Source organism: Amycolatopsis sp. FBCC-B4732 (assembly GCF_023008405.1).
Taxonomy (GTDB): domain Bacteria; phylum Actinomycetota; class Actinomycetes; order Mycobacteriales; family Pseudonocardiaceae; genus Amycolatopsis; species Amycolatopsis pretoriensis_A.
Genome location: NZ_CP095376.1, coordinates 5705520 through 5927500 on the forward strand (window position 1 = coordinate 5705520; position 221981 = coordinate 5927500).

General features: G+C 71.9%; 214 protein-coding genes, 2 rRNA genes and 3 pseudogenes (2 of these 219 cut by a window edge). 96 read left to right on the forward strand and 123 right to left on the reverse strand.

Annotated features, from left to right (window positions below; all coding sequences use genetic code 11):
* Positions 1-849, reverse strand: the 5' portion of a protein-coding gene (locus tag MUY14_RS24600; RefSeq protein ID WP_247012252.1) for an MFS transporter. It extends 594 nt beyond the left edge of the window; only the first 849 of its 1443 coding nucleotides appear in the window; the start codon lies at positions 847-849; its stop codon lies beyond the left edge, outside the window.
* A 629-nt stretch (positions 850-1478) separates the two neighbouring features.
* Here MUY14_RS24600 and MUY14_RS24605 point away from each other — a divergent pair.
* From MUY14_RS24605 to MUY14_RS24620, 4 genes are read left to right on the forward strand one after another with little or no spacing between them, the layout of a single operon-like run.
* The gene (locus MUY14_RS24605) at positions 1479-2009 is read left to right on the forward strand and encodes a hypothetical protein (protein ID WP_247012254.1); all 531 of its coding nucleotides are present in this window, start codon (positions 1479-1481) and stop codon (positions 2007-2009) included.
* Positions 2006-2215, forward strand: a complete 210-nt coding sequence (locus MUY14_RS24610) for a hypothetical protein (RefSeq protein WP_247012256.1) — start codon at positions 2006-2008, stop codon at positions 2213-2215. The genes MUY14_RS24605 and MUY14_RS24610 overlap by 4 nt, the downstream gene beginning before the upstream one ends.
* The gene (gene shbA, locus MUY14_RS24615; protein WP_396126588.1) at positions 2199-2768 is read left to right on the forward strand and encodes an RNA polymerase sigma factor ShbA; all 570 of its coding nucleotides are present in this window, start codon (positions 2199-2201) and stop codon (positions 2766-2768) included. Before MUY14_RS24610 ends, shbA begins: the two co-directional genes overlap by 17 nt.
* Before the next feature lie 31 nt (positions 2769-2799).
* Entirely contained in the window at positions 2800-3720 is a 921-nt protein-coding gene (locus MUY14_RS24620) for a TAXI family TRAP transporter solute-binding subunit (RefSeq protein WP_247012259.1), read from the forward strand.
* Here MUY14_RS24620 and MUY14_RS24625 read toward each other — a convergent pair.
* On the reverse strand, positions 3717-5114 hold the full coding sequence (locus MUY14_RS24625) for a HAMP domain-containing sensor histidine kinase (protein WP_247012261.1): 1398 nt from the start codon (positions 5112-5114) through the stop codon (positions 3717-3719). The two genes, MUY14_RS24620 and MUY14_RS24625, sit on opposite strands and share 4 nt — an antisense overlap.
* A gap of 4 nt (positions 5115-5118) precedes the next feature.
* Positions 5119-5793 carry a response regulator transcription factor gene (locus MUY14_RS24630; RefSeq protein ID WP_247025225.1) on the reverse strand — a complete coding sequence of 225 codons (675 nt, stop codon included), beginning with the start codon at positions 5791-5793 and terminating at the stop codon, positions 5119-5121.
* Between the two features lie 228 nt (positions 5794-6021).
* Between MUY14_RS24630 and MUY14_RS24635 the strand changes: the two genes are divergently transcribed.
* From MUY14_RS24635 to MUY14_RS24655, 5 genes are all read left to right on the forward strand, one after another.
* Positions 6022-6750: an amino acid ABC transporter ATP-binding protein gene (locus MUY14_RS24635; RefSeq protein WP_003054447.1), complete on the forward strand. Its 729-nt coding sequence runs from the start codon at positions 6022-6024 to the stop codon at positions 6748-6750.
* A gap of 56 nt (positions 6751-6806) precedes the next feature.
* Positions 6807-7733, forward strand: a complete 927-nt coding sequence (locus tag MUY14_RS24640; RefSeq protein WP_247012263.1) for a glutamate ABC transporter substrate-binding protein — start codon at positions 6807-6809, stop codon at positions 7731-7733.
* Between the two features lie 95 nt (positions 7734-7828).
* Positions 7829-8476, forward strand: coding sequence for an amino acid ABC transporter permease (locus MUY14_RS24645; protein ID WP_247012265.1), 648 nt, complete (start codon positions 7829-7831; stop codon positions 8474-8476).
* Positions 8473-9351 (forward strand): amino acid ABC transporter permease, encoded by an 879-nt coding sequence (locus tag MUY14_RS24650; RefSeq protein WP_247012267.1) that lies wholly within the window; start codon positions 8473-8475, stop codon positions 9349-9351. The genes MUY14_RS24645 and MUY14_RS24650 overlap by 4 nt, the downstream gene beginning before the upstream one ends.
* 80 nt (positions 9352-9431) lie before the next feature.
* Positions 9432-10169 (forward strand): SDR family NAD(P)-dependent oxidoreductase, encoded by a 738-nt coding sequence (locus MUY14_RS24655; RefSeq protein ID WP_247012269.1) that lies wholly within the window; start codon positions 9432-9434, stop codon positions 10167-10169.
* Here MUY14_RS24655 and MUY14_RS24660 read toward each other — a convergent pair.
* Positions 10123-10818, reverse strand: coding sequence for a YoaK family protein (locus MUY14_RS24660; RefSeq protein ID WP_247012271.1), 696 nt, complete (start codon positions 10816-10818; stop codon positions 10123-10125). The genes MUY14_RS24655 and MUY14_RS24660 overlap by 47 nt on opposite strands.
* Before the next feature lie 290 nt (positions 10819-11108).
* Here MUY14_RS24660 and MUY14_RS24665 point away from each other — a divergent pair, with 290 nt between their 5' ends.
* The gene (locus MUY14_RS24665) at positions 11109-11960 is read left to right on the forward strand and encodes a helix-turn-helix transcriptional regulator (RefSeq protein WP_247012272.1); all 852 of its coding nucleotides are present in this window, start codon (positions 11109-11111) and stop codon (positions 11958-11960) included.
* Positions 11961-12164: 204 nt separating this feature from the next.
* On the opposite strand, the gene MUY14_RS24670 is transcribed toward MUY14_RS24665, so the two are convergent.
* From MUY14_RS24670 to MUY14_RS24690, 5 genes are all read right to left on the reverse strand, one after another.
* Positions 12165-13274, reverse strand: a complete 1110-nt coding sequence (locus MUY14_RS24670) for an amidohydrolase family protein (RefSeq protein WP_247012275.1) — start codon at positions 13272-13274, stop codon at positions 12165-12167.
* A 133-nt stretch (positions 13275-13407) separates the two neighbouring features.
* Positions 13408-14160, reverse strand: a complete 753-nt coding sequence (locus tag MUY14_RS24675) for a succinate dehydrogenase/fumarate reductase iron-sulfur subunit (protein WP_247012277.1) — start codon at positions 14158-14160, stop codon at positions 13408-13410.
* Positions 14157-16073 (reverse strand): fumarate reductase/succinate dehydrogenase flavoprotein subunit, encoded by a 1917-nt coding sequence (locus tag MUY14_RS24680; RefSeq protein WP_247012278.1) that lies wholly within the window; start codon positions 16071-16073, stop codon positions 14157-14159. The genes MUY14_RS24675 and MUY14_RS24680 overlap by 4 nt, the downstream gene beginning before the upstream one ends.
* A gap of 52 nt (positions 16074-16125) precedes the next feature.
* The gene (locus MUY14_RS24685; RefSeq protein ID WP_247012280.1) at positions 16126-16950 is read right to left on the reverse strand and encodes a hypothetical protein; all 825 of its coding nucleotides are present in this window, start codon (positions 16948-16950) and stop codon (positions 16126-16128) included.
* The gene (locus tag MUY14_RS24690) at positions 16947-17234 is read right to left on the reverse strand and encodes a hypothetical protein (RefSeq protein ID WP_196425237.1); all 288 of its coding nucleotides are present in this window, start codon (positions 17232-17234) and stop codon (positions 16947-16949) included. Before MUY14_RS24690 ends, MUY14_RS24685 begins: the two co-directional genes overlap by 4 nt.
* Positions 17235-17487: 253 nt before the next feature.
* On the opposite strand from MUY14_RS24690, the gene edd reads away from it, so the two are divergent.
* The 4 genes from edd to MUY14_RS24710 all read left to right on the forward strand — a co-directional run bounded on the left by edd (position 17488) and on the right by MUY14_RS24710 (position 23650).
* The gene (edd, locus tag MUY14_RS24695) at positions 17488-19383 is read left to right on the forward strand and encodes a phosphogluconate dehydratase (protein WP_247012282.1); all 1896 of its coding nucleotides are present in this window, start codon (positions 17488-17490) and stop codon (positions 19381-19383) included.
* Positions 19380-19985, forward strand: a complete 606-nt coding sequence (eda, locus tag MUY14_RS24700; protein WP_247012284.1) for a bifunctional 4-hydroxy-2-oxoglutarate aldolase/2-dehydro-3-deoxy-phosphogluconate aldolase — start codon at positions 19380-19382, stop codon at positions 19983-19985. Before edd ends, eda begins: the two co-directional genes overlap by 4 nt.
* 205 nt (positions 19986-20190) lie before the next feature.
* Positions 20191-22365 (forward strand): PEP/pyruvate-binding domain-containing protein, encoded by a 2175-nt coding sequence (locus MUY14_RS24705; protein ID WP_247012285.1) that lies wholly within the window; start codon positions 20191-20193, stop codon positions 22363-22365.
* Between the two features lie 19 nt (positions 22366-22384).
* Positions 22385-23650 carry an MFS transporter gene (locus MUY14_RS24710; RefSeq protein WP_247012288.1) on the forward strand — a complete coding sequence of 422 codons (1266 nt, stop codon included), beginning with the start codon at positions 22385-22387 and terminating at the stop codon, positions 23648-23650.
* Here the strand turns inward: MUY14_RS24710 and MUY14_RS24715 are convergent.
* The 4 genes from MUY14_RS24715 to MUY14_RS24730 all read right to left on the reverse strand — a co-directional run bounded on the left by MUY14_RS24715 (position 23640) and on the right by MUY14_RS24730 (position 27878).
* On the reverse strand, positions 23640-24185 hold the full coding sequence (locus MUY14_RS24715) for a regulatory protein RecX (RefSeq protein ID WP_247012290.1): 546 nt from the start codon (positions 24183-24185) through the stop codon (positions 23640-23642). The genes MUY14_RS24710 and MUY14_RS24715 overlap by 11 nt on opposite strands.
* A 195-nt stretch (positions 24186-24380) precedes the next feature.
* Positions 24381-25427 carry a recombinase RecA gene (gene recA / locus MUY14_RS24720; protein ID WP_247012292.1) on the reverse strand — a complete coding sequence of 349 codons (1047 nt, stop codon included), beginning with the start codon at positions 25425-25427 and terminating at the stop codon, positions 24381-24383.
* 239 nt (positions 25428-25666) lie between these two features.
* Positions 25667-25861 carry a DUF3046 domain-containing protein gene (locus MUY14_RS24725; protein WP_247012294.1) on the reverse strand — a complete coding sequence of 65 codons (195 nt, stop codon included), beginning with the start codon at positions 25859-25861 and terminating at the stop codon, positions 25667-25669.
* A gap of 163 nt (positions 25862-26024) precedes the next feature.
* Positions 26025-27878: an Hsp70 family protein gene (locus MUY14_RS24730; RefSeq protein WP_247025226.1), complete on the reverse strand. Its 1854-nt coding sequence runs from the start codon at positions 27876-27878 to the stop codon at positions 26025-26027.
* 182 nt (positions 27879-28060) lie between these two features.
* Here MUY14_RS24730 and MUY14_RS24735 point away from each other — a divergent pair, with 182 nt between their 5' ends.
* The 6 genes from MUY14_RS24735 to def all read left to right on the forward strand — a co-directional run bounded on the left by MUY14_RS24735 (position 28061) and on the right by def (position 37615).
* Entirely contained in the window at positions 28061-29203 is a 1143-nt protein-coding gene (locus tag MUY14_RS24735; protein ID WP_247012296.1) for a four-carbon acid sugar kinase family protein, read from the forward strand.
* Positions 29200-30228, forward strand: coding sequence for a 4-hydroxythreonine-4-phosphate dehydrogenase PdxA (gene pdxA, locus MUY14_RS24740; RefSeq protein ID WP_247012298.1), 1029 nt, complete (start codon positions 29200-29202; stop codon positions 30226-30228). The genes MUY14_RS24735 and pdxA overlap by 4 nt, the downstream gene beginning before the upstream one ends.
* Entirely contained in the window at positions 30225-31502 is a 1278-nt protein-coding gene (locus MUY14_RS24745) for an MFS transporter (RefSeq protein WP_247012300.1), read from the forward strand. The genes pdxA and MUY14_RS24745 overlap by 4 nt, the downstream gene beginning before the upstream one ends.
* Positions 31474-32274 (forward strand): DeoR/GlpR family DNA-binding transcription regulator, encoded by an 801-nt coding sequence (locus MUY14_RS24750; RefSeq protein WP_247012302.1) that lies wholly within the window; start codon positions 31474-31476, stop codon positions 32272-32274. Before MUY14_RS24745 ends, MUY14_RS24750 begins: the two co-directional genes overlap by 29 nt.
* A complete protein-coding gene (locus MUY14_RS24755) occupies positions 32255-36988 on the forward strand; it encodes a DEAD/DEAH box helicase (RefSeq protein ID WP_247025227.1) in 4734 nt (1577 codons plus the stop codon). Before MUY14_RS24750 ends, MUY14_RS24755 begins: the two co-directional genes overlap by 20 nt.
* 126 nt (positions 36989-37114) lie before the next feature.
* Positions 37115-37615: a peptide deformylase gene (def, locus tag MUY14_RS24760; RefSeq protein ID WP_247012304.1), complete on the forward strand. Its 501-nt coding sequence runs from the start codon at positions 37115-37117 to the stop codon at positions 37613-37615.
* Here the strand turns inward: def and MUY14_RS24765 are convergent.
* The 5 genes from MUY14_RS24765 to MUY14_RS24785 all read right to left on the reverse strand — a co-directional run bounded on the left by MUY14_RS24765 (position 37612) and on the right by MUY14_RS24785 (position 42466).
* Positions 37612-38673, reverse strand: coding sequence for a GNAT family N-acetyltransferase (locus MUY14_RS24765; protein ID WP_247025228.1), 1062 nt, complete (start codon positions 38671-38673; stop codon positions 37612-37614). The genes def and MUY14_RS24765 overlap by 4 nt on opposite strands.
* Positions 38674-38747: 74 nt before the next feature.
* Complete coding sequence (locus tag MUY14_RS24770; protein WP_247012306.1) at positions 38748-39584, reverse strand: alpha/beta fold hydrolase; 837 nt, start codon at positions 39582-39584, stop codon at positions 38748-38750.
* Positions 39585-39599: 15 nt separating this feature from the next.
* A complete protein-coding gene (locus tag MUY14_RS24775; protein ID WP_247012308.1) occupies positions 39600-40331 on the reverse strand; it encodes a VOC family protein in 732 nt (243 codons plus the stop codon).
* Positions 40332-40389: 58 nt separating this feature from the next.
* Entirely contained in the window at positions 40390-41157 is a 768-nt protein-coding gene (locus tag MUY14_RS24780) for a maleylpyruvate isomerase family mycothiol-dependent enzyme (RefSeq protein WP_247012310.1), read from the reverse strand.
* A complete protein-coding gene (locus MUY14_RS24785; RefSeq protein ID WP_247012312.1) occupies positions 41147-42466 on the reverse strand; it encodes an SAV_6107 family HEPN domain-containing protein in 1320 nt (439 codons plus the stop codon). Before MUY14_RS24785 ends, MUY14_RS24780 begins: the two co-directional genes overlap by 11 nt.
* Before the next feature lie 214 nt (positions 42467-42680).
* Here MUY14_RS24785 and MUY14_RS24790 point away from each other — a divergent pair, with 214 nt between their 5' ends.
* Entirely contained in the window at positions 42681-43193 is a 513-nt protein-coding gene (locus tag MUY14_RS24790; protein ID WP_247012314.1) for a YbaK/EbsC family protein, read from the forward strand.
* Positions 43190-43762 carry a GNAT family N-acetyltransferase gene (locus MUY14_RS24795; protein WP_247012316.1) on the forward strand — a complete coding sequence of 191 codons (573 nt, stop codon included), beginning with the start codon at positions 43190-43192 and terminating at the stop codon, positions 43760-43762. The genes MUY14_RS24790 and MUY14_RS24795 overlap by 4 nt, the downstream gene beginning before the upstream one ends.
* A 17-nt stretch (positions 43763-43779) precedes the next feature.
* Here MUY14_RS24795 and MUY14_RS24800 read toward each other — a convergent pair whose 3' ends face one another.
* The 4 genes from MUY14_RS24800 to MUY14_RS24815 form a co-directional block, all read right to left on the reverse strand.
* On the reverse strand, positions 43780-44649 hold the full coding sequence (locus tag MUY14_RS24800) for a DMT family transporter (RefSeq protein ID WP_247012318.1): 870 nt from the start codon (positions 44647-44649) through the stop codon (positions 43780-43782).
* Between the two features lie 221 nt (positions 44650-44870).
* Complete coding sequence (locus tag MUY14_RS24805) at positions 44871-46250, reverse strand: hypothetical protein (protein WP_247012320.1); 1380 nt, start codon at positions 46248-46250, stop codon at positions 44871-44873.
* Positions 46251-46276: 26 nt separating this feature from the next.
* A complete protein-coding gene (locus tag MUY14_RS24810; protein WP_247012322.1) occupies positions 46277-47962 on the reverse strand; it encodes a DUF885 domain-containing protein in 1686 nt (561 codons plus the stop codon).
* A gap of 42 nt (positions 47963-48004) precedes the next feature.
* Positions 48005-48889: a methylenetetrahydrofolate reductase gene (locus MUY14_RS24815; RefSeq protein WP_247012324.1), complete on the reverse strand. Its 885-nt coding sequence runs from the start codon at positions 48887-48889 to the stop codon at positions 48005-48007.
* A gap of 106 nt (positions 48890-48995) precedes the next feature.
* On the opposite strand from MUY14_RS24815, the gene merB reads away from it, so the two are divergent.
* From merB to MUY14_RS24850, 7 genes are all read left to right on the forward strand, one after another.
* A complete protein-coding gene (gene merB / locus MUY14_RS24820; protein WP_247012327.1) occupies positions 48996-49685 on the forward strand; it encodes an organomercurial lyase in 690 nt (229 codons plus the stop codon).
* Between the two features lie 61 nt (positions 49686-49746).
* Positions 49747-50835 (forward strand): polyprenyl synthetase family protein, encoded by a 1089-nt coding sequence (locus MUY14_RS24825; RefSeq protein WP_247012329.1) that lies wholly within the window; start codon positions 49747-49749, stop codon positions 50833-50835.
* Between the two features lies 1 nt (position 50836).
* Positions 50837-52309, forward strand: a complete 1473-nt coding sequence (crtI, locus tag MUY14_RS24830; RefSeq protein WP_247012331.1) for a phytoene desaturase family protein — start codon at positions 50837-50839, stop codon at positions 52307-52309.
* Positions 52306-53214 (forward strand): phytoene/squalene synthase family protein, encoded by a 909-nt coding sequence (locus MUY14_RS24835; protein WP_247012333.1) that lies wholly within the window; start codon positions 52306-52308, stop codon positions 53212-53214. The genes crtI and MUY14_RS24835 overlap by 4 nt, the downstream gene beginning before the upstream one ends.
* A gap of 392 nt (positions 53215-53606) precedes the next feature.
* Positions 53607-53852, forward strand: a complete 246-nt coding sequence (locus tag MUY14_RS24840; RefSeq protein ID WP_247012336.1) for a hypothetical protein — start codon at positions 53607-53609, stop codon at positions 53850-53852.
* A gap of 84 nt (positions 53853-53936) precedes the next feature.
* Complete coding sequence (locus MUY14_RS24845; protein ID WP_247012338.1) at positions 53937-54716, forward strand: LLM class F420-dependent oxidoreductase; 780 nt, start codon at positions 53937-53939, stop codon at positions 54714-54716.
* On the forward strand, positions 54692-54865 hold the full coding sequence (locus tag MUY14_RS24850; RefSeq protein ID WP_247012340.1) for a hypothetical protein: 174 nt from the start codon (positions 54692-54694) through the stop codon (positions 54863-54865). The genes MUY14_RS24845 and MUY14_RS24850 overlap by 25 nt, the downstream gene beginning before the upstream one ends.
* Positions 54866-55072: 207 nt before the next feature.
* Here the strand turns inward: MUY14_RS24850 and MUY14_RS46960 are convergent, their stop codons facing one another.
* The 5 genes from MUY14_RS46960 to MUY14_RS24870 all read right to left on the reverse strand — a co-directional run bounded on the left by MUY14_RS46960 (position 55073) and on the right by MUY14_RS24870 (position 57370).
* Complete coding sequence (locus MUY14_RS46960) at positions 55073-55195, reverse strand: hypothetical protein (RefSeq protein ID WP_281506177.1); 123 nt, start codon at positions 55193-55195, stop codon at positions 55073-55075.
* A gap of 173 nt (positions 55196-55368) precedes the next feature.
* A complete protein-coding gene (locus MUY14_RS24855; RefSeq protein ID WP_247025229.1) occupies positions 55369-55881 on the reverse strand; it encodes a CGNR zinc finger domain-containing protein in 513 nt (170 codons plus the stop codon).
* A 360-nt stretch (positions 55882-56241) separates the two neighbouring features.
* Complete coding sequence (locus MUY14_RS24860; protein ID WP_247012342.1) at positions 56242-56541, reverse strand: hypothetical protein; 300 nt, start codon at positions 56539-56541, stop codon at positions 56242-56244.
* A 6-nt stretch (positions 56542-56547) separates the two neighbouring features.
* Positions 56548-56886 carry a hypothetical protein gene (locus tag MUY14_RS24865; protein WP_247012344.1) on the reverse strand — a complete coding sequence of 113 codons (339 nt, stop codon included), beginning with the start codon at positions 56884-56886 and terminating at the stop codon, positions 56548-56550.
* A 115-nt stretch (positions 56887-57001) separates the two neighbouring features.
* Positions 57002-57370 carry an Rv2175c family DNA-binding protein gene (locus tag MUY14_RS24870; RefSeq protein ID WP_247012346.1) on the reverse strand — a complete coding sequence of 123 codons (369 nt, stop codon included), beginning with the start codon at positions 57368-57370 and terminating at the stop codon, positions 57002-57004.
* Positions 57371-57473: 103 nt separating this feature from the next.
* On the opposite strand from MUY14_RS24870, the gene pknB reads away from it, so the two are divergent.
* From pknB to MUY14_RS24895, 5 genes are all read left to right on the forward strand, one after another.
* Positions 57474-59498: a Stk1 family PASTA domain-containing Ser/Thr kinase gene (pknB, locus tag MUY14_RS24875; RefSeq protein ID WP_247012348.1), complete on the forward strand. Its 2025-nt coding sequence runs from the start codon at positions 57474-57476 to the stop codon at positions 59496-59498.
* Positions 59495-59704, forward strand: coding sequence for a hypothetical protein (locus MUY14_RS24880; protein WP_247012350.1), 210 nt, complete (start codon positions 59495-59497; stop codon positions 59702-59704). The genes pknB and MUY14_RS24880 overlap by 4 nt, the downstream gene beginning before the upstream one ends.
* 55 nt (positions 59705-59759) lie before the next feature.
* Positions 59760-61265, forward strand: coding sequence for a flotillin family protein (locus tag MUY14_RS24885; protein WP_247012352.1), 1506 nt, complete (start codon positions 59760-59762; stop codon positions 61263-61265).
* 136 nt (positions 61266-61401) lie between these two features.
* Positions 61402-62103: a hypothetical protein gene (locus MUY14_RS24890; RefSeq protein ID WP_247012353.1), complete on the forward strand. Its 702-nt coding sequence runs from the start codon at positions 61402-61404 to the stop codon at positions 62101-62103.
* A gap of 180 nt (positions 62104-62283) precedes the next feature.
* Positions 62284-63600: a wax ester/triacylglycerol synthase family O-acyltransferase gene (locus MUY14_RS24895; protein WP_281506178.1), complete on the forward strand. Its 1317-nt coding sequence runs from the start codon at positions 62284-62286 to the stop codon at positions 63598-63600.
* On the opposite strand, the gene MUY14_RS24900 is transcribed toward MUY14_RS24895, so the two are convergent.
* Positions 63597-64433, reverse strand: a complete 837-nt coding sequence (locus tag MUY14_RS24900; RefSeq protein WP_247012355.1) for a helix-turn-helix transcriptional regulator — start codon at positions 64431-64433, stop codon at positions 63597-63599. The two genes, MUY14_RS24895 and MUY14_RS24900, sit on opposite strands and share 4 nt — an antisense overlap.
* Positions 64434-64519: 86 nt before the next feature.
* Here MUY14_RS24900 and MUY14_RS24905 point away from each other — a divergent pair.
* Positions 64520-65301: pseudogene (locus MUY14_RS24905) on the forward strand (SDR family NAD(P)-dependent oxidoreductase).
* Positions 65302-65305: 4 nt separating this feature from the next.
* On the opposite strand, the gene MUY14_RS24910 reads toward MUY14_RS24905, so the two are convergent.
* From MUY14_RS24910 to gltB, 5 genes are all read right to left on the reverse strand, one after another.
* Positions 65306-66697, reverse strand: coding sequence for a class II 3-deoxy-7-phosphoheptulonate synthase (locus tag MUY14_RS24910; RefSeq protein WP_247012357.1), 1392 nt, complete (start codon positions 66695-66697; stop codon positions 65306-65308).
* 70 nt (positions 66698-66767) lie between these two features.
* Entirely contained in the window at positions 66768-68150 is a 1383-nt protein-coding gene (locus MUY14_RS24915; protein WP_247012359.1) for an alpha/beta hydrolase, read from the reverse strand.
* 82 nt (positions 68151-68232) lie between these two features.
* Complete coding sequence (locus MUY14_RS24920; protein ID WP_247012361.1) at positions 68233-69120, reverse strand: serine protease; 888 nt, start codon at positions 69118-69120, stop codon at positions 68233-68235.
* A 468-nt stretch (positions 69121-69588) separates the two neighbouring features.
* The gene (locus MUY14_RS24925; RefSeq protein ID WP_247012363.1) at positions 69589-71097 is read right to left on the reverse strand and encodes a glutamate synthase subunit beta; all 1509 of its coding nucleotides are present in this window, start codon (positions 71095-71097) and stop codon (positions 69589-69591) included.
* Positions 71090-75643, reverse strand: coding sequence for a glutamate synthase large subunit (gltB, locus tag MUY14_RS24930; RefSeq protein ID WP_247012365.1), 4554 nt, complete (start codon positions 75641-75643; stop codon positions 71090-71092). The genes MUY14_RS24925 and gltB overlap by 8 nt, the downstream gene beginning before the upstream one ends.
* A 313-nt stretch (positions 75644-75956) precedes the next feature.
* On the opposite strand from gltB, the gene MUY14_RS24935 reads away from it, so the two are divergent.
* On the forward strand, positions 75957-76745 hold the full coding sequence (locus MUY14_RS24935) for an SDR family oxidoreductase (RefSeq protein WP_247012367.1): 789 nt from the start codon (positions 75957-75959) through the stop codon (positions 76743-76745).
* 322 nt (positions 76746-77067) lie between these two features.
* Here MUY14_RS24935 and lgt read toward each other — a convergent pair whose 3' ends face one another.
* The 4 genes from lgt to MUY14_RS24955 are packed head-to-tail and all read right to left on the reverse strand — an operon-like array spanning position 77068 to position 81829.
* On the reverse strand, positions 77068-78090 hold the full coding sequence (gene lgt, locus MUY14_RS24940) for a prolipoprotein diacylglyceryl transferase (RefSeq protein WP_247012369.1): 1023 nt from the start codon (positions 78088-78090) through the stop codon (positions 77068-77070).
* 18 nt (positions 78091-78108) lie between these two features.
* Entirely contained in the window at positions 78109-79278 is a 1170-nt protein-coding gene (locus MUY14_RS24945) for a M20 family metallopeptidase (RefSeq protein ID WP_247012371.1), read from the reverse strand.
* Positions 79275-80399 carry an amidohydrolase family protein gene (locus tag MUY14_RS24950; protein ID WP_247012374.1) on the reverse strand — a complete coding sequence of 375 codons (1125 nt, stop codon included), beginning with the start codon at positions 80397-80399 and terminating at the stop codon, positions 79275-79277. The genes MUY14_RS24945 and MUY14_RS24950 overlap by 4 nt, the downstream gene beginning before the upstream one ends.
* Positions 80396-81829 carry an APC family permease gene (locus tag MUY14_RS24955; RefSeq protein WP_247012376.1) on the reverse strand — a complete coding sequence of 478 codons (1434 nt, stop codon included), beginning with the start codon at positions 81827-81829 and terminating at the stop codon, positions 80396-80398. The genes MUY14_RS24950 and MUY14_RS24955 overlap by 4 nt, the downstream gene beginning before the upstream one ends.
* A 50-nt stretch (positions 81830-81879) precedes the next feature.
* Between MUY14_RS24955 and MUY14_RS24960 the strand changes: the two genes are divergently transcribed.
* A complete protein-coding gene (locus MUY14_RS24960) occupies positions 81880-83238 on the forward strand; it encodes a glutamine synthetase family protein (RefSeq protein ID WP_247012378.1) in 1359 nt (452 codons plus the stop codon).
* Here MUY14_RS24960 and MUY14_RS24965 read toward each other — a convergent pair.
* The 8 genes from MUY14_RS24965 to MUY14_RS25000 form a co-directional block, all read right to left on the reverse strand.
* Positions 83230-83886, reverse strand: a complete 657-nt coding sequence (locus MUY14_RS24965; RefSeq protein ID WP_247012381.1) for a peptidoglycan recognition family protein — start codon at positions 83884-83886, stop codon at positions 83230-83232. The two genes, MUY14_RS24960 and MUY14_RS24965, sit on opposite strands and share 9 nt — an antisense overlap.
* Before the next feature lie 46 nt (positions 83887-83932).
* Complete coding sequence (locus tag MUY14_RS24970) at positions 83933-84481, reverse strand: Uma2 family endonuclease (protein WP_247025231.1); 549 nt, start codon at positions 84479-84481, stop codon at positions 83933-83935.
* A 52-nt stretch (positions 84482-84533) separates the two neighbouring features.
* The gene (locus tag MUY14_RS24975) at positions 84534-84914 is read right to left on the reverse strand and encodes a MerR family transcriptional regulator (protein WP_247012383.1); all 381 of its coding nucleotides are present in this window, start codon (positions 84912-84914) and stop codon (positions 84534-84536) included.
* A 33-nt stretch (positions 84915-84947) separates the two neighbouring features.
* Positions 84948-85739 carry a tryptophan synthase subunit alpha gene (trpA, locus tag MUY14_RS24980; RefSeq protein ID WP_247012385.1) on the reverse strand — a complete coding sequence of 264 codons (792 nt, stop codon included), beginning with the start codon at positions 85737-85739 and terminating at the stop codon, positions 84948-84950.
* Positions 85736-86947, reverse strand: a complete 1212-nt coding sequence (gene trpB / locus MUY14_RS24985) for a tryptophan synthase subunit beta (protein WP_247012387.1) — start codon at positions 86945-86947, stop codon at positions 85736-85738. The genes trpA and trpB overlap by 4 nt, the downstream gene beginning before the upstream one ends.
* Positions 86944-87753, reverse strand: a complete 810-nt coding sequence (gene trpC / locus MUY14_RS24990; protein ID WP_247012389.1) for an indole-3-glycerol phosphate synthase TrpC — start codon at positions 87751-87753, stop codon at positions 86944-86946. Before trpC ends, trpB begins: the two co-directional genes overlap by 4 nt.
* Before the next feature lie 124 nt (positions 87754-87877).
* A complete protein-coding gene (locus tag MUY14_RS24995) occupies positions 87878-88405 on the reverse strand; it encodes a Trp biosynthesis-associated membrane protein (RefSeq protein ID WP_247025232.1) in 528 nt (175 codons plus the stop codon).
* Positions 88406-88442: 37 nt separating this feature from the next.
* Positions 88443-90002, reverse strand: coding sequence for an anthranilate synthase component I (locus MUY14_RS25000; RefSeq protein WP_247012391.1), 1560 nt, complete (start codon positions 90000-90002; stop codon positions 88443-88445).
* 95 nt (positions 90003-90097) lie between these two features.
* Between MUY14_RS25000 and MUY14_RS25005 the strand changes: the two genes are divergently transcribed.
* Positions 90098-90712, forward strand: coding sequence for a TetR/AcrR family transcriptional regulator (locus tag MUY14_RS25005; RefSeq protein ID WP_247012394.1), 615 nt, complete (start codon positions 90098-90100; stop codon positions 90710-90712).
* Here MUY14_RS25005 and MUY14_RS25010 read toward each other — a convergent pair.
* The 5 genes from MUY14_RS25010 to hisF form a co-directional block, all read right to left on the reverse strand.
* Positions 90709-91731 carry a hypothetical protein gene (locus MUY14_RS25010; protein WP_247012396.1) on the reverse strand — a complete coding sequence of 341 codons (1023 nt, stop codon included), beginning with the start codon at positions 91729-91731 and terminating at the stop codon, positions 90709-90711. The two genes, MUY14_RS25005 and MUY14_RS25010, sit on opposite strands and share 4 nt — an antisense overlap.
* A gap of 101 nt (positions 91732-91832) precedes the next feature.
* Entirely contained in the window at positions 91833-92195 is a 363-nt protein-coding gene (locus tag MUY14_RS25015; protein ID WP_247012399.1) for a DUF1304 domain-containing protein, read from the reverse strand.
* Complete coding sequence (gene hisI / locus MUY14_RS25020; RefSeq protein ID WP_247012401.1) at positions 92192-92554, reverse strand: phosphoribosyl-AMP cyclohydrolase; 363 nt, start codon at positions 92552-92554, stop codon at positions 92192-92194. The genes MUY14_RS25015 and hisI overlap by 4 nt, the downstream gene beginning before the upstream one ends.
* On the reverse strand, positions 92551-92928 hold the full coding sequence (locus MUY14_RS25025) for a hypothetical protein (RefSeq protein WP_247012402.1): 378 nt from the start codon (positions 92926-92928) through the stop codon (positions 92551-92553). The genes hisI and MUY14_RS25025 overlap by 4 nt, the downstream gene beginning before the upstream one ends.
* Positions 92925-93698: an imidazole glycerol phosphate synthase subunit HisF gene (hisF, locus tag MUY14_RS25030; RefSeq protein WP_247012404.1), complete on the reverse strand. Its 774-nt coding sequence runs from the start codon at positions 93696-93698 to the stop codon at positions 92925-92927. The genes MUY14_RS25025 and hisF overlap by 4 nt, the downstream gene beginning before the upstream one ends.
* A 38-nt stretch (positions 93699-93736) precedes the next feature.
* Between hisF and MUY14_RS25035 the strand changes: the two genes are divergently transcribed.
* The 4 genes and pseudogenes from MUY14_RS25035 to MUY14_RS25055 all read left to right on the forward strand — a co-directional run bounded on the left by MUY14_RS25035 (position 93737) and on the right by MUY14_RS25055 (position 97775).
* Positions 93737-94342 carry a TetR family transcriptional regulator gene (locus MUY14_RS25035; RefSeq protein WP_247012406.1) on the forward strand — a complete coding sequence of 202 codons (606 nt, stop codon included), beginning with the start codon at positions 93737-93739 and terminating at the stop codon, positions 94340-94342.
* A gap of 34 nt (positions 94343-94376) precedes the next feature.
* Positions 94377-94946, forward strand: coding sequence for a dihydrofolate reductase family protein (locus MUY14_RS25040; RefSeq protein ID WP_247012408.1), 570 nt, complete (start codon positions 94377-94379; stop codon positions 94944-94946).
* A 60-nt stretch (positions 94947-95006) separates the two neighbouring features.
* A pseudogene (locus tag MUY14_RS47355) lies at positions 95007-96132 on the forward strand (phytase).
* 149 nt (positions 96133-96281) lie between these two features.
* A complete protein-coding gene (locus tag MUY14_RS25055) occupies positions 96282-97775 on the forward strand; it encodes a right-handed parallel beta-helix repeat-containing protein (RefSeq protein WP_247012411.1) in 1494 nt (497 codons plus the stop codon).
* A 70-nt stretch (positions 97776-97845) separates the two neighbouring features.
* Here the strand turns inward: MUY14_RS25055 and MUY14_RS25060 are convergent, their stop codons facing one another.
* Positions 97846-99465, reverse strand: a complete 1620-nt coding sequence (locus MUY14_RS25060) for a hypothetical protein (RefSeq protein ID WP_247012413.1) — start codon at positions 99463-99465, stop codon at positions 97846-97848.
* A 309-nt stretch (positions 99466-99774) separates the two neighbouring features.
* Between MUY14_RS25060 and MUY14_RS25065 the strand changes: the two genes are divergently transcribed.
* Both MUY14_RS25065 and MUY14_RS25070 read left to right on the forward strand, forming a co-directional pair.
* Complete coding sequence (locus tag MUY14_RS25065; protein WP_247012415.1) at positions 99775-100275, forward strand: SigE family RNA polymerase sigma factor; 501 nt, start codon at positions 99775-99777, stop codon at positions 100273-100275.
* Positions 100272-101243, forward strand: a complete 972-nt coding sequence (locus MUY14_RS25070) for a hypothetical protein (protein ID WP_247012417.1) — start codon at positions 100272-100274, stop codon at positions 101241-101243. Before MUY14_RS25065 ends, MUY14_RS25070 begins: the two co-directional genes overlap by 4 nt.
* Here MUY14_RS25070 and MUY14_RS25075 read toward each other — a convergent pair.
* Positions 101233-102171, reverse strand: coding sequence for a hypothetical protein (locus MUY14_RS25075; RefSeq protein WP_247012419.1), 939 nt, complete (start codon positions 102169-102171; stop codon positions 101233-101235). The genes MUY14_RS25070 and MUY14_RS25075 overlap by 11 nt on opposite strands.
* A gap of 142 nt (positions 102172-102313) precedes the next feature.
* Here MUY14_RS25075 and MUY14_RS25080 point away from each other — a divergent pair, with 142 nt between their 5' ends.
* The 3 genes from MUY14_RS25080 to MUY14_RS25090 are packed head-to-tail and all read left to right on the forward strand — an operon-like array spanning position 102314 to position 104158.
* Positions 102314-103027, forward strand: coding sequence for an ABC transporter ATP-binding protein (locus MUY14_RS25080; RefSeq protein WP_247012421.1), 714 nt, complete (start codon positions 102314-102316; stop codon positions 103025-103027).
* The gene (locus MUY14_RS25085) at positions 103024-103758 is read left to right on the forward strand and encodes an ABC transporter permease (protein WP_247012423.1); all 735 of its coding nucleotides are present in this window, start codon (positions 103024-103026) and stop codon (positions 103756-103758) included. The genes MUY14_RS25080 and MUY14_RS25085 overlap by 4 nt, the downstream gene beginning before the upstream one ends.
* Positions 103759-103771: 13 nt before the next feature.
* The gene (locus MUY14_RS25090) at positions 103772-104158 is read left to right on the forward strand and encodes a PPOX class F420-dependent oxidoreductase (RefSeq protein ID WP_247012425.1); all 387 of its coding nucleotides are present in this window, start codon (positions 103772-103774) and stop codon (positions 104156-104158) included.
* Here the strand turns inward: MUY14_RS25090 and MUY14_RS25095 are convergent.
* The 5 genes from MUY14_RS25095 to MUY14_RS25115 form a co-directional block, all read right to left on the reverse strand.
* On the reverse strand, positions 104142-104618 hold the full coding sequence (locus tag MUY14_RS25095; protein ID WP_247012427.1) for a GNAT family N-acetyltransferase: 477 nt from the start codon (positions 104616-104618) through the stop codon (positions 104142-104144). The genes MUY14_RS25090 and MUY14_RS25095 overlap by 17 nt on opposite strands.
* A 10-nt stretch (positions 104619-104628) precedes the next feature.
* Entirely contained in the window at positions 104629-105255 is a 627-nt protein-coding gene (locus tag MUY14_RS25100; RefSeq protein ID WP_247012429.1) for a TetR/AcrR family transcriptional regulator, read from the reverse strand.
* A gap of 196 nt (positions 105256-105451) precedes the next feature.
* On the reverse strand, positions 105452-106189 hold the full coding sequence (priA, locus tag MUY14_RS25105; protein WP_247012431.1) for a bifunctional 1-(5-phosphoribosyl)-5-((5-phosphoribosylamino)methylideneamino)imidazole-4-carboxamide isomerase/phosphoribosylanthranilate isomerase PriA: 738 nt from the start codon (positions 106187-106189) through the stop codon (positions 105452-105454).
* A 36-nt stretch (positions 106190-106225) separates the two neighbouring features.
* Positions 106226-106843, reverse strand: coding sequence for an imidazole glycerol phosphate synthase subunit HisH (gene hisH, locus MUY14_RS25110; protein ID WP_247025234.1), 618 nt, complete (start codon positions 106841-106843; stop codon positions 106226-106228).
* Positions 106844-106875: 32 nt separating this feature from the next.
* Positions 106876-107730, reverse strand: coding sequence for a hypothetical protein (locus MUY14_RS25115; RefSeq protein WP_247012433.1), 855 nt, complete (start codon positions 107728-107730; stop codon positions 106876-106878).
* Positions 107731-107901: 171 nt separating this feature from the next.
* Here MUY14_RS25115 and MUY14_RS25120 point away from each other — a divergent pair, with 171 nt between their 5' ends.
* The 3 genes from MUY14_RS25120 to MUY14_RS25130 are packed head-to-tail and all read left to right on the forward strand — an operon-like array spanning position 107902 to position 109886.
* A complete protein-coding gene (locus MUY14_RS25120) occupies positions 107902-108078 on the forward strand; it encodes a hypothetical protein (protein WP_247012435.1) in 177 nt (58 codons plus the stop codon).
* A 48-nt stretch (positions 108079-108126) separates the two neighbouring features.
* Positions 108127-109299, forward strand: a complete 1173-nt coding sequence (locus MUY14_RS25125; protein WP_247012437.1) for an acyl-CoA dehydrogenase family protein — start codon at positions 108127-108129, stop codon at positions 109297-109299.
* 38 nt (positions 109300-109337) lie between these two features.
* Complete coding sequence (locus MUY14_RS25130; RefSeq protein ID WP_247012439.1) at positions 109338-109886, forward strand: NIPSNAP family protein; 549 nt, start codon at positions 109338-109340, stop codon at positions 109884-109886.
* Here the strand turns inward: MUY14_RS25130 and MUY14_RS25135 are convergent.
* From MUY14_RS25135 to MUY14_RS25145, 3 genes are read right to left on the reverse strand one after another with little or no spacing between them, the layout of a single operon-like run.
* Complete coding sequence (locus MUY14_RS25135) at positions 109872-110300, reverse strand: NUDIX hydrolase (RefSeq protein WP_247012441.1); 429 nt, start codon at positions 110298-110300, stop codon at positions 109872-109874. The genes MUY14_RS25130 and MUY14_RS25135 overlap by 15 nt on opposite strands.
* Before the next feature lie 21 nt (positions 110301-110321).
* Positions 110322-111215, reverse strand: coding sequence for a transketolase family protein (locus MUY14_RS25140; protein ID WP_247012443.1), 894 nt, complete (start codon positions 111213-111215; stop codon positions 110322-110324).
* A 3-nt stretch (positions 111216-111218) separates the two neighbouring features.
* Complete coding sequence (locus MUY14_RS25145) at positions 111219-111911, reverse strand: thiamine pyrophosphate-dependent enzyme (protein WP_247012445.1); 693 nt, start codon at positions 111909-111911, stop codon at positions 111219-111221.
* 52 nt (positions 111912-111963) lie between these two features.
* On the opposite strand from MUY14_RS25145, the gene soxR reads away from it, so the two are divergent.
* Both soxR and MUY14_RS25155 read left to right on the forward strand, forming a co-directional pair.
* Positions 111964-112425: a redox-sensitive transcriptional activator SoxR gene (gene soxR / locus MUY14_RS25150; protein WP_247012447.1), complete on the forward strand. Its 462-nt coding sequence runs from the start codon at positions 111964-111966 to the stop codon at positions 112423-112425.
* Between the two features lie 32 nt (positions 112426-112457).
* Positions 112458-113006 carry an RNA 2'-phosphotransferase gene (locus tag MUY14_RS25155; RefSeq protein ID WP_247012449.1) on the forward strand — a complete coding sequence of 183 codons (549 nt, stop codon included), beginning with the start codon at positions 112458-112460 and terminating at the stop codon, positions 113004-113006.
* Positions 113007-113406: 400 nt separating this feature from the next.
* Here MUY14_RS25155 and MUY14_RS25160 read toward each other — a convergent pair whose 3' ends face one another.
* Positions 113407-114000: a TetR/AcrR family transcriptional regulator gene (locus tag MUY14_RS25160; RefSeq protein ID WP_247012451.1), complete on the reverse strand. Its 594-nt coding sequence runs from the start codon at positions 113998-114000 to the stop codon at positions 113407-113409.
* Positions 114001-114206: 206 nt separating this feature from the next.
* Here MUY14_RS25160 and MUY14_RS25165 point away from each other — a divergent pair, with 206 nt between their 5' ends.
* Complete coding sequence (locus MUY14_RS25165; RefSeq protein WP_247012453.1) at positions 114207-116393, forward strand: MMPL family transporter; 2187 nt, start codon at positions 114207-114209, stop codon at positions 116391-116393.
* A 164-nt stretch (positions 116394-116557) separates the two neighbouring features.
* Here MUY14_RS25165 and MUY14_RS47360 read toward each other — a convergent pair.
* From MUY14_RS47360 to hisD, 5 genes and pseudogenes are all read right to left on the reverse strand, one after another.
* Positions 116558-116821: pseudogene (locus tag MUY14_RS47360) on the reverse strand (hypothetical protein); the annotation flags it as partial.
* 194 nt (positions 116822-117015) lie between these two features.
* Positions 117016-117174 (reverse strand): hypothetical protein, encoded by a 159-nt coding sequence (locus MUY14_RS25170; RefSeq protein ID WP_247012455.1) that lies wholly within the window; start codon positions 117172-117174, stop codon positions 117016-117018.
* A complete protein-coding gene (gene hisB / locus MUY14_RS25175; RefSeq protein ID WP_247012457.1) occupies positions 117171-117770 on the reverse strand; it encodes an imidazoleglycerol-phosphate dehydratase HisB in 600 nt (199 codons plus the stop codon). The genes MUY14_RS25170 and hisB overlap by 4 nt, the downstream gene beginning before the upstream one ends.
* Entirely contained in the window at positions 117767-118867 is a 1101-nt protein-coding gene (locus tag MUY14_RS25180) for a histidinol-phosphate transaminase (protein WP_247012459.1), read from the reverse strand. The genes hisB and MUY14_RS25180 overlap by 4 nt, the downstream gene beginning before the upstream one ends.
* Positions 118864-120192 (reverse strand): histidinol dehydrogenase, encoded by a 1329-nt coding sequence (hisD, locus tag MUY14_RS25185; protein ID WP_247012461.1) that lies wholly within the window; start codon positions 120190-120192, stop codon positions 118864-118866. The genes MUY14_RS25180 and hisD overlap by 4 nt, the downstream gene beginning before the upstream one ends.
* A gap of 84 nt (positions 120193-120276) precedes the next feature.
* Between hisD and MUY14_RS25190 the strand changes: the two genes are divergently transcribed.
* Positions 120277-121071: a carbon-nitrogen hydrolase family protein gene (locus MUY14_RS25190; protein ID WP_247025235.1), complete on the forward strand. Its 795-nt coding sequence runs from the start codon at positions 120277-120279 to the stop codon at positions 121069-121071.
* 80 nt (positions 121072-121151) lie between these two features.
* On the opposite strand, the gene MUY14_RS25195 is transcribed toward MUY14_RS25190, so the two are convergent.
* The 3 genes from MUY14_RS25195 to eccB are packed head-to-tail and all read right to left on the reverse strand — an operon-like array spanning position 121152 to position 123933.
* Positions 121152-121811 carry a response regulator transcription factor gene (locus MUY14_RS25195; RefSeq protein ID WP_247012463.1) on the reverse strand — a complete coding sequence of 220 codons (660 nt, stop codon included), beginning with the start codon at positions 121809-121811 and terminating at the stop codon, positions 121152-121154.
* Positions 121808-122500, reverse strand: coding sequence for a response regulator transcription factor (locus tag MUY14_RS25200; protein ID WP_247012465.1), 693 nt, complete (start codon positions 122498-122500; stop codon positions 121808-121810). Before MUY14_RS25200 ends, MUY14_RS25195 begins: the two co-directional genes overlap by 4 nt.
* An 11-nt stretch (positions 122501-122511) precedes the next feature.
* Complete coding sequence (gene eccB / locus MUY14_RS25205) at positions 122512-123933, reverse strand: type VII secretion protein EccB (RefSeq protein WP_247012467.1); 1422 nt, start codon at positions 123931-123933, stop codon at positions 122512-122514.
* Positions 123934-124071: 138 nt separating this feature from the next.
* On the opposite strand from eccB, the gene MUY14_RS25210 reads away from it, so the two are divergent.
* Positions 124072-125121 (forward strand): type VII secretion protein EccE, encoded by a 1050-nt coding sequence (locus MUY14_RS25210; protein WP_247012469.1) that lies wholly within the window; start codon positions 124072-124074, stop codon positions 125119-125121.
* A gap of 61 nt (positions 125122-125182) precedes the next feature.
* Here MUY14_RS25210 and eccD read toward each other — a convergent pair whose 3' ends face one another.
* Genes eccD through MUY14_RS25240 form a run of 6 tightly spaced genes read right to left on the reverse strand, consistent with a single transcriptional unit; the run spans position 125183 to position 130571 of the window.
* Positions 125183-126553, reverse strand: coding sequence for a type VII secretion integral membrane protein EccD (eccD, locus tag MUY14_RS25215; protein WP_247012471.1), 1371 nt, complete (start codon positions 126551-126553; stop codon positions 125183-125185).
* Positions 126553-126873 carry a YbaB/EbfC family nucleoid-associated protein gene (locus MUY14_RS25220; RefSeq protein WP_247012473.1) on the reverse strand — a complete coding sequence of 107 codons (321 nt, stop codon included), beginning with the start codon at positions 126871-126873 and terminating at the stop codon, positions 126553-126555. The genes eccD and MUY14_RS25220 overlap by 1 nt, the downstream gene beginning before the upstream one ends.
* A complete protein-coding gene (locus MUY14_RS25225) occupies positions 126870-127340 on the reverse strand; it encodes a hypothetical protein (protein ID WP_247012475.1) in 471 nt (156 codons plus the stop codon). The genes MUY14_RS25220 and MUY14_RS25225 overlap by 4 nt, the downstream gene beginning before the upstream one ends.
* Positions 127340-128701, reverse strand: a complete 1362-nt coding sequence (locus MUY14_RS25230) for a WXG100 family type VII secretion target (RefSeq protein WP_247012477.1) — start codon at positions 128699-128701, stop codon at positions 127340-127342. Before MUY14_RS25230 ends, MUY14_RS25225 begins: the two co-directional genes overlap by 1 nt.
* A gap of 3 nt (positions 128702-128704) precedes the next feature.
* Positions 128705-129766: a hypothetical protein gene (locus tag MUY14_RS25235; RefSeq protein WP_247012479.1), complete on the reverse strand. Its 1062-nt coding sequence runs from the start codon at positions 129764-129766 to the stop codon at positions 128705-128707.
* 31 nt (positions 129767-129797) lie between these two features.
* Positions 129798-130571, reverse strand: coding sequence for a WXG100 family type VII secretion target (locus MUY14_RS25240; RefSeq protein WP_247012480.1), 774 nt, complete (start codon positions 130569-130571; stop codon positions 129798-129800).
* A gap of 142 nt (positions 130572-130713) precedes the next feature.
* On the opposite strand from MUY14_RS25240, the gene eccCa reads away from it, so the two are divergent.
* The gene (gene eccCa / locus MUY14_RS25245; protein ID WP_247012482.1) at positions 130714-134640 is read left to right on the forward strand and encodes a type VII secretion protein EccCa; all 3927 of its coding nucleotides are present in this window, start codon (positions 130714-130716) and stop codon (positions 134638-134640) included.
* Position 134641: 1 nt separating this feature from the next.
* Here the strand turns inward: eccCa and MUY14_RS25250 are convergent, their stop codons facing one another.
* Genes MUY14_RS25250 through MUY14_RS46965 form a run of 3 tightly spaced genes read right to left on the reverse strand, consistent with a single transcriptional unit; the run spans position 134642 to position 139806 of the window.
* Entirely contained in the window at positions 134642-135265 is a 624-nt protein-coding gene (locus MUY14_RS25250; RefSeq protein ID WP_247012484.1) for a DUF4190 domain-containing protein, read from the reverse strand.
* A gap of 54 nt (positions 135266-135319) precedes the next feature.
* A complete protein-coding gene (locus MUY14_RS25255; protein WP_247012486.1) occupies positions 135320-135586 on the reverse strand; it encodes a hypothetical protein in 267 nt (88 codons plus the stop codon).
* An 11-nt stretch (positions 135587-135597) separates the two neighbouring features.
* Positions 135598-139806, reverse strand: a complete 4209-nt coding sequence (locus MUY14_RS46965) for a polymorphic toxin-type HINT domain-containing protein (RefSeq protein ID WP_281506179.1) — start codon at positions 139804-139806, stop codon at positions 135598-135600.
* Positions 139807-140083: 277 nt separating this feature from the next.
* Between MUY14_RS46965 and MUY14_RS25270 the strand changes: the two genes are divergently transcribed.
* The 3 genes from MUY14_RS25270 (at position 140084) to MUY14_RS25280 (ending at position 141937) form a co-directional block, all read left to right on the forward strand.
* A complete protein-coding gene (locus MUY14_RS25270; RefSeq protein ID WP_247012488.1) occupies positions 140084-140614 on the forward strand; it encodes a hypothetical protein in 531 nt (176 codons plus the stop codon).
* A 125-nt stretch (positions 140615-140739) separates the two neighbouring features.
* Positions 140740-141438 carry a trypsin-like serine protease gene (locus tag MUY14_RS25275; RefSeq protein WP_247012490.1) on the forward strand — a complete coding sequence of 233 codons (699 nt, stop codon included), beginning with the start codon at positions 140740-140742 and terminating at the stop codon, positions 141436-141438.
* Between the two features lie 55 nt (positions 141439-141493).
* A complete protein-coding gene (locus MUY14_RS25280) occupies positions 141494-141937 on the forward strand; it encodes a YdeI/OmpD-associated family protein (RefSeq protein ID WP_247012492.1) in 444 nt (147 codons plus the stop codon).
* Positions 141938-141950: 13 nt separating this feature from the next.
* Here the strand turns inward: MUY14_RS25280 and MUY14_RS25285 are convergent, their stop codons facing one another.
* The gene (locus tag MUY14_RS25285) at positions 141951-143363 is read right to left on the reverse strand and encodes a class I adenylate-forming enzyme family protein (RefSeq protein WP_247012494.1); all 1413 of its coding nucleotides are present in this window, start codon (positions 143361-143363) and stop codon (positions 141951-141953) included.
* 325 nt (positions 143364-143688) lie between these two features.
* Between MUY14_RS25285 and MUY14_RS25290 the strand changes: the two genes are divergently transcribed.
* From MUY14_RS25290 to MUY14_RS25315, 6 genes are all read left to right on the forward strand, one after another.
* Positions 143689-144033: a WXG100 family type VII secretion target gene (locus MUY14_RS25290; protein WP_086856673.1), complete on the forward strand. Its 345-nt coding sequence runs from the start codon at positions 143689-143691 to the stop codon at positions 144031-144033.
* A gap of 18 nt (positions 144034-144051) precedes the next feature.
* The gene (locus MUY14_RS25295; RefSeq protein ID WP_020644701.1) at positions 144052-144354 is read left to right on the forward strand and encodes a hypothetical protein; all 303 of its coding nucleotides are present in this window, start codon (positions 144052-144054) and stop codon (positions 144352-144354) included.
* Between the two features lie 102 nt (positions 144355-144456).
* On the forward strand, positions 144457-144843 hold the full coding sequence (locus MUY14_RS25300; protein ID WP_247012496.1) for a hypothetical protein: 387 nt from the start codon (positions 144457-144459) through the stop codon (positions 144841-144843).
* A complete protein-coding gene (locus MUY14_RS25305) occupies positions 144840-146144 on the forward strand; it encodes a WXG100 family type VII secretion target (protein WP_247012498.1) in 1305 nt (434 codons plus the stop codon). The genes MUY14_RS25300 and MUY14_RS25305 overlap by 4 nt, the downstream gene beginning before the upstream one ends.
* A 75-nt stretch (positions 146145-146219) precedes the next feature.
* Positions 146220-147560 carry an alpha/beta hydrolase gene (locus MUY14_RS25310; protein WP_247012500.1) on the forward strand — a complete coding sequence of 447 codons (1341 nt, stop codon included), beginning with the start codon at positions 146220-146222 and terminating at the stop codon, positions 147558-147560.
* Entirely contained in the window at positions 147557-147922 is a 366-nt protein-coding gene (locus MUY14_RS25315; RefSeq protein ID WP_247012502.1) for a hypothetical protein, read from the forward strand. The genes MUY14_RS25310 and MUY14_RS25315 overlap by 4 nt, the downstream gene beginning before the upstream one ends.
* Before the next feature lie 80 nt (positions 147923-148002).
* On the opposite strand, the gene MUY14_RS25320 is transcribed toward MUY14_RS25315, so the two are convergent.
* The 4 genes from MUY14_RS25320 to nadA all read right to left on the reverse strand — a co-directional run bounded on the left by MUY14_RS25320 (position 148003) and on the right by nadA (position 152779).
* Complete coding sequence (locus MUY14_RS25320) at positions 148003-149163, reverse strand: S8 family serine peptidase (RefSeq protein WP_247012504.1); 1161 nt, start codon at positions 149161-149163, stop codon at positions 148003-148005.
* 72 nt (positions 149164-149235) lie between these two features.
* On the reverse strand, positions 149236-150129 hold the full coding sequence (gene nadC / locus MUY14_RS25325; RefSeq protein ID WP_247012506.1) for a carboxylating nicotinate-nucleotide diphosphorylase: 894 nt from the start codon (positions 150127-150129) through the stop codon (positions 149236-149238).
* Positions 150126-151769: an L-aspartate oxidase gene (locus MUY14_RS25330; protein ID WP_247012508.1), complete on the reverse strand. Its 1644-nt coding sequence runs from the start codon at positions 151767-151769 to the stop codon at positions 150126-150128. The genes nadC and MUY14_RS25330 overlap by 4 nt, the downstream gene beginning before the upstream one ends.
* Positions 151766-152779 (reverse strand): quinolinate synthase NadA, encoded by a 1014-nt coding sequence (nadA, locus tag MUY14_RS25335; RefSeq protein WP_247012510.1) that lies wholly within the window; start codon positions 152777-152779, stop codon positions 151766-151768. Before nadA ends, MUY14_RS25330 begins: the two co-directional genes overlap by 4 nt.
* Before the next feature lie 111 nt (positions 152780-152890).
* Here nadA and MUY14_RS25340 point away from each other — a divergent pair, with 111 nt between their 5' ends.
* A complete protein-coding gene (locus MUY14_RS25340; RefSeq protein WP_247012512.1) occupies positions 152891-153523 on the forward strand; it encodes an NUDIX domain-containing protein in 633 nt (210 codons plus the stop codon).
* A gap of 40 nt (positions 153524-153563) precedes the next feature.
* Positions 153564-154280: an LON peptidase substrate-binding domain-containing protein gene (locus MUY14_RS25345; RefSeq protein WP_247012514.1), complete on the forward strand. Its 717-nt coding sequence runs from the start codon at positions 153564-153566 to the stop codon at positions 154278-154280.
* A gap of 6 nt (positions 154281-154286) precedes the next feature.
* Here MUY14_RS25345 and MUY14_RS25350 read toward each other — a convergent pair whose 3' ends face one another.
* The 10 genes from MUY14_RS25350 to MUY14_RS25395 all read right to left on the reverse strand — a co-directional run bounded on the left by MUY14_RS25350 (position 154287) and on the right by MUY14_RS25395 (position 166053).
* Positions 154287-155315, reverse strand: coding sequence for a M48 family metallopeptidase (locus tag MUY14_RS25350; protein WP_247012516.1), 1029 nt, complete (start codon positions 155313-155315; stop codon positions 154287-154289).
* A gap of 46 nt (positions 155316-155361) precedes the next feature.
* A complete protein-coding gene (locus tag MUY14_RS25355; protein ID WP_247012519.1) occupies positions 155362-155958 on the reverse strand; it encodes a DUF2567 domain-containing protein in 597 nt (198 codons plus the stop codon).
* A gap of 124 nt (positions 155959-156082) precedes the next feature.
* Positions 156083-156289, reverse strand: coding sequence for a hypothetical protein (locus MUY14_RS25360; RefSeq protein ID WP_247012521.1), 207 nt, complete (start codon positions 156287-156289; stop codon positions 156083-156085).
* Entirely contained in the window at positions 156276-157289 is a 1014-nt protein-coding gene (bioB, locus tag MUY14_RS25365; protein WP_086856687.1) for a biotin synthase BioB, read from the reverse strand. The genes MUY14_RS25360 and bioB overlap by 14 nt, the downstream gene beginning before the upstream one ends.
* 72 nt (positions 157290-157361) lie before the next feature.
* A complete protein-coding gene (gene bioD / locus MUY14_RS25370) occupies positions 157362-158084 on the reverse strand; it encodes a dethiobiotin synthase (RefSeq protein WP_247012523.1) in 723 nt (240 codons plus the stop codon).
* Positions 158085-158273: 189 nt separating this feature from the next.
* Entirely contained in the window at positions 158274-160451 is a 2178-nt protein-coding gene (locus tag MUY14_RS25375; protein ID WP_247012525.1) for a bifunctional SulP family inorganic anion transporter/carbonic anhydrase, read from the reverse strand.
* Positions 160452-160668: 217 nt separating this feature from the next.
* The gene (locus MUY14_RS25380; protein WP_247012527.1) at positions 160669-162900 is read right to left on the reverse strand and encodes a bifunctional SulP family inorganic anion transporter/carbonic anhydrase; all 2232 of its coding nucleotides are present in this window, start codon (positions 162898-162900) and stop codon (positions 160669-160671) included.
* Between the two features lie 218 nt (positions 162901-163118).
* A complete protein-coding gene (locus tag MUY14_RS25385; protein ID WP_247012529.1) occupies positions 163119-164396 on the reverse strand; it encodes an adenosylmethionine--8-amino-7-oxononanoate transaminase in 1278 nt (425 codons plus the stop codon).
* Positions 164397-164413: 17 nt separating this feature from the next.
* A complete protein-coding gene (locus tag MUY14_RS25390) occupies positions 164414-165616 on the reverse strand; it encodes a cytochrome P450 (protein WP_247012531.1) in 1203 nt (400 codons plus the stop codon).
* A 23-nt stretch (positions 165617-165639) separates the two neighbouring features.
* Complete coding sequence (locus MUY14_RS25395) at positions 165640-166053, reverse strand: SRPBCC domain-containing protein (RefSeq protein ID WP_247012533.1); 414 nt, start codon at positions 166051-166053, stop codon at positions 165640-165642.
* 64 nt (positions 166054-166117) lie between these two features.
* Between MUY14_RS25395 and MUY14_RS25400 the strand changes: the two genes are divergently transcribed.
* The gene (locus MUY14_RS25400) at positions 166118-166741 is read left to right on the forward strand and encodes a uridine kinase (protein ID WP_247012534.1); all 624 of its coding nucleotides are present in this window, start codon (positions 166118-166120) and stop codon (positions 166739-166741) included.
* 3 nt (positions 166742-166744) lie between these two features.
* Here MUY14_RS25400 and MUY14_RS25405 read toward each other — a convergent pair whose 3' ends face one another.
* From MUY14_RS25405 to MUY14_RS25420, 4 genes are all read right to left on the reverse strand, one after another.
* Positions 166745-167902: a glycosyltransferase family 4 protein gene (locus MUY14_RS25405; RefSeq protein ID WP_247012535.1), complete on the reverse strand. Its 1158-nt coding sequence runs from the start codon at positions 167900-167902 to the stop codon at positions 166745-166747.
* 85 nt (positions 167903-167987) lie between these two features.
* On the reverse strand, positions 167988-169040 hold the full coding sequence (locus MUY14_RS25410) for an NlpC/P60 family protein (protein ID WP_247012536.1): 1053 nt from the start codon (positions 169038-169040) through the stop codon (positions 167988-167990).
* 424 nt (positions 169041-169464) lie between these two features.
* A complete protein-coding gene (locus MUY14_RS25415; RefSeq protein ID WP_247012537.1) occupies positions 169465-169722 on the reverse strand; it encodes a hypothetical protein in 258 nt (85 codons plus the stop codon).
* Positions 169723-170294: 572 nt separating this feature from the next.
* Complete coding sequence (locus MUY14_RS25420; RefSeq protein ID WP_247012539.1) at positions 170295-171683, reverse strand: NYN domain-containing protein; 1389 nt, start codon at positions 171681-171683, stop codon at positions 170295-170297.
* 96 nt (positions 171684-171779) lie between these two features.
* Here MUY14_RS25420 and MUY14_RS25425 point away from each other — a divergent pair, with 96 nt between their 5' ends.
* Positions 171780-173483, forward strand: a complete 1704-nt coding sequence (locus MUY14_RS25425; protein ID WP_247012541.1) for a DEDD exonuclease domain-containing protein — start codon at positions 171780-171782, stop codon at positions 173481-173483.
* A 151-nt stretch (positions 173484-173634) separates the two neighbouring features.
* Here MUY14_RS25425 and MUY14_RS25430 read toward each other — a convergent pair whose 3' ends face one another.
* Complete coding sequence (locus tag MUY14_RS25430) at positions 173635-174525, reverse strand: MerR family transcriptional regulator (RefSeq protein ID WP_247012543.1); 891 nt, start codon at positions 174523-174525, stop codon at positions 173635-173637.
* Positions 174526-174569: 44 nt separating this feature from the next.
* On the opposite strand from MUY14_RS25430, the gene MUY14_RS25435 reads away from it, so the two are divergent.
* Positions 174570-175307 carry a maleylpyruvate isomerase family mycothiol-dependent enzyme gene (locus MUY14_RS25435; RefSeq protein ID WP_247012546.1) on the forward strand — a complete coding sequence of 246 codons (738 nt, stop codon included), beginning with the start codon at positions 174570-174572 and terminating at the stop codon, positions 175305-175307.
* A 58-nt stretch (positions 175308-175365) separates the two neighbouring features.
* Positions 175366-175647: an Lrp/AsnC family transcriptional regulator gene (locus MUY14_RS25440; RefSeq protein ID WP_247012548.1), complete on the forward strand. Its 282-nt coding sequence runs from the start codon at positions 175366-175368 to the stop codon at positions 175645-175647.
* Between the two features lie 9 nt (positions 175648-175656).
* Here the strand turns inward: MUY14_RS25440 and MUY14_RS25445 are convergent, their stop codons facing one another.
* The 5 genes from MUY14_RS25445 to MUY14_RS25465 all read right to left on the reverse strand — a co-directional run bounded on the left by MUY14_RS25445 (position 175657) and on the right by MUY14_RS25465 (position 180429).
* Positions 175657-176010, reverse strand: a complete 354-nt coding sequence (locus MUY14_RS25445) for a VOC family protein (RefSeq protein WP_247012550.1) — start codon at positions 176008-176010, stop codon at positions 175657-175659.
* A 79-nt stretch (positions 176011-176089) separates the two neighbouring features.
* Positions 176090-177775, reverse strand: a complete 1686-nt coding sequence (locus MUY14_RS25450; RefSeq protein WP_247012552.1) for a cytochrome bc complex cytochrome b subunit — start codon at positions 177773-177775, stop codon at positions 176090-176092.
* On the reverse strand, positions 177772-178926 hold the full coding sequence (locus tag MUY14_RS25455) for a ubiquinol-cytochrome c reductase iron-sulfur subunit (RefSeq protein WP_247012554.1): 1155 nt from the start codon (positions 178924-178926) through the stop codon (positions 177772-177774). Before MUY14_RS25455 ends, MUY14_RS25450 begins: the two co-directional genes overlap by 4 nt.
* The gene (locus MUY14_RS25460) at positions 178923-179741 is read right to left on the reverse strand and encodes a c-type cytochrome (RefSeq protein ID WP_125306905.1); all 819 of its coding nucleotides are present in this window, start codon (positions 179739-179741) and stop codon (positions 178923-178925) included. Before MUY14_RS25460 ends, MUY14_RS25455 begins: the two co-directional genes overlap by 4 nt.
* 61 nt (positions 179742-179802) lie before the next feature.
* Positions 179803-180429 (reverse strand): heme-copper oxidase subunit III, encoded by a 627-nt coding sequence (locus MUY14_RS25465; protein ID WP_247025237.1) that lies wholly within the window; start codon positions 180427-180429, stop codon positions 179803-179805.
* Between the two features lie 95 nt (positions 180430-180524).
* Here MUY14_RS25465 and MUY14_RS25470 point away from each other — a divergent pair, with 95 nt between their 5' ends.
* The 3 genes from MUY14_RS25470 to trpD all read left to right on the forward strand — a co-directional run bounded on the left by MUY14_RS25470 (position 180525) and on the right by trpD (position 182501).
* On the forward strand, positions 180525-180938 hold the full coding sequence (locus MUY14_RS25470; RefSeq protein WP_247012556.1) for a ribonuclease E inhibitor RraB: 414 nt from the start codon (positions 180525-180527) through the stop codon (positions 180936-180938).
* Positions 180939-181059: 121 nt separating this feature from the next.
* A complete protein-coding gene (locus MUY14_RS25475; protein ID WP_247025238.1) occupies positions 181060-181461 on the forward strand; it encodes a hypothetical protein in 402 nt (133 codons plus the stop codon).
* A gap of 5 nt (positions 181462-181466) precedes the next feature.
* A complete protein-coding gene (trpD, locus tag MUY14_RS25480) occupies positions 181467-182501 on the forward strand; it encodes an anthranilate phosphoribosyltransferase (RefSeq protein ID WP_247012558.1) in 1035 nt (344 codons plus the stop codon).
* An 810-nt stretch (positions 182502-183311) separates the two neighbouring features.
* On the opposite strand, the gene MUY14_RS25485 is transcribed toward trpD, so the two are convergent.
* On the reverse strand, positions 183312-184259 hold the full coding sequence (locus MUY14_RS25485) for a DMT family transporter (protein WP_247012560.1): 948 nt from the start codon (positions 184257-184259) through the stop codon (positions 183312-183314).
* Positions 184260-184342: 83 nt separating this feature from the next.
* Here MUY14_RS25485 and MUY14_RS25490 point away from each other — a divergent pair, with 83 nt between their 5' ends.
* The gene (locus MUY14_RS25490) at positions 184343-185302 is read left to right on the forward strand and encodes a GlxA family transcriptional regulator (RefSeq protein ID WP_247012562.1); all 960 of its coding nucleotides are present in this window, start codon (positions 184343-184345) and stop codon (positions 185300-185302) included.
* Between the two features lie 51 nt (positions 185303-185353).
* On the opposite strand, the gene MUY14_RS25495 is transcribed toward MUY14_RS25490, so the two are convergent.
* The gene (locus MUY14_RS25495; RefSeq protein ID WP_247012564.1) at positions 185354-185773 is read right to left on the reverse strand and encodes a cytochrome c oxidase subunit 4; all 420 of its coding nucleotides are present in this window, start codon (positions 185771-185773) and stop codon (positions 185354-185356) included.
* A gap of 31 nt (positions 185774-185804) precedes the next feature.
* Positions 185805-186746, reverse strand: a complete 942-nt coding sequence (gene coxB / locus MUY14_RS25500) for a cytochrome c oxidase subunit II (RefSeq protein ID WP_247012566.1) — start codon at positions 186744-186746, stop codon at positions 185805-185807.
* 185 nt (positions 186747-186931) lie between these two features.
* Between coxB and asnB the strand changes: the two genes are divergently transcribed.
* Positions 186932-188866: an asparagine synthase (glutamine-hydrolyzing) gene (asnB, locus tag MUY14_RS25505; protein WP_247012568.1), complete on the forward strand. Its 1935-nt coding sequence runs from the start codon at positions 186932-186934 to the stop codon at positions 188864-188866.
* Positions 188867-188926: 60 nt separating this feature from the next.
* Here asnB and MUY14_RS25510 read toward each other — a convergent pair whose 3' ends face one another.
* Positions 188927-189919, reverse strand: a complete 993-nt coding sequence (locus MUY14_RS25510) for a carbohydrate kinase family protein (RefSeq protein ID WP_247012570.1) — start codon at positions 189917-189919, stop codon at positions 188927-188929.
* Positions 189920-190067: 148 nt separating this feature from the next.
* Here MUY14_RS25510 and MUY14_RS25515 point away from each other — a divergent pair, with 148 nt between their 5' ends.
* On the forward strand, positions 190068-190238 hold the full coding sequence (locus MUY14_RS25515; protein WP_247012572.1) for a hypothetical protein: 171 nt from the start codon (positions 190068-190070) through the stop codon (positions 190236-190238).
* A 63-nt stretch (positions 190239-190301) separates the two neighbouring features.
* On the opposite strand, the gene MUY14_RS25520 is transcribed toward MUY14_RS25515, so the two are convergent.
* Positions 190302-190679, reverse strand: coding sequence for an iron-sulfur cluster assembly accessory protein (locus MUY14_RS25520; protein ID WP_247012574.1), 378 nt, complete (start codon positions 190677-190679; stop codon positions 190302-190304).
* A 146-nt stretch (positions 190680-190825) separates the two neighbouring features.
* Here MUY14_RS25520 and MUY14_RS25525 point away from each other — a divergent pair, with 146 nt between their 5' ends.
* Positions 190826-191473, forward strand: a complete 648-nt coding sequence (locus MUY14_RS25525; protein WP_247012576.1) for a DUF3043 domain-containing protein — start codon at positions 190826-190828, stop codon at positions 191471-191473.
* A gap of 255 nt (positions 191474-191728) precedes the next feature.
* Positions 191729-192718: an aldo/keto reductase family protein gene (locus MUY14_RS25530; RefSeq protein ID WP_247012578.1), complete on the forward strand. Its 990-nt coding sequence runs from the start codon at positions 191729-191731 to the stop codon at positions 192716-192718.
* Here the strand turns inward: MUY14_RS25530 and MUY14_RS25535 are convergent.
* From MUY14_RS25535 to MUY14_RS25545, 3 genes are read right to left on the reverse strand one after another with little or no spacing between them, the layout of a single operon-like run.
* Positions 192715-192927: a hypothetical protein gene (locus MUY14_RS25535; protein ID WP_247012580.1), complete on the reverse strand. Its 213-nt coding sequence runs from the start codon at positions 192925-192927 to the stop codon at positions 192715-192717. The genes MUY14_RS25530 and MUY14_RS25535 overlap by 4 nt on opposite strands.
* Positions 192920-193762, reverse strand: a complete 843-nt coding sequence (locus MUY14_RS25540) for a phosphoribosylaminoimidazolesuccinocarboxamide synthase (RefSeq protein ID WP_247012582.1) — start codon at positions 193760-193762, stop codon at positions 192920-192922. The genes MUY14_RS25535 and MUY14_RS25540 overlap by 8 nt, the downstream gene beginning before the upstream one ends.
* Positions 193759-194508 carry a GntR family transcriptional regulator gene (locus tag MUY14_RS25545; RefSeq protein ID WP_247012584.1) on the reverse strand — a complete coding sequence of 250 codons (750 nt, stop codon included), beginning with the start codon at positions 194506-194508 and terminating at the stop codon, positions 193759-193761. The genes MUY14_RS25540 and MUY14_RS25545 overlap by 4 nt, the downstream gene beginning before the upstream one ends.
* 137 nt (positions 194509-194645) lie before the next feature.
* On the opposite strand from MUY14_RS25545, the gene MUY14_RS25550 reads away from it, so the two are divergent.
* The gene (locus tag MUY14_RS25550; RefSeq protein WP_247012586.1) at positions 194646-195089 is read left to right on the forward strand and encodes a hypothetical protein; all 444 of its coding nucleotides are present in this window, start codon (positions 194646-194648) and stop codon (positions 195087-195089) included.
* Here MUY14_RS25550 and MUY14_RS25555 read toward each other — a convergent pair.
* A complete protein-coding gene (locus tag MUY14_RS25555) occupies positions 195086-195772 on the reverse strand; it encodes a 2-C-methyl-D-erythritol 4-phosphate cytidylyltransferase (protein ID WP_247012588.1) in 687 nt (228 codons plus the stop codon). The genes MUY14_RS25550 and MUY14_RS25555 overlap by 4 nt on opposite strands.
* Before the next feature lie 86 nt (positions 195773-195858).
* Between MUY14_RS25555 and cobT the strand changes: the two genes are divergently transcribed.
* The gene (gene cobT, locus MUY14_RS25560; RefSeq protein ID WP_247025239.1) at positions 195859-196935 is read left to right on the forward strand and encodes a nicotinate-nucleotide--dimethylbenzimidazole phosphoribosyltransferase; all 1077 of its coding nucleotides are present in this window, start codon (positions 195859-195861) and stop codon (positions 196933-196935) included.
* Positions 196936-196989: 54 nt separating this feature from the next.
* Here the strand turns inward: cobT and MUY14_RS25565 are convergent, their stop codons facing one another.
* Entirely contained in the window at positions 196990-198093 is a 1104-nt protein-coding gene (locus tag MUY14_RS25565; RefSeq protein ID WP_247012590.1) for a branched-chain amino acid aminotransferase, read from the reverse strand.
* 96 nt (positions 198094-198189) lie between these two features.
* Between MUY14_RS25565 and MUY14_RS25570 the strand changes: the two genes are divergently transcribed.
* On the forward strand, positions 198190-198492 hold the full coding sequence (locus MUY14_RS25570) for a hypothetical protein (protein WP_247012592.1): 303 nt from the start codon (positions 198190-198192) through the stop codon (positions 198490-198492).
* Here MUY14_RS25570 and MUY14_RS25575 read toward each other — a convergent pair.
* Positions 198449-199111 carry a DUF402 domain-containing protein gene (locus MUY14_RS25575; protein ID WP_247012594.1) on the reverse strand — a complete coding sequence of 221 codons (663 nt, stop codon included), beginning with the start codon at positions 199109-199111 and terminating at the stop codon, positions 198449-198451. The two genes, MUY14_RS25570 and MUY14_RS25575, sit on opposite strands and share 44 nt — an antisense overlap.
* Positions 199108-199947: a hypothetical protein gene (locus tag MUY14_RS25580; protein WP_247012596.1), complete on the reverse strand. Its 840-nt coding sequence runs from the start codon at positions 199945-199947 to the stop codon at positions 199108-199110. The genes MUY14_RS25575 and MUY14_RS25580 overlap by 4 nt, the downstream gene beginning before the upstream one ends.
* A gap of 110 nt (positions 199948-200057) precedes the next feature.
* Here MUY14_RS25580 and MUY14_RS25585 point away from each other — a divergent pair, with 110 nt between their 5' ends.
* The 3 genes from MUY14_RS25585 to MUY14_RS25595 all read left to right on the forward strand — a co-directional run bounded on the left by MUY14_RS25585 (position 200058) and on the right by MUY14_RS25595 (position 203290).
* Positions 200058-201557, forward strand: a complete 1500-nt coding sequence (locus MUY14_RS25585) for a leucyl aminopeptidase (RefSeq protein ID WP_247012598.1) — start codon at positions 200058-200060, stop codon at positions 201555-201557.
* 235 nt (positions 201558-201792) lie between these two features.
* The gene (locus MUY14_RS25590; RefSeq protein ID WP_247012600.1) at positions 201793-202827 is read left to right on the forward strand and encodes an SMI1/KNR4 family protein; all 1035 of its coding nucleotides are present in this window, start codon (positions 201793-201795) and stop codon (positions 202825-202827) included.
* 10 nt (positions 202828-202837) lie between these two features.
* Positions 202838-203290: a GNAT family N-acetyltransferase gene (locus MUY14_RS25595; protein ID WP_247012602.1), complete on the forward strand. Its 453-nt coding sequence runs from the start codon at positions 202838-202840 to the stop codon at positions 203288-203290.
* A 48-nt stretch (positions 203291-203338) separates the two neighbouring features.
* On the opposite strand, the gene MUY14_RS25600 is transcribed toward MUY14_RS25595, so the two are convergent.
* Entirely contained in the window at positions 203339-203683 is a 345-nt protein-coding gene (locus MUY14_RS25600) for an oxidoreductase (protein WP_247012604.1), read from the reverse strand.
* A gap of 182 nt (positions 203684-203865) precedes the next feature.
* Here MUY14_RS25600 and lpdA point away from each other — a divergent pair, with 182 nt between their 5' ends.
* From lpdA to lipB, 5 genes are all read left to right on the forward strand, one after another.
* On the forward strand, positions 203866-205239 hold the full coding sequence (gene lpdA, locus MUY14_RS25605) for a dihydrolipoyl dehydrogenase (RefSeq protein WP_247012606.1): 1374 nt from the start codon (positions 203866-203868) through the stop codon (positions 205237-205239).
* Between the two features lie 55 nt (positions 205240-205294).
* On the forward strand, positions 205295-207052 hold the full coding sequence (gene sucB, locus MUY14_RS25610) for a 2-oxoglutarate dehydrogenase, E2 component, dihydrolipoamide succinyltransferase (protein ID WP_247012609.1): 1758 nt from the start codon (positions 205295-205297) through the stop codon (positions 207050-207052).
* A 93-nt stretch (positions 207053-207145) separates the two neighbouring features.
* Positions 207146-208018 (forward strand): TIGR01777 family oxidoreductase, encoded by an 873-nt coding sequence (locus MUY14_RS25615; protein WP_247012611.1) that lies wholly within the window; start codon positions 207146-207148, stop codon positions 208016-208018.
* Positions 208015-208638: a phosphatase PAP2 family protein gene (locus MUY14_RS25620; RefSeq protein WP_247012613.1), complete on the forward strand. Its 624-nt coding sequence runs from the start codon at positions 208015-208017 to the stop codon at positions 208636-208638. The genes MUY14_RS25615 and MUY14_RS25620 overlap by 4 nt, the downstream gene beginning before the upstream one ends.
* The gene (gene lipB, locus MUY14_RS25625; RefSeq protein ID WP_247012614.1) at positions 208635-209378 is read left to right on the forward strand and encodes a lipoyl(octanoyl) transferase LipB; all 744 of its coding nucleotides are present in this window, start codon (positions 208635-208637) and stop codon (positions 209376-209378) included. Before MUY14_RS25620 ends, lipB begins: the two co-directional genes overlap by 4 nt.
* Before the next feature lie 48 nt (positions 209379-209426).
* Here the strand turns inward: lipB and MUY14_RS25630 are convergent, their stop codons facing one another.
* Positions 209427-210362: an LLM class F420-dependent oxidoreductase gene (locus MUY14_RS25630; RefSeq protein ID WP_247012616.1), complete on the reverse strand. Its 936-nt coding sequence runs from the start codon at positions 210360-210362 to the stop codon at positions 209427-209429.
* 4 nt (positions 210363-210366) lie between these two features.
* Positions 210367-210993: a TetR/AcrR family transcriptional regulator gene (locus MUY14_RS25635; RefSeq protein WP_247012618.1), complete on the reverse strand. Its 627-nt coding sequence runs from the start codon at positions 210991-210993 to the stop codon at positions 210367-210369.
* A gap of 131 nt (positions 210994-211124) precedes the next feature.
* Between MUY14_RS25635 and MUY14_RS25640 the strand changes: the two genes are divergently transcribed.
* From MUY14_RS25640 to MUY14_RS25655, 4 genes are read left to right on the forward strand one after another with little or no spacing between them, the layout of a single operon-like run.
* The gene (locus tag MUY14_RS25640) at positions 211125-211646 is read left to right on the forward strand and encodes a hypothetical protein (protein WP_247012620.1); all 522 of its coding nucleotides are present in this window, start codon (positions 211125-211127) and stop codon (positions 211644-211646) included.
* An 18-nt stretch (positions 211647-211664) separates the two neighbouring features.
* A complete protein-coding gene (locus MUY14_RS25645; RefSeq protein ID WP_247012622.1) occupies positions 211665-212615 on the forward strand; it encodes an oxidoreductase in 951 nt (316 codons plus the stop codon).
* A 25-nt stretch (positions 212616-212640) separates the two neighbouring features.
* Positions 212641-213642, forward strand: a complete 1002-nt coding sequence (lipA, locus tag MUY14_RS25650; protein ID WP_247012624.1) for a lipoyl synthase — start codon at positions 212641-212643, stop codon at positions 213640-213642.
* Positions 213643-213687: 45 nt separating this feature from the next.
* A complete protein-coding gene (locus tag MUY14_RS25655; RefSeq protein ID WP_247012626.1) occupies positions 213688-214341 on the forward strand; it encodes a DedA family protein in 654 nt (217 codons plus the stop codon).
* A gap of 54 nt (positions 214342-214395) precedes the next feature.
* Here the strand turns inward: MUY14_RS25655 and MUY14_RS25660 are convergent, their stop codons facing one another.
* The 3 genes from MUY14_RS25660 to MUY14_RS25670 all read right to left on the reverse strand — a co-directional run bounded on the left by MUY14_RS25660 (position 214396) and on the right by MUY14_RS25670 (position 216771).
* Positions 214396-215145: a hypothetical protein gene (locus MUY14_RS25660; protein WP_247012628.1), complete on the reverse strand. Its 750-nt coding sequence runs from the start codon at positions 215143-215145 to the stop codon at positions 214396-214398.
* 3 nt (positions 215146-215148) lie between these two features.
* Positions 215149-215712, reverse strand: a complete 564-nt coding sequence (locus tag MUY14_RS25665) for a papain-like cysteine protease family protein (protein ID WP_247012630.1) — start codon at positions 215710-215712, stop codon at positions 215149-215151.
* Between the two features lie 99 nt (positions 215713-215811).
* A complete protein-coding gene (locus tag MUY14_RS25670) occupies positions 215812-216771 on the reverse strand; it encodes a LysR family transcriptional regulator (protein ID WP_247012632.1) in 960 nt (319 codons plus the stop codon).
* 69 nt (positions 216772-216840) lie between these two features.
* Here MUY14_RS25670 and MUY14_RS25675 point away from each other — a divergent pair, with 69 nt between their 5' ends.
* Both MUY14_RS25675 and MUY14_RS25680 read left to right on the forward strand, forming a co-directional pair.
* The gene (locus MUY14_RS25675; RefSeq protein ID WP_247012634.1) at positions 216841-217710 is read left to right on the forward strand and encodes a patatin-like phospholipase family protein; all 870 of its coding nucleotides are present in this window, start codon (positions 216841-216843) and stop codon (positions 217708-217710) included.
* 103 nt (positions 217711-217813) lie between these two features.
* Complete coding sequence (locus tag MUY14_RS25680) at positions 217814-219025, forward strand: Ig-like domain-containing protein (RefSeq protein ID WP_247012636.1); 1212 nt, start codon at positions 217814-217816, stop codon at positions 219023-219025.
* Positions 219026-219823: 798 nt separating this feature from the next.
* Here MUY14_RS25680 and rrf read toward each other — a convergent pair.
* Positions 219824-219940, reverse strand: a 5S ribosomal RNA gene (rrf, locus tag MUY14_RS25685).
* Positions 219941-220011: 71 nt separating this feature from the next.
* Positions 220012-221981 (reverse strand): 23S ribosomal RNA (locus MUY14_RS25690); it runs 1151 nt beyond the window's last position.

Sequence of the window (221981 nt, forward strand, 5' to 3'; positions counted from 1 at the left end):
CAGCGCGGCGCCCAGGTTGGCGCGAGCGAGCGGGCCGGAGCGGAGGATGCCCAGCCGCAGCAAGGGATTGCGGGTGCGCTTCTCGATGAGCACGAACGCCACCAGCAGCGCGACGGCGACCACGAACGTGATCAGCGTGCGGGGCGCGACCCAGCCGGTTTCGGGCGCCTCGACCACGCCGTACACGAGCAGCAGCGAGCCGCCGACCCCGGTGAGCGCGCCGGGCAGGTCGTAGCCGCCCGACGGCTCGGTGCGGTACGCGGGGATCAGCTTCCACGCCACGACCACCACCGCCGCGGCGAGCGGCGCGGGCAGCAGGAACGTCCAGCGCCAGCCGAGTTCGGTCAGCAGCCCGGAGAAGACCAGCCCGGCCGAGTACCCGCTGGCCCCGAACACGGCGAAGATGCTGATCGCCTTGTTGCGCGCGGGCCCTTCCCGGAACGTCGTGGTCACGATGGACAGGGCCGCGGGCACGGTGAACGCGGCGGCCGCCCCCTTGACGAAGCGGCTCACGATCAGCAGCGTCCCGTCGTCGACGAGCCCGCCGAACAGCGAAGCCAGCGCGAACAGCGAAACGGCGGCGAGGAAGACCCGGCGCCGCCCGAGCAGGTCGGCGGTGCGGCCGCCGAGCAGCAGCAGCCCGCCGAAGCCCAGCACGTACCCGCTGACGACCCATTGCAGCGCGTTCGTGGACAACCCGAACTCGGCCTGGATGGCGGGCAGCGCGACCCCGACCATCGACCCGTCGAGGGCGTCGAGCGCCGTGACGATCGAGACGGTGAGGAGAACTCCCCACAGCCGCGCGTCCCACCGGGTCGAAGCGGTGGACAGGTACGTGGCAGAACTCATGGGTCCGACGTTAGGTTCGCACGTTCCGGGAGCTCGTCTCATGGACTGCGGTGCGCGGCCCGCGGCAACGGGCCGGCCGGTGCTGCGAGCCTCGCCCGGACGAAGTGACGGAGGTCCTCAGCCGTACGCCCCCTTGTCGTCACGGCGGGCACCGGACGTTCCCCGGCTGAGACGAACAGCGGAAAAAGCGCCGGTACCAGGCCGGCGCCGGCGATGAGGTCCCGCGGCAACGGGACCGGTGCGGCTTCGAGCCTCGCCTGGACGGTGCGACGGAGGTCCTCGGCCATTCGCCCCCTTGTCGTCGCGGCCGCCGCCGGACGTTCCCCGAGTGAGACGAACAGCGGAAAAAGACGACCCTTGATCGAATCTCGTTCCGATCACGGCGATTTCCGGAAAATATGACAGACCGTTGCCGACGGCTACGCGGTGGGCCAGGATCTCGGTAATTCGGTCGCACCGAGGATCTTGGGCCCGGACGGCAATCCGGCACCCCGGCGGCGGCTGCCTCGCCTGGACGACGTGATCGAGGAGGATTTCCGGTGCCCCCTTTCGTGAGTACCCCCGTGCCCGCGTACCGGCCGCGGCCGGGGCGGAGAAAATCGGCGTTGCCCGCCGAGGCCGGACCCGCCGTGAAAGCGCTGAAGAAGTGGCTGCGCGGTTTCGTCGGTGAAACGTCGCTGGAAGAAGTCGCGGCGGCGGCGAGCTACTCCGTCAGCGCCGTGTCCGGCGCGCTCGGCGGCGCCGAACTGCCCCGCCTGCGGCTCGTGCGCGGCATCGCCGCCGGTGTGGGCGCTCCCGTGCGCGAGGCCCACCGGATCTGGTGGGCCGCCGCGCTCGAGGAGTTCGCGAAGCACAACCCGGACCTGCCCGGCGACGCGCTCGCCGGGCTCGCGCTCGACCTGCGGCGGGCGATGCTCCGGCACGACCTCGGCAAGGTCGACGTGCTGCGCCGGATGGCCCGGCTGTGCGAGGCCGACGGCGACGTCACCAAGGCGATGTCGCGCGCCACCCTCTGCCGGCTGCTGAGCGGCACCACGCTGCCGCGGACCGACCAGATGACCGTCTTCCTGCGCGCACTGGGCCTGCGCGACAGCGAGGTCGAGCAGCTGACCGGCCGCTACGAAGAGCTCAGCGCGGCCCGGCGGAAGGCGGCCCGGTGAGCGGCAACGTCGTCTGGCTGATCGAGAAGATCGTCACCAGCACGCCGAACACCCTCCGGACCGTGCTGGTGATCCTGCTGGTGATCGGGGCCGTGGTGGGCGGGCTGTGGTTGCTGCGGGCCGACTTCACGGCCGGGCCGATCAGCATCACCGGCCGCGAGACCTGCACCCCGACCCCGGGAGCGCCGGTTGCCTGCGGACGCTGACCAGGCCGCCACGGTGGCACTCGTCACGGTCGACGGTGAAAACACGCCGGTCGAGAGGTTGCTGGCGGCCATCCGCCCCTTGGTCGTGCGCTACTGCCGCGCCAGGATGGGCGGAGGACAGCACTCGCTCGTCTCACCCGACGACGTCGCGCAGGAGGTTTGCCTCGCCGTGCTCGCGGCCTTGCCCGCCTATCAGGACCAGGGCCGCCCCTTCCTGGCGTTCGTCTACGGGATCGCGGCCCACAAGGTGGCCGACGCGCACCGGGCCGCCGCCCGCGACCGATCGGAGCCCGTCCCGGAGCTGCCCGAACGTCCGGCAGTCGACGCCGAGCCCGAGACCAGTGCCCTGAGCAGCGAACTCAACGGACGCCTCAGCCGGCTCCTGGCGATGCTGCCGCGCCAGCAGCGCGAAGTCGTCATCCTGCGGGTGGTGACGGGTCTTTCGACGGAGGAGACCGGCGCCGCACTGGGCATGTCCCCCGGCTCCGTCCGGGTGACGCAGCACCGCGCCCTCACCAGGCTGCGCACGCTGGTGGCGGGCATGACCGACTGACGGCGAGCGCCGCGTCTGGCACGATCGGCACGTGACCGGGACCCGGCGACCACGCGCGCTGGCACTGGCGGCCGTCCTCCTCCTGGTCCTCACCGCCTGCACCAGCGGCTTCGCCGACGTCCACCTCCGCATCGCCGCGGGCAACCCCGGGGGCGTCTACGACAAGCTCGCCCAGACCCTCGCCACCGCCTGGCAGGCCGGGCTCGACATCGAGCGGCCGCAGGTGCTGCAGACCCAGGGGTCGCCCGACAACGTCGCGCGGGTGCTGAGCGGGCAGGCCGACGTCGCCTTCGTGGCCGCCGACGTCGCCGCCGACCAGTACCGGACCAACCGGGGGCTCGCCGCGCTCGCCCGGATCCACGACGACTACCTGCACGTCGTCGTGCGGTCCGACTCCGACATCCGGTCGGTGGCGCAGCTGCGCGGGCGCCGGATCGCGATCGGCTCGCCCGCCTCCGGGGTCGAGTACATCGCCGGGAAGCTGCTCGCCGCGGCCGATCTGACCGGCGCGGTCAGCACGATCACCCGCGGCCTCGACGACTCCGTCGCGGCGCTGCTCAACGGCGACGTCGACGCGTTCTTCTGGTCCGGCGGGCTGCCGACCCCGAAGCTCGCGGACAACAAGAGCCGGCTGCGGCTGGTCGACATCGCCGACCAGATGCCGAAGATGCAGGCGCTCAGCGAGGTCTACGGCACGGCCACCATCCCGGCGAGCACCTACGACCAGCTCCAGCCGGTGACCACGCTCGTGGTGCCGAACTTCCTCGTGGTGCCGACGTCGATGCGCGAAGACGTCGCCGAAGCACTGGTCAGCGGCCTGTTCGCGGCCCGGCAGCAGCTCGCCGTCGCCAACCCGGCGGCGCTGTCGATCGACGTCCACCCGGGCATCGAGACCCAGCCGATCCCGCTGCACCCGGGCGCGCTGCGCTACTACCGGGCGAAGAAGACCTAAGCCGCCGGGAACGTCATCGAGATCCGGAGGCCGCCGCCTTCGGGCAGGTCCAGGACCAGTTCGCCATCGGAGTGGGCGACGATCTCGCTGACGATCGCCAGGCCCAGCCCCGAGCCGGGCACGTTCTGGTGGGCCGGGCTGCGCCAGAAGCGGTCCAGCGCGCGGTCGAGCTCGTCGGGCCGCACGCCCGGGCCGTGGTCGCGGACCGACAGGCGCACGCGGTCGTCGTCGCGCTCGACGGTGACCTGGATCTCGGTGCCCGCCGCGGTGAACTTCAGCGCGTTGTCGAGCAGCGCGTCCAGGATCGTCTCGGCGCCGCGCGGCGGCATGCGCACGCACACGCCGTCGCCGGGGGTGTCCACGACCAGCCGCACGTCCCTGGCCTCGCCGACCACCGACCAGTCGGCGACCCGCTCGGCGACGGCCTCGTCCAGCACGACCGGGTCCAGCTCGCCGCCGGAGGCCTCGGCGCGGGCCATCGACAGCAGCCCGTCGAGGATCTGGTGCAGCCGGCCCGCGTCGACCCGCGCGGCCTCGAGGTCGGCCGCGGCCGGCTCGTCGTCGACGTGGCCTTCGAGGTTGCCGAGCCGGATCTTCAACGCGGTCAGCGGGTTGCGCAGCTGGTGGGAGGCGTCCGCGACGAACGCGCGCTGCGCGGCCAGCGCCCCCGACACGCTCTCGGCCATCCGGTCGAAGGAACGGCCGAGCTGCCGCAGCTCCGGTGGCCCGCCGCTCTCCCCCACCGGCTCGGCCTCGCGCCCGCTGACCACGGACGCGACCAGCGCGCCGGTCGCGTCGTCGAGCCGGTGCACCGGCCGCAGGATCCACCGGACCACCGGGATCGCCACGGCCAGCGCCAGCGTGAACGCGAGGATCCCGCCCGCGGCGAGCAGCAGCCACCACCACAGCACGTCGGCCCGCTCGGCGCCGGTGTCGGACACGGTCACGACCGCGCCGCGCACCTCGCCGTCGGCGAGCACGGGTTCGGCCAGCACCAACGGGGTCGCGTCCCACGGCATCAGCACGCCGCCGGGCTGGGAACGGCGGCCGGCCAGCGCCTCGTGGACCGGGTCGCTGATCCGCGGGGCACGCATGTCGAGCCGTGCGGCGTTCGGGCCCAGCGAGCTGCCCACCGGCTTGCCGTCCTGGTCGAAGACGAGCACCTGGACGCCGTACACCTCGGTGTAGCGGCGCAGGTCGGGGTCGAGCAGCGACGGCTTGTTGTCCAGCAGCGGCCGCTGCGCCAGCGACGCGAACCGCGCGGTGTCGGTCAGCCGGTCGAGGAAGAGGTCCTGCTGCGCGCCGGCGGCGATCGTGGTGGCCAGCGGGATGCCCAGGCCGAACACCAGCAACGCGACCAGCGTCAGCACGATGCCCTGCAGCCGGACGCGCACGCCGTCAGCTCCGCGAGACCTGGCCGCCGAGCCGGTAGCCGACCCCGCGGACCGTCTCGATCAGCGCCGGGCGGCCCAGCTTCGTCCGCAGCGTGGCGACGTGGACGTCGAGCGAGCGGCTCTCCGCGGGACCGCGGTGGCCCCACACCTCGGTGAGCACGTGCTCGCGCGAGCAGACCGCGCCACGTGCGCCCGCGACGAGCGCGAGCACCTGGAACTCCTTGCGGGACAACGCGACCGCGCGCCCGTCGACCAGCACCTCGTGCCGGGACAGGTCGACGCTGACGTCCCCGACCCGGATCACCACCGGCTCGGCCGTCGTGTGCTCGCCGCGGCGGCGTCGCACCGCCTCGACCCGGGCGAGCAGCTCCTCGACGTCGTAGGGCTTGACCAGGTAGTCGTCGGCGCCCGCGCGCAGGCCCTTGATCCGGTCGTCGACCTCGCCGCGCGCCGACACGACGATGATCGCGACGTCGCTGACCGCGCGGATCTGGTGGCACAGCGTGACGCCGTCGATGTCCGGCAGGCCGAGGTCGAGCAGGATGACGTCGACCTCGTTCACCCGCTCGAGCACACCCGCGCCGGTGGCCAGCCGGGCGATCGCCAGGCCGCGGCGGGTCAGCGCCGGGATCAGCGCCCCCGCGACCCGGTCGTCGTCCTCCACCAGCAGCACCCGCACCCGTCCACCCTCCCTGGTGACCTGCTTCACCGCGCCGGTAGCGACGAACTCTAGGACGTCGGCGCGCCGGGTGCCGAATCGGACATCGATACCCACTTGAAACCCTAAGAATGGGTCAAGCCGCCTTGCGAGCAGGTAGAGCAACGGTAGGTTCTCGCCATCGCGTGGTGACCCACGCCGCATTCGACCGATCCTGGAGGCCAGATGACCGCGGAGGTGGCGGCGCCGATGATCAAGGCGTCCGCCGTGAACAAGTACTTCGGCGACCTGCACGTGCTCAGGGAGATCACGCTCGAGGTGCCCCGCGGCCAGGTCGTCGTGGTGCTGGGCCCCTCGGGGTCGGGCAAGTCGACCCTCTGCCGGGCCATCAACCGGCTGGAGCCGATCAACTCGGGCGAGATCGCCGTCGACGGCGTCCCGCTGCCCGCCGAAGGCAAGGCGCTCGCCGCCCTGCGCGCCGACGTCGGCATGGTGTTCCAGTCGTTCAACCTGTTCGCGCACAAGACCATCGTCGAGAACGTGATGCTCGCGCCGGTGAAGGTCCGCAAGACCTCGCAGGCCGAAGCGCGCAAGACGGCGATGGAACTGCTGGAGCGCGTCGGCATCGCCAACCAGGCCGACAAGTACCCGGCGCAGCTCTCGGGCGGCCAGCAGCAGCGCGTCGCCATCGCGCGGGCGCTGGCGATGCGGCCCAAGGTCATGCTCTTCGACGAGCCGACCTCGGCGCTGGACCCGGAAATGGTCCAGGAAGTCCTCGACGTCATGACGGGCCTGGCCAAGGACGGCATGACGATGCTCGTCGTGACCCACGAGATGGGCTTCGCCCGCCGGGCAGCCGATCGGGTGATCTTCATGGCCGACGGCGAGATCGTCGAGGACACGACGCCCGAAGAGTTCTTCACCGCGCCCAAGAGCGAGCGCGCGAAGGATTTCCTCGGCAAGATCCTGACCCACTGAGAGAACGTTCCGCGGCGCCTTCGCGCCGCGGGTGACGACACACAGGAGAAATTCACATGAGGATCCGCACCCTCGCGGTGGGAGTGCTCGTCGGTGGCCTGACGCTGACCACCCTGACCGCCTGCGGCAAGGAAGGCACGCCGAGCACCCCGGGTGCCGGCGACCAGAGCGGTTCGAGCGCCGCCGCGCTGCCGTCCTACCCGGTCGCGTCCGGCGTCGACCTGGCCGGCTCCCCGGTGTTCGCGAAGATGAAGTCGGCGGGCGCGCTGACCGTCGGCGCCAAGGACGACCAGCCCGGCCTGGGCCAGAAGGACCCGACGACCGGCAAGTTCGGCGGCTTCGACATCGAGATCGCGAAGCTCGTCTCGGCCGGCCTCGGCTTCGACCCGGAGAAGATCACCTTCCGCACGGTCGACTCCGGTGCCCGTGAGCAGACGATCGCGAACGGCGACGTGAACTACTACGTCGGCACGTACTCGATCACCGACAAGCGCAAGGCGCTCGTCTCCTTCGCCGGCCCGTACTTCGTTGCCGGCCAGGACCTGCTGGTGCGCAAGGACGACTCGTCGATCACCGGCAAGGACACCCTCAAGGGCAAGAAGGTCTGCTCGGTCACCGGCTCGACCCCGATCCAGAAGATCCGCTCGGAGAACCTGACCGAGCCGGGCAACATCGTCGAGTTCCAGAAGTACTCGCAGTGCGTCGAGAAGCTGCTGTCGAAGGACGTCGACGCGGTCACGACCGACGACGCGATCCTCAAGGGCTACGCGTCCCAGGACCCGGACAACCTGAAGGTCGTCGGCCAGACGTTCTCCACCGAGAAGTACGGCATCGGCCTCAACAAGGACGACAAGGTCCTGCGCGACAAGGTCAACGAGATCCTGCAGAAGGCGCTGGACGACGGCACCTGGCAGAAGATCTACGACGCCACCCTCGGCAAGTCGGGCTCGGCCGCCAAGAAGCCGACCCTCGAGAAGTACTGACGTGACACCGAGGCCGGTGGACCGGGGTTCCCGGTCCACCGGCCTTCCCACATCCACCACCTGACCACCGCCTGAAACGGACGCGGGGAAGGCTCATGGACGTCCTCTTCAACAACCTGGACCTGTTCGGTCCGTTCTTCCTCCGCACGATCGAGCTGTTCGTGCTCTCGGCCGTCGGCAGCCTGGTCCTCGGCACGGTCCTGGCCATGCTGCGGGTGAGCCCGGTGCCCGTCTTCCGCGCCGTCGGCACGGCGTACGTGACGATCGCCCGGAACACGCCGCTGACGCTGGTGTTCGCCTTCTTCGTCTTCGCGTACCCGCTGCTGGACATCGTGAAGCTCGACTACTTCCCGGCCGCGGTGACCGCGCTGACCGTCTACACCGCGGCGTTCATCTGCGAGGTCGTGCGCTCGGGCATCAACACCGTGCCGGTCGGCCAGGCCGAGGCGGGCCGGGCGCTGGGGCTGACGTTCGGCCAGATCCTCGGCCAGGTCGTGCTGCCGCAGGCGCTGCGCTCGGTCGTCCCGCCGCTGATCAGCACCCTGATCGCGCTGCTGAAGAACACCACGATCGCCGCCGGTTTCTCCGTCGCGGAGGCCGGCGCGATCCGCTCGTACCTGTCCGAACGCGGCGAGAACCAGCTGGTCGGCCTGCTGTGGGTCGCGCTCGGCTTCATCATCCTGGTCGCCGTGCTGTCGTTCGTCCAACGCAGCCTGGAGAAGCGCTGGAGCGTGGCCCGATGAGCAACGTGCTGTTCGACGTCCCGGGCCCGCGCGCCCGGCTGCGCTATCGGACCTACGCGGTCGTCGGCACCGTCGCGGTGCTCGGGTTCCTCGGCTACATCGGGTGGCGCTTCTACGACAGCGGCCAGTTCACCGCCCGCAAGTGGGAGTGGCTGCAGTACGCGCAGGTGCAGCGCGACCTCGGCAACGCGGTGCTCCAGACGCTCGAGGCGTTCGCGGCCGCGGCCGTGCTGGCGCTGATCTTCGGTGCGATCTTCGCGGCCGGGCGGCTGTCGGACCACGCGTGGATCCGCGGGATCGCCGGGTTCGTCGTGGAGTTCTTCCGCGCCATCCCCGCCCTGATCCTGATGTTCCTGTTCTACTTCGGCCTGCCGACCGTCGGCGTGCCGATGACGCCGTTCCTCGGCGTGGTGCTCGGCCTGACGCTGTACAACGGCTCGGTGCTGGCGGAGGTCTTCCGGGCGGGCATCCAGTCGCTGCCGAAGGGGCAGAGCGAAGCCGCGTACGCGCTGGGCATGCGCAAGACCCAGGTGATGTTCCTGGTCCTGCTGCCGCAGGCGATCCGGGCGATGCTGCCGACGATCATCAGCCAGCTGGTCGTGCTGCTGAAGGACACCGCGCTCGGCTTCATCATCACGTTCCAGGAGCTGCTGTACTACGCGCGGTACATCGGTTCGCAGGGCACGTTCGGGCGGCCGATCGTGCCGTCCACGATCGTGGCGACCGTCATCTACGTCGTGATGTGCCTGCTGCTGACCGCGCTGGCGACGTACCTGGAGCGGCGCAACCGGCGCAACAAGAAGGTCATCGCCGGGACCGGCGGCAAGCTCGAGCAGGTCGCGCTCGGTTCGGCCGCCGGCACTGCCGGCGGCTGAGTCCCCCCGCTCACCGAAAGGCCCCCGGCGTACCCGTCGGGGGCCTTTCGGTGTCCGCCGATCTCCCCTAGCGTCGGGCCATGGGTGTCGCACTGGTGACCGGAAGCTCCCGAGGCCTGGGCCGCACGATCGCCCGGCGGCTGGCCCGCGACGGGTTCGCCGTGGCGCTGAACGGCCTGCACGACGATCCCGACCTCAAGGCCGCCGCGGAGGCGGTCCTGGCCGAAGGCGGCCGGGCCGCGGCCTTCGCCGCCGACGTGACCGACCGGCGCGCGGTGGGCGAGCTGGTCGACGCGGCGACGGCGTTGCTGGGCCCGATCAGCGTCCTGGTCGTCAACGCGACCGGCCCGCAGCCGGACGTCCCGCTGTCCGATGTGGACTGGGCCGGGCACCTGGGCCACCTGGACTTCTTCGTGCGCTCGCCGGTGCTGCTGGGCCACGCGGTGCTCCCGGGCATGCGCGCCCGCGGGTACGGCCGGATCGTCCACATCGATTCGGAGGTGGCGGACCGCCCGCCACCGGGCCGTTCGGCTTACGCGACGGCCAAGGCGGCCCAGGCCGGCCTGGCCCGGGCGTGGGCCCGCGAGCTGGCCCCGGACGGCATCACGGTCAATTCGGTGGCCCCGGGTTTCGTCCCGGTGGAGCGCCACGCGGACGTCCCGGAAGCCGAGCGCGCGGCCTACCTGGCCGGGGTGCCGATGGGCCGCCTGGGCACCCCCGACGACGTGGCCGCGGCGGTGAGCTTCTTCGCGTCGGAGGGAGCGGGCTTCATCACGGGCCAGCGGCTGCTGGTGGACGGCGGCCGCGCCCTCGGCTAGCCCCGGTCTGCAGCACCGCCGCCACGGCCAGCACGAGCACCAGGGCGAGCGTCAGCGCGGTCCACATGGCGACGTGCAGCTGGAGCACCCCGCCCCCGAGCGCCCCCACGAGCATCGCTCCCACGGCGGCGACCTTCCGCACCGGGTGCGACCCGGCCCCGCCGGCGGCCTTCGAATCGGCCGCGAAGCCGGTCAGCGTCATGGTCAGCACGGTCGTGGTCAGATCGGGCGCCCCGATCCGCCGGACGGCGGCGTTCTGCAGGCCCATCGCCAGCCCGAGCACGACGATCAGCAGCTCGCTGCCCAGCCGCGTACCGCTGCCGAGCGTCGCGGACAGCACGACAGCGACCGCGATCAGCCCCGCCTGCACCGCGGTGGCCCGCCGGAGGGTGTCGTAGTCGTCCCCGGCGCGCCCCAGCCGCCCGCCGGCGAGGGCGCCCGCGAGGAACGCCAGCACGGCCGTCAGCGAGGCGAGCACGGAAAGCGTCGTCTCCCCCGCCGCGGCGAACCCGAGGAAGACGACGTTCCCGGTCATGTTGGCGACGAAGACCCGCCCGAGCCCGAGAAAGCTGACGGCGTCGACGACACCGGTGACGACGGTGAGGGCCAGCAGCAACGCGGCCAGGTCCCGCGGTTTCGGTTCAGCCATGCGGGCAGTCAACCACCACGCGCCCCGGCGTTCTCGGCGAACCACTCGGGCACCCGGATCGCGGCGGCCGGTGACATCCCGGCCGTCGCCTCGTACGATTCCCGAAATGGACGCCATTAATGCCCGCGCTACTTAGCGAAGGTGCGAAGCACGCTTCATTGTGCGAAGCTGCTTCGCAGTGCTTTGCGACCGGAACCCGTTGTCACACAGGCAGAACAGCAACATCCCTTCCGGTGAACCGCTGCGTGGCAGAAGCCGTTTTGTCGGTGCTTGCCTTTAACGTGCGGGGCATGACCGAAAAGAGCACGGTGCGCACCCGGGAGATGGGTGTCGAGCTGAAAACCCAGCGCGAGGCGAGACAAATGTCGCTGCGCGAAGTAGCCCGGCGCGCCCACTGGTCGGCGTCGAAGGTGTCCGGCTGGGAGAACGGCCGCCGGATCTCGCCGATCGACGCGGCGATCTACCTGGCCCACTGCGGAACCAACGCGTCCGAACGCGACCGGCTGCTGCACCTGACCCGGCCGCCGAGCGAGCTGTACTGGGTGCGGCCGTACTTCGACAAGCTCGTCGACCCGATGAAGTCGCTGATCATCCAGGAAAACCTGGCGACCGCGGTGATCTCGAACAGCCCGATGGCCCTGCCGGGCATGCTCCAGACCGAAGACTACGTGCGCTCGGTCTACGAGCTGTCCGGCCGGTACACCACGGATCGGCTCAAGGCCCTCGTCCAGGCGAGGATCGACCGGCAACAGCTGCTGCAGCGCCGGAACCCGCCGCAGTGCCTCTACTTCGTGTACGAGCACACCTTGCGGTCGGTCCTGCGCGACCCGGCGCTGATGCACGAACAGTTGCAGTACCTGGTGCTGGCCACCAACCTCCCGCACTGCACCATCCGCGTCGTCCCCGCTTCCGCACCGCCGTACCACCTGGTCGGCAGCCGGTTCACGATCCTCGAGTTCGCCGAACACCCGCCGGTGGCCTACGAAGAGACCTTCGCGGCCGGGCTGTTCATCGACGAACGCGTGGCGGTCGAAGCCTTTTACGTCCTGCGCACGCGGCTGGAACAGATTGCCCTGTCGGAGCACGAGTCCCGGGCGTTCCTGGTCCGGCTGGCCGAGGAGTTCGACGTCATGGCGGGCTGAACCCGGCCTTTTCCCATCGCCGGACCGGCCGGACTTCGAGGACTCGCCGTACGAGCCGGGCAGGTGTCCGGGCCGGTCAGCGCGCGGGATGAGCGGTCAGTCATCCCGGATGCCGCGATCCACCTCGGCACCGGAGATCCTCCCGCACCCCCAGAGCATCCGATCACCTGTCGCCACGGTCGCGACCTCCCCTGGACAGAACACCTAGCCGACCCGGTTGCCGTCGTGCCAGACCGCCCGGATCCGGGTGGGCAGGTCGGTCACGTCCAGGTCCGTGCCGTCGAGCAGCACCACGTCGGCACGCAACCCCACCGCGAGCCGGCCTCGGTCGTGCTCCAGCCGCAGCAGGCGGGCGGCCTCGGCGGTCGCCGCCTTCAAGGCGGCCGCGGGGCCGAGCACCGCGGCCAGGAGGCGGAGCTCGGTCGTCAAGTCGACATGAGGACGGGGAGCGAGGTCCGAACCGGCGGCGATCGGGATGCCCGCTTCCGCCGCGAGGCGCAGTGATCGCCGGTGCGTCTCGGCGAACTCGCTGTCGCTGATCGGCGAGAGCGTCGGGACGTACCAGGCGTTCGCCAGCGCGGTCACGGCGTCGTCGTCGAGGAACGTGCCGTGCTCGATGCTGCGGGCACCGGCGCGGGCCGCCGAGGTGACCGACTCGGCGGTGTGCGCGTGGGCCAGGACGTCCCGGCCGGTGCGGCGGGCCTCGTCGACCAGGGCGGCGAGCTCGTCGTCGGCCGGCCGGACGTCCGTGCCCTCGCGCACGGCCCGCAGTGCGCCGCCGGCGCCGACTTTGATCCAGTCGGCGCCGGCGCGCACCATGCGGCGGACGGCCGCGCGGGCCGCGTCGGGCCCGTCGAACACCGGGTCCGGCAAGGACGGGTCGCCGAAGTTGTCGACCGTGCCCGCGGGTGGGTCCCAGCTGTCACCGAGCCCGCCGGTCGGCGACAGCTGGCGGAGGCTGACCAGCAGGTCGGGCCCGTCGATCCAGCCTTCGCGCAGCGCGTGCTTGAACCCGGCGTCGGCGCCCCAGGCGTCTCGCACCGTGGTGATCCCGCGCGCCAGCAAGCCGCGCAGCACCGGCACGGCTTCGAGGATCCGCGCGCTGCGCGGCAACGGCTCGGGCCGCGGGAAGGCGACGTGCACGTGGCAGTCGATGAGCCCGGGGATCAGCAGCCCGCCCGAGCAGTCGACACGCCCGTCGCCGTCGAGGCCCGGGCCGACCTCGGCGATCCGGGCCCCGTCGAGCCGGACGTCGGCGCGGACGACGTCGCCGGTTTCGGGGTCGAAGACGTGCGCCCCGGCGAGCAGCGTCACGCCAGGTCCTTGCGGTGGACCAGGAAGCCGCACGGCGTCGCGAGCGAAGGCGCGAGGTGCGGGTAGTCCTCGGCGAGGCCGGACGGCGGTGGGGACACGATCTCCATGTCCCCACCATGCCAGGCGGGTCACCTCACTTGTCGCGGCGGAACAGCTTGTTGCCCAGCCAGACGATCGGGTCGTACTTGCGGTCCGCGACGCGCTCCTTCATCGGGATGAGCGCGTTGTCGGTGATGTGGATGCCTTCCGGGCAGACCTCGCTGCAGCACTTGGTGATGTTGCAGTAGCCGAGGCCGTGCTCCTCCTGGGCCGCGTCACGCCGGTCCGCGACGTCGAGCGGGTGCATCTCCAGCTCCGCGATGCGCATCAGGTACCGCGGCCCGGCGAAGGCTTCCTTGTTCTCCTCGTGGTCGCGCACCACGTGGCAGGTGTTCTGGCACAGGAAGCACTCGATGCACTTGCGGAACTCCTGCGAGCGCTCGACGTCCACCTGCTGCATCCGGTACTCACCGGGCTTGAGGTCCGCGGGCGGGGTGAACGACGGGATCTCCCGCGCCTTCGTGTAGTTGAAGGACACGTCGGTGACGAGGTCGCGGATCACCGGGAACGTCCGCATCGGCGTCACGGTGATCACCTCTTCCTCGGTGAACGTCGACATCCGCGTCATGCACAGCAGCCGCGGCTTGCCGTTGATCTCCGCCGAGCACGAGCCGCACTTGCCCGCCTTGCAGTTCCAGCGCACCGCGAGGTCCGACGCCTGGGTGGCCTGCAGCCGGTGGATGATGTCGAGGACGACCTCGCCCTCGTTCACCTCCACCGTGAAGTCCTGCAGCCCGCCGCCGGTGTCGTCGCCGCGCCACACCCGGAAACTCGCCTTGTAGCTCATGCTTTGCTCCCGGGGTGCGCTTCGAGCTCGTCGTCGGTGTAGTACTTCCCGAGTTCGCCGAATTCGAACAGCTCCAGCAGGTCCTGCCGCAGCGGCACCTGCTCCTTCACCTCGACGCCGATGTCCGGGACGACCGGGTTGTCCCCGTCCGAAGCCGAGCACACCAGCAGCTTGTGCCGCCACTCGGCGTCCATGCCCGGGAAGTCGTCGCGCGTGTGCCCGCCGCGGCTCTCGGTCCGCGTCAGCGCGGCCTTCGCGACGCACTCGCTGACCATCAGCATGTTGCGCAGGTCGATCGCGAGGTGCCAGCCGGGGTTGAACTGCCGGTGCCCTTCGACCGTGACGCGCAGGATCCGCTCCCGCAGCTCGGACAGCTTCACCAGCGCCTGCTCAATCTCGCCGGCCTTGCGGATGATGCCGACCAGGTCGTTCATCGACTGCTGCAGCTCGGTGTGCAGGGTGTACGGGTTCTCGGCCGACGCACCCGCGGGCGGGTCGAACGGCGCGAGCGCCATCTTCGCCGCGGCGTCCACATCGGACTGCGCGACGGCCGGCCGGTCACCGAGGCCGTCCACGTACTCGGCCGCGCCGAGCCCCGCGCGGCGGCCGAACACCAGCAGGTCCGACAGCGAGTTGCCACCGAGCCGGTTGGACCCGTGCATGCCGCCCGAGCACTCGCCGGCGGCGAACAGGCCGGGCACGCTCGCCCCGGCCGTGTCCGGGTCGACCTCGATGCCGCCCATGACGTAGTGGCAGGTCGGGCCGACCTCCATCGGCTCGGCCGTGATGTCGACGTCCGCCAGTTCCTTGAACTGGTGGTACATCGAGGGCAGCCGCTTCTTGATCTCCTCGGCCGGCAGCCGGCTCGCGATGTCGAGGAAGACGCCGCCGTGCGGGGACCCGCGGTTCTCCTTGACCTCGGAGTTGATCGCGCGGGCGACCTCGTCGCGGGGCAGCAGGTCCGGCGTGCGGCGGTTGCTCTCCTGGTCGGTGTACCAGCGGTCGGCTTCGTCTTCGCTTTCCGCGTACTGGCCCTTGAAGACGTCCGGTACATACTCGAACATGAACCGCTTGCCCTCGGAGTTCTTGAGCACGCCGCCGTCCCCGCGCACGCCCTCGGTGACGAGGATGCCCTTGACGCTCGGCGGCCAGACCATCCCGGTCGGGTGGAACTGGACGAACTCCATGTTGATCAGCTTCGCGCCGGCGCGCAGGGCCAGCGCGTGGCCGTCGCCGGTGTACTCCCACGAGTTCGACGTCACCTTGAACGACTTGCCGATGCCGCCGGTGGCGAGCACGACCGCGGGCGCCTCGAAGAGGATGAACCGCCCGCTCTCGCGCCAGTAGCCGAACGCGCCGGCGATCTTCCCGTCGGTGGTGAGCAGCTCGGTCACCGTGCACTCGGCGAAGACCTTGATCTTCGCCTCGTAGTCGCCGGTCTCCTTGAAGTCCTCCTGCTGCAGCGAAACGATCTTCTGCTGCATCGTGCGGATCAGCTCGAGCCCGGTGCGGTCACCGACGTGCGCGAGCCGCGGGTACGTGTGCCCGCCGAAGTTGCGCTGGCTGATCCGCCCGTCCGCGGTGCGGTCGAACAGGGCGCCGTAGGTCTCGAGCTCCCAGACCCGGTCCGGCGCCTCCTTGGCGTGCAGCTCGGCCATCCGCCAGTTGTTCAGGAACTTCCCGCCGCGCATGGTGTCGCGGAAGTGGACCTGCCAGTTGTCGTTCGAGTTCGCGTTGCCCATCGACGCCGCGCAGCCACCCTCGGCCATCACCGTGTGCGCCTTGCCGAACAGGGACTTGCACACGACCGCCACGCGGAAGCCGCGTTCTCTGGCTTCGATCACCGCGCGCAGGCCGGCACCACCGGCACCGATCACCACCACGTCGTAGCTGTGCCGTTCGACCTCGGTCATGTAGGAATTCCACCTCGGAAATGGGGACGTCGTTGTCGGGAGAGGGCGGAGGCTAGTTCACGAATCTCAGGTCGGAGATCGCCCCGCTGGCCACGAGCATGACGTAGAAATCGGTCAGCACCAGCGTGCCGAGCGTCGTCCAGGCCAGCGCCATGTGGCGGGTGTTGAGTTTCGAGACCTTGGTCCAGATCCAGTACCGCACCGGGTGCTTGGAGAAGTGCTTCAGCCTGCCCCCGGTGACGTGCCGGCACGAGTGGCAGGAAAGCGTGTAGGCCCAGAGCAGGACCACGTTGGCCAGCAGGACGATGTTGCCCAGCCCGAAGCCGAAGCCGCCGGTCTTCCCGTGGAACGCGGTGATCGCGTCGTAGGTGTTGATCAGCGAGACGACCAGCGCGACGTAGAAGAAGTAGCGGTGGACGTTCTGGATGATCAGCGGCAGGCGCGTCTCGCCGGTGTACTTCGCCTTCGGTTCCGCGACGGCGCACGCGGGCGGGGAGAACCACACCGCCCGGTAGTAGGCCTTGCGGTAGTAGTAGCAGGTCAGCCGGAACCCGAGCAGGAACGGCAGCACGACGAAGCCGAGCGGGATGAACCCCGGCAGGTCGCCGAACCAGTGGCCGAAGTGGCTCGAGCCCTCGACGCACGACGTGGACAGGCAGGGCGAGTAGAACGGCGTCAGGTAGTGGTAGTCGGGCACCCAGTACGCGGTGCGCACGAACGAGCGGACCGTCGCGTAGATGATGAACGCCGACAGTCCGAGCACGGTCAGCAGCGGCTGGAGCCACCACCGGTCCGTGCGGAGGGTGCGCTCGGCGATCCGGGCCCGCTTGGGGGACCGGACGCCGGTGCCGACGCCGTTGTCAGCCGGTGCGCTCACCGCTGGTCGCGCTTGTAGCCGCCGACGCCTTCGTCATCGGCGCCGTGCCAGAGCGCCGGGTCGTAGGGGGTGTCGGGTACCGGGACGCGCTCGGCGGCCTTCGCCTGCGCGGGCACGGCCAAGGGCGTGCCGTCGAGGTCCGCGGTGTCGATGTCGAGGCGCTCCACGTCGTTCGCGAGCCGGCGCACCGCCGAAGCGTCGCCGTAACGAGAGCGCAGTGCGCCGACGCACTGCCGGAGCTGGCCGATGGTTCGCCGCAGCTCGGCGATCTCGGAGGTGGACATCATGCCTCCCGTGGTGGTGGGGCCGACAGGGAACCGGCCGGGCGAGCGTTCGCCCCTACGGCTTTGCCGCGCGTCGTGCAGTGTGACAACTAGCACACTAACGGTTCGCGAGGTGATCGGGGTCACGCGGGTCGATCTTCTGAATCGATTTTGATTCGGCGTTTTCCCGAGGTAGTGTGGCCAGGGTCACGACCCTGAGGCGTCAGCGTTGCCGTCCCGCGAACCACCACACACCAGTGATCCGGAGCCGGACATGAGCCCCGCCCCCACCACGAAGCTGCACCGAGTCGTCGCCGACGTCACCGAGCGCATCGCGAGCCGCAGTGCCGCGACCCGCGGTGCCTACCTCGCCCGCATGGCCGCCGCGCACGAAGAAGGCCCGGTCCGCCGCGGTCTCGCGTGCAGCAACCTGGCCCACGGGTTCGCCGCGATGGACGGCGTCGACAAGGCCGCCCTGCGGGCCGCGCGCGCCCCCGGCGTCGCGATCGTCTCGTCCTACAACGACATGCTTTCGGCGCACCAGCCGATGCAGGAGTACCCGGCCTGGCTGAAGAAGTCCGTGCGCGAAGCGGGCGGCGTCGCCCAGTTCGCCGGCGGCGTCCCGGCCATGTGCGACGGCATCACCCAGGGCCGCGCCGGCATGGAGCTGTCCCTGTTCAGCCGCGAAGTCATCGCGATGTCGACGGCGATCGCGCTGTCCCACGACATGTTCGACGCAAGCCTGCTGCTGGGCGTCTGCGACAAGATCGTGCCCGGCCTGCTGATCGGCGCCCTGTCCTTCGGGCACCTGCCGGCGCTGCTGGTCCCGGCCGGCCCGATGAACTCCGGCCTGCCGAACAAGGAGAAGGCGCGCGTCCGGCAGCTCTACGCGGAGGGGCTCGCGACGCGCGAAGACCTCCTCGACGCCGAAGCGGCGTCGTACCACTCGGCCGGCACGTGCACGTTCTACGGCACCGCCAACTCGAACCAGATGGTCGTCGAGGTGATGGGCCTGCACCTGCCCGGCGCCAGCTTCGTCCAGCCGGGTTCTCCCCTGCGCCGGGCGCTCACCGAGGAGGCGGGGCGCCGGGCCGTCGCGATCTCGCGCGGCGAGGAGTACACGCCAGTCTCGCGGATCCTCGACGAGAAGGCGTTCGTCAACGGCGTCATCGCGCTGCTCGCCACCGGCGGCTCGACCAACCACACGATGCACCTGGTCGCGATCGCCGCCGCCGCGGGCATCCAGCTGACCTGGGACGACTTCTCCGACCTCTCGGCGATCGTGCCGCTGCTGGCGCGGGTGTACCCGAACGGCAGCGCGGACATCAACCACTTCCACGCCGCCGGCGGCATCCAGTTCCTGGTCGGCACGCTGCTCGACGCGGGCCTGCTGCACGAGGACGTGCACACGGTCGCCGGGTTCGGGCTCCACCGCTACCGCGCCGAGCCGATCCTGTCCGACGGCGAGCTGGTCTGGCGCGACGTGCCGACCCGCAGCCTCGACGAAGAGGTGCTGCGCCCGGTGTGGCGCCCCTTCGCCGCGGACGGCGGGCTGCGGATGGTCGAGGGCAACCTCGGCCGCGCGGTGGTCAAGGTGTCGGCGGTGGCGCCGGAGCACCGGGTCGTCGAGGCGCCGGCCCGGGTGTTCACCACGCAGGAGGCGTTCACGGCCGCGTTCCAGGCGGGCGAGCTCGACCGCGACGTCGTCGTGGTGATCCGGCAGCAGGGCCCGCGGGCCAACGGCATGCCGGAGCTGCACGGCCTGACCCCGGCGCTGGGCGTGCTGATGGACCGCGGGCACCGGGTGGCGTTGCTCACCGACGGCCGCATGTCGGGCGCTTCGGGCAAGATCCCGGCCGCCATCCAGGTGACGCCGGAAGCCGCGGCGGGCGGCCCGATCGCGCGCATCGCCGACGGCGACGTCGTCCGGCTGGACGCCGCCGCCGGTTCGCTCGACGTGCTCACCGGTGACGAAGAACTCGCCCGCCGTGAGCTTGTGGACGGACCGCCGTCCGAAGCATCCTGGACCGGCACCGGCCGAGAGCTGTTCGCCGCGTTGCGCCGTGCCGTCGGCCCCGCTGACCAGGGCGCTTCGGTGTTCGGGCCCTTGACGCCGGAGCACTTCGGAATGCCCACGCACACTCTGGAAATCCAGGAGGTCGGTCAGTGACCACCGGTCAGGACCTGCTCGCGCTGTCCCCCGTGATGCCCGTCGTGGTGATCGACGACGCCGCCGACGCGGTGCCCACGGCCCGGGCCCTGCTCGCCGGCGGGATCGGGGTCATCGAGCTGACCCTGCGCACCCCGGCGGCGCTGTCGGCGATCGAGCGCGTCGCGGCGGAGGTGCCGGACATCGTCATCGGCGCCGGCACCGTCACCGCGCCGGAGCACGCGAAGCAGGCCGCCGACGCGGGCGCGAAGTTCCTCGTGACGCCGGGCTGCACCGACGCGGTCGTCGACGCGTGCTTCGAGACCGGGCTGCCCTTCCTGCCCGGCGCGAGCACCGTGTCCGAGGCGATGCGGCTGGCCGAGCGCGGGCTTTCGGCGCTGAAGTTCTTCCCGGCGGAGGCGTCCGGCGGCGTCGCGTACCTGAAGTCGATCGCGGGCCCGTTGCCGTCGCTGAAGTTCTGCCCGACCGGCGGGATCACGGTGGCGTCCGCGCCTTCGTACCTGGCGCTGCCGAACGTCGGCTGCATCGGCGGTTCGTGGCTGACGGCGTCGCTCGAGCCCGCGACGATCGAGAAGCTGGCCGCGGAGGCCGCGAAGCTGTAGCGGAGATCACCCCGCGTCGGCACCCGCGCCCGAACGGCGGAATGCGCGTCCGCATTCCGGGAGCACCGTTCCAGCACTCTGGAACGGTGCTCCGAGCGGGTGTGGCGGTGGTCATGAATTCCGCTGAATGGCGCATTCCCGTCGCCGGTGGGTGATTTACCGGCCTGTTATCGTTCACCCTCGCTGTTTCGAGCGAGGAGATCCGGTGTCCCTGACCGATGTGGTCGCCCCCAGTCCTGCCCCCGAGAACGTCGCCGCACTGGTCGGCGAACGCCTTTCGCTGTCCGCCCTCCACCAGCTGGGCGGCACCCTCGGCGGCTATTCCTTCGTGAAGGTCGTGGTGGACCGGGAAAAGTCGGTGATCCACTTCCTGAACGACGCGCGGCATTCCTTTCACGCGATCTATATCGGCGAAGAGATCCTCGGCGTCCCCGGGGAACGGGTGCGCGCGGAGATCGACTCGTACAACCAGGCTTTCTACCACGGCCCGGATCGCCGGTTCCTGCTCGGCATTCTGGCCCGGCACCCGCAGATGCTTTCGCTGGAGACGGTCGAGGTCGACACGATGCCGGCCGCGCTGATCCGCGAGTTCCACGCCTTCGTCGCCGAGCACGTCGACCCGGCGCTGCCGCTGGTGTTCAAGCCGGCCAACCAGCTGCAGGAACGGATCGTCCGGGAGATCCCGGCGGCCGAGCTGCCCCGCGTCTTCGCGCACGAGCTGTTCTCGACGGCGCCGTTCGTGGCGCTGAACCCCGGCACGGCCACCGGCCGGCTGCGCGCGTTCCGCACCGAGGCCGAGTACCGGGCGGCGACGCTGGACTGGACGGACATCATCGTGATGGACCGCGTCCCCGACGACGTCCCGCGGCTGTCGGGCATCATCAACGCCCGGCACACGACGCCGCTGTCGCACACCAACGTGCTGGCCACCGGCTGGCAGATCCCGAACGCGGTCCAGCTCGGCGCGCTCGCCGAGATCGAGCGCCGCGGCCTCGACGGCAAGTGGGTCGAGTACACGGTGGATACGCAGGCGCTGTCCCTGCGCGAGATCCCCGAGCCGCCCGCCGCGACGCCGCCGAGCTGGTACGCCCAGCGCGTCACGCTGGAGCAGCCGGAAGCCGACCACAGCCCGATCGTGAACCTCGCCCGCCTGCGCGCGGCCGACCGCCACCGCTACGGCACCAAGGCGGCCAACCTCGGCGAGCTGCACCACGTGCTGGCACGCGGCTCCCAGCGGCTGCTCGGCTTCTACCAGGTGCCGCGCCCGCCGAGGGAGAACCTGCTGCCGTACCTGGCCCGGCTGCTGGACGTCCCCACCGGCCCGACGGCATCCGACCACCGCGCCGAGCCCACGGTTCCCGACCAGCCCGCGGCTCCGGGGCGGTTCGCGGCTGAGGACCGGTTCGCGGGTGCGGACCAGCCTGCGGCTATAAGCCGGTTCGCGGCTGAGGACCGGTTCGCGGTTGCCGACCAGCCCGCAGCTCCGGGCCGGTTCGCGGGTGCCGACTCCGCCACCAGCCCCGCGGTCGCCGACCTGACCGTCGCGGCCCGCCGGCTGCTCGACGAGCGCGTGCGCGTCCCCCGCGGGATCGCCCTGCCGTTCTCGCTGCAGCGGCGGTTCCTGGAGTCGTCGCCGCGGATCCAGCAGGCCATCGGCAAGCTGAAGATGGCCCTGGAGCTGGACGCGCGAGAGATCGAGCCGCTGTGCGTCGAGCTGCAGACGCTGATCCGGTCGGCCCGCATGCCCGGCGCGCTGGCCGGCGAGATCGACTCCGCGCTGGTGTCCCAGCTGGCCGGCGTGCGCGCGTTCGTCGTGCGCAGTTCGTCGAACGCCGAAGACCTCGCCGGGTTCTCGGCCGCCGGGATCTACGAGTCGCTCAACCACGTCACCACCGCCGAGCGGATCTTCGCCAGTGTTAAGGAGGTCTGGGCGTCGCTGGTGTCGGTGCGCAGCGTCCGCCTGCGCCGCCAGGCCGGGATCTCCCTCGACGACTGCTACATGGGTGTCGTGATCCAGGAGCAGGTCACGGCCGACTTCGGCGGCGTGCTGGTGACGACGAACCCGATGAACCGCGCGGACTTCCGCACGGTCTACGTCAACGTGTCGCCCCGGGTCACCGACGTCGTCGAGGGCTCGGTCCTGCCGATGCAGTACCTGTATTCGACGGTCGAGGGCGGCGGCCGCACGGTGTCGCTGGGCGACGCGCCCGAGGACCTCGACGAAGCCGCCCACGCGCAGCTGCAACGGCTCGCCGTCGCCGGTCGCCTGCTGCAGGGCCACTTCTCGCCCGACTACACGTTCGATTCGCCGGTGGACGTCGAGTGGCTCGCCGACCGCGACCACATCCACATCGTGCAGCTGCGTCCGTATTCCGTTTGATCCTCCAGGAGACACCACCATGCTGGGCTTTCGCCTGCCCGCGAAACCGGCCGTCCAGCGCGCCGTCCGGCTGACCTACGGGTTCCAGTTCTTCTTCGGCCTGCTGCTGTGGGTGCCGATCTTCTACCAGTACCAGAAGCTCGTCGGCCTCTCCGACAGCGAGATCTTCGGCATCCAGAGCATCTACTACGTCGTGTTCTGCCTGCTGGAGATCCCGACGGGCCTGATCGCCGACCGCTTCGACTACCGCACCTCGCTGACGGCGGGCGCCGGCGTGCTGGTGGTGGCGAACCTGGTGCCGGTGTTCCTGGGCTCGTACCCCGGGTTCCTGCTGCACTTCATCCTGATCGCCCTGGCCCGCTCGCTCGTGTCCGGCGCGCAAAGCGCGTACCTGTACGAGTACCTGCACGCCCACGGCGAAGGAGAGCACTACCTCCGCGTCGAGGGTGTCGGCCGTGCGTACAGCCTGGTCGGCAAGATCGTGTACTGGCCGGTGATCGGCCTGCTGATGACGTGGAACCTCCCTTCCCCGTACTGGCTGACGGCGATCAACGCGGCCGTGGCGCTGGCGCTCGCCTGCAAGCTCCCGCCGATCCCCGGCGGCCGACGCACCTCGGGCAAGACGGCGTCGCTGCTGTCGGGCGTCGGCGGCGCGGTGGCCGCGCTGCGGTCGTCCCGGTGGCTGGCTTTGCTGATGGTGCAGGGCATCGCGATGTTCACCCTCGTCCGGATCTGCCAGGTGAACCTGTTCCAGCCGATCCTGGAGTCGAAGTCGCTTTCGGTGAACTGGTACGGCGCCGTCCTGGCCGCGATGACGGTCTTCGAAGCACTCGGCGCGGCCCGCCCTCACCGCCTCCGCCGCGCGATCGGCCCGGTGGGCTCGGTGTTCACGCTGACGATCGTGATGGCGTCGTGCCTCGGCCTGCTGGTCTGGGCGGGGCCCTTCCCGGCGGTGGTGCTGCTGTGCGTCTTCGCGGTGGCGACCGGCATCGCGTTCCCGGTGCAGAAGCAGCTGCTGAACGACTCCATCCCGGACTCCCGCTACCGCGCGACCCTGCTGTCCATGGAGTCCATTGTGGACCGCGCGGTGTGCGCGCTGGTGGCGGTGGCACTGGGCGCGTACCTGGCGGCCGGGCAGCTGAACGAGTTCCTGCTGCTGACGGCCGTGGTCACGTGCGCCGCGATGGGGCTGCTGGCGCTGCTCCTGCTCGCGGTCCGCAAGCACCGCTCCGACCGCCGGGTGCCGGTGGTCCGCGCACCGGCGCCTGAAACCGTCAGTCGATGAAGGCGTCGTCGAGGAGGGTGGACTCCGCGCCGTACTCGCGGAGTTCCTCCTTGATGACGCTGTACGCCAGCCCCTGCGGGTAGCCCTTGCGGGCCAGGAAGCCGAGCAGCCGCCGCAACGCCGTCTGTTCGTCGACGTTGCCCAGCGAGCCGAGGCGCTTGCGGACCAGTTCCCTGGCCATCTGCTCCTCGGACTCGCGGTCGACCTCGCCCGCCGCCTGCGCCGCGACCTCGTCGTCGACGCCTTTGCGCCGCAACTCGGCCATCAGCGCGGTGCGGGACAGGCCCTGGGTCTCGTGCCGGGACTTGACCCACAGCTCCGCGAACTCGGCGTCGTTCACCAACCCCGCCCGGTCGAGCTTGCCGAGCAGGGTCTCGCTGGTCTCCTCGTCGAACCCCTTGCGGCGCAAAGCCTGCCGGAGCTCCTCCTGAGTCCGCGCGCGCACGGCCAGGAGGTCGTAACAGATCTCCTTGGCCTTCTTGTAGCGCTCCTCGGGAGGCAGCTCCGCCGGCGGAACCTTCGGCGCCCTCGCCACTCAGCTCACTCCTCGTTCTTCACGAACCACATCGCGCATCACCACACACGCGACCACACCCGGGGGTCCAGGGGGCTCGCCCCCTGGCGGGGGTCCGGGGGTTCGACCCCCGGAGAACACGGCGAAGGGATCCAGGCGAGCGCCTTCCGCGAGCACACCCCACCCAATCCCGAAGCCCCTCCGGAGCTCCTTCGATCAGAAGTCGACCGGCGCCGGAACAGCTTCGACGGCCTCGGCGTCGACCTGTGCGCCGATGCCCAGCTTCTCCTTGATGCGCTTCTCGATCTCGTTGGCGATGTCCGGGTTGTCGCGCAGGAACTTCCGCGCGTTCTCCTTGCCCTGGCCGAGCTGGTCGCCCTCGTAGGTGTACCAGGCGCCGGACTTGCGCAGGATCGCCTGGTCGACACCCATGTCGATGAGCGAACCCTCGCGGGAGACGCCGTGGCCGTACAGGATGTCGAACTCGGCCTGTTTGAAGGGCGGGGCCATCTTGTTCTTGACGACCTTGACGCGGGTGCGGTTGCCGACCGGCTCGCCGCCGTCCTTGAGCGTCTCGATGCGGCGCACGTCGAGCCGGACCGACGCGTAGAACTTCAGCGCCTTACCACCGGTCGTGGTCTCCGGGGAGCCGAACATGACGCCGATCTTCTCGCGCAGCTGGTTGATGAAGATCGCGGTGGTGCCGGAGTTGTTCATCGCACCGGTCATCTTGCGCAGCGCCTGGCTCATCAGGCGGGCCTGGAGACCGACGTGCGAGTCACCCATCTCGCCCTCGATCTCGGCGCGCGGCACGAGCGCGGCCACGGAGTCGATGACCAGGATGTCGAGCGCGCCGGAGCGGATCAGCATGTCCGCGATCTCGAGCGCCTGCTCACCGGTGTCCGGCTGCGAGACGAGCAGCGCGTCGGTGTCGACGCCGAGCTTCTTGGCGTACTCCGGGTCCAGCGCGTGCTCCGCGTCGATGAACGCCGCGATGCCGCCGGCGCGCTGCGCGTTGGCCACCGCGTGCAGGGCGACCGTCGTCTTACCGGAGGACTCCGGGCCGTAGATCTCGACCACGCGGCCGCGGGGCAGCCCGCCGATGCCGAGCGCGACGTCGAGGGCGATCGCACCGGTCGGGATCACGGAGACGGGCGCGCGGCCGTCCTGGCCGAGCCGCATGACCGAGCCCTTGCCGTACTGCTTGTCGATCTGCGCGAGCGCGAGCTCGAGCGCCTTGTCCTTGTCGGGTGCTGCAGGCATGGAAGTCCACCTCGCTGGTCGAAGCCCCCCGTCTCGAGGGCTCTGTGTCGGTTCTTCAACTGTCCGGTCCGACGCTAGCGGCGGGGACCGACAATTCCAGGCGCGGCGCCCAATCTGTGGATCGCTGGACCCGATGTGGACAACACGATAGACGAACACGTGTTCGAGGTCGGCAGCGACACACCCTTGCGCTAGGGTTTTCGCCCGCCCGGGTCCGGAGCCGGGTGTATCCGCGCAGGTCAGCGCCGTTCGAAGGGGACATCGAAGGCGTCACAGACCTCTCGCCAGACCTCTTTCGCCGGGATTCCCGCGGTCAGCGCCTGGTCGACGGTGCGCCCGCCGAGCCCGCTGATGACGTGGTCCCTGGCCAGTACCTGGGCCCGTCCGGGGCCGAACTCCTCGGCCATCAGCCGCCGGAAAACCGTGATGCGCATCGAAGCTACTCTAACCCGGCGGCACGAACGGTCCGTTCGCGCCCGCCACCCGCCCCGCCCGGCCACCGCGAGTGGCGCCGGACCCGCGTCCGGACGTCATGAACGACCCTTTCACCGCGTCGGGCGAGGTGAACGACTCGTTCATGACATCGCGGGCCGCCGGCTACTCCCCCGGCTGGACGCTCGCCTCGAAGTAGTTGGCCAGCGTGTCCGGTGTGGTCGCCGCCGCCTGGTCGTTCGAATTCAGCTGGTAGATGAAGCCCACCAGCGGCCGGTCCGACACCGTGAACACGAGCACCGCCGACGTCTTGCCCGCCGCGGACGAGTAGTGGCCCTTGAGCCCGTTGCCGCCCCAGTCGGCCTCGGTGCGGTCGCCGCCCGCGGAGGTGAGCAGGCCGTCGGTGTACTCCTTGAGCGTGTCGGCGCTGTCGCCCTGGACGTAGGTCACCTGCGTGCCCGCGCGGCCGGGCGCGGAGCAGGTCGAGGCCACGCCGAGGCTCTTCGCCGGCGCCGCCGGGCCGTTGCCCATGCCCGCCTTGCAGTCGCCGGTGTCGGCGATCTTCCCGGCGAGCTGGCGCAGGCAGCCGGTGAGGCCCTTGTCGTCCGCCTGACCCGGCGTCCTGCACTGGTCCGCGGTGTAGGTCGGCACCGAAGACGACGACGTCAGGAAGAAGGTCAGCCCCGCGGCGAGCACCACGACGACCGCGGCCGCGATCCCGATGAGCAGCTTCTTCTTGCCGCCGGACTTCGGCTCGGCCTGCTCGGTGGCCGCGGCGGGCGAGTACGCGGGGAAGTTCGACGGCATCGGCTGCGGCCCGCTGGGCGGGAAGTTCGCGTACCCCGGGTACTGCTGTTGCTGCGGCGGAGGCGGCGGCGCGTACTGCGGGCGGTGCGGCCCGGCGCCGGCCGCCACCGCGCCTTCGACGTTCTGCGTCCGCGCGCCCATGCCGTCGCGGGCGACGTGCTGAGCACCGAGCGCCACCGCCGTCTCCGGCTGGTCCAGGCTGCCCGGCACGACGCCGAGCTTCTCCGCGATCATCGCCCCGACCAGCGGCAGCCGGCTCGACCCGCCGACGAGGTAGATGCCGGCCAGCCGGTCCGGGCTCAGCCCCGACGAGCGCAGCGTCCGCGACAGCAGCTCGACGCTGCGCAGCATCGCCGGCCGGACCAGGCCCTCCAGCTCACCGCGCGTGACGAGGACGTCCTTGAACGGCTCGGGCATCGGCACCTCGGTCTGCGGGTGCCGCGACAGCGCCTCCTTGGCCGCCTTCACGTCTTCCTGCAGCGCGCGCCGGGTGCGCCGGTCGCCGGTGGACTCGGGCCGCAGCAGCCGCTGCCAGCGCTGCGGGTCCGAGTGCGAGACCTCGCGCCCGACGTGCACCATCAGCGCCTGGTCGACGTCGAGGCCGCCGAGGTCGGGCAGGCCGTCCTCGGCGAGCACGGTGAAGCCGTTCTGCGTGGCGCCGACGACGGCGACGTCGAAGGTGCCCGCGCCGAGGTCGTAGACCGCGAGGGCCTGCCCGGGCGCGAGCGACTTGCCGGGGAACGACGCGAAGTGCGCCGCCGCGGCGACGGGCTCGGGCACCAGCAGGATGTTCTGGCCCATCCCGGCGAGGCGGGCGGCGGACATCAGGACGTTGCGGCGGGTCTGGCCCCATTGCGCGGGGTGGGTCAGCCGGACCTCGTCGGGCTGCTCGCCGCCGAGCTGGCGGGTGGTTTCTTCGAGCACGCGGCGCAGGATCGCGGCCAGCGCGTCGGTCACCGGGACGACGTCGGTGCCGAGCAGCAGGGTCTGTTCGTCGATGCGGCGCTTGGGGTTCGGCTCGAAGCGCGTCGGGTCGAGGCGGGCGCGGCGCTCGGCGTCGCGGCCGACCATGATCGTGCCCTCTTCGGTGGCGAAGACCGCCGACGGCATGTTGGCCGAGCCGTCCACCTCGACGACCCGGGGCGGCATGCCGTGCGCCGAAAGCACGGCGACGGTGTTGGACGTCCCGAGGTCCACCGACAGGATCCGCACTGCACTTCCCTTCACGAAAACCCGCCTTGGCGGCGTTCGCCGTGATGCTGCCATGTGCGCGGTCACCGCACGTGCGGACCCGCGAAAGTCCCCCGCCGCTTGACGGAGAGGTGGATCACGAGGCACGATAGATGCGCAGTTCGGTCAACCGAGTTGCACGAACCGCGCAAAGGAGCGTTGCAATGCCCCAGCTGCTCGTCCTCGGGGACGACCTCACGGGCAGCAACGCTTCCGGAGCGCTCAACGCCCGCCTCGGGCTGCGCGCGGTTTCGGTCACCGCATCGCTGGAGCCGGACGCGCCCTGCTTCCGCGCGGACAGCGGGATCGACGCACTGGCGGTGAACCTGGGTACCCGGCACGCTTCGCCGTCACACGCCGAGCGGGCGGTCCGCCGCGCGATCGAGCTCACCGGGCCGGTCGAGCTGACGGTGAAACGCGTGGACACGACGCTGCGCGGCAACGTCGGCGTGGAGACCGAAGCCGAAAGCCCCGCCGCGCGCGACCCCCTGGCGCCGGTCGCGTCCTCGCGCGTCCGCACCCTCCTCGGGCCGACCCGCTGCGAACTCTCCGAACTGCCGCTGGACGTCGTCGAAGAGGGCGTGGACGCGGTCGAAGCGGCCCTGCGGTGCCCCGCCGGGCTCGTCGTCTGCGACGCCACGACGAACCGGCACCTCACCACCGTCGCCAAGGCCGCGGCCCGGCTGGCGGCCGAGGGCACGAAGTGGATCTCCGTCGACTCCGGGCCCTTCGGCGTCCGGCTGGCCGCGGCGCCGGGCCTCGCGCCCGGCCACGGCACCGTCCCGCCGGTGCTCGCGGTGATCGGCGGCATCACCGGCCAGACCCACGACCAGCTGCTGGAAACCGAGCTGGTGCCGGACGCGCGGTACGTCGACGTCGAGGCGGGCCGGCCCGATCCACCGGCCGTCGCGGCGGCGGCCGGGCAGCTACTGGCAGCCGGGCACCGGGTCGCCGGCATCCGCACGCGCGCCCCCGCCACGGGCACGAGGGCCGACCCGGCGGTCGCGGCACGGATCCCGCCGGCGCTCGGCGAAGCGGCCCGGCCGGTGCCCGGCGCGCACCGGATCGGCGGGCTCTACGCCTCCGGCGGCGACATCGCCGTCGCGGTCACGAAGTCCCCCGGGGCCGAAGGCTTCGAGATCGACACCGAAGTCCTGCCGCCGGCGGTCGCCGGGCGGCTCTCCGGCGGTCCGCACGCCGGGCTGCCCTTCGCCACCAAGGGCGGGTTGACCGGCGGCCGGGACGCCGCCGTCGCCTGCCCGGAACACCTGAACCACGTGCTGGCCACCGGAAGGAACAACCCGTGAGCGACCTCCCCCTCCTCGCCGTCACCCTCGGCGACCCCGTGGGCATCGGCCCGGAGATCACCCTCAAGACCCTCGCCGAGCCCGAGTCCCTGCAGCTGGCGCGCGGGGTCGCGGTCGGCGACGCGATCGTGCTGGAACGCCTGGTCCGCCACCTCGGCCTGCACCTGGAGGTCAACCCGATCGCCACGGTCGCCGACGCGCGCTTCACCACCGGCGTGATCGACGTCCTCAACCTCGGCGTCGTCCGGGAAGACCTGCCGTGGGGCGAGGTCAACGCGACCGCGGGCGCGGCGGCGGTCGGCGCGATCGAGGTCGCCACCCGGCTCGCGCTGGCCGGCGAGGTCGACGCGGTCGTGACCGCGCCGATCAACAAGGAGGCGATCTGGGCGGCCGGCTCGCAGCACCTCGGGCACACCGAGATGCTCGGCGAGCTGACCGGCTCGACCCGGTACAACACCATGTTCTGGGTGTCGGGGCTGAAGATCTTCTTCGCCACCCGGCACCTTTCGCTGCGCGAAGCGATCAACCGGATCACGCGGGAGAACATCGAGCACGCGATCCGCGAGGCGTACACCGCGCTTGAAGTCTTCGGCACCGAGAAACCGAGACTCGCCGTGGCCGCGCTGAACCCGCACGGCGGCGAGAACGGCAAGTTCGGCGACGAGGAGATCGTCGCGATCGCGCCCGCGGTGGCCGCCGCGCGCGCCGCGGGGCTCGACGTGATCGGCCCGATCCCGGCGGATTCCGTGTTCCACCAAGGAATCCAGGGCCACTTCGACGGCGTGCTCTCGCTCTACCACGACCAGGGGCACATCGCGTCGAAGACGTACGACTTCGACGGCACGGTCTCGGTGACGGTCGGCCTGCCGATCCTGCGCACGTCGGTCGACCACGGCACGGCGTTCGACATCGCCGGCACCGGCCGGGCGTCGCACCGCACGATGGTCGCGGCGTTCAAGGCCGCGGCGACCCTGGCGCCGTACGCGCGGAAGCTGCCCGCGATCTACCCACCGGGCGTCCGGTGATCCCCCGCAAGCGCTGGGCGTACGTCATCCCGGTCGCGGTGGTCATGTACATGCTGGCCTACCTCGACCGCACGAACGTCGCGGTGATCCTGCCCTACATCGGCGACGACTTCCCGTTGTCCGCCAGTGCGAAGGGGCTGGCGAGCGGCATCTTCTTCCTCGGCTACCTCGTGCTGCAGATCCCGGCGGCCGTGCTGGCGGTGAAGTGGAGTGCCCGCAAGACGGTGCTGATCCTGATGGTCGCATGGGCGGTCGCGGCGGTGCTGTGCGGGCTGGTGCGGAACGAAACGCAGCTGCACCTGGCGCGGCTGCTGCTGGGGCTGTTCGAAGGCGGCGTGTGGCCCGCGGTGCTGATCCTGCTGGCGTCGTGGTTCCCGCAGGCGGAACGGGCCAGGGCGAACGCGCTGTGGATGACCTGCCTGCCGATCTCGGCGATCGTCATGTCGCCGCTGTCCGGGCTGATGCTCGACCACATGTCGTGGCGCTGGGTGTTCGTGCTCCAGGGCCTGCCGCCGCTGCTGTGGGCGGTCGTCTGGTGGTTCGCGGTGGCCGACCGGCCGGCCGGGGCCCGCTGGATCTCCGCCGAAGAGCGCGAGTACCTCGAAAGCACGTTGAAGGCCGAAGAGGACGCGAAGCCCGCGTTCGCGAAGCAGGGCTACCGGCAAGCGCTGGCGAACCACCAGGTGCTCCTGTTGATCGGCGTCTACTTCTTCTGGATCACCGGCTTCTACGGCTTTTCGCTCTGGCTGCCGTCGGTGGTGAAGACGATGACCGGCGGCTCGGCCACCGCGGTCGGGTTCCTGTCGGCCGTGCCGTACGTCCTCGCGCTGGCCGGGATGGTCGCGTGCGCGCACTGGTCCGACCGGACCGGCAACCGGCGGCTCGCGGTCACCGTGCCGCTGCTCGTCGCCATCGCCGGGCTCCTGCTCGGCAACCTCGTGCACTGGCCCGCGGCCGTGCAGCTGGTCCTGCTCTGCGTCGTCGCGACCGGCGTGTACATGCCGTACGGGCCGTTCTGGGCGATCCCCAGCCGGATCCTCGGCATCGGAGTGGTCGCCGTGGCGATGGGCCTGATCAACGCGCTCGGCAACCTCGGCGGGTTCGCCGGGCCCTACCTGGTCGGCTGGCTCACCGACGTCACCGGCAGCGCGACCACCGGGTTCGTGGTGCTGGCCGCGTTCCTCGCCGTGGCCGCCGGCCTGGCGTTCTTCGGGCTGAAACCGGCCGTCGTGGAAGACTCGGCGCATGTCCCAGCCGCGACCAGGAACCCGTGACCGGCGCGCGATGCTGCTCGAAGCCGTCCGCGACGGCTCCGGCGGCATCGCGGAGCTCGCCGAGGAGTTCGGCGTCTCCGAGTCGACGATCCGCCGCGACCTCGCCTCGCTCGCCGGGGCCGGGCACGTCGTCCGCACCTACGGCGGCGCGCTCGACACCGAACGCAGTCCGCGGGAAAAGGACCAGGAGCACTCGGCGGCGAAGGAGACCATCGCCCGCGAAGCCGCCTCGCTGGTCGAGGACGGCGAGGTCGTGCTGCTCGACGCCGGCACCACCACCGGCAGGCTCGCCCGGCACCTCGCGCACCGCGACGGGCTGACGGTGGTCACCAACGGCGTCGACGCCATCCGCGAGCTGGCCGGGTTCGCCGGGATCGACCTCATCGTCCTCGGCGGCCGGCTGCGGCACCCCGACGAAGCGATCCTGGGCGAGAGCATGCTGGCTCAGCTGCGGCACATCTCACCCGATCGGGTGTTCCTGGGTGCGGACGGCGTGGTCGAGGGCCGGGGGCTGTGCTGCCCGTCACTGGAACAGTCGGTGGTCAAGCACGCGATGCTCCACGCCGGGGGCGAGGCGTACGTGCTGGCCGACCACTCCAAGCTGGACCAGGCCCCTTTTTCGTACTGGGCTCCGCTGGACCGCGACTATCGGCTGATCACCGACGGGCCGGCGGTCGACGTCGCCTTCCCGCAGTTCGCCGACAGCGTGATCCTCGCCGGAGGATCGGAAACTGTCGGTGGTGCCGCGCATCATGGACGACGTGGCCACTGACGTGCTCGACCTCTTCTCCCCCGCGACCCGCGACTGGTTCGCGGGGGCCTTCGCCGCGCCCACCGCGGCGCAGGAGGGGGCCTGGCGGGCGGCGCACGCGGGCGAGCACGCCCTCGTCGTCGCGCCGACCGGCTCCGGCAAGACGCTCTCGGCGTTCCTCTGGGCGCTCGACCGGCTCTCGGTGGAGCCGCCGCCGGCGGAGGCCACCAAGCGCTGCCGGATCCTCTACGTCTCCCCGCTGAAGGCCCTGGCCGTCGACGTCCAGCGGAACCTGCGCGCGCCCCTGGCCGGCATCTCCCAGGCCACCCGGCGGCTCGGGCTGCCGGTGCCCGAGATCGAAGTGGGGATGCGCACCGGCGACACCACGGCGGCCGAGCGCCGCTCCTTTAACAAGACCCCGCCGGACGTCCTGGTGACCACGCCGGAGTCGCTGTTCCTCATCCTCACGTCGTCGGCGCGGGAGTCGCTGCGCGGCGTCGAGACCGTGATCGTCGACGAGGTGCACGCGGTCGCCGGCGGCAAGCGCGGCGCGCACCTCGCGCTTTCGCTGGAGCGGCTGGACTCGTTGCTGCCGAAGCCGGCCCAGCGGATCGGGCTCTCGGCGACCGTCCGCCCGGTCGACGAGGTGAGCGCGTTCCTGGCCGGCGGCCGTCCCGTGCGGGTGGTCCAGCCGAAGCTGGCGAAGACCATCGAGGTGCGCGTCGAGGTCCCGGTCGAGGACATGAGCAACCTCGACGCGCCGCGCAGCGGCCCGGCGCCGAGCCCGCTCGACGCGCTCGAGTCGCTCGAGTCGCTGACCGAGGCGTTCCCGCCCGGCGACTCCGACCTCAGTTCGGGGGTCCGGGTGGCGAAGCCCCCGGCCCGGGGTGAAGCCCCAGTTGTCACTGCGCCCGGTGGGCTGGGCACGCTGGAGGAGATCGCGGGCAACGCCGTGCAGCGGCCGTCGATCTGGCCGGCCGTCGAGGAACGGGTGCTGCACCTGATCCAGGAGCACCGCTCGACCATCGTTTTCGCCAACTCGCGCCGGCTCACCGAGCGGATGACGGCCCGGCTCAACGAACTGGCGGCCGAGCAGACGGAGCTCACGCCCGCCGACGCCTTCCCGGCCGAAGCCGCCGGGCAGTCCGGCGTCAGCACCGGCGCGCCGGCGGTGATCGCCCGGGCGCACCACGGGTCGATGTCGCGGGAGCAGCGCACGCACGTCGAGGAAGACCTCAAGTCCGGGCGGCTGCCCTGCGTGGTGGCGACGTCGTCGCTGGAGCTGGGCATCGACATGGGCGCGGTCGACCTGGTGGTGCAGATCGAGGCGCCGCCGACGGTGGCGTCCGGGCTGCAGCGCGTCGGCCGGGCCGGGCACCAGGTCGGCGCGGTGTCCTCGGGGGTGATGTTCCCGAAGTTCCGCGGCGACCTCGTCTCGTGCGCGGTGGTCGCGGAGCGGATGGCGAGCGGCGCCATCGAAGCCGTGCGCTACCCGCGCAACCCGCTCGACGTCCTCGCGCAGCACGTCGTGGCCATGGTGGCGCTGGAGCCGTGGACGGTGGCGGACCTGGCGTCGCTGGTGCGGCGGGCGGCGCCGTTCGCGTCGCTGCCGGACGACGCGCTGCACGCGGTGCTCGACATGCTCGCCGGCCGGTACCCGAGCGAGGAGTTCGGCGAGCTGCGGGCCCGCATCACGTGGGACCGGATCAGCGGCGAGCTGCGCGGGCGGCCGGGCTCGCAGCGGCTGGCCGTGACCTCCGGCGGCACGATTCCGGACCGCGGCCTCTTCACCGTGATGACGCCGGGCGCGGACGACAAGCCCGGTTCGCGCGTCGGCGAGTTCGACGAGGAGATGGTGTACGAGTCGCGCGTCGGCGACACCATCCTGCTCGGCACGTCGTCGTGGCGGATCACCGACATCACGCACGACCGGGTCATCGTGGTGCCCGCGCCCGGCGAGCCGGCGCGGATGCCGTTCTGGAAGGGCGACGCGCCGGGCCGCCCGCTGGAACTCGGCCGGGCGCTGGGGAAGTTCGTCCGCGAACTGTCCACATCGGACGACAAGAAGGCCAGGGAGCGGGCCGCCGCGGCGGGTCTCGACCAGCGGGCGTCGGACAACCTGCTCGCCTACCTGACCGAGCAGAAGTCCGCCACCCGCCACGTGCCGAACGACCGGACACTCCTGCTGGAGCGCTACCGCGACGAGCTGGGCGACTGGCGGATCATCCTGCACTCGCCGTTCGGCGCGCAGGTGAACGCGCCGTGGGCGCTGGCCATCGCCGCGCGGTTGCGGGAGAACCGCGGGGTGGACGCGCAGGTGGCGCACTCCGACGACGGCATCGTGCTGCGCCTGCCGGACGCGCTCGACGCCGAGGGCGGCGACGTCACGATCGGCGCGGACGACATCCTGCTCGATCCCGAGGAGGTCGAGCAGCTGATCGTCGCGGAGGTCGGCGGCTCGGCGGTGTTCGCCGCGCGCTTCCGGGAGTGCGCGGCGCGGTCGCTGCTGCTGCCGCGCCGGGACCCGCGGCGCCGCACTCCCCTGTGGCAGCAACGGCAACGCGCGTCGCAGCTGCTTTCGGTGGCGGCGAAGTACGAGCGGTTCCCGGTCGTCCTGGAGGCGATGCGGGAAGTCCTGCAGGACGTCTACGACGTGAGCGGGCTGCGCGAGCTGATGGCCGACGTCCGGGCCCGCAAGGTCCGGCTGGTGGAGGTCGAGACGCCGGCCGCGTCGCCGTTCGCGCGCAGCCTGCTCTTCGGCTACGTCGGGATGTTCCTGTACGAGACGGACGCGCCGCTGGCCGAGCGGCGGGCGGCGGCGCTGTCGCTGGATTCGGCGCTGCTGGCCGAGCTCCTGGGCACCGAGGCGATCCGCGAACTGCTCGACCCGGAAGCCGTGCGCGAGGTGGAGCGGTCGCTGCAGCGGCTCGAACCCGACCGGCACGCGCGCTCGGCCGAAGACGCCGCGGACCTGTTGCGGTTCCTCGGCGACCTGACCGTCGAGGAGGCCGCCGAACGCGGGATCCAGTCCGAGTGGCTCACCGAGCTCGAAGCGGCGCGCCGCGCGATCCGGGTGCGGATCGGCGGCACGGAACGGTTCCTGGCCATCGAAGACTCCGGCAAGGTGCGGGACGCGCTGGGCACCGCGCTGCCGGTGGGCGTGCCCGAGGCGTTCACCGAACCCGTCGCGGACCCGCTCGGTGACCTCCTCTCGCGCTACGCCCGCGGTCGCGGGCCGTTCGCCGCGGCGGCGGTGGCCCAGCGGTTCGGGCTCGGCCTGGCCGTCGTCACCGGCGTCCTCGACCGGATGACCGGCGAAGGCCGGCTGGTGCGCGGCGAGCTGAGTCCCGTCGGGCATCCGGACACCCACGGGGTAGGAGTCGAGTACTGCGATTCGGCGGTCCTGCGGCGGCTGCGACGAGCGTCCCTGGCGAAGCTGCGGGCCGAGGTCGAACCGGTCGAACCGGCGGCGCTGGGCCGGTTCCTGCCGGCGTGGCACGGGTTCGGCGGGCGCGTCCGGGCGGCGCCGACGGCGGACGACGTGCTCTCGGTGGTCGAGCAGCTCGCCGGGGCGCCGCTGCCGGCGAGCGCGGTGGAGTCGCTGATCCTGCCCGGGCGGCTGCCGGGCTACTCCCCCGCGCTGCTGGACGAGCTGACGACGGCGGGCGAAGTCACGTGGGCGGGCTGCGGCGCGCTGTCCGGCGGGGACGGCTGGATCGCCCTCGCTCCCACGGACGTCGCCGACCTGCTGCTGCCCGAGGTCGTCGAGGACATCCCGACCGGGCCGCTGCACGACGCCATCGTGTCCACTTTGGAGGGTGGCGCGCTGTTCTTCCGGCAGCTGGTGGACCGCGCGACCGTGCTGGTGGAGAAGGCACCGAGCGACGCCGAAGTCGTGGCGGCGCTGTGGGACCTGGTGTGGGCGGGGCTGGTCACCGGCGACACGCTCGGTCCGCTGCGGGCCCAGGTCGCCGGGCACGGCGCGCACAAGGCCCGGCGCCAGGCGCCTCGCGGCCGGTACGCGCGGTTGCGGGCGGGCCGGCCGCAGATGCCGTCGCGGTCCGGGCCGCCGACCGTGGCGGGCCGGTGGGCGCTGACCCCGCCCCGCGAAACCGACGCGACCCGGCGGGCCCACGCCCGCACGGAAGCGTTCCTGGAACGCCACGGCGTCCTGACCCGCGGCGCGCTCGACACCGAACGCGTCACCGGCGGGTTCTCGGGCATCTACAAGGTCCTGCGCGGCATGGAGGACACCGGCCAGGTGATCCGCGGCTACGTCGTGGAGGGCCTCGGCGCGGCCCAGTTCGCGGCGAAGGGCGCGGTCGACCGCCTGCGCGCCCTGTCCGGCCCGGGCCGGCCGGCTCCGGGCCGCGCGGTGGTCCTGGCCGCGGCGGACCCGGCCCAGCCCTACGGCGCCGCCCTCCCCTGGCCGGCGGCGACGGGCGACACGAAACACCGCCCCGCGCGCAAGGCCGGCGCGCTGGCGGTCCTGGTGGACGGGGTCCCGGCCCTGTACGTCGAGCGAGGAGGCCGATCACTGCTGAGTTTCACCGAGGAACGTCAACCGCTGTCGGACGCGGCCCAAGCCCTGTCGGCCGCGGTCCGCGAGGGCTGGCTGGGCCAGCTGGCCGTCCAGCGCGCGGACGGCGAGCAAGCCCTGACCTCGGAGCTGGCGGAAGTGCTGCGGGAGGCCGGTTTCCGGGCGACGCCGTCGGGCCTGCGCCTGCGAGCCTGACCCGGGATCGGCGCCCGCCCGCGGGTGGCCCGCGCGCCCGGGCCCGCCGGGTTGCCGATTGCCCGGCGACCCCGGCGCGGGCTGCCCTAAGCTGCCAGTCCGACACGCACGAAGGATGTTCTGCTCATGGCGATGCGCGAACTGCGCTATTTCGGCGACCCGATCCTCAAGTCCGTCTGCGACCCGGTCACCGTGTTCGACGAGAAGCTCGAAGCGCTCGTGCGGGATCTGGTCGACTCGGTCAAACCCGCCGGGCGGGCCGGGCTCGCCGCGCCGCAGATCGGTGTCGGGTTGCGGGTTTTCAGCTACGACGTCGCCGGGCTGACCGGGTACGTCGTCAACCCCGAGGTCGTCGAAGTGTCCGAAGAGACGCACGAAATCGACGAAGGCTGCCTGTCCGTGCCGGAGCTGTGGTTCCCCACCCGGCGCGCGAAGCACGCGAAGGTCCGGGGCGTCGACATCCACAACGAGCCCATCGAGGTCGAAGGCGAAGACGTGCTGGCGCAGTGCCTCCAGCACGAAACCGATCACCTCGACGGTGTCCTCTACCTCGACCGGCTCACCGCCGAGCGCAAGAAGTCCGCCATGCGCGAAGCGCGGGACAAAGACTGGTTCTGGAAGCGCTAAGCGGGCAGGAACAGCCGGAGCTTGGCGCCGTCCTCGGGGGCGCGTTCCGTCCGCAGGCCGGCCCGGGCCGCCGTGCGGGGCAGGACGTCGTCGCCGGTCAGGCAGTCGGCCGTCAGCTCCGTGATGCCCTGGGTTTCCGCGAGGACGGCGAGCCGGGCCAGCAGGGCCGTGCCGATGCCCTGCTGCTGCCAGTCGTCCTCCACCAGCAGTGAGATCTCGGCAGGCCCCGACGCGCTCGGGATGAGCTGCGCCAGGCCGATCACCTCGCGGCCGAACACCGCCAGCACGCTGGTTCCGCGCGGGGGCACCAGCAGCCGGTGCAGCCAGCGGCGCGGGACCGTCCGCACGCCCGAGTGGTAGCGCCGGAAGAGCGTCGCCATCGAGCAGCGGCGGTGCAGGTCGGCGACCGCGTCGGTGTCGCCGGGGAGGCCTTTGCGCAGGACGATCGCGGCGCCGTCCGGACGGTCGAGCACGACCGGGCCGGCCGCGTTCCGGGCCGCCGCCGTCAGCAGCGCCACCAGTGCTTCGGCACGGGTCAGTTCCAGCTGCACGAACGGGGCCCAGCGGCGGCGCGCCACCAGTGCGCGGTCGCCGGCCAGCGCGAACACCGCCCGGTGCCCGCTTTCCGTGCGGGCCGGGTTCGCTTCGGTGGCGGGCACGAGCGTCACGACGTCCGCGGCGAGGACGTCCTTGAGCACCTCCGCGAGGCGGGCCGGGTCGTCGACGGCGCGGCGGGCCGTCAGCAGCGTCGACGCGGCCGGGTCGACCAGCTCGTGGACGTCGGCGTCGATGATCGCGGTGCATTCGCAGCCCTCGGCGCGGATGGCCTCGGCGAGGTGCCGGCGGGGCAGGCCGGTCGCGGGGCGCAGCACGATCTCGTCGAGCACCCCGCCGGGCACCGGCAGCACGCTCAGGCCGAGGATGTTGCACTCCAGGTCGGCGAGCCGGATGGCGAGGCGGGCCAGGGTGCCCGGGTGGTCGTGCATCCGGACCCGCACCCGCCACGCCGACGCGACGGCGGGTTCCTCGACGACGGCCGTCCGGTCCGGCTGGGGCAACGCTCTGGAGGTCTCCATGTCCCCACGGTCCCGCGTGGTTGTTGCCAAGCCAGGACGCCGGTGTTTCGCGCAGGTCAGCGTTCGACGCGGCCCGGCAACCCCGGCGAAACACTCGTCAGCCAGGAACGCAGCTCCGTCGCCAGCGCGACCGGGGCGTCCAGCTGGACCAGGTGCCCGGCGTCGCGGAGCGGGGTGAACTTCGCGCCCGGGATGCCCGCGGCGAGCCGCTCGCCGATCCCGATCGGGATCCAGGTGTCCTCGGTGCCCCACAGCACGTGCACGGGCAGGTCGACGCGGTCCAGCAGTCCCTCGATCTCGGCGAGGTAGCTCTCGTCGTACGCCGCGATCTGGCGGTACAGCGCCGGCTGGCCTTCTTCGCCGAGCCACGGCGCGGCGAGCTCGTCGACGTCGGCTTCGCGCAGCTCGCGGTGGCTCGCGTTGGCGACGTAGGCCCGGACCAGCGCCTCGTGGATGTACGGCGGCACCCGGGCGAGCACGTCCGGGTGTTCCTTGACGAGCTGGAAGAACGGCGAGCCCGACGGCGGGATGGCCACGGCGTCGACGAGCAACAGCGACGCGTACGGCACGCCGTGGACCAGGTTGGTGCGCAGCGACACGACGCCGCCGTAGTCGTGGGCGACGACGTGCGGCCGGTCGAGCTCCCAGTGCGCGAGCAGCGCCCGGAACGCCTCGGCTTGGACGTCGAAGCCGACTTCGTGCCCGGCGTCCTTGGACGATCGGCCGTAGCCGGGCATGTCCCAGAGGTAGACGGTGAAGTCGCCGCTCAGCGCTTCGGCGAAGGGCCGCCAGAGCCACGAGGACCACGGCGTGCCGTGGCAGAACACCACCGGGGGCCCGGAGCCGGCACGGTCCCAGGCGATCCGGCGCCCCTGCCAGTGGAAGGTCTCCATGACCTCCAAGCTAGGTCACCGCGGGGTCAGCACGCAGAACTCGTTGCCCTCCGGATCGGTCAGCACCCGCCACGGCACCGGCGGCCCGCCCAGGTCCGCCGGTGCCGCACCGGCCGCGACGACCTCCCGCACCGCCGCGGCGTGGTCCGCGCCCGCCGGGGGCGCGACGTCCAGGTGGACGCGGTTCTTGCCGCGCTTGGCGTCGTCGTTGCGGAGGAACTCCAGCCACGGCCCGCGCCCGGACGGCGCGCGCAGCCCCACCAGGACGTCACCTTCGCGGGCTTCGACCGGCCGGCCCGTGAGCCCTGCCCAGAACGCCGCCAGTTTCTCCGGGTCGTGGGCGTCGACCAGGATCGACGCCACCGCGCCCGTCTCCGCGTAGCGCTCGCGGGGCTCGAGGACGCAGAACTCGTTGCCCTCCGGATCCGCCAGCACGACCCACGGGACCGCGCCCTGGCCGACGTCGACGCGGCCGCCGCCCAGCTCGAGGGCGCGCGCCACCAGCGCGGCCTGGTGCTCGGGGGTCTTGCTCGCCAGGTCCAGGTGGATCCGGTTCTTCACCTCCTTGGGGTCCGGGACCGGGACGAAGACGAGGTCCAGGTCCCAGCCGTCGGTCTCCGGGGCGCGCACGTCGACCTCGCCGAGGTCTTCGACGGCGACGTCCCAGCCGAGCAGCGCGGCCCAGAAGTCCGCGAGGACCTCCGGGCGCGCCGCGTCGATCACCAGGTTCACCAGGCGCGTGTTCATGCGGCGCAGGCTAACCGCCACCCCCGACAGTTCCGGTTCGGCTTCCCCACCGGCCGGTTCATCGGGTCGCGAGCCGCAGCAGCGCCCAGAGCTGGGCCGCCTGGTCGTGGACGCCGCGCACGGTCACCGAGGTCAGGGACGCGCGGCCCCAGAGCCACAGGTAGACCTGCGCGGGCTTCGCCGTGACGACGTCGTCCGCGGCCTCGGCCTCCTCGGCCGAACAGCGCCAGGCTTCGGTGGTTTCGGGCCCGGCGCGCGCGATCCAGCTGTGGGCGCCGGTGCGCACGCCGACCGAGCCCGCTTTCGTGCCGGTCAGCCCGAGCATCGGCAGCTTGTGGCCGAACCACAGGGTGAGCGCTTCGTCGATGCCGTCGATCGCGAGGTCGTCGGGCACGCCGCGCGGGTCCGCGCCGGACGCCTGCTCGACGTCGACGCGGTGGATCAGCGTCTCGTGCAGCATCCGGCGCCGCCAGAACCCGTAGGTCGGGTCCGCGGGCCACCAGGTGTCGGCGCGCTCCTGCGGTTCGTGGGCGGCGAGTTCGTCGAGCAGCTCGGCGAGGCCCGTCTCGAGGAACTCGTGGAGCGGCCGGCCCGGTTCGGGGTCGCGCTGCCAGTCTTCGGGGGTGCGGCCGTCCGCGAGCCGGCGCCGGACGAGCCGGTAGACGCTCCCGACGTGCCGCGCCACCTCGCCGAGCGACCAGCCGGGGCAGGCGGGCACCGGCGCTTCGAGCGGAGCGGCGTGCACGGCCTCGGCCAGCACGCGGCCTTCGATCCCCAGCGCCGTGAGCAGCCGCCCCGGGTCGACCGGGCCGTGCTCACGCGACATGGGCTTCCCCACTGACCGGCAGGCCGTGCACGAGCCGGCGCACGAGCTCCAGGAACAGCCCGGCGACGCGCACCAGCTGAGCGGCCGACTCCCCGGTGACCTTCCCGGTGATCCCGGCCTGCGCGGCGGCGCGCGTGGCGGAGTTGCCGGCGAAGAAGGCGGACCACTCGTGCAGCTCGGGCGCGACGGAGTCGAGCAGCATCCAGCTACTGGCCGGCCGGGCCCGCCCCCGGTGCGGCCGGCCCCGCGCGGCGAGCACGGCGGCGGCCCCGCGCAGGGCGGCGAGGTAGGCCCCGATGAACCGCTCGGCGGGGGCGGTCTCACGTTCGGCTTCGGCGAGCCCACGCCGAGCTTGGGCGAGCAACGCGGCCGCGGCGGGCGGCGCGGGAGGGTGGAGCGACATGGGCAGCTGGGACTGATCGGACTCCGCGACGGGCGGGCTGAGGGGCACGCGTTGAGGAGGGACGGCGACCTCGGGCGCATCCGGGACCGGGGCGGATGTCGGCTCGGGCGCCGTCGAGTCCGCGGCCGGTGAGGCCGCGATGGCGACGGGCGGATGCGGCACCCCGGGCCGCGCAGGTGCGACGGTGGCCGGCAGGTCCGCGGTGGCGGCGGGCGAGTGCGACAACGCGAGCTGCGCGGGTTCGGTGGCGGCGGACGGGACGGCCGCCGGCAAGTCCGCGACGGCGGTGGGCGACTGCGACAACGCGAGCTGCGCGGGCGCAGCGGCGGTGGCGGGCAAGCGCGCTGTGGCGACGGCCGGAGGCAAGTCCGCGATGGCGGTGGGCGACTGCGACAACGCGAGCTGCCCAGGCGCAGCGGCGGTGGCGGCCAAGCTCGCCACGGCGGCGGCCGGGGCGGCCGCCGGCAGGTCCGCGACGACAGCGGGCGACTGCGGCAATGCAAGCTGCGCAGGTGCGGCGTTGGCGGGCAAGCTCACCACGGCGGCAGCTGAGGCGGCAGCCGGAGGCAAGTCCGCGATGGCGGCGGGCGACTGCGGCAACGCGAGCTGCCCAGGCGCGGCCGTCGAGTACGCGAGCGCCGCGGGCGGCCGCAGCGGCAACCCGGGCCGCACCGGGTCCCCCGCTCCCGACGGGCGCGGGTGGCGCCGCCCCGCCGCGTCGGTCTCTGCCGGGTGCGGGGACATCGGCAGCTCCGGCTGCCTCGGCTCCGCGGCGGACGAAGACGGGCGCGGGCGGCGGGGACGGCCGTGGTGGGGGCCGGGGGCCGGTGGGGTCACCGGAGGGCGCAGCGACATGGGCAGCTGGGGCTGTCCGGGTTCCGTGGGGGACACGACCTCGACGGACATGGCGACCCTCCTCCTGCGCGGCGTGAGCTCGATCCGGTACCCGGCGCCGAGACGCTTCCCCCGTCCCGGAGCCGGGCACCCGACCGGTGCGCGCTCACCAGATGTCGAACGTCTGTTCGAACAATTTCCAGAGTAACCCCGGACCGGGCATCCGCTCAACCCCAGGGGTGGAATCCCGCGGGACAGCAGGTCGGCGGCGTGATCTCATAGGCGCATGAGTTCGCTGGACCACCCCGCCGTCGCCAAGGTGGCGGCCGCGCTCGCCGAAGCCGGGCAGCACGCCGCCGCCGAAGGCATCCGCGTTCTGGCCGCCGAGGTGCGGACCGCCGCCCAGGCGGCCGACGCGCTCGGCGTTCCCGTCGGCGCCATCGCCAACAGCCTCATCTTCCGCCTGGGGTCCGACAAAAACGCGCTCCTCGCCCTCACCTCGGGGGCGCACCGCGCGGATCCGGCCACCCTCGCGCGGCTGGCCGGGGGCGAAATCGGCAAGGCCGACGCCGATTTCGTGCGGGCGCACACCGGGCAGCCGATCGGGGGCGTCGCGCCCGTCGGGCACCCGCGGCCGCTGCCGACGCTGGTCGACACCGCGCTGCGGGCCCACGACGTCGTCTGGGCCGCCGCCGGGCACCCCAAGACCGTCTACCCCACGACCTTCGCGGACCTCGTGGCGTTGACCGGGGGCACCCCCGGCGCGCTCGGCGGCGCGGAGGAAGATGGCTCGCTGTGACCGCGATGCCCGCCGGCTGCTCCCGCTACGTCCAGCTCTCGACGGACGAGTTCCGCGCGCGCCTGCCCGAAGCGCTCGACATCTACGTGCGGGCGATGCGGTACCCGGCCGGCACGGCCGAGCAGCGGGCGCCGATGTGGCTCACCCACGCGCTGCGCGAGGGCTGGCGCTGCATGGCCGCGCTCGACGCCGACGACGTCCTGCTCGGGCTGGCCTACGGCTACCGCGGCCGGGCCGGGCAGTGGTGGCACGAGCAGGTGCGCCACGGCCTGAGCCGTCGCTCCGGGCCCGCCGAGGCCGACCGCTGGCTGGGTGACTACTTCGAGCTGACCGAGATCCACGTCAAGCCGGAGAACCAGGGGCACCAGATCGGCGAAGACCTGCTGCGCGGCCTCCTCGACGGCGTGCCGAGCGCGAACGTGCTGCTCTCCACGCCCGAAGGCACCAGCCGGGCGTGGAAGCTCTACCGCCGGACCGGGTTCGTCGACGTCCTGCGCGACTACCACTTCGCCGGCGACCCGCGGCCGTTCGCGATCCTCGGGCGGGCGCTGCCCCTCGAGCCGCGCTGAGGGGCAGCACCCGGGTTTCACCGCGGTTCGGGCCGCCAGTAGCCGACCGCCAGCGCCGCGACCAGCACGGCCACGCCGCACCACGCCGTGCCGCTCAGCCGCTCGCCGAGCAGCACCGCGGACAGCACCGCCGCCGTCAGCGGCTCGAGCACCGCCGACAACGCGCCCAGCACGGGGTGCGCGTCGGTCAGGCCGCGCAGGTACGCCGCGTACGCGAGCGCGGTGGGGACGGCGCCGAGGTAGCAGGCCACCAGCAGGACGTCCGCGTGCAGCGGCAGCGCCATCCCGGTCCAGTTCGCGACCGGGGTGAGCAGCAGGCCGCCGGTCAGGCAGCCGAACGCCGTCGTGGGCAGCGGCTCCAGGCCCTCGACGGGCTTCGCCGTGAGCAGCGTCAACGCCGCGAAGCCGACCGCGGCGAGGAGCGCGAAGCCGAGACCGCCGAGCGTGGCCACGGCGTCCGGTGACCAGCGCAGCAGCACCAGTCCGGCGAGCGTGCCCGCCACCGAGGCCAGCGTCCAGCCGCCGGGTTTCCGGGTGCCGGCGAGGGTGACCACGACCGGCGCGGCGCCGATCGTGGTCATCGTCGCGATGCTGACCGAGCTCAGCGAGACGGCGGCGAAGTAGCTCGCCTGGAACAGCGCGAACAGCCCGCCGACGGCGAGGACGCGCTTGACCGCTCCGGCCGTGCGCGGGAAGGTGCCGCCCTTCAGGAGGACGAACAGGGTGGCGAACCCGCCGCCGACGAGCAGCCGGTAGGCGGCGACGGCGAGCGGGTGGAGACCGGCGAGGTCGCCGAGCAGCGAGCCGGCGAGGCCACCGGTGCCCCAGAGGACACCGGCGAGGACGAGCGCGGCCGAAGAACGGACGCGCGTGGGCAGAGACACCAAAGGAACGCTCCTGCGTCGAAGGAAGGGGGAAATCGACGACGCGGGGCGGTGCGCAAGACGAAGCGGCCGCGGGCGCTCAGGCCACGCGGCGAGGAACCACCCCGCTCAGGCGCGGGGCGGTGGGGTGACGAGGAAGATCCGGTGCACGGGAGGAACCTATCAGCGGGGCCGGGCCGACACGACTGATTTCGGCTGGTTCAGGATCGGGACGGACTGTCGGCTTACTCCTCCAGCTTCTCCAGGTCCGCCCGCTCGGCAGCTCTTTCGGCTTTCAGCTCATCGTGGTAGCGCGACCAGATTCCTGCCATGGCCGATTCCGGCAGGTTGGTCCGCCACTCGAGGATCTTCAGCTGCTTGCGCGCGAGAACAGAGTCGTACGCCTGGTCGTTCGAACGGTAAGCCTCAAGCACGGAACGCAAGTCGTCTGCTGTGAAGGCGGCCGCCAGTGCAACCAAGCCCTTCATCCAGAATTCTGCCTCCGTGTAGTAGAGGGCACGGCGCAGACGGTTGACGAAATGGCTGATCAGACGCCGATCCGGTTCGACTTCGAGCTGATCGGTGAAGTGGTCGACGACGACCGGATCGTCTTGGACATCGGCAACTCGTTCGATGAGGTAGCCATCCACGGGCGGAAACGGCAGCGGAGCGAACAGCGCCCTGGGCACCACGAGCTCTCCGATCGAGGTAGTCGCGATGAACGACTCGATCCGATGGCGGGTTCCGTCACGCAGATTTCGCCATGTGGGTTCTACGTAGCACAAGCCTTCGACCAGCAGCATCACACCGTCGTCATCGAGCCCGTCCTGCCGCTTGTCGAGGATCGACTTGAGGGATTGCTCGAATTCCGCCGGAATCAGCCACCACAAGGCTCGCGCCACCCGGGAGTACTGCCACCGCACCTTGTCGTCGTTCGCCTCGTCGAGGGTCGCCTTGATCGAAACAGCGCACAAACTCGACTTGAGCTGAGGAGTGCTGTTTTCGACAAAACCTTCGCGGATCGTGGCCAGTAGTTTTTCGTCGTCGCTGGGCAAGGACCTCGACCGCACCTGGGAATCGAACCGGTCGAGCAACCGCCGCCCTCGGACCGGACCGTGGGAAAGCAGCGCGTCCACCGCCGACGCGAGGTGGTCTCGGACACGCTCGGGCGTCGGGTTGAACAGCTCGTCTTCGGACACGAAAGCCGGATGCGCGCAGAGGTTGCGATCTTCCTTGAGCCTGGAGAGGTCGCGGTGGTCTTCGGCACTGATCAGCTGGAGCTTGTCGCGGGCATCGTCCAGTAGCGCGTTTTCGATCCGCTGCATCATCAGCTTGTCGCCTTGGGCTGCAGCCTTATGGATGCTGTCGCGCAGCAGTTTCGCGGCGGCGTCACCCTCGTCGGCCATATCCTTGACCTTGTCGATGACGTCGGCGACGACAGCGATCCACAGAGCCATGATCGCCGAGCGGTAGGAGCCCGCGTTGTACGCGCCCATCGCTTCTTCAACGTAGCGGCGAGACCGTACCGAACGAACTTGAATCTTCAGATCTTCCAAAGCACGCATGCGACAACCTGCACCATCGACCGAAGTGGCCTGGCCACTGTTCACCAGCGGCCAGGCCACACCTTCACTCGTCTTGACCGCGCACCTCAGTCCAGGTGGGCCAGCTGCTCCCGCAGCGTGTCCAGCCCCATCCCGCCCAGCTTCAGCGCCTCGGTGTGGAACCGCTTGATGTCGAACGCGGCTCCCGCGCGGGCCTGCGCCTCCGCGCGGGCGGTCAGCCAGAGGCGCTCGCCGATCTTGTACGCCGGGGCCTGGCCGGGCCAGCCGAGGTAGCGGTCGATCTCGTCGCGGAGGTGGGCCTCGTCGGTGATCGTGCGGGTCAGCATGAACTCCAGGCCGAGCTCCGGGGTCCAGCGCGCCCCCTCGTGGAAGCCGGTGCCCGCCGGGATCGTCAGCTCCAGGTGCATGCCGAGGTCGACGATCACCCGGGCGGCGCGGAACAGCTGCTCCGAGAGCATGCCCAGCAGGTCGCCGTCGTCGGAGAGGTAGCCCAGCTCCTCCATCAGGCGCTCGGAGTACAGCGCCCAGCCCTCCGCGTGGCCCGACGTGAAGGCCATCAGGCGCTGGTACTTGTTCAGCGACGCCGACTGGTCCACCGCCGTCGCGATCTGGAGGTGGTGGCCCGGCGCGCCCTCGTGGTAGACGGTGCTCGTCTCGCGCCACGTGCTGAACTCGTCGCGGCCGGCCGGCAGGGACCACCACATGCGGCCCGGGCGGCCGAAGTCCTCGCTGGGGCCGGTGTAGTACGCGCCGACGCCGCCGCCGGGCGGGGCGATCTTGCACTCCAGGGCCATCACGCGGTCGGAGATCTCGAAGTGCTTGCCGCGCAACGATTCCAGGGCGCCGTCGGACAGGCGCTGCATCCACGCCTCGAACTCCGCGCGGCCCTGGACGCGGTAGCGCGGGTCGGCGTCGAGGATCTCCGCGGCTTCCTTCGGGGTCGCGCCGGCCTTGACGCGGTTCGCGACCGCGCGCATCTCCGCTTCGATGCGGGAAAACTCGGCCCAGCCCCATTCGTAGGCCTCGCGCAGGTCGAGCGCGGCACCGACGAAGTACCGCGACCACAGGCGGTAGACGTCCTCGCCGACGGCGTCCTTGACCGGGGCCTTCGGCGCCAGCTCGGCGCGCAGGAACCCGGCGAACTCGGCGAACGCCTCCTCGGCGGCGCGCGCGCCGTGCGCGAGGTCGGCCTTGAGCGCTTCGCCCTGCGAAGCCGCCCCGGCGACGAGCTCGGCGAAGAAGCCCTTCGCCTCCTTCAAGCCGGCCCACGTCTCGCACTGCTCCGCCACCTTCGAGACCTGCCGCAGCGCCGCGACGTGACCCGCGTCGGCGCCCGCGAGGAGACCGCTGCGGACGCCGGCCAGCGCCTTCGGGACCTCGCCGATGCGGGCCGCGACGACCGACCAGTCCTGCTCCGACTCCAGCGGCATCAGGTCGAACGCCATCCGCAGCTCCTGCACGGGGCTGGAGATGACGTTCAGGCTGGCCACGTCGAGACCGGCTTCGTGGATCTCCAGCTCGAGGCCGAGGCGCTCGGTGAAGACGGCCTGCGCCGCCCGTTCCGCGGCGTCGCGCGGCTCGGCGGCCGCGACGGCGGCGTGCGCCCGCGCGGCCAGCCCGGCGCGCTCGGCGAAGCCGTCCGCGGAGTAGTCGGTCAGCCGGTGGTCGTGACCGGTGATGCCGTAGGAGGTCGCGGCGACCGGGTCCGCGGCCGCGTAGTCGTCGACGTAGCGGTCGCAGACACCGTTGACGTCTGAAGCAGTGGAAGCCATGCCGGGCACGCTACCGGGCCACACCGACCCGGTGGTACGTACTTAAGCACGGGCCGGGACGAGACCCAGCCGCGCGATGACCTCGCGCGTCGCCTTCGAGCGGTTGAACGTGTAGAAGTGCAGGTTCGGCACGCCTTCCGCGATCAGCTTCTCGCACAGCTCGGTGATGACGTCGATGCCCGCGGCGCGGAACGCCTTGGGGTCGTCGGCCAGCGGTTCCAGCCGGTCGAGCAGCTTCCGCGGGGCCGGGGCGCCGGACAGCTTGATCGTCGTCTGCAGCGTCCGCATGGTCGTGAGCGGCATGACGCCGGGCAGGACCGGGACGTCGCAGCCGGTCGCGGCCACCCGGTCGCGCAGCCGCAGGAAGTCCTCGGCGTCGTGGAACAGCTGCGCGATCGCGAAGTCCGCGCCCGCGCGCAGCTTGCGGACCAGGTACTTCGTGTCGGTGTCGAGGTCCGGCGAGCGGGGGTGGCCGTAGGTGGACGCCGAGACGCCGACGCAGAAGTCGCCCAGCTCGCGGACGAGCTGCACCAGCTCCTCGGCGTAGGTCAGGCCCTCGGGGTGCGGGATCCAGTCGCCGTAGACGTCGCCGGGCGGGTCGCCGCGCAGCGCGAGGATGTTGCGGACGCCGACCGAGGCGTACCAGCCGATGACGTTGCGCAGCTCGGCGACGGAGTGGTTGACCGCCGTCAGGTGGGCCATCGGCACCAGCGTCGTCTCGGTCGCGACGCGGGCGATGCTGCGGATCGTGCCGTCGCGGCTGGAGCCGCCCGCGCCGTAGGTGATCGACATGTAGGCCGGGTCGTACGGCTCGAGCTCCCGGACCGCCTTCCACAGGACGGCCTCGTCCGCCGCGTCCCGGGGCGGGAAGAACTCGATGGAGAACTTCGGCCCGTCTCCGCGCAACCGCTCGATCACCGACGTCATACCCGCATGTTAAAGGCCGACGCCCGCCATGCGGGAGCCCCCGTCCGCGTCGCGAGACTGCGGTTCGACTCACATTCGAGGCGCTATGGCGGCCTAAACTGGCCGGGTGCGCGAAGACGACGTGAGCTGGGACGAGGACGTGCGCCTCGCGGTCTACCACGCGTTCGCCGACCACGGCCGGGCGCCGACCGCGCCGGAGCTGGCCGACGCGGCGGGCGGCTCGCTGGCCGTCGCGAAACAGGCGCTGCACCGCCTCGCCGACGCCCACCACCTGGTGCTCGACGACTGCGAGCACGTCGTGCTGGCGCACCCGTTCGCCGCGAAACCGCTCGGGTTCTCCGTGATGGGCGCGCGCACCCTGTGGTGGGGTGGCTGCGCCTGGGACTCGTTCGCCATCCCGCACCTGGCCGAAGCCGAGCCGGAGGTGCTGGTCGCGACGCGCTGCCCCGGCTGCGGCCAGCCGCACGCGCTGGTCGTGAACCGGGCCGAGCCGCCGGAAGGCGCCCAGGTCGCGCACTTCCTCGTACCCGCATCGCGGATGTGGGACGACGTGCTGCACACGTGCGCGAACCAGCGGCTGTTCTGCTGCGAGTCCTGTGTGGACGCCTGGCTCGCGGAATCCGGGCAGGACAAGGGTTCCGTGCTGGACCTCGTGACGCTGTGGCGGCTCGCGCGCGGCTGGTACGAGGGCAGGCTCGAGCGCGGCTACCGGCGCCGCGAACCGGACAGCGCGGCCGCTTACTTCGCCGAAGCGGGCCTGACGGGATCGTTCTGGGCCGCCACGGCCGGAGTCTGATTCACCACATCCGGGTGCCCCGGCGGGCCGCGCACCCGCGGGTTCGGCGAGGATGGGCCGCATGAACGCGCCCGCCGACACCGACCTGCCCGCCCACGTCGAGCGGGCGCTCGCCGGGTTCCTCGACCGGGCCGGCACCGAGATCCTGGCGACCGAGCCGACGGTGGCCGCCGGCATCGACGCGCTGCGCGGGTTCGTGCTCGGCGGCGGCAAGCGGCTGCGCCCGACGTTCGCCTGGTGGGGCTGGCGCGGCGCGGGCGGCGACCCCGAGGGCCCGGACGCCGAGGGCGTGCTGCAGGCGGTGGCCAGCCTCGAGCTGATCCAGGCGTGCGCGCTGATCCACGACGACCTCATCGACTCCTCCGACTCCCGCCGCGGCTTCCCGACCGTGCACATCGCGGGCGCGAAGCTGCACGCCGACCAGGGCTGGCTCGGCTCCCCCGCGACGTTCGGCCTGGCCACCGCGGTGCTGGTCGGCGACCTGGCGCTGGCCTGGGCGGACGACATGTTCGCCGACGCCCCGCTGCCCGCACGGACGCTCGCCGCGGCCCGCCCGGCGTGGCGCGCGATGCGCACCGAGGTGCTCGCCGGCCAGTACCTCGACGTCCGCACGCAGGCCACCGGCGACGCCTCCGTCGAGGCCGCCCTCAAGATCGACCGGCTCAAGACCGCCGCCTACACCGTCCAGCGGCCCCTGCACCTGGGCGCCGCGCTCGGCGGGGCCGCTCCCGAGCTGATCGCCACGCTGCTGGAGTTCGGCGGCGAGGTCGGCGTCGCGTTCCAGCTGCGCGACGACCTGCTCGGCGTGTTCGGCGACCCGTCGGTCACCGGCAAGCCCGCCGGGGACGACCTGCGCGAGGGCAAGCGCACCCTGCTCGTGGCCCTCGGCCTGCAGCTCGCCGCCGAAAAGAACGAGACGGCCGCGGCCACCGTGATCGCGGACGCGATCGGCGACGCCGACCTGTCCGACGAAGGCGTCGAGACCGTCCGGATGGCGTTGCAGCAGGTCGGCGCGGTCGACGCGGTCGAGCGCCGGATCGACGAGCTGACGACGGCGGCGATGGCCGCGCTCGAGCGCGCGCACCTGGCCGAGCCGGCGCCCGCGGCGCTGACCGGCCTGGTCGTCAAGGCCACCCAGCGGACGTACTGACGTGCGGACCATCGAGGGGCCTGCCGACCACGTCGTCGTGATCGGGGCCGGGCTGGCCGGGCTTTCGGCGGCCCTGCACCTGCTCGGCGCGGGCCGGCGCGTCACGCTGCTGGAGCAGGCGGACACCCCGGGCGGGCGGGCCGGGCAGCAGAGCTTCGACGGCAACGCGGTCGACACCGGCGCGAGCGTGCTGACCATGCCTGAACTGCTGGAAGAGGCGTTCGCCGCGGTCGGCGAGTCCCTGGCCAAGAACCTGCGCCTGACGCGGCTCGACCCGGCGTACCGGGCGCGCTTCGCCGACGGCAGCTCCCTCGCGCTGCACACCGACGGCGACGCGATGGAAGCCGAGATCCGCGAGTTCGCCGGTGCCCGCGAAGCGGCGGGCTACCGGGCGCTGCGGCGCTGGCTGAGCGAGCTGTACGCGGTGCAGAAGGACCGCTTCATCGGGACGAACTTCGACTCGCCCGCCGACCTGGCCCGCCCCGAGCTGGCGAAGCTCGCCGCGCTGGGCGGGTTCGGCAGGCTCGGCCCGCGCATCAGCCGCTACCTGCTCGACGAGCGCGTCCGGCGGCTGTTCTCCTTCCAGGCGCTCTACGCGGGCCTCGACCCGGCGCGCGCGATCGGCGCGTACGGCGTCATCTCGTACATGGACACCGTCGGCGGCGTCTACTACCCCGAAGGCGGGATGGGCGAGATCGGCCGGGCGCTGACCGGTGCCGCCGCGCGGGCGGGCGCGGCCGTCCGGTTCGGCACCGAAGCCGCCTGGCTCGAACGGGTGAATTCGCGGGTGCGCGCGGTGCGGACGCGCTCGGGCGAGCGGATCGCGTGCGACGCCGTCGTGCTGGCCACCGAGCTGTCCACGGCGTACCGGCTGATCGGCGCGCGGCCCCGGCGTCCGGTGCCGTTGCGCTACTCGCCGTCCGCCGTGGTGCTGCACGGGCGGACCACCGAGAAGTGGGACCTCGGCCACCACACGATCTTCTTCGGCGGTGCCTGGGAGCGGACGTTCGCGGAGATCATCCGCGAGGGAAAGCTGATGAGCGACCCGTCGCTGCTGGTCACGCGCCCGACGGCGACCGACCCCGGGCTGGCCGGGCGCGGTGGCGAGATCGTCTCGGTGCTCGCGCCCGCGCCGAACCTGCACCGCGGCCGGGTCGCCTGGGACCGCCTGCGCGGGCCGTACCGCGAAGAGCTGTTCCGCACGCTGGAGGCCCGCGGGCTGACCGGCTTCGGCGACGAGTTCAGCGTCGACGAGACCATCACCCCGGCGGACTGGGCGGCGCGCGGGCTCGCGGCGGGGACGCCGTTCTCGCTGGCGCACACGTTCGCGCAGACCGGCCCGTTCCGGCCGGCGAACCTGGTGCGCGCGGCGGGCAACGTCGTGCTCGCCGGCTGCGGCACCACCCCCGGCGTCGGCATCCCGCCGGTGCTCATCTCGGGACGACTGGCGGCGGAAAGGATCACCGGCCGGTGAACGAACTCGACGCCGCGGGCATCACGGCGCCGGACCTGCGGGCCGCGTACACCGAATGCCGGCGCATCAACGCGCACCACGGGCGCACGTTCTTCCTGGCGACCCGGCTGCTGCCGGCCCGGGCCCGCCCGGCGGCGCACGCGCTGTACGGGTTCGCGCGGATGGCCGACGAACTGGTCGACAACCCGGCCCCGGGCAGCGACCCGGCGGCGGCCCTCGACCGGGTCGGCGACCTGGTCGACGTCGTCTTCGACGGCGGGACCCCGGACGACGCGGTGCTCGTGGCGCTGGCCGACACCGTGCGGCGCTACGACCTTTCGCGCGACCTCTTCGCCGCGTTCCTGAAGTCGATGCGGATGGACCTTTCGCCGGTCGAGTTCGCGACGTTCGCCGAGCTGGGCGAGTACGTGTACGGCTCGGCCTCGGTGATCGGGCTGCAGATGCTGCCGGTGTTCGGCACGATCGGGCCGCCGGCCGACGCCGAGCCGGGCGCGATCGCGCTGGGCGAGGCGTTCCAGCTGACGAACTTCCTGCGCGACGTCGGCGAGGACCTCGACCGGGGCCGCCTGTACCTGCCGCTCGACGAACTGGCCGCGTTCGGCGTCTCGCGGTCGCTGCTCGAGGAGCGGCGGCCGGACCCGCGGATCCGCGCGGCGATGGCGTACTTCGTGGCGCGGACGCGGGCGGTGTACCGGCGAGCCGAAGCCGGGGTTCCCTTGCTGCGCCCCGAATCCCGGCCGTGCGTGCGGACGGCGTTGACGCTGTACCAGGGCATCCTCGACGAGATCGTCGCACTGGACTACGACATCCTGACGCGGCGGGCGGTGGTGCCGAAGTCGCGCAGGCTGGTAGTCGCCGCACCAGCCTTGGCGAGAGTCACGCTGAGCCGCCGATCACGGGCGTAACACCAGCGGAACTACCAGCGAGTCGGATGACGTCTTCGTGCGAATCGACCGGCTTGGTGGCGGCGGATGAACAGTCCTGAAGAAATCGTCGGTCGGCGGCTCGGTCGCGAGGCCGCGATCGCACGGGCCGACGAAGCCGACGCCCGCGCGACGGCGGCAGCGAACCTGCAGGCGGCGCGTCAAGCGGCAATGGCCTCGATTCGCGGGTCGCTGGCATCACTCGCGGGCTACGAGTACTTCGAGGCGAAGATCATCCGCCCGACGCTGAAGACCCACGGCCGCTTCCGCACCAAGGCGGACACATCCGCGCGCGTGGCCCGGAAGCTGACGTCCGAGCTGGAGCGGGACAAGGAAAGGTCTGGCAAGAAGTCCGGACGTACCTCGCAGACCTGGTGGTACTGCTCGATACCCGGACCCGCAACAAGCAGCTCGACCGCGACATCTCGGCGAAGTACGGCCTCGACCACGACCAGGTCGTCGCCGAGCTGGACAGGGTGCTCGGGCTGAGCACGCCCTCCCCGACCCCCAAGGAGCTGCCACCCGCTGTCGATCTGGCAGGTCTCGACAAGCTGCTTGTTCGTGAGCGAGCGGCTCGGACATCGCTCGACCACGGCACCTCGCCGTCGGAGACAGCCTGAACGTCGCAGGCCGGTAGTCGCGCTACCACCGTCGGCCGCGGTCTGGGCGCGCGAAACGTTCCGGAGCGGTCGTAGGCTGCGATCATGACCGAACGACGCATCCGGATCGGCCTGCAGCTCCAGCCGCAGCACGCCGACTACGACACCATCCGGCGCACCGCGTCGGCCGCCGAAGACCTCGGGGCCGACATCGTCTTCAACTGGGACCACTTCTACCCGCTGTACGGCGATCCCGACGGCCTGCACTTCGAGTGCTGGACGATGCTGGGCGCGTGGGCGGAGTCGACGTCCCGGGTGGAGATCGGCGCGCTGGTGACCTGCAACAGCTACCGCAACCCCGAGCTGCTGGCCGACATGGCCCGCACGGTCGACCACATCTCGGGTGGCCGGCTCATCCTCGGCATCGGCTCCGGCTGGTTCGAGAAGGACTACGACGAGTACGGCTACGAGTTCGGCACCGCGGGCGGCCGCCTCGACGACCTGGCGGAGTCCCTGCCGCGCATCGAGTCACGCCTGGGCAAGCTGAACCCGGCCCCGACCCGCAAGATCCCGGTCCTCATCGGCGGCGGCGGCGAGAAGAAGACGCTCAAGCTGGTGGCCAAGCACGGCGACATCTGGCACGGCTTCGGCGACCCGGAGGTCGTCGAGCGCAAGGTGAAGATTCTCGACCAGCACTGCGCGGACGTCGGCCGCGACCCGGGCGAGATCGAGCGTTCGTGCGGCGTGCAGGGCGAGCCGGACGAGCTGGGCCCGAAGCTGCTCGACCTGGGCGTCACGACGTTCACGGTCGGCGTGGGCGGTCCGGACTACGACCTGGGCGCGCTCGAGAAGTGGGTCGCTTGGCGGGAGAAGACCACCAGCTGAATTCTCGAGGTGGTCGAGGTCCGAGCGGCCTCGACCACCTTCAGCCGCAGCTGACGACGGCGTACTCGCCGGAGCCGCTGTTCTCCGAGACGACGTGGCCGTCGCCGCGGGTGATCCGGCAGGTGATCGAGCCGCCGCCGGCGTTCTGAGCGTTCCTGGTGATACCCGTCGTGTCGCCGCCGGTTTCGATGGTTCTCGACCACTTCCGGCCGCGGACGCCCGAGCCGGTCGTCGTGACGCTGTAGGTGATGCGGTCCGCCTTGCGCTGGGTTTCCTCTTCGGCCTTGCGTTGCGCATCGGCCGCCTCCGAGTTCCGGCTTTCCCGGGCTTCCCAGCTCGCCTTCGCGGCGGAACTTTCAGCGGCCGCGGCGACCGGGGTCCGTCGTGCGGACAGTCAGGTCCGAAGTCGCCTCGGCGGTGAGCGCCGGCTTCGGCGAGGTGGCCTTGGAGATCGAGCCGACGATGACGACGGCACCCACCGCCGCGGTGATCCACGGCCACCTGGGGCGCCGCTTCGGGTTGGGTGGCTGGACTGCGGGGAAAGGTCATGCGGGTCTCGCCGGTACTTCCCCCGCGTCGTCGCGCACGTCCGGCAGGTTGTTGCGGTCCGCGGCGAAGACAGGCCGAAAGACCCGGGCATGACCTCAGTGCGTCACCTTCGCGCCCGGTGCGCGGCGACGCGTTCGCGTGTCGCGCACCGGGGCGAACAAAACCGCCGGGGGCTGCCGCCGCCCGTGTGGGCGAACGGCTTGCCGCACGACGGTGAAGCGCACAACCCTCCCGGGACGTCCTGGCGCTCCGCCAGCAGTGAAGCCAGCCCCAGCGCCGACGACGTCACCAGCCACGCGCGCCACGGCCCGTCGTCCGAGGCGTCGACGTGCAGGTGCCAGCCGTAGCCCTCGTCGTGGTCGGTCAACCGCGGCGGGCGCGCGTACGTCGCGAACAACCCGTTGAGCACCGCGGCCGCCGCAGCGACGTCCGGCGCCGCGAAGACCGGAAGCAGCTCGAGAGCCGCCGCGTGCAGTTCCGGAACGTCGACCTCGGAGAGGTCGGTTTCGCCGTGGGCCAGCAAAACGCGCCGCACCGCCGCCGGATCGGGGTGCGGGAGCAGTACCCGGAGCAGGTCGACCGCGCGCTGCACGGAATCCCGGTGCGGAAACGCCATACCCCACTGTAACGTCTCGCTCATGATAAGGCGTTACCTGGTCGGAGCGACGCTCGCGCGGACCGGGGACGAGCTGTCCGGCCCCGCTCTCCTCCTGCTCGGCCTCACCGCCGGGCCGCACGCCGGGTCCGCGCTGCTCGCCGGGCTGACCGCGGCCGCCGCCGTGGGTGGACCCCTGTTCGGGGCCCTTCTCGACCGCAGTGCCGTGCCCGGGCGGCTGCTCGCCGTCGCGCTCGCCGGGTACGCCGGAGGGCTCGCGGTCGTCGCCGCCGTCTTCGGGCACCTGCCGCTCGCCGGGGTGGTCGCCGTGGCGGCCGCGGCCGGGCTGCTCAACCCCGCCATCGCGGGCGGCTGGACTGCTCAGCTGCCCGCCGTCGCCGGGCCCGCACTCCCCCGCGCCAGCCGGCTCGACGCCCTCACCTTCACCGCCGCCGCGCTCGCCGGGCCCGGGCTCGCGGGGCTGCTCGGCGGGCCGGCCGGGCTCGTCGTGGCCGTCGCCATGGTCGGCGTCGCGGTGCCGGTGGCGTGGGCACTGCCGGAGAAACCCGGGAAGGCGACGACCCACCTCAAGGAGGGCTTCACGGTTCTGGTCCGCAACGCCGCGCTGAGGCGGGCGACGGCCGCCTCGACCCTCTCCTGCGCCGGGATCGGCATGGTCACCGTCTGTTACCCGCTCCTCGGCGCGGCGCACCTGCGCGGCCCCGCGGACGGCGCACTGCTGATGACCGTCCTGGCCGTGACGTCGCTGCTGGTCAACGCCGTCTTCGCGAAGAAGCCGCTGCCGTGGGCGCCGGACCGCACGGTGTGGCTGAGCACGCTCCTCCTGGCCGCGAGCGCCGTCCTGGCCGCGCTCGCCGACGGCGTGATCCTGCTGCTGGTCGCCGCGGCCACCGCCGGATTCGCCGAAGGTCCGCAGCTCACGGCCTTGTTCGCGATCCGCCACCGGGAAGCGCCCGAGCACGTCCGCGCGCAGGTGTTCACGACGGCGGCGAGCGTGAAGATCACCGGGCTGGCGGCGGGAGCCGCACTGGCCGGTCCGCTGGCCGCGTGGTCGCTCCCCGCGTGCCTCGGCGTCGCCGCGGCCGTTCAGGCCGTCGCGGCGCTCAGCTGTCTGCGCAGGTCAGAACGCCATCGCCTGCGCGCGCCGCTTGACCTCGGTGCCGTGGCTGGTGCGCAGCGCGTTGACCGGAGTGCTGCCGGGCAGGGTGTCGTCCGCCGTGAACAGCCACCGGAGCATCTCCGTCCGGCTGAACCCGGAGTCGGCGAGCACCGTGATGGTGCCGGCCAGGCCCTTGACCACGCCGTCCTTGACGAAGAAGTCACTGGGCACGCACAGTTCGCCGCCGCGCTTCAGCGCGATCAGCTGCCCGTCGCGCAGCATCTGCCGGACCTTGTTGGTCGAAGTCCCGAGCGCTTTCGCGACCTCGGGCAACGGGAGGACCGCGATGGCGGTGTCGAGGACGTCATCGGCGACAGGAATCCCACTCACAGGTGACACTGTGCCACATTCGGCTCCCGCACCCGCTAGTGCGCACGGGTGACCCGCGAGGTCTCCTCCACGAGGCGTGTGCGGTTCCGTACGATCCATACCCGTGACACGCACCCACCCCAGCCTGGCCGGCACGCTCCTCGAGCGGCGCTACCGGGTGGACCGGCTGCTGGCCCACGGCGGGATGTCTTCCGTCTACCGGGGGACCGACACCCGGCTGGACCGTCCGGTCGCGATCAAGATCATGGACCCGCGGTTCGCGGACGACCGGTCGTTCGTCGACCGCTTCGTGCGCGAGGCCCAGTCCGCGGCGCAGCTGCACCACCCGCACGTCGTGGCGGTGCACGACCAGGGCTTCGACCTGCCGCAGGGCGCCGAGTCCGGGCTGGCGTTCCTGGTCATGGAGCTGGTGGACGGCGGGACGCTGCGCGACCTGCTCGACGAGCGGGGTCCCCTGGACATCGCGCTGGCGCTGAGCGTGGCCGAGCCGGTGCTCTCGGCGCTGGCGTCGGCGCACCGGGCCGGGCTGGTGCACCGGGACGTCAAGCCGGAGAACGTGCTGATCGGCCGGTCCGGCCCGCACACCGGCGGCGCGGTGAAGGTCGCGGACTTCGGCCTGGTGCGGGCGGTGGCGAGCGCGGGCACGACGAGCTCGAGCGTCATCCTCGGCACCGTCGCCTACCTCTCCCCCGAGCAGGTCGAAACCGGCTCGGCGTCGGCACGCGGCGACGTCTACTCGGCCGGGATCCTGCTCTACGAAATGCTGACCGGCCAGGTGCCCTACACCGGCGACACGGCGATCTCGGTGGCCTACCGGCACGTGAACGACGACGTGCCGCGCCCGAGCCTGCTGCGCCCGGACCTGCCGCCGGAGCTCGACGACCTGATCACGCGCGCGACGCGCCGCGACCCCGAGCAGCGCCCGGCCGACGCCGGCGAGTTCCTCACCGAGCTGACCGCGGTGCGCGCCCAGCTGGGGCTGCTGCCGGTGAACGTGCCGATCCCGGTCTCCCACGGCCAGGGCGACCACGCCGACACCGAACGCACCCTGCCGCGCATCCCGCAGGTGCCGGACGGCCAGCGGACGATGCCGGTGCACCGCCCGAACGCGACGCGGGCGCTGAGCCACCCGGGCACCCCGCCGCCGGGGATCACCCAGCAGATCCCGCCCGTCCGCCCCCACCCGCCGCGGCGGCGGAGCGAGCCGGAACCGGAGAAGCCGAAGGACAAGCGCAAGCTCATCGCCATCGTCGCCGGCGCGGCGCTGCTGTTCGGCGGGCTGATCACCGCGTTCGTCTTCATGCTCACCGACACCGGCGGCGACAAGACCGCGACGGTGCCGAAGCTCGTGGGGCTGAACCAGGCCGCGGCCGGCGACGCGCTGCGGTCGGTGAAGCTGACCCCGCAGTTCAGCCAGGAGTACGACAACAGCGTCCCGTCGAACACCGTGCTGCGCGCCGAGCCCGGCGAAGGCACGCCGCTGGCGCCGAACTCGACGGTGTCGGTCGTGCTGTCCAAGGGCCGCCCGGCGGTCCCGGACGTCCGGCCCGGCACCGCGCTGCCCGACGCCGAGCAGGCGATCAAGACGGCCCGGCTGACCCCGGTCCGCGGCACCGACGACTACGACGCCGAGGTCCCGCAGGGCGCGGTCATCCGCACCGAGCCCTCCGCCGGCAGCCAGCTGAACATCGGCGGCCAGGTCACGATCATCGTGTCGAAGGGCCCGATCCCGCTGCCGCCGGTCCCGGACGTCACCGGCCGGAGCAAGGACGAAGCCTTCCAGCTGCTGCAGCAGGCCGGCTTCGAGCCGTTCCAGGCGGGCGAGGAGTTCAAGCAGGACGTCGCGGGCGGCGCCGTCACCCGGACCGACCCGCCGGGCGGCTCGCAGGCGAAGGAAAAGCGGATCGGCGTCTTCGTGAACAACGCCGTCCAGGTGCCGGACGTCCGGTTCCGCTCGTTCGACGACGCGCAGAAGATCCTCGAGCAGGCCGGGCTGAAGGCCGACCGCGACGGCGGCCGCGGCCGCGGGAACGGCGGCGGGTTCGACTTCGTCTTCAACCAGGACCCGCAGCCGGGGTCGTTCGTGCAGAAGGGCTCCAAGGTCAAGCTCAAGGGCTTCGGCCAGTGATCGGCAGCCGCGGCCGCGTCACCGGCACGATCGGCCCCGGCCTCATCGGCGAAGTGCTGCTGAACGTCCGGGGCGGCACGGAGGCGTTCTACGCCTACCCGGCCGACCCGGACGAGACCTACCGCTCCGGCACGCAGGTGCTCGTGGTCGACTTCGAACCCCCGCGAACGGTTTATGTCGAACGGTGGCAACCGCTGAGCCGCTGACGGCGTCGAAGAGGCACCAACACACCCACAACAGAAGAGCGAGGGGGTCGGTGCCATGAGTCTCGTGGAAATCGTGCTGCTTTCCATCGGCGGTCTCATCGTCGCGCTGGTGGTGATCTTCGGCATCCTGCGGCTGCTCTACAAGGTCGCCGAGCCGAACGAAGCCCTGATCATCTCCGGGCTCGGCGTCCGCGTCGACCGCGCGGACACCGCGGACAGCCTGGGCTTCAAGATCATCACCGGGCGCGGGGTGAACGTCCTGCCCGGCTTCCAGACCGCGCGGCGGCTGTCGCTGGACACCCGGGGCGTCAACCTGCAGGTCTCCTGCGTGACCAAGCAGGGCCTGCCGGTGACCGTGCGGGCCGTCGTCATCTACAAGGTCGGGGACGACTTCGCCTCCATCGCCAACGCCGCCCGCCGGTTCCTGGACCAGCAGAAGGGCATGAACGACACGATCCACGAGCTGTTCTCCGGGCACCTGCGCTCGATCGTGGGCGGGCTGACCATCGAGGAGATGATCCACAACCGCGACGCGCTCACCGGCGAGGTGCGCCAGTCCTCGGCCACGGAGATGATCAAGCTCGGGCTGATCGTGGATTCGCTGCAGATCCAGGAGATCGACGACGAATCGGGCTACATCACCAACCTCGGCAAGCCGCACGCCGCCGCGATCGCCGCTTCGGCCCGCATCGCCGAGGCGCGCAGCGACCAGGAGGCCGCCGAGGTCGAGCAGGTCTCCGCGGCGAAGAAGGCGGCCGCGGTCCGCGAAAGCCAGATCCAGCAGGCCGGTTACCAGGCCGAGGTGGACCAGGCCCGGGCGAAGGCGTCGCAGTCGGGCCCGCTGGCCGAGGCGACCGCGCGCCAGGAGGTCGTCGTCCAGGAGACCCGCGCGGCCGAGCTGGAAGCGGCGCTGGCCGAGCAGCGGCTGCAGTCGCAGGTCCGCAAGCCGGCCGACGCGAAGGCGTACGACACGCGGACGACGGCCGACGCCGCCCGTGACGCTTCGATCGCGAAGGCCCAGGCCGAGGCGAAGGAGACCGAGCTGCGGGCCGCGGCGGACGCGACCCGCGTGAAGACGGCGGCCGAAGCCGAGGCGCAGGCCACGAAGGCCCGGGCGGAGGCGGCGGCCGGGGCGACCCGGGCGACCGGTGAAGCGGAGGCGGCCGCGGCCAAGGCCCGCGGTCTGGCCGACGCCGAAGCCGCGAAGGCGAAGGGTCTCGCCGAAGCGGAGTCGGCCCGGGCGAAGGGTCTCGCCGAGGCGGACGCCATCAAGGCGCGCGCGGCGGCGCTGGCGGAGAACCAGGAAGCCGTCGTCGCGCAGCAGCTGGCCGAGCGCTGGCCGGAGATCGTCGAGGCGGGCGCGAGCGCGTTCGGCAACATCGACCACATGGTCGTGCTCAACGGCGCCGACGGCATGTCCGACATGTTCGCCAAGGCGCTTTCGCTCGGCGGAACCGGTCTCGGCCTGGCCCGGCAGCTCATGGACGCCATGGGCAAGCCGGCCGAGAACGAGCTCGACGAAGGCGCGCGCAAGAACGGCGAGCTCAAGCTGAGCGACTGACCGGCCACGGAGCGTACGGCCCCGGTGTCCCGGATCACGGGAAGCCGGGGCCGTACGCCCGATCGGGGGCGGCAATTCCCCGGCCGTTGTCCTACCGTGGGCGCATGGTGCCGGACTGCGTGTCGCGGGCCGTCCGATGAGCTTCTTCACCGGCGGTCCCCGTGAACGTCCCCTGTTCCCCGTCCCGGAGCAGGAGTTGTACGCGTTCAACGGCCGGCACTGGACCGACGCCCCGCGCGAGCACATCGTCCCGGCCGTGCTGAGCTGGGCTCAGCCGCTGGGCCGCGCCGACCGCACGGTGGTCGCGCTGCGGGCCATCGAGGTGTGGCCGGAGGCGCTGACGCTGCGCATCACGGTGTACTCGCGGGACAGCCTGCTCGACGACCCCGCCGAGGGGCTGATCGACCACCGGCGCAAGCCGGACTACAACGGGCTGCTGATCGGCGTGCTCTACGCCGACGGCAGCCGGGCCAGCTCGGAAACGGTGTCGGTGCCCTCGGCCGCCGAGCCCGACGGCCCGGTGCTGCGGGCGCAGGCGGCGGGCGGTACGCGCTTCGCCGTCGAGCACGAGGTGTTCCTGTGGCCGCTGCCCCCGGCCGGCCCGCTCAAGCTCGTCGTGCAGTGGACCGACCGGGAAATCCCGGAGACCCGGACGACCCTCGACGGCGGCGCGATCCGGGCCGCCGCGAAGGACGCCGCGGAGATCTGGCCGGGACTCGGCAAGCGGCAGGCGAACGGCCTGCCGGTCCGCCGGGTCGGCAAGCAAGTGGCACTGACCCCCGATTGGGGGACCCCGGTGGTGCGGGCGGAGCAGCCCGGATCCACCCCGGGCGAGTGACCACCAGCTGATCTGTGACCCCGGGCACCGCGACCCGGGGTATCTCGAATGGATGAACAGGGTGAGTAGTTAGCGTCGTGGAAACACTTCGACCACCCGGCCGTCATGTCGGGCTGGTGCAGTGGATCCCCTCCTCCTGACGCACGTGGCCGTGCACCCGCGAACCAGGAAAGGTCGCCCATGGCAGGCTCGCCGCTCAGCGCTCTCGACGTCGCTTTCCTTTGCCTGGAAAGCGAAACCTCCCCGATGCACATGGGGGCGGTGCTCACGTTCACCCCCCGCCGCCCGGTGGACGCCGGGGCTCTGACGGCGCTCCACGCCGACCGGGCCGCACGGCTGCCGAAGCTGCGCCAGCGGGCGCGCGCGGAGCTGTTCCCGCCCGGCGCCGCCAGCTGGACCGAGGACGCGGGATTCCTTGCCACCGACCACATCCACCACGTCGTGCTCAGCTCGCTCTACGATCCGGACCCCTTGGCGGCGTTCGCGTCGCGGTGGATCGCCGAGCCGCTGGACACCACCCGCCCGCTGTGGGATCTCACCGTCGTGACCGGGCTGCCGGACGGGAAGTTCGCGCTGCTGCTCAAGCTGCACCACGCGCTCACCGACGGCGCCGGGGCGTACGCGGTCGCGGCCGGCCTGCTCGACGGCGTCGAGCTGCCGGAGCGGAGCACCGCGCCGTCCCGGGCGACCCCGGCGCCGCGCTCCACTTTGGACACGGTGAAGGACGCGCTGGGCACGGCGTGGGGGCAGGCGAACGAGACCGCCGGGATCGCCTCGTCCCTCGTGCGGGCCGCGCGGCCGCCGCTCTCGCCGGTGTCGGCGCCGACGTCGGCCGAACGACGCCTCGGGTTCGTGCGGCTGCCGCTGGCGGAGCTGCGCCGGGTGCGCCGGGCCCACGGCGGCACCACGAACGACGTCGTGCTGGCGGTGCTCTCCGGCGCGCTGCGCGAATGGCTGGTCAACCGCGGCCAGCGCGCCGACGGCCGCACGCTGCGCGCGCTGATCCCGGTGAGCGTGCGCGGCCGGGCGGGCGGCGGGCTCGGCGGCAACAAGCTGTCCGGCTACCTGTGCGACCTGCCGGTCGGCGAGGACGACCCGGTCGAGCGGCTGCGCGCGGTCCGCCGCGCGATGACCCGCAACAAGGCGGCGGGCCCCAGCCGGGGCGCCGGCGCGCTGCCGCTGCTGGCCGACCGCGTCCCGCCGCTGCTGCACCGCCTGGGCACGCGCACCGCGGGCTTGGCCGCGCCGATGCTGTTCGACCTGGTCGTCACCACGGTCCCGGTGCCACCGGCCCGCCTGTCGATCGACGGCGCCCGGGTGGCCGAGATCTACCCGTTCGTGCCGCTGGCCCCGCGTCACGCGGTCGGCATCGCGGTGGCCACCTACCGCGACTCGGTCCACGTCGGGCTGCAGGTCAACGGCGCGGCGGTGCCGGACGTCGGCTCGCTGCGCGACGCGGTGCTGAAGTCCGCGGACCGGCTCGTGGACGCGTCCTAAGGTGTCACGCCCGCCGCGCCGACCACTTCCAGGAACGCCAGTGCCTCGGCGCTTCGGGAGCCGGGCGGTGCGGTGTAGAGCACGAGGTGCTGGTCGTCGCCCGGCAGGGTGAGGGAGTCGCAGTCGACGGTCACCTCGCCCACGGCCGGGTGCCGGAAGGTCTTGGTGAGCACCGGCGCCGCGTGAACGTCGTGGCGCTCCCACAGCCGGGCGAAGTCGGCGCTGCCCGCGCGCAGCTCGTCGACCAGCCCGCGCACCGCCGGGTCGGCCGGGTAGCGGGCCAGGGTCGCGCGCAGTTCCATGACGACGTTGAGCCGGAACTCGGCGGTGTCGGAGACCCGGTACAGGGACCCGGCCGGCGCGAGGAACGCCTTGCGGGCGAGGTTGCGCTCCTCGGGCGGGACCGCGGCGAAGTCCGCCATCAGGGCCGCCGCGAGGTCGTTCCACGCCAGCACCTCGAACGTGGCGGAGACGACGAAGGCGGCCGTCTGCGGCAGCCGCTGCAGCAGCGCCAGGATGCTGGGGCGCACGGCACGGCGGTGGTGCCCGCTCCGGATCGGCGCGGTCCCCGCCAGGACGTGCAGGTGCTCGGCCTCGGCACCGGTCAGCCGCAGCGCCTCGGCGATGCCGGCCAGGACCTCGCCCGACGGGCGCGGTGCCCGGCCCTGCTCGAGGCGGACGTAGTACTCGGTGGAGATGTGCGCGAGCACGGCGACCTCCTCGCGGCGCAGTCCCGGCGTTCTCCGGCGCGGCCCCGAGGGCAGGCCGACGTCCGACGGCCGCAGCCGCTCACGACGGCTGCGGAGGAAGGCTCCGAGCTCCTGCTTGTCCACCCCTCCAGTATGCGAAGGGCGCGGCGCCGGATCCTGGTACGACCTGTGCCTGCCTCGCGGCTCCGGGCCGGGGCAGCGTCGAAGGCATGACGAACTCCCGTGACTTCCCCTCGCCCGGCCTGCTCGGCGGCAAGGTCGTGCTCATCACCGGCGCCAGCCGCGGCATCGGCGCGGCCGCGGCCCGCCTCTTCGCCCGCGAAGGCGCCTCCGTCGTGCTGGCCGCACGCACCACCGCGTCCCTCGACGCCCTCGCCGCCGAGATCCGGGCCGAGGGCGGCACCGCCGACGGCGTCGCGCTGGACCTGGCCGATCCCGGGAGCATCCGGGCCGCCGTCGACCAGGTCGAGCGGCGGCACGGCCGGCTGGACGGCGCGTTCAACAACGGCGCGGCCATCCAGTCCCCCGGTCCGCTCGACACCACCGGCGAGGACGACATCGACCGGCAGTTCGCGGTGAACTTCCGCGGGCACTGGACGGCCATGACCGCGGAGGCCGCGCTCATGCGCCGCACCGGCGGCGGGGCGATCGTCAACACCTCGAGCATCGGCAGCCGCCGCGCCAACCCCGCCCTGCCCGCCTACGGCGCCATGAGCGGGCGCTGAACAGCATCACCGAGACCGCGGCCGTGACGTGGGGCCCGCACGGCATCCGCGTCAACGGCCTCACCCCCGGCGGCACCGCCACGGACATGATCGACGAGTGGGAAGCCGCGACCCCCGGGATCGTCGAGCGGATCACCGCCTCGATCCCGCTGGGGCGGATGGCCGAGCCCCGCGAGGTCGCCGAGGCGGCCGCCTGGCTGCTCAGCGACCGCGCGTCGATGGTGACCGGCGCGATCGTGCCGGTCGACGGCGGCGCGGGCGCGTGAGCCGTCAGCCGCGGAGCATCTCCGCGACCAGGAAGGCCAGCTCCAGCGACTGCTGCGTGTTCAGCCGCGGGTCGCAGGCCGTCTCGTAGCGGCCCGACAGGTCGACGTCGGAGATCTCCTGGGCGCCGCCGAGGCACTCGGTGACGTCCTCGCCGGTCAGCTCGACGTGGATGCCGCCCGGGTAGGTGCCCAGCTTGTTGTGCACCTCGAAGAAGCCCTGGACCTCGTCGACGATCCGGTCGAAGTGTCGGGTCTTGTAGCCGGTGGACGACTCGTGCGTGTTGCCGTGCATCGGGTCGCACTGCCAGATGACCTTGTGCCCGGACGCCTCGACCTTCTCGACGATCGCCGGCAGCACCTCGCGGACCTTGCCGTTGCCCATCCGCGCGATGAGCGTCAGCCGGCCGGGCTCGTTGCGCGGGTCGAGCCGCTCGACGTACTCCACGGCCTGGTCGGGCGTGGTCGTCGGGCCGATCTTCAACCCGATCGGGTTGGCCAGCAGCTCGGCGAACGCGATGTGCGCGCCGTCCAGCTGGCGGGTCCGCTCGCCGACCCAGAGGAAGTGCGAGGACAGGTTGTAGAGCTTCGGGTCGGCCGCGTCGGCGTTGTCCAGGCGCAGCATCGAGCGCTCGTAGTCGAGCAGCAGCGCTTCGTGGCTGGCGAAGATCTCCGTCGACTGCAACGACGTGTCGGTGACCCCGCACGCCGACATGAACCGCAGGCCGCGGTCGATTTCGTTGGCCAGCGCCTCGAAGCGCTGGGCCGCCGGCGAGGCCGACACGAAGTCCTTGTTCCAGTCGTGCACCTGGTGCAGGTCGGCCATGCCGGCGCCGGTGAGGGCGCGGACCAGGTTCATCGCGGCGCCCGCGTTCGCGTAGGCGCGGATCATCCGGCCGGGGTCCGGCACGCGCAGCTCGGGCTTGGCGACGAGCGAGTTGATGATGTCGCCGCGGTAGACCGGCAGGCCCAGCGCGTCCGTCGCGGCCGACCGCGGCTTCGCGTACTGGCCGGCGATGCGCCCGACCTTGACCACCGGCAGGCTCGCGCCGTAGGTCAGCACGACGGCCATCTGCAGCAGCGTGCGCAGGTTGGCCCGGATGTGCGGCTCGGTGTTGGACTCGAACGTCTCGGCGCAGTCGCCACCCTGCAGGAGGAACGCCTCGCCGCGGGCGACCATGGCCAGCCGGTCCTTGAGCCGGTCGATCTCGGCCGGGACCGTGATCGGCGGCACGCTCTCGAGCACGCCGCGGACCCGGCGGGTCGCGTCCGGGTCGGGCCACTCCGGCTGCTGCGCGGCCGGCCGGGCCAGCGCGTCGTCCAGCCGCTCCCGCAGACCGGGCGGCAGCGGCGGCAGTTCGGGCAGTGTGTCGACGGGGACGTCCACAGTCCAGTTCACGCAGACCAGGATAAGGTTCGCGCCTCACCGCGTTCCGCCCGGTCAGCCCAGGCCCCCTGAGCTGCGGACCTCACCGGCACGGTCCGTCCGCCGCCGGGAAGACCCCGTCGCGCAGGTAGCCCAGCACCAGTCGGTTGCCGCACGCGTTCTCCCGCGTGAAGACGCCGTGCCCGCCGGCGTCGACGGTCACCAGCCGCGCCCGGGACCCGAACGCCGCTCGCGTTTCGCGCGCGCCGGACAGCGGGGTCGCCGGGTCGCGCAGGTTCTGCACCAGCAGGACGTTCGCCGGGCCGGGGCCGCCCACGCGCACCGCCGGTTCCGCGCGTCCGGCGGGCCAGAACGCGCACGGGTTCACGTTCGCCGCGGCCGGGCCGAACATCGGGTGGCGGCGCCGTTCGCGCTCGACCACGAGCTGGTAGGTGCCGATCCGCCCGGGCCAGTCGGAGTCGTTGCACAGCACCTGCAGCTGGAGGGCGGCGTGGTTGTCCCCGTCGAGGGGACCGCCCGCGGCCCGCGCGGTGCCCGCCCAGTCCGCGGCGAGGACGGGGAACAGCGCGTCGTCGTAGAGCGCGTTCCACGTGCCGGCCCGGAACCCCGGCCCGCGAGCGGCGGCGAGTGCGAAGAACTTCGCCGTCACGGCCGCCTCGGTCCGGCCCAGGTGGTAGCCGTCGTCGCGCCGCGCGGCCCACGCCGCGAAGTCCGGGAAGCGGTCGTCGAACCCCTCCGCGAACCGCAGCTGGGCACGGTAGTCGAGGCCGCCCGGTCCGAGCACGCTGTCCAGCACGATCCGGTACCCGCGCCCGGGGAACATCGAGGCGTAGGCGGCGCCGAGGTAGCTGCCGTACGAGACGCCGTAGTAGGAGATCTTCTCCTCCCCGAGCGCCTCGCGGATCCGGTCGAGGTCGCGCGCGGTGTTCGCGGTCGTCATGTGCGGCAGCAGGTCCTTTGTGGACGCGGTCGCGCATTGCCGCGCGACGGCCCGCGCCTTCGCGGCGGTGGCGGCGACGTCCCGGGGTCCTTCGGCGTAGGGCCCGAGCACCGCGCCGCGCGGCTCCGGCGTCAGATCGCAGGTGACCGGCGTGCTGTAGCCGGTGCCCCGAGGGTCGAAACCGATGACGTCGTAGGCGTCGGGCAGGCCGGACCCGCCCATCCGCCGCGCCAGCTGGGCGGGCATGGCGAGCCCGGGACTGCCGGGCCCGCCGGGGTTCATCAGCAGCACCCCGCGCCGCTTGCCCGGGACACCGGCGCGGCGCGAGAGGGTCAGCTCGATGGTGCGCTCCGGGTGCGCGTAGTCGAGCGGGACGCGCAGGGTCGCGCATTCGAGCCCCGCGGTCGGCGACGGGCTCAGGCCGTAGTCCGGGCAGGGGACAGTCCACTTCGGACTCGGCGCGGCTTCGGCCGGCGGAGCGGCGAGCACGGGAAGGAAGGCGAGCGACAGCAGGATTTTCCGCATGCCCGCAAGCCTGGCCCGGCGCTGCGCGGCGGACGTCAGCCCCGGGGCCGGAACCACGGCTCCACCCCCGGGCTGACGACGGTCACGCGGCTTGCGCGCGGTTGTACAGGTTCTGCGCGTCGGCGCCGAAGTACGGCCCGAACATGTAGCCGGGCAGGAAGGTGTAGCCGAAGCTGTTGACCGAAGCCTGCACGCCGGTCCCGGTGCTCTCGTCGAACGAAAGGAACCACGGCCCGCCGCTGGAGCCGCCGGTCATGGTGCAGTTCATGCCGTGGTCCTTGGTCAGCAGGAAGTCGGTGAAGGTGCTCCCGCTGCAGTAGATGAGCTTCGTCCCGTCGTACGGCGCGGCGGCCGGGTAGCCGAAGGTGTACATGCTCTGGTTCTTCGGCTGGTTGAAGGCGATGCCCTGCGCGCCGACGACATCGGTGAGCCGCTGCCCGTCGAGCGGGTTGACGACGGCCATGCCGACGTCGTAGTTCATGTCCTCACCGGCTTCCCACTGCGGCGTGGTGAGCGTGGTCTTCGCGGCCCACTGGCCGTAGGGCGCGTTGCCGTTGGTGTACCCGGGCACGAAGACCCATTCGGTGTGCCAGGTGCCCTGGTACTTGACGCAGTGCCCGGCGGTGACGACGACACTGCCGTTGGCGCTGGTGACGGCGTCCCCGGAGCAGGACGCTTTCTGCCCGTTGAAGAGGAAGAACACCCGCCCGGCGGTCTGGGTGATCTTGCCACCGCCGGTCCAGGCTCCTCCGGCGTTGGGGATGCTCCGGATGATCGCGCTCTGCCCCTTGGCCACGTCTTTCGGCGTGGAGGCGGGGACCTTGACGAGGTTGTCCATCGGAACGGCCGCCCGCATGGCATCGGGCGTCCAGAAGGGTTTCGCCGCTGCCTGAGCGGGCGTGCTGACGAGGCCGAACACAAGCGAAAGGACGGCGGTGAGGACCGCGGCCCGGAATGTCGTGCGCTTCAAGACACCCACCTTCCGCGAAAGTGAATTGCCGCAAAAGCGGCACAGCTACTCGAAAGTAGTTGTCCCGACACGGAGCGCACACCGCCGTTCGGCGGTCGCCGTGGCCGCCGGTCGACGTAGTCATCCCTCTTCGGGAGCAAGGTCCAGCCGGGCCTCTTGGAGCGCGACGAACTGGTCGACCACCTCGGGCACACCGGGGAACTCGCCCGGCCGAAGGCTGACAAGATCGATGGCCATTCGTTCGACTGCGCCACGCCCGCGAGGACCCGCGATCGCGCGGGCTCCGCCGCGCGACGGGCCATCGCCAGCAGCACCTCACTCGGTTGGTACCCGGTCGACGAGGTACCGGCGAGGTGAAGCGCCCGTTCGACCTTTCGCCGGCTCTCCCAGCGTCGCTGCGGGAACGTCCGGTGTTACGCCGGAGGCCCCCTCACCGGTGGCGAGAGGGCCTCCGAAGAAACGAACCGATCAGACGACCGCGAGCGGCAGCGCCGTCGGGTGCACTGGTGCCGGCAGGTCCGAAGCACCAGTCAGGTACGTGTCCACCGCGTTGGCCACCGAACGGCCCTCCGCGATCGCCCACACCACCAGCGACGCTCCACGGTGCGCGTCACCACAAACGAACACCCCCGGCGTCTCCGTCTGCCAGTCCGCGCCGCAGGAAAGCGTTCCCCGCCGGGTCAGCGAAAGGCCCAGCCCGTCGAGCAACGGCATCTCCTCGACGCCTTCGAAGCCGATCGCCAGCAGGACCAGGTCCGCCGGGACCGTCTCGATCTCCTCCGTCACCGGGATGACCTCGCGGCGGCCCGTCGTCGGGTCCTTGCGGACGCGGACCTGCTGGAGCTCGACCGCGCGCACGTGGCCGGTCTCGTCGCCGACGAAACGCTTGACCGCCACCGCGAACTTACGCTCGCCCGCTTCCTCGTGGGCCGGGTACGTGCGCAGGATGTACGGCCACGTCGGCCACGGCGAGCGCTTGTTGTCCCTTGTGGACGGTGGGGTCGGGTACTGGTCCAGCTGGGTCACCGAAAGCGCGCCCTGGCGGGTGGCCGTGCCGTAGGAGTCCGCGCCCGTGTCGCCGCCGCCGATGATGAGGACGTGCTTGTCGCGGGCGTCGATCGACGGCGGGCCGTCGCCCTCGACGTACTTGTTGGCCGGGACCAGGTGTTCCATCGCCAGGTGGATGCCCGTGAGCTCGCGGCCCGGCGTCGTCGTGTCGTCGCGGCCGCGCAGGGCGCCGACCGCCAGCACGACGGCGTCGTACTGCGCGCGCAGGTCTTCCACCGAGAGGTCGACGCCGACCTCGCAGCCGGTGACGAACCGGGTGCCCTCCTTGCGCAGCTGCGCGAGGCGGCGGTCGAGGACCTTCTTCTCCATCTTGAACTCGGGGATGCCGTAGCGCAGCAGGCCGCCGAGGCGGTCGTCGCGCTCGAACACCGTGACCTCGTGGCCCGCGCGGGTCAGCTGCTGGGCGGCCGCGAGGCCGGCCGGGCCGGAGCCGACCACCGCGACGCGGCGGCCACTGGCCACTTCGGACATCTGCGGCTGGACGTAGCCCGCTTCCCACGACTGGTCGGCGATCGTCTGCTCGACGCGCTTGATCGCCACCGGCCCGCCGGAGTCCGGCGAGATCGACAGCACGCAGCCCGCCTCGCACGGCGCCGGGCACAGCTTCCCGGTGAACTCCGGGAAGTTGTTGGTCGCGTGCAGCCGGTCGCTCGCCGCGGCCCAGTCGCCGCGGCGGACCAGGTCGTTCCACTCCGGGATCAGGTTGCCCAGCGGGCAACCCGAGCCGCCGGAGTGGCAGAACGGGATGCCGCAGTCCATGCACCGCGACGCCTGCTTGCGCACCTTTTCGTTGCGCTCGGCGGAAGGAACGTCCGCGTAGACCTCACCCCACGAAGAAAGCCGTTCCTCGTAGGACTTCTTCGGCGGCTCTTCGCGGTCGTACTTCAGGAAACCGGTCGGGTCAGCCACGAGCGGCCTCCATGATCGCCTCGTCGACGTCGCGGCCGGCGGCCTTGGCCGCCTTCGCCGCGTCCAGGACCCGCTGGTAGTCGCGCGGCATCACCTTGGTGAACGCCACCGACCGGCGCGGCCAGTCGCCGAGCAGCGAGGCCGCCACCGCGGAGCGGGTGAGATCGTGGTGCTGCTGCACCGTTTTCTTGAGCCAGGCCAGGTCGTCCGCGGTCGGCTTGAGCAGGTCCACCATGTCCTGGTTGACCTTCTTGCGGTCCACGTCGAGCAAGAACGCCATGCCGCCGGACATGCCGGCCGCCAGGTTGCGCCCGGTCGGGCCGAGCACCACCGCGCGGCCGCCGGTCATGTACTCGAAGGCGTGGTCGCCGACGCCCTCGGCCACGACCGTGGCGCCGGAGTTGCGGACGCAGAAGCGTTCGCCGACCTGGCCGCGCAGGAAGATCTCACCGCCGGTCGCGCCGTAGGCGATGGTGTTGCCCGCGATCGTCTGCGCCTCGGCGGCGAACGACGCCACCGGGTCGGGGCGGACCACGATCCGGCCGCCGGACAGACCCTTGCCGACGTAGTCGTTCGCGTCGCCGACCATGTCGAGGGTGATGCCGCGCGGCAGGAACGCGCCGAGCGACTGCCCCGCCGAGCCGGTGAGCGTGACGTTGATCGTGCCCTCGGGCAGGCCGTCCCCGCCGTAGCGGCGGGTGATCTCCGAGCCGAGCAGCGTGCCGACGGTCCGGTTGACGTTGCGCACCGGCAGCTCGATGTTCACGTGGTGCGCGTCTTCCAGCGCCGCCTCGGCGAGCTGGATGAGCGTGCGGTCGAGCGCGTGCTCGAGGCCGTGGTCCTGGCCGCGGGTGCGCCGCTTGGCGCCGCCGTACGGGGTCTCCGACGGCATCTCGAAGATCGGCGCCAGGTCCAGACCGGACGCCTTCCAGTGGTCGACGGCCTCGTCGGTGTCCAGCAGCTCGGCGTGGCCGATGGCCTCGTCGAGTGTGCGGAAGCCCAGCGCCGCAAGGGTTTTGCGGACTTCTTCGGCGATGAACCTGAAGAAGTTCACGACGTGCTCGACCTGGCCGGTGTAGCGCTTGCGCAGTTCGGGGCTCTGCGTAGCGACGCCGACGGGGCAGGTGTCGAGGTGGCAGACGCGCATCATGATGCAGCCCGCGACGACGAGCGGGGCCGTCGCGAAGCCGTACTCCTCGGCACCGAGCAGCGCCGCGATGACGACGTCGCGCCCGGTCTTCATGGCGCCGTCCACCTGCACGGTGATCCGGTCGCGCAATCCGTTGAGCAGCAACGTCTGCTGGGTCTCGGCGAGGCCGATCTCCCACGGTGTGCCCGCGTGCTTGAGCGAGTTCATCGGGGACGCGCCGGTGCCGCCGTCGTGGCCCGAGATGAGCACGACGTCCGCGTGCGCCTTGGACACGCCCGCCGCGACCGTGCCGACACCCAGCGAGGACACCAGCTTCACGTGGATGCGGGCGTGCTCGTTGGCGTTCTTGAGGTCGTGGATCAGCTGGGCCAGGTCCTCGATGGAGTAGATGTCGTGGTGCGGCGGCGGCGAAATGAGGCCCACGCCCGGCGTCGAGTGCCGGGTCCGCGCGATCCACGGGTACACCTTGTTCGGCGGCAGCTGGCCGCCCTCGCCGGGCTTGGCGCCCTGCGCCATCTTGATCTGGATGTCGTCGGCGTTGACCAGGTACTCGCTCGTCACGCCGAAGCGGCCCGAAGCGACCTGCTTGATCGCGCTGCGCCGCTCGGGGTCGTAGAGCCGTTCCGGGTCCTCGCCACCCTCACCGGTGTTGGACCGGCCGCCGATGCGGTTCATCGCGATGGCCAGGGTTTCGTGCGCCTCGGCCGAGATCGAGCCGTACGACATCGCGCCGGTGTTGAAGCGCTTGAAGATCGCTTCGGCGGGCTCGACCTCGTCGAGCGGCACCGGCTCGCGGACGCCGTCGCGGAAGGCGAACAGCCCGCGCAGCGTGCCGCCTTCGCGGTAGAGGCGGTGCACCTCGTCGGTGTACTTGCGGTACACCTCTTCGCGGCCGGTCTTGGACGCGTGCTGCAGCAGGAACACCGTCTCCGGCGTGAACAGGTGCAGCTCGCCCTCGCGGCGGTAGGCGTACTCGCCGCCGGTGTCGAGTCCGCGGTGGACGCGCTCGGTCGGGTTGTCCGGATACGCGCGGCGGTGGCGCACGGCCACCTCTTCGGCGAGCACGGTCAGGCCGACGCCGCCGAGCTTCGACGACGTCCCGGTGAAGTACTCGTCGAGCAGGTCCTGGGCCAGGCCGAGGGATTCGAAGACCTGGGCGGCGGTGTACGCGCCGACCGTCGAGATGCCCATCTTGGACATGATCTTCAGGACGCCCTTCACGAGCGCCTGCACGTAGTTGCGGATCGCCTTGGCGGGTTCGATGCCGGTGACCGCGCCCTGCCCGATCATGTCCTCGATGGTCTCGAAGGCCAGGTACGGGTTGACCGCGGCGGCGCCATAGCCGAGCAGCAGCGCGATGTGGTGCACCTCGCGGGCGTCGCCGGATTCGACGACGAGCGCGACGCGCAGGCGTTCCTTGGTGCGGACCAGGTGGTGGTGCACCGCGGAAACCAGCAGCAGCGACGGGATCGGCGCCATCCGGTGGTCGGAGTCGCGGTCGGACAGCACCAGCGTGCGCGCGCCGGCCGCGATCGCCTCGGACGCCTCACGCCGGACGCGCTCGATCGCACCGGCCAGCGCCTCGGCGCCACCGTCCACTTCGTACAGTCCGGAAAGGACACTGCAGGCGAAGCCGGGGAGGTCGCCGTCGTCGTTGATGTGGATGAGCTTCGCCAGCTCGTCGTTGTCGATGACGGGGTACGGCAGCTTCAGGTGCCGGCACGACGCCGGGCCGGGAGCCAGGAGGTTGCGTTCCGGGCCCATGATCCGCGCCATGCAGGTGACGAGCTCTTCGCGGATCGCGTCCAGCGGCGGGTTGGTGACCTGCGCGAAGTTCTGCTTGAAGTAGTCGTAGAGGAGCCGGGATCGCTGCGACAGCACCGCGGGCGGGGTGTCCGAGCCCATCGAGCCGATCGGCTCGGCACCCTTCTCCGCCATCGGCGCGAGCAGGATCTTGAGTTCTTCTTCGGTGTAGCCGAAGGAAAGCTGGCGGCGCAGCACCGAATCGTGGCTCTGCACGACGTGGTCGCGGTCGGGCAGCTCGGCGATCTCCAGCAGCCCGGCGTGCAGCCAGGCGTCGTAGGGCAGTTCGCCGGCGAGGGCGGACTTGACCTCTTCGTCGTCCACGATCCGGCCGGCCTCGGTGTCGACGAGGAACATCTTGCCGGGCTTGAGCCGTCCCTTGGCCACGACGTCGGCGGCGGGAACGTCCAGGACGCCGGCCTCGCTGGCGAGGACGACGCGGTCGTCGGCCGTGCGCCACCAGCGCGCGGGGCGCAGGCCGTTGCGGTCCAGGACCGCCCCGACCAGGCTGCCGTCGGTGAAGGTGACGCACGCCGGGCCGTCCCACGGCTCCATCAGGCTGGCGTGGAACTGGTAGAACGCGCGGCGCTCGGGCTTCATGGTGGCGTGGTTCTCCCACGCCTCCGGGATCATCATGAGCACCGCGTGCGGCAGCGACCGGCCGCCCAGGTGCAGCAGCTCGAGGACCTCGTCGAAGGAAGCCGAGTCCGACGCGTCCGGCGAGCAGATCGGGAACAGCCGCGACAGGTCGCCGTCGAGGAGCTCGGATTCCAGCAGCGCCTCGCGGGCCCGCATGCGGTTGCGGTTGCCGCGGATGGTGTTGATCTCGCCGTTGTGGGCCACGAACCGGAACGGGTGGGCCAGCGGCCACGACGGGAAGGTGTTGGTGGAGAAGCGGGAGTGCACCAGTGCGATGGCGCTTTCCAGCCGCTCGTCGCGGAGGTCGGCGAAGAACGCCGGCAGCTGCTCCGGCGTCACCATGCCCTTGTAGACGATCGTCCGCGAGGACAGCGACGGGAAGTACGTGCCACAGCCCGAGTTCGCGCTTTCGTGCTCGACGCGCTTGCGCAGGCAGAAGGCCAAGCGGTCGAGCTCCAGGCCCGCTTTTCCGTCGGCGGTGACGAAAAGCATGGCGAAGTGCGGCATGACCGAGCGCGCGGTCGGGCCGATGTCGGCGCGGTCGGCGTCGACCGGCACCTCGCGCCAGCCGAGGACCTCCAGGCCCTCTTCGACGGCGATGCGTTCGGCCAGCTCGACGGCCTTGCGGCGCTGCTCGGCGTCTTCGGGGAGGAACGCGATGCCGGCGGCGTAGGTGTGGTGGCCGCGTTCGTCGGGTTCGGGCAGCGCGAAGCCGGCTTCCGCACGCAGCAGCACATCGGGCAGCTGCAGCAGGATGCCGGCGCCGTCGCCGCTGGTGGGTTCGGCGCCGGCGGCGCCGCGGTGGTCGAGGTTCGTCAGCGCGGCCAGGCCGTCGGTGACGATCCCGTGGGAGCGGCGCCCGCGGATGTCGGCCACCATGGCCACACCGCAGGAGTCCTGTTCGGTCTCCGGGTCGTAGAGACCCTGCTTGCCGGGAATGGCGGAGAAGATCATGAAGAAGGGACCTCCTTCGTCGTCTGTCGTGCGGGGCCGGGCTACCGGCCGGGAGCGCACGGGACGACGATGGCCCGCTTGTTAGCGCGACTTTAACACCTGGGAAACACGTCAGCATCAATTCGGACTGCCCCGAACAGCGCCGGACGGTAACGATCCGGCAGCGCGGAACGACGTAGTTCCTGATGGGTTCCCGGTAGTTCGCGGCGCTAAGTATACGGCCCGGAAACTCCGGTCGAGCCTAACGTGACCAGTCCGACCCGGCACATCCGGCCTGTGTCCGCCGTCACTAGAACGTGTTACATTTCGCCGCATGATCCTCGACCGGTTCAAGCTCACCGACCAGGTCGCGGTGGTCACCGGCGCCGGCCGCGGCATCGGCGCGGCCACGGCCGTGGCCCTCGCCGAAGCGGGCGCCGACGTGGTCATCGCCTCCCGGACCGCCGCCCAGCTCGAAGAAGTGGCCGCCCGGGTGTCGGCGGCCGGCCGCCGCGCCGTCACCGTCCCCGCCGACCTCTCCGCACCGGACGCCGCGGCCGCACTGGCCGAGACGGCGGTGGCCGAGTTCGGGCGCCTCGACCTGGTGGTCAACAACGTCGGCGGCACGTACCCGCGGCCCCTGCTGGAGACCACTCCGGACTTCCTGGAGGAAGCGTTCCGCTTCAACGTCTCGACCGCGCACGCGCTGACGGCGGCGGCCGCCCCCGCCCTGGTGAAAACGGGCGGCTCGGTCGTCAACATCTCGTCGGTGATGGGCCGCGTCTCGGGCCGCGGCTTCGCGGCGTACGGAACGGCGAAGGCGGCCCTGGCCCACTACACCCGCCTGGCCGCGGCCGACCTGGCCCCGAAAGTCCGGGTGAACGCGATCTCGGTGGGCTCGGTGGCGACGTCGGCCCTGGAGATCGTGGTGGGCAACCCGGAGCTGAAGGCCAAGATGGAGTCGGCCACCCCGCTGGGCAAGATCGGCGAGGCGGAGGACATCGCGGCGACGGTGGTGTTCCTGGCCTCGCGGGCCGGCGGGTACATCACCGGCAAGATCCTCGAGGTCGACGGCGGGCTGCAGACACCCAACCTGGAGCTGGGCCTGCCCGACCTGTCCTGAGGGGCACCCTCGTGGCCGTAAAAGCCAGGGGCCCGCTAAGCCGGATCGGCCGCCCCGGGTCCGGCGGTTCCGGATGTCATGAACGAGTCGTTCACCTCGCCGGACGCGATGAAAGAGTCGTTCATGACATCCGGAACCCGAGATCAGGACGAACGCCCCGGTCGGCCCTTCGGCTCATGTCCAGTTGGAAGGGTGTGACGGGCTGGGTCTCGTGCGGCGAGCCCGGGCGTACCCGCACGCCGGCCGCCGAACCTGCCCGCCACCACGACTTTGCCGCCAGCCCTGGCCGTAAAGCCATGGGGGGTGCCCCTCATGGCCACGGTCAGCTCTCGTCGGTCTTCTTGGGCTCTTCGGCCGGGGCTTCGTCGGCGGGCTTCTCCGCGGCCGGGGCCTCGGCCGCCACCTTCGCGTGCTCGGGCTCCCCGTCCGCCGGGGAAGCGTCGTCGACCGGCACCTCGTCCGGCCCGGGCGCGTCCTTGCTCACCAGCGTCTCCGGCAGCTCCCGCGGGCCCCGCTTCCCGGCCAGCACGAAGTACACCACCGCCGCGGCGAACAGCAGGATCGACGTCCACACGTTCACCCGCAGGCCGAGGATGTGGTTCGCGGTGTCGGTCCGCATCATCTCGATCCAGCCGCGGCCGACCGTGTAGCCGGCGACGTACAGCGCGAACGCCCGCCCGTGCCCGAGCTTGAAGCGCCGGTCCGCCCAGACGACCAGCAGCGCGACCAGCAGGTTCCAGATCAGCTCGTACAGGAACGTCGGGTGGACCGGGCTCTCCGGCAGCGGGATGTGGTCGATCGCGACGCCGTTGAGCAGATTGCTCGGGTCGTCGATGTTGATCCGCTGGTAGACCTCCAGGCCCCACGGCAGGTCGGTGTGCGCGCCGTAGAGCTCCTGGTTGAAGTAGTTGCCGATGCGGCCGATGGCCTGCGCGACGACGATGCCCGGGGCGATCGCGTCCGCCATCGCCGGCAGCGGGATGCCCTTGCGGCGGCACGCGATGAGCGCGCCCACCGCGCCGAGGGCGATGGCGCCCCAGATGCCGAGGCCGCCGTCCCAGATCGCGAACGCGTTCCAGGGGTTCTTGCCCTCGGTGAAGTACAGCTCGGGGTCGGTGATCACGTGGTACAACCGGCCGCCGACCAGGCCGAACGGCACCGCGAACACCGCGATGTCGATCACCGTGCCCTTGGTGCCGCCGCGGGCGGCCCAGCGCCGTTCGCCCCACCAGATCGCCACGATGATGCCGGCGATGATGCACAGGGCGTACGCGCGGAGCGGGATCGGTCCCAGGTGCCAGACCCCCCGGTCGGGACTGGGGATCGTCGCGAGGTAGGCGCTCATCACGCGGCCACCGTAGCGCTACCGGCCCGGACCATCCAAGGCGGCCAGGTAGCCCGCCACCAGCGCGTGCGCGACGTGGGTGACGGCTTCGTCGCGCGGGAGGAAGCGTTCGTCGTGCAGGCTGGGCACGCCCGCGGTGTCGCCGAGGCCGACGAAGAGCATCAGCCCGCGGGTCGCGCCGCCGCAGTAGTGGGCGAAATCGTCGGCGCCGAAGGACCGGAACTGGTCGTCGACGGCGAAGCCCGCGTGGCTCAGCCAGCGCTGGGCTCCGGTCGCCAGCGCGGCGTCGTTGTCCAGCACCGGCTCGCACGGGCTGATCTCCAGCTCGGCCGTGCAGCCGTGCGCCCGCGCGGTGCCGTGCACGATGTCGGCGAGCGCCTCCAGCGCGCGGTCTCGGTCCTTCTCGCGCATCAGGCGCAGCGAGCCGAACGCGGTCGCGCTGTTCGGGACGACGTTGGCCGCCGCGCCCGCCTGGATCCGGCCGACCGAGCAGACCGCGCCGAACACCGGGTCGATCCGGCGCGACGCGAGCTGCTGCAGGCTCACGACCAGCTGCGACAGCGCCAGGATCGGATCGCGCAACAGGTGCGGGTAGCCGGCGTGGCCGCCCTGGCCGTGCAGGGTCACCTCGAACTCGTCGGTGGACGCGTTCACCGGGCCGGGCACCGCGGCGACGACGCCGTGCGCGATCCGCGGCTGGACGTGCGCGCCGATCACCGCGTCCACGCCGTGCTCGGCCAGCACCCCGGACTCGACGATGTCGACCGCGCCGGGCGGCGACGTCTCCTCGCGCGGCTGCAGCAGCGCCAGGATCGGCCGCGGCACGCCGGCGCGCACCGCCGCGCGGCCGACGGCGACCAGCGCGGCGAGGTGGACGTCGTGGCCGCACGCGTGCATCAGCTCGTTGCCCGACGCCCACGGCACGCGGGTGCCCTCCAGCACCGGGAGGGCGTCGAGCTCGGCCCGCAGCGCCACCGCCGGGCCGTCGCCGCCGGGCAGCGGGATGGCGCGGCCGGTCTTGGCGACGCGGATCCCGTCCCCGGCGCCGAGCGCCTCGGCGACCAGGCGGGCGGTGTCCTCTTCGTCGCCGGAACCGCGCGGGTCGGCGTGCACCGCGTGCCGCAGCTCGACGGCGGCGGGCAGTTCGTCGGCGATCGCCCGCGTCCACCGGGCCCACAGGTCACTCACACGTGCTCCAAGCGGTAGATCCTCTGCGCGTTCTCGTGCCCCACCAAAGCACACAGCCGCACGGCGTCCACTTCGGACACCGCGTCCGCGTCGAGCGCGGCACGCACGAAGTCGGACAGACCTCGCCGGAACAGGGCCGTGCCCAGGTGGTACAGCTCGGCCAGGCCGAACGCGTCGGTCGAGAAGAGGACCTTCCCGAACGGCGCGACCTCCAGCAGCTCGGCCAGGATCGCCGGCGCCCGGAACCCCGCGTTGTGCGTGATGAGCCCGGCGTCCACGAACACGTGCTCGAAGACCTGCGCCAGATACGCGGCGCCCCGGTGGAAGGGGTAGTTGTGCAGCAGCAGGATCGGCACGCCGAGGTCGCGGGTGGCCCGCAGCAGCCCGGTGAGCAGGAGCGGGTCGCAGCGGTGCAGGTCGACGTCGGAGTCGCCGTAGCCGACGTGGAACTGCACCGGCAGGCCCAGGTCGAGGCCGGTGAACACGAGGTGCCGGTGCAGCACCTCGTCGGCCAGGCGCGGGTTCCCGCCGCGCAGCCAGCGTCCCGCCGCGGCCGCCACCTCCGAGGGCGACGGCCGCTCCCCCGCCAGTTCGAGGCCGACGCGGTAGGCGGCGATCGACTTGAGCCCGACGGCGGTCTTCGCGCGTTTCCCCAGCTCGTCGGCGAAGGCGGCGGCGAACCCTTCGGCGGTGGTCCCGCCGATGACGGCCTCGGCGACCTGTTCCAGCCGGACGACGTCGTGCGCACGGGTGCCCGCGAGCGCGGCGAACTCCGGTGTCGTGGTCACCGGCTCCGGCAGGAATCCGCCGTCCAGGAGGAAGCCGGTGGTGCCGGTGGCGCGCAGGAACCGCCGCGCCACCTCGGCCGCGCCCAGTTCGGCGCGGCGTTCGAGGTAGGCGTCGGCGTCCACGTGCTTCGGCAGGTCGAGGACGGGCGCACAGCGTTCGCGCACGGCCAGCCCGATCAGCGAGTCGAACAGGCTCGTGCCGAGCGGCGAGCGCGCGTCGGCCTCGGTCAGCATCCCTTCGAAGTCCGCGCGGGTCACGTCCCGGGTGACGAGGCCGTGGCAGTGGTGGTCCACCAGCGGCAGGTCCGCGACGAACGGGAGCAGGTCGGTCATGCGCCTCCGTCCACGGTGGTCAGCCTTTCCCCCACCCTACGAGCGTAGGCGGGCGCCGACAGCACCAAGATCACCGCGAGCACCAGCACGGCCGCCGCGGCCACCGGGAACCAGCGCGCCGGTCCCCCGGCCGGGTAAGGCACCACGTTGACGTAGACGGTGTACCCGAGGACGGCGAGCGCGCCGAGCGGGAACACCAGGTGCCACCCCGGCACGCGCATGCGGCGCTTCACGAACAGCAGCAGGATCGCGCCGACCGTCGTGAGCAGGTAGGTCACCAGCAGGATCAGCGTCCCGATCGAGCCCGACCAGGCGAAGGTGTCCGCCGCGGTGGCGCCGAAGGCCAGCGCGCACACCAGGGTGATCAGCGCCGCCGCGCCGGTCACCGCGCCGACGGCGACCACCGGCGTGCCGCGGCTCGACGTCCGGCCGATGCCGCGTCCGCCGACGGCGTCCCGCCCCAAGGCGTACAGGAGCCGCGAACCGCCGACCACGCAGGCGAGGCAGCAGCCGAACGCGCTGATCGCGGCGCCGACGCTGATCACGTCGCCGACCCAGGCACCGGCGTAGCGGCTGCCGAGGTCGCCGAGCAGGGACGGCGAGTCGTGGAACGCGGCCGCGTCGGTGCCGAACGCCATCATCTCGACGGCGGTGACCACGACGAAGTAGCCGCCGCCGAAGATCGCGGTGCCGAGGATCGCGCGCGGGATGTTCCGCTTCGGGTCGTGCGTCTCCTCGCCGAGCGTGGCCGCGGCCTCGAAGCCGGCGAAGGACAGGAAGCCGAACACCGCGCCGAGGAAGACGCCGGACAGGCCGGTTTCCGGCACGAAGACGTCCAGGGTGAACCGGGCGCCGCCGGGGGCGTTCCCGGCCAGCAGGCGCACCAGGATCACCACCGTGACCAGCAGGATCACCGCGATCGTCGCACCTTCCACGGCGAGCAGCGTGCTCGTGCCGCGGCGGGCGGGCAGCACCGCCAGCAGCCAGGCGCCGGCGAGCGCGACGGCCGTGAGCACGAACGGGCCCCAGGACGGCGGATCGGGCCAGATCCCCGTCTGCGTCAGGAAAGCCGTGCCGAGCGTGCCCGCGGCCGAGCTCGTGACGACGGCGTAGAACGTGTACGTGCCGAGCAGGCCGATGCCGGAGACGACGCCGGCGCGCGGGCCGAGGGTGGCGCCGACGAAGGCGTACACCGAACCGGCGTGCTGGTAGTGGCGGCAGAGCTTGACGAAGCCGTACGCGACCAGCAGCACGCCGACCGCGGAAAGCAGGAAGGCGAGGGGGACGGCGCGGCCGGCGGCGGCCGCGGTCTGCTGGGGGTTGATGTTCGCGGCCATGCTGGGCGCCATCAACGCCACGGACAGGCCGACGGCCTGCCAGACGGAGAGGGTGCGGCGCAGCCCTGGACGGGTTTCGACGGTGTCTGACACGATCTCCACCTCGTTTCTCAAGACGAACAGTGAACAACGACGGGAGCGGGATGAGCCAGCTCGATCGGGCAGAACTCGCGCAGCAGGGCGCGATCCGGGCCGACGGCCTGCGCGCGGCCGGCGTGGAGCTGGTCGCGCTGACCTTCGTGGACAACAGCGGCATCGCCCGGGTCAAGGCCGTCCCGGTGGACCGGCTGTGGTCGGCGGCGGCGTGGGGCGTCGGCGCGTCGAACTCGTTCGACTTCTTCCTGGCCACCGACGACATCGTGGGCGGCACGTACTCGCGCGGCCCGGTCGGCGACCTGCGGCTGCACCCGGACCTCGACGCGCTGGTGCCGCTGGCGGCGCAGCCGGGCTGGGCGTGGGCGCCGGTCCGGAAGTACGACACCGAGGGCGAGCCGCACCCGCAGGACGCGCGGGCGCTGGCCGCGGCCGCGACGACCGAGCTGGCCTCGCACGGTTACCGGGCACGGACGGCGTTCGAGCTCGAATGGGTGATCACCGCGGCCGACGCGCCGGACGACCCGCGCTCGGCCACCGCGGGCCCGGCCTACGGCTACGCGCGGCTGTCCTCGCAGGCGGGCTACCTGCGCGCGCTCGTGTCGGCGTTGTCCGCGCAAGGCGTTGCGGTGGAACAGATCCACCCGGAATACGCGGCGGGGCAGTTCGAGCTGTCGGTGGCGGCGGACGACCCCGTGCGCGCGGCCGACGTCGCGGTGCTGACGCGGGAGACGATCCGGGCGGTCAGCGGGCAGCACGGGCTGCGGGCCTCGTTCACACCGAAGTTCGCACCGGGCGGCGTCGGCAACGGCGGCCACGTCCACCTGAGCGTCTGGGACGGCGACCGCAACCTGTGCTCCGGCGGCGACGGTCCCTTCGGGCTGACGCAGACGGCGGAGGCGTTCGGCGCCGGGATCCTCTCCCGGCTGCCGGCGCTGCTGGCGATCGGCGCGCCCTCGGTGGTGAGCTACCTGAGGCTGGAGCCGCACCACTGGGCGGGTGTGTTCAGCGCGTGGGGCCTGGAGAATCGCGAGGCACCGCTGCGGCTGGTGCAGGGCCCGGCCGGCCAGCGCGAGCGGACGGCGAACTTCGAGGTCAAGTGCTTCGACCTGACGGCGAACCCGTACCTGGTGGTGGCGGCGCTGCTGTTCGCGGGACTGGCGGGCGTTTCGGCGTCGGCGTCACTGCCGGAACCGGTGGACGTCGATCCGGGAACGCTCCCGTCGGCGACGCGCCTGCCGACGTCGCTGGCGGACGCGGTGACGGCGTTCGAAGCGGATTCGGTGCTGACGTCGGCGTTCGGCCCGGAGCTGGCGACGACGCTGATGGACGTCCGCCGCGGCGAAATCGACCGGCTCGGTTCGCTGCCGCCGGAGGAGCTGTGCGCGGTGATGCGGTACCTACATTGAGGCTTTCACCTCGTCCCGCAGCTGCGGCAGCTTGGCGTAGAGGCGGTCGCCGGGGCACTCGGTGTTGTAGAAGTCGCGGTGGCCTTTGATTTCGTCCACGGGGATGCCGTACTGGCGGCAGACGTGGGCGCAGAAGACGACGAGCGCCGCCCACTGCGCTTCGGGTGGCTCGACGCTGGTGTAGGTGCCTTCGTTTTCGATGCCGATGGCGTTGGTGTTCTGCCCGGGGCAGTGCGCGCCCTGGATCATGGTGGTGCGGCCGCGCAGGGCGTCGAGACTGCCGTGCCGCCCTTCGAGCCGGTACCCGCCGCGGCTGACGGTGAAGTGCTGGCCGGTGTCGGACCAGCCGTTGTTGTCCATGTGGTCGTGCTGGTCGTCGCGGGCGACCTGGAAGGCGTGGGCGCGGGAGTAGTCGGTGCTGTTGGCGCTCGCGATGTGGTGGATGAGGATGCGGTTCGCGGGATGGTCGAGCGTGGTGAGGGCATCGGCGGGCGGCCGCGCACCCCACTCGGCACAGCTGTAGACCCGCGGTTCGGTCGCTGCTTCCGCTGCACGGGGTATCGCGAGCCCGGCTGCTCCCGCGGCAGCGACACCCGCGACGCCGCGGAGGAACGTGCGTCGCGGGAGGTGTCCTAAGTCGAAGTCCATGGCGCGGACTCTCCCGCGGCGGCGTACAGCTTTCGTACAAAGCCCGTCAGAGGCGGAGGGTGGCCTCGAAGGGGCGGGTGAGGTGGAGTTCGCCGTTCTCGCTCTTGGCGATGAGCTCGTACTCGCCGCCTTGGAGCTCGAAAAGGGTGGCACCGACCGGTTCTTGCGGCTCGACCAGGAGGTAGAACGGGATCAGCGCCTCGGCGTAGATCGCGCGCTTGAGAATCCGGTCCTGCACCTTGGTCGATGGCGAGACGATTTCCGCTGCCAACAGGACATCACTCGCCGCGTAGGCGACGGTGTCAGCCCCGGGACGGTTGAGGATCACCAGGTCCGGGACCATCAGCCGCTGGCCTTCGAGGCGTACGTTCACGCCCGGCAGCAACTCCGTACCGCCCGGCAGCGCGAGCCCCAAGGCGAATTGGAGTTTCCCGAGAAGCCGTTGGTGTTCCAGCCCCGGCCACGGGCTCACGAGGAGTACCCCGTCAACGAGGTCGGTCCGGTGAAGCAGGGTTTGCTCCTCGGGCAGAGCGAGGACGTCGTCGACTGTCCAACCGTCCGGTCGTGGCGGTGTCAAGAACGCGTTGTGGATCATCACACGAGGAGTATGCGGACCACCACCGACAGTTCTGGAACAGGTGAGGGCGTCACGCCGGTGCGGCAGCCAGCTCCTCCGACCCGCTGTACAGCCGGATCTTGAACCGGATGTGGTCCTGGTGCTCCTGCAACCGCGAGATCTGCGCCGCCACCCGCCGTTCGTGCTCGCGCAGGACCTCCACCCGCTCGTCGCGGGTCGCCTCGCCGGAGCGCAGCAGCTCCACGAACCGGAGCATCTCCGCCACCGGCATGCCCGTGTACCGCAGGCAGCGCAGGAGCTGCAGGAACTCCACATCCTGGTCGGTGAACACGCGCCGCCCGCCTGCCGTGCGGCCGACGTGGTGGAGCAGGCCGATGCGCTCGTAGTACCGCAGGGTGTCGATGGTGAAGCCGGTCTTTTCGGTCACCTGAGCCGGGGTGTAGGACGTCACCGACCCAGCGTGACACCTGGAGCGCACTCCAGGTCAAGCGGTGGCGACCGCCCGGCGCACGCCTTCGGCCAGCTCGGCGGACAGCGCACGCACCCCGGAAGGACCTTCCGCCGCCGCCGTGACCAGGGCCGAGCCCACGATCACCGCGTCCGCGAACGACGCCACCTCGGCCGCCTGGTCGCCCGAACGGACGCCCAGGCCCACGCCGATCGGCAACGACGTGTGGGCCCGCGTGCGGCGGACCAGCTCCTCGGCACCCGCGCCGACCTGGTCGCGCGCGCCGGTCACACCCATCACCGCGGTCGCGTAGATGAAGCCCGACGAGGCCGCCGCCGTGCGGGCGAGGCGCTCCTCCGACGACGAAGGCGCCACCAGGAACGTGCGGTCCAGGCCGTGCTCCTCCGACGCCGTCAGCCACGCCGAGGCTTCGTCCGGGATCAGGTCCGGCGTGATCAGGCCGAGGCCGCCCGCCGCCGCGAGGTCGCGGGCGAAGCGGTCGACGCCGTAGCGGTTGACCGGGTTCCAGTAAGTCATCACGACCGCGCGGCCGCCGCGGGAAGCGATCGACTCGACGACCTCGAAGACGTGCTTGAGGCGGAAGCCGTTGTCCAGCGCCGTCACCGAGGCGGCTTGGATGGTCGGGCCGTCCATCACCGGGTCGGAGTACGGGACGCCGACCTCGATCAGGTCCGCGCCGCCGTCCACGCACGCCGCGATCAGGTCCTTCGACCCGGCCACCGTGGGGAAGCCCGCCGGGAGGTAGCCGACCAGCGCGGCCCGGCCCTCCGCGCGCGTTGTCGCGAAGAGGTCGTCCAGCCCGCTCATCCGTTCACCAGCCCGAACCACTTCGCCGCCGTGTCCATGTCCTTGTCGCCGCGACCGGAGAGGTTCACCACGATCAGCCCGTCCGGCCCCAGCTCGCGGCCGAGCACCAGCGCGCCGGCCAGCGCGTGCGCCGACTCGATCGCCGGGATGATGCCCTCGGTGCGCGAGAGCAGCTTGAACGCGTCCATCGCCTCGGCGTCGGTGACCGGGCGGTACTCCGCGCGGCCGGTGTCCTTCAGCCACGCGTGCTCCGGGCCGACGCCCGGGTAGTCCAGCCCGGCCGAGATCGAGTGCGACTCGACCGTCTGGCCGTCCTCGTCCTGCAGCAGGTACGTCATCGCGCCGTGCAGGTTGCCCGGAGTGCCCTTCGTGAGCGTCGCCCCGTGCCGGTTGCCCTCGATGCCCTCGCCGCCCGGCTCCAGGCCGACCAGCCGCACGGACGGGTCGTCGTAGAAGCCGGAGAAGATGCCGATCGCGTTCGACCCGCCGCCGACGCACGCCGCGACGACGTCGGGCAGGCGGCCGGCCTGCTCGAGGATCTGCTCGCGGGCCTCGGTGCCGATGACGTGGTGGAAGTTGCGCACCATCGTCGGGAACGGCGCCGGCCCGGCGGCCGTGCCGAACAGGTAGTGCGTGGTGTCGGCGTTGGTGACCCAGTCGCGCAGCGCCTCGTTGATCGCGTCCTTCAGCGTCCGCGAACCGGTCTTGACCGGGATCACCTCGGCGCCGAGCAGCCGCATGCGGGCCACGTTCAGCGCCTGGCGCTCGGTGTCGACCTCGCCCATGTAGACGACGCAGTCGAGGTCGAGCAGCGCGCACGCGGTCGCCGTGGCGACGCCGTGCTGACCGGCGCCGGTTTCGGCGATGACGCGCTTCTTGCCCATCCGCTTGGTGAGCAGCGCCTGACCCAGCACGTTGTTGATCTTGTGGGAGCCGGTGTGGTTCAGGTCTTCGCGCTTGAGGAAGACCCGCGCGCCGCCGGCGTGCTCGCCGAAGCGCTTGGCCTCGGTGAGCAGCGACGGTCGGCCCGCGTAGTCCTTCAGCAGGCGGTTGAACTCGTTCAGGAACTCCGGGTCGTGCCGGGCCTTCTCGTACTCCGTGGCGACCTCGTCGACGACGCCGATCAGCGCCTCCGGCATGAACCGCCCGCCGTACGGGCCGTAGTAGCCCCGCTCGTCCGGGTCGTGCTTGTCGTGCTGCTCCGTCACCGCGACGGCCTCGGGCAGGCGGGGTGCGATCCGGCGGTGACCAGCTTGACCAGGGAACCCTTCGGGTCACCGGACGCGACGAGACCCTCGCCGACCAGCACCGCGTCGGCGCCGTGACCGGCGTAGGACATCAGGTCGCCCGGACCGCGGACACCCGACTCGGCGACCTTGTAGACGTCCATCGGCAGGCCGGGGGCCAGCCGCGAGAAGACGTCCCGGTCCACCTCGAGGGTGTGCAGGTTGCGCGCGTTGACGCCGATGACCTTGGCGCCCGCTTCGAGGGCCTTGTCGGCCTCCTCGGCGTTGTGGATCTCCACCAGCGCGGTCATGCCGAGCGACTCGACGCGGTCGAGCAGCGCGACGAGCGCGTTCTGCTCCAGCGCGGCGACGATCAGCAGCACCATGTCGGCGCCGTGCAGCCGGGCCTCGTGCACCTGGTACGGGCTGACGATGAAGTCCTTGCGCAGGATGGGGATGTCCACCGCGGCGCGGACCGCGTCGAGGTCGGCCAGCGACCCGCCGAAGCGGCGCTGCTCGGTCAGCACGCTGATCACCCGCGCGCCGCCGTCTTCGTAGTCCTTCGCCAGCGCGGCCGGGTCGGGGATGTCGGCCAGGTCGCCCTTGGAGGGGCTGCGCCGCTTCACCTCGGCGATCACGCCGATGCCGGATTCACGCAGCGCGGACATCACGTCGCGGGGCGCCGGGGCGGCGGCCGCGCGGATCTTCAGTTCGTCGAACGGCAGCGCGGATTCCCGCACGGCGAGGTCTTCCCGCACGCCGGCGACGATGTCTTCGAGCACGCTCACCGGGCGCCCCCGCCCGGGCACGTGCTCACGGATTCACTCGCAAGGTCGCTCACAAAAACCTTCCCCTTCCCGCCGAAACGATGCTAACCCCCGCATCTGGAGCGCTCGGTTCCGGGTGCGTGCGTTACTCCGAATGCCTGCCGCGGACGTCCGTCGGGTCCTCCCCTTCCGACAGCGCTTCCCACAGCTCGGCGTCCGGATCGCGGGTCTTCTTCCGCGTCGCCGGAGCCGCGTACTTGGTACCCAGCCGCGCCGCCTTGCCCGCGCCCTTGACGGCTGCCAACCCGCCGGCGGCGACGAGAATTCCCCCCAGCACGGCCAGCCCGCGCCCGATCAGCATCTGGGACACCGGCAGGCCGTCGGCGTAGCCGCCGAAGCGGACGCCGTCGATCCCGGTCCAGACCGCCGCCAGGCCGGCCAGCGCGAGCACGACGCCGAGCACGCGCCGCGCCCAGCCGCCGGTCGCGATGACCCCGGCCACCCCGGCCAGCGCGAGCAGGGCCAGCGGCACCAGGGCCGTCGCCTGCTGCTCGCCGGTCTCGCGGTACAGCACCGTGCCGCGCACGCCGCCGTCGCGGAATTCGGCGAACCAGGTCAGCCGTGACGCGCCCCACAGCGCGAGCGCGCCGAGCAGCAGCCCGGTCACGATCATCCACAGTGGACGGCGGGACGGCTTGGCCGCGGCGGGCTCAGACACGGGCGGAGTCCGCGGCCGGGTCGAGGGTGCCCGCGGCCACCATCGTCTGCGCGGCGGCCACCGCCGAGAGCACGGTCCTGGCCTTGTTCAGCGATTCGGTGTCCTCGTAGTCCGCCACCGAGTCGGCGACCACCCCGCCGCCGGCCTGCACGTGCGCGATGCCGTCCTTGACCAGCGCGGTGCGGATCGCGATCGCCGTGTCGGCGTCGCCGGCGAAGTCGAGGTAGCCCACGACCCCGCCGTACAGCGCGCGGCGGACCGGCTCCAGCTCCTCGATCAGCTGCATGGCGCGCACCTTGGGGGCACCCGAGAGCGTCCCGGCCGGGAAGCACGCGGTGACGGCGTCGAAGGCCGTCTTGCCCTCGGCCAGCTCGCCGGTGACGGTCGAGACGATGTGCATGACGTGGCTGTAGCGCTCGATCTGGAAGAAGTCGACGACGCGGACGGTGCCCGGCTTGCAGACCTTGCCGAGGTCGTTGCGGCCGAGGTCGACGAGCATCAGGTGCTCGGCGCGCTCCTTCTCGTCGGCCAGCAGGTCCTTGGCCAGCTGCGCGTCCTCTTCCGGATCGGCGCCGCGCCAGCGCGTGCCCGCGATGGGGTGCGTGGTCGCGCGGCCATCCCGCACGGTGACCAGGGATTCGGGGCTGGAGCCGACGATGTCGAAGCCCTCCAGCCGCAGCAGGTACATGTACGGGCTCGGGTTGGACGTCCGCAGCACGCGGTAGATGTCGAGCGCGTCGGCGGCGGTCGGGATCTCGAACCGTTGCGAGGGCACGATCTGGAACGCTTCGCCGGCCTTGATCGCTTCGACGGCCTTCTCGACCGCGGCGTGGAAGTCCGCCTTGGAGCGCTTCCGGGTGAACTCCGGCGCGGGCCGGTCGAACGCGGCGACGGTCGCGGGCGCGGGCACCTGCAGCTGCTCGGTCATCGCGCTCAGCCGGGCGACGGCGTCGTCGTAGGCCGCGTCCACGCGCTCGGGCGAGTCGTCCCAGTTGACGGCGTTCGCGATGAGCGTGACCGTGCCCTCGTGGTGGTCGAACGCCGCGAGGTCGGTGGCCAGGAGCATGGTCAGCTCGGGGATGTCGAGGTCGCGCTCGGCCAGCTCGGGCAGCCGTTCCAGCCAGCGCACGGCGTCGTAGCCGATGTAGCCGACCATGCCGCCGGTCAGCGGCGGCAATCCGGGCAGGGGTTCGGTGTGCAACGCTTCGATCGTTTCGCGCAGCACGGTGAGCGGGTTGCCCTCGCACGGCAGGCCGACCGGCGGGGTGCCGGTCCAGACCGCTTTCCCGGCACGCACGGTCAGCGCGGCCGGGCTGCGGACGCCGATGAACGACCAGCGCGTCCAGGAGGCGCCGTTTTCGGCCGACTCGAACAGGAACGTGCCCGGCCGGTCGGCGGCGAGCTTGCGGTACACCCCGATCGGCGTCTCGCCGTCGGCGAGGACCCGGCGCACGACCGGGATCACGCGGCGGCTCTCGGCGAGGGCGCGGAAGTCCTCGCGGGACGGGCTGACCGAGCCGGGACCGGTCGAACCGGCGGAAGCGCTGACCATGGGGCTCATTGTGCCGCCCCGGGCAGATCCGGCGACGGCGGGGCCATAATTCAATGAATGTTGAATTGCGCCGGGACGTGCGTCATGATGGAGCCGTGAGCACCACCGACAACCCCGACACTACTGCCCGCCGCCGCGGCCGCCGGCCCGCCGGCCAGGACACCCGCACGGCGCTGGTCGAGGCCGCGCGGGCGGTGTTCGCCGAGAACGGCTACGACGGCGCGACGGTGCGCGCGATCGCCACCCGCGCCGGCGTCGACGCGGCGATGGTCAACCACTGGTTCGGCAGCAAGGAGGGCCTGTTCGCGAAGGCCGTGCTCCAGCTGCCGTTCGACCCGGTGGAACTGCAGGGAGAAATCCGCCGCGGCCCGGACGAGGAGATCGGCGAACGGATCGTCCGCACCTTCCTCACCCGCTGGGACGGCGCGGGCGGCGACGTCTTCCAGGCCCTGGTCCGCAGCATCACCGGCCACGAGCAGGCCGGCCAGGTCCTGCGGGCCTTCTTCCAGAACTTCTTCACCGGCCTGATCACGTCGATCGGCTCGGACCGGATCCCGCTGCGCACGGCGCTCTGTGCGTCCCAGCTGGTCGGCATGGGCATGATCCGGTACGTGGCGAAGTTCGAGCCGCTGGTGGCGGCGGAGGTCGAGACGCTGGTGGCGGCGGTGGCGCCGACGGTGCAGCGCTACATCACCGGCGAGATCGACTAGCTCCGCCGCGTGCCCGGCGCGTACGCCGGGATGGCGTACGGCCGCTCCCCGGCCGCCCCGGCCGGGAACAGCACGACCACGTCGCACCCCCAGCCGCCGATCCACGCGAGACGGCCCGGCCGTTCGGCCAGCACGCCGGTGTGGCGGCTCTTCTGGGTCCCGTTCAGCGTGAGCACCGAGCCGTCGCGGTAGCGGACTTCGCAGTCCGGCATGTTCCGGCGGCGCGCTCCGGAGCCCGGGACCACGGTCACCGAGGCCCGGCACCAGCCGGTGCGCCGCACCGCGCGGTCCAGCCGGCGGCAGTGCAACGCCCGCACCACCGTGGTCCGCAGCACGACGTAGCCGACCGCCACCAGCAGGCTCAGCACCGCGACGACGGGGACGCCTTCCGCCCGCTCGGCGGCGAAGCGGACGTCCTGCGGACGGGCGGGTTCGTAAACGACGGACACCACCTGGCCGACCGCGTACGCGTCGCCCGGTTCCGGAGTGAGCTTCGCGGTGCGAGACGCGCCGCCGACGCGGTATTCCACCTCCACCCGCGCGTCCGCGACGGCGACGACGGTGGCGAGTGCTTCGGTGCCGGTTTCCGCTTCCGCACCACCGCTGTTCGCCCCGTAGAGCGCCGCGCAGCCGGCCAGTGCCCAGCACCAGACCGCGGCGGTGAACACCGAACGCCGGATCTGCGCCCGCAGCCCCGCGATGTCGCCCTCGAACTCGGCGCGATCCCCTTCCGGCAGCCAGTTCCCGAGGCCCAGGCGCGCCAGCTCGGCGTCGTCGCGCCGGTCGTCGGCCAGGATCCGGGTACCGACGAGGGCGGCCAGCGTCGCCGCACCGACGAGCGCCGCGACTTCGGCGGGCAGCTCGCCCGGGAACAGGACGGGGCCCGGCGCGAGCGAGATCGACGTGACGAGCACGAACAACAGGAAGACCGCCACGGCCTGCGCGGCCAGCAGGTCGCGCAGGTCTTTGCGCCGCTCCAGCCGCCGGGCGACGGCACCGGCGTCCGATCCCAGGTCCATGCGCGCAGCCTAGAGCGGGAACCCGCAGCTCAGCGGTGTTCCGGCGATACCGCACACCAGGGCAACCCGGCAGCCTCGCCGTGCGTGCAAGGGGAGCAGGGTCAGCGGGCGAGCAGCAGCGCGATCAGCGCCAGCGCGGCCGGCAGCACCTGCACGAACAGGATCCGCTTGCTCGCCGTCGCCGCGCCGTAGAGGCCCGCGACGATGACGCACACCAGGCCGTACAGCTTGAGCTGGAAGCCCGACGGGTCGCTCGCGATGAGCCCCCACACCAGCGCGAGCGCCAGGAAACCGTTGTACAGCCCCTGGTTCGCGGCGAGCGTCTTGCTCTCCTCCGCGAACTCCTTCGTGGTGCCGAAGGCGGCGCGGGCGCGCGGCGTGGTCCAGAGGAACATCTCCAGGACGACGATGTAGACGTGGATCAGGGCGACCAGCCCGACCAGGACGTCGGCGACGATTGTCACGCGTGCTCTTTCTCGTCGGCCAGGAGCAGCCGCTCCTCGGTGTCGAAACAGGTGTGCGTGCCGGTGTGACAGGCGGGGCCGGTCTGGTCGACGCGCAGCAGCACCGTATCGCCGTCGCAGTCGATGCGCACCTCGCGGACGTGCTGGTAGTGCCCGGACGTCTCGCCCTTGACCCACAGCTTGCCGCGGCTGCGCGACCAGTACGTGCCGCGGCGGGTGGCCAGGGTCGCGGCGAGGGCGTCGTCGTTCATCCAGGCCATCATCAGCACGTCCGAAGTGGCGTGCTCGACGACGACCGCGGCGATCAGGCCGTCGGCGGTGCGCTTGAGGCGCGCCGAAACGGCCGCGTCCAGGCTCATGCTTGCGCTCCCAGGATGTGCCGCTTGAGCGGCATCGAGTTCAGCAGGACGAACGCGTAGCCGTAGCCCGCGAAGGACAGACCGGAGAACAGCTTGTTCCACCACAGCGCCGCGCCGAGCAGCAGGAAGGCGTGCAGCAGCGCGAAAACCACGGTGACGACGAGGCCGCCGATGCGCGCGCTGCCCATCTTGTGCACCAGCCCGGTCGTCACGACGCCGCCGAGGATCAGCGCCAGCGCCGGCATCCGGTAGATCTCGAGCCCCGAACCGGCACCGAGCACCGGGATCAGGTCGAGCAGCGCCCACGCGACCGGCAGCCCGATCAGCAGGGCGGCGGTGACCTTCACCTCGACGGGTGCCTGCCACGACCTCATCGGACCTCGACCCCGCCGTCGCGCAGCGCGCCCTTGACGTCGCCGATCTTCAGCTGTCCGAAGTGGAACACGCTGGCCGCGAGCACCGCGTCGGCGCCGGTGCGCACCGCGGGCAGGAAGTGCTCGAGCGCGCCCGCTCCCCCGCTGGCGATCACCGGGACCCGCACGGCCTTGCGGACCAGCTCGATGAGCTCGAGGTCGAAGCCGTTCTTGGTGCCGTCGGCGTCCATGGAGTTCAGCAGGATCTCGCCGACGCCGAGCTCCTCGCCGCGCGCGGCCCACTCGACGGCGTCGATCCCGGTGCCGCGGCGGCCGCCGTGGGTGGTGACCTCGAAGCCGGACGCGGTCGGCTCGCCGCCTTCGGGGACGCGGCGCGCGTCGACCGAAAGCACGATGCACTGGGCGCCGAAGCGGCGTGAGGCCTCGTGGAGGAACTCGGGCCGGGCGATGGCGGCCGTGTTGATGCTCACCTTGTCCGCGCCGGTGCGCAGGAGCCGGTTGACGTCGTCGTTGGTGCGGACGCCGCCGCCGACGGTGAGCGGGATGAAGACCTGCTCGGCGGTGCGGCGGACCACGTCATAGGTGGTTTCGCGGTCGCCGGAAGACGCCGTGACGTCGAGGAACGTCAGCTCGTCGGCCCCCTCGGCGTCGTAACGCCGGGCCAGCTCGACCGGGTCGCCGGCGTCGCGGAGGCCGGCGAAGTTGACACCCTTCACGACCCGGCCCGCGTCGACGTCGAGACAGGGGATCACCCGCACCGCGACAGACATGCGCACCAGCGTAGTCAAGGGGGTTCTAAGCTCGGGCAATGGCACGGGCGGGACGGCGGCCGGGACAGACGGAGACGCGCGAGAAGATCCTCGACGCGGCCCGCCACCGGTTCGCCGAGCTGGGCTACGACGGCGCGACGGTCCGCGGGATCGCCGCCGACGCGGGCGTCAACGCGGCCCTGCTGCACCACTTCTTCGGCAGCAAGCAGGCCCTCTTCGCGGCGGCGATGAACCTGCCGGTCAACCCGGCGTCCCTGGTTCCGGCGATCCTGGCCGGGCCGCGCGAAGGCGTCGGCGAACGGCTGGTGCGGGCCTTCCTGGCGGTGTGGGCGGCGCCGGAGGGGCGCACGCCGTTCGTCGCGATGCTGCGCGCGGCGGCGACGAACGAGCAGGTCGCGGTGATGATGCGCCAGTTCATCGAGCGCACGGTGCTGGCCGAGGTGGCGCGGGCGCTGGACGTCCCGAAGATCCGCGTGACGGGGATCGCGGCGCAGATGATGGGGGTCGCGCTGCTGCGGTACGTCATCAGGCTGCCCCCGCTGGCCGGGGCGGACGACGAGGAGATCGTCGCGCTGCTGGCCCCGGTGGCGCAGTACTACCTCGATTCACGCGACGGTGTCGAAACCCGCCAGGCGCCTTCGTAGTCAGGGTGAGAGTCCCCGACCCGAGGAGCGCACCATGACCGCCACCTACACCTTCGACGTCTTCATGAGCCTCGACGGCTTCGGTTCCCACACCGGCGACTGGGGCGGCTACTGGGGCAAGCAGGGCCCCGAACTGCTCGAACGCCGCCTCGAGCTCTACCGCGAGGACCAGCGGATGGTCTTCGGGGCGGCCACGCACCGGCTGAACGCGCAGCTGCTGCCGGCCGACCCGGCGGCGCTCGACCCGTGGGTGACCCGGATGCGGGAGCTGCCGGCGACGGTGGTGTCGGCCACCCTCGACGGCCCGCTCGGCTGGCCGGACGCGACCGTCGTGGCCGGCGACGCCGTCGAGGTCGTCACCCGGCTGAAGGCGGAGTCGCCGGTGCCGTTGCGCTCGCACGGGAGCCTGTCGCTCAACCGGGCACTGCTGGCGGCGGGCCTGGTGGACCGCGTCCAGGTGACGGTGTTCCCGGTGCTCACCGGGCAGACCGGCGAGCGGCCGATCTTCGAGGGCGTGGCGGACCTCGACCTGGAGCTGCTGGAGAGCCGGACGCTCGACGGCGGCACGCAGGAGCTGATCTACCGCCCGGCGCTGCACGGGTGAACCCGGCATCCGCCGTTCACGCGATCCAGCTGGTTTCCGGACGTGCGCAGACTCCTTCCGGTGGCCGTGGCCGCTGTCTCCCTGCTGTCCGCCGTCCCGGCTTCCGCAGCTCCGCGCGACCCCTCGCCGGTGGCCCAGACGCAGGCCTTCGTCGACGATCCCTCGGCGTCCCCGGCGAACGCCGACGCCGACGACCCGGCCATCTGGGTCCACCCGCACGACCCCTCGCGCAGCGTCGTGCTGGGACGCTCAAGGAGGGCGGGCTCGCCGCGTTCGACCGGACGCGCGCACGCTGCAGCTCGTCCCGGCCGGGCCGGGCGGGCGGATCGACAACGTCGACGTCGTCGGGGACCTCGCCGTCGTCAGCGACCCGGGGCCGGGACCTCGTCCGGATGTACCGGATCGATCCGCGGGGCGCCGCCGCCGGAGCGGGCCTCCTGCGGGACGTCACCGAGCCGAACGCCCCGCGGGTGTTCCCGCGGTCCGCTGTGGACGAACAGCGGACCGCGTACGGCCTCGCGGCGGCGCGCGACCCGCGCACCGGCGTCCGGTGGGTGGCGGTGACCCGGCGGCACGAGACGCGGGTGGCGCTGCTGCGGCTCGTCGACCGGCCGGACGGCACCGTCGGCACGGCCCCGGCGGCGCGACGTGGTCGCCCTGCGAGAAGCCGGGCGAAGGGCCGCAGCTGGAGGGGTCGGTGTTCGACGGCCGGGTGCTCTACACCGCCCAGGAAGACGTCGGGATCTGGCGGATCCCGCTGACGTCCGGCGGCTTCGGGCGGCCCGAGCTGGTCGACCGCGTGCGCTCCTACGGTGTTCCCCAGCGCTGGGACGCCGAGCAGGAGGAGTGCGTCCCGGACGGCGCCGGCCCCGGCTTCGGCGGCCGGCGGCTGGAAGCCGACGCCGAAGGGCCGGCGGTGGCGAACGGGACGCTGTTCGCGTCGAGCCAGGGTGACTCGCGCTTCGTCGTCTACGGGCACCGCACGCGCGACCTCCGGATCGTCGCGGGCCGCGGCACGGATTCGGTCGAGCACTCCGACGGCTCGGCGATCACGACGGCGTCCCTCGGCCGCCGCTTCCCGCACGGCCTCCTGGTCGTCCACGACGGCGAACGCCGCCCGGCGGCCGGCGACCTCGCGACCACGGGCTTCGCTTTCGTCCGCCTCGAAGACGTCCTCCCCCGGTAACGGGCGGCCGAACACCGGATTTCTACCGACTGCCATTGTCCCGGATTTGTCATGTTCTCGTTTCCGGTGATTGTTTTACCGCGGCCGACAATCCGCAACTGTCCACTGATGGCGGTATCTACGGGATCGATTCTGCGTAGGTTCACGGCATGCCGCGCACCCATTCCGCGCTCGTTGTCCTGCTCGTCGCCGCCTCCGTTGTACCGGTTTTCGCGACCACCGCGCCCGCCGCCGCAGCAGCCGGAACAGGTGCCGTTTGTGACCACCAGCCCGCGCTCTACGCCCAGGCACCGCCGGGTGCCGTCACCGTCGACCTGGCCGTGGAGGGCGACCTCAGCGTCAAGACGCAGGCGTCGCCACCGGGGACCACCTTCTGGCTGCCGCCCGGCACCCACCGGCTGGCCTCCGACCAGTTCGGGCAGGTCATCCCGAAGGACGGCGACGTCTACCTCGGCGCGCCCGGCGCCGTGCTCGACGGCCGCGGCGTCAACCGCGCCGCCTTCACCCAGCAGGCCAAGGACGTCGTCATCCGCGGCCTGACCATCCAGAACTTCGTCGCGCCGCAGGACCAGGGCGTGGTCAACCACGACTCCGGCGAGCACTGGGTCATCGAGAACACCACGATCCAGCGCAACACCGGCGCCGCGCTGATGGCCGGCGTCCGGCAGGTGGTGCGGGCCAGCTGCCTGCGCGACAACGGCCAGTACGGGATGAACGCCTACCGCCCCGACAACGCGATCACCGGGCTGCTCGTCGAAGGCAACGAAATCACCGGGAACAACGTCGACGACTGGGAAACGCGCAGCCCCGGCTGCGGGTGCAGCGGCGGAATCAAGTTCTGGGCCGTCAACGGCGCCGACGTCCGCGGCAACTGGATCCACCACAACCACGGCGTCGGCCTGTGGGCAGACACCAACGACAACGATTTCCTGATTGAAGACAACGTCATGGAAGACAATGACTCCGAAGCGATCTTGTACGAGATCAGCTACAACGTCGTGATCCGCCACAACGCCATCCGCCGCAACAACGTGGTGGCCGGCAGCAGGCGCGCGTCCCGCGGCGACAACTTCCCGTCCGCGGCGGTGTACCTGTCCGAATCCGGTGGCGAACCCCGGGTGCCGGCCCGCACCGACATCATCGACATCTACGGCAACTCCTTCGAGGACAACTGGTCCGGCATCACGCTGTGGGAGAACGCCGACCGCTTCTGCAACAGCCCGGCGAACACGTCGACGGCGAGCTGCACCAAGCTCGTCCCGGACCGGACGCGGTGTTCGGCACCGGGCATCGAGTCCACGCCGCTGTTCGACGACTGCCGCTGGAAGACCCAGCGGGTCGAGATCCATTCCAACACCTTCCGCTTCGATCCCGCCCGGCCCGGCTGCGCCGGCCTGTGCGGCCGGATGGCCGTGCTGTCGAACTACGGCACCTACCCGGCGTGGTCCCCGTACCGGGGCACGCTCGTGCAGGAGGCGATCGCGCACGACCAGGACAACTACTGGTACAGCAACGACTACATCGGCCCGTGGGCGTTCGTCGCCGGGGACACCTCCCGCACCCTCACCGCGGACCAGTGGCAGAACGACCCGTGGAACCAGGACGACTGCGCCTCCTTCGACGGCGTGACCCCGTACTGCTGACCGGGTTCCCCGGCCGCCAGACCGGCGGTGTCCCGGCGGCCCCGGGCGGGGTGGGCCGCCGGGATCCCGCTCACCAGAAGAAGATCCGGGGCAGGCTCACCCGGGGCGGTATCCGCGGTACCCGCGCGATCTCCGGGGGTACCGCGAACCGGTCCGGCAGGGTGAACCGGTCCGGCAGGGTGAACCGGTCCGGCGAGGTGTGGCTGAACCTCCCCGGGTCGTACGAGTACGGCAGCCGGTAGTACTCCGGTGGCAGCAGGCGCAGGGGCTGAAGCTCCGGCAGCGTCAGGCGCAGCCGGCCCGACGGGTCGAGCGCCGGAGGTGGCGTCCGGGCCTGGATCACCTCCGTCACCTTCCGCCCCAGCTGGTCCGGGGCCGCCCGCAAGGTCGAAACCGACGCCTGGAACGCCCGCGCCGCTTCCTCGGCGCGGGGTGCCGCGGCCGCCACCGGCCGGCTCACGTCGGTGTGGTCGACCAGCGCCGTCGTCTCGCTCTCGACCGCCGCCGCGAAGTCGCGCGGGCTGCGCAGCGCGATCTCGGCCAGGCGGTCGTAGAGCGGGGACAGCTTGTCCTGCAAGGTCTTGTCGGCCGCCTCGGCGAAGGCCTGCACCAGCGGCTCCAGGATCGGGATCGCCTCGGTGATCGGCTTCGTCACCGCCACGATCCGCTCGGTCGCGACCTTTTCGACCTGCAGGGTCACCTTCTTGCGGCTGTCCGCGACCAGGTCGATCCCCGGTTCGACCGGCCCGGCGCCGACGACCGCCCCGGCCGCCGCCACCTGCTCGGGCGTGATGCCGGGTGGCGCCTCCCGTGACCGCGCGCCGTCGACCCGAGCCTCGGGTGCGAGCGCCTCGACCTGCTTCCCGCGCTGCGTCTCGGCGCCGATCGCCTCGTCCACCGCCGGCAGCTCCACGCCGTACCCCGCCTTGGCGAACTCCGCGCTGCCCCGCGCGGCCTCGACCAGGCCCGGCAGTTCCGTGCGCCGGACGGCGAGCGCGTCCCGGTACACCTTGGGCAAGGACGCTTCGACCTTGCCGTACAGCTTCCCCGCCACCCGCTGGGTCAGGTCCGCCTCGATCTTCCGCGTCACGTCGGCGTAGCCCTGCTGGGCGACCTTGAACTTCACCTGCAGGTCGGTGGCCGGCACGCCGAGCTGCATGCCGAACAGCGACAGCGCCGCCAGCGTGGCGAACCCGGCGGCCGCGGGACCGCTGTACTTCGTGTAGAAGTCCGCGGCCCGGCCGAGCCCGGCCGCGGTGTGCCCCCGCCAGCCGTCCGAGCGCCGCGCCAGCAGCAGGCACGTCATCAGGTAGACGCCGATCAGCGCCGCGAACACCGAGAACTCGCTCAGCTTCAGGTTCTCGGAGAAGAACCGCGACACCGATTCGAAGAACCGTTGCAGGGAAATGAGCCAGCCGGTGCTCGACGTGTCCGCGAACCACTGCAGGTACGCCGACAGCCCCAGGTACGCCGTCGCGGCCACCCCGACCGGCACGAGGTATAGCACCCCGAACGCCGCCAGGTGGTACCGCAACCCCGAACCCTCGTCCGCGAACCGCCGCGTGTACCGGCGAAGACCCGCGACGAGCGCCCAGACCGCGCCCGCGAACACCGCGAACGGGCCGATCGCGAAGGCGGCCACGAGCACCGCCACGGCGGCTCCGCCGGCCGCCACCTTCCCCCTCGTCATCGCCCCTCCTCCAGGGTCGGCTTTCCTCCCGCTTCAAGGAAAGCACGCACCACCGACAGGTTTTGCCGAACGCGGGGACCGCCCCGGATCGGACCAGCGGAACCGGGAACGCACCGGAGCCGCCGGTCGCCCGGACCGGTGAACGCCGGCCCCGCCGCCACCACCCGCCGCCCGAAAGCCGGAGCCAAGTGTGACCGCGACCACATCGCACTGGGCCGAACCGGTGAACTCGGCCGGGAAAATACTTTTCGCCCGCGTGCATCAACCCGGCCCGCTCGCGCGTCCAAGGGAGGAACGGAAGGGACGAGCGTGGACTTCGAAGAGTTCGTGGCGGAGCGGCTGGACGGCCTGCTCCGCTACGCCACCGTCCTGACGAACGACCCGCACCTGGCGCAGGACATCGTGCAAGACGTGCTGCTGCGCGCCCAGCAGCGGTGGGACGGCATCGACGCCCCGCCGTCCTACGTGCGGCGGATGATCACCAACGAGTACCTCTCGTGGCGACGGCGGGCGGTGCGGCGGATGGTGCCGAGCAGCCACGACGTCCTCGACGCGCTCGGCCCGCCCGAAGCCGACCCGGCCACCGCCTACGACGAGCGGGACGCGATGCTCGGCCTGCTCGCCACGCTGCCCCGCAAGCAGCGCGCGGCGATCGTGCTGCGGTACTACGAGAACTACTCCGACGCCGAGATCGCCGCGGTCCTGCGGTGCGGCGCGTCGACCGTGCGCAGCCAGATCTCCCGCGCGCTGGCCACCCTGCGCCAGGCCCCGAACCACCGCGCGGTACTCACCACCGGAGCTGGAGAATGACCCGCAGCGAGCACGACACCGAGACGCTGATCCGGGACAGCCTGGACCACCTCGCCGCCCGCGCCCCGGACGGCCGGGCGGTGCGCGAAGCGCTGGCCCGCGACGGGCGCAAGCGGCAGCCGGCGACGAAACTGGCCCTGGTCGCCGCGGCGGTGGTCGTGCTGGTCGCCGGGGTCTTCGTGGGCACGCGCGCGGTCACCGCCCCGGACGTCGTCCCGGCCGCCGGCGTCCCGGTGCTCGGCTACAGCCCGGAGTGGCTGCCGGACGGCTTCACCGAGCAGTACCGCGAAGGCGGCCCGGGCATCACCCCGCAGGTCCGGCGGTGGTCCGCCGGTCCCGCGGCGATCACGCTGTCGGCGTACTCCACCGCCGACCCCGAGTGGTCGCAGGTCGCGCTGCGGATCGCGTCGGTCCGCGACCAGGTCCTGGTGCACGGCCGGGTCGCCATGGTCACCGGCGACACCGAGACCGCCGCGCTGCTCACCTGGCTCGCCGACGACGACCACGTCCTGACCGCGCGGGTCGACGGGGTCCCGGACGCCCGCGCGGTGGCCCAGCGGATCGCCGACGAGGTCACCGCCCGGCCGGTCGGCGTCCGCGGCGAGCTGCGCTTCGGCGAGCTCCCGGCGGGACTGATCGAGCGGTCCGCCGCGGTCAAGGGCAGCGCCCCGGCCGACGGGAGCACCGAGCTGACCGCCGCCGACCCGGCGCGGCCGTCGGTGGCCGCCGTCCGCGTCACGGCGAGCGCGGGCTCCCCCGGCGTGCACGGCGCCGCACCGGTGACCGTCCGCGGCGGCCAGGGGTTCTTCGTGGCCGGCCGGGAAGCGGTGGTCGCGGTGCGGCTGCCGTCCGGGCGCTGGCTGACGGTGTCGGGCGCGCGGCCGGAGGCGGAGCTGGTCGCCGTGGCGGACGGCGTCCGGCTCGACCCCGCACCCGACTACCGCTGGCTCGGGCGTCCTACCAGCTGATCATCGGGAACCAGATGATCCCGAGCCTGCCGAGCACGCGAACGTCCCAGTACAGCAGCGTGAACGTGCCACCGACGAGCAGCGCGGCCCCGGTCACCGTGGCGATCCGGGCCGGCTTCGCGGCCAGCCAGCGCTGCAGGCGCCCGCCGGTGGCGTAGGTCAGGATCAGGAACAGCACGGCCATGATCACGATGTTGCCGAGCGACTGCAGGGCGAACGCGGCGGCGCCGTAGAAGACGTTGTGCTGCTCGGCGGCGCTGCGGAACATGATCCGGAACAGCGGGTAGGGCCGCCCGATGAGGAACCCGCCGATGAGCGCGCCCATCAGGACGTGCGGGGCCGCCGGGTGCCGCCGGGTGAACGCGGCGAAGGGGTTGCGGAGGATGCCGAGCGCGATCAGGCCCAGCAGCAGGAAGATCAGGCCGACGACGCCGAACGCGATCATGGACTGGATGCTGCGGGGGCTCAGCCCGCTCGTCTGCGCGGTGGAGAACTGCGGCATGCCGGTGCCGACGAGGGCGACGACCACGCCGTAGGCGATCGAGACGGTGAGCATGCCCGCGGCGATCCAGCCGAGCGGCTTGAACGGGCTGCGCCGCTCGCCCGCCTGGCCGCCGACCAGCGGCGCGACCGCCCCGAACGCGGCGATGTTGCAGGCGGTGAACGAGCCGGCGAGACCGGAGACGAACGCGAACAGCGTCCCCGCGAGGGCCCCGCTGATCGGCGTCGCTTTCGCGTCGTAGCCGAGGAGCCCGTTGGCGACGCTGTCCCCGATCACGGAGTCGACGAACGGCGCCGACCAGATGGCCGTCAGCGCGAAGCCGGCCAGGATCGCGACGAGGGCGATCGCGGCGCGGCGCACGGGATACGGTCCCTCGCCGAAGAACCCCGCCTGCGGGTGGACCGGTAGTTCCTGCTTGACGGCCATCGACATTCCCTCCAGTGGGCGCACCCCCGACCGATGAATCGTCGCAAACCAAGCCCTTGAAGCGCTTCTGCCGTCATGCCCCATCACGTTGCGCCGCCTGCACCCTTGACTCCGGAAACTCACCGGGCGCAGAATTAAACACATGACTAATTCTGCGCTCGCGGTCACCGGGCTCCGGGTCCGGCGCGGCGGCAGGCCCGTGGTGCGGGACGTGAGCTTCGAGGTGCCGCGCGGGTCGGTCACCGGGCTGCTAGGCCCGAGCGGCTGCGGCAAGACCACGCTGATGCGCGCGATCGTCGGCGTCCAGATCGTCGAGGGCGGCTCGGTCACCGTGCTCGGCCTGCCCGCCGGCAGCCCGCCGCTGCGGCGGCGGATCGGTTACGCGACGCAGAACCCCGCTATCTACGCCGATCTCACCGTCCGCGAAGCGCTCAAGTACTTCGCCGCGGTGCTGCGCGCGCCGGTGTCCGATGTGGACCGTGTCATCGCCGAAGTCGGGCTGGCCGACCACGCCGGGAAGCTGGTCGGCTCGCTGTCGGGCGGCCAGCACAACCGCGCGAACCTCGCCGTCGCGCTGCTCGGCGCACCGGAGCTGCTGGTGCTCGACGAGCCGACCGTCGGGCTCGACCCGGTGCTGCGCGACGAGCTGTGGACGCTCTTCCGACGGCTCGCCGACGGCGGCGCGACGCTGCTGGTGTCCAGCCACGTCATGGACGAAGCGGCTCGCTGCGACCGCCTCCTGCTCATGCGCGAAGGCGTCCTCCTGGCCGACGACGCGCCCCTCGCGCTGCGGGAACGCACCGGCGCCGCCGACCTCGAAGGCGCGTTCCTGAACCTCGTGCGGGCCGCGTCGTGAACCCCGCGCTGACGCTGGCCACCACCCGGCGCATCCTGACCCAGCTGCGGCACGACCCGCGCACCGTGGTGATGCTGGTCCTGGTGCCGACGCTGCTCATGGTGCTGCTGCGGTACGTGTTCGACTCGACGGCCGTCTTCAGCCGCGTCGCGCCCGCGCTGCTCGGGGTGTTCCCGTTCCTGATCATGTTCCTGATCGCGTCGATCACGACGTTGCGGGAACGGACCTCGGCCACCCTCGAACGCCTGATGACGCTCCCCATCGGCCGGCTCGACCTGCTCTTCGGCTACGCGCTGGCGTTCGGCGCGATCGCCGTCGTGCAGGTCTCGCTCGCGGCCGGGGTTTCGCTGTGGTGGCTCGGCCTCGACCTGGCCGGTTCCGTGGGGATGCTGCTGCTGATCGCGGTCCTCGACGCGCTGCTCGGCATGGCGCTCGGGCTGTTCGTGAGCGCGTTCGCCCGCACGGAGTTCCAGGCGATCCAGTTCATGCCGGTGTTCGTGCTGCCGCAGATCCTGCTGTGCGGCCTGTTCGTCCCGCGCGAAGACATGGGCTGGCTGCTGCGGTGGCTCTCCGAAGTGATGCCGCTGTCGTACGCGGTCGAAGCGCTGACGCGCGTCACGACGGCCGGCACGGTCGACGCGGTGATCCTGCGCAACCTCGTGGTCGTCGCCTGCTGCGCGCTGCTCGCCCTGGTCCTCGGCGCGGCGACGCTGCGGCGCCGGACGCCGTGACTACCGTGGGCGCATGGCCTCCGAAACCGACCGCCTCGCGGCCGAGCGCTATGTCGTCCTCACCACGTTCCGCCGCGACGGGCGAGCGGTGCCGACCCCGATCTGGGTGGCGGGCGACGCCGGCGAGCTCGTGCTGTGGTCGGAACGGAAGGCGGGCAAGGTCAAGCGCATCCGCAACAGCGGCCGGGTCGAGGTCCAGGCCTGCGACCTGCGCGGGCAGAAGACGCACGGCGCCGTCGCCACCGGTCAGGCCCGGCTGCTGGACCTGGACGGGACCGAGCGGGTGCGCAAGGCGATCGCGCGCAAGTACGGCCTCGTCGGGCGCGTCACGATGTTCTTCTCCAAGCTGCGCGGCCCGGCCGACCGGACGGTCGGGATCGCGGTCAAGCTGGACGGCTGAAGCCCCGGAAGCCGCGCCGCAGGTAGTTCGGCAGCGCGTTCGGGTGGTCGAGCGTCGAGGTGTGCAGCCATACCCGGCGCGCACCGGGCACGGTCCAGGCGTCGGCGACGACGAGGGTGAGCGCGTACCCGCCGAGCCCTTTGCCGACGAACTCCGGCAGCAGCCCGAACGTGGTGATCTCGACGTCGTCCCGGCCCTGCGGCTCGAAATCGGCGACGCCGGCGACCTCGCCGCGGTACTCGATCAGCCGGTACCGCCGCCCGGGTTCGGCGAGCCACCGCGCCCAGCCGTCGTCCGAACGGGACGCACTGGGCCACTGGTACGGCGTGCCGACGCGGACGTGCAGCTCGCGGATCAGCGGCCCGGGCCCGGCGGCCCGCAGCGTGACACCGTCGACGGCCGGAGCCGGGTTGAGCTGGTCGGCGGCGGTCATTTCGAGCTGCGTGACGATCTCCTCCACCCGCGGCAACCTACGGGGCCGAGCCGGTGCTGTCAGCCGCTTTTCGGCCCACCACGGCGGCCGGCTGCCCGGCCAGCAAGCGGTCCACCAGGGCCTCGACAAGGTGGTGGCGTTGTTCGCCGGTGAAGAGATCGGGCAGCGTCAGGCGTTCCATGATCAGCCAGTTCAGCGCGAGCCACAGGAGGACGACTGTCGTGCCGTCGCCGGGCAGCCCGGTTTTCGTGTGGTAGCCGACGTTGAAGTCGACGTCTTCCCGGATGCGGCGGGTGAGCACGTCCCGCAGCTCGGGTCGGCGCGTGGCTTCCAGGCGCAGTTCCAGGAGCGCGAGAAAACCGGTGGGGAAGGCGGCAACGCGGTCCACGAGCGCGTGCATCAGCTCGGCGACGCGGGCCCGGTCCTTCGGCCCGGCCAGCCCGTCGGCGATGACGGCTTCGTCGACGAGCCGCTCGTAGACGCGTTCCCCGGCGCGCTTGAGGATCTCGTCACGGCCGGCGAAGTAGTTGGAGGTCGTGCCGACGGGGACGCCGGCTTGCTGGTCCACGGCACGGAAGGTGAGGCCACGCGCGCCTTCGGCGGCCAAGACCTCGATGGCGGCGTCGAGCAGTGCCGCCCGCCGTTCGGGGTTGCGTCGGACCATGGCGTTGACACCACTCCAGTTGCGGTATCGGGGTAGCGAACCACTTCAGGCAAAGTACTACAGCTGAGGTAGTTCCGGTCTGGCGAAGTCGGCGCGCGGATCGCCTGCTCGACCAGATCAGTGTTCGCACGACTGCCAGGGCGGCGTCGTGCAGCACCCCGACCCGCGCCGTCCAGCAGGCGGTTCGTCGTGGCGGCTAGACCTCCGCGACCGCGGCGAGCGCCGCCGGCAGCGTGAACGCGCCCGCGTACAACGCCTTCCCCACGATCGACCCCTCGACCCCGTCCGAAGCCAGCCCGGCCAGCGCGACCAGATCGGCCACACTCGACACCCCACCGGAAGCGATCACCGGCGCATCCGTGCGCGCCACGACGTCCCGCAGCAGCTCGAGGTTCGGGCCGCGCAGCGTGCCGTCCTTACTGACGTCGGTCACCACGTAGCGGGACGCGCCGTCGCGGTCGAGGCGCTCCAGGACCTCCCACAGGTCGCCGCCGTCCGAGGTCCAGCCGCGGGCCGAGAGGCGGTGGCCGGCGTCGGTGATGCGGACGTCGAGGCCGATCGCGACGCGGTCGCCGTACTCGCCGATCACGCGCGCGGTCCACTGCGGGTCCTCGAGCGCGGCGGTGCCGAGGTTGACGCGGCGGGCGCCGGTGGCCAGCGCGGCCTTCAGCGACGCGTCGTCGCGGATGCCGCCGGAGAGCTCCACCTGGACGTCGAGCTTGCCGACGACCTCGGCGAGCAGCTCGCGGTTGCTGCCCTTGCCGAAGGCGGCGTCGAGGTCGACGAGGTGGATCCACTCGGCGCCGTCGCGCTGCCAGGCGAGCGCCGCCTCCAGCGGACTGCCGTAGGAGGTCTCGGTGCCGGCCTCGCCCTGGACGAGTCGCACGGCCTGGCCATCGGCCACATCAACGGCGGGAAGCAGCGTGAAAGTCACGCCGCTAACTCTAGGGCGGAGACCCCGGTCACCCGGTCAGAGGGTCGCGAGCCAGTTCGTCAGCAGCCGCGCGCCCGCGTCGCCGGACTTCTCCGGGTGGAACTGCGTGGCCCACAGCGGCCCGTTCTCGACCGCCGCGACGAAGTCGTCACCGTGGTTCGCCCAGGTGACCTTGGGTTCCTGGCCGGGCAGGCCGTCGAGCTCCCACTTGCGGGCGGCGTAGGAGTGCACGAAGTAGAACCGCTCGTCCGGGTCGAGGCCGGCGAACAGCTGCGAGTCCGCGGGCGCGCGCACCGTGTTCCAGCCCATGTGCGGCAGGACGTCGGCGTTGAGCCGGTCGACGACACCCGGCCACTCCCCCGTGCCCTCGGTCTCCTCGCCGTGCTCGACGCCGCGCGAAAAGAGGATCTGCATGCCGACGCAGATGCCGAGCACGGGACGGCCGCCGGCGAGGCGCTTGCCGATGATCCGCTCGCCCTTGACCTCCAGCAGCCCGGCCATGCACGCCGAGTACGCGCCGACGCCGGGCACGACCAGGCCGTCGGCCTCGATCGCGGCATGCGAGTCGGCGGTGACCTCGACTTCGGCCCCGGCGCGCGCCACAGCGCGTTCGGCGGAGCGGAGGTTGCCGGAACCGTAGTCGAGGATCACCACACGAGACACGCCACCCAGCGTAGCCGGAGGGCTCAGCGGCGCTCGAAGGAATAGACGTCCGTCACGGTGTTGCACGGCGACGGCGGCACGACCTCGACGCGCAGCACGCCGGCGTCGTAGTCCACGCCCTCCGGGGTGAACGTGCCGGTGCAGGTGCTGACCAGCGGAACCTGCCGGATTTCCCGCACCTTCGCCGTGACGTCGTGGCCGTTCAGGGGCCGCGGCAGGTCGATCTGCAGGAGCTGCAGGTTCGTCGGGTACAGGTCGTTGTACGGGTCGCTGGTGGCGCAGATCAGCCGCGTCGGGCTGACGAAGTCGCAGCCCTGGGCGCTGCGGATGTGGTGGTCGAGGTGGATGCGGGCGGCGATCGGGAGGTCGCCGGCGGTTTTCGGGCCACGCGGGTTGAGGAACGGCGTCGGCGAGACGTAGAGGCGGTCGATCTCGCCGAGCGGGCCCGAGACCAGCCACTGACCGTCCGAGGTGGCCGCGACCTGGGCGTTCGCGTTGGCCGCGGGCTCGTCGGGGGCGAGCGGGTGGACGAACTCCGTCGTGCTGCCGTCGGGCTTGGTGACCAGGTACATCTTCTTGGCCGGCGCCGGGGTGACGGTGTCCTGGTAGACGTCGAAGACGTAGCCGCGCAGCGAGTCCGGGTCGCCGACGTGGCCCCAGCCCTCGTCCTTCAGCGGCTGCGGGATGGTGGCGCCGTTGCGGTAGACGACCTCGGGCGCGTGGCCGGGCAGGCGCAGCGTGGTGAGACCCTCGCCGCTGACGCGGTTCTCGGCGGTCGTGTGCCCCACCTGGCGCCAGCCGGCTTCGTGGGCGGCGGCGACGCCCGTTGCCACGAGCAGGGCCGCGGTGGTGAGGGTGAGCAGACTGGCCGCGCGCATGGGCGCTCCTCGGGAGTAGAGGCCTTGGCGGCGGCGACGCGATTCTGCCATGGCGGGGTGACCGGCCGGAAGAAATCCGGGCGAGGACGTTTCACCGTCCCGCCGACTGGGTATCACCCAACCCGATCGTGTGGCTTCCGCCCCGCACGACCGGACGCCAGGGAGGCGAAGATGGCCGAGGACGACGTGCTGTCGCAGATGCTGAACGCCTGGCGCGACGACATCGACAGCGTGCCATTCCCGCAGTTCAGCGAGCTGCTCATCCCCCGGCAGCAGACCCGCCCGCGCCGCTCGCCGTCCGCGTCTGCTGTCCGCGTGACGAACGCCACGCGGAGGACAGACGCCTGACTGTGGTTTCCTGCGAAGGCCGCATTGACGCGTCCCCCGGGAGCCCTCATGAGCCGCACCCCTGATCCGCACGATTTTCTCGACCTCGACGCCGGGCTCGCCGAAGAGGAACGCGCCATTCGCGACGCCGTGCGCGCGTACGCGAAGGACAACCTGCTCGACCACATCGCCGATTGGTACGAAACGGGCGCGCTCCCGGCGGCCGAACTGGCCAAGGGCTTCGGATCGCTGGGCCTGCTCGGCATGCACCTGGAGGGCTACGGCTGCGCCGGGACCAGCGCGGTCGCGTACGGCATCGCGTGCCGCGAGCTCGAAGCCGTCGACTCCGGGCTGCGCAGCTTCGTGTCGGTGCAGGGCTCGCTGGCGATGTACGCGATCCACAAGTGGGGCAGCGAAGAGCACCGGCAGGAGTGGCTGCCGCGGATGGCCACCGGCGACGCGCTGGGCTGCTTCGGGCTGACCGAGCCGGACGCGGGCAGCGACCCGGGCTCGATGCGGACGCGCGCGGTGCGCGACGGCTCCGACTGGGTGCTGTCGGGTACGAAGATGTGGATCACCAACGGGACCGTCGCCGACGTCGCGGTCGTCTGGGCGCAGACCGACGACGGCGTCCGCGGCTTCGTCGTCCCGACGTCGACGCCGGGCTTCACCGCGAACGAGGTCAAGCACAAGCTGTCGCTGCGGGCGTCGCTGACCGCGGAACTGGTGCTGGACGGCGTGCGGCTGCCCGGCTCGGCGGCGTTCCCCGAGGTCCGCGGGCTGCGCGGGCCGCTGTCCTGCCTGAACGAAGCCCGCTACGGCATCCTCTTCGGCGTCGTCGGCGCGGCGCGGGCGTGCTACGAAGCCGCGCTGGAGTACACGCTTTCGCGCTCGCAGTTCGGCAAGCCGCTGGCCGGGTTCCAGCTGACCCAGCGCAAGCTCGCCGACCTGCTCGTCGAGGTGAACCGCACCGGGCTGGTGGCGCTGCAGATCGGGCGGCTCAAGGACGCCGGGACGCTGCACCACAACCACGTCAGCTTCGGAAAGATGGCGAACGTCCGGTCGGCTCTGGACGCGGCGCGCACGGCCCGCTCGATGCTCGGTGCCAACGGGATTTCGCTGGAGTACCCGGTGATGCGGCACATGGCGAACCTCGAGACGGTGCTGACGTACGAAGGCACCGAGGAGATGCACGCGCTGTCACTCGGTCAGGCGATCACGGGGCTCGCGGCCTTCCGCTGACCGGTTTTTTGTCGGTGGTGGCCGCTAGCTTCGGCGGCATGACCTTCACCGACTTTGAAACCGTCATCGAGCTCCGCCGCTACACCCTGCACCCGGGGCGGCGCGACGAGCTCATCGAGCTGTTCGAGCGCGAGTTCGTCGAGCCCCAGGAGGCGGCGGGCGCGCACCTGTTCGGCATGTTCCGCGAACGCGCGTCGCCGGACAAGTTCGTGTGGCTGCGCGGGTTCCCCTCCATGGCGGCGCGCAAAGCTGCGCTGGAGGAGTTCTACTTCGGCCCGGTGTGGAAGGAGCACCGGGAGGCGGCGAACGCGACGATGATCGACTCCGACGACGTCCTGCTGCTGCGGCCGGTCCGGCGCGGGCTTTCCGCTCCCCCACCGGGTTCCGGCCTGCACGTCGCGATCTCTCCGCCGGCTTCGCCACCGGATTCCGCGTTCGCGGCGTTCGAGACCGAGCCGTCGGAGAACACCTTTCCGCAGTTGCCGGTCCGCGCGGACGGCCCGTTTTCGGTGTGGTTCAGCCGGACGCCGCTCGGTGCCGGCGTGGAGCTGGGGCTGGAGGCGACTTCGCGGTCACTGATCCGCTGAGAGGAGTTCGAGGAGCCCCATCGGGTAGAGGATCTTGCGGCCGTCACGGAAGTCCGCGAGGTCGACCCAGCGCGCGGTGGCGGGGTCGTCGAGGATCTTCATCTCTTCGCGTTCGTAGAAGGCGGGGTCGGTGAACTCGGCGGCGTAGAGGAAGGCGATCTCGTGGCCGGGTCTGCCCTGCCAGGTGAAGATGTTCTCGAGCACGCCGACCCGCTTGCCGACGAGGAGCTCAGCGCCGAGCTCCTCGACGAACTCCCGGCGAAGGGCGTCCTTGCCGCTTTCGCCGAACTCGATTCCGCCCCCGAGCGGCCGGCAGTACGTCTCGCCTTTGACGTCGTCGCGTCCTTCGAACACGAGCAGCGCGTCGCCGCGCCACACCAGCCCGAGCGCGAGCGGCCTGATCCGGAACCCCATGGGGCCACGCTAGCGGCCCCGCTACCCCTGGAGGAAATCTTTGATCGACAACGCCAGTGAGCCCGCGTCGAGGCCGTGGGCCAGGTCGTGGTCCGCGATGCCGCCGTAGGTCCGGACTTCGGTGTCCCGGCGGACACCGAGCGACCGCAACCGGTGCGGCACGTCGGAAAGAGCTTCCGCGACCCAGTGCGCGGACGTCCCGGCCAGGTACGGCTCGACCAGGACCACGTCCGGTGCGGCGGCCAGCGCGGCGGCACGCAGGCCCGCGGCGTCGAACGGGCGGATCGTCGAGGCGTAGAGCACCGTGACGTCGAGGCCCGCCGTCGCGCGCAGGATGCGGTCCAGCACCGGGCCGACGGCCACCACGACGCCGCGTGCGCCCTCGCGCAGGCGCGTGAAGCCGACGCCGAGGTGCGGCGACGCGTTCTCCTGGGCCGAAAGGCGCAGGTAGATCCGGCCGTCACCGGGGATCGACTCGAGCAGCAGCCGGCGTGCCTCGTCCGGGTGGCCCGGTACGTGCACGGTCCAGCCCGGGAGCGAGTCGATGAGCGCGACGTCGCCCGGGGACTGGTGCGTGCGCCCTTCCGCGGCCATGTCGTAGGAGGCGCCGTAGGACACGAGGACGCCACCGGCCTCCTGGTGGGAGAAGTCGAGCTTGATCTGCTCGAACGCGCGCTCCACCAGGAACGACGGGAACGTGTGCACGATCGGCCGCAGCCCGGCGAGCGCCAGCCCGGCGCCCGCGCTGACCAGCAGCTGCTCGCGGATCCCGACGTTGATCACCCGGTCCGGGTGGCGCCGTGCGGCGCCCGCGAGCTGTGCGGCCGAGATGTCGGCGAGCACGACGGCGACGTCCGGGTCCGCGTCGAGGATCTCTTCGGTGGTGCTCAAAAACGCTTCGCGCATCGACGACATGGGTCAGCCCTTCGGTTCGACGACGGCGACCACCGCGAGCGGGCGGCCGGGGTGGGCGGTGGTGAAGGCGTCGTACAGCGCGTCGTGGTCGCGGCCGGACACCTCACGGGTCTCCCAGCCTTCGACGGCGAAGCGCCGGGCGATCCCGTCCGGCCAGCCGCGTGAGGAGGACTGGTTGTCGATCACCACCGTGGTCAGGTTTTCCAGGCCGGCGCGCGCCGCGACGACGATCGCCTCGTGGTTCGAGCCTTCGTCGAGCTCGGCGTCGCCGACGAGCGTCACGACCTTCGACGCCGTCAGGCCGCGGGCCCGCAGGCCGAGCGCGGTGCCGAACGCGATCGGCAGGCCGTGGCCGAGGGATCCGCTGGAGATCTCGACACCGGGCACCCGCCGCCGGTCGGGGTGGTGGCCGAGCCGGGAGACGGGGTCGGACCAGGTCGGAAGCTCCGCCTCGGCGATGAAGCCCTTCGCGGTGAGCACGGCGTAGTACGCCATCGGGCCGTGTCCTTTGGACAGCAGGAAGCGGTCGCGGCCGGGCTCGCGGAAGTTTTCGGGCGTGACGTCGAGGACGCGGTCGTAGAGCACCCACAGTACGTCCACAGTGGACTCCGCGGCGGCGCTGTGCTTGTCGTCCCCGGTCATCAGCGAGATCAGCCGTGACAGGTCGGCGTAACCCGGTTCGGTCGCAGTGGTCATGACCCGACGATGCAACCTCGACTAAACTCGAAGTCAAGGATAGCCTGAGCAGGTGACGAGGCTCGCTGAACATCTCAGCATCGGACAGGTGGCGGAACGCAGCGGGGTGCCGCACACGGCACTGCGGTTCTACGAGGAGAAGGGGCTGATCAGCTCGGAGCGGTCGGCGGGTAACCAGCGCCGCTATCCGCGCTCGGTGCTGCGCCGGATCGCGTTCATCCGCGCCGCGCAACGGGTCGGGCTGTCCCTGGAGGACATCAGCGCGGCACTGGCGTCCCTGCCCGAAGACCACGCGCCGACGAAGGCCGACTGGGCGCGCTTGTCGCGCGACTGGCAGCACGAACTCGACGCGCGGATCGACGCCCTGCAACGCCTCCGCGACCGCCTGACGGGCTGCGTCGGCTGCGGCTGCCTGTCCCTGCGCAGCTGCGCGCTCTACAACAACGACGACGAGCTGTCCCGCCACGGCCCAGGCGCAAGCAAACTCCGCCCAGCGATCGAGGGCGGCATTTAACCGCTTGCCCCCGGCGGGATCCTGGAAAGGAAATGAACGAAAAGCACCGAACCCGCATCTCGAAGCGACTCGCCCGCCACCTCCGCCACGACCCGGCAGCCCTCGGCCTCACCCTCTCCCCGGACGGCTGGGTGAGCGTCGAGACCCTTCTCGACGCCTTGCGCACAAACGGTTTCGCGGTCACCCGTGCCCAACTCGACGAGGTCGTCGAGACGAACAACAAGCGCCGCTTCGCCTTCGACGAAACAGGCACCCGCATCCGCGCGAGCCAGGGCCACAGCATCACGGTGGACCTGGGCCTGCCCAACGCAACCCCGCCACCGGTCCTGTACCACGGAACGGTGTCGAAGTTCCTGGACGCAATCTTCCACGAGGGCCTCCGCCCGATGAACCGCCACGCGGTCCACCTGTCCACAACGACGGACACGGCCCGCACAGTGGCGGCCCGCCACGGAAAGCCGGTAATCCTCCGGGTGGACGCGGCCACCATGGCGAACGCGGGCCACAAGTTCCAGGTAAGCGCCAACGGAGTCTGGCTCACGGCAGCGGTCCCACCGCAACACCTCACCCGCCTCGACTGAGCACGAGCCGACCGACCGCAAGTCGCCCACCCGCGCGCCGGCCGCACGCAAGTCGGCCGCCTGCGGGCAAGCCGCCCGGCCAGACGCAAGCCGCTGCCCCGTGCACCGGCCACATACAAGTCAGCCGCCGCCGCGCGGACCGCCGCCCCACAGATCGGCTGCCGCCGCACGAGCCGCCGCCTCCACCCAAGTGGACCGTCACCGCGCGAGCAGCCGGCCGCACACAAGTCGCCGCCCCGCGTACCGGTCACCGCCCAGACGCAAGTGCCCACCGCACCAGTCACCGGCCACAGGCAAGTCCCCCACCTCGCGTCCGGCCAGCCAGACACAAGTCGCCGCCCTCGCGCCGGCCGTTGCCCCACGCGAGTCGGCCGCCCAGGCGCGCAAACCTTCGCTCAGCTCAAAGAGCCGGCACCGCACCCGCTGTCCGGCGGCGCGGGCGCCCCAGCAACCTCCGGCCCACGTCCAGCAGCTCCGTGCGCAGCTCGTCGTCGCCCATGCGGGCCAGATCCGGGGACCCGCCCGCCATCGCGATGCCCGTCAGCGTCACCATCGCGTTCACCCGCGCCGTCGCGTCCGGGTCCGGGCCCGCCAAAATGCCCAGCAGGGCCTGGCCGAAGCCCTCCATCCCGCCGTGGGCGGACTTCTCGATCGCGCGGATCAGGCCCGGGTCGCTCGAAAACAGCGCCACCAGCGCCCGGTGGCGGATCACCAGGTCGATGAACCCCTCCAGCAGCAAGTCCACCTGCGCGCCCCGGCGTTTCTGGGCCGCCGCTCGCAGCACCAGCTCGTCCAGGTCTCGCACGCCCGGCTCGGCCACCGCCTCGGTGATCTCCGCCTTCGTCTTGAAGTGGTAGTAGACCGCGGCCTTCGTGATCCCCAGCGCGTCGGCGATCATCTGCAGCGACGTGCCCTCGACCCCGTGTTCGCTGAACAAGCGCAGCGCGGTCTGCAGCAGTCGGGTCCGGGTGTCCTCGGCCGGGCCGGCGGTCATTCTTCCTCCTCAGCGAGCCGTCGGAGCCTACGTCACTCCCTGTCGATCGGCAAACTCGCTTACTAGCCGATCGGCTGGGATAAACCTTGCTGTTCGACAAGTCACATACTTGCCGATCGACTTGGAAGCACCCTTGCCGATCGGCTAGCTTGGGGAGAGACCTGATGGAGTGAACCGAGCCCGTCCGGGCGAAACGGAGCTGACTCGTGGCGACCTTTCTGTACCGGCTCGGCCGGTTGTCCTTCCGACGGCGAGCGCTGGTCGCCGCCGTCTGGGCGGCCGTCCTCGTGGCGCTCGGGCTGGGTGCCCTGACGCTTTCGGGCCAGCTTTCGAACTCGGTGACGATCCCCGGCACCGAGTCGCAGCGGGCGATCGACCAGCTGACCGAGAAGTTTCCGCAGGCCAACGCCGGGGGCGCCACCGCGCGCGTCGTGATCGAGGCTCCGGCCGGGGCCACGGTGACCGACGCGAAGGGCAAGGCCGCCGTCGAGTCGCTCGTCACGCAGCTGAAGACGGCCCCGAAGGTCGCCGCCGTCGTGGACCCGTTCCAGGTGCAGTCGATCTCACCCGATCAGCGCGTCGCCTTGGCCCAGGTCAGTTACGGAGCGAAAGCGTACGAGCTGACCGAAGAGGACCGCCAGGCGCTGCAAGCCCCCGCGGACGCCGCCCGTGCCGCCGGGTTCACCGTCGAGTTCGGCGGGGACGCCGTGCAGGGCATCCCCGAGACCGGCGCCACCGAAGGCCTCGGTGTCGCGGTCGCCGCCGTCGTGCTGATCATCACCTTCGGCTCGCTCGTCGCGGCCGGCATCCCGCTGCTCACCGCGCTGATCGGCGTCGGCACCGGGATGGGCGGAATCTTCCTCGCGTCCGGCTTCCTCGAGCTGAACTCGAACACGCCGATCCTCGCGCTGATGATCGGGCTGGCCGTCGGCATCGACTACGCGCTGTTCATCGTCTCGCGCTACCGGCACGAACTGGGTCTCGGGCGAGAACCCGAGGAAGCCGCCGGGCGCGCGGTCGGCACCGCCGGCTCGGCCGTCGTGTTCGCCGGGCTCACCGTCATCATCGCGCTGGCCGGCCTGACCGTCGTCGGGATCCCGTTCCTCGGCCAGATGGGCGTCGCCGCCGCGGTGACCGTCGCGGTCTCCGTGCTCATCGCGCTGACGCTGCTGCCCGCGGTGCTCGGGTTCGCCGGCGCCCGCGTCGCCGGCAACCGCATCCGGCTGCGCCGCAAGGCGGTCGAACCGACGCACGGTGAGCGCTGGGCGCGGTTCGTGGCCCGCCACCGGATCCCGGTGCTGCTCGTCGCGCTGGCCGGGATGGCCGTCGTCGCGCTGCCCGCGCTGAGCATGCAGCTCGGCCTGCCCAACGACAGCACCGCCGCGCCCGAGTCGACGCAGAAGAAGGCGTACGACATCGCGAGCCGCAGCTTCGGCGAGGGCTCCAACGGCCCGCTGCTGGTCGTCGTCGACACCGGGGCGAGCACCAACCGCCAGGCCGCGCTCGGCCAGGCCGCCGCCGACATCCAGAAGCTGCCCGACGTCGCCGCCGTGACGCCGCCGCGCGTCAACCAGACCGGCGACACCGCGCTGCTGACGGTGATCCCGAAGAGCGGCCCGAGCAGCACGCAGACCGAGGATCTGGTCGCCGCCATCCGCGCCGAATCGGGCGTCCTGGAGAACGCGACCGGCGCGAAGCTCGCGGTCACCGGCCAGACCGCGGCGAACATCGACGTCTCGGAGAAGCTGTCGGACGCGATGCTGCCGTACCTCGCGCTGATCGTCGGCCTGGCGTTCGTGCTGCTGATGCTGGTGTTCCGCTCGGTCGTGGTGCCGCTGAAGGCGACGATCGGCTTCCTCGGCTCGGTCGCGGCGACGTTCGGCGCGGTGGTCGCGGTGTTCCAATGGGGCTGGCTGACCGATCTGCTCGGCGTCGCGTCGACCGGCCCGATCATGAGCATGCTGCCGATCCTGCTGATCGGCGTCCTGTTCGGGCTCGCGATGGACTACCAGGTGTTCCTGGTGACGCGGATGCGCGAGGAGCACGTCCACGGCGCGGAACCGCAGGAGGCCATGGTGACCGGCTTCCGCCACGGTGCGCGGGTGGTCGTCGCGGCCGCGCTGATCATGATCAGCGTGTTCGCCGGCTTCATCCTGGCCGAGTCGTCACTGATCCAGTCGATCGGCTTCGCGCTGGCGTTCGGCGTGCTGGTGGACGCGTTCGTGGTCCGCATGACCCTGGTCCCGGCGGTGATGTCCCTGCTCGGCCGCGGCGCGTGGTGGCTGCCGAAGTGGCTCGACCGCATCCTGCCGGACGTCGACGTCGAGGGCGAGAAGCTCACCAAGCACCTGGACGAGCCGGAAGAGCGCGAACTGGTCGGCGCGAGCCGCTGAACCACCGGTTGTCCACAACCCCGCGGGGTTGTGGACAACCGGGCTTCGGCCACGGGGGTTGTCGGCCACCGCCGATAGACTGGACGTGGGACGCCCCCCCCAGGGAGGGCGGGGGCCGGCCACCCGGGCCTGCACATACAACGCCTGGTAGATCGTCTCGTGGGTCACGTGCCACTCCGACCGGTCGGGATGGTCCCGTCGCAGCCGAGCGCCAAGCTGCTGGAGGCTACGCCGCTGATCCAGCCCATCCGGAACGACCGCCCGCAACCCCGGATCTGCGGCCAGCTTGCTCGTCTCCGGTCGCGGTCGGCGGCCACCTCGTGCGCCTGGTAGCTGCCCTCCGGTTGCCCGTCACGCTCCGGCTCCCGGCTGATCGTCGAGGCCGGACGCCCCAGCTCGACCGCGATGGCCCGCACCGACACCCCGGACCGGCGGACCCGATCCGCTCATACAGGCTCAGAGATCGAGACGAGATCGCCAGCGGCGCGGTGGCGTCTTTCGCCGCGGTCCGCCAGAAACTGGCCGAAGCGGCCCGACCAGAGTCGCGTCGGCGGGACTGGTCGGAGGTTCTCCGTGCCCAACGCCGTGGACCAGTCCCGTTCCGGCCTCAAGCGTGCCTGGCCTAGCTGGACAACCAGAAGATCGCGCCGCCCACAGCCAGCAGGGCTGCGATGCCCAGCACCACCGCGATGAACTTCGCCGTCTTCCACGTCGAATACACGCCGCCCACCAGGAAACCACCGAGGGCGAGCAAAAGGACGCCGACGACGCTGCTGTTCACAAAACGCCCTTCGTGGAGGGGATGCCGCCCGCGCGGGGGTCCGGCTCGGTGGCCGTGCGCAGGGCTCGGGCCACCGCCTTGTACTCCGCCTCCGCGATGTGGTGCGGGTCGCGGCCGTGGATCACCCGCACGTGCAACGCGATCTGCGCGTGGAACGCCAGCGAGTCGAACACGTGCCGCGTCAGCACGAACGGGTAGTTGCCGCCGATCGTGAACGTGTTGAACTGCTCCGGCTCACCGACGTGCACGGAGTACGGGCGGCCCGAGACGTCGATCGCCGCGTGGGCCAGGGTTTCGTCCATCGGGATCCACGCGTCGCCGAAGCGGCGGATGCCGCTCTTGTCGCCCAGGGCCTGGCGGATCGCCTGGCCGAGGACGATTGCCGTGTCCTCCACCGTGTGGTGGGCGTCGATGTGGACGTCGCCGGTCGCCTCGACCTTGAGGTCCAGGGAGCCGTGGACGCCGAACGCCGTCAGCATGTGGTCGTAGAACGGCACGCCGGTCGAAATGTCGACCTCGCCCGTGCCGTCGAGGTCCAGCTGCACGAAGATCGAGGACTCCTTGGTGGTCCGCTCGACCTTGCCGATGCGCGTCATCGGGAAACTTCCTTACTCGCCTCGAGGAAGGCGTCGTTCTCTTCCGGGGTGCCGATGCTCACGCGCAGGTGCCCCTCGATGCCGGGGTCGCGGATCAGCACGCCCGCGTCCAGGTAGGCCCGCCACGCGGCGCCCGGGTCGGGAAAGTGTCCGAAGAGGACGAAGTTCGCGTCGCTCGGGACCGGCTCGAAACCCAGGCCCGCCAGCGCTTCCACGACGCGGTCGCGTTCCGCGGACAGCTTGTGCACGCTGCCCAGCGTGGCGTCGGCGTGGCGCAGTGCCGCGCGCGCCGCCGCCTGCGTCAGCCGCGAGAGGTGGTACGGCAGGCGCACCAGCTGCAGCGCGTCGACGACGGCGGGCGCGGCGGCCAGGTAACCCAGGCGGCCGCCGGCGAAGGCGAACGCCTTGCTCATCGTGCGCGACACGATGAGCTGGGCCGGGTAGTCGCCCAGCAGCTCCACCGCGCTCGCCCGCGAGGAGAACTCCGCGTACGCCTCGTCGACGACCACGATGCCGGTCGCCGCCTCGATCACCACGCGCAGCTCGCCCTTCGGGATCGAGCCGCCGGTCGGGTTGTTCGGGCTGGTGACGAACACGATGTCCGGCCGCCGCTCGCGGATGAGCCGCGCGGCCGCCGCCGTGTCCAGCGTGAAGTCGGGGCGGCGCGGGGCCGGGACCCACTCGGTGCGGGTGCCCGAGGCGATGATCGGGTGCATCGAGTACGACGGTTCGAAGCCGAGCGCGGTGCGCCCGGGACCGCCGAAGGCCTGCAGGATCTGCTGCAGCACCTCGTTGGACCCGTTGGCGGCCCAGACGTTCGCCTCCGACAGCACGACCCGCGTCGACACGCTCAGGTAGTCGGCCAGGTCCTGGCGCAGCGCCAGCGCGTCGCGGTCCGGGTAGCGGTGCAGCTCGGCCGCCTCCGCGCGGACCGCCGCCACGACGTCCGCGACCAGCTCGGGCGGCGGCGGGTACGGGTTTTCGTTGGTGTTGAGCCGGACCGGGACGTCCAGCTGCGGCGCGCCGTACGGGGACTTGCCGCGCAGGTCCTCGCGCAGCGGCAGCGCGGCCAGGGTGATCTCGTCGCCGAGCGTCATCGGGCCTCCTCCCCCGCGAACCGGGCGGTGACGGCTTCGCCGTGCGCGGGCAGGTCCTCGGCGTTCGCCAGCGCGACGACGCGGCCGGCGACCTCGCGCAGCGCGTCCTCGGAGTAGTCCACGACGTGGATGCCCTTGAGGAAGCTCTGCACCGACAGGCCCGAGGAGTGGCGGGCGAACCCGCCGGTGGGCAGCACGTGGTTGGACCCGGCGCAGTAGTCGCCGAGCGAAACCGGGGCGTACGCGCCGACGAAGATCGCGCCCGCGTTGCGGACCCGGGCCGCGACCGCGCGCGCGTCCGCCGTCTGGATTTCCAGGTGCTCGGCGGCGTAGGCGTCGACGACCCGCAGGCCGTCGTCCACAGTGGACACGAGGATGACGCCGGACTGCTTGCCGCCCAGCGCTTCGGCGACCCGCTCGCTGTGCTTGGTGGCGGCGACGCGGCTGGCCAGGTCCTTGTCGACGGCGTCGGCCAGCTCGGCCGACGTCGTCACCAGGACGCTCGCCGCGAGGGGGTCGTGCTCGGCCTGGCTGACCAGGTCGGCGGCGACGTGCACCGGGTCGGCCGTCTCGTCGGCGAGGATGGCGATCTCGGTCGGCCCGGCCTCGGCGTCGATGCCGATCAGGCCGCGCAGCAGCCGCTTCGCCGCGGTCAGGTAGATGTTGCCCGGCCCGGTGACGGTGTCGACCGGGGCGAGCTCGGCGCCGTCGGTGTCCGTGCCGCCGTACGCCATCAGCGCCACGGCCTGCGCGCCGCCCGCCGCCCACACCTCGTCGACGCCGAGCAGCTCGGCCGCGGCGAGGATGGTCGGGTGCGGGAGGCCGTCGAACGCGGCCTGCGGCGGCGAGCACACGACCAGGGAGCCGACGCCCGCGATCTGCGCCGGGACGACGTTCATCACCACGGTGGACGGGTACACGGCCAGGCCGCCCGGGGCGTACAGCCCGACGCGCTCGACCGGCACCCACTTCTCGGTGACCGTGCCGCCCTCGACGACGGTGGTCGTGACGTCGGTGCGGCGCTGCTCGGCGTGCACCTTGCGGGCGCGGGTGATCGACTCCTCCAGCGCCGCGCGCACGGCCGGGTCCAGCTCGGCCAGCGCCCGCGTCAAGCGCTCGCGCGGCACCCGCACGGACGCGGGGCGCACGCCGTCGAACCTCTCGGTGTACTCGAGGACGGCTTCGACACCGCGGTCGCGGACCGCCTCGACCACCGGGCGCACGTGGTGCAGCGCCGCGTCCACGTCGTATTCGGCGCGTGGGAGCGTCGCGCGCAGTTCGGCGGCGGTCGGGACCTGCCCGCGCAGGTCGGTGCGGTTCAACATGCCCTCCAGGGTACGAGGTCACACTGGAGCACTCGTCGGCGATACTCCCCGGTGACGGCGGATCCCAGCATGCAGGAGGCAGCGGTGGCGCGAATCGCGTTGTGCCAGGTCAACTCGGGTGACGATCCGGAGGCGAACCTGAAACTCGTTCGCTCCGGGGTGGAAGCCGCGGTGGCGGGCGGCGCGCGGATCGTCGTGTTCCCCGAGGCGACGATGGCGCGCTTCGGCCGTCCGCTGGAACCGGTCGCCGAGCCGCTCGACGGGCCGTGGGCCTCGGCGGTGGCCGCCGTCGCCGCCGAGTACGACGTGGTCGTCGTGGCCGGGATGTTCACTCCGGCGGACGAGGGCCGGGTCCGCAACACGCTGCTGATCACCGGCGGCGGCCACCACCGCGGCTACGACAAGATCCACCTCTACGACGCGTTCGGGTTCGCCGAGTCCGACACGGTCGCCCCCGGTGCCTCGGCGACGACGTTCGAGCTGGACGGCGTGGTCTACGGCGTCGCGACCTGCTACGACGTGCGCTTCCCGGAGCTGTTCCGCGCCCTGGCCGACGACGGCGCCGACGTCGTCCTGCTGCCGGCGTCGTGGGGCGCGGGCGAGGGCAAGCGCGACCAGTGGGAGGTGCTGGTGCGGGCGCGGGCCCTGGATTCGGGCTGCTGGGTGCTGGGCTGCGGCCAGGCCGACCCGGCGGCGACCGGGACCGCGGTGAACCCGAAGGCACCGACCGGGATCGGCTTCTCGACGGTCTCCGACGGTTTCGGCCGCGTGGTCGCCCAGGCGGGCGCGGCGCCGGAGACGCTGCTGGTGGACGTCGACCCGGCCGTGTCGGCCAAGGCCCGCACCGCGACGGGAGCCCTGGCCAACCGCCGCCTCTGAACCGCAAAGCCGCACTTTCACGTGAAAGTGATCCGGAGCGCGCACTCCGGGTCACTTTCACGTGAAAGTGCGGGGTCCTGTCAGCGGAGCAGGCCTTCGCGGATGGCGACCCGCACGAAGCCCGCGCGTCGCCGTTCGCCGGTCTTGTCGCGGATGCGGTCCAGGTAGGACCGGACCGTCCGGACGCTGATGTTGAGGATCTCGGCGACGTCGACGTCCCGCTCCCCGGCCGCCACCAGCCGGAGCACCTGCTTTTCGCGTTCCGACAGCACGATCTTCGGGCCGGCGTGCCGGTCTTCGCTGTCCTGGATGATCATCCCGGCCAGCGTCGGCGACACGTACGCGTTGTCGTCGGCGATGGTGCGGATCGCGCGCAACAGCTCGTCGCCGTCGACGTCCTTGGACAGGAAGCCCTTCGCGCCCGCCTGCATCGCGCCGAGCACCTCCGGCTGTTCCGCGTGCGCGGACACCACCAGCACCTTGTGCCCCATCTGCCCCACTTCCAGGACCGCGGCCGCGTCCTGGACGCCCCTCAGCTTCAGGTCCAGGACGACGACGCTGCCCGCCGGCTGGTCCTGGACCGCGAACCGGGCCACCGAATCGGCGACCGCGCCGAGCTCGATGTCCGCGGCCTCGGTGAGCACGCGGGTCAGCGCGTACCGGTAGAGCGGGTGGTCCTCGATCACGCCCACGTGGATCCGCCGCGGGGGCGGGGCCGGCGTCTCTTCCTCGTCGCTCATTTGCGGCCGCCGCGCCGGGGGCCCGCGCCGCCGATCAGGCCACGCCGGATGGCTTCCTTCACCAGGCCCGGCCGCCGCCGCTCCCCCGTCTTGTCGCGGATGCGGTCGAGGTAGCCCCGCACGGTCCGGACGCCGATGCCGAGGATCAGCGCGATGTCGACGTCCCGCTCCCCCGCCGCCACCAGCCGCAGCACCTGTTCCTCGCGCGGCGACAGCTCGACGTCCGCCGAGACCGCCGGACGGTCCGCGTTGTCCTTCATGATCATCCCGGCGACCACCGCCGAGACGTACGCGCCGCCACCGGCGACCGTCTTGATCGCGATCAGCAGCTCGTCGGCGTCGACGTCCTTGGACAGGAAGCCGCGCGCCCCCGCCGCGATCGCGCCCAGCACGACTTCCGGCTCCGCCTGGGCGGAAACGACGAGCACGTGGTGCCCGAGCTCGCACACCTCCAGCACCGCCGCGGCGCCCGCCACGCCGGGCAGCCCGAGGTCGAGCAGGACGACGCTGCCCGGTGGTTGCCGGTGCACGTGGAACCGCGCCACCGAGTCGACCACCGCGCCGAGCTCGACGAAGTCGGCCTCGGCCAGCACGCGCTCGACGGAGACGCGGTACAGCGGATGGTCCTCGATGACCGCGACGCGGACCCGCCCATGGTCCACGTCGCCGGTCGAACGCTCTTCTGTCATTTGCACGACTTTCACCCCGTTCCACCCGACGGAGCCGGCCGCCCGGCCGTGGCCGGGTCCAGCGCGGGGCCCGTCGGCACCAATGCCAGCAAACTACCTGCGACCGGTGACTTCGCCACTCCTCCGTAACCGAGCGAGGACAGCGCCTGCGCGCTCACCACCGGGTACTTCCGGCCCGTGTCGGTCACCAGGTAGGTGGTGGCCGAGCCGGCTTCGACGACGACGGCTCCCCCCGACGGAGGTACGAACACCTCGTCCGCCACCCTTGCTTCGGTCCGGGTGGCGACCTGGATTGCCTTGGCACCAGGGGAAAGCGGGAATTCGGCCGAAACGAGCAACCGGCTGCCCTGAACGCACAGGGAAACCGAGCCGCCGGTGATCGGCGCCTTGCCGGGGATGCGGTCGGGGTAGGCCGCCGGGTCGGCGCCGCCGGCGCGGGGCGCGGCGACCTTGGCCACCGCGGCGACGTCGGCCGCGCGGACCTCCACCGGCGCCGGCGGTCCGGTGTAGGCGGCGGCGTTGGCCTCCGTCGTCACCAGGAGGCTCGCTTCGGTCTGCCCGACCGGCTCGAGACCGTCGCGGCGGACGAGGTAGTACGAAGTCGCGGCGCCGGGCGCGGCCATCGCGTCGACGACGGCGAGCACCTCACCGACGCGGGTTTCGCGCCCGCCCAGCGCGGGGCCCCGGTCGCCGGCGCCCTCGACCGGGAGCGCGGCGAGGTCGCGCCCGGCCGGGACGGTGTCGATCCACCGCGAGGACACCGCGATCGTCGGGTAGCTGTCGAACTGCAGCGCGGTCGCGGCTTCGTCGCTGAGCTTGTAACGCCGCCCGCCGGCGAGGAGGAAGCGGTCGCCCTGCGGCAGCCGGACGATCACGCCCTGGTCGCGCGGCAGTTCGACGCCGGACGCGGGCGGGGCCAGCAGGACGGCGGTGCGCGGTTCCTCCGACGCCGGCGCGTCCTGGCTGGTGCGGCTGCAGCTCGTCCAGGCGGCGCTCACGAGGGCGCCGGCCGCGGGCAGCGAGTCGGGTGCGCCCGGGATGCCGATCTGGGTGCCGCGGCCCGCCTTGCCGAGGTTCTCCGGCGACACGCTCACGGTCGCCTCACCGGTGCCGCCGGCCAGCAGCCGCGCGGACGCGTAGTTGAGCACCGGGTGCAGCACGCCGTCGGCGCCGAGGACGAACCGCGCACCGGTGCCCTCTTCGACGATCACCTTGCCGCCGGCGAGCCAGTCCTTGCCGCCCGAGGGGTTCAGCAGGCCGATGATCCCGAAGACGGCGGTGACGAGCAGCGCGGCCACGAGCCCCAGCACGGTGGCGAGCACGAGCCGGCGGCTGGGCGAGACGGGGTGGTTGGCGTCGGCGGCGACGAGCGCGGAAACGAGCCTGCGGCGGAGGAACTGGTACGCCTGGATCTGGTCCCGCTGCGTCCACACGCTGTTGTGCCCCCGCTGTGCGTCGTCCCTCCGAGAAGCCGATGCTAAGCACCCTCCCGCGTGGCGGCGAGGGTAATTTTTACGCCCACGCGACATCTGGGGAGGCAGTAGCGTCGGGTTCCGGGGAAAGGGGAGCCCGTGTCCGTCGAAACCGCCGGCGCCGTCCGCCCGGCATCGTCCCGGCCCGCCTCCGCCGCGCTGCCCTGGCTGCTGCCGATCCGGCCGCTGCAGGCCGCGGTGTGGGAGCTCGCGGCCATCGCCGTCCTGCTCGCCTGGCTGGTCGACGGCGTCACGCAGCCGGTGCGGATCGTCGTCAGCGTGGTCGCCGGGCTCGTCGTGCTGCTGACGTCGGTGCGGTTCGCCGGCCGGCACCCGGCCGGCTGGGCCCTGACGTGGACGGCGTTCCGGCTCCGGCGCCACGACACCCGCCGCGACAGCCCGGACCCGCTGCTGTCGGTGGCCGGGCCGGTGAAGGTCCGCCAGCACGTCGACCGCGCGGGCAACCGCTTCGGCGTCGCGGAGATCGACGGCAGCTGGAGCGCGCTGGTGCGGCTGACGCCGGGCACGGGAGCGCCGGGCGCGCTGGCCGACGTCCTGCGCGAGGCCTACCGGCGCACGGACGTCCCGCTGGCTTCGGCGCAGCTGCTGACGTGGGCCATCCCGCGCGGCGAGCAGGTGCTGCGCGTCCGCTGGCTGGCGGTCCGCTACCGCCCGGACCAGGCCCCGATCGCGGCACTGGCCCGCGGCGGCGGCGACCTCGGCGCGCTGCGGAGCACGGCGTCGGCGGCGCTGAGCCTGATGGGCGCGCTGGCCGAGGCGGGGTACCAGAGCACGGTGCTGGAGGCCGGGGAGCTGGCGAAGGAGCTGCGGGTGGCGCTGGGCGTCCAGGGCCCCGCGACCGGCGCACCCGAGAGCTGGAAGGCGTGGACGTGGGGTGGCGGCGCACCGCAGATGTGCTTCGCGCCCCGGTCCGCCCGGATGCAGGACTTCGCGGTCCCGGGCGCGGCGTTCACGGCGACGTCGTACACGCTGACCCGGACCGCGGGTGGGCGCGAGAAGGCGGAAGTGACGATCCGGGTGGGGGCGCGGCCGGGTGCGCCGGTCCCGGTCCCGCCCGCGGCAGTGCCCCTGCACGGCCGGCACGGCGCCGGGGTCCGCCGGACACTGCCGCTCGCACTGGACAGCTGAAGTTCGTGAAGGCCACCTTGAGGAACGTGACGTTCCTCAAGGTGGCCTTCACGAACTCCGCTCAGCCGCGGACGGCCTCGTAAACTCCCGCGATCATGCCCACGAACGGGACCAGCGACAGCAGCACCAGGAACTCGGACACGTCCAGCAGCCGCGACCAGTACGGCGAACGCAGCCCCCGCGCCACCCGCGTCGCGTAGACCAGGCACACCACCGCCGCCAGCACGACCGCGCAGCCCGCCGCGAAAACCACCGTGCGGTTCCCGGAAGCCACCAGCCACACGCCGGCGCACACCAGGCTCACGATCCCGAACCCCACGAGCACCAGCCGCTGGGAACGACCGGCGTACGACCGGGACCGCAGGATCCACGCCACGCCCAGCACCGCCGCCAGGCCGGCTTCCCACGGGCCGTGCGAAGACAGCACGATCGAAGAAGCCAGCACTACCAACCCGAGCGCGATGAGCAAGCCCGTCAACACGGCTTGCGCGCGGGACGTCCGGCCGATCATCTCCGTGCCGAGCGACGGCTGTTCGTCCGCGCGGAACGCCTCCATGTCGTCCGGGACGCGGGGCAGCGGCAGCCTCGCCAGGCGCAGGGACAGCATCGGGGCCACCGCCGCCAGCGCCGTGCACAGCACCGCCGCCACCGAGGCCGCCGAAGCGGGTGAGACGCCGGCCAGCAGGACCACGCCCGTCGTCACCGCGCCGACGCCCGCCGCGCCGGTGATCGCCACGAACCACGGGAGGCGGTCGGCCACCGAGACCGCCGCCAGGACGCCGTACACCGTCACCGCCGCCAAGCCCGCCGCCAGCGGGCCCGCCGACAGCGAGAACAGCGGGTGCGGCGGCAGCACCGACATCCCCGCCAGCAACGCGACCCCGACGCCCGCGACCGCGCCCGCGGCACCGGCCTCGGCGTCGCCGTAAGCGCGGCTGAGCGCGCCGCCGCCGAGCAGCAGGACCAACGCCAGCAGCCCGGTGCCGATGGGCGCCAGGACGCTGCCGGACGCCGCCGACTGCACCAGGAGACCGCCCGCCAGCAGCAGCACCACCGCGGCCACCAGGCCGGACCGGCGGGCCACCGACGGGCTCCAGCCGCCGGAGGTGTCGGCGACGCTCGCGATCGAATCGACGACGTCGTCGAACAGCAGCGGACCCCGCGGGCGTTCCCGCGGGGTCAGGTGGAGCACTTCGCCGTCCCGGATCTGGGCGGCCGCGACGCTCAAGCCGAGGGCCAGTGGTGCCCCGCCGAGCCGGGAGAGCACCCAGCCGGGGTGCTCCGCCGATGCCTGCCCGGCCGCCCCGGCCAGGCGGACCAGCTGGGGCACCAGCTCGGCGAACGTCGACTGCTGCGGCAGCGCGACGTCCACGCGGGCCCTCGGCGTGACCACCGTGACCCGCCGCGTCGTCCCGGTGATCGAAGCGGTCATCAGATCTCTTTCGCGGCCGAAATGACGGGCGCGAACTTGGCGTTCGACGCCTCGGCGAGCTTCTGCAGCCCGGCGTTCACCGCCTCGAGGACGATCTCCGAGAGGTTGCGGGCGTCGTACTCGCGGATCGCGCGGGGGTCGATGTCGATCGAGGTGAACCGGCCGTCGCCGCGGAGGGTGACGGTGACCTCGTTCTGGCGCGAGTGCGCCTTGACCTCCATCGCCTCGACCGTGCGCTGGATCCGCTGGACCTCTTCGGTCTGCTTGCGCACCTGCGCGAGCAGCTCGTCCATGTCCGGCACCGCGTACGGATCGGTCACTGTGCTTTCCCTTCGTGCTGGCGGACGCGGACACTGCCCACGAACCGCTGGAAACCGGGTGAGAGCCGACGCGCGGTCGCGGGCGCGGCCGTGCAGGCGAGCTCGAGCACCAGCCGGTCCGCCGGCACCGCGCCGGGAACCGTCAGGTGCACCTGGGTCTGGATCAGCTCGTCGCCTTCGCCGGTGCGCAGGCGCAGCAGCTGCATGACGCCGGGCGCGGCCGGGTCGCCGACGTCGCGCCGGCTCAGCACTTCGAGCCCGGCCAGCGTGCGGGAAAGCCGTTCGACGGCTTCGGCGGCGATGGCGTCGATCGACGCGTCGTCCGGCCGCTGCTGCACGCTGACCGTGATGTTCGGCGTGAACTCCTCGCCCGGCACCGGGTGCACGGCGACGAAGACCGCACCCGAGTCGCCCGGGTCGACGGCGGTCCAGCCGTCCGGGATGACGAAGTCGAGGGGAAGCGTCATCACAGCCCCACGTACGAAACGGCGTCGTCCCAAGCGGAGCCGACCGCGTTGGCGGCGTCGTTCGCGGCGTGGCCGACCGCGTCGACGGCCGCGCCGCCGTACTCGCCGATGGTGTGGCCGAGTTTGGGCAGGTCGATGTCGATCTTCGCGCCGACCCCGGCGCCGAAGCCGAGGGCCGCGCCCGCCTTGAAGTTCACCTTGATGTGCCCGGCGTCGTAGACGGCTTGGGCGTCGAGCTGGGCGCCGATGCCGTACTGCAGGGTGCCGTTCGCGCCGACACCGATGCCCGCCACGTCCGCGGCCACTTCGCCCTCGACCTTGCCGCCGACGAAGGCGTTCGCGTGCGCGCCCACGCCGTGCGCGCCGATCGTGCCGGACGCGCTCGCCTCGCCACCGGCGAAGACCGTGCCCTTGGCGTGCGCCGAAGCGGGACCCCAGTCCCCCTTGGCTTCGGCTTCCTCTTTCAGCGCGGCCAGTTCGGTGTGCCCGGACGCGCCGGCGTCCCAGCCCTTCGAAGTGATCTTGCCGTCGTACTCCGGGGTGAGCCCGTCCTGCTCGTGCTTGAACTTGTAGTACGTGATCTCGGTGTTGCGGCCGAGCTTGTCCTTGACGGTCTCCGGCTTCGGCTGCCCGAACGGCGTGTCCGCCTTCTTCGGCGCGCGAGTGCCTTCGAGGCCGTCCCAGGTGAGCTTCTTCCAGCCCGAGTTCCCGAACCACGACGGGGCCGTCCGGGGCCGCTTGCGCCCGTCGAGCGGGCTGCCGCTCAGCCAGCCCAGCGGGCCCCAGGTCTTCTTGCCCAGCTTGTATTCGAGGCGCTGGGTGCCCTCGGGCGGGAAGAGCTCTTCGAGCGCCTCGGAGAACTCGTCGACGACCTGGCGGGCGGCCTGCACGCTCTGTTCCCCGAGCTGCCGGGCGGCCTGGATGAACGCGCCGACCGAGCCGGAGTTCACCGCGCGCGCCTGGGCGGTCAGCTGCTGGGCGTACTGGTCGAACTGCGCGAGCACCGAGTCCACGGCGGCTTTCGCCGACTGGACGAGCTGCGACGCGGTGGCAAGCCGTTTCGCCTGGTCGTCCAGTTTCGTGGCGGCGTCGGTGAGTTCTTCGCCGAGTTTTCCCGCCGCCGTCGCGAACGCGGTGTAGGCGTCGCCGTCCCAGTCCGCGTGCAGCGTCTTCGCCGACTCGTCGACTTCGCGGGCCTTGCCCGAGACCGTCGAAGCCTGGGTGGCGACCCGCTGCGACGCGGCGCTCAGCGCCCCCGGATCACCGGTGACGCGCCTCTGGCACTCGACGAGCACGCGCCGGTACCCGGACAGCACGGAGCTGACCACCCCCGACGCGTCGACGACCCCCGAGGACCACATGGGCTAGTTCCCGGCCGCGTCGTAGCCGACGTGCTGGCTGAAGTGCTTGCCGTTGTAGTCCAGGTCGATGTCGAGGTCGAAGTCCTGGCCGCCCGGAGCCTCCACAGTGGACTCCCCGGTGGTGAGGTTGGTGTGGATGACGACCTCGTCGGCGCTGTGCACCGGCGCCGCCGGCTGCGTCACCGGCGCGGGCTGCGTGACCGGCGACGGCTGGACCGGCACGCTCGCACCGTGCTGCGCCGGGTCGACGGCGATCCAGCTGTTCGCCGGGTTCAGCGGGGTGCCGTTGCCGGACACCGCCGCACCGCCACTGGAGCTCGGCGAAGAGCCGGCGAGTGCGGGCGGGGTGTAGTCAGTGAACGAGGGCTGCTGCGGGATCCCTCCGCCGCTCCCGCCCGCCACCGCCTGCTGCCCGGCCGAGCTTGCCACCGGCGGCGGGGACTGGGGCGCCGTCACCGGGGTGTTCCCGATCGACGGCGTCGTCGCGCCCGCACTGCCGGAGTCGTGGTGGAAGAGCTTCTCGATCTCGCCGATGACCTGCGCGAGCGTGGTGATCTGCTGCGCGAGGTCGACCGCGCCGAGCGCCTTGAGCAGCGCGCCGATCGCGGTGATGAACGCCCGCAGCGACGCGCTCGTCGCGGTCGACAAAGCGACCGCCGCGCCGTAGGTCCACGGGTTCGACATCAGCGAGGCGACCGTCGGGTTCACCGCGGCCACGACCGAGCGGTACGCCTGCTGCGCCGTCTTGACCAGCGTGCCGGACACGCCGAGCAGCTCGGCGCCCTTCTGCACGACGTTGATGATCGTCTCGAGCTGCTTCAAGGAGTCGGAGATCTTCTTCAGCGCCGACTCGCTCGCCGCGCCGGACCAGATCTTGCCGAGCTGGTCGGCGGCCTTGGTGAGCTCGGAGTACATGCTCAGGAACTGCTCGGCCTTCTTGACCAGGTCGACCACGTGCTTGGCGATCTGCTCCGGCTGACCGGTGACGATCTGCGGCAGGATGGTGATCGGCCCGCCCGAAGACGCGGTCGCGTCCATCGCGCTGGAGTTCGGGAAAGTCAGCATCGGACCTCACAGAGTCTCGGGGTGCGGAGGGTCAGACGACGGAGGCGGGCCGGTACACGCTGACCCTCGCCAGCCCGCTGATCCGGGCGTCGAGGAGCCCGTGGTTGTACAGGCGGCCGCCGTCGCCGGCGACGCCGATGACCGGCTGGCGGTCGGAGAACAGCAGTGGTTCGACCACCACGACGTCCCCGCTGTGCACGCCGCCGGGAACGTCGGAGAAGGTGCGGGCCGTGCCCGCGTAGACCTCGATCAGCCCGACCCGCGCCTGGTTGTCGGCGTCGCCGGCGAGCCAGTCGTTGAAGTCGGCGACCCCGTGGAACCGGGCGTCGGTGATCGGGTGGTCACCGAGCCCGCCGAGCCGCGCGTCCCCCAGGTAGCGCAGCACGTTCCCGACCGACGACGGCTCGCCGTGGGCACCCGCGCTGTCGTTGATGGCGAGGGTGGCGAGCTCCGACGCGTGCGAGTTGCCCCAGATCGACGAGGACGGCGCCGTGCTCCCGTCGTGCCCGCCGCCGTAGCCGGCCGCGGCGGCCTGGTCGGCCGCCTGGTAGGCGTCCGCGCTGGCCTTGACCAGCCCGTTGATCTGCTGCAGCAGCTGCAGGAGCGTCCGGACGGCGGTGATCTGGCTGGAGTGCAGGGCGGCGTTCGCGGCGGCGACGGCGCTGCCGAAGGTCGCGAACGACATCGGCTGCACGACCAGGCGTTCCAGATCGGCCACGGCGTTGATGCCGTGGGCCAGGATGCCCCCGACATTACCCACGGCGGAGCGCATCGCCTCGGGCTCAGCCCGGTACTCGCCGGCCATGGGTCTCCTTCCGGATGGCTTGTCCGGCTGAGCGTAAGTTCGTCCCCGGAAGCGGGCGGACGGCAAAAGTACCCACCGCGACGGGACGGTAAGTGGCCAAAATACCGGTCAGAGCCACCCCGATCCGCTGGAGCATTGCCCCATGAGCCTGTCCCCCGAGCGTCCTTCCGAGATCGTGCTGCAGTCGCCGCCGATGCTCCCGAAGAGCTCGTCCGGCGGGATGGTGCAGCTCATGATGTTCCTGCCGATGATGCTCGGCATGGGCGCGATGTCGTTCGTCTACATCGGACGTGACGGCGGGGTGATGACCTACATCTTCGGCGCGCTGTTCATCTGCGCCATGGGCGGCATGGTCGTGATGTCGCTCGGGCGCGGCGGGATGGCGAAGAAAGCGCAGATCAACGACGAGCGCCGCGACTACCAGCGCTACCTCTCCGGGCTGCGCGCCCAGGTCCGCGACATCGCCGACGGGCAGCGCGCGGCCATGGTCGCCGTCCAGCCCGACCCGGCCGACCTGTGGGCCTACGTCGAGTCCGGGAAGCTGTGGGACCGGCGGCCCACCGACTCCCAGTTCGCGCAGGTGCGCGCGGGCACCGGGCCGCAGCGGCTGGCGACGCCGTTGAAGGCCCCGCAGACCGTGCCGCTGGAAGACCTGGACCCGGTGTGCTCCACCAGTCTCAAGCACTTCATCCGCACCTACTCGACCGTGGACGGCCTGCCGGTGGCGTTGTCGCTGCGGTCCTTCGCCGCGGTGACCCTCGCCGGGCGGCGCCCGGACGTGCTCGGCCTGACCCGGGCGCTGCTGTGCCAGCTCGTCGCGTTCCACTCCCCCGGTGACCTGCGCGTCGCGATCTGCGTGTCGCCGGACCGCCAGCACGACTGGGAATGGGCGAAGTGGCTGCCGCACGCGACGGCGGCCGGCGCGACCGACGCCGTCGGCTCCCGGCGCCTGGCCGCGGACTCGGCGGCGGGACTGGCGGAGCTGCTCGGCGCGGACCTCGGCGAGCGCCCCGCGTTCAGCCGCCGCGCGGCGAGCCAGCTCGACCTGCCGCACCTCGTCGTGGTCGTCGACGGCGGCAACGCGCACGGCGAACCGCGGCTGATCGGCGAAGACGGCCGGCTCGGCGTCACCGTGCTCGAAGTCGGGCAGGAGCACCCGCGGACGTACTCGACCGAGCGGCTGCTGAGCCTGCACACCACGCCCGACTCGCTCGGCATGGTCGTCGGCGACGCCACCGAGCAGCGGCTCGGCTTCCTCGGCCGCCCGGACATCCTCGACCGCGGCGCCGCCGAAGCGCTGGCCCGCATGCTGACGCCGTTGCACACCCCGGCCGCGGTCGTCGGCGAGAAGCCGATGTCGTCGACGTTCGGGCTGTCGGGCCTGCTCGGCATCGGCGACCCGCGCGACACCGACACGGCGGTGACGTGGGCACCGCGCGCGGCCCGCGACCGGCTGCGGATCCCGCTGGGCGTCAACCCGGACGGCCGCCCGGTGGAGCTGGACCTCAAGGAGTCGGCCGAGGGCGGGATGGGCCCGCACGGCCTGGTCATCGGCGCGACCGGGTCGGGCAAGAGCGAGCTGCTGCGGACGCTGGTGACGGCGCTGGCCGTGATGCACTCGTCGGAGACGCTCAACCTGGCGCTGATCGACTTCAAGGGCGGTGCGACCTTCGCCGGGATGACCGGCCTGCCGCACACCTGCGCCGTCATCACCAACCTTTCCGACGACCTCGCGCTGGTCGACCGCATGGCCGACGCGCTGAACGGCGAACTGCTGCGGCGTCAGGAACTGCTGCACGCGGCCGGGAACTACGCGTCCGTGCGGGACTACGAGAAGGCGCGCGCGGACGGCGTCCCGCTGGACCCGCTGCCGTCGCTGCTGGTCATCATCGACGAGTTCAGCGAATTGCTGTCCGCCCGGCCGGAGTTCATCGACCTGTTCGTCGCGATCGGCCGGCTCGGGCGGTCGCTCGGCATTCACCTGCTGCTGGCTTCGCAGCGGCTGGAGGAGGGCCGGCTGCGCGGGCTCGATTCCCACCTGTCGTACCGGGTCGGGCTGCGGACGTTCTCCGCCGCGGAAAGCCGCGCGGTGCTGGGCGTCGCCGACGCCTACCACCTGCCGCCGGTGCCGGGCTCGGCGTACCTGAAGGCCGACACCGACACGCTGATCCGGCTCAAGGCCGCGTACGTCTCCGGGGAACTGCCGCCGCGCAGCACGGTCGTGCGCGAAGACGGCCAGGAGCTCGGCGTGCTGCCGTTTTCGCTGGCCCCGGTGGAGATCCCGGTGACGACCGAGATCGAGGACGCGCCGAAGGCCGACGGCACCGGCGAGACGATCATCCACGCGATGCTGTCCCGGCTGGAGGGCCGCGGGCCGTCCGCGCACCAGATCTGGCTGCCGCCCCTGAACGAGCCGCCGACGCTGGACCAGCTGCTGCCGCCGCTGGGCGAGGACGCCGCGCGCGGCCTGTGCCCGCTGGGCTGGGGCGGCAACGGGAAGCTGACGATCCCGGTCGCGCTGGTGGACAAGCCGTTCGAGCAGCGCCGCGACATGATGTGGGCCGACTTCTCCGGTGCGGGCGGGCACGCGCTGATCGTCGGCGCCCCGCAGACCGGCAAGTCGACGCTGATGAAGGACATCGCGGGCATGCTCGCGCTGACCCACACCCCCGCCGAGGTCCAGTTCTTCGTCCTCGACATGGGTGGCGGCGCGCTGGCCCCGATCGCCGGGCTGCCGCACACCTCCGGCTACGCCACCCGCCGCGACGCGCAGCGCTGCCGCCGGGTCGTCGCCGAGCTGACGACGTTGCTCGAACAGCGCGAGGAGTTCTTCGCCGCCAACGGGATCGAGTCGATCACGACGTTCCGGCAGCGCCGCGCGGAGTTCACCGAGAGCACCGACGGCCGCGAGTTCGGCGACGTGTTCCTGTTCGTGGACAACTGGACCACGATCCGGCAGGAGTACGAGCAGCTGGAGGAGCAGATCACCGGGCTGGCCGCGCGCGGACTCGGGTTCGGCATCCACGTGATCGTCTCGCTCAACCAGTGGATCGGCGTCCGCGCCCAGCTGCGCGACGCGATCGGCACGCGCTTCGAGCTGCGCCTGGGCGACCCGATGGACTCCTCCATCGACCGCAAGGTGGCGGTCAACGTCCCGGCCGACCGCCCGGGCCGCGGCATCACGGCGGAGAAGCTGCACTTCCTGGCGGCGCTCCCCCGCATCGACTCGGACCAGCGCCCGGAGACGATCGGCTCGGGCGGCGTCGACCTCACGCGCCGGATTTCCGAGGCGTGGAAGGGCCCGCGCGCCCCGCAGGTCCGGCTGCTGCCGCCGGAGGTTCCGCTGGACACGCTGCCGGCGGCCCCGTCCCGCCAGGTCACGCTGGGCATCGCGGAATCGACGTTGCGCCCGGTGTACCTGGACTTCGCGGCGGACCCGCACTTCGTGGCCTTCGGCGACGTGGAGTCGGGCAAGAGCTCGCTGCTGCGCGCGATCGCCCACGGCATCACGTCGGCCTACACCCCGGAGGAAGCGGCGATCATCGTCGCGGACTACCGGCGCGGGTTGCTCGGCGCGGTCCCGGAGCCGCACCTGCTGGGGTACGCGGGCGCGGAGGGCAAGCTGACGGACCTGATCGGCGAATGCGCGACGGCGATGCGCAACCGCCTCCCGGGCCCGTCGGTGACGCCGGAGCAGCTGCGCAACCGCTCGTGGTGGCGCGGACCGGAGCTGTTCGTGCTGGTGGACGACTACGAGCTGGTGGCCACGGTCGGGCGCAACCCGCTGCAGCCGCTGCTGGAGTTCCTGCCGCAGGCCCGCGACATCGGCCTGCACGTGATCATCGTCCGCGGCTCCGGCGGCGCCGGCCGGGCGCTGTTCGAGCCGGTGCTGCAGCGCCTGCGGGAACTGGGTTCGCCGGGCCTGATCATGTCGGGCACCAAGGACGAAGGCGCGCTGCTGGCCGACGTCAAGCCGTCACCGCAACCGCCGGGCCGCGGGACGCTGGTGTCGCGCCGGCACGGGACGGGGCTGGTCCAGGTGGCGTGGACCAAGCCGGCGGAGAGCTGATTCACCGCGCGGGCGCGGTCATCTCCGTGGCGAAGCGGTAGTAGCAGACCGCGAGGTGCTTGCCCTTGTTCCAGCTGTCGGCGGTCGGCGTGACGACCTGGACGCGCACGTCCGGCAGCTGCCGGGCGTCGGCCTCGCAGCGGGCCAGGGAGCGCTGGTAGACGTCGAGGATGTCGGGCATCGGGCCCTCGCCGAGCGGAAGCACCTCGAACGCCTCACCGGTGTGCCCCTCGGTGCACGACCGCCGCAGGACATCGGAGGCCCCGGACGCGGGCGGCGCCCAGAAGCAGTCCCCGGCGGCGAGGTCGAACCCGTGCACGCCACCCTCGGGCAGCCCGCCCTGTGCGGCTCGCTGCTGCCACCAGGCGGTCCCGGTGCTGATCTTGTACCCGAGGAACCCCATCCACCCGGCGAAGGCGACCATCCCGCAGATCACGAGGACGAGCCCGCGCTGCCGCTGCTTTCGGATCCGCACCAGCGCGACGACGGCGAAGACCGGGGCGAGCAGGCCACCCATGAGCCCGGAGACGAGCGTGGCAACGGCGTACCGGCTGATCGGCTGACGGCGGAGTTCGCTCCGCATGAGCTCGTCGAAGAGCTCAGGATCGTGCTGTGGCGCTGCCATGGTTCCCCCTCGTGCCGGAGCACGAAGACTCTAACCACCCGGCCCGCGCCGGCCTCACCGCCCGGTCAGGCGGCCCTCGACGATCGCGTCCCACCGCGCGTTGATCACCGAGGGCTCCGCGTTCGGGGTCCACTCCGCCCCGAAGTAGGCGAGCATTTCCCGCGAGTCGGTGAAGGAGATCCCCGCTTCCTGCTGGAGCATCGCCACCAGCTGAAAGCCGCCGAGGTCCCCTCCCGCCCGTGCCTTCAGGTGGTCGAGGAGCTCCAGGAAGGGAGTCTTCGCCGCCACGAGCACGCGCAGGTCGGATTCCGCACTCGACACAAGAGCTCCCCTCACGGCCTGGAAAACGTAGGTGCTACGTCGGTGTACGCACCGAAACTGCCCACCAGCTTACTTCGGTCCACCGTGACCTTGGTCAACCCGTACTTGGCGCACATGTGGCCGGTGAACGTGTTGGCCGCGGCGTCCTCGAACGACATGCCGTTTCGCAGATTCGCGTTGAACGCGTCCAGGTTGCTCGGCAACTTGGTCACCCACTTCGCGTCGAACTGGCGCACGTTTTCCGCTCCGAAGTGGTTCATGACGTCCGCGAACATCTGACCACCCCGCGGGGAATACGCGTCGCCCTCGATGATCATCGTGAGGACGCCGTCGTTCACCTCCGCGATGATGCCCGATTTCTGTTCGGGACCGTAAACCCGGAAGTACGGCTCGCACCCGGGCTGGCTGGCGTTGTGCACCAGCACGGGTACGTCGCCGGCCAGCACGTAGTACGTGTGCACCGCGTTGACGGTCAGGTTGTACGTCCTGGTGGTGCCCGGATGCCGGTGACCGGCGACGACGGTCGCCCGTTCGCCGCCCGCGGTTTCGAGCGACTGCCCGGGCTCGAGGTTCGCCGCCTCGGTCCACTCGTGCGCTGTGGCGTTCCAGTAGAGGTGTTTCGCGGTCGATTCGATCGACTGCGTGCCATGGCTCGTGCCGACCGTGAGGGTGGTGAAGTCGTCGTCATCGTCAGTGACGTGGACGGCTTCGACGAGATGGCGTTCCGGAGCCGAATCGGGCTCGGCGTTGGCCACGTGGTCGCCGACCGCGATGTGCTCGATCGGTTCGGTGCGCCCGTCGGCCATCAGCACCCGGGTGCCCGCCGCGAAGCTGTTGCCGGTGCACAACGGGAACCGGTTCTCGTACTCCCGTGCGATCCGGGCCAGCTCGGCGCCCTGGAGATCCGCCTGGATCGCCATTTCCGACACCTTGCCGAGCTCCGCCGCGGCTTCCGCGGCCGCGGCGTTGAACAGCCCGTCACCGCGGGCCAGCGCCTCCGCCATCATCGCCGAAAGCTCCCGGGCCCCGGTCAGCCCGAGTTCCGTTTCGGCGTTGCCGAGGAACGAAGCCAGATCGCACTCGGGGCACATCAGCGCGAGCAGCCCCGCGAGCACGAGGCCGGTCACCGACTGCCCGAGCGCCGAATCGCCGTACGGCGCGGGGCCGGGCATGAACTCGGCGTTGAGCAGGTTGCGGGGGTCGAGGCAGTTGCCCAGCTCGACGGTGCCGGGGTCGTTCAGCTGACGGCACAGCTGCTGCAGGTGGCCGAGGATGCGCTGCTGTTCGGCCGGGGTGCCGCTGAACAGCTTGATGCAGTCGTCGGTGTTCAGCGACTGCGCCACCCAGGCGGCCCGGTTGTTGCAGTCCCACGTCCGCTGGTTGATCGCGTTCTGCTTCTCCAGCTTGGCTTTGTCGGCGACGCCCTGCCAAGCCTCCTTCGCCAGTGCGGCGGCCTGTTGCGCGCTTTTGCCCGCGTCGATCGCGGCGCCGTAGGCGATGGTGGCCGAGACCGCCGCGTCCGATGCGTAACCGGCGGCGTCGTACGCCGACTGCTGCGCCCAAGCCGCCGAAGCGCTCGCCTTGTCCGCGGAGACCGCCGCGGCCTTCGCGGCCGCCGCCGCCGTGTTCGCCGACGCCTGGGCCTGCTGCGCCGACTCCGCGGCCCGGTTGGCCGCGTCCCGCGCCTGGTTCGCGTAGGTCGCGGCTTGGGCGGCCGCGGCCGACGCCTGATCGGCGTAGTTCTGCGCGTCCTGCGCCGCGTTGCGCGCGCGGGCGGCCGCGGCCTGGGCGTCGTTCGCGTCGTGCGTCGCGGTCGCGGCGGCCGTTGCGGCCTGGGCGAGCAGGCCGTCGATCGCCGCGTTGTGCGTCGCGGTGTTCTGGTCCCGCCGGGCGGCGGTGAACTGGCCGACCGTCAGGAACTCGTGCCGCAACGTCGGCGGCCCGTCGATCGCCGCCTGCGCCGCCGCCACGACCTCGCGGGCACCCGCCGCCTTCGCCGCCGACATGACCTGGTTGACCTTGAGGTCCTCGTCGGTGCTCAGCGCGGTGTACTGCCCGGCCTCGAGGAACGCGCGCAGGGCCTGATCGGTGTTCTGGTCCAGCGCCCGCTGCGCCTGCTGCACCACGACCGTCCGGCCCGCCGTGCGCGCGGCGGCCATCAGCTGGTTGACCAGCAGCGAATCATCGGTGAAACGGCCCGGGTAGTCGCGGCTGCGCAGGAAGTCCCGGACGGCGGTGTCCGAACCGGCCAGCGCGGTCGCCGCCGCGGCCTTGAACCCGTCGGTGCCCGCCTCGCTCAGGTCGGCGAGGACGACGCGGTCGTCCTGCCCCGCGGCGGCCGCGAGACCGGTGGTGACGAAGTCGACGACCTGATCGTCCGAACCGGCCAGCGCGGCGGTCGACGCGGCCTGCGTCCACGGGCCGCCGGTGACGGCGAGATCGAGCGCGACCTTGCGCGCGTCGGTCAGCACCGTGGCCCGGGCAGTCCCGGCCGCCTGCGCCTCGGCGATCAGCCGGCTCGTCTCCGCGCTCCAGGTGCTCGCCTGGTCCACGTCCCGCCGCGGCGGGAGCGCGCGGTTCGCGTACTCGTCCAGCGCCGCCTTCGCCGCGTCGTCGGCCTGCTGGCCGGCCAGCGTGATGCGGTCGTCGTCCGCTTTGCGCGCGTCCTGGGCGATCCGGGTGGCCTGGTTGGACGCGGTGACGGCCGCGGTCGCCGCGGCGGTCGCGGCGTTCGCGTGCTGGGTCGCCTGCTCCGCCGCGTTCGCGGCGTTGCCCGCGTGTGCGGCGGCGTCCAGCGCCGCCACTTCCGCGTTGTGCGCGTCCGTGGCGGCGGCGTCGGCGGCCGTGGCGGCCTCGCCCGCGGCCTGGGACGCCTGGTGCGCCCACGCCTGGGACGCGTTCGCGGCCGCGGCCGCGCGGTCGGCCTGCACGCGGGCTCGCGCCGCGGCGGCCTTGGCTTGCCGCGCGTCCGCGCCGGCGGCGGCGGAGCTGGTGGCCGCGTCCGTCGCGGCGTCGGCCGCGATCCGGGACTGCGCGGCGGCGTCCTTGGCCAGACCGCCCGCGGTCTCCGCTTGCTGGGAAACGGTTCTCGCGCTCTGCGCCGCATCCCGGGCCGCCGCCGCGCTCAAGGACGCGTCGTGGGCGATTCGGGCGGCCTCGCGGGCGGCCGCGGCCTTGTCCCGGTCACCGATCGCCAACGCCGCCGCGTCGTAGGCCCGGGAAGCCGCCCGGCCCGCTTGGGAGGCCGCCGTAGCGGCCCGCGACGCGGCGACCGCGGCGGTGTGCGCCGCGTTGGACGCCGCGTTCGCCGCGCCCACCGCCTGCCGCGCGGTCGCCGCGGCCTGGTCGGCGGCATAGGCCGCGCGGGAAGCCGCGGCCGCGGCCTGCTCGACGTGCCCCTGCGCCGCCGCGGCGGCGTCCTTCGCGGCCTGAGCCGCCTTCTGCGCCGCGGCCGCCTCGGTCACCGCGAGATCGGACTGCCGCTTCGCCACGTCGGTTTCGCTCGCGGCCTGCACCGACGCGGCCTTCGCCGTCGCGGTCAGCTGCGCGATCGAGTCCGTCTCCGCGTCGCGCGCCTGGGCGACGGGCAGATCGATGGCCAGGAACTGGTTGAGCGCGTCGACGGAGTTGGCGTCCAGCGCCTGCTGCGCGACCTTCTTCACCTCGGGGCCGCCGGCCGCCATGATCTGGTTGACCTTGAGGTCCTGGTCGACCCGGAACGGCGCCTGCCAGCCGCTGTCCAGGAACGCCCGGAGCGCGTCTTCCGCGTTGGCGTCGAGCGCCTTCTGCGCGGCCTTCCTGACCTGCGGTCCTCCCGCGGCCATCACCTGGTTGACGTGCAGGTCGAGATCCGTGCCGTGCGGGGTGATCCAGCCGGTGTCCAGGAAGGTGTCGAGCGCGGCGTCGCTGTTGGCGTCCAGTGCCTGCTGGGCCGCGTTCCGCGTCGCCGGGCCGCCGTTCGCCATCACCTGGTTGACCTTGACGTCCAGGTCGATGGACGTGTCGACGTCCTTCTGCGTGGTGAGGAACCGCGTGATGTCGGCGTCCGTGCCGGCCAGCGCGGCGGCCGCGTCCCGTTTCGTCGCCGGGCCACCGAACTGCCACAGCCGCAGGACTTTCGCGCGATCGCCGCTCGAGGACGCGGCCGCCGTCGCGGCGGCCCGGGGTGCGGCCTGCGCTTGCGGAACAAGCGACGCACCGCCCGCCAGCGAAACCGTCAAAACCGTTATCAGGGCAGCACGAAATCGCCGTCTCGCCGCACGCATTTCAGGTTTCCCCCCTGTTTAACCCGCCCCCACGAACAGAGCCGCCGGCCCCATTCGCCCGCTGGGGACATTAACGGCCCGGGCAGGTGCCATCAACGGCCAAATGGTCGTGATCGACATCACAACGACCGCTCTGACCTTGATGCCTTAGCCTCACCACGCCCCACCTTCCGACGAAATAATGTCGGATTTGGGACGAAAGTCTGCTTGTTTAATCGAAGAGGGGGAATTCATGCGCGCGCTCAACCGGACAATTCTGGTTATCGCCGCCGCCGGTATCGCCGGAACGGCCGGGGTGCTCACCGCACAGGGGTCCGAGATCGCGGCGAGTGACCAGCCGCCGTCGGTGGTCGAGGACTACAGCTACCCCGGTGCGGCGGCGCTCCTCGCCACCGACCACGTCCAGCTGATCAGCGGTGACGGGCACATCGTGTACACGCCCTGCCCCACCGGGCAGGACACCGTCGGCGTCATCCAGGTGAAGACGACCGAAGCCGTCGGCCAGTCGCTCAACGGCCGGGTCTGCTTCAAGGTCCTGGGCACGGGCGGCGAGTTGACCATGAAGATCCCGGCCGTGTACGCCATCCGCTCCGACGGCCTGTCCGCGGGACAGGGGCACAAGCTCAAGGCGTCGCTGACCACCGACGCCGGGGTCCACTCGAGCGTCGACGTCCCGTCCGACGGCATCACCCAGGTCGGCGTGGGCGCGGACCCGAACGGCGACCCGACGACGCTGCTGGAACTGGTCGCCACGGCCCCCTGAGCACCGTCGGCGACTTACCGACTTCGGTAGGTACCCGGGAACCTCCCACGAACTTACGTTTGTGCTCGTCGCCCGGTTTCGGGGCCGACATCCGGATCACCTGGCCGAAGGGCATTTTCATGCGAATGTCGAGGGCTGTTGCCGCGGTGGGTGCTGCCGCCGCGGCGCTGAGCGTGGTCTCAGCGGGGGTTGCGGACGCCCAGCAGGACATCATCGGCGGGAGCACCGTCTCCTCCGCGCCGTGGGGCGCCCAGATCTACTGGAACAACGTCACCACCTACGGCGGCTTCGAGTGCTCGGGGACGATCATCGCCCCGCAGTGGGTGCTCACCGCCCAGCACTGCCTCAACTCGCCTGGCATGCACGTCAAGGTCGGCAACGTGACGCTCCAGCAGGGCACGAACGCCAACGTCGACCAGCAGAAGGCGTCGCCGAACGGGGACATCGCGCTGCTGCACCTGACGACCGCGGTGAACACCACGTACATGAAGCTCGGCACCGGTAACCCGCCCACCGGTTCGACCAACCAGATCTACGGCTGGGGTCGCACGCAGGGCAGCAGCCCGCCCTCGAGCACCCTCAAGACCGCCAACGTCCGCGTGACCGGCACGAGCACGGACGCGTTCGGCGGCACCGCCATCGCCAGCCAGGGCGTCAACGGCTCGGCGTGGCACGGCGACTCGGGTGGCCCGCAGCTCTCCGGCGGCCTCCAGGTCGGCGTCTGCTCCACGGGCAGCAACTCCGGTTCGAACCCGCAGGGCACGCAGAACTACGCGAGCATCGCGTCGAGCCGCAGCTGGATCCGCACGACGGCCGGCGTCTGACCCGCCCGGACCGGCCTCTCCGCCCGGGAGGCCGGTCCGAGGCATACTCGCCGTCATGGAGTTCCGCACCGAAGTGCTGCTCGGCGGCAAGACCGCGACCGGCCTGCCGGTCCCCGACGACGTCGTCGAGGCGCTGGGCGCCGGCAAGAAGCCCGCGGTCACGGTGACGCTCGGCGGCCACACCTACCGCACGACGGTCGCCAGCCGCGGCGGGCGGTTCCTGGTCCCGCTCAGCGCGGAGAACCGCGAGAAGGCCGGCGTCGCGGCGGGCGACGAGGTGACGGTCGGGATCGCCCTCGACACCGCCCCGCGCGAACTGGAGATCCCGCCGGACCTGGCGGCCGCGCTGGCGGCGGACGACACCGCCCGGGCCCGGTTCGAAAGCCTTTCCTACAGCGCGAAACAGCGGTTCGTGCTGCCGATCGGCCAGGCGAAGACCGAGGAGACCCGGCAGCGGCGCGTGGCCAAGGTGATCACGGACCTGCGCGCCGGCAAGTGACACGCACCCACCGCTAATCCACAATGGACCGCCGCAGCGCGGACTTGTCCGGTTTCCCCGACGGTGCGACAGGAACCGCGCCCACGAAACTGAACCGCGCCGGCACCGCCGCCTCACCCAGCTCCGCCGCCACGCTTTTGCGCACCTCCGCCAGGTCCGGCTCGCGGCCCGGCACCGGGACCACGAACGCGTGTGCCGCCTCGCCCGTCCGCGGGTCCGGGACCGCCACCACGTACGCCTGGTCGACGTCCGGGTGGGCCGCGATCGCCCGCTCGATCGGGCCGGTGTAGTGGATGATCGCGTTCACGATCACCACGTCCCGCGCCCGGCCGGACAGGTGGAGGTAGCCCGACGAATCCAGGTGCCCGAGGTCCTGCGTGCGCACCCAGCCGTCGCGCAGCACCGACGCCGTCGTATCGGGATCGCGCCAATAGCCCGAAAACGCCGACGGTGTGCGCACCCAGATCTCGTCGCGGACGTCGATTTGCACCGTTTCGCAAGCCTTCCCGACCGAGCCGATCCCCTCGTCGGCGCGGCAGATCGTCAGCATCCCGGTCTCGGTCTGCCCGTACGCGTGGTGCATCGCCGGCCCGATCCGCTCGGCCGCCTCGGCCAGTTTGTGCGGTGGTACCGGGGATCCCGCGACGATCAGCGCCCGCAAATCGCCGAGGTCGACCGGCTCCTCGCGCAGGACGTCGAGGATCTGGTGCAGCCGCGGCACGGTCGTCAGCGCCGCGGTGATCCGCAGGCGCGGGAGCACCGCGGGGAAGTCCGGCAGTCCCTCGGGGATCACCGCCGTACCGCCCGACATCAGCGACACCCCCAGCTGCTCGACCATCACCGCGCTGGCCAGGGAGCCGAACAGCAGGTACCGGCCGAAGCACGCGCCCAGCCGTTCGTGGGCCGTGCCGGGCAGCGGTTTCCGCCAGACGCGGCCCTCGGTCAGGGCGCGGTAGCTGTAGGCCACGCCCTTCGGGACGCCCGTGCTGCCGCTGGTGAACACCACCGTCGCGATGTCCTCGAGCCGCGCGCCCGGCAGCGGCTCCTCGTACGCGCCCAGCAACGCGGACCCGATCCGCAGCACCGGCACCCCGGCGTCGACCGGGTCCGCCGAGTCGTCCACGACCAGCGCCGAGACGTCGGCGAGGACGTGCCGCAGCTGCGCCTCCGGCAGCCCGGGCCGGACCGCGACCGCGCGGCCGCCGAGCACGTGCACCGCGATCAGCGCGGCGAACCCCTCCGCGGTGACGGCGGTGGCGATGCCGACCCCGTCGCCGGCGCCGAGCCCGGCCGCCCGCAGGCCCGCGGTGAACCGGCCGATCAGCTCCCGCAGCTCGCCGCGTGACGTGACGCGGGAGCCGTGTTCGAACGCGGGAACCTCCGGAGCGCGCTCCAGCTCGTCCAGCAGAGCCTGCGGGTGGACCATCTCGACCGCCTTTCGCCCGGGGGTCCCGGTCTACCGGGCGGATCTCAGAATTTCGGCAGAAGATCCGCCGGTCACCGTTGACGAGCGTGCGATCATCGGACGGCGGGCCGAGCGGCGGCACCGCACCCGGCGTCGCGCCGGGCACTGGGTCGCGCCCCCGAATCCCCGCGGAACGACCCCCGCCGGTCCCCTGTGGGTAGAAGTGCCGTCACCGCGACCGGCAGTTGTGCCGTTTGACCACACTGGCCTCTTTTCTAGCGTGACTTTCACACCGCGCGGACCACCGCGCCAGGGGAATTCGCTTCAGGAAGGAGGTGGCCCGTCGATGTCCAGTCCGGGATTCCAGGCAGATTCCGCTGCCATGACGCGCGCCGTCCAGGGTTTCGAGGAAACCGCGACGAACGCCAAGTCCACGATGGCCAGCTTGGAGTCCGAGCTGACCGAGGCCCTGCGCAACTACAAGGGTGACCAGGCTGTCGCGTTCTGGGACCTGCAGCGCCGGCTCCAGGAGAAGATGACCGTGGCCGTGAAGGAGCTCGACACCATGTCGCAGCTCGTCCACACCAGCCACCAGAACTACGGCCGCGGCGACGCCGACGTCCACCAGAGCTTCCAGGGGGTCGGCAACTCCCTCGAGGGCTCGGGCGTGATCCCCCGCCTCAACCCCTGACCCGAGAGGACGCCCACCATGGCCGACGTCGTCGAAATCAACTTCGCCGCGCTGCAGCACAGCTCGGCATCCCTGGCCGCCAAGGCCAAGGCGCTCACCTCGCAGCTGGAGCAGCTGCACCAGAACCTCCAGCCGATCACCGCGACCTGGTACGCCTCCGGCAGCTCCGCCGGTGACGCGGCCCGCCAGTCGGAGACCCGGCTGCGTCAGGCCACCGCGGACATCGTCGCGATCATCGCGCAGTTCGGCGGCAAGGTCGGCGAGGCCCACGACCTCCAGCAGTCGCTGGAGAACCGCAACCAGGGGCTGTTCGCGGGCTGATCCGCGCCCAGACGTCGGTCTGCCGGTGCGGGAAACCCCCCGCTCGCACCGGCCGACCGGCTTTCCCCATGTCCGCAAGTCGCGCCCAGAGAGCCGGGACCGATGCCAGACCAGTCGTACTACGTCCACCTGGAATCGCTGAAGGACTTCGTGCGGGAGCTGGAAACCCAGATCCACGCGATGTCGAAACCGAACGACTTCCTGCTCACCCTCGGCTCGGAGCCGCTGTTGTTCGGCGAGTTCGGGGAAGCCGGGTCGCTGGCCGACGCGCACCACGCGGCCGTCTCGGAGATGCAGGGCCTGCTCGACCAGGTCCGCAGCGCGATCGGCTTCGCGCAGGACGTGACCACCACGGTGGCCGACGGCTACCAGAACGCCGACCAGGCGGTCGCCGGGGACCTGCACCACTCGGGTGCCGTCACCAACCTGCTCGATCCGGTGCTCGGGCTGCTGGGCCTCGGTGACTCGGACGGGAGCCGCAAGGGATGACCAAGAACACCGCGCACACGAACTTCGCCGCGTACAGCCACCAGCAGCTCTACGCGATGCTCCAGGCCGGCGACCCGAACAGCGCGCGCCACGCCGCCGACAAGTGGAAGTCCGCCGCGCTGCACCTGCACGAGCAGTCCCACAACCTCAACTCGGAGCTCGCCGAGTTCAAGGACCAGTGGACCGGTGGCGCGGCCGACCAGTACCAGCACATGATCGTCGACCTCGCGAACGGCATCGCCAAGGTGGCGCAGACCGCCGAGGCGATGAACGTGATGCTCGGCGACGCCGCCGACGCGCTCGTGAAGGCCAAGAAGGAGATGCCGCCGCCGGTTTCGGTGCCGGACGTCTCCCCCGCCGACGTCGCGCTCGCGGTGAACCCGCCGCTGCTGCCGCCGGACGCTTCCCCCGCCGTCGTGCAGGCCGCGGCGCAGCAGCGCCAGCAGGCCATCTCGAACGTCGAGGCCCAGCAGTCCGCGGCCAACGCCGCCGGGTCGGCGCACGGCAAGGCGATCGTCGTCATGACCGAACTGGCCGGCGAGTACTCCGTGGCCGAGGAGTCGATCCCGGCTTCGCCGAACGCCGTGCAGACGCCCACCGCCCCGCCCGCCGGCGGCGGCGGTGCGGGCAGCGCCGGTTCGCCCGGGCTGGTCGGCAACGGCGTCACCGACCCCGGCGTGGTGGTCACCCCCGGCGACGGGCACCCGCTGCCCTCGACCGGCACGCCGCAGCCGGGTACCACCGTGCCGACGTCGAACCCGCTGTTCGGCGACATGTTCACCGCCGGGCTCGCCGCGGCCTCGGCCGCCGCGTTCGGCCGGTTCGGCTCGATCATGCCCAAGGTGCCGTCCTGGGCCACCGGCAAGGACCCGAAGGACAACAAGGACGAGGCGCCCGGCACCAAGCTCGGCGGCGGCGGGGCCGGCGTCGAAGGCGGCGCCGGGGGCGGCATCCCCATCGGCGGGGGCGACGCGCCGTCGATCGGCGGCGGCATCCCCGGCGGGGCCGGGATCGGCGGCGGTGGCGCCGACGCCCCGGCCGCGCACTCCGGCCTGGCCGGCGACGGCGGCACGGGCAACGCGCTCAGCGGCCTCGCGGGCGGCGCGGCCGGTGCCGTGGGCGCGGCGGCGGCCAAGAGCGCGATGCCGATGATGCCCATGATGCCGATGGGCATGGGCGGTGGCGGCGACATGGGCTCCGGCCGCCGGATCCCGGCGTGGCTGGTCGAAACGGAGAACGTCTGGGGCCAGTCCGCCCCGGTCGCGCCCCCGGTGATCGGCGAAGAGCCCGAAGCGTACTGACCCGGTCGTGAGTGTTCAGGGCGGTTCCCACCGCCCTGAACACTCACGGCCTCTGCTGCGGAACGGAGGCGGGCCGTGACGGCTGCCGGCTATCGTGTGGTCCCCGCCCGCCTCGACACCGTGGCCGGCGAGTTCGGCTCACGCGCGGACGCGCTGGGCACCGCGCAGAAGGCGGTGGCGGGGGAAAAGGTTCCCGCCGCCGCGTTCGGCCAGGTCAGCGAGTCCGCGGCCGCGGCCAAGACGTTCGAGAAGTCGATGACGGAGCTGGGCGAGAAGCTCGGCGAGCACGTCGCCCGCGCCAAGAAACTCCAAAGTGGACTGACCGGGTCGGCCGCCGGCTACCGCCGCACCGACGCGCAGATCGCCGCGATGTACCGGGCGCTGCTGCCCGAAGACCCGCTGCCGAAGGCCGGGAACCCCGCCGGGATCGGCGGTTCCGCCGACACCGGCGCGTGGGCGCACGCGATCGAGGAGAACCGCGCCAAGGTCTCCGACGCGCTGACGGCCGAGCGCACCAAGCTCGCCGGGCTGACCGACGCCGACGAGATCAAGCGGTCGCAGGCGCGGATCAAGCTCTACGAAGACATCCTCGCGAACAACCGGCAGATCCTGAAGTTCGACCCGTCGGGCAACGGCCGGATCGCCGAGCTGGTCGGGCACATCGAGCAGGGGACGCGGAACGTCGGGTTGTTCGTCCCCGGCGTCAACACGCAGATGTCCAACTTCGACGCCTACGCCGGTCTCGGGCGCAGCCTGGTGGCCGCGGACCCGACCGGGCGCACCGCGATGGTCGTCTGGGCCGACGGGGTGTTCCCGCAGAACCCGGTCGTGCAGGGCCCGGACGCGAGCTACGCGCAGACGATGGCCCCCGATCTCAAGCACTTCGCCGACGACCTGCGCGGCGAGATCTCGAGCCACGCCGGCTCCGACGTCACGCTGACCGCGATCGGGCACAGCTACGGCGGCGCCACGGTCGGGCTGGCCGAGACGCACGGCCTCGACGTCGACCGCGTCCTGCACGTCGAGTCGGCGGGCATGGGCCACGGCGTGTGGTCGCCGTCGGACCTGCCGGCGAGCCAGGCGGGCGTTCAGCGCTACTCGATGACGGCGCCGCTCGACCCGATCGAGATCGCCCAGGGCAACGCGTGGGGCCTGGAGTGGACCGGCATCGGCCACGGCGCGGACCCGGACACGTTCCCCGGCGTCACCGAGCTGGAGACCGGCCGGGACGCGGAGGGCGGCCAGCTGTGGGGCCTGTCCTCGCACAGTGACGTGCTCAAGCCGGGTTCGGAGTCGTGGACGAACATGTACCGCGTGATCACCAGCGGCCCGGTCACCCCGAACGGCACCTTCGACCCGAATGGCATCCTCGAACACGGCGTCGAGTTCCTGAACGACGGAGGGGTGCTGCGATGAGCCCGGAACTGGAGCGGCTGGCCGTCGAGCTGACCGACGTGATCGACAGCGTCGCGGAGGTCTTCGGCGACAGCGCGGACCGCACGGTGGACGGCGAGCTCGACTGCGACCCCACTCAGCCGGGCCGGCTGCTGTGCTGGCAGTACGGCGTCCGGCTCGAACACCCCGGCGAGCCGGAGCGCCGCCTGGCCGAGGTCGTCTTGCCCACGCTGGCGGAGCGCGGCTGGCAGGCGCACGACCGCAGCACCCCGCGCGAGCTGATCGCGCGGTTCAGCCGGGAGGGCGCGGACTTCACGGTCCACGTGGCCCGGGCGAGCCACGCGGTGGCGATCATCGGCTCGACCCGCCCGGTCCCCGCCTGACGCTGCGGCCCAGGACGTCATGAACGACCCGTTCACCTCGCCAGACGCCGTGAAAGGGTCGTTCATGACGTGCGCGCGCCCTACGGCGTGAAGCGGGACGGCCGCCAGCCGCGACGCCGGGCTCGCCGGACCGCCGCCACCGTGACGCCCGCCGCCGCCGCCAAAGCCACCCCGGCCAAGGCGATCGTGGCCGCCGGCACGTCCGACGGGTGCCGGGCCGGGGCCGCCGCCGGGACCACGTCGGGTTCGGTGGCCGCCGGGGCGGCCGAACCGGGCGGGGCGATGTCCGCGGGCAGCGTCGACGAGACCGCCGCGTACGCGTCCAGCACTCCCCACCCCAGCCGCGGGTCGTGGCCGCCCGAAGCCGGGCGGTGGGCCGTGAGCGTGAGGCGCGTGGCGACCTGGTCGCCGGTCAGGTCCGGGTGGTACGCCCGGACCAGGGCCGCGACCCCCGCGACGTACGCCGCCGCCAGGCCGGGGTCGGTCACCGGCCAGCGGTGCGCGATCGCGCCGCCCGCGCCGGCCGACGTGCTGACCAGCTCCGCGCCCGGTGCCGCGACGCCGACGTAGTCGCCCGCCTCGGTCTGCACCGGCTCGCCCGCTTGGTTCACCGAGCCGACGCCCAGCACCCCGGACGTCGCCGTCGGATAGGTGCGCGCGCCCTGCTGGGTCGCCGACGCCGCCGAGACGACCACCGCGCCCTCGGACCGCGCGCGGGAAACCGCGCCGGACAGCGCCGGGCTGTCGAACGCCGCCGGGACGGCGATCAGGATGACACCCGCGTGCCGGTCGAGCGCCGTGTCGATCGCGCCGGCCAGCGCGCCCGGGTCGCCGCCGTCGCGCGACGAGCTGTCGGTGTAGCGGATCGGGAGCAGGCGCGCGCCCGGCGCGACACCGGCGAACGTCGTCGACGGATCCGGTTGCGCGCCGACGATCCCGGCCGCGATCGTGCCGCGGCCGTCGCAGTCGGCGGACTCGGTGCCCGCGCCGCCTTCGAGCTGGCCGGGCGCGAACTGGCGGTTCTGCCCGTCGACGCCGGTGCCGATCACGGCGACCAGCTGGCCGTCACCCCGCGTCAGCGGCCAGATCCGCGACGGGTCGATCTGGCGCTGGCCCCACGGGACGGCGCCGGAATACGTGCCGGACGGGTTCGCGCACTGTGCTTGCGGGGCCGCGGCCGCCACGGCGGGCGAGCCGACCGCAACCAGGCCCGCGACCGCGAGCGCCGCCGGTATCCGCACCCGAACCCCCGAACCGAAAGACGGTGGCGGAAAAGGACTTCCGCCACCGCCAGTCTACCCGGGAACCCGCGCTCAGCGAAGGTCCATGCCGAGATCCAACGCGGGTGAAGAGTGCGTCAGCCCGCCCACCGACAGGTAGTCCACACCGGACCGGGCATAGGCTCTACCACGGTCGATGGTGAGCTCACCAGAGGATTCCAGCCGCGTCTTCGGGGAAACCTCGTCGCGGCGCGCGACCGCGAGCCGGCACTGCTCCGGCGTGAAGTTGTCCAGCAGCACCTCGTCCGCCGCCGCGGCCAGCGCCTCCTCGAGCTGTTCGAGCGTGTCGACCTCGACCTCGCACGGCAGTTCCGGCGCGTGCGCGCGGGCCGCGGCCAGCGCCGCCGTCACCGAACCCGCGGCGACGACGTGGTTGTCCTTGATCAGCACCGCGTCGCCCAGGCCCAGCCGGTGGTTCACCCCGCCGCCGCAGCGGACGGCGTACTTCTGCAGCAGCCGCAGCCCCGGCAACGTCTTGCGGGAGTCCCGGATCGCGCACCCGGTACCGTCCACTTCGGACACCCAGGCGGCGGTCGCGGTGGCGACGCCGGAGAGGTGGCAGAGCAGGTTCAGCGCCGTGCGCTCGGCGGTGAGCAGCCCGCGCACCGGGCCGGCGACGACCAGCGCGGGCTCCCCCGCGACCAGCCGGTCGCCGTCCTCGCGCCGGGCGAGCACCTCGTAGCCGTCGCCGAGCACCATGTCGAACACGGCCAGCGCCACCGGCAGCCCGGCGACCACGCCGTCGACGCGCGGGGTCAGCTCTGCCACCGCGGTCGCGGACGCGGGCACCGTCGACGCGGTCGTCGCGTCCGGCCCGTACCGCAGGTCTTCGCCCAGCGCGGTGGTGACCACCCGCTTGACGTCTTCGACGTCGAGACCCGAGGCGGCGATCAGGCGCAGGACCGGTTCGGAGATCGGGAACGTCATGCCACGCCCTCCAGGCGGATCGGGTCGGCCAGCACCGGCTGGCCGGACGGGCTGAGCCGGATGAGCTGGCTGCGCCGCCAGTTCTCGTCCGGGTCCGGGAAGTCGGACCGCACGTGGCAGCCGCGCGACTCGGTGCGCCGGACGGCCGCGGCGAGCAACGCCTGCGCCACCACGGTCAGCGCCGCGTCTTCGACCGCCGCGTGCGTCCACAACGGACTGTCCTGGGTGGACAGGTCGAGCACGGACCCCGCGGCCGCGAGCCCGTCGGCGTCGCGGCCGATCGCCGCGTACCGGCTCATCACCCGCTGCAGCGCGTCGCGCTCGGCGGCGGGCGCGGTGGTCCACGACGGCAGCCGCCCGCGCGCCGGATCGGCCAGCAGCCCGGCCGCGAGATCCGCCGCGACGGCCTCCGCGACGCGCTGCCCGACGACCAGGCCTTCGAGCAAGCTGTTGGAGGCCAGCCGGTTCGCGCCGTGCAGGCCGGTCCGCGCCACCTCGCCCGCGGCGTACAGGCCGGGCACCGACGAACGTCCGTCCACTGTGGTCACCACGCCGCCGCACGAGAAGTGCGCCGCCGGGGTCACCGGGATCGGGTCGACGGCGGGGTCCAGCCCGAGCGCCCGGCAGGCCCCGAACACCGTCGGGAACCGGGTCGCGAACCCGGCGATCGAGGTCGCGTCGAGGAAGACGTGGTCGTCGACGCCGCCGGGCGCCGTCGCCATCCGCCGCGTGATCGCCGCCGAGACGACGTCGCGCGGGGCGAGGTCGCCGAGCGGGTGCACGCCGCGCATCACCGGCAGGCCGGCGCCGTCGACCAGGGTCGCGCCCTCGCCGCGGACCGCCTCGGTGACCAGCGGGCAGCGCCCGCGCGCGCCCGGGGTGTAGAGGACGGTCGGGTGGAACTGGACGAACTCGATGTCCGCCACCGCCGCCCCGGCCCGCAGCGCGAGCGCGAGGCCGTCGCCGGTGGCGATCTCCGGGTTCGACGTCGCCTGGTAGAGCTGCCCGATCCCGCCGCTGGCCAGCAGCACGGCCGACGCGCGGACCACCCCCGGCACCCCGTTGCGGTCGAGCACCGTGACCCCGGCGACCCGCCCGCCCGGCGTGCGCAGGGCGTCGACGGCGAGGTGGTGCTCCAGCACCGGCACCCGCGCCTCCCCCGCCCGCGCGACCAGGGCGCGTTCGACTTCGGCGCCGGTCGCGTCGCCGCCGGCGTGGATCACGCGGAACGCGCTGTGCCCGCCCTCGCGGGTCCGCGCGAGCAGGCCGGTGGCGGCGGCGTCGAACTCCGCGCCGTCCGCCCGCAGCCGGGCGATCGCGGCCGGGCCGCCGTCGAGGATCGAGCGGGCCGCGGCCTCGTCGACCAGGCCGGCGCCCGCGGCGAAGGTGTCCTCCGCGTGCTTGGCGACCGAGTCGTCGAGGTCGTGCTCGTTCTCCAGGACCACGGCGACGCCGCCCTGCGCCCAGCGCGTGTTGCCGTCCGTGACCGCCGACTTGGTGACGACCAGGACGTGCAGCCCGAGCGCCTGCGCCCGCAGCGCCGCGGTCAGCCCGGCGACGCCGCTGCCGACCACGACCAGATCCGCGCGGGCCTCCCAAACCGGAGTTTTCGCCTGGGGGTCATTAACCGGCGGCGTCATTCGCCGCCGCCCGGCTGCCCGATCTCGATCATCCGCTGCACCGACGCCTTCGCGCGGGCCGCCGTTTCGAGGTCGACGTGAACCTCGTCGAGGCCCTCACGCAGGCAGCGCAGCAGCGCGGCGGGGGTGATCATCTTCATGTACCGGCAGGACGCGCGGTCGTTCACCGCGCGGAAGTCGATGCCCGGCGCGGCCTTGCGCAGCTGGTGGATCATGCCGATCTCGGTGGCCACCAGCACCGTCTTGGCCTTCGTGTCGCGGGCCTCGTGGACCATGTCGCCGGTGGAGAGGATCTTGACCCGCTCCGGCGCCACGGCACCCTCGCCGGCCAGGTAGAGCGCCGAGGTCGCGCAACCGCACTCGGGGTGGATGAACAGGTCCGCCTCCGGGTCCTCGGCCGCCCGCTCGGCCAGCTCCGCGCCGTTGATGCCGGCGTGGACGTGGCACTCCCCGGCCCAGATGTGCATGTTCTCCCGGCCGGTCACACGCTTGACGTGGGCACCGAGGAACTGGTCCGGCAGGAAGAGGACTTCCTGGTCAGCGGGGATGGACGCGACGACGTCGACCGCGTTCGAGGACGTGCAGCAGATGTCCGTTTCGGCCTTCACCTCGGCCGTGGTGTTGACGTAGGAGACGACCACCGCGCCCGGGTGCTCGGCCTTCCAGGCGCGCAGTTCGGCGCCGGTGATGGAGTCGGCGAGCGAGCAGCCGGCCCGCGCGTCGGGGATCAGGACGGTCTTCTCGGGGGCGAGGATCTTCGCGGTCTCGGCCATGAAGTGCACGCCGCAGAAGACGATGGTGGACGCGTCGCTGCTCGCCGCGATGCGGCTGAGCGCGAGGGAGTCGCCGGTGTGGTCGGCGATGTCCTGGATCTCGGGGACCTGGTAGTTGTGCGCGAGCAGGACCGCATCGCGCTGCTTCGCCAGGCGCCGCACCTCCTCCGCCCAGGCCGCGTTCGCCTCGACCCCGCCGAACGGGGTGAGGCCTTCCGGAACCAACGTGGTGGTCATGTGGCCCTCCTGGACCGATCGCGGGTTTTCGCCTTACAATCGAAAACCGTGCGAAGCCATCTTAACACCCAAGCCCCCCTCGCCCACGAGGTTTTGGGAGCGGTCCTTCAAGTGCGCTCGGACACACTGCGGGTCCTCCTGTGGCGCCGCGCGCTCGACCCGCACCTCGGCCGCTGGTCGCTGCCGGGCGGCCGGCTGCGGCCCGACGAGGACGTCGAGACGTCCGTCCGGCGGCAGCTCAAGGAGAAGGTCGACGTCCGCCAGCTGAAGCACGTCGAGCAGCTCGCGGTGTTCAGCGACCCGCACCGGGTGCCCGGCCCGCGCGTGGTGGCGACGGCGTTCCTCGCGCTGGTCCCCTCCGACGTCGACCCCGAAGTGCCCGAGGACACCGAGTGGCACGACGTCGCGAAGCTGCCGCGCACGGCGTTCGACCACGAGTCGATCGTGCTGCGCGCCCGCGACCGGCTGCGTTCGAAGCTCTCCTACACCAACCTCGGGTTCGCGCTGGCCCCCGACGAGTTCACGATTTCCGCGCTGCGCGGCCTGTATTCGGCGGCGCTCGGCTACCGCGTCTCGGCGACCAACCTGCAGCGGGTGCTGTCGCGGCGCGGGCTGCTGGTTCCCACAGGTCACACGGCCCCGCCCGGGCGCGCGGGCGGGCGTCCGGCGGCGCTCTTCTCGTTCGCCGGCAAGGGCATGCAGATCACGGACCCGTTCGCCGTGTTCAAACCGCCCAACCGGTGACCATCCTGCGGGAGAAGCGTTCTCCCCTTACGGTTGACCCGTGACCGAGCCGGAATCGGAAAGCGACGCGACGACGACCTTGCTGCCGTTGTTCCCCTTGCAGACCGTTCTGCTGCCCGGAACCAAGCTCCCGTTGCACATCTTCGAACCGCGCTACCGGCAGCTGACGGCGGACCTCGTGAGCGGCACGGTCCCGGGCCGGGAGTTCGGCGTCGTCGCACTCCGCTCGTCGCTGACCCGCGAGGTAAGTGGTCTGGACCAGCTGTACGAGGTCGGCTGCAGCACGATCCTGCGCGAGGCGAAACGCCTCCCGGACGGCCGCTTCGACGTCGTCACCCAGGCCCAGCGCCGCTTCCGCCTGACCGACCTCGACTGCACGTCGGCGCCGTACCTGATCGCGTCGGTGGAGTGGCTCGACGACGAGCCGGTGGCCCCGTCCGGCGGCATGGCCGAGCGCCTGGCGACGGTCGCCCGCGCGGCCCACCAGCGCTACTGCGAAACGGCGTGGCGCAGCGACGACTGGACCAGCCCGGAGCCGGACACGACGCTCGAGGAGCTGGCCTACGTGCTGGCCGCGGACTGCCTGCTGCCGCTGGAAGACCGCCAGCGCCTGCTGGAGGAACGCCACCCGCTGCGCCGGCTCCGCATCGCGTGCCGCCTGCTGACGCGGGAGACGGGCTTCCTGAACACACTCGGCGCGGTGCCGCTGCCGCCGGGCGAACTCACGGACCTGAGCCGCCCGGCCAGCCTCAACTGACGCGGCTCAGGAACCGTTGCCGTTGCCGAACTTGTTCCACACCTTGCCCGCCGCGCCCGAGACCGCTTCGCCGGCGTCGCTGAACGCCTTCGTCAGCGGGTCGGCCGAGGAGTTCCACGACTCCTTGTACGACTGGGCGGCCGCCTTGAGGTCGTCCTTCCAGTCCGACGCCGGCTTGTCGTCGTCGCGGCGCGGGTAGTCGCCGGCCAGGATCGCGCGGTACTCCGGCGAAGCCGCCCACCGCTGCAGCTGCGCCGCGCGGACCACCGCGAACGGGTGCGACTCCGTCTCGACGAACTTGAGCTTGAGGAAACTGTCGCGGAGGTCTTCGACCGACTCGTACTCCGCCGCCTGCTGCAGGAACGACGGGATGTCGATGCGCGAGGGGTCGATGCCGCCCGCGATCTGGATCTGGGCGCGCAGCGCCGCCGTCGGGTCCTGCCCGCACAGCAGGCCGGCGCGGTCGCACGACAGCTCGGCCTTGCGGAACCACTCGCGCAGCGCCGCGATGACCGCCCGGATGCCGAGCGCGCTCACCGGCGTCCACGACATCGACAGCTGCAGCGCGACCAGGCGCACCATGATCGTGCGGTACACCGCGTGCCCGGACAGCACGTGCCCCATCTCGTGCCCGAGCACGAACCGCAGCGAATCGGGGCTCATCAGCTCGACGAGCCCGGTGCTGAGCCGGATGAACGGCTCGTCCATGCCGACCGTCTCGGCCCGCGCCCGCGGATCCTGGAAGACGAACACGTTCGGCACCGACGGCAGGTCGAGCGTCTCGGCGCACTCGTGGCGCAGCCGCTCGAGCTCCGGGTACTGCTTCGGCCCGACGCGGATCGACGACGCGAGCGCCATCAGCCGCTCGCCGCGTTCGTTGTAGAACCCCGAGATGGCCTTGACGACCTGAGCGAACCCGGGCACCGCGCGCAGCGTGGCGAGCGCGCCGCGGTCCACCGGGTGCTCGTACGCGCGCGAGCTGATGCCCGGGAACCGGACGGCGTCTCTCCGCGAAACTTCGATGTCTTCGGTCACTGCCGATACCCCCTGTGAGTGAGGGCACCAGAGTAGGGCAAACCGCTCAGCCCAGGCGGCGGCCCAGGTCGTCGCGTCCGTTCCAGGTGGCCAGCAGGCTGTAGGCGATCGACACGCCGAGCGGGCCGGTCAGCAGCACCCACCACGACTCCAGCCGCGGCGCCAGCTCGATCACCGAGCCGAGCGCGGGTGGATCGGTGATGGCGTAGTGGCTGTTCGCCCACGTGACGCCGAGCAGCATGGCGAGCACGCCCGCGAGCGCCACGCCGAGCACGGCGGCCAGGAAGACGACCGGGCCGCGGCGTTCGCGCAGCAGCCAGCTGACGACGCCCACGACGATCCCGAGCCCGAGCGTCATCAGCCCGAACACCGCGAGGTCGTCGAACCGGTGCCAGCTCTCCAGCTCCAGCGCGCCTTGGGAGCCGTCGGCGGCGATGATGCGGACGCGCTCGGGCGGCGCGAGCCGGGACCACGCGAAGGCGAGCGGGAAGCTCAGCAGGCCCACCGTGCTGAACACGCTCACCGCGGGCAGCAGGTCGGCCTTGACGACCACCCGCGGCCGCCGCTCCCGGAACAGCACGGGCACCGACCACGGCCCGGCCACGGCCGACGGCCGGTGCGCGGGCCCCGACGTCTCACTCACCCGGACTCCCTCCCTGCAACTGCACCGACCGGGGCTGCGCCCCGGGCCGGGGGCTCCGCCACCCGGAGCCCCCGAAAAGCGTGCGTGTTGCGACCGAGGGTAACCGGTCAGCGTGCGACCACCGTCAGCCGCTGGCCGTGTCGCCGTGCCTGCTGCACTTCGCCGTCCAGCCGAGCGGGCTCACCTGGACCACCAGCCGCCGCGCGCAGAACGTGCAGTAGCGCGGCGGTTCCAGCACCGTGCGGGGGTTGTGGCACGCCGGGTGGTCCGCCCCGCCCGGCGACTCCTGTCCACAGTGGACGCAAAAGGCCGGGGCGTCAGAGGCTGTCACTGAGCGCCTTGATGGGCATCTTGAGCTCGTCGAGCATCTCGAGGTCCGCCGAAGCCGGCCGTCCGAGGTTGGTCAGGTAGTTGCCGACGATGATCGCGTTGACGCCGCCGAGCATGCCCTGCTCCGCGCCGAGGTCGCCGAGCGTCAGCTCACGGCCGCCGGCGAAGCGCAGCATCGTGCGCGGCATCGCGAGCCGGAACGCCGCCACCGTCCGCAGGGCGTCCTTGCCCTCGACGATCTCGTAGTTCTCGTACGGCGTGCCGGGCTGCGGGATGAGGAAGTTCATCGGCACCTCGTGCGGGTTCAGCTCGGCCAGCTGCACCGCGAACTCCGCGCGCTGCTCGACCGTCTCCCCCATGCCGATGATGCCGCCGCAGCAGACCTCCATGCCCGCCTCGGCCACCATCCGCAGCGTGTCCCAGCGCTCCTCCCACGTGTGCGTGGTGACCACCGCGGGGAAGTGCGAGCGCGCCGTCTCGAGGTTGTGGTTGTAGCGGTGCACGCCCATCTCGACGAGCTCGTCGACCTGCTCCTGGGTGAGCATGCCGAGCGAGCAGGCGATCTGGATGTCGTTGCCGTCCTCGCGGATGGCCTTCACGCCTTCGCGGACCTGCGAAAGCAGCCGCTTGTCCGGCCCGCGGACGGCGGCGACGATGCAGAACTCCGTCGCGCCGGTCTCGGCGGTCTGTCGGGCGGCCTTGACCAGGTTCGGGATGTCGAGCCACGCCGAGCGCACCGGCGTCGGGAAGCGGCCGGACTGCGAGCAGAAGTGGCAGTCCTCCGGGCAGCCGCCGGTCTTCAGGCTGATGATGCCCTCGACCTCCACCTCGGGCCCGCACCAGCGCATCCGCACTTCGTGCGCGAGCGCGAGCAGGTCGGGCAGCCGGTCGTCGGGCAGCCGCAGCACCTCGAGGACCTCGGCTTCCCCCAGGCCGGCGCCGGTTTCGAGGACGAGTTCACGGGCGTGGGCGAGGACGTCGGTGTCCGGAACTGCGGTCAAGGCGTCTCCTTGGTCGTGACGGAAGCGTCCCTCATCGTGCCTGACGGGCCCCTCGGGCGACAGCGACGCAGGTCACTTCCCCGCCGAAGCGCACCCGGCGAACAGCTCGGGGTCGAACTCGCCGCCGAACCACGGCGAGAGCCCGCCCCTGGCCGCAGTGAGGAACTCGTCCCGGGACGCGTCACCGAGCCCCTCGGGCAGCACGCCGAGCAGCGGCGCCCCGGCCGCCACCGGCAGGTCTTCGAGGTTGGACAGCGCCGCGAGGTCCGGCTCGGCCGGCCAGGAGCCGATGATCACACCGGCGACGGTCAGGCCGCGCTTGGTGGCGACTTCGGCGGTGAGCGCGGTCGCGTTGAGCGTGCCCAGCCCGGCTTCGGCCACGACGATGACGAGCGAGCCGAGCGACCAGGCGACGTCGGCGAGGCTGGCCCCGGTGGCGTCGAAGCGCACCAGCAGGCCGCCCGCGCCTTCGATCAGGGTGAGGTCGTGCCCGGTGTCCAGCTCCGACGCCGCCCGCGCGATCTCCCCGGGATCGAGCGTCGGCAGGCCACTGCGGCGCGCGGCGGCCTCGGGCGACAGCGGGTCCGGGTAGCGGCGCAGTTCGAGGGTCGTGACGTCGCCGGCCAGCCGCCGGACGTCGGCGAGGTCACCGGGTTCGTCGGGCCGCACGCCGGTCTGCGCCGGTTTCAGCACCGCGACCCGCTGCCCACCGTCCGCCGCCAGGGCGGCGATCGCCGCCGTGGTGATCGTCTTGCCGACCCCGGTCCCGGTCCCCGTCATCACCAGCATGGTCACGGACCATCAACTTAGTGACCCGGGGTCGGGGTGCGCACACGCGGGCCGTGCTCGGGCGCTCACAGCGCCGGACCGCGACGTCGTGAAAGGGTCGTTCACGTCGTCCGACGCCATGAACGACCCTTTCACCGGACCGGTGCCCGGGCCGGCGCGGGCCGTGCCCGGGTGGGCACGGCCCGCGTGCGGGGGTCAGGCTCCCGGCACCGCCACCGGCGCCCCGGCCGGCCGGAACGTCCGCTCCTTCGCGTCGAACAAGTGGACCTGCGCCGTCCCGACCGCGAAGTACATCCCGGTCAGCTGCAGCTTCCCGGCGCCCTCGGCCGCGGCCACCGACGGGTACTCGCGCAGGTGTTCCAGCTGCTGGAGCACGTTGTGCAGGGCCAGCCGGTCGCCTTCGCGCTCCGGGACCGCGCCGTCCAGAGTGGCCGAGCCGAGGCGGTGGGCGCTCGGCTCCGCGTGGCGGAGCCAGACCGACAGCGGGCCCGGCGGCGGACCGTCCGCCAGCGCCGCCATCGCGCCGCAGCCCGAGTGGCCGCACACGACGATCTCTTCGACGCCCAGCACACCGACCGCGTACTCGATCGACGCGTTCATCGACGGGTCGGCCTGCCCGGCCGGGACGAGGTTGCCGATGTTGCGGATGGTGAACAGGTCGCCCGGGCCGCTGGTGGTGATCAGGTTCGGCACGATCCGGGAGTCGCCGCAGGTGATGAACAGCGTGCGCGGGCGCTGGCCGTCCGCGAGCCCGGACAGCGTGTCCTTGAGCAGCGGCGCGGCCCGGCGGTGGAACTCGGTGGCGCCGTTGCGGGTCTGCTGCGTCGGGATGCCTTCCGTCGCCTGCCATGCCGACCAGGGCGCGAGCCAGCGCGGCACCGCCCGGCTCGCGTGCAGCCGCGACCGCGTCGGGCGGCCCGCCTTGCCCTCGCCGAACCACGGGTGGCCGACCTCGTCGACCTCGACCGTGCCGCCGGCGTTCTCGTGCGCCTGCTGCCAGGTCGTGAGGCTTTCGAACGCGGCGTGGTCGAGGTAGTCGACGACCAGCTCGAGCCGCACCGGCACGCCGGCCGGGATGGTCCCGAGCACCTTCGACAGCCGCGGCACCGACAGGAACGTCAGGACACCTTCGACGACGACGCGCCAGGAGCCGCCTTCCTGTTCGACGTGGATGCCGGACCAGAGCGTCCGGCGCAGCATCAGCACGAGCGACAGCCCGATGCCGGCGAGCACGCCGGTGAGCAGGTCGAACACCACGACGCCGGCCAGCGTCAGCAGGTACACGGGCAGGTCGCCGTGCGCGAGGACGGTCCTGATGTGGCCGGGGTTGACCAGCTTCGCGCCGACGTGCACCAGCAGCCCGGCCAGCGCGGCCAGCGGGATGCTCTGGATCAGCCCGGCGAGCAGGACGACGAACAGCAGCACCCAGACACCGTGCAGCACCGCCGACGCGCGGGTCTTGGCCCCGGCGGTGACGTTGGTGGAGCTGCGGACGATGACGCCGGTGACCGGCAGGCCGCCGAGCGCGCCGGAGAGCATGTTGGCCGCGCCCTGGCCGACCAGCTCGCGGTCGAGGTTGGCGCGCCGCCCGGTGTGCATCTTGTCCACCGCCACGGCCGAAAGCAGGCTTTCGACGCTGGCGATCAGGGCGATCGTGACGACGGCGAGGGCGAACCCGCCCCACCCGCCGTCCGGCAGCTGCGGGACGAGGCGGACGTCCAGCAGGTCGCCGGGGAGCTCGACGCGGGGCAGCGTCATGCCGAGCACGACCGACACGACGGTGGCGGCCGCGATCGCGGCGAGCGGCCCCGGCACCTTGCGGACGGCGGCGGGCAGCTTCGGCCAGACGAGCAGGATGGCGATGGTGAGCAGGCCGATCACGGCGGCGGAGTCGTGGTGGGCGACGATCTGGCCGGGCAGCTCGGCGATGTTCTCCACCGCCGAGCTCTGCGCCTTGCCACCGAGGACGACGTGGAGCTGGCCGAGCACGATCGTGACGCCGATGCCGGCCAGCATGCCGTGCACGATCGCCGGCGAGATGGCCAGCGCGGCGCGCGCGATGCGGCTCAGCCCGAGCAGGATCTGGCACGCGCCGGCGGCGACGGTGATCGCGCAGGTGACGACCCACCCGAACGTCTGGATGGTTTCGGCCATGACGACGGTCAGGCCGGCGGCGGGCCCGCTCACTTGCAGCGCGGAGCCGCCGAGCGCGCCGGCGACGACGCCACCGACGACGGCGGCGACGAGCCCGGCGGCGACCGGCGCGCCCGAAGCGAGGGCGATGCCCAGGGACAGGGGTACTGCGACGAGGAAGACGACCAGTGAGGCCGGCAGGTCGTGGCGGAGCACGGCGAGGGGTCTCATGATCACCATGCAACCGGAAAACGAGTGAAATGTCCGCTATGCACCACTCGATCGGGTGAATAAATGGCGGTATTTAGCTCGAATGTCACATACCGGACAAGTCGTTAACAAGCCGTTCACAAGCACGGGCCTGTCAAGCGACAGTTGAATTCCGTACTACACAAGGGTTTCACGGCCTCGGATGTGACGCCGGCCGGGCCCGGCGCCACACCGAGGGCCGTCCGGCTCAGTGCTCCAGCGCACCCGCCGGGACGAAGCCGCGGGCCGCGTCGTCCAAAAGGGACACTTGCGCCGCGCCGACGTCGAAGTACATGCCGGTGAGCCGGAGCGCGCCGCGCTCGAGGGCGGCCGCCACCACCGGGTAGGCGCGCAGGATCTCCAGCTGCTGCACCACGTTCTGCAGCGCGAGCTGGTCGGCCTCGGCGGCCGGCCGCTCCCCGCCGAGCAGCAACGGCGCTTCGCGGCTTCGGCGTCGCAACGTCGCTTCGCCGTGGCGGAGCCAGCTGCCGAGCTGCTCGAGCCCGGCCGGGGCCTGGCCGAGCAGCGCCTTCATCGCGCCGCAGCCGGAATGGCCGCACACCACGATCTCGGCCACGCCCAGCACGCCGACCGCGTACTCGATCGCCGCGCCGACCGACGAGTCGTCGCCGTCCGGCGGGGGCACCAGGTTGCCGATGTTCCGGACGGTGAACAGGTCGCCCGGCCCGCTGGTGGTGATCAGGTTGGGGACGATCCGCGCGTCGCCGCAGGTGATGAACAGCGTGTGCGGCTGCTGGCCGTGCGCCAGGCCGCTCCACGTGTCGCGCAGCAGCGGCGCGGTGCGGCGCTGGAACTCCGAAGCGCCGCGGCAGAGCAGCGAGCTCGCCGTGCGCTGGGCGGGCAGCACGACGTGCTCGGCCTGCCACTCCGACCACGGCGCGAGCCACCGCGGCACGACCCGCGCGGCGACGCTGCGGCGCACGGTCGGCGCGTCCGAGCTCCCGCGCGCGAACCACGGGTGCCCGATCTCGTCGACCGTCACCGCCCCCGCGTGCGCCTGCTGCCAGCCGCGCAGGCAGTCGAACGCGGCGTGGTCGAGGTAGTCGACGAGCAGCTCGAGCCGGACTTCGGCGTGCGGCGGCACCTCGGCGAGCACCCGGGTCAGCCGCGGCACGGACAGGAACGTCAGCGCGCCTTCGACGACGACGCGGTGGCGCTCGCCGTCCTTCTCGACGTGGATCCCGGAGAAGAGCATCCGCCGCAGCATCATCGCGAGCGCGAGCAGGATCCCCGCCGCGACGCCGGTGAGCAGGTTGACGGCCACCGCGCCGGCGAGCGTGACCACGTACACCGGCAGGTCGCCGTGGCGGCGGACTTCCTTGAGCCCGTTGAGGTTCACGAGCTTCGCCCCGACGTACACCAGCAGCGCGGCGAGCGCGGCCAGCGGGATCAGCCGCAGCACCCCGGTGAGCGCCAGGCAGGCCGCGAGGATCCAGACGCAGTGCAGGATCGCCGACAGCCGGGTGCGCGCGCCCGCCTCGTAGTTGGTCATGCTGCGCACGATGACGCCGGTGACCGGGAACCCGCCGAGCGCGCCGGCGGCGACGTTCGCCGCGCCCTGGCCGATGAGCTCGCGGTCGAGGTCGGTGCGCGGGCCGCCGCGGAGCTTGTCGACCGAGACGGCGGACAGCAGGCTCTCCAGGCCGGCGATGAGCGCGATGGTGAGCGCGGCGAGCGCGAACCCGCCCCAGCCGCCCTCCGGCAGCCGCGGCACGACGTGCAGCGCGGGCAGCCCGGCCGGGAGGTCGACGCGGGGCAGCGACATGCCGGTCAGGACGGACAGCCCGGTGGCGAGCGTGACGGCGGCCAGCGGCGCGGGCACCCGGCGGACGACCGAGGGCAGCCGCGGCCAGGCGACCAGCACGGCGAGGGTGACGACCCCGATCAGCACGGCCTGGTCGTGGTGCGCGGCGATCTGCCGCGGCAGCGCGACGACGTTGGCGAGCGCGGAGCCCTGCGCCGTCCCGCCGAGCACGACGTGCAGCTGCCCGAGCACGAGCGTGACCCCGATGCCCGCGAGCAGCCCGTGCACGATGGCGGGCGAGACGGCGAGCGCGGCCCGGGCGAGCCGGGTCAGCCCGAAGAGGATCTGGAGCAGCCCGGCGGCGACGGTGATCGCGCAGGTGACGGGCCAGCCGTGGGTGGCGATCGTGTCGGCCAGCACCACGGTGAGGGCGGCGGACGGCCCGCTGACCTGCAGCGGCGACCCGCCGAAGAGGCTCGCGACCAGCCCGCCGACGACGGCGGAGACGAGGCCGGAGAGCAGCGGCGCCCCGGCGGCGAAGGCCACGCCGAGGGACAGGGGGACGGCGACGAGGAAGACGACGATCGACGCGAGGAGGTCGTGCTTGAGGTTCTCCCGGTGGTGGGGGTGCTTCGGGGGGCCGGTGTCGTGTTCGCCACGAACGATCTCGATCATGGGGGCAGGATCGCCGAAACCAGGCGAAATGTCTGCTACGCAAGCATTTCTCGCGTTTGCTCCGGTACGGATCGGTTCGCGCCGGCGGATCTTTCAGGCGAACCGCGTCCCGGCAACCTCCGCCGATCGCGTGGTGTCGATCTTGCTCCGGCACGCAGCGCGACGATGAGGGACGTTCGGGTCTCGCTGTGGGCGTGGTCACACCCGATGTGCTGAAATCACGCCTTTTCGGCGACCGCGAGCATCGCGCGGGTGATCACGGCCAGGTCGTCGTCCGTCGAAACGTACGGCGGCATCGCGTAGACGAGGTCCCGGAACGGCCGCAGCCAAGCGCCGTGCCCGGTGACCACCTCGGTCGCCACCGCCATGTCGACCGGGTGGTCCAGCTGCAGCACGCCGATGCCGCCGAGGACCCGGACGTCGGTGACCGACGGGAGGTCGCGCGCCGGGGCGAGGCCGTCCAGGAGGCCCTTCTCCAAGCGGGTGACGTCGTGGCGCCAGCCGCCGTCGGCGAGCAGGCCGAGCGAGGCGTTCGCGACCGCCGAGGCCAGCGGGTTGCCCATGAACGTCGGGCCGTGCGCGAGCACCGGGAGCGCGCCGCGCGAAATGCCCGCCGCCACCTCCGGGGTGCACAGGGTCGCCGCCATGCTCAGGTAGCCGCCGGTCAGCGCCTTGCCCACGCACAGGACGTCGGGCGTCACGCCCGCGTGCTCCGCGGCGAAGAGCGTGCCGGTGCGGCCGAAGCCGGTCGCGATCTCGTCGAAGATCAGCAGCACGTCGTGCGCTTCGGTCAGTTCCCGCAGCGCGCGCAGGTACGCGGGGTGGTGGAAGCGCATGCCGCCCGCGCCCTGCACGACCGGTTCGACGATCACCGCCGCGAGTTCCCCGGCGTGCGCGGCGATCGCCTCGGCCAGGATGTCCACATAGGACTGATCCGGCGGCGCGTCGAACCCGGACGGCGGCGCGGGCACGAAGACCTGCTCGGGCAGCACCCCGCGCCACAGCGAGTGCATGCCGCCGTCGGGGTCGCACACGCTCATCGGCGTGAACGTGTCGCCGTGGTAGCCGCCGCGCCAGGTGAGCAGCCGGCGCTTCTCCGGCAGCCCGCGCGAACGCTGGTACTGCAGGCACATCTTCGCGGCGACCTCGACCGACACCGACCCGGAGTCGCAGAGGAAGACGTGCTCCAGCCCGTCCGGGGTCAGGTCGACGAGGGTCTTCGCCAGGGTGATCGCGGGTTCGTGCGTCAGGCCGCCGAACATGACGTGGCTCATCCGCCCGGCCTGCGCGGTGAGCGCGGCGTCGAGCACCGGGTGCCGGTAGCCGTGGATGGCCGACCACCACGACGACATCCCGTCGACGAGCTCGCGGCCGTCGGCCAGCTTGAGCCGCACCCCGCTCGCCTCGGTCACCAGCAGCGACGGCACCTTCGCCGGCATCGGCGCGTACGGGTGCCACACGTGCCGGGCGTCCAAGGCGAGCAGGTCGGTGTCCATCAGCCGACCTTACGACGTCACTTCAGCCGGACCGGCAACGCCTCCAGCCCGTGCACCAGCGAACTCGGCCGGTACACCAGCTCGTCCGGCTTCGCGTCCAGCGCCAGCTCCGGGAACCGGGCGATCAGCCCGCCCAGCGCGATCTCCGCTTCCAGCCGGGCCAGTGGCGCGCCCACGCAGTAGTGGATGCCGTGCCCGAAGGCCAGGTGCCCGCCCGCCGCGCGCGTGATGTCCAGGCGGTCCGGCTCCGGGTAGCGCTCGGCGTCCCGGTTCGCGCCCAGCAGCGACACGAGCACGAACTCGCCTTCCGGGATCGTCACGCCGCCCACCTCGACCGGCTCGGCGGTGAACCGCAGCGTCGCCAGGTGGATCGGGCCGTCGAAGCGCAGCAGCTCCTCGACGGCGTTGGGCAGCAGCTCCGGCTCGGCGCGCAGCCGGGCCAGCTGCGCCGGCTCGCGCAGGAGCGCCAGCACGCCGTTGGCGATCAGGTTGACCGTGGTCTCGTGGCCGGCGACCAGCAGCAGGAACGCCATCGAGACGAGCTCGGGCTCGGACAGCGAGTCCCCGTCGTCGGTCGCGTGCACCAGGTCCGACAGCAGGTCCTCGGCCGGCTCGGCGCGCTTCTGCGCGATCAGGTCGGTGAGGTAGCCGAACATGTTCTGCCCGGCGGCCTGCATCTCCTCCGGTTGCGAGGCGCTCAGCAGCGTCTTCGACCACGCGGCGAACTCCGTGCGGTCCTGCGCGCGCACGCCGAGCAGCTCGCAGATCACCGTGATCGGCAGCGGCGCGGCGAAGGCCGGCAGCAGGTCGGCCCGCTCCTGCCCGGCCAGCGCGTCGAGCAGCTCCGAAGTGATCTCCTCCACCCGCGGCCGCAGCCGGGCGATGGTCCGCGCCGTGAAGGCCTTGTTCACCAGCTTGCGCAGCCGCGTGTGGTCCGGCGGGTCGGAGTTGAGCATGTGGAAGCCGAGATCCGCACCCACCCCGGCCTGGGTCGCCTGGCCCGAGGGCAGCTTCGCCTCGAACAGTTCGCGGGCGCGCGCGCTGTTCTTGTGCAGCCGCGGATCCGCCAGCAGCGCCCTCGCCTGCGCGAAGTCCGTCACGATGTAGCAGTCCAGGCCGCGCGGCATCCGGGTCCGGCGCACCGGCCCGCCCGCACGCAGCAGCTCCGCGAACAGGTGCGCGTCCTGCGCGAAGTCCTCGGCCACCTCGAAAGTCGTCATCCCGCTCCCCCGTGCAGTCCGCTTCAGCGCTCGGCGAGTGCCGCCACCACGCGCTCGGTCACGTCCTGCCAGTATGCCCGCTGTTGCTCGCGTTCTTCCGCGTCCGCGAGCCATTCTTGGTGGAACCGCAGCGTGGTCTTGGCGCCCGCGCCGCTCAGCCGCACCTGGACGGTCGAGTCGTGGTCCCAGTCGCCCGGGCGCCACGTGAGCCGCACGCGGTCGTTCTCGGCGTAGCCGCGGATCTCGCCGACCGTGCCGTTCGCCGTTTCGTACTCCGCGCCCGGTTCGCGCGGCAGTTCCACGCCGGGACCGAGCCAGATCGCGACGCCGTCCCGGCTGACCAGGAACTCCCAGACCGTCTCCGCCGTGTACGGCAGCGTCCGCGAAACCCCGATGTTCCACCCGACATCGGCCGTTTTCCCCACTGAGGAAGTCATGTCCGCATCCTCCCACCGGGGTACGACAAAACCCGCCGGTGGCCCGGGTGCAGGATCAGTGCTCGTGCGCTACCGCCCCATCTCCCCGGCCGTGCTGGCCGAAGAACTGACCGAACGCATCGACGCGCTCACCGGGCGTCCCCGGTTCGCGGTCGCCGTCGACGGCGCGGCGGGTGCGACGGAAACCACGGAACTCGCCGACGCCCTGGTCGATCCGCTGCGCCTGCGCGGGCGCGCCGCCCTGCGCGTGTCCGCGAAAGACTTCCTGCGCCCCGCGTCGCTGCGCTACGAGCACGGCCGCACGAATCCCGACGCCCGCTACACCGACTGGCTCGACCTCGGCGCCCTCCGCCGTGAAGTGCTCGACCCGCTGGGCGACGGCGGTTCCGGCGAGGTGCTGCCGTCGCTGTGGGACGCCGGGCGCGACCGCGCGACCCGGGCGGAGCGGGTGCCCGTCCCCGAAGGCGGCGTCGTGCTCCTCGACGGCGAACTGCTGCTCGGCGCCGGCCTGGCCTTCGACCTGGCCGTGCACCTGTGGCTCTCCCCCGCTGCGCTGCACCGCCGCGTCCCGGAGGAGTGGGCGGTCCCGGCTTACGAACGCTACGAAGAAGAAGTGGACCCGAGCTCGCTCGCCGACGTCGTCGTGCGCGTCGACGACCCGCGGCACCCGGCGCTCTACACGCCGTGAAGCTCAGCGGACGACGGCCACCGGATCGCCGTCGAGCAGACCGGACAGCCGCCCGGCCATCGTGTCCCACCGCCAGTTCTCGCTGACCCAGGCCCGGCCCGCCTCGCCCATCCGGCGCGCCCGCACCGGGTCGGCCAGGAGGCTGGCCACGGTTTCGGCGAGCTGACCGGTGTCGCGGCCTTCGACGACGTGCCCGGTGACCTCGTCGAGCACCGTTTCCGGGGCCCCGCCGGAGTTGCCGGCCACGACCGGCAGCCCGGTCGCCGACGCCTCCAGGTAGACGATGCCGAGCCCTTCGACGTCGAGCCCCTTGCCGCGGGTGCGGGCGGGCATCGCGAAGACGTCGCCGGCCGCGTAGTGGGCGGGCAGCTCGGACCACGGCACCGACCCGGTGAGCACGACGTCCCGCTCCAGGCCGAGCCCGGTGACCAGCTGGCCGAGCTTCTTGCGGTACGGCCCGCCGCCGACGATGAGCAGCGCCGCGTCCGGCACGCGTTCGCGAATCAGCGGCAGCGCGCGGATCAGCTGGTCCTGGCCCTTGCGCGGGACCAGCCGCGACACGCAGACGACGGTCGGCCGGTCGGAAAGGCCGTGCCGGACGCGGATTTCCGCGCGGCCGGCGGGATCCGGCCGGTACAGCCCGGTGTCCACACCGGACGGCAGCAGCTCCAGCCCGGCCATCGGGCCGAACGCGGCGGCGAACCGGCCGCGCGTGTACCGGCTGACGTAGGTGACGGCGTCCACGGTGTCGCCGATGCGGCGCAACGCCTGCCGCGACGCCGGGAGCATGGACCAGCCGACTTCGTGGCCGTGCGTCGACGCCACGATCCGCCGCGCACCCGCCTGGCGCAGCGAGTGCCCCAGCAGCGCCAGCGGAGCCGCGGCGCCGAACCAGACGGCTTCGCAGTCCCGCGCCCGCATGATCTGCTTCGCGCGGCGGAGCACGTCCGGCGTCGGCAGCATCAGCGACGTCGGGTGCCGCACGACCTCGAACGGCGCTTCGGCGTCGAACTCCTCGTGCGACCCCGTCCGAGACTCCCACGCAGGCGCGTAGACGACCAGGTCGTCCGACGGCAGCCGGGTGGCGAGGGAGTTCAGGTAGTTCTGGATCCCCCCGGGCCGCGGCGGGAAGTCGTTGGTCACGAGCAGGGTCTTGAGCACGTCCCAGAGGCTAGCCGCCGCCCCGTACACCGGAGGGGCGGCACCGCGTGTGCGGTACCGCCCCTCCTGGAGTGCTGCTCGGAACCTACGCCGTCGGGCGGCGGGCTCCCGCGTACTGGCTCTGCAGCGGCGAAATCTTCACGACGTCGCCGGTGTCGGGCGCGTGCACCATCTTGCCGTCGCCGAGGTACATGCCGACGTGCGAGACGGGCGAGTAGTAGAACACGAGGTCGCCCGGCTGGAGCTGGTCGCGCGGCACCGCGGCGCCGAACGTGGACTGCTCCCGGCTCGACCGGGGCAGCTTGATCCCGGCCTTCCCGTACGCCCACAGCATCAGGCCGGAGCAGTCGAACGAGCTGGGCCCGGTGTCGCCCCAGCCGTACGGGCTGCCGAGCTTGCTCAGCGCCGCGTCGACCGCGGTCTGGGCGGCGGCGGTGGGCGCCTGGACGTTCGGTGCCGAGCCGCCCCGGTCGCCCTGGAGCGACTTGTCGGCCGAGCTCAGGTTCTTGTTGGCGGCCTTGAGCTGCTGGATCTGGTCGTTCAGCGTCTTCTGCTTGGCCTGGATGTCCTGCGTCAGCTTCGCCGCGGCGTCACGGGCGTCCGTCGCGCGCTTCGCCGCGTCGGTCGCCTTGGCGGTGGCGTCGTTGGCCTGCTGGACGGCGCCGGTGAGGTTGCCCATCGCGCCGTTCTTCTCGGTCGCGATCACCTCGAGCGCCGAGGAGCGGTCGAGGAAGTCCTGCGTGGACGTGCCGGCCAGCAGCGCGGACAGCTTGTTGAGCTGGACCCCGCTGGTGAACGACGCGCCGGCGAACTTGTCGACCTCGGTCTGGTACTTCTTCTGGTTCGCGGACGCCTGGGCGGCCTGGTCCTTCGCCGCGTTGACGTCGTTGGAGGCCTTGTCGAGCTCACCCTGCTTGGCCTTCAGGTCGTCCTGGGCCTTGAGCAGGTCTTCGTTGAGCTTTTCGGCCTGTGCCGCGAGGTCGCGGTACTGGGCGAGGGCGTCCGAACCGGTGGGCGGAGCCTGGAGGACGGGGACGGGGGCGGCGATGGCCGTCGGCTGGGCCACGGTGACGAGGGTGATCACCGAAGCCGCGGCGAGGGCACCTGACACCACGCGCCTGACTGGATGCGACTGCACGGTCGCGCGGGTCTCCTTTGGTCTCGGCCGCCGTCGGGGACCGGGGCACGAAGAGGTCGGGGAGTCCTCTTCGCCGCTCGTCCCCACCGCTTCGGGGCTGCTTCATCCGCAACTGGTGAAGCAAGCGGTGGTGGTTCCGGTTCCCAGCTTCCCGACAAAGCTGCGTCCGGCGGCGATCTCGCGTCGCCGCCTACATCGACGGCCGGGGGCCACGAGATCTCGGACAGGTTACGAAAAGTCCGCCACGACGTCCACCACCCGTCGGCCAAAAACTCTCCGTAGCGCCCGGAAACACCATCGGACCAGCTATGGAGAAAACATGTGATGGGCGTTACACGCTGGGGATATTCCCGCAGCCTGTTCGGTCACCGACCGTTCACCTGATCCGATCGACCATTCGGCGCGCCGACACGAAACGGGCGTGTCAGGCGGTGCGCAAAGCCGCTCCCTCCACCAAGCGCAGCCGCGGCACCATCCCCGCTTCGGCGAGTGCGTCGACGGCGCGGCGCTCGTCGGCGTCCCACACGACGGCGGGCGGCGCGCCGAGCAGCACGCTGATCACGCAGTCGTGGCAGGAGATGCCGCGCACGACGCAGCGATCGCAGTCCACCACGAGGTTCTCGATGTCCTCGACGGATATGTGCGAGACGTCCACTTCGGACAGGTCAGGGGTGTCGTTCACGTGGTCCTCCTCACGTCGGTTCCGACTTGGGGAGGACGGTACGGGGCACCCCCGACAGTTTCGGGCGAGCGAGCCCACGCCCCCGGGCCGGCCGCGGCGCGCGAGACGTCATGAACGACCCTTTCACCGCGTCCGACGCGGTGAACGACCCGTCCATGACATGCCGGACCGCGCGATCGGGTGAAGAGGTGGTGGCGGGCAGGTTCGGCGGCCGGCATGCGGGTACGCCCGGGCTCGCACCACCAGGCGCAGGTCGTCACACCGGTCACGCCCTCCGGCTGGACCTGAGCCGAACGGGCCGACCGGCCCGTTCGCCCTGACCCCGGTCCGGGACGTCGTGAACGACCCTTTCACCGCGTCCGACGCGGTGAACGACCCGTTCATGACATCGGGGCTGGCGGCAATGTCGCGGTGGCGGGCGGGTTCGGCGGCCGGCATGCAGATACGCCATGGCTCGCACCACCAGACCCAGCACATCGCACCGGTCACGCCCTCCGGCTGGACCTGAGCCGAAGGACTGACCGGCCCGTTCGCCCTGACCCCGTTCCGAGATCGGGTGGCGGGTCGGGCGGTCAGACCCGGGACAGGCGGCTGACCAGCACCGACGAGGGTGTCGGGTGGGCGCCGCCGCCGCGGACCGAGTCGGCCACCGCGCGGTCGGACGTCGCGACCACCATCGGCCGGCCCGCGGGCTCGGTCGCGACGATGTTGCGGATCACGTCGTCGGCCAGCACGCCGCGGTCGGAGAACAGCACCCGCACCCCGCGCGGCACCGACGCGGGGACCGACAGCACGCCGGCGCCGTCGAACACCACGGTGACCTCGGCGGACGTGCGGGCGGCCAGCGCCTGGAGCTGGTGGATCAGCCGGTCGCGCTGGTCGGCGAGGGCCAGTTCCGGGTAGCCGGTCTTCGTGACGTTGTAGCCGTCGACGATCAGGTGGACGTTGGGCAGCGCGAGGTAGCGGTCCAACGTGGACACGTCGGCGATCTTGCCGCCCTGCCCGGTGCCGGACCGGGTGCCGCGCACCATGTCCGCGGGGCGGGCGCCACGGGCGCCGATGGCGAGTTCGCGCCGCAGGCCGTTGACGGCGCCGTCGATCGTGTCGATGAGCAGCCCCAGCCGCACCTCGTCGGCCTGCCGGGCCTCGCGGGCGGACTGGCGGGCGATCTCGGCGTCGGCGGCCGCGCGTTCGGCGCGGGCGCGTTCCCCGGCGACGCGCTGGCGTTCGCGGTCGAGCTGCGCGGTCAGCGCGGCGATTTCGTCGGCGCGGGCGGCGGAACCGCGGTCGGCCTCGGCGGCCGCCGCTTCGGCCGCGTCACGGGCCTGGCGCAGCTGGACGCCTTGCTCGCGGAGGCGCTTCAGGAGCTTCTCGACTTCGCCTTCGCGCTCGCCCCTCGCGCTTTCGGCGGTCTGCCGAGCCTCGGCAAGCTCCGCGCGGACCTGGACGAGTTCGGCTTCGAGCCGCTGGTTGCGGGCCAGCGCGGCGTCGCGTTCGGCGCGCAGGGCGTTCTCTTCGGCGTTCTTGGCGACCAGCCGCACGCGCCCGGCGGCGCCGGACTCCCCGAGCAGGACGGCGGCGGCCGCCGCGGCGACCGAGTCGGTGGCGTTGGGGTCGAGCGCGTCGGTGCGGTGTTCGCGCAACCACTCGATGACGGCGGTGCGGAACTGCGAGGACTCGCCCAGTGAGGCCAGCAGGGCGGCCCCGCCGAGCTTGGCGCGCTTGGCGGGGGCGAACTTGGCGACCGGCCGCAGCTGGCGCGGCACGTCGGTGCCGGGGAGCTTGGCGACGGCGGCCGCAGCGAGCTCGGCGATGCGGTCCCGGACGGGCTCGGGCAGCGCCGGCCAGGTGGCGGGTTCCGGCCGGTCAGCGGCCTCTTCAGCCGGTTCCGGGCGCGAGGCGACACCCGAGGGACCGGCGGGGTCCCCTGGCGGCTCCGGCACGAGCGGCTGCGGGTGCATTGGTCCAGGGTAGGCCCCGCCCCCGCATCCCGCGCCGCGCGGCACACGGACCGGCCGCGCGCGGAAACTGTCGGTGGTCGGCCCTACAGTCCGACCATGCGTTCGATCCAGGCACAACTCGCGTTCGACGAGCTCGGAACCCCGTTGCGGGAAACGACTTTCGTGGTTTTCGACCTGGAAACCACGGGAGCCGGGCCGGGCGCGTCCGAAATCACCGAAATCGGCGCGGTGAAGGTGCGCGCGGGTGAGGTGCTCGGCGAGTTCGCGACCCTGGTCAACCCGGGCAAGACCATCCCGCCCCAGATCGTCTCGCTGACGGGCATCACCCAGCTGATGGTGTACGACGCCCCGCCGATCGAGGAGGTGCTGCCGGCGTTCCTGGAGTTCATCGGCGGCTCGGTGCTGGTGGCGCACAACTCGGGCTTCGACACCTCGCACATGCGGGCCGCCTGCGAGGCGCACGGGTACGTGTGGCCGAAGCTGACGGTGGTGTGCACCGCGCGGCTGGCCCGCCGGGTCGTGCCGCGCGACGAGGTGGGGCGCTACAACCTGACGGCGCTGGCGTTGCTGTTCGGCGCCCGGACCCGCCCGACGCACCGCGCGCTGGACGACGCCAGGGCCACGGTCGACGTCCTGCACGGCCTGCTGGAGCGCGTCGGCAACCTGGGCGTCCACTCGCTCGAGGAGCTGATGGGCTACCTCCCGGAGGTGACGGTCGCCCAGCGCGCGAAACGGCACCTGGCGGCGGACCTGCCGGCCGCGCCGGGGGTCTACCTGTTCAAGGGCCCGAAGGAGGAGGTCCTGTACGTCGGCACGGCGAAGGACCTGCGGCGGCGGGTGCGGACGTACTTCACGGGTTCGGAGAACCGCAGCCGGATCCGGGAGATGGTCGCGCTGGCCGAGCGCGTCGACCACGTCGTGTGCGCGCACGCGCTGGAGGCGGAGGTGCGCGAGCTGCGGCTGATCGCGGCGCACCGGCCCGCGTACAACCGCCGGTCGAAGAACCGCCACCAGGGCTGGTGGATCGGGCTGACGGACGAGGCCTTCCCCCGCCTGTCGGTGGTCCGCCTGCCGCGCCCGGGCGTGCTGGGCCCGTTCCGCAACCAGGCGGACGCCCGCGCGACGGCGGACACCCTGGCCGGCGCGTCCGGCCTGCGCACGTGCACGCAGCGGATCTCACCCCGCTCCCCGAACGGCACCCCGTGCGTCCTGGCCGAGCTGGGCCGCTGCGGCGCCCCCTGCGCGGGACGGCAGAGCGTCGAGGCGTACGAGCCGTTGGTGGCGTCGGCGTCCGGCCTGATCGCGGGCCTGGACGGCCGCCCCCTGCACACCGCGGCGGAGCACGTGGAGCGGCTGGCGGCCGGTGAGCACTACGAACAGGCGGCCCGCCATCGCGACGAGCTGGCGGCGTTGATCAGGGCGCTGGGGAGGGCGCACCGGCAGGGATCGCTGGCCTCGATCGGCGAGCTGATCGCGGCGGGCCCGGACGGCGCGGGCGGCTGGGAACTGGCGGTGATCCGCTACGGACGCCTGGCGTCGGCGGGAGTCGCCCCGCGAGGGGTGCCGCCGATGCCGGTCGTCGAGGTTCTGGTGGCTTCGGCGGAGACGGTGCTGCCGGAACCGGGCCCCTTGCACGGCGCGCCGCCGGAGGAGGTCGGGGTGTTGCTGCGGTGGCTGGCTCGCCCGGGCGTCCGGTTGGTCCGGACGACGAGGCCGTGGGCGGAGCCGGCGGCGGTCGCGGGGTGGCGGGGGTGGCTCGACCTGGTGACGGAGGCGCATTCACTGGAGCACGTGGGCTGACGGGGCGGTCGCGGGGCAGGCCGCAGCGGCGGGTGCCACTGCTCCCGGGCGCAAGCAGTCGAACGTGCCGTCGCCCCGAGCGGGCACCTCGCCATCGGGCGTCGCTGAAGCCGCAGGGCGGGCGCGCGGTCCGTCTCGGCCCCCCGCACCCTCACCCCACCGATCGGTCCAGCGCATCGAGCAGCCAGGTGTGCGCAACCCCCATCGGCGCGGCCTCCCCCGTGACCTCCCCCGCCAGCTGCCAGTACCGCCGCAGCCGGGGCGACCGGTCCACCGCCGTCCGCCGGTTCAGCGCGCGGCGGAACTCCAGGCTGTCCGCCCTCCGGTGCGCCGTCGCGTGAGCCGCCACGAACCGGTCCAGCGCCGCCCCGGGCGCGGGTGGCCGCCCGGCCACCACCGCACCGGCAGCCAGTCCGCACGCCTCCCCCACCTCGGCGTGCAGCACCCCCAGATCCGCGATCCGCTCGTGCGCCACCAGCGTGCTCGCCCGCAGCCCCACGGCCAGCTCCCGGTCGGCCGCCAGCACGACCAGCTCCGCATACGCGACCACCTGCGCGGTCGTCGGGGAATCCGGCGGCAGCGGCGCACTGATGTCCAGGAACATCCGCGCCGTGTCCGGCGGGATCGGGCCCGCGGTCATCGGCTCCCACAACCGCACCAGCGCGGCCCGCGCCCCCTCGCCGTCCTGGACCGCCGAGAGCAGGTCCAGCCGGGACGGGGCCTCCTCCACAGCTCGCAGCACCGAATGCCGCCAGGACAGGGTCGCCAGCTCGCGGTCCAGCGCCGTCCGCTCGGCCGCCACCGCGTCGTCCAGGGAGCGGTCGCCCGCGAGGACGCCGGTGATCGACCGCAGGCCCAGCCCGAGGCCGCGCAGCCGGCGCACCAGGTTCAGCCGGTCGACGGAACCCGCCTCGAACCGGCGGTGACCGCCCACGCTGCGGGCCGGCTCCAGCAGGCCCTCGTCGCAGTAGAACCGGATCGTGCGGACCGGGACCCCCGTCCGGCGGGCCAGGTCGCCGATGCCCAGTGTGTCCTCGGTCACCTTCGGTCGAACCTCCAGCCGGGTGGAATTCCTACGGTACGGCCATGGACACCACCAGACTCGCCGAAGGCCTCCACGACCACACCGCCGGGTTCGCCGGTGCGGTGACCGGCGCCGACCCCGAAGCCCGGGTCCCCACCTGCCCCGAATGGCCGCTGCGGGTGCTCGTCGGGCACATCGGCCAGGCCCACCGCTGGGCCGCGGGCATCGTCCGCTCCGGGCCCTCCCCCGTTCCCGACCCGTTCGACGCCGACCCCGGCTCGCCCGAAAAGTGGTCCGACTGGCTGCTCCAGGGCGCCGCCGACCTCGAAGACGCCGTCCTGGCCGCCGGCGAGACGCCGGTGTGGACGTTCTTCGGCCCCGGACCCGCCCGGTTCTGGCTGCGGCGGATGGCGCACGACACCACCGTCCACCACGCCGACGCCGCGTTCGCCACCGGCGCCGCCTTCGAGGTCGACCCCGACCTCGCCGCCGACGCCATCAGCGAGTGGCTGGACGTCCTGTCCGACCCCGTGACGCCGACCCTCAACCCCGCCTTCGCCGAGCTCCGCGGCACCGGCCAGACCCTGCGGGTCGCCCCGGACGACGGCCCCGGCTGGCTCGTCACCCGCACTCCGGACGGCGTCCGCTGGGCCCCCGGCGGCGACGTGGCGGACGCGACCCTCGCCGGGCCCGTCCAGGACCTCCTGCTCGTCCTCACCCGCCGGCTCCCCGCGGACCGCGTGCGCCGCACCGGCGACCGCGCACTGGCCGAGCACTGGCTGGCGCACACGGCGGCGTAGCGAGGCGGCTCACTAGGATCACCGGCGACACCCGCAGCCGAGTCTTGGAGGACCCCAGGTGATCACCGCGATCGTGTTGATCCAGGTTGAGGCGGACGCGATCCCGGACGCGGCCCAGGCGATCGCCGACATCGACGGTGTCGGCGAGGTCTACTCGTGCGCCGGGGACGTCGACCTCATCGCCACCGTCCAGGTGTCCGCGCACGAGGAGCTGGCCGACCTCATCCCCGGCCGGATCGGGAAGGTGCCGGGCGTGCTGGACACCGTCACGCACATCGCGTTCCGGTCGTACTCCCGCACCGACACCGAGTCGGCCTTCTCGATCGGCGTCGAAGACTGACCGGCGGGGTCAGGCCGGCTGCCAGAGCTCGACGCGGTTCCCGGCGGGGTCGGTGACCCAGCCGAAGCGGCCGATGCCGTCCATGTCCTGGACCTCTTCGGCGACGTCGGCGCCCTTGGCGCGCAGCTGCGCGAGCATCGCGTCGAGGTCGCGGACCCGGAAGTTGAGCATGACCTGCTGCGACGGCGACCCGAAGTAGTCCGTCCCGGCCTCGAACGGCGCGAAGACCGTCGGCCCCGGCTGCTGCTGCCACGAGCCGTGCTCGTCGGCGTCGAGGCCCAGGAAGTCCCGGTACCAGGCTCCCAGGGCCGCCGGGTCCGCCGCGCGGAAGAAATAACCACCGATGCCGAGCACACGTTCCATGCCGCGCATCGTGCCAGCCCGGAAACACCGATGGCCACCGCCGGCGAACCGGCGGTGGCCATCGGGCTGACTTGCGGTGCTAGTGGTCCGACCGCTTGGCGGCCGAGGCCGCTTCGGCGGAGTCGAACTCACCGTGCTGGCCGTTCTCGTCCGCGGAGTGGCCGTTGCCGTGCCCGTTGCCGTGGGCCCGCTCCAGCGCGGCGGTCTCCTCGGCGGGGTCCGGCGACCAGAGCGTGCCCGGGACGGCGTGCCCGGCCGAGCCCAGCTTGTTCATCTTCTTCGGCACGGACGCGCCCTGGTACTCGAGCGGGATCGCGTGGCCGTGGCTGTCCACGCCGGCGAGCGGCTGGTGGATCTCGATGAACTCACCGTGCGGCAGCCGCTTGATGATGCCCGTCTCGACGCCGTGCTCCAGCACCTCGCGGTCGGCCCGCTGCAGGCCCAGGCAGAGCCGGTAGGTGAGGTAGTAGGCGACAGGCGGCACGAGCAGGACGCCGATGCGGCCCGCCCACGTCGTCGCGTTCAGGGAGATGTCGAACTGGTCGGCGATGATGTCGTTGAAGCCCGACAGCTCGATCACCATGAAGAAGCCCAGCGCCATCGCGCCCAGCGCCGTGCGGACCGGGACGTCCCGGGGCCGCTGGAGCAGGTTGTGGTGCGCGGTGTCCTTGGACAGCCTCCGCTCGATGAACGGGTAGCCCAGGAACAGGCCGAACAGGATCGGCATGCCGATCGCGCCGGGGAAGAACACCGCCGGGATCGTGTAGTTCCCGAGGTAGACCTCCCACGCGGGCCAGATCCGGAGCATGCCGTCCGCCCAGGCCATGTACCAGTCGGGCTGCGAGCCCGCCGACACCTGCGCCGGGTTGTACGGGCCGAAGTTCCACACCGGGTTGATCTGGAACAGCCCCGACATCAGCGCCAGCACCCCGATGACCAAGGTGAAGAAGGCCCCGCCCTTGAGCGCGAAGTACGGCATGATCCGCACCCCGACCACGTTGGTCTCCTTGCGGCGCACCCCCGGGAACTGGGTGTGCTTCTGGTACCAGACCAGCGCCAGGTGCGCCCCGACCAGCGCCAGCATGATCCCCGGCAGCAGCAGGATGTGCAGCGTGTACAACCGCGGGATGATCTGATCGCCCGGGAACTCCCCACCGAAGAGCGCCCAGTGGATCCAGGTCCCCATCACCGGCACCGACAGCACGATCCCCGACAGCGTCGCCCGGATACCGGTACCCGAAAGCAGGTCATCAGGCAGCGAGTAGCCGAAGAAACCCTCGAAGCACCCCAGGATCAGCAGCAGCCCGCCGATCACCCAGTTCGCCTCACGCGGGCGCCGGAACGCACCGGTGAAGAAGATCCGCAGCATGTGCACGGCCATCGACGCCACGAAGATCAGCGCCGCCCAGTGGTGCAGCTGCCGCATGAACAGCCCACCGCGGACGTCGAAGGAGATGTCCAGCGTCGTGCGGAACGCCTGCGACATCTCCAGGCCCTGCATGTTCGTGAAGCTGCCGTGGTAGACGACCTCCTGCATGGAGGGGTCGAAGAACAGCGTCAGGTACACACCGGTGAGCAGCAGGATGATGAAGCTGTAGAGCGCGATCTCGCCGAGCAGGAACGACCAGTGCGTCGGGAACACCTTGTTCAGCTGGTGCCGCAGGCCCTTGGCCGCGTGGTACCGCTGGTCGGCGTTGTTCGCGGCGTCGCCCAGCGCCTTCTCGACCGGGCTCGACCCCTTGGTCGGCGTGGTGAGTGAACTCATGACTTACGCTCCCAAAAGGCCGGACCGATGGCCTCGATGAAGTCGCCTCGCGCGATCAAGTATCCCTCTTCGTCCACCGTGATCGGTAGCTGGGCCAGCGGACGCGTCGCCGGGCCGAAAATCGGCTTGGCGTAGTGCAGCGCGTCGAACTGCGACTGGTGGCAGGGGCACAGGATGCGGTTGGTGCGCTGCTCGTACAGGGAGGTCGGGCAGCCGACGTGGCTGCAGATCTTCGTGTACGCGTACAGGTCGCCGAAGTTGAAGTCCTCCTGGCCGGCGCGCTTGACGACCTTGGCGGCGTCGGTCGGGCGCAGGCGGATGAGCATGACCGGGTTGTCGACGCGGGTCAGCGCCGCGGCCAGCAGCTCCGGCTTGCCCTTCTCGGACTCGCGGTACGGGAAGACCGTCTCCATCGCGCCGGCGTCGAGGTCCTCGGCCTTGACCAGGCTGGCCTCTTCGCCCTCTTCCAGCGGCTTGCCGGTGTTGCGGCGCAGGTAGACCTTCTCGCCGGGGAAGTTCGGCTGCCAGCCGGTGTGCCACAGCGACTCGCGGGTCTCGCTGTCCTTCCACGGGTTCTTGATGAAGGACGCCAGCGGCAGCGCCGCGGCCGCGAGGCCCAGCGTGCCGGCCCCGGCGATCGCCGAGCGCTTGATCAGCGACCGGCGGGCGATGGTGCTGCGGTTCCCGGCGTCGGCCAGGTGCGCGAGGAACGTCTGGCGGTCGACCTCGGCCGACCCCTTGCCCTCGCCGTCACCGCGCTGCTGCACCGCGACCTCGGCGGGCACGAACTTCTTCGTGTACAGGATCACGCCGATGCCGAGGCCGAGGATGGCCAGGCCGAGCGTGATGCCGAGCATCGGCGTGTACAGGCTGTACCAGAAGTGGCCGCTCTCGTTGTCCGGCGACTCGTACTTCCACGGCCACCAGATCAGCGAGACGACGAACCCCAGCCCGGCCAGCGCGGACAGGGCGAACCAGAACGCCACCAGGCGCTCGGCGCGCTTCTCCGCGCGGGTGCCCTCCACGGGCCACGGGGTCGGGTATTCGACGATTTCGACGCCGTCGAGCGCCCCGCCCAGCTTGACCAGCTGGTCCCGGTCCATCTCAGCCAGCTCCGCCTCCGTCGGCGGCTTAGGCCCCTCGGCACTCATGCCTTCGATCCAATCCACAACGTCACGCCGATCAGCGCGGCGATCCCGACGATGAAGGCGATGACGCCCTCGGAAGCGGGGCCGACCCCGCCGAGGCCGTTACCACCCGGGTCATTGTTGCCGTCGGACACCGACTTAACGTAGGCGACGATGTCCTTCTTCTCCTCCGGCGACAGCTGCCGGTCGGAGAACTTCGGCATGTTCTGGGGGCCGGTGAGCATGGCCGTGTAGATCTGCTCTTCGCTGGCCGGATCCAGGTTCGGCGCGTACTTGCCCGCCGACAGCGCGCCGCCGCGGCCGGTGAAGTTGTGGCACGAAGCGCAGTTGAGGCGGAACAGCTCGCCACCGCGGGCCGGGTCGGAGCCGCGCAGGGCCTCGCCCTTCTCGGCCGGGCGCTGGACGCCGCCGCCGTGCGCCTGGATGTAGGCGCCGACCGCGTCGATCTCGGCCTCGGTCAGCTTCGGCGGCTTCCGCTCGACCTGCGCCTCCTGGCGCGCGGCGGGCATGCGGCCCGAAGAAGTCTGGAAGTACACCGCGGCGTCGCCGATGCCGATCAGGCTCGGCCCGCGGTCCTGCACGCCCTCGAGGTTCGCGCCGTGGCACGCGATGCAGGTGTTGTTGTAGACCTGCTCGCCGAGGCGCAGCTGCGCCGGCGTGCCCTGTGCCTGCGCGGTCTGCGGCTCCGGGGCGAACACGGCGTACAGGGCGCCGGCGCCCACCAGCGCGATACCGAGCGCGAGCAGGCCGGCGAACCGCCTCCGCAGCTTCGACCGCGCGCGGTAGCGGCGCTCCGACGATTTGGTGCTGGTGGTCATCTTGCGGCAACCCTTGCTGTCAGTTCAGGCCGATGGTGAAGGTGGTGGCGGCTGGGCGGACCTACGGAAGGAGGTAGATCACACCGAACAGGCCGACCCACACGATGTCGACGAAGTGCCAGTAGTAGGACACGACGATCGCCGACGTGGCCTGGGCGGGCGTGAACTTGCTCAGTTTCGTGCGGATGAGCAGGTACACGAAGGCGATGAGCCCGCCGATGACGTGCAGGCCGTGGAACCCGGTGGCGAGGTAGAAGACCGTGCCGAACGGGCCGGACGGGATCGTCATCCCCTCTTCGACCAGGTTGTGGTACTCGTTGGCCTGGCCGCCGACGAAGATCGCGCCCATGATCAACGTGATGATGTACCAGCGGCGCAGCCCGTAGACGTCGCCGCGCTCGGCGGCGAACACCCCGAACTGGCAGGTCAGCGAGGACAGCACGAGGATCACCGTGAACGGGATCGCGTACGCCACGTTGAGGTGGAACTCCTCGCCGTGCAGGCGCGGCGGCCAGGTCTCCCCGACCGGGTTCTGCGCCTTGACGGTGAAGAACATCGCGAACAGTCCGGCGAAGAACATCAGCTCGCTGGACAGCCACACGATGGTGCCGACACTGACCATGTTCGGCCGGTTCAGCGAGTGGACCCGCTGACTGATGGTGGGAGCTGCCGTTGTCACGCGTCGCATTATGTCCTCTCGCACCACCGCTCCGCCGGGTGGGTCCACGGCGAGCCGTCTGCGTTACCGATCACACGGGATGCCCGGGAAGGTGAGAGCTACTCATGGGTTTGGTGAACCGCCTGCTCAACCTGGTCAAGAGGCGCGAAACGCCTGTTCTCGGGCCCGACGACCCCGGCCTGGAGATCGTCGCGGAGGCCTTCGACCCGGTCGTCGCGGACTCAGCCGTGCTCGCGGGTTCACCCGGTTGGGTCAGCACCGCACCGGCCGTCCTGCGGCACCACCTGCTGCTGCCGCCGGACCGGGTCGCCGAAGCGGCGTCGATCCTCGCCCAGGACGGCTACGACCTGCGGGAACAGGCTCCGGCGGGCGAGCTGGTGCGGGTGCACGCGGTGCGCGTCCAGGTGCTCGACGCGCTCCACTGCGCCCAGGAACGGTCCCGGATGGCGGGTCTCGCGCAACGTCTGGGTGGCGACGCGCTGGGCTGGGACGCGCTCCAGCCGGAGCCGACCGCGTGATGTCGGTCTCGGCCGATACGATCGGCACTGTGCCGGACCGGGGCTCCGCCCCGGGCCGGGGGTTCCGCCACCCGGAACCCCCGAAAAGCAGCATGTGGTCAGCGAGACGGAGGCGTGCCTGATGGGCGAGTCGATGCGGGTCCTGGTGTTCAGCCACAAGGCGGAGGTGCGCGAGGCGATCGTGAACGCGGTCGGGCGCCGTCCGGCGGCGGACCTGGCGCGCGTGGACTACATCGAGGCGGCCGGGATCGCCGACGTGCTGTCCGAGGTGGACGCGGGCCACGTCGACCTGGCCATCCTCGACGGCGAGGCGCAGCCGACCGGCGGCATCGGCCTCTGCCGTCAGCTCAAGGCCGAGATCACCGACTGCCCGCCGATCGTGGTTTCGGTGCGGCGCAAGGACGACCGGTGGCTGGCGACCTGGTCGCAGGCGGACGCCGTGCTGGTGCACCCGCTGGACCCGCTGACCGCCGCGGAGACCGTCGCCGACGTGCTGCGACGGGTCCCCGTCGTGAACGGCTGAGCCCGGTGAGCACCCCGGTCCCCCGCACCTGGCCACCCCTGCTCAAGCAGCTCGTCGCGGGCATCGATCTCTCCGCCGAAGACACGGCGTGGGCGATGGACCAGATCATGAGCGGGGCCGCGAGCCCGGCCCGGATCGCCGGGTTCGCGGTGGCGCTGCGCGCCAAGGGCGAGACGCCCGAGGAGATTGCCGGCATGGCGGCCACGATGCTGGCGCACGCCCGGCGGGTCGAGCTGGACCGCCCGGCGGTCGACATCGTCGGCACCGGCGGCGACGGCTCGAACTCGGTGAACATCTCGACGATGGCGACGATCGTCACGGCGGCCGCCGGCGCACCGGTGGCCAAGCACGGCAACCGCAGCGCGTCGTCGAAGTCCGGCGCGGCCGACGTCCTCGAGGCGCTCGGCGTGCGGATCAGCCTGCCCCCGGAGGACGTGCGGCGCAGCCTCACCGAGGTCGGCATCGGGTTCTTCCTGGCATCGGCGTTCCACCCGGCCCTGCGCCACGCCGGCCCGGTCCGCAGCGAGCTCGGCATCCCGACGACGTTCAACCTCCTGGGCCCCCTGACCAACCCGGCCCAGCCGGGCGCCGCGGTGATCGGCTGCGCGTACCAGGACAAGACGCGGGTGCTGGCCGAGACGTTCGCCCGCCGCGGCACAACGGCCCTGATCGTCCGCGGCGACGACGGCCTCGACGAGATCACCACGACGACGACGTCGACGGTCTGGGTGGTGACGGGCGGCACGGTGACCGAGCGCTCCCTGGACCCGGCCGACCTGGGCATCCCCCGAGCGACGGCGGACGACCTGCGCGGCGGCGACGCGGCGGCGAACGCGGAGGTGGTCCGCGAGCTGGTGGGCGGCAAGCCGGGCCCGGTCCGCGACGCGGTCCTGATCAACGCGGCCGCCGCACTGGCGGCGTTCACGGGCTTCTCGGAGTCCTTGGAGGACGATCTGCGGGCCGGTCTGGCGCGGGCCGCGGAGGCGATCGATTCGGGCGCCGCGGCGACGATGCTGGACCGCTGGATCGCGTTCAGCTGACCCACCGCCCGCTCACCCACGAGCGATGGCCGGGTGCCGGCACCGGGAGACCGCCGAGCCGGGGCTCCGCCGCCTGCCGGGATAGGCGATGCCGCCGGTTGCCGCTGAGCGGGCGGCGCGTCCGGCACCACCCGCCCGCGCTGCCTCCCGGCGCCCGCTCACCCGCGAGCGGTGGGCTCGGGCACCGCTCGCTCCCTCCCTCCGCAGCGGCAGACCGCCACGTTGGGGTGCCGGCACGCCCACCGCACCCGGACGGCTCGAACGGGCAAGGCCGGCTGAGGTGCCGCGCTCCCACGAATCCGATCTCAGATGCGCTGCCGGGCCGCCTCAGCGCCCCCTCGCGGCGGCCGTAGACCCCGGTGCCGGCACCGGGAGACCGCCGAGCCGGAGCTCCGCCGCCCGCCGGGATGGGCGATGCCGCCGGCTGCCGCTGAGCGGGCGGCGCGTCCGGCACCACCCGCCCGCGCTGCCTCCCGGCGCCCGCTCACCCGCGAGCGGTGGGCTCGGGCACCGCTCGCTCCCTCCCTCCGCAGCGGCAGACCGCCACGTTGGGGTGCCGGCACGCCCACCGCACCCGGACGGCTCGAACGGGCAAGGCCGGCTGAGGTGCCGCGCTCCCACGAATCCGATCTCAGATGCGCTGCCGGGCCGCCTCAGCGCCCCCTCGCGGCGGCCGTAGACCCCGGTGCCGGCACCGGGAGACCGCCGAGCCGGAGCTCCGCCGCCCGCCGGGATGGGCGATGCCGCCGGCTGCCGCTGAGCGGGCGGCGCGTCCGGCACCACCCGCCCGCGCTGCCTCCCGGCGCCCGCTCACCCGCGAGCGGTGGGCTCGGGCACCGCCCGCTCCCGCCCCTCCTCCTCCGCAGCGGCAGCAGCGGCAGCAGCGGCAGCAGCAGACCGCCGGCCCTGTTGCGGTGCCAGTGCCGCCGCCAGGACCGCCAGCATGCCCACCGCCTCCGGCCAGCTCGGGCGGTGGCCGTAGAACGCGATGTCCACCAGGACCGCCACCACCGGGTACAGGTAGGACAGCAGCGCCACCGTCGTGGTCGGGAGCTTGCCGATGCTCGCGTACATCAGCACGTACATCAGTGCCGTGTGGACGGTCCCGAGCAGGACCAGCCACAGCAGCCCCGAAGTCGTCGTCGGGAGGGGCGTGATCAGCAGCAGGGGCGCCAGCGCCAGCGCGCCCACCGTCGTCTGCACCGCGGCCAGCAGGTGCGGGCGGATGTGCTTCAGCTGCTTCGCCACGAAAGACGCTCCGGCGTAGAGCACCGCCGCGCCGAGTGCGAGGCCGATTCCCGCCAGCTGCACGGGTTTCCCGTCCTCGCCGTGGGCGGACAGGGAGATCACCGCCACCCCGCCGAACGCGACGGCGGCCCGGGCCAGGTGGCTCTTCGCGACCTTCTCGCCGAGGAACGCGGCCGCCAGGCCGACCAGGATCAGCGGTTGCGTGTGGTAGACGACCGTGCTGACCGAGATCGACGACAGCGCGTACGAGGCGAACAGCAGCACCCAGTTGCCGACCAGGAAGAGCCCGCCCAGCACGGCCAGGCCGAGGTCGCGGCGGGACGGCCGCCACGACTGCAGCCAGCCGCGGGAAAGGCACCACAGCACCAGCAGCGCACCGCCCACGAAGCAGCGGGCGAACGCCACGGCGGGGGCGGCGGCGCCGCTTTCGAGGACGACCGCGCCGATCGTGCCGGACATCGCCATCGCCGCGGACCACTGGAGGAGCGGGCGGGTTTCCGCATTCGTCATACCGATCAGGTTCGTCCTGCCGGCAGCCGCCGACCAGTGTCAGAGATGACAACGACCGCAAACCTTGTGACAGACTGGGCGGCATGGACGTCAACCGGGTCGCGGTGGTGCTCGCCGACCGCGTTTCGCCGTTCGAGCTGGGCGTCGCGTGCGAGGTCTTCGGCACCGACCGCAGCGCCGACGGCATCGAGGGCTGGGCCTTCGGCGTCTGCTCGCCGGGCGGGGACGCGGTCGCCAGCTGGTCCGGGTTCGGCCTCTCCGGCCTGCGTGACCTCGATTACGCGGCGGCGGCGGACCTGCTCATCGTCCCGACGTGCGCGCCCCGGACAGCGCCGCCGCCGGAGCCGGTCCTGGACGTCCTGCGGGACGCCGCCGGGCGCGGGGCGTGGGTCGCCGGGTTCTGCGCGGGCGTCTTCACGCTGGGCTACGCGGGCCTGCTGGACGGGCGCCGCTGCACGGTCCACTGGGTGTACGAGGCGGAGTTCCGCGCGCGCTTCCCGGCCGCCGACGTCGACCCGCAGGCGCTGTACGCCGACGACGGAGGCGTCCTGACCAGCGCGGGCACGGTCGCGGCGGTCGACCTGTGCCTGCACCTGGTCCGCCGGCTGCGCGGGGTCGCGGCGGCCACGACGCTGGCGCGCCGGATGGTCGCGGCCCCGCACCGCGCGGGCGGGCAGGCCCAGTTCGTCCAGGCCCCGGTCCCGGCCTCGGCGGCGGCCGGCGACGCCGTGGTCGCGGAGGCTCTGGAATGGGTCGAGCGGCGCCTGGACCAGCCGTTCACGGTGGCGGAGCTGGCCCGCCGCAGCGGGCTCGGAGAACGGACGTTCCTGCGCCGCTTCTCGGCCGCCACGGGCACGACACCGCACCGGTGGCTGACGGAACGACGCCTGGACCGCGCCCAGGCCCTGCTGGAGGAGGGCGGGCTGTCGGTGGAGGACATCGCGACGGCCTGCGGCTACGCGTCGGCGGCCGCGTTGCGGCACCAGTTCACGCGGCTGCGCGGCACGAGCCCGTCGTCGTACCGGACGGCGTTCCGGGGCTGAAAGCGAAACCGGCCGCCACGCGAGTGCGTGACGGCCGGTTCCGGGAAGAGCTCAGTCGTGCGAAGGGCCCGTGTGGTACTCGAACACCAGCCCGCCGATGGTGATGAGCAGCGCGACGAGCGCGATCACCAGCAGCCAGATGTGGAAGAACGCCAGCGCCAGCGCCGCGAGGGCCGCCGTGGCCGCCATCGCGACCGGCCAGTAGCTGCCCGGGCTGAAGAAGCCCAGCTCGCCGGCACCGTCGCTGATCTCGGCGTCTTCGCGGTCTTCCGGCCGCGGCTCGATGCGGCGGGCGACGAACTGCATGTAGCTGCCCGCGAGGAACGCCAGGCCGCCGGTCAGGAACAGCGAGACGATGCCCACCGGCTCCGGGCCGTGGGTCGCGGCCGCCGCGGTCCACACCCAGTACACCGCCGCCATGAACACGGCGAAGGTCGCCACGATGAAGAAGATGCGGGCTTCGGCCTTCATGGGTCTTCCCTACTCCTGTTGTCGCCGGGCGTCAGTTGGACGCGGTGCGGGCCGTGCGGTCGGTGTTGAACGGCTGGGTCGTGACCGCGTGCGGGGTGCACAGCTCGCCGCAGTTCATCTTCGCCAGCGCCTCGGCCGCGGTGAACGACTGACCGGTCGCCGGGTTCGTCTGCTTGCGCAGCCCGATGTACTGGTCGTACTTGTCCGCCGATAGCGCGCGGACCTCGAAGTTCATCACCGAGTGGTAGGTGCCGCACAGCTCCGCGCACCGGCCGACGAAGGAGCCCTCGCGGTCGATCTTGTTCTGGAAGGAGCTGTCCTGGTTGTTCTTCTCCGGGTTCGGCATGACGTCCCGCTTGAAGTGGAACTCCGGGACCCAGAAGGAGTGGATGACGTCGGTGGAGACCAGGTCGTACTGGATGGTCTTGCCGACCGGCAGCACCAGGAGCGGGATCTCGCCGGACGAACCGACGGTGCTCACCTGCTGGCCGTCCGCCCGCTTCGCGGACTCGTCCTCGTACTTGAACTCCCAGTTCCACTGGAACGCCACGACCTGGACCTTGACGTCCGGGTTCGGGATCTTGTCCAGGACCTTCGACTCCGTCGTCGCGGTGAAGAAGAACAGGACGCAGACCATGATCGTCGGCACGACGACCGTGAACAGCTCGAGCGGGATGTTGTACTGGAACTGCCGGGGCAGCTCCTCCGGCTCGCCGTCGACCGTCTTCTTCTTGCGGTGGAACGTCGCGGTCCAGAAGATCAGGGCCCACACGATGACACCGACGACCAGCGCCGCGACCACGGTCCAGGTCCAGAGGTTCCGCATCTGGTTCGCCTGCTCGGTGACACCGACCGGCCAGCCGAACCGCAGGATCTCGTCGCCGGAGCAGCCCGTCGCGGTCAGCGCGACCAGCACGGCCAGCGCGGCGACGCGCACGGTCCGCTTCCCCAGGGTGCGCTCGGGTTGTCCCACTGCGCCTCGCCCTTTCACCCAGAGCCTCCTACGACAGATCTTCGTGACAGGCGGAGCCTAGCCGAGTTGACCGACTCCGCTGACCAAGGGGTAACCGTCGACGCCCGTGTTACTCGCCACGGCCTGCCCGGCATACTGGGCTCTTCCCCAGCCCGGTGAAGAACTCCGAAGGTGTGTGAGTACCCGTGTGCGGCCTGCTTGGACTGATCTGCGCGACCGAGACCGGCGCGGCCAACGCGCGTGACGCCGTCGGAGCGGCCATGCGCTGCCAGCGCCACCGCGGCCCCGACGAGCAGGACACGTGGGCCGACGCGGAGGTCGTCTACGGCTTCAACCGGCTCGCGTTCATCGACGTCGAGCACGCGCACCAGCCGCTGGTCTGGGGCCCGCCGGAGGCGCCCGGCCGGTACACGATGAACTTCAACGGCGAGATCTACAACTACCGTGAGCTGCGCGAAGAGCTCGCCGCGCAGCACGGCGCGAAGTTCGAGACCGAAGGCGACGGCGAGGCCATCGTCGCCGGCTTCCACTACCTCGGCGCCGACTGGGTCAAGCGCCTGCGCGGCATGTTCGCCTTCATGATCTGGGACTCGCAGGAGAAGCGCGTCTTCGGCGCCCGCGACCCGTTCGGCATCAAGCCGCTGTTCTACTCGGCCGGCCCCGGCGGGGTGGCGTTCTCCAGCGAGAAGAAGAGCCTGCTGGAGCTGTCGGACGTCCTCGGCGTGGCCCAGGAGCTGGACCGGAAGGCCCTGCAGCACTACCTGGTCCTGCAGTACGTGCCCGAGCCCGAGTCGCTGCACACCGCGATCCGCCGCGTCGAGTCCGGCACGTCGTTCGAGGTGGCCCCCGGCGGTGAGGTGAAGTTCACCCGCTATTTCCACCCGCAGTTCAGCGCGAAGCCGGTGAACACGCAGGCCGAGGCCGAGGAGCTGCACCAGCGCATCGCCGATGTGATGCGCGACTCGGTCGGCAAGCACATGATTTCGGACCCCGACGTCACCGTCGGCGCGTTCCTCTCCGGCGGCATCGACTCCACGGCCACCGCCACGCTGGCCAAGGAGCACAACCCGAACCTGATCGCGTTCACCACCGGGTTCGAGCGCGAGGGCTACTCCGAGGTCGACGTCGCCGCCGAGTCGGCCGCCGCGATCGGCGTGAAGCACGTGGTCCGGACGGTCACGGCGGACGAGATGATGGAGGTGCTGCCGCTCATCGTCTGGTACCTCGACGACCCGGTGGCCGACCCCGCGCTGGTCCCGCTCTGGTTCATCGCCCGCGAAGCCCGCAAGCACGTCAAGGCGGTGCTCTCGGGCGAGGGCGCGGACGAGCTGTTCGGCGGCTACACGATCTACAACGAGCCGATCTCGCTGGCGCCGTTCGAGAAGATCCCGGGCGGGATGCGCAAGCTCATCGGCAAGGTGTCGACGAAGATCCCGGAAGGCACCCGCGGCAAGGACCTGCTCCGCCGCGGCGCGCTGCCGCTGGAGGACCGCTACTACGGCAACGCCCGCAACTTCCGCGACGACCAGCTGCGCAACGTCCTTCGCACGTACCAGGAAGGCGTGGGCTTCAAGGACGTCACGGCGCCCTGGTACGACGTCTCGCGCGGCTGGGACCCGGTGGCCCGCATGCAGCACGTCGACCTCTACACGTGGCTGCGCGGCGACATCCTGGTCAAGGCCGACAAGGTGACGATGGCGAACTCGCTGGAGCTGCGGGTGCCGTTCCTCGACGCCGAGGTGTTCAAGGTCGCGGCGTCGATCCCGCTGGACCAGAAGCTCGCCCACGGCACCACGAAGTACGCGCTGCGCCAGGCACTGGCCAAGATCATCCCGGCGCACGTGCTGAACCGCCGCAAGCTCGGCTTCCCGGTCCCGATCCGGCTGTGGCTGCGCAACGAGATGTACGACTGGGCCAAGGGCATCATCAGCGACTCGCGGACCGAGGAGCTGCTGGACAAGAGGGCGATCCTGGCGCTGCTGGAGGAGCACAAGGCGGGCCAGCTCGACCGCAGCCGCCAGCTGTGGGCGCTGATCGTCTTCATGCTGTGGCACGGCATCTTCGTCGAGCACCGCATCAAGCCCGAGGTCCCCGAGCCGGTGTACCCGGTCAAGCTCTGAGCTTTCCGGCGGAGGAGGCCCCGCACCGGGTCGGTGCGGGGCCTCTTCCGTTCCGGGGCCTCAGGCCGCGGGCAGGACCGCGGAGATCTCGTCGGCCGCGTCCGGGCCGAAGGCCTCGCCGATGCGGGCCAGGGCGTCCGCGCGGTCGAACGTCCACTCCTGGGTGCCGATCGTCTCCAGGACCAGGACCGCGATCAGCGAGCCGAGCTGGGCCGCGCGCTCGACGTTCAGCCCGCCGTCGAGGCCGGCCAGGAAGCCCGCGCGGAAGCCGTCGCCGACGCCCGTCGGGTCGGCCTTCGCCCGCTCCGGGACCGCGCCGATCTGCAGGGCGGTGCCGTCCTTGCCGACGATCTCGACGCCCTTCTCACCCAGCGTCGTGATCCGCATGCCGACCTGCGCGAGGACGTCGGCCTCGGTCCAGCCGGTCTTCTGGAGCAGCAGCTCCCACTCGTAGTCGTTGCTGAACAGGTACTTCGCGCCCGCGACGAAGTCTCGGGCCTGCTCGCCGCTCATGCGGGCCAGCTGCTGCGACGGGTCGACGGCGAAGGCGTACCCGCGCTGGCGGCACTCCTCCGCGTGGCGGACCATGCCCTCCGGGTCGTCCGGGCTGATCAGCACCAGGCTGAGCTCCCCGGCGCGCTCGGCGATCGGCTGCAGCTCGATGTTGCGGGACTCGGCCATCGCGCCCGCGTAGAACGTCGCGATCTGGCAGAGGTCCTCGTCGGTGGTGCAGACGAACCGCGCGGTGTGCGCGACCTCCGAGACGTGCACGCCGGTGGTGTCGACACCGTGGCGCTCGAGCCAGGAGCGGTAGTCGGCGAAGTCGGCGCCGACGGCACCCACGAGGACCGGCTGCACGCCGAGCACCCCGAGCCCGAAAGCGATGTTGGCGCCGATACCGCCGCGCCGGACCACGAGGTCGTCGGCGAGGAAGCTCAGGGAAACCCGGTGCAGCTGCTCCGCGACCAGCTGCTCCGCGAACCTGCCCGGGAAGTGCATGAGGTGGTCGGTCGCGATACTGCCGGACACCGCGATCCTGGCCCTGTCTGCCACCGGCTGCTCCTTTGTGTTCGACCTCACGGCAAAAGGCGCGAAGTTACCCCCGGGTCATGACCCATCCGGGTAGTTCGCGCGCGCCCACCCGACACTACCGGCTGGTACTCCTTCTCCAGTCGAATCGCGATCAATACCGTTACGAATCGTGAACGCCGTCACCGAACCCGAGACCCTGTCCGAGCTGATCGCCGACTGCGCCCTCATCCCAGAGACGTTGCAGGCCGAGCGCCTGCCGCTGCCCCGTGCCACGGCCAAGCCGTGGCAGGTCGACGAGGCGTGCCACGCCCAGGTGGCCGAGCTCGACGCCTACGTGTAAGCCCGCAGGAACGAAGAAGGCCCCGCCCTCCCCACGGAGGACGGGGCCTTGCTCGTGCTTCGCTCAGTGGAACGAGTCGCCGCAGGCGCAGGAGCCGGTCGCGTTCGGGTTGTCGATCGTGAAGCCCTGCTTCTCGATCGTGTCCACGAAGTCGATGACGGCTTCCGACACGTACGGGGCGCTCATCCGGTCCACGGCGACCTGGAGGCCGTCGAAGTCGCGGAACAGGTCGCCGTCGAGCTTGCGCTCGTCGAAGAACAGCTGGTAGCGCAGGCCCGCGCAGCCACCGGGCTGGACGGCGATGCGCAGGTGCATGTCGTCGCGGCCCTCCTGCTCGAGCAGGGCCTTCGCCTTGGAAGCCGCGGCGTCGGTCAGCGTGACGCCGTGGGTCTCTTCGGCGGTCTCGGCCTGCGTCGCGCCGGCGTGCTCAGCGGTCGTCATGGCACTCCCTCTAAGTTCGAACTCACTGCGGATACTCCTCGTGCTGACGTCTTCAACACCCGGAGCGTCCGATCTGTTCCCCCACCATGGTCGCACATCGATCGACCTGGTGAACGGCGGCGTGACGCCTGCAATACCCTGGTGAGGTGAGGTTCCTGCGCCGAAGCACCACAGACACCGCCGCCGACGAGCCGGAGTCGGCGGACGCCGTCGACGTCGCGGGCAAGTCGTTCACGCCCGGTAAGGGCAAGGCCACGCCCAAGCGTCGAGACGCGGAGGCGAAGAAGCGCGGCCCGGTGGCGCCACCGCCGACCACCATGCGTGAGGCGATGAAGCGCAACAAGGAACTGCGCAAGTCGAACCCGCAGACGAAGGACGACCGCCGCGCCGCCGCCAAGCTCCGCCGCGACCGCATGATGGCGGGCGACGACAAGTACCTGCTCCCGCGCGACCGCGGGCCGGTCAAGGCGTACGTCCGCGACCTGGTCGACACCAGGCGCAACCTGCTGGGCCTGTTCATGCCGCTGGCGATCGTGGTGTTCCTGGCCCTGCTGGTGCCGCTGCCCCAGGTCCAGTCGTACATCACGCTGCTGTGCACGGCGATGCTGCTGGTGATGGCGATCGAGGGCTTCGTCAACGGCCGCAAGATCGCGAAGCTGGTGCGGGAGAAGTTCCCGAAGGAGACGGTCAACGGCCGTTCGATCGGCTGGTACGCGTTCGTCCGGGCTTCCCAGATCCGGCGCCTGCGGGTGCCCAAGCCGCGGCTGAAGCCGGGGGACGCGATCCCGAACTGAGCAGGCGTCGAGAAGCCGGGTGGAGCGAGCCTCCACCCGGCTTCTTGCTGTACACGACCGCTCCGAGGCTCGCGGGAACCGACGGATCCGCTGCCAAGAAGGCCATGAACGACCTGTTCACCTCGCCAGGCGTCATGAACGACTCGTTCATGACGTCCACGACCCGGCCCGCACGTAGTCGCCAGGGAGCGGACGAGGCTGGAGTCACTCCAGGGTCGTTAGCAAAGCAAACGATTACCGCCTAAGCTCGGCACCATGGAGTTTCGTCGTCTCGGCCGCAGCGGCCTCAACGTCAGTGAGATCTCGTACGGGAACTGGCTCACCCACGGTTCCCAGGTCGAGGAAGACCAGGCCCACGCCTGCATCAAGGCCGCGCTCGACGCCGGCATCACCACCTTCGACACCGCCGACGTCTACGCCAACACCGCCGCCGAATCGGTGCTCGGCCGCGGTCTCAAGGGGCAGCGGCGGGAAAGCCTGGAGATCTTCACCAAGGTCTTCTGGCCCACCGGTCCCAAGGGCCCCAACGACAAGGGCCTGTCCCGCAAGCACATCATGGAGTCGGCGAACGCGTCCCTGCAGCGGCTGGGCACCGACTACGTCGACCTCTACCAGGCGCACCGCTTCGACCGGACCGTCCCGCTCGAAGAGACCATGCTCGCCTTCGCCGACCTCGTCCGCCAGGGCAAGGTGCTCTACGTCGGCGTCTCCGAGTGGACCGCCGAGCAGATCAGCCGCGGTGCCGCCCTCGCGCGCGAGCTGAAGATCCCCTTCGTCTCCAACCAGCCGCAGTACAACATGCTCTGGCGCGTCATCGAAGACCAGGTCATCCCCGCCTCCGAGCGCGAAGGCCTCAGCCAGATCGTCTGGTCACCGATCGCGCAGGGCGTCCTGACCGGCAAGTACAAGCCCGGCGCCGACTACCCCGCCGGCTCGCGGGCCACCGACGAGAAGGGCGGCGCCAACATGGTCGCCCGCTTCCTCGACGAGAACGTCCTCAAGCGCGTGGCCGAGCTCGAGCCGCTCGCGAAGCAGGCCGACCTGTCCCTCGCGCAGCTCGCCGTCGCGTGGGTGCTGCAGAACCCGAACGTCGCCTCGGCGATCATCGGGGCTTCGCGGCCGGAGCAGGTGCACGAGAACGTCAAGGCCGCGGGCAAGAAGCTCGACGCCGACCTGCTGAGCGCCATCGACGACGTCCTCGGCGACGTCGTCGAGCGCGACGCGAGCCTGACGAAGAGCCCCTAGTCCTGGTTGATCCGGCCCTGGATCGGCACCCCGAGGTCGAACGCGTCCTCGGGGGCCATCCGGGGCTCCAGGCCGAACCCGCGCAGGAGGCGGCTGGCGCCCGCCAGCCGGTCGCCGCCTCGCCCGGGCACCCGCGACGGCGCGACGCCGTGCGAGACCAGCAGCGTCTCGACCTCGTCGATCAGCCGGTACGGGTCGAACTCACCCACGAGCCCAGGTCTTCCCGGTGATCCGCTCGTAGACCTCGGTGTAGCGCTGCCGCGTCTGCTCGACGATCTCCGCCGGGATCTCCGGCCCGGGGTCGGTCTGGTCCCAGCCCGTCGTCATCGACCAGTCGCGCACGAACTGCTTGTCGAACGCGTGCTGCGGGCGGCCCGGCTCCCACTCGTCGGCGGGCCAGAACCGCGAGGAGTCCGACGTCAGGACCTCGTCGCCGAGGGTCAGCGTGCCGTCGGCGTCGAAGCCGAACTCCAGCTTCGTGTCGGCGATGATGACGCCGTGGGCGGCGGCGTGCTCCGCGCCCTTCGTGTAGATCTCCAGCGTCAGCTCGCGAAGCCGCTTCGCGGTGTCCTCGCCGATGTCGTTCAAAACCTCGTCGAAGGTCATGAATTCGTCGTGCCCGGTGTCGGACTCCTTGGTCGTCGGCGTGAAGATCGGCTCCGGCAGCTTGTCGCCCTCGACCAGGCCCGGCGGCAGCGCGACGCCCGAGATCTTGCCGTCGCGCCGGTATTCCCGCAGGCCCAGGCCCGCGAGGTAACCGCGGGCGATGCACTCGACCTTGACCATCTTCAGCGGCTTGCAGCGCATCGCGCGTCCGGCGAACTCCGCCGGCACGTCGGTGGTGGACACGACGTGGTTCGGCACGATCGCGGCCATCTTGTCGAACCACCACGCGGAGAGCTGGTTGAGCAGCTTGCCCTTGTCCGGGATCAGCGTCGGCAGCGCCACGTCGTAGACCGAGACCCGGTCGGACGCGACCAGCAGGATGTCCCCGCCGTCGAGCTCGTACAGGTCGCGGACCTTGCCCGCGTGGATCTTCTTCATTCGCCGTCCTCAGTCGTGTACTCGTAGAAAACCCAGTGGTCGGGCAAGGCGGCGGACTCACCGTACTCGACGACCGTCCCGTCGGCCGCCAGGAAGGTGCTCCGGCCGAGCAGCACCGCCGCCCCTTCGGGCAGCCCCAGTTCGCGGGCTTCCTCGCCGCTCGCCTGGCCCGCCGCGTGCCGTTCCTGCGTCGTCACGATCCTGGTGCCCAGCCGCGCGGCCGCGTAGGCGGAGGTGCCCTCGACGATCCGCTCGGCGACCAGCAGCGCCGGCGCCTTGGCCGACAGCGTGCCGTCGAACCACGACGTCGACGTCGACAGCGGCCGCGAATCCGGCCCGTACGTGGTGCGCTGCCGCCGGACCGCCGGGGCGCCCTCTTCCAGGCCCAGCGCGGCGGCGGCGCGCTCGGACGCGGGCTCGAGCCCGGCCGCGCGGATCACCGCGTAGTGGCCGGGCGGGTAGATCCGCCCGGTGCGCCCGGCGGCGGCCGAGCGGTCGCGGGCCGTGCGGTGCAGGCCGCCGCGGTCGACGACCGTGCCGACCCCGCGCACGGGCCGCACCAGGCCCTGCGAACGCAGGGTGGCGAGCACCTTGGTGGCCGTCGCCATGGCGACGGCCCACGTGCGCGCGATTTCGCGGGCGGACGGCACGGCGTCGCCCTCCTGCAGCCGGCCGGACAGGATGTCGTCACGGATCCGGCCCGCGATCTGCAGGTACGGCGGCTCTGGACGGTCGAGGGTGGGCACGGCAGCTCCTCACGGGGACTAACGCACAAGTGTTCTAGCACGCCAGGGTGTCGGAGACAAAGCCCTGATCAGAACCACCCAGGTGTACTAGTACACGCGCTGGACTGCGCTCTAGTACGCAAGTTACCCTCGAAAGTGTGTCCCCGCCCACACCTCACACCGGATCCAGCGGCCAGGGCCTCGAGGAACTCCTCGAGGAGCTCCGGCGCCGCAAATGGGTGCTGCACCTGTTCGGCGGCCGAGAGGCGCCGGAGGTCTACGCGGCCGTGCACCGCTGGCCGACCTGCGCGGACGTCATCATCCTCCGCGACGAACACCGGGCCAGCGCCTACCGGGTGCCGACCTTCCCGGGCACGGACGTGTTCAGCCCGCGGGTCGTCACCTGGCAGTACCACGCCACCCCGGTGTGGACGCTGCGCGCGGTGCTCACCCTGGCGGAGCCCGGCACCCCGGGCGCGCCGCTGCAGGCACTGCGCCCGCAGCCCGACTGCGGCGTCCCGCCGGACCTGCGGCAGGACGTCACCATCCGGCCCACGAGCACCACGGAAGGGGAAGACGGCGGGCCACCCGCCTGCGCTTAGCGGGCGAGCAGCCGCTCCGCGACCACCAGGTCGTGGGGGTACGTGATCTTGAGGTTCTCGGGCGCACCCGGGACCCACCGGATCGGCAGGGAGGAGAACCGCTCCATGCACGAGGAAGTGTCCGTACCCACGAAGCCTTCGCGCGCGGCCTGTTCGTAGGCCTCGAGCAGCGGTCCGGCCCGGAAGCCTTGAGGCGTCTGGACGCGGATCGCGCCGGGCACCTGGGCGACCAGGTGCCCGGCATCCACCCCGACGACGTCGTCCGCGGCCAGGCCCGGCACAGCCCCCCCGTCCTCGCGTGTCCGGGCCAGCACCGCATCGACCAAGTGTGGGTGGACCAGCGGCCGGGCCGCGTCGTGCAGCAGCACGGCGTCGACCCGGCCGCCTGCTATCCGCGGGGCGAGGTGGCGCAGCGCGTTGAGTTCCGACGCCTGGCGCGTGTCCCCGCCGTGCACGACCTCTACTTCGCCGGCGAAGTCAGCGAGGACCTCGTCCGCGAGTTCCCGGTCCTGCGGCCGGATGACCAGCACCAGCACGCCGATGCCCGGCACGCGCGCGAACGCGTCCAGCGACCAGGCCACCACCCGGCGCCCGGCCAGCGGCAGGTAGACCTTGTTCAGCTTCGCGCCGACGCGGGTGCCCGCGCCGCTGGCCAGCACCACCGCGGCCGCCGTCGTCTCCACGAGCCGCGAGACTACCGGTGCCGGTGCACCGGTAGGTTGGCCACAGCGTTGTCACGAGCGCTGCCGTGGATGAGAAAGGGCCTGGTGTGGAGCCGGAAAACATCGAGTTCCCCGAGATCACCCCGCCCGACGACCACGCCCGTTCGGACGCGATCGCCCTGCACGACCGGCTGGTCAAGCCGGCCGGTTCGCTGGGCAGGCTCGAAGAGCTGGGCGTGTGGATCGCCGCGTGCCAGGGGCAGTCGCCGCCGCGGCCGTTCACCCGGCCCCGCGTCGTCGTGTTCGCCGGTGACCACGGCATCGCCGCGAGGGGCGTCTCGGCCTACCCCGCCGAGGTCACCGCGCAGCTGCTCGGCACGATGCTGACCGGCGGCGCCGCGATCAACGTGCTGGCCGCCGCCGCGGGCGCGAGCGTCCGCGTGGTCGACCTGGCCGTGGACACCGAGGCGCCGGCGACCCGGTCGATCGGCGAGTTCAAGGTCCGCCGCGGTTCGGGCTCCATCGACGTCGAGGACGCCCTGACCGCCGACGAGGTCAAGGCCGCCGTCCGCGCCGGGATCGCGATCGCCGACGCCGAGGTCGACGGCGGCGCGGACCTGCTCATCCCGGGCGACCTCGGGATCGGCAACAGCACGCCGGCGTCGGTGCTCGTCGCGGCCCTGACCGGCACCGAGCCGGTCGCGGTGGTCGGGCGCGGCTCCGGCATCGACGACGACGCCTGGATGCGCAAGGCGACCGCGGTCCGCGACGCCCTGCGCCGCGCCCGCGTGGTCCTCGCCAACCCGATCGACCTGCTGCGCACGACGGCGGGCGCGGACATCGCCGCCATGGCGGGCTTCCTGGCCCAGGCCGCGGTCCGCCGGACGCCGGTGGTCCTCGACGGGCTCGTCGCGTGCGCCGCGGCCCTCGTCGCCGAAGACCTCGCGCCCGGCGCGCGCCGCTGGTGGGTGGCCGGGCAGCGGACCGCCGAACCCGCCCACGGGCTCGCGCTGGAGCACCTGGACCTGGGCCCGCTGCTGGAACTGGACGTCCGCCTCGGCGAAGGCACCGGCGCGGTGACGGCGTTGCCGCTGCTGATGATGGCCGCCCGCGTCCTCGCCGAAACCGCGACGCACGAGCAGGCCGGCGTCTCCGGCCCGGTCATCCCCGCCACCGCGACCTGAAACGCCATGAGGGGCACCTTCAGTCCGTGAAGGTGCCCCTCATGGCGCAGTGGCTCAGCCGAGCTGGACCATCCAGTCGTCGGTGTCGGGGCGGGTGCCCTCCTGGATGCCGGTCAGCTCCTCGCGCAGCTTCATGGTGAGGGTGCCGGGCTGCCCGTCGGCGATGGTGAACTCACCGTTGGCGTGCTTCACGTGGCCGACCGGGGTGATCACCGCCGCCGTGCCGCAGGCGAACGTCTCGGTCAGCTCGCCCGAGGCCGCCGCCTTCTCCCACTCTTCGGTGGAGATGCGGCGCTCTTCGATCTTGTAGCCGAGCCGCGAAGCCAGCTGCAGCAACGACTTCCGCGTGACGCCCGGCAGCAGCGAGCCGGTCAGCTCCGGCGTGACCAGCCGGGCGTTCTCACCGGAACCGAAGACGAAGAACAGGTTCATCCCGCCCATCTCCTCGACCCAGCGCCGCTCGACCGCGTCGAGCCAGACCACCTGGTCGCAGCCTTTCTCCACGGCCTGGGCCTGCGCGACGAACGAAGCCGCGTAGTTGCCCGCGCACTTCGCCGCGCCGGTGCCGCCGGGGGCCGCGCGCACGTACTCCGTCGACAGCCAGACGCTCACCGGCTTCACGCCGCCGGAGAAGTACGACCCGGCCGGGGACGCGATGACCGTGTACACGTAGTCGGCGGCCGGGCTGTTGACACCCAGGCCGGTCGACGTCGAGATCATGAACGGCCGCAGGTACAGCGAGTCGCCCTGGCGGGTGGGCACCCACCGGCTGTCGACGGCGATGAGCTCGCGCAGCGAGTCGACGAAGAGGTCTTCGGGCAGCTGCGGCATCGCGAGCCGCTCGGCCGACTGCCGGAACCGCGCGGCGTTGGCGTCCGGGCGGAACGAGGAGATCGAGCCGTCCGGCTGGCGGTAGGCCTTGAGGCCTTCGAAGATCGCCTGGCCGTAGTGCAGCACCGACGTCGCCGGGTCGAGCGTGAAGGGGGCGTACGGGCCGACCTGGGCGTCGTGCCAGCCCTCGGCCTTCGACCACTTCACGGTGACCATGTGGTCGGTGAAATAGGTACCGAAACCAGGAGCGCCGAGTACCTCCGCGACACGGTCCGCGCTCGCAGGACTCGGGTGCGGGACGTGGGCGAACTGCGTCGTGGTCGTCATGGCTAGACGATACCCTTTGGTCGGACGCACGTTAGTCGGATGTCCATGTGTTCCGGGTCCCCCGCACGCTCCGCGGGCTCGCTCTAGTATGGCGTTGTGACCTACCACTCCACGCAGCCGGTGCCCCGGCCCAAGACCGGCGGGGCCGACGTCAAGACGTTCGTCACCGCGGTGCTGCTGACGTTCGGCGTCGGCCTGCTCGGCATGGTCGGCTGGGCGGTGCTCAGCAGCGGCTTCGGCGGGTTCCTCGGCCTCGTCGCGGGCGTCTTCGGCATCGTCTGGTGGCGGAGCATCCACGGCAAGACCGTGTTCCCGAAGGTGGTCCCGACGAAGTCGGTGGTCATCCTCGCGGTCATCAACGCCGTGCTGGCGCTGATCCTTCTCCTGACCGCGGGCTGAGTTCCGCCGGCAGCTCCGGCACCGGCCAGCCGTCTTCCGGGCGGAAATCGGTGTCGGTCCCGTCGAACGGGTAGGCGCCGCGTTCGGCCAGCGCGCCGATCCGCTCGCCCTCGGCGCGCAGCCGGTCGAACTGCTCGAGCGTCAGGCGGCCGACCTCGAGCGCGGCTTCGGCCTCGTCTTCGTCGTCCCAGCGCCAGCTGCCGTCGCGCTCGACGACGACGTCGAGCACGCCGTCGATCCGGTCGACCGCGCCCGCCGTGCGGCCCAGCGGGATCTCCAGGTTGACGTACCAGTTCTTGAACCGGCCTTCGAGGTCGAAGAACCACCAGACCGACGACCACTCGTCCTCGGGGATCCGGCGCAGCGTCGACGCGCCGTGCCAGAAGTCGGCGACCGGCACCCGCGGGACGCGGAACCGCTGGTCCAGCGGGGCGTCCCGCATCAGCCGGCCGTCGGCGAGCCTGCTGCCCACGATCGAGGTGCCCGCCGGGATCCAGCCCCGCAGCACGCGGCCGTCGTCTTCCAGCACGCGCAGCGGGTGGACCTGGCCGATCGAGCCGTCCGGGCGGTGGAACCGTTCGACCACCGTCTGTCCCGGCCGCCAGCGTCGATCAGTCACGCGTTCCACTGTACCGGCGCGCGCACGCCCAGTAGCAGCTCGATCACGGTCACCAGTCCCGCGGCGACGAGCACCGGCAGCACCGGCAGGAAGTACGCGGCCGCCGCGGCGACGGCCAGGCCGGCCAGCCCGGGCAGCCCCGCCTGCGTCCGGACCCCGGTCCCCGCGGCCAGGGCCGGGACGACCGTGGCGACCACGGCGAAGGCGGTGAGCAGCGGCTGCAGCGCGTCCGCGTCGGCGGCGGAGAGCAGGTCGCGCAGCGAGGTGAGCGACAGCCCGAGCCGGACGGCGCCGAGCTGGTAGAGCGCGGCGAAGGCGGCCAGGACGGCGACCCCGCCGAGCAGCAGCACGCGCACGCCCGCGTGCTCACGGCCGCCCGGCCGCAGGAAGGGCAGCGCGAGCACGGCGGCGACGAGGACACCCGCGAAGTCCGGTGGCCGGAGGGCGTCGGACGTCCCCACCGGCGTGACGGCCACGCACACCACGAGGAGCACCAGTCCCGCGGCGAGCAGCAGCCCGCCGGTGATCCGTACGACGATCGTCGGGACCTTCAGCCCGGCGAACCCCGCGCCGGCGACCACGACGACGAAGGCCGCCGCGGCGAGTTCGCGGTGCGCCGGGAAGACGTAGGCCCCGAACGCGATCGCGTAGACGGTCACCTCGGCGAGCCTCGCGACCGCCACGACGACCCGGTCGACCTGGGCATCCCCCGGCTCCGGCACCCGCGCCGACACCCCGGCGGCGACCGCCGCGAGCACCAGCCCGGCGAGCAGCCACCAGCCCGCGCCCGCCGCCCCCGCCGCCAGCAGCACCAGCAGCCCGCCACCCAGCCGCACGCGGTCCTCCCTCTCCCTCTGTTCACCCCGGCTTCCGTCGTCATTAGCATGGCTCACGATCCCGGCCGGGCCGGTGCCCGGTACCACCGAGAACGCGCGAGGAGCCAGAAGTGACCGTGCCTAAGCTCGCCCTGTCCGACAACACCGGGGAGGCACTGGCCAAGACGCGCGCCGACGTGGTCGTCATCGGCACCCTGCAGGGTGAGGACGGCCCGGTGCTCGCCGCCGGTGCCGCCGCCGTCGACGCCGCCTTCGACGGCCGCCTCGCCGACCTGCTGGCCACCCTCGGCGCGAGCGGCAAGGCCGAAGAGGTCGTCAAGGTCCCGACGCTGGGCAAGCTCCCGGCCGCCGTCGTGCTCGCCGTCGGCCTCGGCAAGCCGGGCGACGCCGTCACCCCCGAGCAGGTCCGCCGCGCCGCGGGTGCCGCCGGCCGCGCGCTGGCCGGCACCGACCGCGCGCTCGTCACGCTGTCCGAGCTCGACCTGCAGGCCGCCGTCGAGGGCACGATCCTCGGCTCGTACGTCTTCACCGCGTACCGCAGCGAGAAGGGTGACGCGCCGGTCGCGAAGGTCGACTTCGCGAGCCCGGCCGACGGCACCGCCCGCGAGCACAAGGCGACGCTGAAGGCCGCGACCTCCATCGCCGAGGCCGTCCTCACCGCCCGCGACCTGATCAACACCCCGCCGAACGACCTCTACCCGGCCTCCTTCGCCGACCGCGCGAAGAAGCTGGCCGAGGACAACGGTCTCGAGTTCGAGGTCCTCGACGAGAAGGCCCTCAAGCGCAAGGGCTTCGGCGGCATCCTCGGCGTCGGCGGCGGCTCGTCCCGCCAGCCGCGCCTGGTGCGCATCGGCTACAAGCCGGCCAAGGCCGCCAAGAAGGTCGCGCTGGTCGGCAAGGGCATCACGTTCGACTCCGGCGGCATCTCGCTCAAGCCCGCCGCGAACATGGACCACATGACCTCGGACATGTCCGGCGCCGCCGGCGTGCTCGCGGCCGTGGTGCTGGCCGCGAAGCTGAAGTACCCGCTCGAGGTCGTCGCCCACATCCCGCTGGCGGAAAACCTGCCGTCGGGGACGTCCTACCGCCCGGGCGACGTGCTGACGATGTACGGCGGCAAGACCGTCGAGGTCCTCAACACCGACGCCGAGGGCCGCCTGGTCCTGGTCGACGCGATGGTCCGCGCGGCCGAGGAAAACCCGGACTACCTGATCGAGACCTCGACGCTGACCGGCGCCCAGGTCGTCGCGCTCGGCAACCGCACCGCCGGCGTGATGGGCTCGGAGGACTTCCGCGACCGCGTCGCCGGGATCATGCAGGCCACCGGCGAAAACGGCTGGGCCATGCCGCTGCCGGAGGAACTGCGCGCCGACCTCGACTCGCGCCTGGCCGACCTGGCCAACGTCACCGGCCACCGCTGGGGCGGCATGCTCGCGGCCGGCATCTTCCTGCGCGAGTTCGTCGCCGACGGCCTCGACTGGGTCCACATCGACATCGCGGGCCCGTCGTTCAACACGGGTTCCCCGTGGGGCTACACCGGCAAGGGCGGCACGGGCGTCCCGGTCCGGTCGATCGCCGCGATCCTGGCCGACATCGCCGCCAACGGCTGAGTTCCGCCACCGCCGGTCGTGAGTGTTCAGGCGGGTTGGAACCCGCCTGAACACTCACGACCGTTGTGGCCGGGTGATTTCCGGGCCGGTCGAAGAGGACACCCCCGCCGCGATCGCCGCCGAGCACGACGTCACGCCGCTGCTGCCGAAGCTGAAGGCGGGTCACCCCGGTCGCGGACCGATCCGGTCCCGCTGCACCCGGGCGCGAAGCAGGCCCTCGGCTAGGGTCGGGCCGGTGGATGCCGGTGAGTACCTCGAGGCGGCGGTCCGCGACGTCCTGACCGCGACCGACGCCGGCGTCGACGACCGGATCGGCTACGCGGCTCTGCTGCTCGCGGTCACCGGCGCGCTCGACGAGGCCGACCGGCTGGTGGAGCAGTGGCTGGCCCGCACGGAACGGCCGGTGAGCGCGCTGGCGCCGGACCCGGTGCGCGCCCGCGCGTGGGCGATGCTCTTCGAGGCCCGGGGCGGGCGTCCGGCGTGGGCCGAGGGCCTGCCGCCGCTGGACCTCGACGCCGAAGAGCGCGCGCACGCGGTTTCGCTGCGCCGTGCGGTCTCCGACCTGGAGGGTCTGCTGCCGCCGGGCCCGATCGCGGAGGTGGTCGAGCAGGTGGCGCCGGCCCGCCCGGACCGCGTCCGCACGGCACTGGCCGACGGCGACCTCGCGCGGTGGGCGTCGCTGGCCGGGCCCCGCCCGGACGTGGCGACCCTCGCGGCGACGCGGGCCCTCGCCCCGGCGCTGGTGGCGGGCGCGGACCCGCTCGGGCTGCGCGACTGGGCCCCGGCGTGCGCGGGTGCGCTGGTCGCGGCCCTGCACGAGCGCTACCCGCCCGACGTCGGCAGCTGGCCGGAGCTGATCGCGGAGATCGTGCGCCTGCGCGGGTACGGCGCGGGCTCGCTCCCGCGCGGCGACGCCACGCCGGAACCGCGGCCCGGCCCGCTCCTGCGCGACCGGCCCGCCCTCCCTCCCCCGGCGTCCGAGGCGGCGATCCGCTCGGCGGAGCTGCGCCTCGGCGTCGAACTCCCACCCGACCACCGCGACTTCCTCCGCACCTGCGACGGCCTGCCCGCGGACGTGGTCTTCCCCCGCCTGCTCGGCACCGCGGACCTGCGCACCGAGAACGGCGTCGTGGTCCTGGCCGAACCGGCGGTCCTCCTGCTCTCGGCCGGGCACGTGATCGAGGTCGACCCGGTCCTCGGCACCACCGTCCACGAGTCGTTCCGCGCGGCGCTGGTCCAGCACGCCACTCTGCTCGCCCAGGCCAGCTAGGTTGGGCCCGGTGACCACCCTCACCGCGGAGACGATCACCCCGGCCAACGTCGCCGCCGCGTGCCAGCTGGCCGTCGAGCCGCACCAGCGCGTCTTCGTCGCGCCGGTCGCCGTTTCGCTCGCCGAGGCCTACACCCAGCCCGAGGTCGCCTGGCCGCGGCTGATCCTCGACGACGGCGAACCGGTGGCGTTCGTGATGGGCGGCTTCGACCCGAACGCGGAACTCGACTTCTTCCGCTGCGGGATCTGGCGCCTCAACGTCGGGGCCGGCGTCCAGGGCCGCGGGTACGGCCGGTTCGGCGTCGAAACCGTGCTCGAGGAAGCCCGCCGGCGCGGCAACACCGCCGCCACGGTGCTGTGGATCCCGGCCGAGGGCGGCCCGGAGGACTTCTACCTCAAGCTGGGCTTCCGCCCGACCGGCCAGACCTTCAACGGCGAGGTCGTCGGCCGGATCGAGCTCTAGGAGTGGGGGTCCGCGCGTCCGGCCCGGTCCGCACCCGGGACAGCGCGGCTAGACCTGCCCGCGTTTCTTGCGCTCGGTGTACTCGCGCATCCGCTTCGGGTAGCCGACCCGCGCGACCTCGTAGACCGGGATGGACCGGCGGTGGCCGAACTGCTGGGCGGCCTCCAGGCTGCCGATCCGGCGCCGGGTCCACTCGCCGTCGTGGGCGATCAACACCACAGTGGTCTCCGTGACATTGGTCCGAGGCTCCACGTAGGCCTCCACGCCCTGCCTCGAGGCCACCCAATCCTCGAGGTGCCGGGTGTCTTCCGAGCTGGCTTTCCGCAGCGTGCCGGCCCGTTGCCCACCCTTGGCCCGCCTGCGCAGCGAGTCGAAGAGCCCCACAACGACCACCTCTCCTCCCGAGACTTGCACCACTCATTATCCCGATGTCCGCGTGTGGTCGGCGTCGCACACCCGGCTAGGTCGCAGCCCCGTCCGGCGTAGTGACAAGATGGCGGGTGTCGCGCGCGCGGTTATACCGCGCACGGGCGACGACAGAGCACCACCCCACTGCTTGCCGAGGAGTTATACAAGTGACCGACACCTCCGCCGACCTCGTGATCCTGGGAGGCGGATCGGGCGGCTACGCCGCGGCGTTCCGCGCGGCCGAGCTGGGCCTTTCCGTCACGTTGATCGAGAAGGACAAGCTGGGCGGGACGTGCCTCCACCGGGGCTGCATCCCGACCAAGGCCCTGCTGCACGCCGCCGAGGTCGCCGACGAAACCCGCGAAGCCGAGGCGGTCGGCGTCAAGGCCGTCTTCGAGGGCATCGACATCGCCGGGGTCAACAAGTACAAGGACGGGATCGTCTCCCGGCTGTACAAGGGCCTGCAGGGCCTGGCCAAGGCGCACAAGGTGAACCTCGTCGAGGGCAGCGGCACGTTCGTCGGCGGCACGACCGTCGAGGTGGACGGCACCCGCTACACCGGCAAGAACGTCATCCTCGCCACCGGCTCGTACTCGCGCACGCTGCCCGGCCTGGAGCTCGGCGGCCGCATCATCGCCAGCGAGCAGGCCCTGTCCCTCGACTACGTCCCCAAGAAGGTCGTGGTGCTGGGCGGCGGCGTCATCGGGGTCGAGTTCGCCAGCGTCTGGGCGTCCTTCGGCGTCGACGTCACCATCGTCGAGGCCCTGCCGCGGCTGGTCCCGAACGAGGACGAGTTCGCGTCCAAGCAGCTCGAGCGCGCGTTCCGCCGCCGCAAGATCGCCTTCAAGACGGGCGTGCGGTTCACCGGCGCGAAGCAGGACGACAACGGCGTGGCCGTTTCGCTGGAGTCCGGCGAGACCATCGAGGCCGACCTGCTGCTGGTCGCCGTCGGCCGCGGGCCGAACTCGGCCGGTCACGGCTACGAGGAGGCCGGCGTCAAGATCGAGCGCGGCTTCGTCCTCACCGACGACCGCCTGCGCACCAACCTGCCGAACGTCTACGCCGTCGGCGACATCGTCCCCGGCCTGCAGCTCGCCCACCGCGGCTTCCAGCAGGGCATCTTCGTCGCCGAGGAGATCGCCGGGCAGAACCCGCGCGTGATCGACGAGAGCGGCATCCCGCGGGTCACCTACTCCCACCCGGAGGTCGCGTCGGTCGGGCTGACCGAGTCCCAGGCCAAGGACAAGTACGGCGCCGACGTCACGACGTTCACCTACGACCTCGGCGGCAACGGCAAGAGCCAGATCCTCAAGACCTCCGGCGGGGTCAAGCTCGTCAAGGCCCCGGACGGCCCGGTCGTCGGCGTGCACATGGTGGGCGACCGCGTCGGCGAGCTGATCGGCGAAGCGCAGCTGATCTACAGCTGGGAGGCCTTCCCGGAGGACGTCGCACCCCTCATCCACGCCCACCCGACCCAGACCGAGGCCCTCGGTGAAGCGTTCCTCGCCCTCGCGGGGAAGCCGCTGCACGTGCACAGCTGACGTCCCACCAGCAGAATCCAGACCACGCAGAACTTGGAAGAGGAGTCAGCGAACGATGGCCTACTCCGTCACATTGCCGGAGCTCGGGGAGAGCGTCACCGAAGGCACCGTCACCCGGTGGCTTAAGCAGGAGGGCGACACCGTCGAGGTCGACGAGCCGTTGCTCGAGATCTCGACCGACAAGGTCGACACCGAGGTGCCCTCCCCGGTGGCGGGCACGGTCGTGAAGATCAGCGCCGCCGAAGACGAGACCGTCGAGGTCGGCGCCGAGCTCGCCGTCATCGACGACGGGTCCGGCGGCGTGCCCGAGTCCTCCTCCGCCCCGGCGCAGGAGGAGCAGAAGTCCGAGCCCGAACCGGAGCCCGAGCCCGAGCCGCAGGCCCAGGACAGCGCCCCGAGCAAGCCGGACACCGCGCCGGCCGCCGGTGGTGAAGGCACCGAGGTGAAGCTGCCCGAGCTGGGCGAAAGCGTCACCGAGGGCACCGTCACGCGCTGGCTGAAGGCGGTCGGCGACTCGGTCGAGGTCGACGAGCCGCTGCTCGAGATCTCCACCGACAAGGTCGACACCGAGGTCCCGTCCCCGGTGGCCGGCACGGTGCTGGAGATCCGCGCGGGCGAGGACGAGACCGTCGAGGTCGGCGGCGTCCTGGCCGTCATCGGTGACGCGAACGCGGCGCCGAAGGCCGAGGCCAAGCCCGAACCGAAGCCGGAACCCAAGCCGGAGCCGAAGCCCGAGCCGGTCCAGGAGAGCAAGCCCGAGCCCAAGCCGGAACCGAAGCCGGAGCCGCAGGCCGCGCCCGCGGCGAAGGCGGCCGAGGCGGCTCCCGCCGCCGCGGCGAAGGACGGCTCGGCGGACGGCCCGTACGTCACGCCGCTGGTCCGCAAGCTGGCGACCGAGCACGGCATCGACCTCGCGTCGCTGACCGGCAGCGGTGTCGGCGGCCGGATCCGCAAGCAGGACGTCCTGGCCGCGGCCGAGGAGAAGCAGAAGGCGGCCGCTCCGGCGCCCGCCGCTGCCGCCCCGGCGGCCGCTGCCCCGTCGGCGCCGGCCGCGCGTCCCGCGGCCCCGGTGTCGCCGGAGCTCGCCGCGCTGCGCGGCACGGTCCAGAAGGCCAGCCGGATCCGCCAGATCACGGCCACCAAGACCCGCGAGTCGCTGCAGATCGCCGCGCAGCTCACGCAGGTCCAGGAGGTCGACGTCACGAAGATCGCCAAGCTGCGCCAGCGCGCGAAGGCGGCCTTCAAGGAGCGCGAGGGCGTCAACCTGACGTTCCTGCCGTTCTTCGCGAAGGCCACGGTCGAGGCGCTCAAGCAGCACCCGAACGTCAACGCGTCCTACAACGAGGACACGAAGGAGATCACCTACCACGGCGCCGTGCACCTGGGCATCGCGGTGGACACCGAGCGCGGCCTGCTCTCGGTCGTGATCCACGACGCGGGCGAGCTGAGCCTGGCCGGGCTCGCGCACCGGATCGCCGACCTGGCGGGCCGGGCGCGTTCGGGCCAGATCAAGCCGGACGAGCTGTCGGGCGGCACGTTCTCGATCACGAACATCGGCAGCGTCGGCGCGCTGTTCGACACGCCGATCATCGTGCAGCCGCAGTCGGGCATCCTCGGCACGGGCGCGGTCGTCAAGCGTCCGGTCGTGGTCGCCGACGCCGACGGCAACGACACGATCGCCGTCCGCTCGATGGCGTACCTGCCGCTGACCTACGACCACCGCCTGGTGGACGGGGCCGACGCGGGCCGCTTCCTGACGACGATCAAGCAGCGCCTGGAAGAGGGCAACTTCGAGGGCGAACTCGGCCTCTGAGTCACCGCTGACGAAGGCCGCCACGGAATGTCCGTGGCGGCCTTCGCCGTGTCCGGGAGTGCGGTGGCGCAGCGGATGCGCAACGATCGGAGCATGCGAGTACTGATCGCCGGAGCGAGCGGCCTGATCGGGTCGGCGCTGGGCGAGCGCCTGCTGAGCGAAGGCCACGAGGTCCGCCGTCTGGTGCGGCGGGAAGCGCGCGGGGGCGGTGAATTCCGCTGGGACCCGCCGTCCGGCACCATCGCCGGCGGCGCGTTCGAGGGCGTCGACGCCGTCGTCAACCTGGGCGGGAAGCCGCTTTTCCCCGGGCGGTGGAGCGCGATGCGCAAGCAGCAGCTCACCGACAGCCGCGTCGAGCCGACCGAGGTGCTCGCCGAAGCCGTGGCCGAACACGGGGTCGGTGTGTTCGTCAACGCGTCCGCCGTCGGCTACTACGGCAATCCCGGATCGTCCACTGTGGACGAAACCGCACCCCGCGGCGGCGGTTTCCTCGCCGAGCTCTGCGAAGCGTGGGAAGCGGCGACGTCGGGGGCCGGCGACGCGCGGGTGGTGACCATCCGGACCGGGCTGGTGCTGTCGGCGAAGGGCGGGCTGTACGGCACGCTGCGGCCGCTCTTCCAGCTCTGCCTGGGCGGGCGGCTCGGCGACGGCCGCCAGTACATGCCGTGGATCGCCCTCGAAGACGAAGTCGGCGCGATCGTCCACGTCCTGACCCACGACGTCTCGGGCCCGGTGAACCTGACCGGGCCGGCCCCGGTGACCAACGCCGAGTTCACCCGCGCGGTCGGCCGCGCGCTGCACCGCCCGGCACCGTTCCGGGTGCCCGGCTTCGCGCTGAAGGCCGTGCTCGGCCAGGCCGGCGAGGAAATGGCGCTGTTCGGGCAGCGGGCCGTCCCGGCCGTGCTGGAGCGCTCCGGCTACGAGTTCCGGCACCCGACCCTGGACAGGGCGCTCGCCGCGGCATGAGCGTCCCGCTCAAGCGATGGCTCGTCATCGGCTTCGCGCTGGTGGCGGCCTTCGTCGTGCTCGGGCTCTCGGTGGCGCGGCACCCGCTGACCCTCGACGCCCAGGTCGCGAACGCTCTCCACGGCGTCTACACCCAGCCGCTCGGGCGGGTGGCGCAGATCGGCAGCGACGTCCTCGGCCCGGTGCTCCCGTTCGTCCTCGGCACGGCGCTGCTGGCGCTGGCGTTGCGGCAGCGCCAGCACACGGGGTTGTGCGTGCGGCTCGCCGTCGTGCTGGTGCTGTGCCGGCTGACCAGCGTCGTGTTCAAGCCGGTGTTCCTGCGCGAACGCCCGCGCGACTACCCGGACCTGAGCTACCCGAGCGGGCACGTGACGTCGGTGGCGAGCACCGGGTTCGTGCTCGTCCTGCTGTGCGCGTGGCTGTGGCCGCGGCTGGTCCGCCGGGTCCTGGTGGCGGCCGCCGTCGCCACCGTGCTGTGCGCCGCGTGCCGGGTCGTGCTGGGCGTGCACTGGGTGTCGGACACGATCGGCGCAGTGCTGGCGGTGACCGGTGTCGGCCTGCTCTCAGCGTGCGCCTTGCGGCTGCTTCCCCCGGGTGACGGGCGTAGCCTCGACGGGTGAGTTCTTCCCGCACCTCCTGCCGCGCCAGCACCGAACCCGTCGACGTCCGGGAGCTCGGCACGATCGACTACACCGAAGCCTGGGAGCTCCAGCGGAGCCGGCTCGCCGAGCGCGCCGACGGCACCGCGCCGGACACGATGTTCCTGCTGCAGCACCCTTCGGTGTACACCGCGGGCAAGCGCACGGAGCCGGCCGACCGCCCCACCGACGGCACCCCGGTGATCGACGTCGACCGCGGCGGCAAGATCACCTGGCACGGCCCCGGCCAGCTGGTCGGCTACCCGATCGTGAAGCTCGCCGACCCGATCGACGTCGTCCACTACGTGCGGCGGCTGGAAGAGGCCCTGATCCACGTGTGCGACCAGCTCGGCGTGGCCAGCGGCCGCGTGGAAGGCCGCAGCGGCGTCTGGATCCCGGCCGACGAACGCGGGATCGAGCGCAAGATCGCGGCGATCGGCATCCGCGTCCAGCGCGGCGTGACGATGCACGGCTTCGAGCTGAACTGCAACGCCGACCTCGCGGCGTTCGACAGCATCGTCCCCTGCGGCATCCGCGACGCGGGCGTGACATCGCTGTCCTACGAGCTCCAGCGCGACGTCACGGTCGAGGCGGTGCTCCCCCTGGCCCGCGACGCCGTGCTGGCGGCGCTGGAAGGCGAGCTGCCGGTGAGCGAGGACCGCTGGCTCCCCCGCCCCGAGGCCCCGCAGGCCCCCGGCGTCACCTTCGCCCTGCAGAACTGACGAACGCCGTGAGGGGTACCTCGGAGGTGCCCCTCACGGCGTTGCGCGTCAGTCCAGCTGCGGTGCGACCTCGGCCGCGATCAGCTCGATCTGGTCCAGGTCCCGCATGTCCAGCAGCTGCAGGTAGAGCCGGGTGACCCCGGTCTTCTCCCGCCACTGCCCGATCCGGTCGACGACCTCGGCGGGCGAGCCGGCCAGGCCGTTCGCGCGCAGCTCGGAGACGTCCCGCCCGATGGCCGACGCCCGGCGCGCGACCTCCTCCTCGGTCCGGCCGACGCCGATGACCAGCGCCACCGACCGCAGGATCTCCTTGGGGTCGCGGCCGATCTCCCGCGCCGCGTCCTCGACCCGGGCGAACTGCGCGGCCGCGGTTTCGGCGTCGGCGAAGGGCAGGTTGAACTCGTCGGCGAACCGCGCGGCCAGCGCCGGGGTGCGCTTCTTGCCGCCACCGCCGATGATCACCGGCGGGGCGGGCTGCTGCGCCGGCTTCGGGAGCGCGGGCGAGTCCGTCAGCGTGTAGTACTGCCCGGCGAAGGAGTAGGTCGAGCCCACCGGCGTCTTCCACAGGCCGGTGACGATCTCGAGCTGCTCGGCGTACCGGTCGAAGCGCTCCTTCAGCGGCGGCAGCGTCAGGCCGTACGCCTCGTGCTCGGCGTCGTACCAGCCGGAGCCGAGCCCGAACTCGACGCGTCCGCCGGACATCTGGTCGACCTGCGCGACCGCGATGGCGAGCGGCCCGGGGTACCGGAACGTCGCCGCGGTGACGAGCGTGCCGAGCCGGATCCGGTTCGTCTCGCGGGCCAGGCCGGCCAGGGTGATCCAGGCGTCGGTCGGGCCGGGCAGGCCGTCGGCCGAGCCCATCCTCAGGTAGTGGTCGCTGCGGAAGAAAGCGTCGTAGCCGGCCGCTTCGGCGGCCTTCGCGGCCCGCAGCTGGTCGTCGTAGCTGGCCCCTTGCTGGGGCTCGGTGAAGATCCTCAAGTCCACGACGTCAGCCTAACGACGGGGAGACCTCCGCGCCGTCCTGCTCGGTCCGCCGCAGCCGGACCAGCATGCGGACGATCACGTCCTCGATCTCGGCCCCGACCCGCTTCGGGTCCGGCGAGCTGGCGATCTCGGTCGCCGCGCTGGACAGCGCGCCGAAGAGCAGCCGCGCGGTGACCTCCACCGGCACCGGCTCGACCTCGCCCGCGTCGATCAGCGACTGCAGGCCCGAGCGGACCAGCCCGAAACTGCACCGCTCCTCGGCCTCGCGCCAGCGTTCCCAGCCCATCACGACCGGCGCCTCGTGGATGGCGATCCGCTGGTAGGCGGGGTCGAGACAGCTGCGGATGAACGCGTTGAGCCCGCCCAGCGCCCGCTCCCACGGCGAGCCCTCGCCGGTCATGATCTTGTCGAGCCGGTCGTAGACGAGGCTCTCGACCTGGTCGAACGCGGCTTCGAACAGCGCCTGCTTGCCGCTGAAGTGGTGGTACAGGGCTCCCTTGGTGACCCGGGCGCGTTTGGCGATCTCGTCGAGCGAGGTACCCGCGTAGCCGCGTTTGGTGAACAGTTCGACCGCGCTGTCGACCAGCGCCGACCGCGTCGACTCGGAGTAGTCGAGTCGTCTGGACCTCATTGTCGCCACCTTCACAACTTTACGCCCGGAGGATCTCTCCATACTCATGGTATGTTCGCCGGGTCAGGTCCGTACCGGGAGTATGCCGCAGACCCGCGGTATGACCCGGACCACGGAAGGGGAGCCACACCATGAGCTGGACAGACTTCTACCGGCGTCAGGAAATCCTCGAAGCCGCCGTCCGCCTGGCCGCCCGGAACCCGGGCGCGCCGCTGCCACTCGAGGAAGTACCGGGGGCCGAGGAGCACTTCGGCACCGAAGAGAACGTCCTCACCGCCCTGCAGTACCAGTGGACGCGCACGCTCGGCGGCCGGCTGCGCGCCGAAGTCGCCGACCCGGACGAAGCCGACGGCCTCGGCGACCACGTCGACGCCGTCACCCGCGCCTGGCGCACCGCCGTCGACGAGCACGCCGACCTGCGAGCGGTCCTCGACGGCGCGTACGGGCGGTACGCGTCGCTGCGCCGCATGCACGAGGGCGAGCTGCGGATGCTCGCCGTCACGGCCGGGCTGGCCGACCCGCGTGAGCCGGCCGAGGAGATCGTCAAGGTGGGCCACGCCCTCGAGGCGTTGCTGCGCACGAGCCGCGAGGAGCCGGCCCGGCGTCGCCCGGTGATGGGACACCTTCGCCGTCTGCTCGCGCCCAGTGCGTAACGGGTGTAGAGAACACGCATGACATCGCGGTGGAGCGAAACCGACATCGCCGACCAGACCGGCCGGACCGTCGTGGTCACGGGGGCGAACTCCGGTCTCGGTCTGCGCACCGCCGAGGTGCTCGCGGGCAAGGGGGCCCGCGTGTTCCTCGCCTGCCGTTCGCCCGAACGCGGCGCGAAGGCACTCGATCGAGTCCGCGCGGCCGCCGCGGGCGCCGAACCCGAGCTCATCCCACTGGACCTGAGCGAGCTCGCTTCGGTGCGCGCGGCCGCCGCCGCGGTCCGTGAACGAACCGGCGACGCGCTCGACGTCCTGGTCGCCAACGCCGGCGTGATGGCGACCGCCCGCGGCCGCACCGCCGACGGCTTCGAGCTGCAGTTCGGCACGAACCACCTCGGCCACGCGGCGCTGACGTGGCTGCTGCTGCCCGCCCTGCGCGGCGGCACGCACGCCCGCGTCGTGACGCTGTCGAGCCTCGCCGCGACCGGCGCCCGCATCGACCTCGAAGACCCCAACGGCGAGCACCGCCGCTACAACCCGGCGACCGCGTACGGGCAGTCGAAGCTCGCGAACCAGGTGTTCGCCCTGGAGCTCGACCGCCGTCTGCGCAAGTCCGGCGACGACGTCCTCAGCGTCGCCGCCCACCCGGGTTACACGGCGACCGGCCTCGGCAGCGGCATGGCCCGCTCGTACTCCAACGCGGTGGTCCGCGGCGTCATCGCGGGCGGCCACCGCATCGGCGAGGCCCTGTTCGCCCAGAACGTCCGCCAGGGCGCCCTCCCCCAGCTGTACGCGGCCACGGCGGACGGCGTCGAAGGCGGCGACTACATCGCCCCGGGCGGCCTCGGCGGCATGCGCGGGCACCCGGTCAAAGTACGTCCCCTGACCCCGGCGCTGAGCGAGTCGCTGGGGGCCACGTTGTGGGACGTCACGGCGGAGCTGACCGGCGTCACCCCCGACCCCGCTTAGCCCGGACGGGCGTACGGTTGGAGGCGTGAGTGCTGCGCCTGAAGGCCGGAAGCTGCTGCGTCTCGAGGTACGCAACAGTGAGACGCCGATCGAGAAGAAGCCGCCGTGGATCAAGACGCGGGTGCGGATGGGGCCGGAGTTCACCGAACTCAAGGGCCTGGTGCGCCGTGAGGGTCTGCACACGGTGTGTGAAGAGGCTGGTTGTCCCAACATCTACGAGTGCTGGGAAGACCGGGAGGCCACGTTCCTGATCGGTGGGGACCAGTGCACCCGTCGGTGTGACTTCTGTCAGATCGACACGGGTAAGCCCGCCGAGCTGGATCGGACTGAGCCGCGGAAGGTCGCGGAGTCGGTGCAGGCGATGGGTTTGCGGTATTCGACGGTCACCGGCGTCGCCCGTGATGACCTTGAGGATGGCGGCGCGTGGCTGTATGCGGAGACCGTGCGCCAGATTCACGCGTTGAACCCGGGTACGGGTGTCGAGTTGCTGATCCCGGACTTCAACGCGGATCCGGCGCAGCTGGCCGAGGTGTTCGGGTCGCGGCCGGAAGTCTTGGCGCACAACGTGGAGACGGTGCCGCGGATCTTCAAGCGGATCCGTCCGGGCTTCCGCTACGCGCGGTCGCTCGAGGTCATCACGAAGGCGCGTGAGGCGGGTTTGGTGACGAAGTCGAACCTGATCCTGGGCATGGGTGAGACGCCGGATGAGGTGGCTCCGGCGATGCAGGACCTGGTCGACGCGGGGTGCGAGATCCTGACGATCACGCAGTACCTGCGTCCGTCGCCGCGGCACCACCCGGTGGACCGGTGGGTGAAGCCCGAAGAGTTCGTCGAGCACTCGAAGGCTGCCGAAGCGATGGGCTTCGCCGGTGTCATGGCCGGCCCTCTGGTGCGCTCGTCCTACCGCGCGGGACGGCTCTACGCCCAGACGAAGGCGCACCGCGGCGAGGAACTGCCGGAGAACCTGGCCCACCTGGCCGCCGAAGGCCCGGCCGCGCAGGAAGCGGCGTCGCTGCTGGCCCGGTGACGCACGTCACCCCACCATCCTTAAAGGATCGGTAAAGTAGCGGGCATGGCCCTGGTTTCGGACCTCCTCAGCTGGTTGCAAGGACTCCCGGAACCGGGGCTCGTCGCCGCCACCGGCGGTCTGGTGTTCGCCGAGTGCACGATCGGCCTGGGCTTCCTGGCCCCCGGCGAATCCGGCCTGCTGATCGCGGCGACGACGGCGAACACGGTGGCCCGGTTCCTGGCCCTGTGGGCGGTGGTCACGGTCTGCGCGACGGCGGGCGACGCCCTCGGCTTCTTCATCGGCCGCCGCTTCGGGCCCCGCCTGCGTGAGACGAAGCTGATCCGCAAGTACGGTCTCGAAGCCTGGGACAAGGCCACCGGAGTCCTGGAGCGCCGTGGGACGTGGGCGGTCTTCTTCGCCCGCTTCCTGCCGGTGATCAGAACCCTGACCCCGGCGGCGGCGGGCACGTCCGGCCTCCCGTTCCGCAAGTTCCTCCCCGCCGCGGCCGCGGGCGCGTTCTGCTGGTCCCTGGCCCACATCAGCATCGGCGCGGCCCTGGGCGAAGCGGCGAAGCGCATCGAGGGCGCCCTCAACACGGGCGGCCTGATCGCGGTGGGCGTCCTGGCGGCGGTGGCGGTGTTCTTCCTGCTGCGCCTGAAGAAGCGCAAGGCACTGGCAGCACCGACCCCGGACCGCGAGCCCGAGCGCGTGCCCTGACGACCGGCGGCCAGAGGGTGCGGCGCGGGCGAACCGGGCCGCACCCTCCCGGCGTCAGCGGCGGGCGCGTGCCGCCTTGCCGGTGGCCCAGCCGATCAGGCCGAGCGCCAGCAGCGCCCCACCGGCGGCGAACGGCCAGGAACCCGCACCCGGCGCGGGAGCCGGCGACGCGGCGGCGAGGTCGTACCCGCCGAGCTTGCCCTGGTCGCGGTACGCCGACCCGGGCAGCTTGTCGCCGTACAAGCGGTGCACCAGCTGCTGGTACGCCGCCACCGCGACACCCTCACCGACTCGCTGGCGGGCCGGGTCGTTCAGCGGCAGCACCCGGCCGTCGCGCACCCGGTACCACGCGTTGACCTGCGGCTCGGTGAACACCAGGTCCCCGTGCGCCTGCGCCGGGAACGTCAGTTCCTCGGTGCCGGTCGTGAAGTTGGTCGCGGTCCACCCGGCGGCGTCGCGCGTCACCCACACGGTGGCCTGCCGCCCGGTCGACGCCTGCGCCTTCACCGCGTAGTACGCGAACGAGGCCGGCTTCGCCCCGGGCTGACCGGCGACGAACGCCGGATCCAGCGAGTAGACACTCTGCGGTTCACCGCCGACCTGGGGCGCCTGCGCGACGTCGGCGCGCGCGACCCCGGCCCGCCGGTCGAGCTGGCCGAAGAACGCCGACAGCTGCGCGTCCGCCGACTTGACCGCGGCGGCGACCTCGCCGGACGGCGGCGTCGAAGCCGATGCCGTGCCGCCGAAACCCAGTACCAGCGCCGTCCCCGCGAAGAGCGTGACGAGTCCACGGAAGAGGTTCACGCCTCACGCCCCGATCCGGTAGAGGGACTGCGCCCACTGGAACTGCCCGTTGCGGACGTAGCTGGTGTGCGCCATCGCGCTGTAGCGCTGGCTGCTCGGCCACGGGTCGCCGTAGTAGACGAGCCCGCTGGCGTCGTAGCCGTAGATGACCTGGGCGTGCCCGCCGCCCGCGGTCCAGTAGATGCCGGTCTCGATCGGCCGGCGGGCGGTGATTTCGCTCTGCACCGACGCGAAGCTCAGCGCGCCGGTCACCGTGCCGGGCCGCAGCCCGAGCGCCTGGTAGCCGCGCTGCACGTAGGTCAGCTCGCCGGCCTGGTTGGGGCACTGCGAGCCGGCCGGGTAGCCGCGCGAGTAGTCGCAGAAGGTGTTCTGGCTGGTGCTCGTGCCGTAGCCGAGGAACCGTGCGATGGTCAGGCCGCTGGCGGCCCAGCACCACTGGTTCTGCTCCTGGACCAGCTGGCTGATGGACAACGTCGTCGCTTCGGTGGTCGCGCTCGCGGGCGGGGAGAGCAGGCCGGTGAGGGCCACGCACAGCGCGCCGAGCGCCATTGCTCGTCTGAAGTGCATTCGTTGCTCCTTGTCGGCAACAGGTGGGGACTTCGTGAGCTTCTCCCGTTGCCGCGCCGGGCAGTAATCCCAGCGGGGATAACACCGGCGTTATGCCGCCTATCGGGCCGAGACGAGCCGTTCGCCCGGATTCCGGCCGCACCAGCGCGCGAAGTGCGGGTTCCGGTGCAGCGACGCCTGGTGCGCGACCTCCGCGCAGCGGAACACCTCGTCGGTCGACGGCGTCCGGGCGTCGTCCTCGCGCGTCGCGAACAACAGCGTCGTCCACAGCGGGTCGCCCGCCAGCGGCAGCGCGAGCAGCCCGTGCGGGGGTGCCGAAGCCGCTTGCGCGAGGCAGACCGCGCCCTGCGCGATCAGCGTGCCCGCCGTCCCGGCTTCGGACGTGAAGTGCCGCACCCGCGGCGTGAAGCCGGCGGCCGTGCAGGCCTGCGCGAACCGCACGCGCACGCAGTTTTCGTGCGGTGGCGGCAGGATCCAGTCGCAGCCGGCCAGGTCGGCCAGGTCGACGACGCCGTCGCGGATCGCCGGGTGCCCCTGCGCGATCCCGACGAAGATCGGCTCGGTCGCGAGCGTCCGCACGGCCAGCCCGGCGAAGTGGTGCGCCTCGGTGCCGTCGAACTGCTCCAGCAGCGCGACGTCGACGCGGCCGGTCGAGAGCAGCTTCAGGAGGGTCAGCGACGCCGGTTCGGCGTACGTCTGGACGTCGAGGTCCAGCTCCCCCAGCTCCTCGATGAACCGGCCGATGACGAGCAGCGGGACGTAGCCGATCCGCAGGGTTTCGGGCTCGCTCCCGCCGTGGCGCCGCGCGGAGGCGACGAGGGCCTGCATGTCCGAGAGCAGCGCGTCGGCGCGGGCGAGGACGAACCGGCCGAGCTCGGTGGGCCGCACGCCGCTGGGCCCGCGGACGAACAGATCGCCGCCGAGGATCCGTTCGATCCGCTTGAGCTGCGCGGTGAGCGCGGGCTGGCTGACGCCGAGGACGGTGGCGGCGCGGCTCACGCTCCCGCCGTCCGCGACGGCGCGGACGGCTCTGAGATGGCGCAGCTCCAGCTCGGCCACCCCAGCAGGTTAACGCCGCCTTCACGCCCGGCACGACCTGCGAAAGTCGGGCTTACTACATTCGGCGGTATGAGTCTCGCGGATCTTCCCCGGCCGGTCGGCTTCGTCCTCGGCGGTGGCGGCAGCCTCGGCGCCATGCAGGTCGGCATGCTGCGCGCGCTGACCGAAGCCGGGGCCACGCCGGACCTCGTGACGGGCACGTCGGTCGGTTCGCTGAACGCCGCGGTCCTGGCGCGCTCCGGCGGCGACGCGCTGGCCGCGTTGCACGGCATCTGGGCGCACATGACCCGCGCGGAGGCGTTCCCCGGCGGCGTGCTGAGCCGCGTCCGGACGCTGACGCAGAGCAAAACGCACCTGTTCCCCAATTCCGGCCTGGCGGGGATCGTCGCCGACCACCTCGGCGCCGAAACGCGGTTCGAGGACCTGGCGCTGCCGCTCGGCGTCGTCACGACCCAGGTCGACACGGCCGAGCCGCTGCTGATCCGCTCCGGGCGGCTGCTCGAGCCGCTCCTCGCGAGCTGCGCGATCCCGGGGATCTTCCCGCCGGTGGAGCACGAAGGGCGGCTCCTCTACGACGGCGGCCTCGTCGCGAACGTGCCGATGCGGCAGGCGCTGACCATGGGGGCGAAGTCGTTGGTGGTGCTGGATTGCGCGTTCCCGGGCAAAATGCCCGAAGCGCCGCGGACGTTCGCCGAGGTGATCATGTTCACCGCGATGATCAGCATGCGCAACCAGGCCGTGCTGGAAGCGCCGGTGGCGGCGCAGCAGGTGCCCGTGGTCTACGTGCCGGGGCCGGCCCCCGTACGTGTGAACCCGCTCGACTTCGGGCACACGGAAGCACTGGCGGAACAGGCGTACCAGGCGGCGCGCGAGTACCTCGACGGGCTCGCGGTGAACGGCCCGGGACTCTACGGCGCTCCAGGCCTCGTCGTCGAGTGATCCGCGTCACGCCGATGCACCGATCCGCCGGGAAGAACGTCATCGCTATCGCGTAGTTTTGATGACGAATGCCCGCCGATCCCGATTCCAAAAAAGAGACAATATGCTCCCCAAGAAGATTTTACTTTCGGTGGCCGGAATCCTCGCCGGGGCACTGCTGGTTTCCGCCTGTTCGTCCGGTGACGACGGCGGCACCCCCGCCGGCGGAGCACCGGCGTCGGGTTCCGCTTCGGCGTCCGAGACCCCGGTCGCGGTGACGTTCGAGCCCGCCGGCGGTACCGGGGTGAACCCGGCGACCCCGATCGTCGTCAAGGCGGCCAACGGGAAGCTCCTCGACGTCACGGTGACCAACGCCGCCAAGGCGAAGGCGGTCGCCGGCAAGCTCGCCGACGACGGCTCGAGCTGGACGTCCACCGAGCCGCTCGGCTACGGCTCGACGTACAAGATCGTCGCGCACGCCCAGGGCGCCAACGGGAAGCCGATCGAGCAGGACAACCAGATCAGCACGATCGCGCCGAAGAAGCAGGCGAACGCCAACCTGATCCCGGCCCCGGCCGCGGTGGCGAGCACGGGCGTCGGCGTCGGCCAGCCGATCGTGTTCAGCTTCGGCAAGATCGCCGTCAAGAACAAGGCGGCGGTGGAGAAGGCCCTGACGGTCGAGTCCACTCCGAAGCAGGACGGCGGCTGGTACTGGATCGACGACTCGAACGTCCACTACCGCCCCAAGGAGTACTGGAAGGCCGGCACGACCTTGAAGGTCTCGGCGAAGATCTACGGCGTCGATTTCGGCGGCGGCGTGTTCGGCGCGGAAGACCGCACGGAAACGTACAAGGTGCACGATTCCTGGATCGCGAAGGCGGACGGGAACACCGAGCAGATGCAGATCTTCCACAACGGCGCGATGGTCAAGTCGATGCCGATCTCGATGGGCAAGGACGCGACGCCCACCCATTTGGGCGCGCACGTCATTTCGGACAAGCAGGCCAATTACACGATGGACTCCTGCACGTACGGCGTCTGCCCGCCGGACCCGAAGGCGTACCGCTCCAGCGAGAAGTGGTCGGAGCGGATCTCCAACGACGGCGAGTTCGTCCACGAGAACCCGAACAGCGTGGGCCAGCAGGGAAGTTCGAACGTGTCGCACGGCTGCATCAACCTGAACGGCGCGAACGCCCAGTGGTTCTTCCAGAACATGGGCCTGGGCGACGTCGTGGAGGTGACCAACTCGGGCGGCCCGCAGCTCCCGGTGTGGGACCTGTACGGCGACTGGACGAAGTCTTGGGCCGACTGGCAGGCCGGGTCGGCGGTGAAGTAGGGGTTTGAAGTAGCGGTCGATCGGTGGGAAGGGCCGGGGCTCGGTGGAGCTCCGGCCCTTTTTCATGCTTGTTTTCGAGCGCTCGGGCGGGTGGTCCTCGGAGCGGCTGGGCTGGTCCGTGGGGCGGGGCTTGACCGGGTGCGGGCGGCCGGCTCTCGCTGGACTTTCCCGGGACGAGCGGATGCGGCTTGCGGGTGCGGCATGAACGGACCGTTCGCACCCCTCGCCGGGCACGAGTGGGCCGCTCGCAACCTGCGCTGGCACGGCTGGGCCGCTCGCGCTGCTCTCTTGAGCGGCGAACGGTCCATTCACAGCGGTGCCGTCGGATGCAAGTCGGCCGGTCGCCGCGATGTCGGGCGCGAGTGGGCCGCTGGCGGCATTGTCGGGCCAAGTCGGCCCTTCGCCGCGTTACCGGTGCGAGTGGGTCGTTCGCTGCGTTGCCGTCGGACGCAGGGGCCAATTGCCGCGACGGCCGGCGCCAGTGGGCCGTTCGTGGCCTTGCCAGGCGCTCGTCGGCCGGGCGTCGCGTTGCCGGGTACGAACGGTCCGTTCGCTGCGTTGCCGGCCGGTGCGAACGGGCCGCTCGTGGCCTTGTCGGGCGCGAGTGGGCCGTTCGTGCTGTGCTGCTTGCCCACGGGCAAGGGGCGGCCGCGGCAGGAGTCGGGTTGTTTCGGTGGCCGGTTGCGGGGGCGCGAGTCGCTCTTTCGTGCCGGCGGCCGGGCGTGGTGGGTGTTGCGGGCATGAAAAAAGCCCCGGGAGAACCAAAACTGGTCCTCTACCGGGGCTCTTCCCAAGTAAGTTCGGCGGTGTCCTACTCTCCCACAACCCTTCGGTTGCAGTACCATCGGCGCTGTCAAGCTTAGCTTCCGGGTTCGGAATGGGACCGGGCGTTTCCCTGACGCTAAAACCACCGAAACACTCCGAAACAACACACACCGTCACCGGCGTGGTGCTTCAGAACCGTAGAGTGGATGCGCAACATCTTCGTAGACAAGTCCTCGGCCTATTAGTACCAGTCAACTCGACAACACATTACTGTGCTTCCATTTCTGGCCTATCAACCCAATGGTCTCTTGGGAGCCTTAACCCACAAAAAGGGGTGGGATACCTCATCTTGGAACAGGCTTCCCGCTTAGATGCCTTCAGCGGTTATCCCTTCCGAACGTGGCCAACCAGCCATGCCCTTGGCAGAACAACTGGCACACCAGAGGTTCGTCCGTCCCGGTCCTCTCGTACTAGGGACAGCCTTCCTCAAGTATCCTACGCGCGCGGCGGATAGGGACCGAACTGTCTCACGACGTTCTAAACCCAGCTCGCGTGCCGCTTTAATGGGCGAACAGCCCAACCCTTGGGACCTACTCCGGCCCCAGGATGCGACGAGCCGACATCGAGGTGCCAAACCATGCCGTCGATATGGACTCTTGGGCAAGATCAGCCTGTTATCCCCGGGGTACCTTTTATCCGTTGAGCGACACCCCTTCCACCAGGAGGTGCCGGATCACTAGTCCCGACTTTCGTCCCTGCTCGACATGTCTGTCTCACAGTCAAGCTCCCTTGTGCACTTGCACTCAACACCTGATTGCCAACCAGGCTGAGGGAACCTTTGGGCGCCTCCGTTACTCTTTAGGAGGCAACCGCCCCAGTTAAACTACCCATCAGGCACTGTCCCTGAACCAGATCATGGCCCGAGGTTCAGATTCCCAATTCGACCAGAGTGGTATTTCAACAACGACTCCACAGTAACTAGCGTCACCGCTTCACAGTCTCCCACCTATCCTACACAAGCCGAACCGAAAACCAATACCAAACTATAGTAAAGGTCCCGGGGTCTTTCCGTCCTGCCGCGCGTAACGAGCATCTTTACTCGTAGTGCAATTTCGCCGGGCCTGTGGTTGAGACAGCCGGAAAGTCGTTACGCCATTCGTGCAGGTCGGAACTTACCCGACAAGGAATTTCGCTACCTTAGGATGGTTATAGTTACCACCGCCGTTTACTGGCGCTTAAATTCTCAGCTTCGCCATTACTGGCTAACCGGTCCTCTTAACGTTCCAGCACCGGGCAGGCGTCAGTCCATATACATCGTCTTGCGACTTCGCATGGACCTGTGTTTTTAGTAAACAGTCGCTTTCCGCTGGTCTCTGCGGCCACCCACCCCTAGCCTGCAAGAAGCTTCAGGATGTTTGGCCCCCCTTCTCCCGAAGTTACGGGGGCATTTTGCCGAGTTCCTTAACCACAGTTCACCCGATCGCCTTGGTATTCTCTACCTGACCACCTGTGTTGGTTTGGGGTACGGGCCGTGCATGCACTCACTAGAGGCTTTTCTCGGCAGCATAGGATCACTCTACTTCGCCTCAAACGGCTACGCATCACGTCTCAGAGTATATAAAGCACGGATTTGCCTATGCTTTCTCCTACACGCTTACACCAGGACAACCATCGCCTGGCGGAGCTACCTTCCTGCGTCACCCCATCGCTTGACTACTACGAAATCAGGTCCCACGCTCCACACACCACCATCCACCCGAAGGCTTCAAGCAATGGCTTTGGGTGGTTAGTATCAAACGCCTCGTCATGGGCGCACATGCTCGGGTACGGGAATATCAACCCGTTGTCCATCGACTACGCCTGTCGGCCTCGCCTTAGGTCCCGACTTACCCTGGGCGGATTAGCCTGGCCCAGGAACCCTTGGTCATCCGGCGGCAGAGTTTCTCACTCTGCATTCGCTACTCATGCCTGCATTCTCACTCCCACACCCTCCACGACTGGCTTCCGCCGCCGCTTCCCTGGATGCAGGACGCTCCCCTACCCATCCACACCACTAGACAACACCCTCAAGGAGTGAAGCCGATGTATTGCATGAATGACACAGCTTCGGCGGTGTGCTTAAGCCCCGCTACATTGTCGGCGCAGGACCACTTGACCAGTGAGCTATTACGCACTCTTTCAAGGGTGGCTG

Bases quoted from the DNA above. Each gene is read 5' to 3' on its own strand.
- MUY14_RS24635 (WP_003054447.1), top strand. From the start codon at position 6,022: ATGATCAAGGCGTCCGCCGTGAACAAGTACTTCGGCGACCTGCACGTG.
- MUY14_RS24640 (WP_247012263.1), top strand. From the start codon at position 6,807: ATGAGGATCCGCACCCTCGCGGTGGGAGTGCTCGTCGGTGGCCTGACG.
- MUY14_RS24645 (WP_247012265.1), top strand. From the start codon at position 7,829: ATGGACGTCCTCTTCAACAACCTGGACCTGTTCGGTCCGTTCTTCCTC.
- MUY14_RS24650 (WP_247012267.1), top strand. From the start codon at position 8,473: ATGAGCAACGTGCTGTTCGACGTCCCGGGCCCGCGCGCCCGGCTGCGC.
- MUY14_RS24655 (WP_247012269.1), top strand. From the start codon at position 9,432: ATGGGTGTCGCACTGGTGACCGGAAGCTCCCGAGGCCTGGGCCGCACG.
- MUY14_RS24660 (WP_247012271.1), bottom strand. From the start codon at position 10,818: ATGGCTGAACCGAAACCGCGGGACCTGGCCGCGTTGCTGCTGGCCCTC.
- MUY14_RS24665 (WP_247012272.1), top strand. From the start codon at position 11,109: ATGACCGAAAAGAGCACGGTGCGCACCCGGGAGATGGGTGTCGAGCTG.
- MUY14_RS24675 (WP_247012277.1), bottom strand. From the start codon at position 14,160: ATGAGCTACAAGGCGAGTTTCCGGGTGTGGCGCGGCGACGACACCGGC.
- MUY14_RS24680 (WP_247012278.1), bottom strand. From the start codon at position 16,073: ATGACCGAGGTCGAACGGCACAGCTACGACGTGGTGGTGATCGGTGCC.
- MUY14_RS24690 (WP_196425237.1), bottom strand. From the start codon at position 17,234: ATGTCCACCTCCGAGATCGCCGAGCTGCGGCGAACCATCGGCCAGCTC.
- edd (WP_247012282.1), top strand. From the start codon at position 17,488: ATGAGCCCCGCCCCCACCACGAAGCTGCACCGAGTCGTCGCCGACGTC.
- MUY14_RS24710 (WP_247012288.1), top strand. From the start codon at position 22,385: ATGCTGGGCTTTCGCCTGCCCGCGAAACCGGCCGTCCAGCGCGCCGTC.
- recA (WP_247012292.1), bottom strand. From the start codon at position 25,427: ATGCCTGCAGCACCCGACAAGGACAAGGCGCTCGAGCTCGCGCTCGCG.
- MUY14_RS24725 (WP_247012294.1), bottom strand. From the start codon at position 25,861: ATGCGCATCACGGTTTTCCGGCGGCTGATGGCCGAGGAGTTCGGCCCC.
- MUY14_RS24735 (WP_247012296.1), top strand. From the start codon at position 28,061: ATGCCCCAGCTGCTCGTCCTCGGGGACGACCTCACGGGCAGCAACGCT.
- MUY14_RS24750 (WP_247012302.1), top strand. From the start codon at position 31,474: ATGTCCCAGCCGCGACCAGGAACCCGTGACCGGCGCGCGATGCTGCTC.
- MUY14_RS24755 (WP_247025227.1), top strand. From the start codon at position 32,255: ATGGACGACGTGGCCACTGACGTGCTCGACCTCTTCTCCCCCGCGACC.
- def (WP_247012304.1), top strand. From the start codon at position 37,115: ATGGCGATGCGCGAACTGCGCTATTTCGGCGACCCGATCCTCAAGTCC.
- MUY14_RS24770 (WP_247012306.1), bottom strand. From the start codon at position 39,584: ATGGAGACCTTCCACTGGCAGGGGCGCCGGATCGCCTGGGACCGTGCC.
- MUY14_RS24775 (WP_247012308.1), bottom strand. From the start codon at position 40,331: ATGAACACGCGCCTGGTGAACCTGGTGATCGACGCGGCGCGCCCGGAG.
- MUY14_RS24780 (WP_247012310.1), bottom strand. From the start codon at position 41,157: ATGTCGCGTGAGCACGGCCCGGTCGACCCGGGGCGGCTGCTCACGGCG.
- MUY14_RS24785 (WP_247012312.1), bottom strand. From the start codon at position 42,466: ATGTCCGTCGAGGTCGTGTCCCCCACGGAACCCGGACAGCCCCAGCTG.
- MUY14_RS24790 (WP_247012314.1), top strand. From the start codon at position 42,681: ATGAGTTCGCTGGACCACCCCGCCGTCGCCAAGGTGGCGGCCGCGCTC.
- MUY14_RS24810 (WP_247012322.1), bottom strand. From the start codon at position 47,962: ATGGCTTCCACTGCTTCAGACGTCAACGGTGTCTGCGACCGCTACGTC.
- MUY14_RS24815 (WP_247012324.1), bottom strand. From the start codon at position 48,889: ATGACGTCGGTGATCGAGCGGTTGCGCGGAGACGGGCCGAAGTTCTCC.
- MUY14_RS24825 (WP_247012329.1), top strand. From the start codon at position 49,747: ATGAACGCGCCCGCCGACACCGACCTGCCCGCCCACGTCGAGCGGGCG.
- MUY14_RS24845 (WP_247012338.1), top strand. From the start codon at position 53,937: ATGACCGAACGACGCATCCGGATCGGCCTGCAGCTCCAGCCGCAGCAC.
- MUY14_RS24855 (WP_247025229.1), bottom strand. From the start codon at position 55,881: ATGGCGTTTCCGCACCGGGATTCCGTGCAGCGCGCGGTCGACCTGCTC.
- MUY14_RS24885 (WP_247012352.1), top strand. From the start codon at position 59,760: ATGAGTCTCGTGGAAATCGTGCTGCTTTCCATCGGCGGTCTCATCGTC.
- MUY14_RS24890 (WP_247012353.1), top strand. From the start codon at position 61,402: ATGAGCTTCTTCACCGGCGGTCCCCGTGAACGTCCCCTGTTCCCCGTC.
- MUY14_RS24895 (WP_281506178.1), top strand. From the start codon at position 62,284: ATGGCAGGCTCGCCGCTCAGCGCTCTCGACGTCGCTTTCCTTTGCCTG.
- MUY14_RS24915 (WP_247012359.1), bottom strand. From the start codon at position 68,150: ATGCGGAAAATCCTGCTGTCGCTCGCCTTCCTTCCCGTGCTCGCCGCT.
- gltB (WP_247012365.1), bottom strand. From the start codon at position 75,643: ATGATCTTCTCCGCCATTCCCGGCAAGCAGGGTCTCTACGACCCGGAG.
- MUY14_RS24935 (WP_247012367.1), top strand. From the start codon at position 75,957: ATGATCCTCGACCGGTTCAAGCTCACCGACCAGGTCGCGGTGGTCACC.
- lgt (WP_247012369.1), bottom strand. From the start codon at position 78,090: ATGAGCGCCTACCTCGCGACGATCCCCAGTCCCGACCGGGGGGTCTGG.
- MUY14_RS24950 (WP_247012374.1), bottom strand. From the start codon at position 80,399: ATGACCGACCTGCTCCCGTTCGTCGCGGACCTGCCGCTGGTGGACCAC.
- MUY14_RS24960 (WP_247012378.1), top strand. From the start codon at position 81,880: ATGAGCCAGCTCGATCGGGCAGAACTCGCGCAGCAGGGCGCGATCCGG.
- MUY14_RS24965 (WP_247012381.1), bottom strand. From the start codon at position 83,886: ATGGACTTCGACTTAGGACACCTCCCGCGACGCACGTTCCTCCGCGGC.
- MUY14_RS24970 (WP_247025231.1), bottom strand. From the start codon at position 84,481: ATGATCCACAACGCGTTCTTGACACCGCCACGACCGGACGGTTGGACA.
- trpA (WP_247012385.1), bottom strand. From the start codon at position 85,739: ATGAGCGGGCTGGACGACCTCTTCGCGACAACGCGCGCGGAGGGCCGG.
- MUY14_RS24995 (WP_247025232.1), bottom strand. From the start codon at position 88,405: ATGATCGTGACCGGGCTGCTGCTCGGCGCGCTCGCGCTGTGGGGCGCG.
- MUY14_RS25000 (WP_247012391.1), bottom strand. From the start codon at position 90,002: ATGGTCAGCGCTTCCGCCGGTTCGACCGGTCCCGGCTCGGTCAGCCCG.
- MUY14_RS25010 (WP_247012396.1), bottom strand. From the start codon at position 91,731: ATGGACCTGGGATCGGACGCCGGTGCCGTCGCCCGGCGGCTGGAGCGG.
- hisI (WP_247012401.1), bottom strand. From the start codon at position 92,554: ATGAGCCTGGACGCGGCCGTTTCGGCGCGCCTCAAGCGCACCGCCGAC.
- MUY14_RS25025 (WP_247012402.1), bottom strand. From the start codon at position 92,928: ATGAGGTCGTGGCAGGCACCCGTCGAGGTGAAGGTCACCGCCGCCCTG.
- hisF (WP_247012404.1), bottom strand. From the start codon at position 93,698: ATGTCTGTCGCGGTGCGGGTGATCCCCTGTCTCGACGTCGACGCGGGC.
- MUY14_RS25035 (WP_247012406.1), top strand. From the start codon at position 93,737: ATGGCACGGGCGGGACGGCGGCCGGGACAGACGGAGACGCGCGAGAAG.
- MUY14_RS25040 (WP_247012408.1), top strand. From the start codon at position 94,377: ATGACCGCCACCTACACCTTCGACGTCTTCATGAGCCTCGACGGCTTC.
- MUY14_RS25055 (WP_247012411.1), top strand. From the start codon at position 96,282: ATGCCGCGCACCCATTCCGCGCTCGTTGTCCTGCTCGTCGCCGCCTCC.
- MUY14_RS25060 (WP_247012413.1), bottom strand. From the start codon at position 99,465: ATGACGAGGGGGAAGGTGGCGGCCGGCGGAGCCGCCGTGGCGGTGCTC.
- MUY14_RS25070 (WP_247012417.1), top strand. From the start codon at position 100,272: ATGACCCGCAGCGAGCACGACACCGAGACGCTGATCCGGGACAGCCTG.
- MUY14_RS25075 (WP_247012419.1), bottom strand. From the start codon at position 102,171: ATGGCCGTCAAGCAGGAACTACCGGTCCACCCGCAGGCGGGGTTCTTC.
- MUY14_RS25080 (WP_247012421.1), top strand. From the start codon at position 102,314: ATGACTAATTCTGCGCTCGCGGTCACCGGGCTCCGGGTCCGGCGCGGC.
- MUY14_RS25090 (WP_247012425.1), top strand. From the start codon at position 103,772: ATGGCCTCCGAAACCGACCGCCTCGCGGCCGAGCGCTATGTCGTCCTC.
- MUY14_RS25100 (WP_247012429.1), bottom strand. From the start codon at position 105,255: ATGGTCCGACGCAACCCCGAACGGCGGGCGGCACTGCTCGACGCCGCC.
- MUY14_RS25115 (WP_247012433.1), bottom strand. From the start codon at position 107,730: ATGCGCGCGGCCAGTCTGCTCACCCTCACCACCGCGGCCCTGCTCGTG.
- MUY14_RS25120 (WP_247012435.1), top strand. From the start codon at position 107,902: ATGGCCGAGGACGACGTGCTGTCGCAGATGCTGAACGCCTGGCGCGAC.
- MUY14_RS25125 (WP_247012437.1), top strand. From the start codon at position 108,127: ATGAGCCGCACCCCTGATCCGCACGATTTTCTCGACCTCGACGCCGGG.
- MUY14_RS25130 (WP_247012439.1), top strand. From the start codon at position 109,338: ATGACCTTCACCGACTTTGAAACCGTCATCGAGCTCCGCCGCTACACC.
- MUY14_RS25135 (WP_247012441.1), bottom strand. From the start codon at position 110,300: ATGGGGTTCCGGATCAGGCCGCTCGCGCTCGGGCTGGTGTGGCGCGGC.
- MUY14_RS25140 (WP_247012443.1), bottom strand. From the start codon at position 111,215: ATGTCGTCGATGCGCGAAGCGTTTTTGAGCACCACCGAAGAGATCCTC.
- MUY14_RS25145 (WP_247012445.1), bottom strand. From the start codon at position 111,911: ATGACCACTGCGACCGAACCGGGTTACGCCGACCTGTCACGGCTGATC.
- MUY14_RS25155 (WP_247012449.1), top strand. From the start codon at position 112,458: ATGAACGAAAAGCACCGAACCCGCATCTCGAAGCGACTCGCCCGCCAC.
- MUY14_RS25160 (WP_247012451.1), bottom strand. From the start codon at position 114,000: ATGACCGCCGGCCCGGCCGAGGACACCCGGACCCGACTGCTGCAGACC.
- hisB (WP_247012457.1), bottom strand. From the start codon at position 117,770: ATGACGCGCATCGGCAAGGTCGAGCGGACCACCAAGGAGTCCTCGATC.
- MUY14_RS25180 (WP_247012459.1), bottom strand. From the start codon at position 118,867: ATGACGCTCGGCGACGAGATCACCCTGGCCGCGCTGCCGCTGCGCGAG.
- hisD (WP_247012461.1), bottom strand. From the start codon at position 120,192: ATGTTGAACCGCACCGACCTGCGCGGGCAGGTCCCGACCGCCGCCGAA.
- MUY14_RS25195 (WP_247012463.1), bottom strand. From the start codon at position 121,811: ATGAGCGACGAGGAAGAGACGCCGGCCCCGCCCCCGCGGCGGATCCAC.
- MUY14_RS25200 (WP_247012465.1), bottom strand. From the start codon at position 122,500: ATGACAGAAGAGCGTTCGACCGGCGACGTGGACCATGGGCGGGTCCGC.
- eccD (WP_247012471.1), bottom strand. From the start codon at position 126,553: ATGACCGCTTCGATCACCGGGACGACGCGGCGGGTCACGGTGGTCACG.
- MUY14_RS25225 (WP_247012475.1), bottom strand. From the start codon at position 127,340: ATGACGCTTCCCCTCGACTTCGTCATCCCGGACGGCTGGACCGCCGTC.
- MUY14_RS25230 (WP_247012477.1), bottom strand. From the start codon at position 128,701: ATGTGGTCCTCGGGGGTCGTCGACGCGTCGGGGGTGGTCAGCTCCGTG.
- MUY14_RS25235 (WP_247012479.1), bottom strand. From the start codon at position 129,766: ATGCTGACTTTCCCGAACTCCAGCGCGATGGACGCGACCGCGTCTTCG.
- MUY14_RS25240 (WP_247012480.1), bottom strand. From the start codon at position 130,571: ATGGCCGGCGAGTACCGGGCTGAGCCCGAGGCGATGCGCTCCGCCGTG.
- eccCa (WP_247012482.1), top strand. From the start codon at position 130,714: ATGAGCCTGTCCCCCGAGCGTCCTTCCGAGATCGTGCTGCAGTCGCCG.
- MUY14_RS25250 (WP_247012484.1), bottom strand. From the start codon at position 135,265: ATGGCAGCGCCACAGCACGATCCTGAGCTCTTCGACGAGCTCATGCGG.
- MUY14_RS25270 (WP_247012488.1), top strand. From the start codon at position 140,084: ATGCGCGCGCTCAACCGGACAATTCTGGTTATCGCCGCCGCCGGTATC.
- MUY14_RS25275 (WP_247012490.1), top strand. From the start codon at position 140,740: ATGTCGAGGGCTGTTGCCGCGGTGGGTGCTGCCGCCGCGGCGCTGAGC.
- MUY14_RS25280 (WP_247012492.1), top strand. From the start codon at position 141,494: ATGGAGTTCCGCACCGAAGTGCTGCTCGGCGGCAAGACCGCGACCGGC.
- MUY14_RS25285 (WP_247012494.1), bottom strand. From the start codon at position 143,363: ATGGTCCACCCGCAGGCTCTGCTGGACGAGCTGGAGCGCGCTCCGGAG.
- MUY14_RS25290 (WP_086856673.1), top strand. From the start codon at position 143,689: ATGTCCAGTCCGGGATTCCAGGCAGATTCCGCTGCCATGACGCGCGCC.
- MUY14_RS25295 (WP_020644701.1), top strand. From the start codon at position 144,052: ATGGCCGACGTCGTCGAAATCAACTTCGCCGCGCTGCAGCACAGCTCG.
- MUY14_RS25300 (WP_247012496.1), top strand. From the start codon at position 144,457: ATGCCAGACCAGTCGTACTACGTCCACCTGGAATCGCTGAAGGACTTC.
- MUY14_RS25305 (WP_247012498.1), top strand. From the start codon at position 144,840: ATGACCAAGAACACCGCGCACACGAACTTCGCCGCGTACAGCCACCAG.
- MUY14_RS25315 (WP_247012502.1), top strand. From the start codon at position 147,557: ATGAGCCCGGAACTGGAGCGGCTGGCCGTCGAGCTGACCGACGTGATC.
- nadC (WP_247012506.1), bottom strand. From the start codon at position 150,129: ATGACGTTCCCGATCTCCGAACCGGTCCTGCGCCTGATCGCCGCCTCG.
- MUY14_RS25330 (WP_247012508.1), bottom strand. From the start codon at position 151,769: ATGACGCCGCCGGTTAATGACCCCCAGGCGAAAACTCCGGTTTGGGAG.
- nadA (WP_247012510.1), bottom strand. From the start codon at position 152,779: ATGACCACCACGTTGGTTCCGGAAGGCCTCACCCCGTTCGGCGGGGTC.
- MUY14_RS25375 (WP_247012525.1), bottom strand. From the start codon at position 160,451: ATGGTGATCATGAGACCCCTCGCCGTGCTCCGCCACGACCTGCCGGCC.
- MUY14_RS25380 (WP_247012527.1), bottom strand. From the start codon at position 162,900: ATGATCGAGATCGTTCGTGGCGAACACGACACCGGCCCCCCGAAGCAC.
- MUY14_RS25385 (WP_247012529.1), bottom strand. From the start codon at position 164,396: ATGGACACCGACCTGCTCGCCTTGGACGCCCGGCACGTGTGGCACCCG.
- MUY14_RS25390 (WP_247012531.1), bottom strand. From the start codon at position 165,616: ATGACGACTTTCGAGGTGGCCGAGGACTTCGCGCAGGACGCGCACCTG.
- MUY14_RS25395 (WP_247012533.1), bottom strand. From the start codon at position 166,053: ATGACTTCCTCAGTGGGGAAAACGGCCGATGTCGGGTGGAACATCGGG.
- MUY14_RS25420 (WP_247012539.1), bottom strand. From the start codon at position 171,683: ATGCACCCGCAGCCGCTCGTGCCGGAGCCGCCAGGGGACCCCGCCGGT.
- MUY14_RS25425 (WP_247012541.1), top strand. From the start codon at position 171,780: ATGCGTTCGATCCAGGCACAACTCGCGTTCGACGAGCTCGGAACCCCG.
- MUY14_RS25435 (WP_247012546.1), top strand. From the start codon at position 174,570: ATGGACACCACCAGACTCGCCGAAGGCCTCCACGACCACACCGCCGGG.
- MUY14_RS25445 (WP_247012550.1), bottom strand. From the start codon at position 176,010: ATGGAACGTGTGCTCGGCATCGGTGGTTATTTCTTCCGCGCGGCGGAC.
- MUY14_RS25450 (WP_247012552.1), bottom strand. From the start codon at position 177,775: ATGAGTTCACTCACCACGCCGACCAAGGGGTCGAGCCCGGTCGAGAAG.
- MUY14_RS25455 (WP_247012554.1), bottom strand. From the start codon at position 178,926: ATGAGTGCCGAGGGGCCTAAGCCGCCGACGGAGGCGGAGCTGGCTGAG.
- MUY14_RS25460 (WP_125306905.1), bottom strand. From the start codon at position 179,741: ATGACCACCAGCACCAAATCGTCGGAGCGCCGCTACCGCGCGCGGTCG.
- MUY14_RS25465 (WP_247025237.1), bottom strand. From the start codon at position 180,429: ATGCGACGCGTGACAACGGCAGCTCCCACCATCAGTCAGCGGGTCCAC.
- MUY14_RS25470 (WP_247012556.1), top strand. From the start codon at position 180,525: ATGGGTTTGGTGAACCGCCTGCTCAACCTGGTCAAGAGGCGCGAAACG.
- MUY14_RS25475 (WP_247025238.1), top strand. From the start codon at position 181,060: ATGGGCGAGTCGATGCGGGTCCTGGTGTTCAGCCACAAGGCGGAGGTG.
- MUY14_RS25485 (WP_247012560.1), bottom strand. From the start codon at position 184,259: ATGACGAATGCGGAAACCCGCCCGCTCCTCCAGTGGTCCGCGGCGATG.
- MUY14_RS25490 (WP_247012562.1), top strand. From the start codon at position 184,343: ATGGACGTCAACCGGGTCGCGGTGGTGCTCGCCGACCGCGTTTCGCCG.
- MUY14_RS25495 (WP_247012564.1), bottom strand. From the start codon at position 185,773: ATGAAGGCCGAAGCCCGCATCTTCTTCATCGTGGCGACCTTCGCCGTG.
- MUY14_RS25520 (WP_247012574.1), bottom strand. From the start codon at position 190,679: ATGACGACCGCTGAGCACGCCGGCGCGACGCAGGCCGAGACCGCCGAA.
- MUY14_RS25530 (WP_247012578.1), top strand. From the start codon at position 191,729: ATGGAGTTTCGTCGTCTCGGCCGCAGCGGCCTCAACGTCAGTGAGATC.
- MUY14_RS25540 (WP_247012582.1), bottom strand. From the start codon at position 193,762: ATGAAGAAGATCCACGCGGGCAAGGTCCGCGACCTGTACGAGCTCGAC.
- MUY14_RS25565 (WP_247012590.1), bottom strand. From the start codon at position 198,093: ATGACGACCACGACGCAGTTCGCCCACGTCCCGCACCCGAGTCCTGCG.
- sucB (WP_247012609.1), top strand. From the start codon at position 205,295: ATGGCCTACTCCGTCACATTGCCGGAGCTCGGGGAGAGCGTCACCGAA.
- MUY14_RS25615 (WP_247012611.1), top strand. From the start codon at position 207,146: ATGCGAGTACTGATCGCCGGAGCGAGCGGCCTGATCGGGTCGGCGCTG.
- MUY14_RS25620 (WP_247012613.1), top strand. From the start codon at position 208,015: ATGAGCGTCCCGCTCAAGCGATGGCTCGTCATCGGCTTCGCGCTGGTG.
- MUY14_RS25635 (WP_247012618.1), bottom strand. From the start codon at position 210,993: ATGAGGTCCAGACGACTCGACTACTCCGAGTCGACGCGGTCGGCGCTG.
- MUY14_RS25640 (WP_247012620.1), top strand. From the start codon at position 211,125: ATGAGCTGGACAGACTTCTACCGGCGTCAGGAAATCCTCGAAGCCGCC.
- MUY14_RS25645 (WP_247012622.1), top strand. From the start codon at position 211,665: ATGACATCGCGGTGGAGCGAAACCGACATCGCCGACCAGACCGGCCGG.
- MUY14_RS25655 (WP_247012626.1), top strand. From the start codon at position 213,688: ATGGCCCTGGTTTCGGACCTCCTCAGCTGGTTGCAAGGACTCCCGGAA.
- MUY14_RS25665 (WP_247012630.1), bottom strand. From the start codon at position 215,712: ATGCACTTCAGACGAGCAATGGCGCTCGGCGCGCTGTGCGTGGCCCTC.
- MUY14_RS25675 (WP_247012634.1), top strand. From the start codon at position 216,841: ATGAGTCTCGCGGATCTTCCCCGGCCGGTCGGCTTCGTCCTCGGCGGT.
- MUY14_RS25680 (WP_247012636.1), top strand. From the start codon at position 217,814: ATGCTCCCCAAGAAGATTTTACTTTCGGTGGCCGGAATCCTCGCCGGG.